The sequence below is a fragment of the Cupriavidus basilensis genome (assembly GCF_000832305.1).
In the GTDB taxonomy this organism is placed as follows: domain Bacteria; phylum Pseudomonadota; class Gammaproteobacteria; order Burkholderiales; family Burkholderiaceae; genus Cupriavidus; species Cupriavidus basilensis_F.
This window is the reverse complement of record NZ_CP010536.1, coordinates 3,071,247-3,301,004: the sequence shown is the minus strand read 5'-3', so window position 1 is coordinate 3,301,004 and position 229,758 is coordinate 3,071,247. Positions and strand designations below refer to the sequence as shown.

The following is a 229,758-nucleotide window of genomic DNA, read 5'->3' as shown; positions in this document are numbered from 1 at the left end:
CGGAATGACCGCATCCCCGGCGCCGCGCACCAGCGTCAGGCGGCCGCGGAACCCCGTAATGAGGTCGAAGGCGAGCGAGGCGCGCCAGCTGCCGGGGGTGCGCAGCACTGCCGTAAAGGCCGGGCCGAAGGGGAGTTCGAACGCGGCGGGGTCATAGGCGGCGCCTACCAGCGTCAGCAGCCGTCCGATATGGTTGCGCGGGTCGGCGGCCAGCCGCACGGCGATTTCCCCGCTCATGCTGATACCGATCACGGCCCGGGGGGCGGTGCCGTCAAGGTGCGCCAGCGCCGCCTGGGCCTCGCGCAGGCGCTTGGCCAGCGAGTTAGGCGTGCGCGCCGAGCTTTCGCCGTGGCCGGAAAAATCAATGGCAACGCTGCCCACGCCCTGCGCGGCAAGCGCCTGGCGCAAGGCCAGCCAGCGCGCGCGGTGGCTGGTGCCCGCGCCGTGCAGCAGCAGGCAGCTTGCCCCGTTGCCGGTGTCGATGCGGTCGGCAGCCAGCGTTTCGGCGCCGGCCTCGATGTCAAAGCGCAGGGGCGTGCTCATGGCGGGCCTGGCGGCGCTTCAGCGGGATTTCTTGTAATCGCTCAGGTAGTAGCGCAGCAGCGCCGACGCCAGCGTCAGGCAGAGAAAAGCGATGGCGATCACCATGGCGTGCCCGGCAGGGCTGTCGATCTGTCCCGACAGGGCCAGGCTGGCCAGCCAGCTGCCTACCGGCAGGATCAGCAGGGGCACCAGCAGTGCGCGGCGCCCATAGGTGCGCAGGGCCCACGCGGGGAAATTGCGCAGGAAGGCCATCGGGATGCTGCAGAGCAGGCAGGCGCCCGCGGCGGCTAGCGAGGCCGCCACCACATCCCCAACTTGAATCGTGATCATTGTTCTCGGGTTTCCCGTTCAGGCGGAGGCCGCGAGAGGGCCTGCCGAAAAAATGCAAACCGCTGATTCTACAGAAGAATTCCGGCTTTCAGGTGTCGCGGGGCCGACATGCCGCAGCGGCAAGAAGGCAAGCGTGACGTGGCTGTCACTCCAGCGCCGGCAGTGCCGGCATGGCTTCCACCGACATGGTCAGAACCACGGTATCGCCTACGTCCGGCAGGAAGCGGGTCATGCCAAACGCGCTGCGCGAGAGCACGGCGCGGAAATCTCCGCCGCAAACGTGGCGCTTGATGCCGAACAGTGAGATCTCGCCGCAACTGAAGCGCTCGGCCTCCAGCCGCAGCGGCTGCGTGACGCCGTGCAGGGTCAGTTCGCCTTCCACGGCTACCAGCCGGTCCCCGTCCCGCACGAAGCGATTCGCGCGCAGCCGGACCACGGGAAAATTCTGGGCATCGAGAAACTGGGCCGAACGCAGGATGCCGTCCAGCGTGCGGTTGCCGGAATCGACCGAGTCGGCATCGACCGTGAAATCGATCGCGCCGCTGCCGCTGGCCTCGTCAAAGCTGATGCGGCCATCGATCTTGCCGAAGCGGCCGCGCACCGAGGTGCGCTCAAAGTGGCTGGCGGCGAAGTACACCGTGGTGTGCGTCGGGTCCACCGTGAAGTTGACAGGCTGCGCCTGCACCGTGCCGGGCAGGCATGGCGCCAGCAGGCAGAGCGCGCAAGCGACAGTTGCCGAAAGCCGCATGATGCGTGTCCTCAGTGGACGAACACCGGCAACAGGAAGATACCGATCACCGACAGGAAGCCGACGGTCCAGCACAGCGTGCGCAAGGTGGCGCGATCTGCCAGGTAGCACACGGTGTACAGGATGCGCGCGGCGAGGAAGACCAGCGCCAGTTCATCGATGCGCGCCGCCGGTGCTTGCAGGTGCGTGGCGCACAGCACGGCCGCGGCGAAGAAAGGGAAGGCCTCGAAGTGATTGCGGTGCGCCATGTCCGCGCGCCGCGCGCGCCCGGCCTGCTTTTCCAGCCAGCCGCGCGGGTCATGGTTGTCGAAGGCGCGTCCGCTGGCCTTGGCCACGCCCACCGTCACGACGGGCAGGATCCCCGCCAGCAGCACACACCAGAATGCGATCGGCATCGTCATTTCCTTTGCTTGGAGGAAAACGCCCGGCGACCGGACTGGCCGGCCGCCGGGCGTGCTCGCGAACGCGACGGCCTCAGGCTGCCACCACGCGGATCTTCACGCCAGCCACGCTGACCACCTGGCCGGCGCGGATCTTGGCGGTCTTGCGCGATTCCACCGCGCCGTCGACCGAGACTTCGCCGGCCGCCACCAGCGCCTTGCCGGCGCCGCCGCTGTCGCACACGCCGGCGACCTTGAGCAGGTCGTTCAGGGCGATATGCTCGCCCTCCAGCGGGAAGGTTACGGTTTGCATGGGCTTACTTCCCCCAGCTGTCACGCAGCCCGACGATGCGGTTGAAGACCGGCTTGCCCGGCTTCGAATCCACGCGGTCGGCCACGAAGTAACCCTGGCGCTCGAACTGGAAGCGATCCTCCGGAGCGGCTTGCGCCAGGCCGGGTTCCAGGTAGGCCGTGACGATCTTCTTCGAGTCCGGGTTCAGCGCGTCGAGGAAGTTCTTGCCGCCGGCGTCCGGGTTCGGGTCGTTGAAGAGGCGGTCGTACAGACGCACTTCAGCTTCATAGGCATGCGCCACACTGACCCAATGGATGTTGCCCTTGACCTTGACGCTGTCCGCGCCCGGCGTGCCGCTGCGGGTCTCGGGCAGGTAGTTGGCGTGCACGGCGATGACCTTGCCGTCGGCGTCGCGGTCCACGCCCGTGCATTCGATCACGTAGCCGTGGCGCAGGCGCACCTTGCTGCCCGGGGTGCCGTCCTCCTTGGGCGCAAACAGGCGGAAGTAGCCCTTGGGCGGCGCTTCGCTGAAGTCGTCGCGCTCGATCCACAGCTCGCGCGTGAGCGGGAAGACGCGCATGCCCAGTTCCGGCTTCTTCGGATGCACCGGCGCCGTGCAGTCGTCGCTCTGGCCTTCGGGGTAGTTGTCCAGGATCAGCTTGAGCGGATCGAGCACGGCGGCGCCACGCGCGGCGCGCGCGTCGAGGTCGTCGCGCACGGCGCCTTCCAGCGTGCTCATGTCGATCCAGCTATCGGACTTGGCCACGCCGATACGCTCGCAGAACAACTGGATCGATTCCGGCGTAAAGCCGCGGCGGCGCACGCCCACGATGGTGGGCATGCGCGGATCGTCCCAGCCGTCCACGCGGTTTTCAACCACCAGTTGCAGCAACTTGCGCTTGCTGGTGATGGCGTAGGTCAGGTTCAGGCGGGCGAACTCATACTGGTGCGGCAGCGGCTCGCTGAACACGCCGCATTCGCGCAGTTGCGCCAGCACCCAGTCGTACAGCGGGCGGTTGTTCTCGAACTCCAGCGTGCACAGCGAATGCGTGATGTTTTCCAGCGCGTCCGAGATGCAGTGGGTGAAGTCGTACATCGGGTAGATGCACCACTTGTCGCCCGTGCGGTGGTGATGCGCGTGGCGGATCCGGTAGATCACCGGATCGCGCATCACGATGTTGGGCGCGTTCATGTCGATCTTGGCGCGCAGCACGTGCTCGCCGTCGGCGTACTTGTCGTCGCGCATGTCGCGGAACAGCTGCAGGTTTTCCTCGACGCTGCGCTCGCGGAACGGCGAGGGCGTGCCCGGGCGGGAGAAGTCGCCGCGGTTGGTGGCGATCTGCTCGGCGCTTTGGCTATCCACGTAGGCGACGCCGCGCTCGATCAGCTTTTCGGCGAAGGCGTAGAGCTGGTCGAAGTAGTCGCTGGCGTAATACAGGTGCGGCTGCTTGCTGCCGTCCTTGGCCGTGGTGTCCCAGCTGAAGCCGAGCCAGTGCACCGCGTCGATGATGGAATCGACGTACTCGGTGTCTTCCTTGACCGGGTTGGTGTCGTCGAAGCGCAGGTGGCAGCGGCCGCCGAAATCGCGCGCCATGCCGAAGTTCACGCAGATGCTCTTGGCGTGGCCGATATGCAGGTAGCCATTGGGCTCCGGCGGGAAGCGGGTGATGACGGGGGGCAACGGCTCGCCCTGGGCATCCTGGCGGCCGGCGTAGGTGCCGGCGGTGAGGTCCTGGTCGATGATGCTGCGCAGGAAATTGGATGCGGCGGTCGTGCTGTCGTTGGCTTTGGGGTCGTTGCTCATGGTGGCGCCGGTGGGCGGTTAAGTCAGGAGGCGGGGCGGCGGCCGGAGTCTGGCGCGCAGCCTGCCGCGCTGCTCGATTGCATGGCGGAATGCCGGATCGGGTGATTTTACCGTGCCGGGGACCAGAGTCGTGCAAACTCCGCGCCCGGGCGCAAAAACACCCGGCGCGGCCTAGGATGGAGAGAGCGCACCCGCCCTGTGGAGCCTTGCCGCCATGCCGACGCCAACTATTTCCCAAACCACCCGCCCAACCCCGCCAGACGCCGTAGCCGGGCTCTGGCTGGCCGCCGGGCTGCCAGCCGCCGCCCTGGACCGGCTGCAGCTCAGCGGTGCCGATCCGGTGCTGCCGTCGTCGTTCGCCGTGGGCACGGCCGCCCAGGCCAGCCTGGGCGCGTCGGCGCTGGCCGCCGCCATGCTGTGGCAGCAGCGCAGCGGGCGCTGGCAGGACGTGGCCGTCGACATGCGCCACGCCGTGGCCGAGTTCCGCAGCGAGCGCTACCTGCGTGTGGGCGGCGAGCCCGCGCCGGAGTTCCGCGACAAGGTGTCTGGCCTCTACCGCTGCGGTGACGGGCGCTGGGTACGCGTGCATGCCAATTTTCCCCATCATCGGGACGGCGTGCTGCGCATCCTGGGTTGCCTGCACGATCCCGCCGCGGTGCGCTCAGCCTTGCAGAAATGGGATGCCGAGGCCTTCGAGGCCACCGCCTCCGAGGCCGGCCTGGTCGTGGCCGCCCTGCGCAGCTTCGACGAATGGGACCGCCATGCGCAGGGGCAGGCGTTGCACGGCATGCCGCCACTGACCATCGAGCGCATCGGCGAAGCGCCGCCGCAGCCGCTTGCCGCGCTGCCCGCCACCGGCGCGCGCCCACTGTGCGGCGTGCGCGTGCTGGATTTCACCCGCATCATCGCCGGGCCGGTAGCCGGACGCACGCTGGCCGCGCATGGCGCCGATGTGCTGCATGTGAGCGCGGCCCATCTGCCCAGCATTGCCCCGCTGGTGATCGACACCGGGCGCGGCAAGCGCGCCTGCCAGCTGGACCTGCGCGACCCCGACGACAAGCGCGCCCTGCACAAGCTGCTGCACGGCGCCGACGTGCTGATCCAGGGCTATCGCCCGCAGGGGCTGGCGGAGTTGGGTGCGGGGCCGGAGGCGGTGGCCCGCGCCCGCCCGGGCATCGTCTATGTGACGTTAAGCGCCTATGGGCATGTGGGTCCCTGGGCTGGCAAGCGCGGCTTCGATTCGCTGGTGCAGACTGCCAGTGGCTTCAATCATGCCGAAGCGTTCGCGGCGCACAGCGACGAGCCGCTGCGGCTGCCGGCGCAAGTGCTGGATCATGCAGCCGGCTACCTGCTGGCGCTTGGCGCCATGGCCGGCCTGCATCGCCGTGCTGCCGAGGGCGGCAGCTGGCATGTGCGGGTGTCGCTGGCGCAGGTTGGCCAGTGGTTGCGCGGCCTGGGCCGGGTCGAGGGCGGGTTGCAGGCACCGGACCCGTGCTTCGAGGACGTGGAAGACCTGCTGGTGACGTTGCCGTCGGGCTTTGGCGAATTGCGCGCGGTGTCGCATGCGGGGCGATTGTCCGAGACGCCCGCGTACTGGGCGCTGCCATCGGTGCCCCTGGGCACGCACGCGCCTGAGTGGCTGCCGCGCGCCTGAGCGGCGCACGGGCTGGGTTCGAAGCTGGCCGTGAGGGGGGCTTCAGGCGTTCTTCATGCGCCCGTCATGCGCGCCATCCAGTCCGCCATGTCGCGCTCGGTGGGGCTGCCTTCCTGCTGGGCCGCGAGAATGCGGGCGCGGTCGCCCGCCGGGCGGTTCTGGCTGAGCTTGAACTTGGCTTCGATGCGCGTGGGCACGATGCGCAGGCCCACGATCGCGCCCAGCATTTTCTGCTGGAAATCCTCCGGCAGCGCGCGCCACTGCGCGGCGTAGCCGGGCTCGTTCTGCGTGATCAACCGCTTGAGCAGCGCATCCTTGGCGTCGGCGTCATGGATGGTGGCGATCTCTGCGTACACGTGCACGGCCACGTAGTTCCAGGTCGGCACCGACAGCTTTTGCTCGTACAACGATGGCGACACATAGCCATGCGGCCCCTGGAACACCAGCAGGGCGCTGGGCGTCTGCTCCAGCCAGCGCCAGTGCGGGTTGGCGCGCGCCATATGGCCTTCGATCTGCCAGGCGTCGCCGCTGCGCTGGGCCACCACCGGCAGGTGGGTGGCGAACGGCAGCCCGTCGGCGTCGTTGCCGACCAGCGTGGCAAAGGGGTAGCGGCGCATGACCTCGTCGATGGCGTCGCTTTCGGTGCTGGCGAAGTGGGATGGGGTGTACATGGGATCAATACAGGGTTTGTTTCATCCGCGCGGGCTGCGACTCGTCGTAGGCGACGCCGTCGAAGGGATCGCGGCTCACGGCGGCAAGGATGGTGCCGTTGCTCGGCAGGCTGCTGCGCGCCACCTGGGATTCCGGTGCCCACAGACTGGAGCGCACCAGCGCGCGGGCGCACTGGAAGAACACCGACTGGATCGAAATCACCAGCACGGTCGCCGGCGCCTTGCCATCCACGATGCAGCGCGCGATCAGCGCCGGGTCCACCGAGACGTGGGCGGTGCCCGCCACGCGGATGGTCTCGTTGACGCCCGGGATCAGGAACAGCAGGCCCACACGCGGGTCGGCGATGATGTTGCGCAGGCTGTCCAGGCGGTTGTTGCCGCGCCGGTCCGGCAGCAGCAGGGTGCGCTCATCGAGCACCTGCACAAAGCCCGGCGCATCGCCGCGCGGGGAGACTTCCGCGTACTCCGCGCGCACCGTGGACAGCAGGCAGAGCGGGGCGGCCTCGACGAAGGCACGGTAGTGCGGGTGCAGGTAGTCGACTTCCTTGGCGAGCGAGGCTTCGCCGGCTTCGGCGTAGTGGGCCTCCAGCTCGGCCAGCGTGGTCAGGGCGTGCGGCGTGGTCATGTTGGGTGGCGCATATGGGGCGGCGCATGTGGGGCGCTCGTCGGGGCGTTGGGAAGACCGGGCAGACGCTCACTGTAACGCAGTAGCGCGCCCTCTGTTGCGTTGACGCCGCAGTCCTGCGCGTTACAGGTTGATGGTGCCGCGTCCCAGCTCGATCACGCGCCCGCCCACGCGGATGGCCTGCTCACCGGTGACTTCCAGGCGCAGCGTGCACGGCCGGTCGACCGCCTCGCCCTGCGCGACCTGGTAGGCGGCCGGCAGCGCGTGGTCGTTGGCGATCAGCCAGCCGCCCAGGTTGGCGCAGGCCGAGCCGGTGCCCGGGTCCTCGGCCACGCCACCACCTTGCTTGGTGAAGAAATAGCGCGACACCACCTGGCCCGGCCGGGTCGGGTCGAACGCGAAGACGTAAGCGGTCTTGCGGCCCAGGCTGCTCTGCGGCCAGGACGCCAGGCGTGCGCTGTCAGGCTGCGCACGGCGCACCGCGTCCACGCTCTTCACGGGCACCATCAACTGGTCGGCGCCAGTGTCGACCCAGATCGGTGCCGCCAGCAAGTCGGTCTCGGCGAGCCCGAGCAGCGATGCCATCTGCGCATCCGGCAGGCCCGCCGGCGCTGTCCTGGGCGCACCCGCATGCGGCGCCGTGAAGGTCCACACGTCGCCCTGCGCGGTCACCGGCACCACGCCCGCCTTGAACGCCAGCGTGAGCGCGTCGCCGGTAGCGGCCAGGTCGCGCACCACATGGGCAGTGCCCAGCGTGGGATGGCCGGCAAAGGGCATTTCGTAGCCCGTGGTGAAAATCCGGACGTGCGCGCTGGCCTGCTCGGAGGGAAGGATAAAGGTGGTTTCGGACAGGTTGAACTGCAGTGCCAGGGCCTGCATGGTGGCGGTGTCGAGCCCGCGCGCATCCTCGAACACGCACAGGGGGTTGCCGCCGAAGGTGGATTCGGCAAAGACGTTGAGCAGGCGGAAAGCGTAGGTGGTCATGGCGGCCGGGGCGAAAGCAAAGGTGAAGGCCTCAGTGTAGTGCCCTACGCGGCGCACGCCATGCACAGTCGTTGCTTTGGCAAGCAGGCCAGTTGCGGACAGTTGGGTGAAGCGCCCGGCTCAGCGCATGGCTCTCAGCGACGCAGCCGATGCCAACCAGCAAACGCCCGTCGGCGCGCACGCCGTGCAGTTCCGTATCCAGGGCAGTGCAGGCAAAAAAAGCCCACCTTGCGGTGGGCGCTCCCAGTACTACCTACCGGTACTCAAAATCCTACGGCCTGCCCGTCGCGCCGGCTGTCGCTGGCGGCCACATAGCCATGCTCGGCATCATCCGACAGGCGCCAGATAAACTGCCCCGAGCCGAAATCCATGTACGGGTCGTCGACCGACTTGAGCTGGTGGCCGCGCGCCTTCAGGCCGGCAACGACCGCCGGATCCATGGTGGATTCGACGTCCAGCGTGAAGTCGCGGTTGACCTTCCAGCGCGGCGCGCAGCAGGCCGCCTGCGGCTGCTGGTTGTAGTCCACCATGCGCACCACGGTCTGCAGATGCCCCTGCGGCTGCATGTCGCCGCCCATCACGCCGAAGCTCATCACCGGCTGGCCGTCCTTGGTCAGGAAGGCCGGGATGATGGTGTGGAAGGGGCGCTTGCCGCCGGCCACCACGTTGGGGGATTTCGGGTCCATCGAGAAGCCTACGCCGCGGTTCTGCAGGCTGATGCCGGTGCCCGGCACGACCACGCCGGAACCGAAGCCCATGTAGTTCGACTGGATGAACGAGATCATCATGCCGTTCTCGTCGGCGGCGCTCAGGTAGATGGTGCCCCCGACCTTGGGCATGCCGAAATCGAAGTGCGTGGCGCGCTCCATGTCGATCAGCTTGGCGCGTGATTTCAGGTATGCGTCGTCCAGCATCTGCTCGGGCGTGACTTCCATGCTGCCAGGGTCCGCCACGTAGCGATAGAGGTCGGCAAAGGCCAGTTTCATCGCCTCGATCTGCAGGTGCTGCGACTCGACCGAGTCCACCGGCAGCGCGGCCAAGTCGAACTGGCCGAGGATGCCCAGCGCCACCAGCGCGGCGATGCCCTGGCCATTCGGCGGGATCTCGTGCAGCTCAAAGCCGCGATAGGCCTTGCTGATCGGCTTGACCCAGTCCGGCTTGTAGTTGCGCAGGTCGTCGGCCGTCATGGCGCCGCCGCATTCCTTGCTGAAGGCGACGATCTTCTCGGCGATCTCGCCGTCGTAGTAGGCGCGGCCATTGCTGGCGCCGATCTTGCGCAGCGTGTCGGCGGCAGCCTTGAGCGTGAACTTCTCGCCCACGTTGGGTGCGCGGCCATTGGGCATGAAGGCTTCGGCGTAGCCAGGCTGGTCCTTGAGTTCCGGCACGGCGGCGGCCCACTTGTGCGCCACCACCGGCGGCACGGCATAGCCGCGCTCGGCGATCTCGATGGCGGGCTCCATCAGCTCGGCAAAGGGCAGCTTGCCAAAGCGCTCATGCAGCGCGGCCCAGCCGGCGATCACGCCCGGCACGGTGACGGCGTCCCAGCCGCGCACGGGGCGCTTGGCGATGCCGTTGGCATCCGTGCCGTACTTGCTCTTGAAATACTCGGGGCTCCATGCCGCCGGCGCCACGCCCGAAGCGTTCAGGCCATGCATTTCCTTGCCGTCCCACAGGATCGCGAAAGCATCGCTGCCCAGGCCGCACGAGACCGGCTCGACGATGGTGATGGCCGCCGCCGCGGCGATGGCTGCATCGACCGCGTTGCCGCCCTTGAGCAGCATGCGCAGGCCGGCCTGCGCCGCCAGCGGGTGCGAGGTGGACACCACGTTGCGCGCGAACAGCGGGATGCGCACGGAAGGGTAGGGATTGGTCCAGTTGAAGTTCTGCATGCTTGTCTCGGTTCGATGCGCTGGCAGCGCTTGGCCGCAATGCCGCGGCGGGCTTGCCAGCGCTCGTACGTTATTCCACGGTGATCTTGCGATCCTTGATCAGCTTACCCCAGCGCGCGCTGTCCTTCTTGACCATCGCGGCGAACTGGGCCGGCGTGCCGCCAACGGGTTCCGCGCCCAGCTTGCCCAGGCGCTCCTTCACGTCGGGCGCCTGGATCGCCTTGTTGAACTCGGCGTTGAGGCGGTTCACCAGCTCGGCTGGCATGTGCTTGGGGCCATAGATGCCGAACCAGGTATCGGACTCGAAGCCGGGCAGGCCAGACTCGCTGGCGGTCGGGATCTCGGGTGCCAGCGGCGAGCGCTTCAGGCTGGTCACGGCCAGCGCCTTGAGCTTGCCGTCCTTCACGTGCGGCAGGCCCGAGACGATGCTGTCAAACAGGATCTGCACCTTGTTGGAGATCAGGTCGGGCACGGCCAGCGCGGTGCCGCGATACGGGATGTGCGTGATGAACACGCCGGCCTGCGCCTTGAAGGCTTCGGCGGTCAGGTGCACCACGGTGCCATTGCCGCTGGATGCGTAGTTCAGCTCGCCAGGATGCTTCTTGGCGTAGTCGATCAGCTCCTTGACGTTCTTCACCGGCAGGCTGTTCGGCACCACCAGCACGTTGGTGGCGATGGCCACCTGGCCGATCGGGGTGAAGTCGGTCTCGGTGTTGTACGGCAGGCGTGTGTTGATGTACGGCCCGATCGAATGCGTGCTGGTCGTGGCGATCAGCAGCGTGTAGCCGTCGGCCGGGGCCTTGGCGGCCATGTCGGAGCCGATGGCGCCGCCAGCGCCGGGCCGGTTGTCGACCACGATCTGCTGGCCCATGTTGGTGCCCACTTTCTGCGCGATGGCGCGAGCCAGCAAATCAGTCGCGCCGCTGGCCGGGAATGGCACGATCAGGCGGATCGGCTTGTTGGGGTAGGTGTCGGCGAGTGCCGGGACGGCGCTCAGCGCAAGTCCCGTGGCGAGGCTCGTGCCAAACAGGCGCAGCCAGTGTTTCATGGTGATCTCCGGATCGGGGAAGCAAGGCAAACGCAGGCCGGGGCCGGCCCTCGGGCAACACACCCCGCCGCGGATGCTGCCAGGCGGTGCTGCGGATCAATTATTCCGTGCAGGTCATCATAATGAAAGCTAATATTTCTTTCTTATGTCTAAAGGTTTTCTTAAGTATTGGTGCGCCGTATTGGTGCGCCGAACAAGACATAGGCCAACCCGCACACCAACCCGCACACACCAAGCCGCACATCATGACGTTCTCCCCATGAGCACCATCCGTTTCCTGCGCACCTTCGTCGCCGTGGCCGACCACGGCTCTTTTGCCGCAGCCTCCGAGCGGGTGGCCCTGACCCAGGCCGCGGTCAGCCTGCAGATGCGCGCGCTGGAGATGGAGCTGCGCCGCGAGCTGTTCGACCGGGGCGGCCGGGTGGTGGCGCTCAATGCCGGCGGGCGCGAACTGTTGCCGCAGGCGCGCCGCATGCTAGCGCTCTACGACGAGATGCGGCTGCCTCCGGAAGCGCCGGACGCGATGGCTGGCGCGGTAGCGGTGGGCGCGGTGGTGTCGGTCATGGGCGGCCTGTCGCATGTGGTGGCGCGCATGAAGCGCGAGTACCCGGCACTGGACGTGCGCCTGGTCAGCGCCAAGTCGATCGAGCTGGCGGCGCAGGTGGAGTCCGGTGAGCTGGATGCGGCGATGCTGGTGGAAGGGGCAGGCCGCCTGCCCGGCACATTGGTGTGGACGCCGCTTTACCAGGAGCCGCTGGTGGCGATTGCCGGGCGCGACAGCCCGGGCGCGAACGCGCGTGAAGCGCTGGCGGCCAACCCCTTCCTGCGTTTCGACCGCGGACAGCGCACCGGCATGCTGGTTGCGCGGGCGCTGCGCCGCGCGCATCTGCGCGTCAATGAGTTTCTCGAGCTGAACTCGATCGAGGCGCTCGTCGAGCTGGTGCGCCAGCAGGTGGGCGTGACCGTGGTGCCGTTGCTGCAGCGTGCACGCTGGCTGGAGGACGAGGCGCTGCGCATCCTGCCGCTGGAAATCGGCGGCGCGCCGGTGCTGCGCACCATCGGCATGCTGGAGCGGCGCGACCAGGCGCGCCGCCACGTCACGGCGGCCGTGCGGGACGCCTGCGCAGGCCTGTTCGATGCCCCTGGCGCCGGCGAAAGGCACCTCGGGGGGGCTTGAGTCTGTCCCTGAGGGCACGCCTTACCCTGTTAAGCGCTTGCGGCAAGGTTCGCGCCATCAGCCAAGCCAGGGCCAACCGCCGGATGCCACTGGCGTTTCGTACCAATCGCCGAGCTTTCCCGAGCAGCTCCTGAACGGCCGCTCGGCGCATCTGCTGGTGACCATGGATACGCCGCCCCGATATTTCAAATGGATCTACCGCATGCCGGGCATCCGCCAGATGCGCAAGACCGCGCTGGAGTTCTGCGGGATCAAGCCGGTCCGCACCATGGCGTTCGGCCCGGTACCGGGCTCGCAGCCCGGGCAGAGGGCTGGCTGGCGCGCTTGCCGCCAGCATCCGGGCGCCGCAGCGGGCATGAAAAAAGGTGCCTTGCGGCACCTTGAGGGACTTCTGTGGCAGCGTCGCTCGCAGCCGGCACGGATACCGGCCGCGGGACTTGCTCTCTTATTCTTCCTGGAAAGCTTCCTCGCGCTTGTTCTTGATCGACGGCAGCGCCACGATCAGGACCAGCACGGCGGCCGCGATCAGCAGGCCGAGCGACAGCGGGCGGGTCAGAAACACGCTGAACTCGCCGCGCGACAGCAGCAGGGAGCGGCGGAAATTCTCTTCCATCATCGGTCCCAGCACGAAGCCCAGCAGCAACGGCGCCGGCTCGCACTTGAGCTTGATGAACAGGTATCCGATCACGCCGAAGGCCGCGGTCTGGAACACGTCGAACGTGGTGTTCTGGACCGAGTACACGCCGATGCAGCAGAACACCAGGATGGCCGGGTACAGGTAGCGGTAAGGCACCTTGAGCAGCTTGACCCAGATCCCGATCAGCGGCAGGTTCAGGATGATCAGCATGAAGTTGCCGATCCACATCGAGGCGATCAGGCCCCAGAACAGCGCGGGGTTGCTGGTCATGACCTGCGGGCCCGGCTGGATGTTGTGGATGGTCATCGCGCCCACCATCAGCGCCATCACGGCGTTGGGCGGAATGCCCAGCGTCAGCAGCGGGATGAAGGAGGTCTGCGCCGCGGCGTTGTTGGCCGATTCCGGACCTGCCACGCCTTCGATGGCGCCCTTGCCGAACTCATGCGAGAACTTCGAGGTCTTCTTTTCCAGCGAGTAGGCTGCAAACGAAGCCAGTGCCGCACCGCCGCCCGGCAGGATGCCCAGCGCGGAGCCCAGGAACGTGCCGCGAAGCACTGCCGGGATCATGCGCTTGAAGTCAGCCTTGGTCGGGAACAGGTTGGTGATGTGGTCCGTGAAGGTTTCGCGGGCATCTTTTTGCTCCAGGTTCGCGATGATTTCCGCGAAGCCGAACACACCCATGGCGACCGAGACGAAATTCAGACCGTCGGTCAGCTCAGGCACGTCGAACGAGAAGCGCGCCGCGCCCGAGTTCACGTCGGTGCCGACCAGGCCCAGCAGCAGCCCCAGCACGATCATGGCGATGGCCTTGACCAGCGAGCCCGAAGCCAGCACCACGGCGCCGATCAGGCCCAGCACCATCAGCGAGAAGTACTCGGCTGGGCCGAACTTGAAGGCCAGTTCCGACAGCGGCGCTGCGAACGCGGCCAGGATCAGGGTTGCCACGCAGCCGGCGAAGAACGAGCCCAGGCCGGCGGTGGCTAACGCCACCCCCGCTCGCCCTCGCCTGGCCATCTGGTAGCCATCGATGGTAGTCACCACCGACGACGATTCACCCGGCAGGTTGACCAGAATGGCGGTGGTGGAGCCACCGTACTGGGCGCCGTAGTAAATACCGGCCAGCATGATGAGCGCGGCCACCGGCGGCAGCGTGTAGGTCACCGGCAGCAGCATGGCGATGGTGGCCAGAGGCCCCAGGCCCGGCAGCACGCCGATCAGGGTGCCCAGCACGCAGCCCAGGAAGGCGTATGCGAGGTTTTGCAGGGTCAGGGCGGTCGAGAAGCCCAGGCCCAGGTTGGCTAGTAGTTCCATATGGCCGTCTCCTTATCCTGCCAAGAATGCCGGCCACACCGGCATCTGAAGATTGATGCCGTAGACGAAGGCGCCCAGGCTGATGATCACCAGGACGATGGCGTTGACAACGGCACCCTTCCAGCTGAATTCATGGCTGGCCATCGACGACACCAGCACCAGCACCAGCACCGACAGCACCATGCCCAGCGGCTTGAGCATCAGGCCGAACAGCACCACCGAACCCAGGATCCACAACAGGGTCTTGATGTCCCAGCGTGCGAGCTGGTCTTCTTCCTTCTTGGCGGACAGGGAACTCCACAGCACCAGCGCGCCGAGCAAGGCGAGCACGATGCCGAGCCAGAACGGGAAATACCCGGGGCCCATCTTCGCGGCAGTACCCATGGAATACCCGCGTGCGACCCAGGAAAAGCTGAATCCGACCAGGATGAACATCAGGCCGGAGGCAAAGTCCTTTTGGCTACGAATGCGCAAAATGATTCTCCTCGAAAAAACTGCTTGAAATCCGTGCGGCTAAGGATGTTGCGGTGCGTCAAAAGCGCGCGCGCAACCGTCCCGCCGCTGGCAGGGAGGAAATTAAGGGGGCGACCTTTCAGCTACCTTTCAGATGTCTGCAAAAATGGTCAATCTGCGGGTATCTCCCTAGGAGACATCCAGGGGCCGCTTTCACGCCTGCGCGGCAGAGTGGTCATAGGGCTGCGCTATCATCAACGGCTGCACTGCCGTTGCCGATGCGTGCGCAGCCCGTGGCCGATGCGGCACGGCATGGAAAGGGAAAAGGGAAAGCCGTTTTGGAAAGCATCGACCATGTCATCCTGATCGGCGCCGTCGTGATGTCGCTGGGCATTGTGGTGGGCGCCTTCTCGGCGCGCGTGGGCGTGCCGTTCCTGCTTGTGTTTTTATCGGTAGGCATGCTGGCCGGCGTGGATGGCCCCGGTGGCATCCGCTTCTCCAATACCTGGCTGAGCTTCCTGGTCGGCAACCTCGCGCTGGCGGTGATCCTGCTCGATGGCGGCTTGCGCACCCGGCTGGCCACCTTCCGGGTGGCGCTGAAACCCTCGCTGTCGCTGGCGACCGTGGGCGTGCTGGTCACGACCGGCCTGGTGGGCCTGTTTGCCGCCTGGGTGCTGGAGATCGACTGGAAGCTCGGCCTGCTGCTGGGCGCCATCGTCGGCTCGACCGATGCCGCGGCGGTGTTCTCGCTGCTCAATACCAGCGGCATCCGGCTCAAGGAACGGGTGGCGAGCGTGCTGGAGATCGAGTCCGGCATCAACGACCCGATGGCCATCTTCCTGACCCTCACCCTGATCGACTGGATCGCCGCGCCCGCGGGCCTGAGTCCCGGCGCACTGTTGTGGCGCCTGGTAGTGCAGTTCGGGGTCGGCGGATTGCTCGGGTTGGGCCTGGGCTACTGCATGGCCAACGTGATGGAGCGCATTCGCGTGGCCGAAGGCCTGCAGGCCATCCTGCTGTGCTCGGGCGGCGCCATGGTGTTCGCCATCGTGCAGACGGCGGGCGGCAGCGGCTTCCTGGCCGTCTACCTGACCGGCATCCTGGTGGGCAACCGCGACCGCGCGGTAGGCCCCGACACCATGCGGGCGATGGACGGCATGGCCTGGCTGTCTCAGTCCGCGATGTTCCTGCTGCTTGGCCTGCTGGTGGCGCCGCACCGGATCTGGGAGGTGGCGCTGCCGGCGGTGGCGGTGGCGGCATTCCTGATGCTGGTGGCGCGCCCGGCTGCGGTCTGGCTGGCGCTGCTGCCGTTTCGCTTCAGTGCCCGGGAGAAGGGCTTCGTGGCCTGGATGGGCCTGCGTGGGGCGGTGCCGATCGTGCTGGCGCTGTTTCCCATGCTTCAGGGCATGCCGGATTCCGGCTTGCTGTTTCGCATCGCCTTTGCGGTGGTGCTGACCAGCCTGCTGCTGCAGGGCACCACCGTGCCGCTGGCGGCGCGGCTGGCGCGCGTGCTGCGTCCCGCCTATCCGGAGCCGCTGGCCCGCTCCCGGCTGCGGGGCACGCATGGGCCGGCGCTGGAGGTGATGCAGTTCAGGGTCGAGGCCGATTCGCCGGCTGAAGACCTGCGCGCCGACCAGCTCGAATTGCCGCCCCGTTGCCGGCTGCTGACCGTGGTGCGGGACGAAGCGCTGGCTGCGCCCGATCAGACCGTGCTGCGGGATGGGGATATGGTGTCGATCCTGGCGCCGGGGACCAGCGTGCCGATGCTGGCACTGTTGTTCCATCGGCCTGGGCCGGCGCTTGCCTGGGGCAAGGCTAGCCATGATTTCCTGCTGTCCGGGGAGGCCATGCTGCGGGATGTGGCGGGGCTTTACGGGACACGGGAGTTGAGTCCTGCCGAGGCGGCACGGACCCTGGAAGCCGCTATGCAGGAGGCCTTTACATCACCACCAGTGGAGGGCGACGCCGTCGAGATAGCAGGGCTGAAGCTCACGGTGACGCGGATGGACGGGCCGCGGATTATTCAGGTGGGGTTGTTGTTGCCTCGCGCGGAGCAGGAGGCGGCCTGACAAAGCAGGATTTGCGCGGGTGGTCTCCCTCTCCCACTGGTGGGAGAGGGAGAGACAGCCGTCGTCATGGCGCGAGGCATTGGCCTGTTCGGCGGCTTCGGCAAATGCTCCGAGCGTATCAATCCACCTTGGCGCCCGACACCTTCACGATCTGCGCGTACTTCTTCAGCTCGCGCTGCACCAGTGCGCCGAACTGCTCCGGCGTGGTCGGTGCCGGCTGGGCGCCGATGCGGGCCAGCTTTGCCTTCATGTCGTCGGTCTTGAGGATGGCCACGATCTCGTGGTTGAGGCGGTCGACGATCTCTTTCGGGGTGTTGGCCGGGGCGAACACCCCGAACCACGTGGAGATGTCGAAGCCTTCCAGGCCGAGCCCCTTGCCGGCTTCCGCGATAGTGGGCAGCTCGGGCAGGGCGGCGGCGCGGGTGGCGGTGGTGACGGCGAACGCCTTGAGCTTGCCGGCCTTGATGTTGGCCGCGGCGGATGCGAGGTTATCGAAGATCATGTCGGTCTGGCCGGACAGCACCGACAGCTGCGCGGGCGAGGCGCCGTTGTAGGGGATGTGGACCATGCTGACCTTGGCCATGCTCTTGAACAGCTCGCCCGACAAATGTCCCGCGCTGCCGTTGCCACCCGAGGCGTAGTCCAGCTTGCCGGGGTTCTTGCGCGCGTATTCCACCAGCTCACGCACATTGTTGATATGCAACTCGGCGGCTTTGCCAGGGTGCATGACGAGTACGTTGGGCACGTCGGCCACCAGCGTGATCGGGCTGAAGTCCTTCACCGGGTCGTACGGCATCTTGGCAAAGAGGCTGGGGTTGATGGCGTGGGTGGCCACGGCGCCCATCACGATGGTGTAGCCGTCGGCCGGCTGCTTGGCCACGTAGTCGGCGCCGATATTGCCGCCGGCTCCCGGGCGGTTTTCCACCACCACGGGCTGGCCCAGGCTGTCCTTGAGCTTGTCGCCGATGGCGCGCGCCACCGTGTCCAGCGGGCCGCCGGCCGGGTAGGGCACGACGAACTTGAGCGGCTTGGACGGGTAGGCGGTGGCCGCGGCGGCAGGCGTGGCGCTAACGGCAATAAAGGTGCCGATAGCGGGCAGGGCGGCGGCGAGCAATGCCGCGGCGAGTTTTTTCTTGAGCATGGAGATGCGTCGGGTTGGATTGGGAATCTGGTGCACCAGGCGCTGCGGCCTATTTCATGCCGACGCCGCGCGCCATCATCACCGCGCACAGCGGCAGCAGGATCAGCAGGTGGGCCTGGATCATGACCCAGCGCCGCGCGGACTTCAGCTCGGCCGGCATGGGCACGAAGTCTGGCAGGCTGCGCGCCTGGCGGCGCCACCGCCGGATGGCGAAGGTGGGCGGCAGCGAGCACAGGGCGATCACCACGAACACGGTGATCTTGGCGTGGAACCACGGGTTGTGCAGGTAGAACTGTGCGCCCTTGGCGCCGTAGAACAGCCGCAGCAGGCCGCTGGCCAGCACCGCCATGGCAGTGAGGAAGTAGAGCAGGTCGTAGATCGACAGGCGCTTGAGCACGGGCGGCGTCATGCCGGGGCGCAGCACGACCGCTTCGGCGGTCATCAAGGCGATCAGCAGGAAGATGAAGGTGTAGTGCAGGAAGGCCAGCAGGGCGTCGGTCAGCATCCAAACTCCTCTTGTGGTCAGGCATGCGCCGTACGCCGGCGCGCGCGGGGTCAGGGTTCTTGCTTTGTTCGCTACGGCAACGGCAACGGCAACGGCAACGGCTATGGCAACAACGAAGGCAACAACGAAGGCAATTGCAACGACGACAAACTTCGGCTTGCCGCTGTGCGCCCCGCCACTGCAGGCACACAGCGGCAAGCACCTTACAGCACGCCCTTGGCGCGCAGCGCGGCAATCTGGTCCGGCGTATAGCCCAGCATGTCGCCAAGCACCGCGTCAGTGTGCTCGCCCAGCAGCGGCGGGTGGCGCACGGCCTCGGGCGGCGTCGCGCTCATCTTGATCGGGCTGCCCACCAGCTTGACCTCGCCGGCGCTCGGGTGCGGCAGGTCCACGCGCAGGCCGCGCGCCTTGACCTGGGCATCCTCGAACACGTCGTCCAGCGTGTTGATCGGGCCGCAGGGCACGCCGGCGGCTTCCAGGTCGAGGATCCACTGGGCGCGGGTGCGCGGCCTGACCATGTCGGCGATGATCGGCACCAGCACGTCGCGATGCGCAACCCGCTGCGGGTTGGTGGCGAAGCGCGGGTCGTCGGCCAGTTCGGGGCGTCCGCCGGCAACGACGAACTTGCGGAACTGGCCGTCGTTGCCTACCGCCACGATGATCCAGCCGTCGGCCGCCTGGAAAGTCTGGTAGGGGACGATATTGGGGTGGGCGTTGCCCCAGCGCCTGGGCGCTTCGCCGCTGGCCAGGTAGTTGGTGTTCATGTTGGCCAGCATGGCCACCTGCACGTCGAGCAGGGCCATGTCGATGTACTGGCCTTCGCCAGTTCGCTCGCGGTGGGCCAGCGCGGCCAGCACGGCGATGGTGGCGTACTGCCCGGTCATCAGGTCGGAGATCGCCACGCCGGCCTTCTGCGGGCCGCCGCCGGGCAGGTCGTCGCGCTCGCCGGTCAGGCTCATGAAGCCGCCCATGCCCTGGATGATGAAGTCGTAGCCCGGGCGCGCCGCATAGGGGCCGGTCTGGCCGAAGCCGGTCACCGAGCAATAGATCAGGCCCGGCTTGATCGCCTTGAGGGAGTCGTAGTCCAGGCCGTACTTCTTCAATTGGCCGACCTTGTAGTTCTCCAGCACCACATCGCTCTGGGCGGCCAGCGCGCGCACCAGTTCCTGGCCTTCGGGCGTGCTGATATCGCAGGTCACCGAGCGCTTGTTGCGGTTGGCTGCCAGGTAATAGGCAGCTTCCGCGGTATTGCGGCCTTCGCCGTCCTGCAGCCAGGGCGGCCCCCAGGTGCGGGTATCGTCGCCGGCGCCGGGGCGCTCGATCTTGATCACGTCGGCGCCAAAGTCGGCAAGGTTCTGGGCGCACCATGGCCCGGCGAGAACGCGGGTCAGGTCGAGAACGCGGAGGTGGCTTAAAGCTCCCATGGGGTGGTTTGCGGATCCGGCAAGGGGTGGGCGAGGGAAGGCCGGGCGGCCCCGCCGTCTGGTCTGGGTGGCGGCTTGCGGGGCAATCGGAGGCTGGCGCGAAACCAGGCTCGGGGGCGTCCGGCTGGGACAGCCAGCACTTTACCACCGGCAGGCCGCCGGGAGCACATCGCGACCGGCTGCGGATCGCGGCGGGGCGCGGTGTTGCGGGCGGTGCGAGGCGAAACCCCGGCGAATCCCCGGCGGAATGCCGCGCGCTCAGGCTTCCCCGTATAATCAACGGTTTGCAAAACCATCTTGACCGACAGCGCCCTGCCATGACGTGGGACGCCCTTGCCCAGAACATGAAAGTCTCCGACATCCGCAGCAAGTTCCTGCAGTACTTCGAATCGAAGGGCCATACCGTGGTCCGCTCGTCCAGCCTGGTGCCGGGGAACGATCCGACGTTGCTGTTTACCAACTCCGGCATGGTGCAGTTCAAGGACGTGTTCCTGGGCACCGACAAGCGCCCGTACACCCGCGCGACCTCGTCGCAGCGCTCGGTGCGCGCCGGTGGCAAGCACAACGACCTGGAGAATGTGGGTTACACCGCGCGTCACCACACGTTCTTTGAAATGCTCGGCAACTTCTCGTTTGGCGACTATTTCAAGCGCGAGGCGATCCAGTACGCGTGGGAGCTGCTGACCAAGGTCTACCAGCTGCCGGCCGAAAAGCTGTGGGTCACGGTGTACGCGGAAGACGACGAAGCCTATGACATCTGGGCCAAGGAAGTCGGCGTGCCGCCCGAGCGCATCGTGCGCATCGGCGACAACAAGGGCGCGCGCTACGCCTCCGACAACTTCTGGCAGATGGCCGACACCGGCCCCTGCGGCCCATGCTCGGAAATCTTCTACGATCACGGCCCCGATGTGTGGGGCGGCCCCCCGGGATCTCCCGAGGAAGACGGCGACCGCTACATCGAGATCTGGAACCTGGTGTTCATGCAGTTCAATCGGGACGAGCAAGGCAATATGCCGCGCCTGCCCAAGCCCTGCGTCGACACCGGCATGGGCCTGGAGCGCATCGCCGCGGTGCTGCAGCACGTGCACAGCAACTATGAGATCGACCTGTTCCAGGCACTGATCAAGGGCGCTGCGCGCGAGACCGGCACCACCGATCTCAACAACAATTCGCTGAAGGTCATCGCCGACCACATCCGCGCGTGCTCCTTCCTGATCGTCGACGGTGTGATCCCCGGCAATGAAGGCCGCGGCTACGTGCTGCGCCGTATCATCCGCCGCGCTATCCGCCACGGCTACAAGCTGGGCCGCAAGACCCCGTTCTTCCACAAGCTGGTGGGCGATCTGGTGGGTCAGATGGGCCAAGCCTACCCGGAACTGTCCGACGCCGAAGCGCGCGTCGTGGAAGTACTCAAGGCAGAAGAGGAGCGCTTCTTCGAAACCATCGAGAACGGCATGTCCATCCTTGACGCGGCACTGGCCGACGTCAAGGCCAAGGGCGGTACCGTGCTCGACGGCGAACTTGCCTTCAAGCTGCATGACACCTTTGGCTTCCCGCTGGACCTGACGCAGGACGTGTGCCGCGAGCAGGAAATGACGGTGGACGAAGCCGCCTTCGACGCGGCCATGAGCCGCCAGCGCGAGCAGGCCCGCGCCGCCGGCAAGTTCAAGATGGCGGCCGGCCTGGAGTATAAGGGCGACAAGACCACCTTCCACGGCTACGAAAAGCTGGGCGTGGACGGTGCGAAAATCACCGCGCTGTATGTGGACGGCGCATCCGTGGACACGATGCAGCCGGGCCAGACCGGCGTGATCGTGCTGGATAACACGCCGTTCTACGCCGAGTCCGGCGGCCAGGCCGGCGACCAGGGCGAACTGAAGAGCGGCAGCGCAGTGTTCAGCGTGGTCGATACCACCAAGGTGCAGGCCGATGTGTTCGGCCACCAGGGCACCCTGGCGGGCGGCGCGCTCAAGGTCGGCGACAGCGTCACCGCGCAGGTGGATGCGCAGCGCCGCGCGCGCACCGTGCGCAACCACTCGGCCACTCACCTGATGCACAAGGCATTGCGTGAAGTGCTGGGCAGCCACGTGCAGCAGAAGGGCTCGCTGGTCGACGCGGACAAGACCCGCTTTGACTTCTCGCACAACGCGCCGATGACCGACGAGCAGATCCGTCGCGTCGAGGAGATCGTCAACGCCGAGATCCTGCAGAACGCAGCCACCGGTGCTGAAGTCATGCCCTTCGACGACGCGGTCAAGAGCGGCGCGATGGCGCTGTTCGGCGAGAAGTACGCCGACGATGTGCGCGTGCTGTCGATCGGCAGCTCCAAGGAACTGTGCGGCGGCACCCACGTGACCCGCACCGGCGATATCGGCGTGTTCAAGATCGTGGTGGAAAGCGGCGTGGCAGCGGGCATCCGCCGCGTCGAAGCCATCACCGGCGACAACGCGCTGCATTACCTGCAGGCGCTGGACGCCAAGCTGAACGAAGCTGCCGCCGCGCTCAAGGCGCAGCCGTCCGAGCTGGTGCCGCGTATCGGGCAGGTGCAGGAACAAGTGCGCGCGCTGGAGAAGGAACTGGAGCGCCTCAAGAGCAAGCTGGCCGCCTCGCAAGGCGACGAGCTGGCGGCGCAGGCCATCGACGTCAAGGGCATCAAGGTGCTGGCCGCACAGCTCGACGGCGCCGACGTCAAGACGCTGCGCGAAACCATGGACAAGCTCAAGGACAAGCTGGGCACCGCGGCCATCGTGCTGGGCGCAGTGGCCGACGGCAAGGTCAGCCTGATCGCCGGGGTGACTGCCGATGCCACCGCCAAGGTCAAGGCCGGCGAGCTGGTCAACTTTGTCGCGCAGCAGGTCGGCGGCAAGGGCGGCGGCCGTCCGGACATGGCGCAAGCTGGCGGCACGGAGCCGGCCAACCTGCCGCAGGCGCTGGCAGGCGTCGGCGAGTGGGTCGCGAGCAAGGTCTGAGGCAGGCCTGAGGCAGATCTGAGGCATTCGCCGCAGCCGAGGAACGGGCCAAAACCGCGTGCCATGACGACGGCTGTCTCTCCCTCTCCCCTCAGGGGGAGAGGGACGGGGAGAGGGGTGGCTTAGCCAGGAGCCACTTGAAGCGAAGCCCGCGGTGTTGTCCAGCACGCAGGCGTAACGAGCGCCCGCCCTCTCCCCCGGCCCTTCCCCCTCAGGGGGAGAGGGGCGCAAACTGGCAGCAGTCCGAATCCTCCCAGTAGCATCCCAAAGGCGCCCCAGGCGCCTTTTTTCACGTCGACTCGCGGCTCAGCTTCCCCATCAGCGTCAGGATGTCGATGGGCAGCGGAAACACGATCGTCGAGCTCTTGTCGCCGGCAATCTGCGTCAGCGTCTGCAGATAACGCAGTTGCATCGCCTGCGGTTCCCTTGCCAGCATCTGCGCGGCTTCCAGCAGTTTCACCGAGGCCTGCAACTCGCCCTCGGCATGAATGACCTTGGCGCGCCGTTCGCGTTCGGCCTCGGCCTGGCGCGCGATGGCGCGGATCATCGTTTCGTTGAGGTCGACGTGCTTGATCTCCACGTTGGAGACCTTGATGCCCCAGCTATCGGTCTGGGCATCGAGCGCTTTCTGGATGTCGATGTTGAGCTGCTCGCGCTCGGCCAGCATCTCGTCGAGCTCATGCTTGCCCAGTACCGAGCGCAAGGTGGTCTGCGCCAGCTGGCTGGTGGCCTCGAGGAAGTTCGCCACCTGGATGATGGCGCGTTCCGGGTCGATCACGCGGAAGTACACCACCGCATTCACCTTGACCGACACGTTGTCGCGCGAGATCACGTCTTGCGGCGGCACGTCCATCACCACCGTGCGCAAGTCCACGCGCACCATCTGCTGCACCGCCGGGATCAGGATCACAAGCCCCGGACCCTTCACTTTCCAGAAGCGCCCCAGCATGAACACCACGCCGCGTTCGTACTCGCGCAGCACGCGGATCGAGGAAACAATGAGCAAGGCAATGATGAAGACCAGACCGCCTGCGCCGAATCCGAACGCCATGATCATGCTCCTTGAGTGGATGGGGGAATCGGGGTGGCGCTTGCCTGCGCGCCGTCCATGGCGCGCACCTCGAGCAGCAGCCCGTGGCGTCCGATGACCAGCACGCGCTGGCCGTGCGTCATCGGCATGGCACTGTGCACCTGCCAGCGTTCGCCGCGTATTTCGGCCCAGCCGTCATCCCACAGATCCTCCAGCACCACGCCGGGCATGCCGATCATCGCGTCGCCGCCATTGATCGAGGGCATGCGACGGGCGCGCCAGAGCAGCGTCCAGACGGCGAACAGGAACACCGCGCTGGCCAGTGCCAGGCTGCCGATCAGCCACAGCGGAATGCCGAAGCCGGGGACATTCGTATCGATCAGCATCACCGCGCCGAAGATGAAGGCGATGATGCCGCCCACGCCCAGTGCGCCAAAGGTGGGCAGGTATAGCTCCGCCACCATGCAGCCAATGCCCAGTGCGATCAGCCCCAGGCCTGCGTAGCTGACGGGCAGCATATGCAGCGCGAACAGCGCCAGCAGCAGGCAGATCGCGCCGCCAATGCCGGGTACCACCATGCCCGGCGTGGAGAACTCGAAGATCAGGCCGTAGATGCCGGCCATCATCAGGATCAGCGCCACGCTGGGATCGGTGATGACCTCCAGGAAGCTGTCGCGCCAGTCTGGCTCCAGCACCTGCACCGGCGCGTGCGCCGTGCGCAGCACGCGCTCCGTGCCGGCGGCCTGGATGTGCTTGCCGTCCACGGCGCGCAGCAGGGCGGGCAGGTCGGGGGCGATCAGGTCCGCGACCTTCTGCGCGACCGCCTCGCTGGCCGACAGGCTGACCGCCTCGCGCACCGCGCGTTCGCCCCACTCGGCATTGCGCCCGCGCAATTGCGCCAGACCGCGTATATAAGCCGAGGCGTCGTGCATCTGCTTGCGCTCCATGGTGTCCTGCGGCGGCGCGCCGGCAGGGGCGGAGGCGGAGCCTGGGGCCGCCTCCGGTTTCTGTGGCCCGCCAATGCCGATCTGCACCGGGCTGGCCGCGCCCAGGTTGGTGCCAGGCGCCATCGCGGCGATATGGCTGGCGTAGAGGATGTAGGTGCCGGCGCTGGCCGCGCGCGCGCCGCCCGGATAGACGTAGCTCGCCACCGGTACCGGCGAGGCCAGGATGCCCTGGATGATCTCGCGCATGGACAGGTCCAGTCCGCCCGGGGTGTCCATTTCCAGCACGATCAACTGTGCGCCGGCATCGCGAGCGCGCGCCATGCCACGCTCGATAAAGCTCGCGCTGGCCGGGCCGATCGCGCCTTTGAGCGGTATGACGAAAACGGGGGGAACGGCGCCGGCGGCCGCGTTCGCGCTCGCCTGCGCATTGGCCAGCGTGGCGGGGACCAGCGGTGTCGCCACCAAGGCAGCGAGGGCTAGCCAGACGGCCGTTGCAAGCCATCTCAGGAGCATCGGGACATGCTTCATGGCAATGGCGCCGGCACGTGGAGTGCAAACGCGGCGCCACTTCCAGTGTAGGCGACCGGGCACATCTTGCCCGGCTTGGCGGCCGCGGGTGGACTCAGGCGGCCGCGGCCAGGCCTGGCCGTGGGGCGCGCAGGGTGTCGGCCAAGGCGCCCAGCGCGGTATTGGCCATGGCCGGATGCCAGGCCAGCAATGTGGTGACTTTGCCAGCCTGGCCGAGGCCGTGGAGGCTGATCTTGGGCAGGTCGCGGTACAGGCCAAGTACCGAACGCGGCACAATCGCCACGCCAATGCCGGCTGCCGCGCAGGCAATGATGGCGTGATACGAGCCCAGCTCCAGCACCCGGCGCGGCGGGCTGCCGCTGGCGCCGAACCAGGCTTCGAGCCGGCCGCGGTAATTGCAGCCGGACTCGAACGACAGCATGGTGCGGGTTTCCAGGTCGGCCGCGCTGTGGATGGGCGCATGGCGCTCGCGGGCGATCAGCACCAGTTCTTCCTCGAACGCTGGCAGCGACGCCAGCGCCGGATCATCCAGCGGCTGGGCCACAAAGGCGCAGTCCACTTCGAAGCGCGCCAGCGCCTGCAAGGCCTGGCGCGTGGGGCAGGTCACCAGTTCCAGTTCCACGTCCGGCCACGCCTGGTGATAGGCGGCCAGCACGGCGGGCAGGCGGCTGGCCGCCGTGCTCTCCATCGAGGCGATGCGCAGGCGGCCTTGCGGCCTGGCTGGCAGCACGGCCTGGCGGGCTTCTTCGGCCAGGTCCAGCACGCGGCGGGCGTAGTTGAACAAAGTCTGTCCGGCCGGCGTCAGCACCATGCGCTTGCCGTCACGCAGGAACAGATCGACGCCGAGCGAGGCCTCCAGCTGGCGAATGCGGGTGGTGACATTGGACTGCACGCGGTGCAGGCGGGTGGCGGCGCGGGTGATGCCGCCTTCCTCCACGACAGAGCGAAAGATTTCCAGGGAAGCCAGGTCCATTGCGATCCCCTTGCAGGATGTGACGATGAAGTGACGGCGAACAAAAGATCATCTCAAAAAAAGATGATTTAGTTCTCAATTATTCATTTTTCGGTTCGCCGGCCCGAGCGTAGCATGCGCCTATGAAATCCACATCCACACTGGCATCACGCGCCGCCGCCGCGCCGGCGCCGGCACAGCCTGGCGTGCGGGCCGTGGCCCTGGCGGGGCTGGTGGCGCTGGGCGTGGCGATGGGCGTTGGCCGCTTCGCCTTTACGCCGCTGCTGCCCATGATGCTGCACGACGGCAGCGTCACGCTGGGCGAGGGCGGCTGGCTGGCTACGCTGAACTACCTGGGCTACTTCGCCGGCGCGGCCGCTTGCCTGTTCATCCGGCCCGACCCGGCGCGCATGGTCCGGCTCGGCATGGTGGCTACCGTCGCGCTGACGCTTGGCATGGCGGCGCCCGGCGGCATGGCGGCCTGGGGCCTGTGGCGCGCCGCGGCCGGCGTGGCCAGCGCGATGGTCATGGTCTACGGCTCGGCCTGGTGCATGCACCGGCTGGCCGAACTGGGCCGGGCGTCGCTGGGTGGCGTGATCTTTTGCGGGCCGGGCATTGGTATCGTCATCACGGGCGTTTCCGTCTTTGCCATGGTGAGCGCCGGCTGGCGGGCCAGCTGGGGCTGGCTGGCCTTCGGCGCGCTCGCGGTGCTGCTGGTCAGCGCGGTCTGGCATGTCTTCACGCCCGCGCCGCGCACCGCGCACGCAGCCGGCCCGGCCGCGCCGGCGCAAGCGGCGCCGCGGCTTGGCCGCGAGACCTGGCTGCTGACCTTCGCCTACGGCCTGGCGGGCTTCGGCTACATCATCACGGCCACGTTCTTGCCGGTGATCGCGCGCCAGGCCATGCCGGACTCGCTGTGGGCAGACCTGTTCTGGCCCATCTTCGGCGTGGGGGTGACCATTGGCGCTTTCGTCGCCTCACGCGTCAGCACGGAGCGCGACAATCGCCGGCTGCTGGTCTTTACCTATGTGATGCAGGCGATCGGCGTGGCCATCGCGGTGGCCTGGCCAACGGTGGCGGGTTTCGCGCTCAGCAGCATGCTGGCCGGGTTGCCGTTCAATGCGCTGGTGTCGTTCGCCATGCGCGAGGCGCGCCGGTTGTGGGGCGCACAGGCGCAGCGCCTGATGGGCCTGATGACCGCCAGCTACGGCCTCGGCCAGATTGTCGGGCCGCCGCTGGCCACGGCGCTGGTGGCACGCACCGGCGGCTTCGCCGCCTCGCTTGGCTGCGCCGTGGCGGCCCTGTTGCTGGGTGGCGCGATCTTCGCCTGGATGAGCCGGCAACAACGCAGATAATCCGGCTCTTCCAAGCTGCCGGCGCACGCCCTGACGCGGCGCCGGCCTTGCGCTACAGTATCGCCTTTGCCGCCCCCGGCGCCGGTTGGCTGAACCGGCGCGCGGCATCCGCGCGGCGCAGGAGCCGAATCATGTCCTTTGCCTTGCAGCCCGCCCGTGCCGCGGGCGCCACTCAACCCGTCACGCAAGCCGAGTCGCGCATGCGCGTCGACCTGGCGGCGGCTTACCGCCTGTGCGCCCGGCAAGGTTGGGACGACCTCATCTACACCCATATCTCTGCAGCCGTGCCGGATGAGCCCGATCACTTCCTGATCAATCCGTTCGGCTTTGCCTTCGACGAAATCCGCGCCAGCGACCTGGTCAAGATCAATGGCCGCGGCGAGGTGGTGGGCGACAGCACGCATGCGGTCAACGTTACCGGCTTCGCGCTGCATGGCGCGGTGCATGCAGCGCGCCCCGATGCGGTGTGCGTGATGCACCTGCATAACAGCGCTGGCGTGTCGGTATCGGCCCAGGCCTGCGGTCTGCTGGCGCTCTCGCAGCACGCCTTGCGCTTCTATGGCCGGTTGGCCTATCACGACTACGAAGGCCTGGCGTTCACGCCCGCCGAGGGCGCGCGGCTGACCGCGTCGCTCGGCCAGCATCCCGCCATGCTGCTGCGCAACCACGGCACGCTGACGGTTGGCCGGACCGTGGCCGAGGCGTACGTGCTGATGGCGACGCTCATCAAGGCCTGCGAGATCCAGCTTGGCGCGCAGGCTGGCGGACAGGTCGTGCAGCCGCCGCATGCGCTGGCACAACGGGCGTCCGAGCAGCTTGACGACGGCGGCGCCGTCGAGGGCGAACTGGAATGGCCGTCGCTGTTGCGCAAACTCGATAGAATCGATGTTTCGTACCGCGATTGACTTTGACGGGTGCTGGCAGATCCCTGCGCGCATCGCCAGGGCAATCCGCAACGGACAACGAAAAACAAAACGACAACAGGAAACAGGAAGCAAGCCATGCCGACTTACCACGTAGAACTCTTCGAAGGCCGCACCATCGAGCAAAAGCGCAAGCTGGTCGAGGAAGTCACCCGCGTCACCTGCGAGACGCTCGGCTGCTCGGCCTCGGCCGTGGATATCATCATCACCGACATCAAGCGCGAGAACTGGTCCACCGGCGGCCAGCTGTGGGCTGACAAGAAGTAAGCCACGCGCAGCGACGCAACAAGCCCCATACCAGAAACCGCCCCGGGCCAAAGGCCACAAGCCCCGACGCCCATGGCATGCGCCACGCCACCCGCCACGGATCACCCCATGCAGCATTTCGCCTCCGATAACTACGCCGGCTTCTGTCCGGAATCGCTCAAGTATTTCCTCGAAGCCAACGGCAGCGGCCACGAGCAGGCCTATGGCGACGACTCTTGGACGCAAAAAGTCTGCGACCGGATCCGCGACCTGTTCCAGACCGATTGCGAGGTGTTTTTCGTCTTCAACGGGACCGCGGCGAACTCACTGGCACTGTCCGCGCTGTGCCAGTCCTACCACTCGGTGATCTGCCATGAGCTGGCACATATCGAGACCGATGAGTGCGGCGGCCCGGAGTTTTTCTCCAACGGCTCCAAGCTGCTGACCGCGCCGGGCGCCAACGGCAAGCTCACGCCCGATGCGGTGGAAGCGCTGGTGACGCGCCGCTCCGATATCCACTATCCCAAGCCCAAGGTGGTGTCGCTGACGCAGTCGACCGAGGTCGGCACGGTGTACACGGTGGAGGAAGTGCGAGCCATTGCCGCCATCGCCAAGCGCCGCCAGTTGCGCGTGCACATGGATGGCGCTCGCTTTGCCAATGCCGTGGCTTCACTCGGTGTGCATCCGTCCGAGATCACCTGGCGCGCAGGGGTGGACGTGCTGTGCTTCGGCGGTACCAAGAACGGCCTGCCGGTGGGCGAGGCCGTGGTGTTCTTCGACCGCAAGCTGGCCGAGGATTTTGCTTACCGCGTCAAGCAGGCCGGGCAACTGGCTTCCAAGATGCGTTTTATCTCGGCCCCGTGGCTGGGCTTGCTCGAGAACGATGTGTGGCTCGGCAACGCCCGCCATGCCAACGCCATGGCGCAGCTGCTGCATGAGCGCATTGCCAGCATCCCGGGCGTGCGCATCATGTTCCCGACGGAGTCCAACGCTGTCTTTGCCGAGCTGCCGCTCGCGGCCATCGAGGCGCTGCGTGCCAAGGGCTGGCGCTTCTATACGTTTATCGGTGCCGGCGGCTGCCGCTTCATGTGCTCGTGGGATCTGCAGCCGGAAACCGTCGAGGCGCTGGCCGCGGATATGCGTGTGGCCTGCGGCGCGTGAAGGCCGCCGCCCTTATAAAATGACAACATAACAAGACGACAAAAACAGGAGCTCCCGCATGGCCGTTTACCGATACTGTCCGCAATGTGGTTCGCCGCTGGAATTGCTGCCGCATTCCGGCCGCGAACGTGATGCCTGCATCCAGCCAGAGTGCGGCTTTGTCCACTGGAATAATCCGCTGCCCGTGCTGGCCGCGGTGGTGGAATATGAAGGCAAGCTGCTGCTGGCGCGCAATGCCGCGTGGCCGGAAAAAATGTTCGCGCTGGTGACCGGTTTCATGGAGCGCGACGAGACGCCGGAGCAGGGCGTGGCGCGGGAGCTCAAGGAAGAAACCAACCTGGACGCGCACTCGGTATCGCTGATCGGCGTGTACGAGTTCATGCGCAAGAACGAGCTGATCATCGCCTACCATGTGCAGGCGAGCGGCACCATCGCGTTGTCCGAGGAGCTGGCCGACTACAAGCTGGTGGCGCCCGAGGACATGCGGATCTGGTCGGCGGGCACGGGCTTCGCGGTGGCCGACTGGCTGGCCTCGCGTGGCCATCCGGTGCGGTTCTTCGATCGCCAGACCGGCGAGGACATTCCCGACCCGCGCCGGCGCGAAGGCCTGGGGCAGCCGGGCATTTCGCTACAATACCGGCCATAATCATCAGTCATCGATGCGACAGCGGCAGGCACCGTCCCAATGGCCTGATGGCTACTAACGGCCACAATGGGCCATGCTAGGCCCTGAGCGCACAGAACCAAGGAAGAGAGGAATGGAGTTCCAGAAAGAAGTGGATGCGCGCGGCCTGAACTGCCCGCTGCCGATCCTGCGCACCAAGAAGGCGCTGGCCGACATGCCCAGCGGCGATGTTCTCAAGATTCTCGCTACCGATCCCGGCGCCACGCGGGATTTCCAGGCGTTCGCCAAGCAGACCGGCAACGAGCTGCTGTCGCACCAGGAAGTGGACAAGGTCTTTGTGTTCTACATGCGCCGGCGTTAATTCAACGGCCGCTCGATGCGAGCGCCCCCCGCGCCAAATGAAAAAAGCCGCGTTTGCGGCTTTTTTCACGGTTCCGGATCTTCAGGTGCTCAGATGCTATCGATGCGCGCACGCAGGTAGGTGCTGAATTCGTCCATCACCTCCGGGTGCTTGAGCGCAAACTCCACGGTGGCCTTCAGGTAGCCCAGCTTGCTGCCGCAGTCGTAGCGCACGCCCTTGTAGCGGTAGGCCAGCACCTGTTCCTGGCTGAGCAGGGACTGGATGGCATCGGTGAGCTGGAACTCGCCGCCCGCGCCCGGCTTGAGGTTGCGGATATGGTCGAAGATGCGCGGGGTCAGGATGTAGCGGCCGACCACGCCCAGGTTGGACGGTGCGTTCTCCGGCGCGGGCTTCTCGACGATGTTCGAGACCTTGATCACGCCTTCGTCCCATTCGCGGCCATCCACCACGCCGTAGGAGCGGCTCTGCTCCGGCGCGATCTCTTCCACGCCCAGCACCGAGCAGTTGTAGTGGCCGTACAGGTCCACCATCTGCTTCATGACCGGCGGATTGCCATCCAGCAGGTCATCGGCCAGCATCACGGCGAACGGTGCGTCGCCCACCAGCTTCTCCGCGCAGAGCACGGCATGGCCAAGGCCGAGTGCCTCGGGCTGGCGCACATAGAAGCATTCCACGTGCGACGGCTTGATCGAGCGCACCAGGGAGAGCAGCGCCTGCTTGTTCTTTGCCTCGAGCTCCGCCTCGAGCTCATAGGCCTTGTCGAAGTGATCTTCGATGGCGCGCTTGGAGCGGCCGGTGACGAAGATCATCTCGGTGATGCCGGCAGCCATGGCTTCTTCCACGGCGTACTGGATCAAGGGTTTGTCGACCACCGGCAGCATTTCCTTCGGGCTTGCCTTGGTAGCCGGCAAAAAACGAGTGCCGAGACCGGCTACCGGGAAGACAGCCTTGGTGACGCGGGTTTCCATATCGGTTTTCCTTATCAATTCGGTGTAGACAACCCTGCTGGTAATGCAAAGCTCATGCCGGCAATCGCTGTAGTTGATCCTGCAGCTTGACCAGCGTCTGTTCGAAATCCGACAGACGCTGGGTTTCTTGCGCGACGACGGCGGGCGGTGCCTTGGCGACGAAGCTCTCGTTGGACAGCTTGCCACGGCACTTGCCGAGTTCGGCGCTGATGCGCTCTATTTCCTTGGACAGGCGCACGCGTTCCGCGGCCACGTCGATTTCGATCTTCAGCAGCAGATGGTTGCCGCCGACGATGGCCACCGGCGCGCCGGCACCTTCCGCCATCAGGGCATTCTGATCTTCGAATACCTTGACCTCCGAAAGCTTTGCCAGCGCCTGCACATAAGCCTGGGCCGACGTCAGGAACGCGCTGTCGCCCTCAGCGTACAGCGGAATGCGCTGGGCCGGCGAGATGTTCATTTCGCCGCGCAGGTTGCGGCAGGCGTCGACCACGGCCTTGAGCTGAGCGGTCCATTGCTCGGCGGCCTCGTCGATCTTTGCCATGGCGGGCAGGGGATAGGCCTGCAGCGCCAGCGTCTCGCTGCCGTCGCCCTTGGCGCGGCCGGCCAGCGGCGCTACCTTCTGCCACAGTTCTTCGGTGATGAAGGGGATGATCGGGTGGGCCAGGCGCAGCACGGTTTCCAGCACGCGCAACAGCGTGCGGCGGGTGGCGCGCTGCTGCGCTGGCGTGCCGTTCTGGATCTGGACCTTGGCCAGTTCCAGGTACCAGTCGCAGTACTCGTCCCAGACGAACTTGTAGATGGCGCTGGCGATATTGTCGAAGCGGTACTCGGCAAAGCCCTTTTCCACTTCGGCTTCCACGCGCTGCAGCAGCGACACGATCCAGCGGTCCGGCTGCGAGAAATGCAGGTAGCCGTCGGGGCCGCAGTCGTTGCTGCACGGGCCCATGCCGCAGTCGTGCCCTTCGGTGTTCATCAGCACGAAGCGCGTGGCGTTCCACAGCTTGTTGCAGAAGTTGCGATAGCCTTCGCAGCGGCCGGTGTCGAAGTTGATGTTGCGGCCCAGCGTGGCCAGCGAGGCGAAGGTGAAACGCAGTGCATCGGCGCCAAACGCCGGAATGCCCTCGGGGAACTCCTTCTTGGTCTTTTTCTCGATTTTGGGCGCGTCCTTGGGGCGGCGCAGGCCGGTGGTGCGCTTCTTGAGCAGCGGCTCGAGCTCGATGCCGTCGATCAGGTCGACCGGGTCCAGGGTGTTGCCCTCGGACTTGCTCATCTTCTTGCCTTCCGAATCCCGCACCAGACCGTGCACATAGACGGTATGGAACGGCACCTTGCCGGTAAAGTGCTTGGTCATCATGACCATGCGCGCCACCCAGAAGAAGATGATGTCGTAACCGGTAACAAGTGCCGACGACGGCAGAAAGTGTTGCAACGCCGGCGTCTCGGCGGGCCAGCCCAGCGACGAGAAGGGCACCAGGGCCGAGGAGAACCAGGTGTCGAGCACATCGTCCTCGCGGCGCAGCGGCCCGGTGCTGCCGGCCGCGCGCGCCTGGGCCTGCGCCTCTTCCTCGGTACGGGCGACGAAGCACTTGCCGGCCTCGTCGTACCAGGCCGGGATCTGGTGGCCCCACCACAGCTGGCGCGAGATGCACCAGTCCTGGATGTTCTCCAGCCACTGGTTGTAGGTGCTGTTCCAGTTATCGGGGATCAGCTTGATCTCGCCGCTCTGCACGGCGTCCAGCGCCACTTCGGCAATCGAGCGGCCCGGGTGGTAGGTGCCTTCCGGCGCCGGCTTGCTCATGGCGACGAACCACTGGTCGGTCAGCATCGGCTCGATGGCGCTGCCAGTGCGCTCGCTGCGCGGCGTCATCAGCTTGTGCTTCTTGACCTCGGCCAGCAGGCCCTGGGCATCCAGGTCCGCCACGATGCGGGTGCGCGCCTCGAAGCGGTCCAGGCCGGCATAGGCGGCGGGCGCGTCGGCGACGATCTTGGCGTCGAGCGTCAGGATGGACAGCTGCGCCAGCTTGTGGCGCTGGCCAACCGCATAGTCGTTGAAATCATGGGCGGGAGTCACCTTGACCACGCCGGTGCCGAATTCGCGGTCGACGTAGTCGTCGGCGATCACCGGGATATCGCGCCCGGTGAGCGGCAGGCGTACAAACTTGCCGATCAGGTGCGCATAACGCTCGTCTTGCGGGTGCACCATCACGGCCACGTCGCCCAGCATGGTCTCGGGGCGGGTGGTGGCCACCGTCAGGTGGGTCAGGCCGTGCGCGGTATCGGCCTCGGCCAGCGGATAGCGGATGTGCCACATCGAGCCATCTTCCTCGACGTTGTCCACTTCCAGGTCCGACACCGCGGTGCCCAGCACCGGGTCCCAGTTGACCAGGCGCTTGCCGCGGTAGATCAGGCCTTGCTCGAACAGGCGCACGAAGACTTCGGTGACCGCCTTGGACATTTCCGGCGACATCGTGAAGTACTCATGGCTCCAGTCGATCGAGGCGCCCATGCGGCGGATCTGGCGCGTAATCGTCGAGCCGGACTCTTCCTTCCACTCCCACACCTTCTCGACGAACTTCTCGCGGCCCAGCTCATGGCGCGAAACGCCTTGCGCTTCCAGTTGGCGCTCCACCACGATCTGGGTGGCGATGCCGGCGTGGTCGGTGCCCGGCACCCACAGGGTGTTTGCGCCGCGCATGCGGGCATGGCGGGCCAGGCCGTCCATGATGGTCTGGTTGAAGGCATGGCCCATGTGCAGCGTGCCGGTCACATTGGGCGGCGGCAGCTGGATGCAGAAGTCCGGACGGTCCGGATCGAGGGTCGGCTTCGCGATGCCGCGCTTCTCCCACTCTGGGCCCCACTTGGCCTCAATGGCGGCGGGTTCGAAGCTCTTGGCAAGGGACTGGTCTTGGGCGGTCATGCTCGGATGTCGATGATTACGTCGGATTCTGCGGGCCAGGCGGGCAGGGGCAACGCGCCGGGAAAACGTCAAATTATAGGGGAGGCGGGTGGGGGGTGCGCGATTTCGGCCCTGGCCCGGGCGAGCGGCGTCATTTTGCCGATGCTTTGCGCTGCGTGAAAGTGCTCTGCTTACCTCTCGCGAGGGGATCCGCCGCGCTTTTTTGCGCCATTTTGCTTGGTTCCCGGCCCCCCTGCCGGACGATCCCCCTGTCCGGCGGCCGGGGCCGCGCGGGCACGAGGGGCGCCCCGGTATAATTCGGGGCACTCCACAAGGCCTCCCCGATGTCCGACCTGCTTGCCAATCTCAATGCCGAACAACTAGCCGCCGTCACTTTGCCTGACGAGCCGGCGCTGATCCTGGCTGGCGCGGGCAGCGGCAAGACGCGTGTGCTGACCACCCGCATCGCGTGGCTGATCCAGAACGGCCGGGTGTCACCCGCCGGCCTGCTGGCGGTGACCTTTACCAACAAGGCCGCCAAGGAGATGATGACGCGGCTGACGTCAATGCTGCCGATCAACACGCGCGGCATGTGGATCGGCACGTTCCACGGGCTGTGCAACCGCATGTTGCGCGCGCATTATCGCGATGCCGGCCTGCCGCAGACCTTTGCCATCCTCGACAGCCAGGACCAGCTCTCCGCCCTCAAGCGCCTGCTCAAGTCGCTGAACGTGGATGATGAGAAGTACCCGGCCAAGAACCTGCAGTACTTCATCAACAACGCCAAGGAGCAAGGCCTGCGCCCGGCCGATGTGGAGGCCAACGACGACTTCAATCGCCGCTTTGTCGATCTCTACGCCGCCTACGATGTGCAGTGCCAGCGCGAGGGCGTGGTTGATTTCGCCGAGCTGCTGCTGCGCTGCTACGAGCTGCTGCGCTACAACGACGCGATCCGCCAGCACTACCAGCACCGCTTCCGCCATGTGCTGGTGGACGAGTTCCAGGACACCAACGTGCTGCAGTACCGGTGGCTCAAGATGCTGGCTGGCTTTGGCACGCAGAACCCGGCCGCGGTATTCGCGGTCGGCGACGACGATCAGAGCATCTACGCGTTCCGTGGCGCCAATGTCGGCAACATGCGCGACTTCGAGCATGAGTTCCGCGTGCGCCACATGATCAAGCTGGAGCAGAACTACCGCTCCCATGGCCACATCCTGGATTCGGCCAACCACCTGATTGCCCACAATTCGCGCCGCCTGGGCAAGAACCTGCGCACCGATGCCGGCCACGGCGAGCCGGTGCGGGTGTACCAGGCCGGCACCGACGGCCAGGAGGCCGGCTGGATCGTGGAGGAAATCCGTGACCTGATCGCACAGGGCATGAGCCGCTCGGAGATCGCCATCCTCTACCGCAGCAATGCCCAGTCGCGGGTGATCGAGCACGCGCTCTTCTCGGCCAGCATTTCCTATCGCGTGTACGGCGGCTTGCGCTTCTTCGAGCGCGCCGAAGTCAAGCACGCGCTGGCTTACCTGCAGTTGCTGGAGAACCCGCGCAACGACGCTGCCTTCGGCCGCGTGGTGAATTTCCCCACGCGCGGCATCGGCGCGCGCTCGCTGGAAGCCCTGCAGGATGCGGCGCGCCAGTACAACTGCTCGCTGGCCGAAGCCGTGGCCTTCGTGCCCGGCAAGGCCGGCAGCACGCTGGGCGCCTTTGTGCGGCTGATCGAGCAGATGCGCGCCGAGACGCGCCGCATGACGCTGCCGGAAACAGTCGAGTACGTGACCAACACCAGCGGCCTGATCACGCACTACCGCGCGGAAAAGGAAGGCCAGGACCGCATCGAGAACTTGCAGGAACTGGTGACGGCGGCGCAGGCGTTCGTGACGGAGGAAGGCTTTGGGCTGGACGCGCTGGCCAGCGCGATTCCGGTCGGGCGCGATGGCGCGCAGCCGCTGCCCGCGCTGGCCGAGGGCGACCAGGCCCAGCAGGTGCTGGATCCCGAGGCGCTGCCGGTGGTGATGACCCCGCTGGTGGCCTTTCTCACCCATGCCTCGCTGGAAGCCGGCGACAACCAGGCGCAGGCGGGCCAGGACGCCGTGCAGATGATGACGGTGCATGCCGCCAAGGGGCTGGAGTTCAATGCGGTCTTCATCACCGGGCTGGAAGAAGGACTGTTCCCGCACGAGAACAGCGCCACCGAGGCCGACGGGCTGGAGGAAGAGCGCCGCCTGATGTACGTGGCCATCACGCGCGCGCGCGAGCGGCTCTATCTCTCGTTCGCGCAAAGCCGCGTGCTGCATGGGCAGATGCGCTACCACGTGCGCTCGCGCTTCTTCGAGGAGCTGCCCGAGGAATCGCTCAAGTGGCTGATGCCGCCTGCGCAGGCCTATGGCGGCGGCGGTTCGCAGCGCCGCCAGCAGAACGAGGGCGGCTGGGGCCGCGACTGGTTCAAGAAGGCCGAGGACGTTCCCTATTCGGGCACCCAGCCTACCGGCGGCATGGACACCGGCAACGGCTATGCGGATGCCAAGCGCCAGGCCGGCTCCGGCTTGCGTATCGGCCAGAGCGTGTTCCACAACAAGTTTGGCGAAGGCGTGATCGCCGGGCTCGAAGGCGAGGGCGATGCCGCCCGCGCGAATATCAAGTTCAAGCGCCACGGCGCCAAATGGCTGGTGCTGTCGGTCGCCAAGCTGGACCCGATCGACTGAGCGGGCGGGCTGGGGTTTAGTCCAGCTGGATGTTGCCTTCCTTGATCACCTTGGCCCATTCGGTGGTCTGGGCCTGGACGAATTTCGCCGCCTCGGCGGGCGTGCCGGCCACGATTTCCCCGCCCAGGCTGGTCACGCGCTCGCGATTCTCCGGCAGGTTGATGACCTTGCGGATCGCATCCGACAGGCGCTTGACGATCTCCGGCGGCGTGCCCGCCGGCAAGAACACGCCATTCCACTCGTAGACTTCATAGTGCGGCACGCCTGCCTCGGCCAGCGTCGGCGTGTCCGGCAGGATGGCCGTGCGCCTGGCGCCGGTCACGCCGAGCACGCGCAGCTTGCCCGCGCGCACATGCTGCAGGCCCGACGCCGTGTTGGCGAAGAACACCGGCACCTGCCCGGCAATCACATCGGCCATGGCCGGGCCGCCACCCTTGTACGGCACGTGCAGCAGGTCCAGTTTCATGCGCTGCGCGAACAGCGCGCCCGCCAGGTGCTGGGCCGAGCCATTGCCCGAGGACGCATAGGCAATGCTGCCAGGCTTGGCGCGTGCCATCGCGACCAGCTCCTGCGTGGTCTTGGCCGGGAACCGTGGGTTCACGACCAGCATGTTGGGATACAGCGCCAGCACCGAGACCGGGATGAAGGACTTGACCGGGTCGTAGGGCAGCCGCTTGTAGAGCGAGGGGTTGGCGGCAAACGAGGCGGCGTCGAGCAGCACCGTATAGCCGTCCGGCGCTGACTTGGCGACCAGGTCCGTGCCGATCTGGCCGCCCGCGCCGGGACGGTTGTCCACCACGATGGTCTGGCCCAGTTCCTGGCCCAGGCGCGGCGAGATCATGCGGGCCATGGTGTCGGCGCCGCCTCCGGGCGCGTAGGTGACTACCAGCCGGATGGGCTTGGCCGCGGGCCAGGCCTGTGCGTGCGCAAGACTGCTGGTGCCGGCGGCGAGCCAGCACAGGGCGGTGGCGCAAAGACGGATCGGGAATCGCATGGGTCTCCTCGGAGTGTGTAGGTCTGGGTGCTGCGCCGGGCCGCGCTTGCGGTGGCGTGGCGCGCGGGTTCGGCGCGGGTTCAGCGAACCTCGGCGCGATAGTGGAAATCGTCGGCATTGCCCAGCGTCTGGCGGAACTCCACGCGCCGGCCAGCCAGGTCAAACGCCACGCGGCTGACCGCCAGCGCGGGATGGCCTTCTGGCAGGCTCAGTTGAGCAGCCTCGCGCGCGCCAAGCCGGGTGAAGCGCAGGTCGTCGACGGCGCGGCCGACCGTGACGCCGCAGCGCTCGGCATACATCGGGTAGAGCAGGGGCGCGAACTCGGCCGGCTTGAGCGCGGCCAGCGCGCCGAACAGCGGCGCCGGCAGCCAGATGGTCTCGAGCAGGCGGACCTGGCCTTCCCAGCCGCGCTGGCGCAGTACGCGCAGCACCGGCGTGCCCGCAGCCAGGCCAAGCTGCATGGCGACATCCGCTGGCGCCGCCAGCGTGCGCAGCGACACGATGCGCGACTCGGGAATCTCCGAGCCGGCGTCGCCAAAGCGGAAGAACCGCGCCATGGTGGCGCCGGTCAGCGCGCCGCGCACAAAGGTGCCGCGGCCATGCACGCGCTCCAGCAAGCCTTCGTCCACCAGCGCCTGGATGGCGGCGCGCATGGTGCCCAGCGCCACGCCGTAGTGCTCGGCCAGTGCGCTCTCGGCCGCAATGGCGGTGCCGGAAGCCCATTCGCCGGCCAGGATGCGGCCCTTGAGCGCGGTCGCGATGCGGGCCCAGCGCGGTGCCGCCAGGCTGGCTGGCGTGGCGTCGAGGCCGGCTCCCGTCGGTTCGGGCAGGGCGGAACGGTCTGGCATTCGTGTCTCCATGCGTGCCCCGGCGGCGGTGCCTTTACGGGGAGAGCGGTGGCTCTAGTCATCTATAGGACTAGAGCATAGAATGGAGGGGCGCAGGTGTCAACCGGCGCTACCATTCATGGCGGCATGCGCCGTTCCTTGGGTCAGAACATGTTCCAGATCGATTCCCATTTCCACGTGTTTTCCGCCAATGCCCCCGCCGTGGGCGGGGCGCGCTACCGGCCCGCCTACGGCGCAAGCCTGGCGCAGTGGCAAGCCATCTCCGGGGCGCATGGCGTGCGCGCGGGCGTGGTGGTGCAGCCAAGTTTTTTCGGCTGCGACAACAGCGAGCTGGAAGCAGCGCTGGCGGCTTCGCCCGCGCTGCGCGGTGTTTGCGTAGTGGGCCCGGAGGCATCCGCTGGCGAGCTGGCGCGGTTGCACGGCCTGGGCGTGCGCGGCCTGCGCTGGAATATGGTGGGGCGGCACGACGACGCATCATGGCGCGATGCGCGCTGGCCCGCGCTGCTGGAGGCGGCCCACGCGCTGGGCTGGCACCTGGAGCTGCACACCGATCCGGGCCGGCTCAACGAGCTGCGGGCCTGGTTGCCGGCGGTGCCGATCGCGCTGGTGCTGGATCATTTCGGCAAGCCCGCGCCCGGCGCGCAGGCAGACGCGCCGATGCTGGCTTGCGCCGCGCACTGGCGCGGGCAAAGGGAGGTCTACGTCAAGCTGAGCGCGCCGTATCGCGTGGCGGCGGACCTGGCCGGCGTGGTGGCTGGCTGGCACCACTGCCTGGGCGAGCAAGGCTTGCTATGGGGATCGGACTGGCCCTGGACCAATCACGAGGCCGAGGCCGGCTATGCCGGCCTGCAGCGCAAGGTGTGGGAGTGGCTGGGCCCGCTGTGCGAGGCGCCGGACCGAAACGCGGCCCGGCTGTTCGGCCTGCGAGCCGCGTGACCAGCCTTCAGGCGGCCAGGTCCGGCCTGCCGGCGGCTTCTTCCGGCACGACATTGAAGCAGCCGCGGTAGGTGGCGTAGAACGAGCAATACATGATCGCCAGCATCAGCAGCGAGTACGGCGTGACCAGGAAGGACAGCACCGCTTCAGCCCCCAATGCGCCGAACAACGCCTCCAGGAAGAACGGTACCGCCACCAGCAGGACCGCGAACACCACGCCATAGGCCAGGAACGCGCCACGGTTGCGCCAGCACGCGGTCCAGCTGAAGAATAGTGCCTTGACCGGCGGCACGTTGTGCCACGCGGTGAGCAGCGGCGCAAACCAGAACAGCATGGCAATCGGCGTATACAACGCGGCCCCGATCATCAGCGCGAAGTAAAGCTGCCGCACGGATTCCGCCGACGGCGCTTCTTCCTTGAGCAGGATCGGCACCAGCGTGCTGATGTCCACCAGGCTGCCCGCGATGAGGCTCAACACGAAGACCAGGCCTGCATAGATGCCGCCCAGCACCAGCAGGTTGCGGCTTGCCTGCTTGCCGTTGCCGCGAAATCCCGCCAGTAATACGGTCGGCAGCACGCGCTTGTTCAGGATCACCTCGCGGCAGGCGGTCATGATGCCGACCGACAGGCCCGGGGTGACCACCAGCAGCGCGATGATGCCGATCAACGGCACGAACACGGCCAGTTGCGCCGCGATCAGGTAGACAAACAACAGCATCAGGAAGGCGAGCGGGTTCTTGCGGAACAGCCAGACACCCTGGCGGAACCAGACATAACCTTCCTTGGCGGAGACTTCCAGTAATTGCATGACGGTCAGGTCCAGGGCAGCGCGGCAGCTTCGATGCGCCGGCGCAGGATGCGTTCAAAGTGGGTCGGGTCATGCGGTTGCAGCATGTCGGCCTCGCGTGGCAGGTAGAAGTCCCACAGGCGGGAAATCCAGAAGCGCAGTGCGCCGGCGCGCAGCATGTCGCGCCAGTGCCGCGCCTCGATGGGGCCCAGCGGCCTCACGGCATGATAAGCCCGCAGCAAGGCCTGGCCACGGTCGGCGTCGAGCGCGCCGCTGGCCAGGTCGATGCACCAGTCGTTGACGGTGACGGCCAGGTCGAACAGCCACTTGTCGTTGCCGGCGAAGTAGAAATCGAAGAAGCCGCCCAGTTTCTCCTGCCCGGCGGGGCCGTCCTCGAACAGCGCGTTGTCACGGAACAGGTCGCAATGGCAAGGGCCGCCGGGCAGCGCCGCGTAGTCCGCGCCGCCGAAGAAAGCGGTCTGGTGGGCCAGTTCCTCGCGCAACAACGCTTGCTGGCCGGCATCCAGGAAGGGCAGGATCTCGCCTTCTGTTTGCTGCCACCACGGCAGGCTGCGCAGATTGGGCTGCTGGCGCGGATAGCTCTGGCCGGCAAGGTGCATGCGGGCGAGCATGTCGCCGACTTGCGCGCACTGCCCCACGCCTGGCGCCAGCTGCGAGCCGCCCGGCAGGCGCGTGACGATGGTCGCCGGCTTGCCCTTGAGCGCCCGCAGGATCTCGCCGTCGCGGCCCGGGATGGGCGCCGGCACGCGGATGTCGTGCGCGGCCAGGTGGGCCATCAGGTGCAGGTAGTACGGCAGTTGCTCGAACGTCAGGCGCTCGAAGATGGTCAGCACGTACTCGCGCGTGACGCCGTCCTGCTCCATGGTCAGGAAGAAATTGCTGTTCTCGATGCCCGAGGCAATGCCGCGCAAGTCGCGCATTTCGCCCAGGTTGTAATCAAGGAGCCAACTGGCGATCTCGTCCGGCGAGACCGTGGTGAATACGGCCATACTCTTTGTGTGAATCGAAACGGATGGTGGCGGGCGCAAGCAGAGCTTGGCTTTCGCGGCATGGATGCCGGAAGCGCCGGCGCGGCCCCGCCGTGATCATCTGGCGGGGTCGTGTGAAATCGGAAAACAGAAAACGAGAAGCAGAAAGCGAAACCCAGGACCCGGGAGCCGGGGTGCTAAAACCCGGCACGCCGATGCTCAGAATTGCAGCACTTTGACCGATGGTACGCGGTTCGTGTCGTGGTCCCGGATCTTTGGCGAGCTGTCTTCCGGCTTGCTCATCTGGTATTTGGTGCCCATGCCGGACTTGACCTCGATATCGGTGGCCTGGCCTTTGTTCTTGTATTCCCGGATCTGGGTGCCATCCCGCTCATTGAGCTGGAAGCTCGGTTCGCGCGGCTGGTTCAGCTGGGTCTTGGCCGGCGAGGTGATCGGCCGGTCATTGATCTGGTTCAGCTCTTGCTGGGTCAGCGCGCCGCCTGCCTGCTCGGCCGGCTGCGCCATCACCGCGGCCGGGGCGCCAAGCGCCACCAATGCCGCAAAAGCCAGCGCGCGCAGGGCGGCCGGACGGGGGGCTCCAAGCGGCTCCGGCGCTTGCGCGCGGGCGGTGGCCAGGAGTGAGGGGGAGGTCATTGAAGGCTCCTGCGCGGTGCAGCAGGCCGGGGGCATGCTGCGCCACAAATGGCGCTGCAGCCCGGCGGCGCCGGGCTTTGGCAGTGTGTCAGGCTTCCATTCTAGCAATTCCTGCCCGCGCCGGGCCCCCCGCGGTGACCCGACGGGCACCTTTGCGGGGCGGGCGGCGCGCCCGGAAGCCGCCTGGCGGGCTTGTCCTGCCTGGCTTACAGGTAGAACATCTCTTCCTTGGGAGGAATCGGGTTGTCGCCGCCGCGCTGCTCGTAGTACTCATACACCGCTTCGAGCACTTCGTGCGGCTCGTCCACGATCTTCATCAGGTCGAGGTCGTGCTCGGCGATCAGGCCCATCGGCAGCAGCGTGAAGCGGAACCAGTCAAGCAGGCCCTTCCAGAAGCGGCTGCCGAACAGCACCACCGGCACGGCGCGGGACTTGCCGGTCTGCACCAGCGTCAGCACTTCGGCCAGCTCATCCAGCGTGCCGAAACCGCCCGGCATCACGATAAAGGCGTCCGAATTCTTGACGAAGGTGACCTTGCGCGTGAAGAAGTGGCGAAAGCGCATGGCGATGTCCTGGTAGGGATTGCCTTGCTGCTCGTGCGGAAGCTCGATGTTCAGGCCCACGCTGGCCGACTTGCCCGCGTGGGCGCCCTTGTTGGCTGCCTCCATGATGCCAGGGCCGCCGCCCGAGATCACCGCGAAGCCAGCGTCGGAGAACAGGCGGGCGATCTCGATGGTGCGCTGGTAGTAAGGCGAATCCTCGCGCAGGCGCGCGCTGCCGTAGATCGAAACCGCCGGGCGGATCTCGGAAAGGTACTCGGTCGCCTCGATGAACTCTGCCATAATCGTGAACATTTGCCACGAAGCGCGCGCCTTCTTTGCTGTCGCGCGGTCTTCGTCGGCCAGCGCACGCAGGCTGGGAATCATCTTGCGTGGGTTGGCGCGGATGCCGGCGGCGGGAGACGTATCTCCCGGGCCATCGGCAGCGGCGCCGACCGTCACGTTCACGTCCATATCGGCCGCGGTGGTAATACCGCCTTGCGCGGCCTGCTTGAGGGCCGCCGCCGGATTATCGGCGCCGGCTGCGTCGGAAGGGGGGGCGGCGTTCGCACCGCCTGCGGCGGCACCAGTCAATTTTGAGTCCATGGGAATGTCGGATAGTCCAAAAACACTCTTGCTCGTCGATGGGTCGAGCTATCTGTATCGTGCGTATCACGCTCTGCCGGACCTGAGGAACGCAGAGGGCCTGCCCACAGGGGCAATCTACGGCATGATCAATATGCTGCGCAAGCTGCGCAGCGATTTCCCGGCAGAGTATAGCGCCTGCGTGTTCGACGCCAAGGGTAAGACCTTCCGCGACGACCTGTACCCGGCCTACAAGGAGCATCGCCCGTCGATGCCCGAGGACCTGGCCAAGCAGATCGAGCCGATCCACGAAGCGGTGCGTGCGCTGGGCTGGCCCATCGTGGTGGTGGAAGGCGTGGAGGCGGACGACGTGATCGGCACGCTGGCGCGCCGGGCCACCGCCGAAGGCATGCGCACGGTGGTCTCCACGGGTGACAAGGACCTGGCGCAGCTGGTCGACGGCCATGTCACGCTGGTCAACACCATGAGCGGCGAAATCCTCGACCCGCCCGGCGTGGCCGCCAAGTTCGGCGTGCCGCCGGCGCGCATCGTCGACTATCTCTCGCTGATTGGCGACGCCGTGGACAACGTGCCCGGCGTGCCCAAGGTGGGCCCCAAGACCGCGGTCAAATGGCTGACCGAGTACGGCACGCTCGACGATGTCATGGCCAATGCCCCCGGCATCAAGGGCGTGGTGGGCGAGAACCTGCGCAACACGCTGGCGTGGCTGCCCAAGGCGCGCGAGCTGGTGACGGTCAAGACCGATTGCGACCTGACGAGTTCGTTGGCCGACTTCCACCGGCTCGAGGGTGGCAGCGAGGACAAGGACAAGCTGATTGACTTCTTTGCGCGCTATGGCTTCAAGACCTGGCTGCGCGAGGCCACCGGCGAAAGCCTGCCCAACCCGCGCGCCCAGGCACGCGCAAGCGCGGCGCCGCCCGCGGCCGGCGGTGCCGCGGCGGGAGCCGACGCGGGTCCGGCCCAGGGCGGCCTGTTCGACAGCGCCCCGGCCCCGGCCCAGATCCGCTACGAAACCGTGGCCACCGAGGCGGCGCTGGAGGCCTGGATGCGGCGCATCGAAACCGCGCCGCTGGTGTCCATCGATACCGAGACCACCTCGCTGGAGCCGCTGCAGGCCCAGCTGGTCGGCATCTCGCTGTCGATCGAGCCGGGCGAAGCCTGCTATATCCCGGTGGCGCACCGCGGCCCGGATGTCGTGGGCCTGGAAGCCTATGGCCAGCTCACGCGCGAGGCCGTGCTGGCGCGCATGCGCGCCTGGCTCGAAGACCCGTCGCGCGGCAAGGTCGGCCAGAACCTGAAGTACGATTCCCATGTCTTTGCCAATCACGGCGTCAGCCTGCGCGGCATCGTGCACGACACCATGCTGCAGAGCTACGTGCTGGCGTCCCACCGCAATCATGGCATGGACAGCCTGGCCGAGCGCCTGCTCGGCCTGAAGACCATCAGCTACGAGGAAGTGTGCGGCAAGGGCGCGAGCCAGATCGGCTTTGACCAGATCGACATCGCGCGCGCCACGGAGTACGCGGCCGAGGATGCCGACGTCACGCTGCGCCTGCATCGCAACATGTACCCGCAGGTCGAGGCGTTGCCGGGGGTGCATTACGTCTACGAGAAGATCGAGATGCCGGTCTCGGTGGTGCTGCAGAAGATCGAGCGCAACGGCGTGCTGATCGACGCCGAGCGCCTGGGCGCGCAAAGCACGCAGCTCGGCCAGCGCATGCTGACGCTGGAGCAGGCCGCGTACGAGGCTGCGGGCCAGCCGTTCAACCTGGGCTCGCCCAAGCAGATCGGCGAGATCCTGTTCGGCCAGATGAAGCTGCCGGTGGTCAAGAAGACCGCCAGCGGCGCGCCGTCCACTGACGAAGAGGTGTTGCAGAAGCTGGCCGAGGATTACCCGCTGCCCAAGCTGCTGCTGGACTACCGCGGCCTGGCCAAGCTCAAGTCCACCTACACCGACAAGCTGCCCAAGATGGTCAACCCGGCCACCGGCCGCGTGCATACCAGCTACGGGCAGACCACCGCGGTGACCGGCCGGCTGGCTTCCACCGAGCCCAACCTGCAGAACATCCCGGTGCGCACCGAGGAAGGGCGGCGCATCCGCGAGGCCTTTATCGCCGGGCCGGGCAACGTGATCGTGTCGGCCGACTACTCGCAGATCGAGTTGCGCATCATGGCCCATATCTCTGGCGACGAGAACCTGATGCGCTCCTTCGCCGAGGGCGAGGACGTGCACCGCGCCACCGCCGCGGAGATCTTCGGCGTGGCGCCGGATGCCGTCAGCAGCGAGCAGCGCCGCTATGCCAAGGTCATCAACTTCGGCCTGATCTACGGCATGAGCGCTTTCGGCCTGGCCGGCAACCTCGGCATCGAGCGCGAGGCTGCCAAGCACTACATCGACCGCTATTTCATGCGCTATCCCGGTGTGGCGCGGTACATGGAAGAAACGCGCCAGACCGCGCGCGAGCAGGGCTTCGTCGAGACCGTGTTCGGCCGCCGCCTGTGGCTGCCGGATATCAATGGCGGCAATGGCCCGCGCCGCCAGGGCGCCGAGCGCGCCGCCATCAACGCGCCGATGCAGGGCACGGCCGCCGACCTGATCAAGCTGTCGATGATCGCGGTGCAGGACTGGCTGGAACGCGACGGCCTGGGCACGCGCCAGGTCATGCAGGTGCACGATGAACTCGTGCTGGAAGTCCCGCAGGCCGAGCTGGAACGGGTCAAGGTGAAGCTGCCGGAACTGATGTGCAACGTGGCTGAACTGCGTGTGCCGCTGGTGGCCGAGGTTGGCAGCGGCAGCAACTGGGAGGAGGCGCACTAAGCTCGCGGGACGGCTTTCGGGGCCGCCCCGGGATTGCACCCGTCCCGGTATTCCTGCATCCTGGTTTCGATTGAAGCGACCGCTGAATCGGTGAATGGCGTCTTGCCAGTTGTGCTGCTGTGCAGCAGACTGATGAAACGCCGAGGTCACTGGCTTGCGTCAGGCCCCGCAAAAGAATATCGACGACACTGGGTAGATCATGAGCACAGAGGGAAGGGCGCATCGCATCATCGTAGTCGGAGGAGGAGCAGGCGGGCTCGAGCTGGTCACGCGGCTGGGCGACAAGCTCGGCAAGGGCGGGGCCGCGCAGGTGGTACTGGTGGACCGCTCCCCCACGCATATCTGGAAACCGCTGCTGCATGAAGTTGCCGCCGGCAGCATGGATCCCCACACCCATCAACTCGAATACGTGGCACAGGCCCGCTGGCATCACTTCGAATTCCAGCAAGGCGAGCTGACCGGCATCGACCGGGGCCGCAAGACCATCTCGGTGGCGGCCTGTGTCGACCTCGACGGCACGGAGCTCTTGCCCGCCCGCGATCTTTCCTATGACACGCTGGTGCTGGCGATTGGCTGCGTCACGCATTTCTTCGGCGTGCCCGGCGCTGCCGAGAACGCCATCGCGCTCGACACCGTGGACCAGGCGGAGCGCTTCCGCCGCAAGCTGATCTCGGCCTGCGTGCGCGCCCAGAACGGGCGCGGGCGCATCGGCGAGGACGGCCGCCCGCGCGTGGACGTTGCCATCATCGGTGCCGGCGCCACCGGTGTCGAGCTCTCTGCCGAGTTGCGTAATACCGCGCACGTGCTCAGCGCTTACGGGCTGCATCAGCTCGATCCGCGCCGCGATGTGCGCATCCACGTGGTCGAGGCCGGCCCGCGCATCCTGCCCGCGCTGTCCGAGCGCGTGGCCACCGAAACCACCAAGCTGCTGCACAAGCTCGATATCGAAGTGCTCACCGCCGAGCGCGTGACCGAAGTCACCGAGGACGCGGTGCTGACCGCCAGCGGCAAGCGCATCGACGCCGACCTGACGGTGTGGGCCGCCGGCATTACCGCGCCGGCGGTGCTGTCCACCCTTGGCCTGCCGGTCAGCCGCATGGGCCAGATCATCGTCAAGCCCACGCTGCAAAGCGAGGCCGATCCCGATATCTTTGCCTTTGGCGACTGCGCCAGCTGCCCCTGGCCCGAGAAGCAGGGCGCGGTGCCGCCGCGGGCCCAGGCCGCGCACCAGCAGGCCACGTTCCTCTACGGCGCGCTGCGCGCGCGCCTGGCCGGCAAGCCGCTGCCGTCGTTCGGGTTCAAGGACCTGGGCTCGCTGGTGTCGCTGGGGCATTTCAGCGCGGTCGGCAGCCTGATGGGCGGCCTGATCGGCGGTTCCATGTTTATCGAAGGGTTGATGGCGCGCGTGATGTACAGCTCCCTGTACCGCATGCACGTCATGGCGTTGCACGGCGCCGTGGGCATGGGGCTGGATACCGTGACCCACTGGCTGCGCAGCAAGACCAGCCCGCGCGTCAAGCTGCACTGACACGGGCCGGTGCGGGGCGAATCGGACTGCGAATCGCCCCGCTTGCCGGCTGCGTGCGCTGAACTCCATGTTTGCTTAGAATCGGATCTCGCCACGGCGGCGGTGCCACCCCGTGCGCTGTCCATCCAGATTCGCCATCCATGCCAGACAGGAGACCGCATGCTGAAGCCAGAAGTTGAAAGCCTCGTACCCAGCCAGTCCTTTGACCGCCGCGCCTTCGTCAAGACGGCGCTGGGTTCGGCTTTTGCCGCAGCAGCCTTGCCCGTGATGGCACAGGCCATCAAGACCGATTTCGCAGGCCTTGCCGCCGGCGAGGTGACGATTCCCTCGGGCGGCTTCAACATGCCGGCGTACCGCGCCCAGCCGGAAGGCAAGACCAACCTGCCGGTGGTGCTGGTGGTGAGCGAGATCTTCGGCGTGCATGAGCACATTGCCGACATCTGCCGGCGCTTTGCCAAGCTGGGCTATCTCGCCATCGCGCCGGAGCTGTTCGCGCGCCAGGGCGACCCGAGCAGCTTCGGCACCATCCAGGAGCTGCAGGCGAAGCTCATTTCCAAGGTGCCCGACGAGCAGGTGATGGGCGATCTCGATGCTGCCGTGGCTTGGGCCAAGGGCAACGGCGGCGATACCAGCCGGCTCGCCATCACCGGTTTTTGCTGGGGCGGGCGCATTACCTGGCTGTACGCCGCGCATAGCCAGCAGATCAAGGCCGGCGTGGCCTGGTATGGCCAGCTGGTGGGCGAGCCAACCCCGATCAAGCCACGCAACCCGATTGACCTGGCCGGCCAGCTCAAGGTGCCGGTGCTAGGCCTGTATGGCGGCAAGGACACCGGCATCACGCAGGAGCAGGTCGAGAAGATGAAGGCAGCGCTGGCGGTATCGGGCGACCCCTTTGCCAAGGCTTCCACCTTCGTGGTCTACCCGGAATCCGGCCATGCCTTCAACGCGGACTACCGTCCGAGTTACCGGGAAGCCGATGCCAAGGACGGCTGGCAGCGCTGCCTGGCGTGGTTCAAGCAGCACGGGGTTTGAGGCGCGGCCCGCCCTAGCGCACGTTTGCAGCCGTGCCCGGCGCCGCCGGGCACGGCTTGTGCCGCGGGATTTGCAAAACCAGCTGCAATCTACGTACAATGCGGGCTTCGTTTCTTGCAACAGTGTTGCGTTTGAGGTCGATGCTGCTCTCCAAGAGCGGAATGCCGATCCCAGGAGCCCATCATCGATTCCACGCTTGTCTACATCCTGCTTGCCGCCACCATCTCGGGGGTGGGCAGTATCTTTGGCGCGGCGCTGTTGTCGCTGACCGTGGCTTCCCGCGTGGTCGAGCGCATGGTGAGTTTCTCGGTGGGGGTGCTGCTGGCCACGGCGCTGCTGCATTCCCTGCCCGAGGCGTTCGAGTCCGGCGCTGATCCGCGTGCCTTGTTCGGCACCTTGCTGGCCGGCCTGCTCGGCTTCTTCCTGCTGGAGAAAGTTGCGCTGCTGCGCCACTCGCATCATCACGAGGGCGATGGGCACCACCATCACCACGGCCATGACCGAGAGGAGGCTGGCCGTAGCGGCATGACCATCCTGGTGGGGGATACCTTCCACAATTTCGCCGACGGCATCGTGATCGCCGCGGCCTTCCTGGCGGATCCGCATATTGGCCTGGTTACCGCGCTGGCCATCGCCGCGCACGAGATCCCGCAGGAGGTGGGCGATTTCATCGTGCTGCTCAATGCCGGGTTCTCGAAGGCGCGTGCCTTTGCCTTTAACCTGCTGTCCAGCCTGGCGGCCATCGCCGGCGGCGTCGTGGGGTATTACCTGCTCGACCAGATGAGCGGCTGGATTCCCTACGTGCTGGTGATTGCTTCAAGCAGCTTCGTCTATATCGCCGTAAGCGACCTGATGCCGCAGATGCAGCGCAAGCCGCGCTGGCGCGAATCGATCATCCAGGTCGTGCTCGTCGCCACCGGGATCTGCGCCATCTTCTTCATCACCAATGGCGTGCACGAAGCGCATGGCCATGGCCATGCACATGGCGTGGCGGCTGCCGCCAGATAAGCTGGCCCGGGCGGCTTGCGCCGCCCGCCATCAGGACCCGCTTGCCACTGGCCGCGCCGGGTCGGCGCACCACTCGCTCCACGAGCCCGGATAGAGCGCGGCGCCCGGCATGCCGGCCACCTCCAGTGCCAGCAGGTTGTGGCACGCGGTCACGCCCGAGCCGCACTGCATGATCGCCTCGCTGGCCGGCTTGCTGCCCAGCACTTGCCCGAACTCCTGGCGCAACGCGCTAGCCGGCTTGAAACTGCCGTTTCCCTCCAGGTTGTCCTTGAAGAAGCGGTTGGCCGCGCCGGGGATATGCCCACCCACCGGGTCCAGCGTTTCGTTCTCGCCACGGAAGCGGTCTGCCGCACGGGCGTCCACCACCAGCCGGGTCGGGTTTGCCAGGTTCGCCAGCACGGCATCGGTATCCACCATGGCGACCAGCGAGGCCTTGCGCGTCAGGTTGCCCGGGGTTTCGGGCTCTGGCGTGTTGCCCGACTCGAGCGGCAGGCCTGCCGCCACCCACGCATTCTTGCCGCCATCCAGCACGGCCACCGCGCTGTGGCCCAGCCAGCGCAACAGCCACCAGGCGCGCGCCGCGTACATGCCGCCCTGCGCGTCGTAGGCAATGACCTGGGTGTCTTCGTCTACGCCCAGCACGCGCAGGCGCGCGCTCAGCGTGTTCGGGTCCGGCAGCGGGTGCCGGCCGTTGGTGCCGGTCTTCTCGCCGGACAGTTCGTTGTCCAGGTGCAGGTAGAAGGCGCCGGGAAGATGGCCCAGGTGATAGGCCTCGCGTCCGGCGGCCGCGTTGGCCAGGTCGAAACTGCAGTCGATCAGGACGCTGTGGCGGCTGCCGTCGTCGCGCAGCGCGCGCAGGTCCTGGCTGGAGATCAGGGTGGTGAACATGGCGTAACCTTGGATTGGGATAGTCGCGCTGCAACGGCACGGGCGGGCGGCACGGGCGGGCGCGGGCGGCGGGGTGAGCACGCTCCGCCACCCCAGATCCTACACCTCGGGGTGCACTTCCGCCTCGGCCGACTTGACCGGGGTATCGGCGGTTGGCTGCCGGTTGGAGCCTTCGCGCGCCCGCGTCAACGTGGTGGCGATGCCGCTGGCAATGATGAGTGCCATGCCAACCCAAGACAGCCAGTTGAGCTGGTCGCGCCAGACAATCATGCCCCACAGGCTGGAGAACACGATGCCGGCGTATTGCAGGTTGGCGGTGAGCAGCGTGTTGCCGCGCTTGTAGGCGCGCGTCATCGCGGTCTGGCCGAGCGTGGCCAGGATGCCGATGGCCAGCAGCAGGCCCGCGCCGCGCCAGGTGTGGGTGCTCGGGCCGGTGTACAGCATCCACGCCAGGCCTACCACCATCCCGACCGCCGAGAAATAGAACACGATGCGGCCTTCGGGCTCGCCCAGCTGACCGAGCTGGCGCACTTCGACATAGGCCAGCGCGGTGAACATGCCGGAGATCAGGCCGATCAGGCCGCCGGTGAGCTGGTTATGGCCGACGGAAGGCTGCAGCAAGCAGATGACGCCGCCGAACGACATCAGGATGGCGCCGATCAGCTTGCGGTCCGCGCCGCCGGTGCCGGTCAAGGCCGCGCCGGCGCCCAGGATCAGCGCGATCCAGACTGGCGACATGTAATTCAGAGTCATTGCCGTGGCCAGCGGCAGCATGGTGATCGAGGTGAACCACAGCAGCAGGGCGGTCACGCCGAACAAGCTGCGCTTGATATGCATGGCCATGTGCGGTGTGCGCACCGAGGTGCCGGATGAAGCCAGCACCGTCCACATGATGACCACGCCGATCAGGCTGCGGTAGAACACGATCTCGCCCGTGGCATAGATCTCGGATGCCAGCTTGACGCCCACCCCCATCAACGAGAAGGCGAAGGCGGCGAACAGCATCCAGAGCGATTGCATGGTGGGGCGAAAGGAAGAATGGACAGCGCGCGAAACGGCTCCTGGCGGGGGCGGGGAACTGGATCGCGAAAGGCTCCGCATGGGGCGGATGGCCGGCATGGCGGGCGGCGAGGCGCCGGGCGCACACCGGAAGCGGCGATTGTATCAGCGAGTGTGCACCGCACCAAAGGCAAAACGGACCGCCTGGGCGGTCCGTTTTGCTTGCTTGCTTCGTCGCTGCGCTGCGCTGTCGATGCCGTGGCCCGCTGGGCCTTGGCTGGCGGGTCAGTCCGTAAAGGACATGGCGCGGCGATACCATTCATGAAAGTGCTGCATACCGTCCTCCATGGGCGACTGGTACGGGCCGGTCTCGCTGACGCCGCGTTTGGCCAGCGCCCGGCGCCCGGCATCCATGCGCTCGGCGATCTCGTCGTCCTCGATGCAGGTTTCCATGTAGGCGGCGCGCTCGGCCTCGACGAACTCGCGCTCGAACAGCGCGATTTCCTCGGGGTAGTAGAACTCCACGACGTTGCGCGTCTTGTTCGGCCCGAGCGGGTGCAGGGTGGAGACCACCAGCACGTTCGGATACCACTCCACCATGATGTTGGGGTAGTAGGTGAGCCAGATCGCGCCGTACTTGGGCAGCACGCCGTTGTTGAAGCGCAGCACGGCCTCATGCCACTTCTGGTACGTGGGGCTGCCCGGGCGCTTCAGGCCCGCGTGCAACCCAACGGTCTGGACGCTGTGCCAGTCGCCGAACTCCCAGCTCAGGTCGTCGCAGGAGACAAAGCTCCCGAGGCCCGGGTGGAACGGCACGACGTGGTAGTCCTCCAGATAGACCTCGATAAAGGTCTTCCAGTTGTAGTTGCACTCGTGGATCTCGACGTGGTCGAGCAGGTAGCCTTCGAAGTTCAGGTCTTCGGCCACGCCCAGGCGTGCCAGGTCGGCCCGAACGTCGCGCTGGCCCTCGAACAGCAGGCCGTTCCAGTTCTGTAGCGGCGAGCGGTTCAGATGGACGCACGGACGCTCGGCGAAATGCGGCGCGCCGAGCAGTTCGCCCTTCAGGTCGTAGGTCCAGCGGTGCAAGGGGCAGACAATGTTCTTCGCATTGCCGCGGCCATTGAGCATGATGGCCTGCCGATGGCGGCAGACATTGGACATGAGCTCGATCCCGTCGGCATTCCGTACCAGGATGCGGCCCTCGTCCTCGGCGGCCAGCGCCTGAAAATCGCCCGCTTCGGGGATCATCAGTTCGTGGCCGACATAGCCCGGGCCCTTCTTGAACAGCAGTTCCAGTTCTTGTTGATGCAGTGCCTCGTCGATGTAGACGTTTACGGGCAACTGCGTATCAGCCGGCACCAGTTTCAGCGCGGTGCTGAGATTGGACATTATCCCCACTCCCTATGACAGGCGAAAGCAGTGAACAACCCAACCATCGAAAAAGAAATCGATATGGGAAAGACAGTCAGCCGCGCCCTGGCCCGCTTCTGGACCGACAGATGGAGATCGCGCTGACGAACCGCGGATTGTACCCGAGCGAAAAAGTTAAGGGACTGATTATTTAGCCTTTTTAGCGAAAAAGTCGACCCGGGTCGTCATGGAGGTGTCGTTCGGGGCGCATTCGGAAAGACGACCCAAGCGCACAAGTCACTTTCCGGCAACGCTGTCCATGCCCCTTGTTGCATGGGATGCGGGCAATGTCCCGCTTTGGCGTAAAATCCCAGCTTCCCCAGATTCAATGTCCGCAATGCCAAAGACTACGAGCTCCCCGGCCCAGGCCGATCCGGCCGCGACCGACCAGCGGTCCGCCTCCGCGCCGCCCGCCTCCTACGAGGCCGCCATGGCCGAACTGGAGGCACTGGTAGCCAGCATGGAGGGCGGCGCCTTGCCGCTGGAAGATTCTTTGGCCGCGTACAAGCGCGGGGCCGAACTGGTCAGGTACTGCCAGCAGATGCTCGAACGCGTGGAACAACAGGTTAAAGTGCTGGAGGGCGATGTGCTCAAGCCCATGGCCGCCGACGCCGGAGACCTGGAATGAGCGAATCGCATCAAACTACCGAAGCTACCGAAGCCGGCGATTTCGCTGCCTGGATGCGCGCCACGGGCGCCAGGACCGAGGCCGCGCTCGACGCCGGGCTGCCGGCTGCGCAAACAGTGCCTTGCACGCTGCACGAAGCCATGCGGTATGCTGTGCTCGGCGGTGGCAAGCGGGTTCGCCCCTTGCTGGTGCACGCGGCGGGTGAAGTGGCGGGTGCTGCCCCCGAGGCCTGCGACGCGGCAGCCAGCGCGGTGGAGATGATCCACGCGTACTCGCTGGTGCATGACGATATGCCCTGCATGGACGATGACGATTTGCGTCGTGGCCGTCCCACCGTGCACAAGGCCTACGATGAAGCGACGGCGCTGCTGGTGGGCGACGCGCTGCAGACCCAGGCCTTCGTGGTGCTGGCCGAATCGGCCTTGCTGGCCTCGCTCGACGCTGCCGCGCGCCTGCGCCTGGTAGCGGAACTGGCCCGGGCCTCCGGCTCGGTGGGCATGGCAGGCGGGCAGGCGATCGACCTGCAGCATGTCGGCCTGGCCATGTCGCTGGAAGAACTGGAAGGCATGCATCGCATGAAGACCGGTGCGTTGCTGCGCGCCAGCGTGCGCATGGGCGCCTGCTGCGGTGCCGTGGACGAAGCCGGCCTGGCCGCGCTTGACCGCTACGCCGCAGCCGTGGGCCTGGCGTTCCAGGTGGTGGACGATATCCTCGACGTGACCGCGGATACCGCCACGCTGGGCAAGACCGCCGGCAAGGACGCCGCAAACGACAAGCCGACCTACGTGTCGCTGATGGGGCTCGAGCCTGCACGCCAGTTGGCGCAGCAGCTTCGGGCCACGGCGCACGAAGCGCTGGCGGTGTTCGGCGCGCGCGCCCGACGCCTGGGCGAACTGGCCGATCTCATCGTGCTGCGCTCGAATTGAATGGATACGCAGGAAAAACCGACAACCGGGCACAAGAATCCGGCCGCCGAACGGACATCATGACCTACGCACTGCTCAAAACTATTGACGACCCCGCAGCCCTTCGCAGGCTGGACCGCCGCCAGCTCAAGACACTGGCTGACGAACTCCGCGCCTACGTGCTCGAATCGGTGTCGCAAACCGGCGGCCACCTGTCGTCCAACCTGGGCACGGTCGAGCTGACCATTGCCCTGCACTATGTGTTCAATACACCGGACGACCGCGTCGTCTGGGACGTGGGGCACCAAAGCTATCCGCACAAGATCCTGACCGGTCGCCGCGACCGCATGCATTCGCTGCGCCAGTGGGGCGGCATCTCGGGCTTCCCGCGCCGCTCGGAGAGCGAGTACGACACCTTCGGCACCGCGCATTCCTCCACCTCCATCTCGGCTGCGCTGGGCATGGCGCTGGGCGCCCGCACGCTGGGCGAGAAGCGCGTTTCCATCGCCGTGATCGGTGACGGCGCGATGACCGCCGGCATGGCCTTCGAGGCCATGAACAACGCCGGTGTCTACAAGGACCTGCCGCTGCTGGTGGTGCTCAACGACAACGACATGTCGATCTCGCCGCCGGTGGGCGCGCTCAACAGCCACCTCGCGCGGCTGATGAGCGGCAAGTTCTACGCGGCCACCAAGAAGGGCATCGAGCGCGTGCTGTCGGTTGCCCCGCCGGTGCTCGAGTTCGCCAAGCGCTTCGAGGAACATGCCAAGGGCATGATGGTGCCGGCGACGCTGTTCGAGGAGTTCGGCTTCAACTACATCGGCCCGATCGACGGCCATGATCTCGAATCGCTGGTGCCGACGCTGCAGAACATCCGCCAGCGCGCCCTCGAAGGCGGCGGCCCGCAGTTCCTGCACGTGGTTACCAAGAAGGGTCAGGGCTACAAGCTGGCCGAGGCCGACCCGATCCTGTACCACGGTCCCGGCAAGTTCAACCCGGCCGAAGGCATCCGCCCGTCGACCAAGCCCGCCCGCAAGACCTACACGCAGGTGTTCGGCGAATGGCTGTGCGACATGGCCGCCGCCGACCCCAAGCTGGTGGCGGTGACGCCGGCCATGCGCGAAGGCTCCGGCATGGTCGAGTTCGAGAAGCGCTTCCCCAGCCGCTACTACGACGTGGGCATCGCGGAGCAGCATGCCGTGACGTTCGCCGGCGGGCTGGCCTGCGAAGGGCTCAAGCCCGTGCTGGCGATCTACTCCACGTTCCTGCAGCGCGGCTATGACCAGCTGATCCACGACGTGGCGCTGCAGAATCTGCCGGTGGTGTTCGCACTCGACCGCGCCGGCCTGGTCGGCGCCGACGGCGCTACCCACGCAGGTGCCTACGATATCGCGTTCCTGCGTTGCATCCCCAACATGATGGTGATGACGCCGGCCGACGAGAACGAATGCCGCCAGTTGCTGACCACCGCGTACCAGCAGGATTGCCCGACCGCCGTGCGTTACCCGCGCGGCGCCGGCACCGGTGTGGCGACCGGGGCCGCGCTCACCGCGCTGCCGGTGGGCAAGGGCGAGATGCGCCGTACGGGCGGCGCGCGCGCCGGCCAGCGCGTGGCCTTCCTGGCATTCGGCTCGATGCTGCATCCGGCGCTGGGTGCGGCCGAGGCGCTCGACGCCTCGGTGGCCAACATGCGCTTTGTCAAGCCGCTCGACGAAGAACTGGTGAAGAAGCTCGCGAGCGAGCATGACTACCTCGTCACCGTTGAAGAAGGCTGTGTGATGGGCGGCGCAGGCAGCGCGGTGCTCGAAGCGCTGGCTGCCGCCGGTATCGCCATGCCGGTGCTGCAGCTCGGCCTGCCTGACCGCTTCGTCGATCATGGCGACCCGGCCTTCCTGCTGTCGCAGTGCGGGCTGGATGCCAAGGGCATCGAGCAATCGGTGCGCGAGCGCTTCAACCTGGCCCAGCCTGCCGTCGCCACCCGCGCGGCCTGAGCCAACGGCGCGCCCGCGGCTTGCGGGCGCGCCGGTTTTCCTGATGGTTTCCCGATGCCATCACCCGTGCTCCCCGTACGGGTATCGTCCCGCTCGTGGGCAGTCAAAGGCAAATTCCCTTAGAATCCAAGGTTCTGTGTTCGCAGCTGCGGGAAGCCATCGGCTTTGCCATCCCCGCGGTTTCACACTCGTTGCGCGGCAAGGTTGACTGCGAAAAATGCCGCGACCGTAGAGGAAACCTGATCGATATGAATGACATCAATCCCGCCTTTGTGATGCCCGACGTGCAGTCGAGCCTCGATACCCGCCAGATCCCCATCCAGCGGGTTGGCGTGAAGGGCGTGCGTTACCCCCTGTCGCTGAAGACGCCGGCCGGCGTACTGGCCACCGTCGGCACCTTCAATCTCGACGTGCATCTGCCTGCCGACCAGAAGGGCACGCACATGTCGCGTTTCGTCGCTTTGCTGGAAGAAGAACGCGAGCCGCTGGAACTGGCGAGCTTCCGCACGCTGCTCGACAAGATGCTGCTCAAGCTGGAAGCCGAGGCTGGCCGCATCGAAGTGACCTTCCCGTATTTCATCAACAAGACCGCGCCGGTATCCGGCGTGCAATCGTTGATGGACTATGAAGTCACGCTGATCGGCGAAGTGCGCAACGGCGCCACCAAGGTCTTCCTGAAAGCTCTGGTTCCGGTCACCAGCCTGTGCCCGTGCTCGAAGAAGATCTCGCAGTACGGCGCGCACAACCAGCGCTCGCACATCACCATGAACGTCGAGCTGGCGGCAGACCTGCCGGTCGAGGCGCTGGTGCGCATGGCCGAAGAAGAAGCCTCGTGCGAGTTGTGGGGCCTGCTCAAGCGCCCGGACGAGAAGTTTGTCACCGAGCGCGCTTACGAGAACCCCAAGTTCGTCGAGGACCTGGTGCGCGATATCGCCATGCGGCTGAATGCGGACGATCGCATCGTGGCCTATGTGCTGGAGGCCGAGAACTTCGAGTCCATCCACAATCACAGCGCCTACGCCGTGATCGAGCGCGACAAGCGCGCGCAGTAAGCCCGCTGTGCCTCAGTAAAAAAGCCACCGTGAGGTGGCTTTTTTACTGCATCGAGGCGTTCGCTTCAGGCGGCGGGGCGCTCCGGCAGCCGGATGTCCGACAGCTCCCAGCGCGGCGTCACGCCGTAGCCGTAGTCGCGCTTGGCCAGCTCCGGCGCGGCTTGCAGGCGCATGGCGCCGGCGAAGGCGATCATGGCGCCGTTGTCCGTGCAGAAGGCCAGGTCCGGATAGTAGACCTCGATCTTCTTCTGCGCGCCAAGCTGGTTCAGCCGCTCGCGCAGCTGCCGGTTGGCGCCCACGCCGCCGGCCACCACCAGGCGCCGGTGGCCGGTCTGCTTGAGCGCGGCCATCGACTTGGCGGCCAGCACGTCGACGATGGCATCGACAAAGGAGCGCGCCAGGTTGGCCCGGTCCTGCTCGCACACATTGCCCAGCTTGCGGGTTTGCGTGAGCACGGCGGTTTTCAGGCCGGCGAAGGAGAAATCGAGGGTGCCCGAATGCAGCATCGGACGCGGCAGGGCGTATGTGCCGGGCACGCCGAATTCAGCCAGCCGCGAGACTTCCGGGCCGCCCGGGTAGCTCAGGCCGAGCAGCTTGGCGGTCTTGTCGAACGCTTCTCCGGCGGCATCGTCCAGGGTCTCGCCCAGCAAGGCGTAATCACCGATGCCGCGCACTTCCATCAACTGCGTGTGCCCGCCCGAAACCAGCAAGGCAACGAACGGGAATGGCGGCGGATTGGCTGTCAGCAGCGGCGACAGCAGGTGGCCTTCGAGATGGTGCACGCCCAGCATCGGCACGTTCAGTGCGAAGCCCAGGGCGTTGGCCACCGACGCACCCACCAGCAGCGCGCCGGCCAGGCCGGGGCCTTGGGTGAAGGCAATCGCGTTGATGTCGGCGCGGGTGCGGCCGGCTTCGTCAAGCACCTGCTGCAACAGCGGCAGCACGCGGCGGATATGGTCGCGCGAGGCGAGTTCAGGCACGACGCCGCCGTAGTCGCGGTGCATGGCGATCTGCGAATGCAGGGCGTGGGCGAGCAGGCCGGATTGCGTGTCGTAGAGCGCGAGGCCGGTTTCGTCGCAGGAGGATTCGATGCCGAGGACAAGCATGGGAGAGGCAAGGCCGGCATCAAGCGAGGCCGGCAAATCAAGGGGTTGGAGCGGGCTGACGACCATCGGGCCGGCAGCCGGGCATGAGGCCAGCAGGGTAGCACAGCGGCGCTGGCCATGCTTTTCGCTACAATCGGCGCTTCTTCCGCGGGCACTAATCAGGCATTCATTGGGCAAGACAGACATGGGCAGCAAGCAGACCACAGAGGCCGGCCAGGCCGGCGCGCGCGCAGGGCGCTTCGACGTGGCGGTGCTTGGCGCCGGGGCCGCCGGCATGATGTGCGCCGCTGTGGCGGGGCAGGGGGGCGCCAGCGTGGTGCTGATCGACCACGCCACCAAGGTGGCGGAGAAAATCCGCATCTCCGGTGGCGGACGCTGCAATTTCACCAACCTGCAGGCGGGGCCGGCCAATTTCTTGTCGGCTAATCCGCACTTCTGTCGTTCCGCGCTCGCTCGCTACACGCCGCAGGATTTTCTCGCGCTGATGCGCAAGCATGAGATCGACTGGCACGAGAAACACCGCGGCCAACTCTTCTGCAACGACAGCGCCGAGCAGGTGATCGAGATGCTGCGTGCCGAATGCGGCGAGGGCAACGTGCACTGGCGCACCGGCTGCGGCGTGGACGAGGTCAGGCGCGAGGGCGACGATTTCCTGCTGATGACGGCAAGCGGGCCGGTGCGGGCCGGCGCGCTGGTGGTGGCCACAGGCGGCCTGTCCATCCCCAAGATCGGCGCCACCGACATCGGCTACCGCATTGCCCGCCAGTTCGGGCTGGGCGTTGTCGAGACGCGCCCGGCGCTGGTGCCGCTGACGTTCGACGGGCAGGGCTGGGCGCCGTTCGTGCCGTTGGCCGGCGTGTCGATGGAGGTGGACATTGCGACGGGAAGCGGCAAGACGGCCGGCGCCTTCCGCGAGGACTTGCTGTGGACCCATCGCGGCCTGTCCGGCCCGGCCGTGCTGCAGATTTCCAGTTTCTGGCGCCCTGGCACGCCGATCACCATCGACCTGTTCGACGGCAACGACGCCAGTGAGTGGCTGCTCGAGCAAAAGGGTGGCAGCCGCAAGCACCTGGCCAACCTGCTCGCCGAGCGCCTGCCGGCCCGTCTGGCCGACGCCTGGTGCGCGGCAGCGGGCCTGAACGGCGCGCAGCCGCTGCACGATATGCCGGACAAGGCACTGCGCCGGCTCGGCGCGGCGCTCAACAGCTGGCAACTGGTGCCGGCGGGCACCGAGGGCTACCGCAAGGCGGAGGTCACGCTCGGCGGCGTGGACACGCGCGCGCTGTCGTCGGCGACCATGATGGCGCGCACCGTGCCCAACCTGTATTTCATCGGCGAGGTGGTCGACGTCACCGGGTGGCTGGGCGGCTATAACTTCCAGTGGGCCTGGGCATCCGGCGTGGCCGCCGGGCAGGCGGTGGCCGAGAACGCAAGGGCCATGGTGGCGGGGACGGCCTGAGCGGCGTCAAGCAGCATGGCGGCAAAAAAACCGCCATACGGGCTTGACAGCGCTTGTGCTACACTTGTAGCTTTCGTAAAACCGCTAACAGCTGCTACTTATTTCAGCAAAATGACCACGATCCACCTTAAAGAAAACGAGCCGTTTGAAGTTGCCATGCGTCGTTTCAAGCGCACCATCGAGAAAAACGGCTTGCTGACTGAATTGCGGGCTCGCGAGTTTTACGAAAAGCCGACGGCGGAGCGCAAGCGCAAGAAGGCTGCCGCCGAAAAGCGCCACTACAAGCGCATCCGCAGCCTGATGCTGCCGAAGAAGATGTACTGAGCGTACCCTTCGCGTTCCGCATCAAAACCCGCTGTGGGCAACGCTCCGGCGGGTTTTTGCATTGGCGGCCCGACGGCCGGCGTTGCGCCCGGCCGGCACCGTCCCGCCCTCACTTTCCTGGAATAATGCGATGTCCCTCAAAGCCCGTGTAACCGAAGACATGAAGGCCGCCATGCGTGCCCGCGAGACCGAGCGCCTCGGCACCATCCGCCTGCTGCTGGCCGCCATCAAGCAACGGGAAGTGGATGAGCGCATCGAGCTCGACGACACCGCCGTGCAGGCCGTGATCGAAAAGCTGATCAAGCAGCGCAAGGACTCCATCTCCCAGTTCACCCAGGCCGGCCGCACCGACCTGGCTGACAAGGAGAGCGCGGAAATCGAAGTGCTCAAGGTCTACATGCCGGCGGCCCTGTCGGATGCGGAAGTGGCCGCCGAAGTGCAGGCCGCGGTCACGGAAACCGGCGCCACCGGCCCGCAGGACATGGGTAAGGTCATGGCCGTGCTCAAGGCCAAACTGGCCGGCCGTGCCGACATGACCGCCGTCTCCGGTCTGGTCAAGGCTGCGCTGGCGGGGCGTTGACCGGGGCGGGGCGCTAGCTGGCACTTGGCGGCGGGAGGCTGCGGAGTACAGCTAAAGGCACTTTTTGCCAGGCACCCCTCGCCGGCGCTGGCTGCAATCCGTTGCGTCTGCACTACAATGTAATGTTAAGAGGCAGGAAAGCGCAGTGCCGGTCACGCACTTCATGAACCAGATATCGCCGCTGCCCGGTTCCACGGGCAGTTCGGCCATAGGACGACAAGCCGGGTGATTCCGCAATCCTTCATTCAGGACCTGCTCAACCGTGTCGACATAGTCGATGTGGTGGGCAAGTACGTGCAGTTGAAGAAGGGCGGCGCCAACTTCATGGGGCTCTGCCCCTTTCACAACGAGAAGTCGCCGTCGTTCACGGTCTCGCCGACCAAGCAGTTCTATCACTGCTTTGGTTGCGCGGCGCATGGCTCGGCCATCGGCTTCCTGATGGAATACTCGGGGCAATCCTACCCCGATGCAGTACGCGAGTTGGCGCAATCGGTCGGCCTGTCCGTGCCCGAGGAGCGTGACCGGCTGGCGCCGGCCCAGCGTGCCGAAGTGCAGGCGCGCTCGCTGGCGCTGTCCGATGCCATGACCCGCGCGACCGAGTTCTACCGCAAGCAGTTGCGCAGCGCGCCGCAGGCGATCCAGTACCTCAAGAGCCGCGGCCTGACCGGCGAGATCGCGGCGCAGTTTGGCCTGGGCTATGCCCCGGACGACTGGCAGGGACTGGAGCCGGTGTTCGGCAATTACCGCGACGATGCGATCGCCGGGCCGCTGGTGGAAGCCGGCCTGATGATCGAAAGCGCCGAGAAGCGCGACGCCGACGGCAAGCCGCGGCGCTACGACCGCTTCCGGGACCGCATCATGTTTCCCATCCGCAGCACCAAGGGCCAGGTGATCGGCTTTGGCGGGCGGGTGATGGGGCAGGGCGAGCCCAAGTACCTGAATTCGCCGGAAACGCCCCTGTTCAGCAAAGGCACCGAGCTGTATGGCCTGTTCGAGGCCCGCCATGCGATCCGGGAAACCGGCTATGTTTTGGTGGTCGAAGGCTATATGGACGTGGTGGCCCTGGCGCAGCTGGGCTTTGCCAACGCCGTGGCCACGCTGGGCACGGCCTGCACGGCGGTGCATGTGCAAAAGCTGTTGCGCCAGACCGATGCCGTGGTGTTCTCGTTCGACGGCGACGCCGCCGGGCGCCGTGCGGCGCGCCGGGCCCTGGAGGCCTGCCTGCCGTACGTGGCGGACAACAAGACCATCCGCTTCCTGTTCCTGCCCGCCGAGCACGACCCGGACAGCTATGTGCGCGAGCAGGGCACCGACGCGTTTGCCGCGCAGGTGCGCGATGCCATGCCGCTGTCGCGCTTCTTGCTGCAGGTGGTGTCGGAGGGGCAGGAGCTGCGTCAGGCCGAAGGGCGCGCCCGTGCCCAGTACGAGGCCAAGCCGCTGCTGCAGTCCATGCCCGCAGGCGGCCTGCGGCTGCAGATCGTGCGCGAGCTGGCCGATGCCACCGGCACCACGCCGGCCGAAATCGAAGCCGTCTGCGGGCTGGCGAGCGACCCGGCACGGGTCGGGCGTTTTGCCCAGCCGCGGCCGCGCACCAAGCGCCAGGCCCCCACCGGGCTGGAGCAGCGGGTGCTGCAGTTGCTGATGCGCTACCCGCAGCTGTCGAGCCGGCTCGACGCCGATAGCCGGGCCCTGCTGCTGGAAGACGAGCAGGCCGATGCCGAAGTGCTGGCGCATCTGGTGTCAGCGTGCGACGAGTTGCGGGGCGAGGTGAACTTCGCGGCCTTTAGCGAGCATCTGGCGCAGTCGCCGTACGCCGAGGTCTACGCCAATGTGCGCGCCGCGGTACTGCGCGAAGAGATCGATGAGGAACCTGCCGAGCAGGAGTTCGATACCGCCATCGCCAAGCTGCTGGCGGGGCCGTTGCGCCGCGAGCTCGACATGCTCCAGCAGTCGGTGATCATGGGCACCGCGGATGAGCAAGGCAAGAGCCGCATGCGATGGCTGGTCAGCGAGATCAATCGCCGTCGGCAGTTGGGTTGAATCGGGCTGAATCCGATTGACCGTCCGGTAGGTCGGGCAAGGTGGGTGGTGACAAATAAGTGAAGGTTTGGCGCGGCCTGGCTACGCTTAAGCCTTGATTTTTCAGGTGAAAACCTCACCTGTTAGGAAGCCGGCTAATTGCTAGTGCTACAATAGCCGGTTTGGATAGCGAGATCTTTCTCTCCCCTTCTGGTGAAAGTGAGCGTGCCAATGGCAAAGGCCAAAGCAACCGAAAAGGTTTCCACTAAAACTCCCCAGTCGGGGAGCGGCAAGGCGTCCGTGAAAACAACGGCGGCTGCGAAGACAGCTGCGTCAGTCAAGGCGCCAGCCCAGCCTGTGCCTGCCAAGACAGCTCTGAGCGCCAAGGCGCCCGCAGCGTCCACTTCCACCGGGATCCACCTATCCGAAAACCTGAAGCCCTCGACTTCGGCACACGAGAGCGGCGATAGCGCCAATACAAGCGGCAAGAACGCCGCATCTGTACCTGTGAAAGGCAAGAGTATTACCGTGGCGAAACAGCAGAATACCGAAGTCGAGAGCAAGAAAGCGGCAGCGACCAGCGCCAAGACCGGAGACGCCAAGCCAGGCGCCGCCGAGCCCGAGGCCACGCCGAATGCCACAACTTCCGCCCCCGTTGCATCCGAGCGTCCCGCCGCTCCGGCAGTCAAGCCGGAGCCGAAGAAGCGTGGCCGCAAGCCCAAGGCCGGAGCGCAGCGCGACGACAGCACACCAGACGACGTGACTGAAGAGCTTTACGAAGACGAGATCCCCGCGGCAGCAACGCCGACTGCCGCGCCCAAGAGCGACAAGCAAAAGGCTCGCGACCGCAAGGCCAAGGAAAAGGCCCTGCTCAAGGAGTTCGCTTCGACGCAGCAGGGTACCGAGGAAGAACTGGAAGTACGCCGCCAGAAGCTCAAGGCGCTGATCAAGCTCGGCAAGTCGCGCGGCTACCTGACGTACGCGGAAATCAACGATCACCTGCCGGACGACATGGTCGATTCGGAAACGATCGACACGCTGGTCGCCACGCTCAACGACATCGGCATTGCCGTCTACGAACAAGCGCCGGACGCCGAAACGCTGCTGCTCAACGACAACGCACCGTCGGCCACCAGCGAGGAAGAAGCGGAGGAAGAGGCTGAGGCGGCACTTTCAACCGTTGACTCGGAGTTCGGCCGCACCACCGACCCCGTGCGCATGTACATGCGCGAGATGGGCACGGTGGAGCTGCTGACGCGCGAAGGCGAAATTGAGATCGCTAAGCGCATCGAGGCCGGCCTGAAAGACATGGTGATGGCGATCTCCGCCTGCCCGGTCACGATCTCCGAGATCCTGGCCCTGGCCGAGCGCGTTGCCAGCGATGAAATCAAGATCGACGAGTTCGTCGACGGCCTGATCGACCCGAACGCCGCGGACGTGCCCGTGGCCCCGCCGGCTCCGGCCGTGGTGGCGGCTGCCGAGGAAGACGAGCTGGAGTCTGACGGCGAGGAATCGGACGAAGACGAGGATGAGGATGCTGGCGGCCTGGCTGCCTCGGCACGCCAGCTCGAGGAACTGAAGCTGGCCGCGCTGGAAAAATTCCGCGTGATCGCCGAGCAGTTCGACAAGATGCGCCGCTCGTTCGAGAAGGAAGGCTACAAGTCCAAGTCCTACGTCAAGGCCCAGGAAGCCATCCTGAACGAGCTGATGAGCATCCGCTTCACTGCCCGCAACGTCGAGCGCCTGTGCGACACGCTGCGTGGTCAGGTGGACGAGGTGCGCAAGCTCGAGCGCTCCATCCTGAAGATCGTGGTGGACAAGTGTGGCATGCCGCGTGCGGATTTCGTCGCCCGTTTCCCGGGCAATGAGACCAACCTCGAGTGGATCGACACGATTATCAAAGACGGCAAGCCGTACAGCACCATCGTCGAACGTAATGTGCCGGCCGTGCGCGAGCTGCAGCAAAAGCTGATCGACCTGCAGATGCGCGTGGTGCTGCCGCTCAAGGAACTCAAGGAAGTCAACCGCAAGATGAGCGAGGGCGAGAAGCGCGCCCGCGAAGCCAAGCGCGAGATGACCGAGGCCAACCTGCGCCTGGTCATCTCCATCGCCAAGAAGTACACCAACCGCGGCCTGCAGTTCCTCGACCTGATCCAGGAAGGCAATATCGGCCTGATGAAGGCGGTGGACAAGTTCGAATACCGCCGCGGCTACAAGTTCTCGACCTACGCGACGTGGTGGATCCGCCAGGCCATCACCCGCTCGATCGCCGATCAGGCGCGCACCATCCGTATCCCGGTGCACATGATCGAAACGATCAACAAGATGAACCGCATCTCGCGCCAGATCCTGCAGGAAACCGGCAACGAGCCGGATCCGGCAACGCTGGCCGAGAAGATGGAGATGCCGGAAGACAAGATCCGCAAGATCATGAAGATCGCGAAGGAACCGATCTCCATGGAAACGCCGATCGGTGACGACGACGACTCCCATCTTGGCGACTTCATCGAAGACACCAACACGCTGGCCCCGGCCGAAGCGGCGCTGCACGGCTCCATGCGCGACGTCGTCAAGGACGTGCTGGATTCGCTCACGCCGCGCGAAGCCAAGGTGCTGCGCATGCGTTTCGGCATCGAGATGAGCACGGACCACACGCTGGAAGAAGTCGGCAAGCAGTTCGACGTCACCCGCGAGCGGATCCGCCAAATAGAAGCCAAGGCATTGCGCAAGCTGCGTCACCCGAGCCGCTCCGATAAGCTAAAGAGTTTCCTTGAAGGCAGTTGATCGGTATCATGCCGGTCTGACTTTCCAGGGCCTCTAGCTCATGCTTGGTTAGAGCAGCGGACTCATAATCCGTTGGTGCCGTGTTCGACTCACGGGAGGCCCACCATTGTTGAAAAAGCCCCGCAGATTCCTGCGGGGCTTTTTCTTTGCCGCGGCGTTTGCGCGGACTTGCGAATCGTGGCCCGGCCACCGCTGCATTGCAGCTATACAGCCGCCTTATCGCCGCTTTATTGCACCCTTGTCGCCGCGTCGGACTTTGGCTAAGCAGGCCGCGCTATTTGTCCATGCCGGCAGTGGGCGATTTCTTCTGGCTTGGCGCCTTGCCAGCCGGCTTCTTGGTAGAAGCCTTTGAGTCGGTGAGCGCCGAGGCCGTGTTCTGGTTGGCACCCTGGGTGTACGGGTCAAACTTGTCGTTGGCCTTTGCGGTGTCTGGCACGTAGCCGTCCTTGTTGGTAGCGCGTTCGGCGTCGGGTACGTAGCCGTCTTTATTGGTCGTGCGCTGAGGGTCCGGCACATAGCCGTCCTTGTTGGTGCTACGCATGTTGTAGTCGTAGCGATCCGCTGGATTTGCGGGGCCTGCGGCGTAGACGGTACCCGGCAGGAGAACTGCAATTGCCACTGCGATAGCGATCTTCATGGATGACTCCTTCCAATCAAAGTCGATGTAAAGCCGACGACCCTCGCGCGCTCACCTGGCGCAACGGTCCGCCTATCAGCGTAGCCGTCAGGCTTGCAGAATTCCAGTGATCATTTTTTGCCGCGCGCCTGTGGTTGAGCCCATGTATTGCTGTTGCAGGCGACGAGTTCCGAAAGGGGTGGGCTTGCTAGCGGAAGTGCATTGCGTTCAGCGCCTGAACACGCAAGGCGGCATTGCGCCCGCTCAGGCCCGCACCGAGGCAGGCGCGTTCGCTCCGATGGCGTTGCCGTCCGTGCCGCTCGGGCGAGCCGCGCAGCACCAGGCCTTCATAGCTTCTGCACGGCGGCCAGGTCGAATATCTTCGCCCAGCGCAACGCTTCCTTCCGGCTTGCCATCGGGATCTGCCAACTGTCTTGCGCCTGGTGTTCAAGGCGCAAGGCAAGCATCCATGCGGTGCCGTTCTCCAGCGCGGCGGCACTCGCTATATCCGCAAAAATAAACTTCGCCTGCTGTCCATCGACATCCAGCGCGCCACGCTTGCGTTCCGGATCCACGCGCATCGTCCCCCACTCGCCCTCCAGCGACAGGATGCGCTCGCCCTTGATCTTGACGCCGTGGATCGCGCGGTAGCGGCGGACAAGGCTTGCGACGAATGCCACGAGCAGCGCCGCGCAGAACAAGACGGCAGCGGTTCCGGCGATCGCGCCATAGGCTGCGGCCACCGTGGCGTACAGGCGGACCGCGCCGTAGATGAGGGCACCGATCAAGGCGAGGCCGGCGATGATGAATGGCACGTCTTTTCCTTTAAAGAATCCGTGGTGAATGAACTAGCTTGCGGCCGCTAACGTGGCTATGGCCGTTGCGGCGTGACCGATGTGCCGAAGGTGTTGCCCATGCGGTGGCTGGTCGCCGAGTAGTTGAACAGCCCCAGGGCGTTGGAGGGACGCTCCACGATGGCCTCGGACGCCAGCTTGCGCTCCGAGGGCGGCTGGCCGGGGGCGGGCTTGGGACTTAGTTTCTGCGTCAGGCAAGGAAACGATGGGGCCCGCATGCCATTGACTTCGACCTCGACGCAGCGCGCCGTGCCATCCCCGGTTGGTGGGGATACCTCCGCAGCGAGTAGCGGGCAGGCCGCGCCAAGGCTACCTGCGGCAATCACTACAGCGTTCAGCCATCCGCGCATTTCGTGCTCCGTCTTCATTGATTGCCAACCACGCCATTGACGATATGCCTGAAGTGTAGCGCTCCATTCCGGGTGGCGCGGCATGCAATTGCCCTGCGATATCGCCGCCGTCGAGGCGCATCGCCATGCTCCGCGCCAGCACATGAAGCTTTCGTGACAAACGACAGTCGGCGCGCGGGCCGTTCGTCTAACCAATCGTACGCGGCGCTGAAATGATGACCGCTCATCATGGCCTCATCGGATGCGATCGCTTACGACTTGCCTCTGGTCGAGGCGCCGGCGCAAGGGAACGACGGCAATTGTTTCGCAAGGGATTGAGCAAACACATGCATGACAAGAACAAGAACGATGCGTCCGCGCGCTGGAGGGCGCTATGTCTGGCGGTGCTAGGACTAGGGACGCAGGGAACCGCGATGGCGCAGGCCCCCGCTGCCACCGAGGCGGCAACGCCTGGCGTGCAGGCCGATGCGCAACGGCGCGTCGACATCAACGAGTACATCGTGCGTGGGAACACGGTGCTGGATGCGCGCGCGATCGAGCGCGCGGTCACGCCTTACCTTGGGCCGAAGCGCACGATGAAGGATATCGAGGGCGCGCGCGATGCGCTGCTGGCGGCCTACCAGGCCAAGGGGTTCCAGTCGGTGTACGTGGACCTGCCTGAGCAGCAGGCGGTCGGCGGCGTGGTCTTTCTGCAGGTGAGCGAGACCAAGGTGGGCCGCGTGCGTGTGGTGGGAGCGCAGTACAACTCGCCGGTAGAGGTGCGTGAGCAGGTGCCCGCGCTGGCGCCGGGCACGGTGCCGGACTTCAACCAGGCGCAGACGGAGCTCACTGCCTTGAACCGGACCGCGAACCGGCAGGTGATGCCGCTGGTCAAGCAGGGCGCGCTGCCTGGCACCATGGACGTTGACCTCAAGGTCGAGGACAGCAGCCCGTGGCGGGCGAGCGTGGGCCTGAACAACGACTACAGCGCGGATACCAAGCAACTGCGGGCCACGGCTTCGCTGGGCCACGACAACCTTTGGCAGCTGGGGCACAGCGCCTCGGTCAGCTTCTTTGGCGCCCCGCAGGACCTGAACCAGACCCAGGTGTGGTCTGGCTCGTATGTGGCGCCGCTGCGTGGCACTAACTGGGGCCTCGAGGCTTCTGGCTACAAATCGGACAGCAACGTCGCGACGACGGGCGGCACGAACGTATTGGGCAAGGGCCATGCGGTTGGCGTGAAGGCCACCTACACCGTGCCGAACACCGGAGCGTGGTGGCACGCATTCAGCGCGGGCGTGGACTTCAAGGACAACGAAGAGGTGACGCGCCTGGGCAGCACCGGCAATACGGTCCCGCTCAAGTACGCGCCGATCACGCTCGGCTACTCGGGCTTCGGCCAGACGGAGCGCGGCACCTATGGCCTGAACCTGTCGCTGGTCGCGGGCACGCGCAGCTTCCTTGGCTACGGCAGCACCGCGCTGCAATTCGACAACAAGCGCTACAAGGCGTCGCCGAGCTTCATGGTGCTCAAGGGCGATACCAATGGCGCCTACACCTTCGCGGGCAACGCGCAGCTGGGTTGGCGCCTGGCTGCCCAGATCACGGATTCCCCACTGGTCTCGAACGAGCAGATCGCAGCCGGCGGCATGAACTCGGTGCGCGGCTACCTGTCCGCCGAGTCCACCGGAGACTATGGCGTGGTCGGGTCCGTGGAAATGCGCACGCCACCGCTGGCCTTCTTCACTTCCGTGGTTGAAAACTGGCGTGCTTACCTGTTTGCCGATGCCGGCCAGGTCCGCCTGCGCGATCCGTTGCCCGAGCAGAACAGCAATTTCTCGCTCGCCTCGGTAGGTGTGGGCACCACGTTCCGCCTCGGCCAGAAGGTCACCGGGCGCCTGGACCTGGGCTATCCGCTCAAGGACGGGCCACGCACGCAGCGCGGCGACCCGCGCGTGAACTTCAGCGTCACCGCCAGCTACTGAGCGCGTGCAGCGCGCCGTTTCCAACCTGATACATCGACTCCCGACGAGCTAACCGAGAACCACTGTCATGCGACGCATCCTTTTGCTCGTGCTCACGCTGCTGAGCACACTCCTGCCGGACCTGGCCCATGCCTGGTGGCAGCCCGACTGGGCCTATCGCAAGCCGATCACGATCGACGCCGGCCCCAAGGCCGGCGCGATCGGCGGCGATGCCGGGCGTACCCCGGTGCTGCTGCGCCTGCATACCGGCAACTTCAGCTTTGAAGGCGTGAGCGAGACCGGCGCCGACCTGCGCTTTGTCGCCGCCGACGACAAGACCGTGCTTAACCACCAGATCGAACAGTTCGATCCGCTCCTGGGCATCGCGCTGATCTGGATCGACGTCCCGTCGGTCTCGGCCGCCGGCCCGCAGCAGTTGTGGATGTACTACGGCAACGCCAAGGCGCCGGCATCGGGCAATGGCCAGCGGACCTTCGACCCCGACTACACGTTGGTCTACCACTTTGCCGAAGGCAGCGTGCCGGCGCGCGACACCACGGCTTACGGCAACCACAGCCAGACCGCCGTGGTGAGCGTCGATGGCACGGTCATCGGCAAGGGCGCGCAGCTCGGCGCCGCCCCGCTGGTGCTGCCGTCGTCGCCATCGCTGGCGCAGGCAGCCGGCGCGCCGTTCGGCTTCTCCGCCTGGGTACGCCCCGAGAAGCTCGGCCCGCAGCAAGTCGTCTATGCGCGCCGCGATGGCGCTGGCGAACTCGTCATCGGCATCGACCAGGGTGTGCCGTTCGTGCAGGTCAATGGCCAGCGCAGCAATCCCGGCCAGCCCGTGCAGGCGGGGCAGTGGTCGCACCTGGCAGTCAAGTCCGATGGCAAGAGCGTGTCGCTGTATGTCGGTGGACGTCCTGCCGCATCGCTGGCAACCGCCTTGCCGGCGCTGAACACGCCGGCCACGCTCGGTGCCGACGCGGCGGCAGGGGCAGCGCCCAACGCGCCGGCCGCGGCTACCGCGCTGAGCCCGTTTTCCGGTGCCATCGATGAAGTGCGTTTGTCCAAGGTCGCGCGCCCGGATGCGCTGATCCTCGCCGACGCCGTATCGCAAGGTGCTGAATCGCGCCTGGCTGTGTTCGGCGCGGACGAGCAGCAGGCCGGCAAGAGCCATTTCGGCTTCATCCTCGCCGCCATGCCGCTGGACGCCTGGATCGTGGTGGGCCTGCTCGGCATCATGATGGCGCTGTCGTGGGCCATCATGATCAGCAAGGGCCGCAGCTACGGCGCCACCTCGCGCGCCAACGCTGCATTCATGGTGCATTTCCGCGAAGCGGCCGGCGCGCCGCTGGACCAGCTGGCCAAGAGCAACCGCGTACCCGAGGCCGTCAAGGCGGATTCGTCGCTGTGGCGCTTGTATGAAATGGCGGTCGAAGAATTGCACCGCCGCCATCAGATGGGCTACGACCTCAACGCAGTCTCCGACGCGACCATCAGCGCGATCCGCGCGGCCATGGATGGCGTGATGGTGCGCGAGAGCGAGCGCATGGCCAAGCGCATGAACTGGCTGTCGACCACCATCGAAGGCGCGCCGTATGTGGGCCTGTTCGGCACCGTGATCGGGATCATGCTGGTGTTCGTCGTGGCGGCCATGGCCGGCGCGGTGGATATCAACTCGGTGGCGCCGGGCATGGCCGCGGCCTTGCTGTGTACCGCTGCCGGGCTGGGCGTCGCGATTCCCGCGCTGTTCGGCTACAACTGGCTCGCCTCGCGCTCGGACTCGATCGGCGCCGACATGGCGGTGTTCGTGGACGAGTTCGCCACGCGCCTGGCCGAAGAGCAGGGCGAGGGACGTCGCGTCCCCGCTGCTCTGCACCGGGCTTAAGGGGAGCGCGCGGCCATGGCATACGCAGCCAAATTCGGCACCAAGAAGCGCACGGGCGGCATCAACATCACGCCCTTCGTCGACGTGCTGCTGGTGGTGCTGGTGATTTTCATCCTGACCAGCAATGCCAGCATTCCGGGCATCAAGGTGGACCTGCCCAAGGCGAGTTCGTCGGTCGCGCTGGAGAAGCCCAAGACCAAGGCCATCACGATCGACAACGCGGGCCAGGTGTTCCTCGACGCCTATCCGGTGACGCTGCCGGAGCTGGAGGAGCGCTTGCGCACGGAGAAGGCGCTCACGCCGGATTTCCCCGTGATCGTGCGGGGCGACGCCGCCGTGCAGTACGCGAAGGTGGTGGAGGTGCTGGACCTGCTCAGGCGCATCGACCTGAACCAGATCGGCCTGGTCACCGGCAAGCCGGCGTGAGGAGAGTCGGGTGAAACATCGTGATCCAACTCCTCCTCCCCGGCAGCGCGCCATCGCCTTGTGGCGCCGCTGGGGCGGGCTGATCATCGGCGCGCTGGTCATCATCGGGCTGGCCGTGCTGGTCTGGCGCCTGCTGTCCGACACCGTCAGCACCAAGCGCGAGGTGGCGGCCACGCCGATGCTGGTGCTGCCACCGCCGCCGCCTCCGCCTCCCGAGCTCGAGAAGCCGCCCGAGCCGGTGCCGGAGAAGGTCAAGCCGGAGGTGATCGAGCCCGAGCCCAAGCCGGCGGACCCGCAGGAAGCGCCAAAGGACGACGCACCCCCAAGCCCGTCGAAGGATCTCGGCGACCCGGTCACGATCGACGGCGCGGCGCAAGCCGGCACGGATGCATTCGGCATCCAGGCCGGGCGCGGCGGCGGCATGACCGGCGGTGGCGGCGGGCTGGGCAGCCGGTCTTACGCGAGCTACGTCTCGGGTGCCTTGCAGCAGGCCTTCGCGCGCGACCAGCGCACCCGGCAGCTGGCGTTCGAGGACATCCGCATCGAGCTGTGGCTGGACGCCGACGGCCGCGCCACGCGTGTGCTACTGGTGCGCGGCACCGGCAACGCGCAGACCGATGAAGCCGTGCTGGCCATGGTGCGCGATTTCCGGGCCGACGAACGGCCGCCGGCGTCGCTGCGCTTTCCGATGCGCATGTCGATCAAGGGGCGCCGGCCGTGACGCGGCCTGCAGGCCGCCGCCGCATGCCTCACCGCATGCCCTACCGCATGCCCCACCTATTCCACCTCATTCTCGTGAACGAACCGATGAACCATCCAGCAAACTCCCGACGCCATGCGCAGCCGGCCCGCAAGACCCACGCGCTGGCCGCCGCCACGGCGATCGCGCTGCTCGGCGCAAGCGGCGCGGGCTACGCGCAAAGCGCGGCACCCGCCGATAGCACCATGGTCAAGCTGATCCGTGGCCTGATGCAAAGTGGCGCCCTGAAAAAAGATGCCGGCGAAGCCTTGCTTGCCCAGGCCCAGACCGAAGCCATGGCGCAGCAGCAGGCGCAGCGCCTGGCCTCGGCATCGGCCACCGCTGCCGGCGGCATGCGCGTGGAGCCGGGCGACGTGCGCGTGCCCTATATTTCCGACACCGTGCGCGACCAGATCCGCGACGAGGTCAAGGGTCAGGTCATGGCCCAGGCCCAGGCCGAAGGCTGGGCGGCACCGAACGAAACGCCGGAGTGGACCAAGCGCATCCGCATCGAAGGCGACGTGCGCGTGCGCGACGAATCGCGCTTCTATTCCAGCAACAACAGCGATATCGCCATCGACTGGGCGGCCATCAACCAGAGCAGCGGCTTCGATGTCAACCCGAACACCAATCTCTCGCTGCCGCCGCTGGTCAACACGCGGCAGAACCGCGTGAGCCTGCTGCGTGCCCGCGCCAGGTTCGGCGTGCTGGCCGATATTTCCGACAGCACGCACGCGGGCATCCGCATTGCCACCGGCAACGACGACAGCCCGGTGTCCACCAACCAGACGCTGGGCGGCGGCCTGGCCAAGAAGAACGTGTGGCTCGACCAGGGCTGGCTGTCGTACAAGCCGGCCGAATGGGTCAACCTCACCGCCGGCCGCTTCGGCAACCCGTTCGTGTCGTCCGACCTGCTGTTCTCGAACGACCTGAACTTCGACGGCCTGGCCGCCCAGTTCGACAAGGCGTTGCCCAACCGGGACGTCGCGCTGTTCGGCACGCTCGGCCTGGTGCCGCTCGAGTATTCCTCCGACAGCTTCCCCAGCCGCAGCCAGAACAAGGCGAGCAGCGAGAAGAAATGGCTGCTGGGCGCACAGATCGGCGCGAGCTGGAAGCTCAACAACGACAACCGCCTGCGCGGTGCGCTGGCGTACTACGACTTCCGCAACGTCAGCGGCCAGGTGTCGCAGCCTTGCGCGCTGTACGCCGGCGCCGACGGCTGCAGCACCGACTGGTCACGCCCGGCCTTCATGCAGAAGGGCAACACGCTGATGCTGTTGCGCAATATCGCGCTCAATCCGCTGGATCCGGCTGGCACGCCGCAGCCGCAATACGTGGGCCTGGCCTCCAAGTTCCAGTTGCTGGACCTGAACTTCCGCTGGGAAACCAAGGTGGCGGGCAGCCTCGGCCTGCGCATGGATGCGAACTACATCCGCAACCTGGCCTACGACGAGGGCGGCATGTTCTCGCGTGCAAACGGCGGCATCGTCAATAACTTCGGCGGCAGCGGCGGCACCAGCCGCGCGGACTTCAAGAGCGGCGGCAACGCCTATATGTTCCAGGCCACGCTGGGCAAGCCCGTGACGCTTGCCAGGGGCGACTGGAACATGCTGCTTGGCTACAAGCGCATCGAGCCGGATGCCATGCCGGACGGCTACAACGATTCGACCTTCCACCTGGGCGGCACCAACGCACGCGGCTACTACGTGGGCGGCTCGTACGCGCTCGACAAGAACACGTGGGTGACCGGCCGCTGGACGTCGACCAAGGAGGTCTATGGCCCGCCGCTGGCGATCGATATCTTGCAGGTCGAGATCAACACGCGCTTCTAGGAGGGATACCGTGTCATCCACATCACGCTTGCGCGGCGCCTGGCGTCCACTGGCGCTCGCCGCCAGCTTCATGATGGCCGGCGCAGCGGCTCACGCCCAGCCGGCCCAGACCATGGAAGAGCGCCTGCGCGCCCAGTTGCGCGTTACCACCACGCAGCTGCAACAGGCGCAGAACGAACTGGCCGCGCTCAAGGCCGGCGCGCCACATGTCGGCGCCGCGCCATCCGGCGCGGACGCCGACGCGAAGAAGGAACTGGAGCGCGCCCGTGCCCAACTCGCTGCCGAGCGCCAGGAGCGCGAGCGGCTGAGTGACAGGAACCAGCAGGCGCAACAGCAGGCACAGGCGGTTGCCGAGAAGGCGAGCACGCAGATTGCACAGTACCGCAACGCCTATGACGAACTGCTCAAGCTCGCGCGCGCGGCCGAGGCGGACCGCCAGCGCCTGGCCCTGGAGGCCAAGGCCCAGCATGCCACCGTGGCGCAGTGCGAGGCCAAGAACGCGAAGCTCTACGCAGTGGGCCAGGAGATCCTGCGCGCCTACGAGACGGTGGACCTGGGCACGGTGATGATCGCGCGCCAGCCCTTCGCGGCGCAGAGCCGGGTGAAGTTCGAGCAGATCGCGCAGGAGTATGGCGACAAGCTGTATGAAGGGCGCTTCGCGGCCGGCGCCGCGGCAGCCGCCGACGCACCCGCGCAGGCGGCTGCCGATGTCAATGCTGCGGCGAGCACCACGAGCACCACGAGCACCACGGGCGCGGCAGAGGCGCCACGCCCATGACGCGCAACGCCAGCAACGGACCGCGCATGGCGGTGGCGCCGAGCCTGCTGTTGCTGGGGCGTGAGTGTTTTGTCATGTTGCTGCGATGTCATGAGGCGCGCGGGCCTGCGCGCGGGCAAGGCGATGCCGCCGGCCCGCGCAGGCGTTCGCCCGCGCTCCCGGAGAAAAAAGGTAAGACACAGATGATTCGAATGAAATCACATGCCCAGTCCATGCTGCCGCCCGTGCGCGCGGCCATCGGCGTCCTGCTGGCCTCGTGGCTGAGCGCAGCGCCGGTGCAGGCCGCGGAGCCCGCCACGGCAAGCGGTCCGGTGGTGGCGCGCGCCGGCTCGGTCACCGTTGGCCAGGATGACGTGGAGCGGCTGCTGCAGGGCCTGCCGGAAGCGGACCGCGCCGCGGCCAGGAGCAACCGCGCGGGCATCGAGAACTGGCTGCGCCAGCGCCTGGCCAGTGAAGCGCTGCTGCGCGAGGCACAGGGCAAGGGCTGGGCGGAACGGCCCGAGGTAAAGGCGCGCGTCGATGCCGCCATGCGCGAGATCTCCGCGCGGATCGTCGCCTCGACCTACCTGGAGTCGGTCGCGCAGCTGCCGGCGGGCTATCCGTCCGAGCCCGAGGTGAACGCAGCCTATGAAGGCGGCAAGGCGAACTTCCAGGTGCCCGCCAGCTACCGCGTCGCGCAGATCTTCCTGGCCACCCAGGGCAGCGATGCCGCGGCCACGGCCAAGGTACGCGATGAAGCCCGCAAGCTTGCCACGCAGGCACGGCAGGGCGATTTCGCGGCGCTCGCCAAGAGCCGCTCGCAGGATCCCCGCGGTGCCGAACGCGGCGGGGAGGTCGGCGCGCTGCCGCTGGCACAGATGCTGCCGGAAGTGCGCGACACCGTTGCCAGGCTCAAGGTTGGCCAGGTGAGCGACCCGGTGCAATCGGCCGCGGGCTTTCATGTGATGAAGCTGCTGGACACGCAGGCTGGCCGCATTGCCACGCTCGACGAGATCAAGCCGCAGCTGGTGGCGGCCATGCGCCAGCAACGCCAGCAGCAGCTCGTGCAGGCCTATATGGCAAGGCTGGTTGCGCCTGGCGCGGCCAGCATCGACACCGCCGCGCTGGATGCCGTGCTGCACAAGGCGAACTGAACAGGACGCGGGTGCGGATTGCGGCGCCCGGTCACGCAAGCCTCAATCCCGATCCAAGCTTCAATCCAAGTCCCAATCTTTTAATCACCAAGATACCCATGAACACCACCGCAACCCAGATCGACACCTCGGCAGACAGCCAGCCCGCACTGCTGATGGCAGTGACTTCGGAGCAGGTCGGCGATGCCATCAAGGCCGCCGGCTGCGCCGTGACGGCCATCGAGCAGGACGGCGTGCTGCGCCTGCACAGCGCCAGCCACGGCGTTGGCTTCCAGGTCCTCTGGGGCAACTCGCTTGCGCCGGATGCGTACCTGGATTTCACGCTGAGCTGCCCGCTGCGGGTGCAAGGCGGCGCGTTGCCCGAGTGTGTGCTGGGCGACTGGCATCGCGCCAAGCGCTTCGCGCGCGTCGCGCAGCACGGCGAATTCCTGGTGCTTGAGATGGACGTGGTGATCTCCGGCGGCGTGGGCCCCGACTATCTCACCGTGGCACTGCAGCTGTGGACGCAGATGATGGGCCAGTTCTTCCTGCATCTGCGCAACTTCCAGCCGGCGGTATCGGATGCGGTTGCAGGTGCCGATGCAACTGGCGATGCAACTGCGGATGCCCCTGCGCAGGAAGAGGCCGCCGCCGCGTAGTGACCAACGCACCGCCAATCAGCAGGCATTTCGTAGCAGGGCGGCCGCGGCGCCAGGGCCTGGATCACCGTGCCGTTGGAGCGAGGCAAATGGTGACGCCCCGGTCTCGATGCGCACGGTGTATGAAGCTTCCATGACAAACAGCATATCCCGACGGTGAGTTCCGTCTTTGTATGACTACGTTGCGGGCCTTCGTGGCCGGTTGCGCCATGACGAAAGACAGGAACTTCGATGCATTCCCCGATTGAGCCAAGCCGGCAGGCCAGTCCTGCCGCGCGCAAGCTGGCCGTGCCACAGAAGATGTGGCGGCGTTTGCTCCGTACGCTGGGGCTGGTGGGCCTGGGCGCGGCGTCTTCCGCCGCCGCCCCGGCGCAGCCGTTCCCGCAGCACTGGATGCGCTATGCGCAACTGGCCAGCGCGGAGTTCCAGGCGCGGCTGGGCGACCCGGCCGACGCGAGCGCCCTGCGCATGCAGGATTGGATGCAGGCCCGCGCGCTGCCGGGCGCGTCGTTGGTGATGCGCGTGTGGCTTGCTCCCGATGGCCGCGTGGCGCGCATGGAGTTCGACTCGCTGGGCAATCCGCAGGCCGACGCGGACCTGCGCGCGGTGCTGATGACGAAGGCGCTGCCCGAGCCGCCGCCACCGGATATGCGCCAGCCCATGGTGCTGGGGCTGGGGCTGGATGGCGCGCAAGCGAGCTGAGGTGGCGATGGCTTTCGACCTGGGCCGCCGCAGCGGATTCGCGCGGCGCTCGCTGGCTCTTGCCGCCATGGCGCTGCTCTTTGCGCTGGCGGCAGGCACGGCCGGATGCGCGCCGCTGCAGGCGGCGTCATGGCGAGCCGCGCCCGATTTCTCGCGGCTGGTCCGCGAGAATGGCCCGGCGGTGGTCAACATCGGTGTAGCCCGCGAGGCATCGCCCGATCCGCTGCGCGGGCGTGCGCAGGGCCAGGACAATGTCGACGAGACCAGCCTGGGCTCGGGCTTCATCCTCAGCGGCGACGGCTATATCCTCACCAACGCGCACGTGGTCGCGCGCGGGTCCCTGGTCAGCGTGAAGCTGACCGACCGGCGCGAGTTCAAGGCCAGGCTGATCGGGCTGGATGCCGTTGCCGACGTCGCGCTGCTCAAGATCGACGCCACCGGCTTGCCGACGGTGAAGATCGGCGACGCGGCGAGCGTGGAAGTGGGCAGCTGGGCCCTGGCCATCGGCTCACCCTACGGTTTCAGCCACTCGGTCACGGCCGGCATCGTCAGCGCCAAGGGCAGGGTGCTGCCCGGCGCCGAGTACATGCCCTTCCTGCAGACCGACGTGCCGGTCAATCCCGGCAACTCCGGTGGCCCGCTGTTCAACCTCAAGGGTGAGGTGATCGGCATCAATTCCCGCATCTACAGCCGCAGCGGCGGCTATCAGGGCTTGTCGTTCGCCATCCCCATCGATGTGGCCATGCGCATCAAGGACCAGTTGCTGCGCCAGGGCGCGGTGACACGCGGGCGTATCGGCGTGGCGGTGCAGGAGGTTTCGCAGGCCCTGGCCGATTCGTTCCGCTTGCCCCGGCCCGCGGGCGCGCTGGTGAGCTATGTGCAGCCCGGCGGGGCCGCCGGCCGGGCCGGCATGAAGCCGGGCGACGTGATCCTGCAGGTGGGCGAGTGCGACGTCGTGCAGTCCGCCGATGCGCTGATCTTCATCGCGGACCTGGCCCCCGGCGTTGCCGTACCGCTGCGCCTCTGGCGGGACCGCGCCGCGCTCGTGCTGGCGGTGCGGCCCGATCGCTTCGACGCGCCACGGGTGGCGCGCCCGGCCGCGCCCGGGCACGCGCCGCTGGGCATGATGGTCAGGCCGCTGTGGGCGCAAGAGCGGCAGGTGCTGCGTATCGACGGCGGCCTGCTGGTGCAGCGCGTGAACGCGGCCGCGTCGCGCGCCGGCATGAACGCTGGCGACGTGATTCTCGCCGTCAACGGCCAGCCGGTCGACAGCATCGAGGCGCTGGCCGACGAGGCCAGCGCTGCGGACGGTGCCGTGGCGCTGCTGGTCCAGCGCGGCAACGCACGGCTGTTTGTCGCGATCGAGACGCGGCAGCCGGCGGGTCCCGCGCAGGAGGAGTGAGCCATGTCACGGCAGTGGGCGCCACGCATTCACGGCGGCGTCACATTGGATCCCTACGATGCGCACGGATATGCACTTGGGCCGAGCGCCCGATGCGGCAAGGACTCCTCAACGCACATGGCATTGGATCGTGATGGCACGTTTGGCCGCATCCCCCGGTGCGCGCGCACTGGTTGTCTATATGGCGGTCCTGGCCCTATGCCTGGCCTGCCAGCAGACCCGCGCCCAGCAGCCCGCCAACCGCGCCGGGGGCGAGATGGCATTCGACCTGCCGGCCCAGCCGCTCAAGCAAGCGTTGGCGCAATACGACGCGCAGACCAGCCTGTCCGTCTTCTTTTCTTCCGAGCTGGCAGCGGGGCGAACCTCGACTGCCGTCCATGGCACCTTCAGCCCGGAAAACGCCCTGCGCAAGATGCTCGAGGGCACTGGGCTGAACGTGCAGGCAACCGCGGCCGACGCCTTTGTGCTGGTGCCCGCGCCGCGCTACGCGGACACGGCCGTCGCGCAGCCCCCGGCCAGCGCGGCGCGGCAATATGACGGCGCTGTGCAGTCGCAGGTTTATCAGGCGCTCTGCGCGCGGCCCGCACTCGCGCTCGGGGAATATCGCCTTGCGCTCTATGTGCAGCTCAACGCGGCCGGCCACGTTGCGCACGCGCGCCTGCTGGACACCACCGGCGACAAGGCACGCGATGCAGCCATCATCGAGACCGTGGAGCACGTCGATGTGGGCCAGCCGCCCGGGGATCCGGCCAAGGCATTCGTGCTGCTGGTCAAGCCGGTGCGCTGTGATGCGGCGGCGGCCCGCTCCGGCTCGTGCCAGCCGCCCTGCGGCCGGCAGGCGAGCCGATAGATGAGCGACTCCAGCCGCTCCAGCCGCTCCAGCCTGCGCGAGTTGCTCGCGCAACGCTACGACGACCTCAAGCGCCGCCTGACATGGCGCCTGGGCTCGGCCGAACTCGCCAGCGATGCGCTGCACGATACCTGGGTGCACCTGGAAGACCGCAAGGAGCAGGGCGATCCGGTCAAGAGCCCGGCTGCCTACCTGATGCGCATGGCCACCAACCTGGCGCTGGACCGGCTGCAGCGCGAGCGCCGTTACATGAGCGCCGAAGAGATGGAGACGCTCATGGCCGAGATTGCCGACCCTGCGCCCGGCCCCGCGCAAACGGTTGCGGCGCGTGACGAGGTCGAGGCCGTTGCACGCCTCATCGAAAGCATGCCGCCACGCCGACGGGCGATCTTTCTCGCGGTGCGGGTCGATGAACTGTCGAACCAGGAGGCCGCGGTGCGCTTCGGCGTGTCGCCGCGCCTGATCGGCCTGGAGCTCAAGCGTGCTCATGAATACTGCATGGCCCATAGCCCCAAGCATGGATGAAAAAAAGCATGCCGATCTGTCGCTTCCCAACCGTCTTGTCTATGTCCACGGGCAAACCACGGTGGCGGCTCGCTTGATGCCATGATACGAATGATGAATCCTGCGCTACAACCGGAACGCACGCTTGACGCGATCGAGCGGCAGGCGCTCGCCTGGGTGCGCCGCGTGGCGGCGGGCGAGATGACGCAGGCCGACGGCGCCGCGCTGCGGCGCTGGTGCATGGCGGATCCCGCCAACCAGGCGGCTTTGTCCGTGGCACGGCAGCGATGGGCGCAACTGGGCGAGGCCAGCCGGCTGGTGGTGGCCCGCAACCCGGCCAGCCTGCGTTTTGCCGGGACGCCGCGCGCGCCGAACTGGCAGCGGCGTGCATTTCTCGGCGGCGCCATGAGCGCGGCGGCCGCCGCGGCGACGGTGGCCGTCATGCGGCCGCCGCTGGGCTTGTGGCCTTCCGTGGAGGAGATGCGCGCGGACTACCGCACCGCGACCGGCGAGCAACGCCGGCTGGCGCTGGCCGAGGATGTCACCGTCGAGCTCAATACGCGCACCAGTATTGCCGTGCGCTCCGGAGCGGGGCGTGTGCAGGGCATCGACCTGATCGCCGGCGAAGCCGCCGTCGATACCCTGAATGCGCCGCGGCCGTTCGCGGTCGTCGCCGGGCCGGGACGCGCGTTTGCGCAGAGCGCCCGGTTCGAAGTGCGGCTCACGCCTGCCGGCGCATGCGTGACTTGCGTCGAGGGGACCGTGCAGGTGGCGCATGCCACAGGCATCGCGACGCTGAGCGGCAAGCAGCAACTCAGCTACGATCGTGCTGCGCTCGGGCGCATCCTGCGTGTCGATCCGACAGGGATGCCGGCGTGGCGGGATGGCTACCTGCGGTTTGCCGATGCGCCGTTGCGTGAGGTGGTTGAGGAGATCAATCGCTATCGGCCGGGTAGGGTGGTGCTGCTGGATACGCGGGTGGCGGGCAGGCATGTGACGGGGCGGTTTCAGATTCGGTCGCTGGATAAGGCGATTGCGCAGATGCAGCGCTCGCTTGGGCTGGAGGTGCGGTCGTTGCCGGGGGGGATCGTGTTGCTTGGTTAGTGCGGCGTTCCATGCCGTTTGGAACTTGATTGGCGATTGGCGCGCATGCGCTTCAGCAGGATGCGTGCGAGCGCTCTTGGTCCCGATGAAGGGCTTGGGGTTGGTGTTGCGGTGAGCGTGAAGACATCGTGCCGCAGGGTTGGTCGCGGTTTCGTTTCTCTTGGCGGCGTTGGTTTTTGGAACCAACAGCCATACGACATCCCCCTGCGGGGGCTGCCGGTCACTCTTCTTTGCGTCGGCAAAGAAGACTAACGAGAAGAAAGTCGACCCTGCCGGGGGCAGAGCAATCGGGCTTGTCAGCCTCGTTGGTTTCGTCGTACGGACCGGAGTGTTGGCGGGCATCTGCCGGTACCGGCTTGACCGGCCACGAATCTGCGGGCGTCCCGTTTTCGTCGTGGGCGCGGTGGCACCGCCGGAATTGTTCTGAGGGATTCACCACCGCGCCCACCCCATCACAAAAACATCATGACGTGATATATCGTGGTGATTCGGACCGGTACCGGCAGATGTGTGAATGAGCAGGGATGCCGCCACCGAGCAGCCGCGTCAGCAGCTGAAAGCAACAAAATTCCGCCCCACCCACGTCGGCAGTAACCGGAAGCCCGCTTAACGACCCCTTCCCCCATCCCCCTGTCACGAAATCTTCAAATAAAACCTTGCCGATTCCCCCGCGCCCAACGGTCTAGATCCCAGGAGCATCGACGGCGCTTGCCATCGATGGACATGATCGCAGTGCCCGTTCGCCGAGCAATGCCAAGCAATGCCGGGCGAGCGGGCCACGCCGAATGAGCTAGACGGGAATGGAAGCCAGAATGAACATGCGCGTTCACTACAAGAAGATGCCCTCGCGACAGACAACGCGATTCAGCAGAACGGTACTCACGATCCGACCCCTGGCCCACGCCATCGCGTTGCTCGTGGCAGCCGGTGGCAGCATGCACAGCGCGCATGCGCAACAAGCCTTCAGCCGCGCCTGGATGGCGCAAAAGAACCTGATGCAGGACACGGCGGCGGCAACCGGCCGCCTGCCCAACGGCCAGCCCGCCGCATCGCTTACCAACCCGCAGGCGCAACAGCAACGCGCTAACGAACAACTGCAACGCTCCATCGACAACCTCAACGTGGCCGCGCGCGGCATCGCTGCCATGCAGGCCGCGCAGGCCGCTGCGCGGCAGGCCGCGATGAACGATGCGTCGGTGCCCGATGGCCTGGCCGAAGGCGGCCTGAAGGTGGATACCAACAGCCTCACCGCGGGCTGGATCAATGCGAGGCCGCTGGACAAGGACACCGGGCAGAAGATCGTCGACGGCAGGACGCAGGTTACCGTGCGGCAGACCGCGGACAAGGCCATCCTGAACTGGGAGACCTTCAATGTCGGCCGTAACACGACGGTGCAGTTCGACCAGCAGCCGAGCTGGGCGGTGCTCAACCGCGTTAACGATCCGCAGGCGCGGCCCAGCCAGATCCAGGGGCAGATCAAGGCCGACGGCACAGTGATGATCGTCAACCGCAACGGCATCGTGTTCTCGGGCAGCAGCCAGGTCGACACGCGCAACCTGGTGGCGGCGGCAGCGGGCATGACGGATTCGCAATTGCGCAAGGGTCTGTACAGCGATGCGCTGGGTGTCGGCTATGTGCCGACCTTTGCCAACGACCTGGTCAGCACCCCGAGCACGTCATCGAACGGCAATGCCACGGGCGACGTGATCGTCCAGGCCGGCGCGCGCATCGAAACGCGCAAGCCGCAGTCGGTGACCGAAGGTGGCGGCTATGTACTCCTGGCCGGGCGCGAAGCGCACAACCACGGCTCCATCTCCACGCCTGGCGGGCAGGTCACCCTGGCTGCCGGCGATAGCTTCATCATCCGCAAGGGCGTTGGCACCGATGCCAACCAGGATTCGAGCACGCGTGGCAACGAGGTCAGCGTGCAGCGCAATGCCGGGAGCCTGGCAGGCCGCGTGAGCAACAGCGGCTTTCTCCAGGCGGCGACCGGCGACATCACGCTGGTTGGCCGCAGCGTGCAGCAGTCCGGCGTGGCGCTGTCCAGCACCTCGGTCAACACGCGCGGCACGCTGCACCTGAACGCCGTCGGTGACGCCGAGAGCCGGGTGATCCTGGCGCCCGGCAGCGTCAGCGCCATCCTGCTCGACAACAGCAACGCAACAGCCTTGGATGCGCAGCGCGACATGCTGATCAAGGACTCGGCCCGGCCAAGTGACGGCGCCTACAACCGGCGCGACCAGTCTCTGGTGAAGATCGATTCCAGCGGCGACGTCGATTTCCAGTCCGACTCCATGACGCTTGCCACCGGCGGCCAGGTGATGGTGGGCGCCGCGCGCCGCACGCGGGTGGCCGAGCGCGCCGCGATCGACGTGGCCGGCGCGGTTGGCGTCAGCGTGGCGATGGAATCCAACAACGTCATGATCAACGTGCAGGGCAACGAGCAGCGCGACGCCCCGCTCAACCGCGACAGCAAGCTGCTCAACAACGCCAATATCTGGATCGACCGCCGCACCCTGGTGCGCGTCGCCGCGGGCACCAATGGCTATGCCACCGAGCGCATGTACACGGGCGGCGGCCTGCTGGAAGTCAGCGGCTACCTGAGCACTGGTGGCCACAGCATCGGCGAATGGGCCGCGCAGGGCGGCACCGTGGGCTTCAGTGGCGGCGAGCTGGTCACGCAGGCCGGGTCCCGCATCAACGTCTCAGGCGGTTCGCTGAACGTGCAGAGCGGCATCATCAAGCAGACCTGGCTCAGGGGAGCCGACGGGGGCTTGTACAACCTGGCTACCGCGCCTGCGGACAACCTCTACACCGGGCTGTATCGCGGCTTCGAGAACGCGCACGCGCGCTGGGGCAAGAACACCACGGAGTACTTCCTCAGCCCGCTGATCGCGCCGGGCGAGCGGCTGGAGAACGGCTACACGCTCGGGCGCGATGCCGGGCGCGTGGTCGTTGGCACGCAGTCCGCGGTGCTTGAAGGCAATATCGATACCACGGTATTCCAGGGCGATCGCCAGCGCGAGGCGCGCGATGGCAGCCTGGACGGCTACAGGCAATCGCAGATCGCCGCGCCACGTGCCGGCCAGCTGATCGTCGGGCAACTTACGCCGATCTACGACAGCAAGACCGGCATGCTGCGCGACAGCCCGCAGGCACTGGTGAAACAGGTGGATATCGGCGTCGTGCAAGGCATCGCGGATGGCCTGGCCATGACGGACGCGCTGCCCGACGAGCGCAAGGGCAAGCTGCGCCTGGATGCCGGCTGGATCAACGGGCTTGGCCTGGGCGCCTTGAGGGTCTACGCCAGGGACGGCATCGACGTTGGTGCGGCCGTGCAAGTGGCCGCGGGCGGCGACCTCGCGCTGCATGCCACGCAGGTGGATGCGCGGGCGGACCTCGCGGCGCGCGGCGGCCGCATCGCGCTGGGCAACATGATCAATCAGTACACCAGCAGCGCCGGTGGCGCCTGGCTGGACGTGCCGGTGGCGGCGGTACCCGCCAAGGGTTATACGCCCGGCGTTTCGGTGGGGCAAGGTGTCACGCTGGATGGGCGGGGGCTGTGGTCCAACCTTGAGCTGGACTTCACCCGGATCGGCGGGCTGCCCTACGTCAACGGTGGCGCGATCAGCATCAGCAGCACTGGCGACGTCACCCTTGGCACGGGCAGCGTGCTGGATGTGTCGTCGGGGGCGGCGCTGCTCGCCGGCAACAAGGTGCAGGGCGGGCGGGGCGGCAATATCACGCTGTTGTCCAACCAGAACGACGTCGCCGGCAACGGCTCCGGCGCCTTGCGGATGAACGGCGAGCTGCGCGGCTATGGTGCCAAGGGCGGGGGGACGCTCACCATCGACACTGGCGTGGGCATTGCCATCGGCGGTGGCTTGCTGGCCGACAGCGGTTTGTTGCCGGCGGGCCAGTCGGTATCGGTCAACCTGACGCTGGCGCAGTCGGTCACGCTGCCGGCCGGCACGGTGCTGGCCAGTGATTTCACGTACACGGCGGACACCGTCGCGCCGGGCCAGGCGATGCAAGGCAACCCGCTGTTCAGCGCGACGCGCAAGGTCACGCTGCAAGCACCGTGGCTGGTGCCGCGCGGCACGACCTGGAACTTCGCGGTCATCGACGACAAGGGCCGCTTTTATTCGAACGGCAACATCGCCCCCGCCGGCACCGTGCTGGTAGCCTCATCGGGCGACCTGGCGCCGGGCTATGTGGTGCCGGCGGACGTCTTTCCCAACGGCATCCCCGTGCCTGATTTCAATAGCACCCTGCTGGCCGGCACGCCGTTGCCCAAGGACGTGGTGCTGGCCGAGGGCGCCAGGCTGCTGGCCGGCACGAAGCTGCCGGGCGCGGTCGCGGTCAAGCCGCTGCTGGTGATCGGCAACGAGGTGTTCCAGAGCGGCTTCTCGCGCTACGCCGTGGCCGCCCAGCAAGGCGTGCAGGTGGCGCGGGATGCCAGCGTGGCGGTAGCGATGCCGGTGCTGCGCTTTGACGCCGCAGTGGGCCACGCGGTGGCGAGCGGCGCCGATCCGGCGCAAGTCCTGGAACGGTGGCTGCCGCCGCTATGGCAGGAAGATCCGCGCAAGGCCACGCTGGCCCAGCGCGGCGGCGCCGACCTGGCATTGTCGGCCGGTTCGGTCTACACCCAGGCGCCGCTGGTAGTCGGGGAGGGCGCCACCGTCACCGTGGATCCGGGCCGTGCGCTGACCCTGCAGGGCAATGGCCAGATCACCGTCGAGGGCACGCTGAATGCCTGGGGCGGCAATATCGCATTGCTGCCCGGCAAGCTCGGCACCGGCAACCAGGCCGACCGGCCCAACGGTACCGCGGATGCCATGTCGATCTGGATCGGCAGCAATGCCGTGCTCGACGCCGCCGGCCGCGCAGCCACCGCCATCGATGCGCGCGGGAATGCCTATGGCAAGGTCGGCCAGGGCGGCACGATCGAGATCGGTGCGCGCCACAACCCGGACGCTACCCAGGTCGACGCCGCCGACGCCTTCGTCGTGGTTCGGCCCGGCGCGCGCATTGATGCCTCCGGCGCTTCCGCGCGGCTGGACCTGCCGGGGCTGGGCGCCACGCAGGTGGCCAGCGACGGTGGCGTCATCGCGCTGAGTTCCTTGCGCGGCCTGTTCCTGGACGGCAGCCTGCGCGCGGCCGCCGGCGGCCAGGGCGCCGCCGGCGGCACGCTGGCGCTGAACCTGGAGACCCCGGCCTACGGCCCGGTGGACAACTACACCCAGAAGAGCCCCAGCGTCGACGACGCGGTGCGCGCCGCGCGCGAGCTGGTGCTGGCGCAAACGCAGGGCGCCACCGCGCTGGCGGCCGGATTGCGGCCCGGCGCGCGCGATGCCGCCCTGGCCTATGGCGCCGGGCGCATCGGCGTGGACCGCATCGGGGCCGGCGGGTTCGACAACGTCGCATTGCTGGCCAACGGCATGATCAGCTTCGATGGCAACGTCAACCTGGCCCTGGGGCAGAGCCTGCGCCTGACCACCAGCGCGATCGCGCTGGCGGAGCATGCCGCTGCCGGCAGCCAGGTCAGCCTGGCCGCGCCCTATGTGCGCCTGGCCGGCACGACCCGCGTTGCGCCCGACTTCTACTACATGCCCAACCCGGCGCGGAGCACGGCGAGCGTGCCGCTGGTGTCGCAAGGCACCCGGCTGCAGGTCGAGGCGGATCTGCTGGACCTGGTGGGTACCACGCAGATCGGCGTGCGCGGCGTCATCAAGCGCAACGCCGACAGCTCGCTGGCGGTAGAGCGCGGTGCCTTCGATGCCACGACCCTGCGCAGCCGCGGCGACCTGCGTATGTACCGTACCGCCTCGCTGAGCGTACCCGGCAACCTCACGCTGGCCGCCGCGCAGATCTATCCGGGCATGGGCGACAGCGGCTCGGTGATCGTCGGACAGCGCAGCTTTATCGACAACTACGGCAATATCCAGCGTGAATTCGACCCCGCGCGCCACCTCGACATCGAGCGCGTTGGCGACGAGCTGCCGGCCATGCCCTATTCCGTCTTCGGCCGCCTGAGCTTCGGCGCCCCGACCATCAACCAGGGCGGCGTGGTGCGGGCGCCGCTGGGCAACCTCGAGCTGGGATCGACGGGCTACGGCGCTGTGACGGAGCGCCTGAACCTGCTGCCGGGCAGCGTGAGCTCGATCAGCGCCAACGGCCTGGTCATGCCCTATGGCGGCTCGCTCGACGGGCTCAGCTACATGCACGACGGCAACGACGTGGTGTTCAGCGGCGTGGGCAATGGCCCGGCCATCACCCTGGCCGGGAAGACGATCGACGTGCGGCAGGACGCGGTGCTGGACCTGAGCGGTGGCGGCACGCTCACCGGCGCGGCCTTCCTCGCCGGGCGCGGTGGCTCGGTGGACGCGCGCATGAATCCGCTGGTGCAGGTCGGCGCCCGCGGCGGTTTCACCTTGCCGGGCCTGTCGACCAACCCGGTCTATGCGATCGTGCCGGGCGTGCAGCCCGGCTACGCGCCGGTGGTGGCCGAGAAAGGGGCCAGCGATCCGGCCATCGGCCGCCAGATCACCATCGGCGCCGGCGTGCCGGGCCTGCCCGCCGGCACCTACACGCTGTTGCCTTCCACCTTCGCCTTGTTGCCCGGCGCGTTCCGCGTCGAGCTCAACGGACTGGGCAATGGCACGCTGGCGGGCGCTGGCGCCATGGCCATGCGCAATGGCTCGTATGCGGCCGCGGCGCAACTGGGCGTGGCCAACACCGGCATCCGCAATGCCGTGCCCACCCAGGTCTTCCTGACGCCTGCCGACGTGTTGCGCAGCTATTCGCAGTACAACGAGACAAGCTACGCGGATTTTGCGCTGGCCCAGGCCGCACGCGAAGGCGTGCCGCGCGCCCAGCTGGAGCGCGACGCCAAGACACTGCGTTTTTCCTTCGCGCCGTCTGCGCCGCGCGCCGCTGGCGATGAGCCCGTCCTGCGCTTCGCGGGGCGCACCTTGTACGCGCCCGCCGTGGGCGGGTTTGGCGGCAGTGCGCTGATGATGGGCGGTACCAGCTACGAAATCCTGGCCGCCGGCGCGGCGCCGACGCCGGGCTTTGGCGGCACCTCGCTGTACGCCGCGGATATCAATGCCATCGGCGCCTCGCGCATCGGCATCGGCGCTCTGCCAGCGGTGCGCTATGTCGACTTCTACGGCAGCAGGCAACGCGCCAACATCGCCACGTTCGATGGCGGGGCGGGGAGCATCTTCCTGCGCGAAGGCGCGGTGCTCAAGGCCGCCGAGGTGTACCTGGTGACCAATGCCAAATCGGGCGGCATCTTCGTCGAGCAGGGCGGCGGCATCAACACGCTGGGGCAGGGCAAGGCCGCCTGGGATTCCACCAGCGGTTATGTCTACGATCCGGGCGCTGTCAGCGTGCTGGCGGTCTCCAACGGCTGGCTGGACATGCTGGCGCCGGGCTACAGCGCGGACCCCATGCGCGGCGCGGGCCGCATCGACATCGGCGGCTGCGGGGCGGGCACGGTCTGCCATGGCACCACGCCGCTCTATTCCGAGGGCACCATCGCCGCCTCGACCGACCAGAGCTTCAACCTGCGCGATGCGGCACGCTACGGCACGCGCAACCTGCTGCTGTCGGTCGGCGGCATCAACGCGGGCAACCAAGCGACGCTGGCGGACCTGGCCGCGCGCAATGCGCTGCCGCCGGGCCTGACGTTGAACCAGGACGTGCTGGACCGGCTCCTGAAGGGCGACACCAGCACCGGCGCGCCGGCACTGGAGAACCTGGCGCTGACCGCACGCGACGCGCTGCGCTTTTATGATTCGGTGGCGCTGTCCACCATCGACCCGGCCACCGGCAAGTCCTCGCTCGCGCGCTTGGTGCTGGGCACGCCGGCCATCCAGGGCTATGGCAATGCGGATGCGCTGGCCCGCATCCACACCGACATCCTGGTGTGGAACGGCGCAACCAATGCGCCGGGGCTGGTGGCAACCGGCGGCGCCGGCACGGGCAGTGGCCGCCTGCAGGTCGACGCGAAGCAGATCGAGTTCGGCTATGGCCCCAACAGCCGCCCCGACACCATCCACGCCATGGACCGGATGGTGCTCGGCTTCGCTCAGGTCGACCTCAACGCCAGCGAGCGCATCACCGCCAACCAGAAGGGGTCGCTCGCGGTCTACCAGTCGCAAGGCGCCTGGGATGACGCCACCAAGGGCTATGCCTACAGCGGCGGCAACCTGAATCTCAACACGCCGCTGCTGACCGGCCAGGCGGGCTCGGTCAACAAGATCACCGCCGGCGGCGACATCCGCTTGACGGCGCCTGCCGGTGCCGCCGCGCCGGCCTTGTCCGGCAAGGCCCTGGCCGAGGCCCTGGGCGCGGAGATCGCGCTCAACGGCAATAGCGTGGCGCTGGATAGCACCGTAGTGCTGCCCAGTGGCAAGCTCACCGTGTCCGCCGAGCGCGACGTGGTGTTGCGCGACGGCGCGCGGCTCGACCTGGCCGGGCGCAAGCTCGATTTCTATGACGTCAGCAAGTACAGCTGGGGCGGCGACGTGGTGCTGGAAAGCCGCGCTGGCGATGTGCGCCAGGCCGCCGGCGCGCTGATCGACGTTTCCGCCAAGGAGAACCGCGCGGGCAAGCTCACCGTGCTCGCGCTGGGCGCGGGCGCGGGCACCATCGACCTGCGCGGCAGCGTGCTGGGCGGCAGCAGCGGCCACTACGATGCCGGCGGCACCCTGGTGCCGTACGCGGCCGGTGGGTCGGACATCCGCGCGCAGCAGATCGCCGATTTCACGGGACTGAACCAGCGCCTCAACGAGGGCAAGCTCTCCGGCATCCGCAGCTTCCAGCTCAAGCAGGGCGACCTGGCCATCGGCGATGAACTCAAGGCGCGCGAGATCAGCGTGTCGGTGGACGGCGGCAAGCTCACCGTGACCGGCACCATCGACGCCAGCGGCGAGCAGGTCGGCAGCATCCGCCTGGCCGCGCGCAACGGCGTCACCATCGGCGGCGGCGCGCTGCTCGACGCGCATGGCACGGTGCTGCGCGTGGACAGCTACGGCCAGGTCATCGAGGCGCCCAACCGCGCCACCATCGAGATCAATGCCGGCACGGGCCGGCTCACGCTGGAGAGCGGCGCGCGCATGGACCTGCGCGCCGGCACCGGCGCAGGCGCGCAGTCGCTCGGCACGGTCGAGCTCAACGCCCCGCGCCTGGGCGGCGCCACCGGCACCGATATCGATATCGACGCCAGCGGCGCGCTGCGCATCGACGGTGCGCGCTCCATCGCGGTCAACGGCTTCTGGTCTTACAAGGACGCGGCCTGGGGCACCGACCCGATGGCCGACGGCCGTCCCTACCAGGTCATCAACCAGGCCTACCTGGACGCCAAGCACGCAGATAGCCTGGTGTTCATGGGCAACGCGCTGGCCAACGGCGACCTGATGAACCGCAAGCTCGCCGGGCTGCGCGGCTATGCCGACGCTTTCCACTTGCGCCCGGGCGTGGAGATCGTCAGCGCCACGCCGGACGGCGACCTGCACATCGATGGCGACATCGACCTGTCGCGCTACCGCTATGCCAGCGTCAACCCGCGCACGCAGCAAACCGGCGTCTATGGCTCCGGCGAAGCCGGCGCGCTGGTGCTGCGCGCGGGCGGCAACCTGAATGTCTACGGCAGCCTGACCGATGGCTTCGACGCTTCGGCGCTGCCAGTCACGCCGGACGACCAGGGCTGGGTGCTGGTCAAGGGCAGGGTGCCCTGGGGCGGCGACGTCGTCATCCCGCAGGGCCAGATGGTCACGCTGGCGGAAGACACCTTCTTCCTGTCCGGCCGCACGCTCAACTACGACCTGCCGATCAAGGCCGTGAACCTGCGTCCCGGCACGGTGCTGCCGGCGCGCGCCACGCTGGCGTCGGACCTGGTGCTGCCGGCCGGTACGGTACTGGGCGGCGCGGTGCGCGACGCGCAAGGCAAGGTGGTGCAGGCGGCGGGCACGGTACTGTCGCAGCCGCTGACGCTGGCCAGCGGCATGCAGCTCGACGCCGGCAATCGGCTTGCCGGCGGGGCCAGCGTGGCGGCCATGACCTGGCCGGCCGGCGTGCCGCTGCCGCAGACCGGCACGAGCGTGGATACCGCGCCAGGCGTCTACCTGGCGAACGCGCTTGTCTTGCGCAAGGGGGCGGTGATCCCGAGCGAGACGGTGGTCAAGCTGCCGGACGATGCGGTCATGGTGTCACTGCGCCCAGGAGACGCCAGCGGCAACCAGGGCCGCAACTGGGCGCTGGCGCCGATGCTGCCCGAGGGCTCGCAATCGTGGTCGGTGCGGCTGGTGAGCGGCGCGGATACGCAGGCTGCCGACACGCGCGCCTTGCAAACGCGCAGCAAGCAGGCGTCCATGCTGCTGGCCGACACTCACTACGGCCTGGTCTCGGTGAATGTGGTGTTGCCGGGCACCGGCTTGCCGGGTGAATACGTGTGGGGAGGGGATTCGCTGGAATTCTCGGGCATCGAGCCCGGCACGCCGATCAACCTGGACGAGTGGGGCGGCGAGGAAGAGGTCAAGAAGTTCAACGACCTAGGGTATGGCCTGGTGGTCGTCAAGGTCAAGGACGGCACGCCTCCGGTGTATCGGGCGCAGATGCAGCCGGCCCGCCAGCAGCTCTTCAGCGTGCTGCGCACCGGCACCGGCGACCTGGACCTGATCTCGGGCGGCGATTTCACCATGACCTCGCCGTTCGGCGTCTACACCGCCGGTACGCAGTCCGCTGGCGTGGGCGCGGCGTACAACCTGCCGCGTGCCACCGCCTTCGACGGCACGCTGCTGGGCCCGGATGGCACGACGTTTGTGCCATATATCGACGGCGGCAGCCAGAGCCTGTACCGCGCCTGGTACCCGGAGCACGGTGGCAATGTGCTGGTACGCGCCCAGGGCGACGTGAAGGGCGACCTGATCGGTGCCGGTGGCAACCAGGGCCGGGTCGACGCGATCGGCACCATACGCCCTCACCTCGGCGCCACCGCCGTCGGCAACTGGCTGTGGCGCCAGGGCACCGGCAGCGCGGTGACGGGCGCCGAGGGCGTGCCCACCGCCTGGTGGGTCAACTTCGGCAGCTATGTGGCCGGCCCGAAGGATGGCTACGCGTTGTTCTCGGGCGCGCCGTTCCTGACCGGGTTCACCGGTATCGGCACCCTGGGCGGCGGCAACCTGGTGCTGGAGGCCGGCGGCGACGCCGGCATGCTGTCGTCGCGCATGACGGCAACCAGCAGCTATATGGCCCGCAGCCAGGGCCTGAACCTGGCGGTGGCGAGCACAGGCCGCGTCTCGGCCGATGGCAAGCAGCTCACCCTGGCCGGCGGCGGCGACCTCGATATCCGCATCGGCGGCGGGCTCAACCCGGTGGCGGAAGTGCGCTCGTTCGCTTCGCAGACCGGTGATGCCACACCGGCGACGCGCTACTCAGGAGGCTACGGCGAACTCAATAGCACCTTTGTCAACCTGCGCGGGGCGTTGCGTGTGGAGGCCGGTTCGGTGGGCGGCATCGAGTTGCGTTTCGACCGCGCTGATCCCGCCGAATCGCGTGCCTACGACGTGTACAAGGCCACGTCCTCCATCGCGGGCGGCGGGCCGGTGCTGGTGCCCGGGGATGCCGGCGTGCGCATCGACGCGCGCGGCGACCTGGTGCTCGGCGGCGTCGGCGACCCGGGGCGCGTGGCGCTGGTCAACAACGGCACGCCGTTCCGGGCCAACGGCGCCAGCTACACCGGTGATGGCTGGACCTGGTTCTCGTTGTGGACGCCGGGCACCGCCATCGACCTGTTCAGCGCGGGCGGCAACCTGACGCCATCCATGGCGGCGGCGGATTCAGGTACCGGCGGCAACCACGCGGCGACCGACGGGCGTTTCATGATGCCGTCGGTGCTGCGCGCGGTGGCGCCCAGCGGCAGTTTCTACTACGGCAATTCCAGCACCGGCGCGGTGGACGGAACGAACCGGCCAGTCCAGTACAACGCCACGCTGATGCTGGCGCCGTCACCGGTGGGGCCGCAGTATGCCCACACGGGCCCGGGCCAGCTGGAACTGCTGGCGGGCGATTCGATCTACGCCGGCGGCTACGGCATCACGCAATCGGGCGCCGATGCCACGGCCCTGCCAAATCCGTTCAACGCCGCGTTCAGCGGCAGCACGGTGAAGATCAACTACGGCACGCTGAAGCTGAGCAATATCAGCCCGGACGGACTGGCAGCCGGCGTGTTCCTGGCGAACAACGGCGGCGCAGGGTCGTACCAGGCCTACCCGCTGTTCAGTTTCACACCGCCCACGGCCTCGGGCTACGCGGTCCCCGGCAGCCAGCCGGCGCGCTTCTATGCGGTCGATGGCGATATCGTCGGCCTGCGCACGGGTTCGATCATTTCCCGTGCCAATGGCGTTGGTTCGGCCCTCACCTTCGGTAACTGGTATGAAGGTGGCGGACCGGTGGCGATCCGCGCGGGGCGCGACCTTGTCAACGCGGGCACGGCGCTGGGCGAGTCCGAGGACCTGCCCGTCGATGGCCACGGCTGGTACCTTCCTCCGCGCCGCGGCGACGGCACCCTTGCCGAGAAGCCCACTTCGGTCCTGAATGCCACCGCGCGTGGCAACCTGATCGTGCACAACAACGCGGACGATGTGTCCGTGGTCTCGGCCGGCCGCGACATCCGTTTCAGCAACTTCTACGTGGCCGGTCCCGGCTTGCTGGAAGTCACCGCCGGGCGCGACCTGTACATGGCCGACCGGGCCGAGCTCAAGAGCATCGGGCCGGTGGCCAACGTGACCCCGGGCGACCGCGGCAGCGGCGCCAGCATCGCGGTGGCGGCAGGCGTGGGCCGCAACGGGCTGGACTTCAACGCCTTCGCCAGGCGCTACCTGGATCCCGCTAACCAGGCCGATGCAGGGCGCGCCCTTGCGGACCAGCCGGGCAAGGTGGTGGCCGTCTATGGTGGCGAGCTGAAGCTGGCCGACTGGCTGCGCGCCCAGTTCGGCTACGCGGGCGACGAGGCCGGCGCGCCGGCTTACCTGCAAGGCAAGCAGGCGGAACTCGACAGCGCGCGCCAGCAAGCCTTGGCGGCCGGCGCGGCCGCCGCCAACCGCGACCTGCGGCGCGAGTACGGGCTGGCCAGCCAGCTGCACCTGGTCAACTGGCTGAGCGGCCGCTTTGGCGGGCATAACGGCCTGGGCCTGCACTTCGACGCGGCCAGCATGGACGCGCGGCAGTTCTTCGCCGCGTTGCCGCCCGAGCAGCAGCGGGCCTACCTGCGCAACGTGTACTACGCCGAGCTCAAGGCCGCCGGGCGCGAGTACAACCAGGCGGGCGGCCCGCGCGAGGGCAGCTACCTGCGCGGGCGCGAGGCCATCGCTACGCTGTTCCCCACGCATGACGCACAGGGCAACGCGCTGGCCTACCAGGGCGACCTGACCATGTTCAGCAGCGCCAACTACTATGCCCCGGTCTCCGGGGCGCTCGCCACCAAGCGGCCGCTCAAGGGCGTCACCTATCTGCGGCGCGATGAGTACAAGGCGGCCGGCAACCCATACAACATCGGGGTGTACGACCTGCTGGACGCCGGCATCCATACCGACTTCGGCGGCGACGTCGACATCATGACGCCGGGCGGGCGCACGCTGGTCGGCGTGGACGGCGGCTTCATCCCGGGCGAGGGGTCGGGCGTGCTGACGCAGGGCGCGGGCGAGGTCCAGATCTACGCCAGGGACAGCATCCTGCTGGGGCAGAGCCGCATCTTCACCACCTTCGGCGGCAACATCCTGGCGTGGTCGGCGCAGGGCGACATCAATGCCGGGCGCGGCTCCAAGTCCACCGTGGTCTACACACCGCAGCGGCGCTTGTACGACAACATCGGCCTGGTCACCCTGTCGCCCACCACGCCCAACACCGGCGCGGGCATCGCCACGCTCAACCCGGTTCCCGAGGTACCGCCGGGCGACATCGACCTGATCGCGCCGCTGGGCACCATCGACGCGGGCGAAGCCGGCATCCGCGTGTCCGGCAACGTCAACCTGGCCGCGCTGCGGGTGGTCAACGCCGAGAACATCCAGGTGCAGGGCAAGGCCACTGGCATCCCCGTGCTGGCCGCGGTGAACGTCGGCGCGCTGACCAATGCCAGCGCGGCGGCTTCGCAGGCGGTGAGCGCGGCGCAGGACGCGCTGCAGCGCGAGCGCACCGCGGCGCGCCAGGGCTTGCCGTCGATCTTCACGGTGCGGGTGCTCGGCTTTGGCACGGATGCGGACGAGGCCGCGCCCAAGGCGAGGGAAGGGGCCAGGGCCGCGCCGGCCGGCTACGACCCCAACGGGGTGGTGCAGGTGCTGGGCCAGATGGAGCTGAGCGAGTCGCAGCTCAGCCAGCTGAGCGCCACGGAGCGCCGCAATCTCCAGCGCTGAGCCCCTGGCGGGGGTGCTCCCGCGCGCGCGCCGGCTACGATGGCGCCACCCATGGTGGGCGTGGCAAGTGTTGTCATGGAGCGTGGCGACATTGGCTGCGCCCACCTTCCTCACCATCGGCGTGCTGCTGATGCAGGACGCGCGCAGCGATCATCCGTTCTTCTGGGCGTCGCTGATGGGGATCGTGGCGGCAGCCAATGCCGTGGCGATCCTGCGCATCAACCACCTGCACCGGCATGCCGCCTTCACCGGGCGCGCGGCACTGGCGCTGCGGTTTTCGTGCGCCGGCATGTCGGCGGGCTGCGCCATGTTCCTGGTCCTGGGCTGGGGCACTGGCGTGCTGCCGGAGATGGTGGCGCCGATGGCGGGCATGGCCGACGCGCCCGCGGTGGCGACGGCGCCGTGGAGCGCGGCGATTGCCGTGGTGTTCGGCGTTGGCTCTTTCGCGCATGCCGGCGTGCTGCATGCGTGGATCGGGTTTTGCCATGCGCAGGAGCGGTCTGGCTAGTCCATGGAATCATCGAAATTGGATGTGTCATGCACGAACTTCATGTCCAGGTGCTTCTGGTGCCACTCCACGGTTTGCTTGGCGTCGATGCAGCGGTAGGCGACGTGGTGGCTCTTGTTGATCAACATGGGAAACAAGCCTTGATTTTGGACGAGGGGGTCTCGACCGCCGCGCAAGACCCGGGTCGTGAAAGCGGAGGCCTCGGCCTTTTACAGGTTCTTAAGCGCTACCCGCACGTGCTGCTCGAACTGCTCCGGGGTTCCCAACGCATTGGCGTTGAGCAGCGCCAGCTTGACCAGGAACAACTGCGCTTTGTCCGCGCCGGCCTGGTCGATGGCCGTGGCCAAGGTGTCGTAGACGGCTTCCAGGCCGGGGATGCTTAGGGTCTTGTGGGGGGCAGTCATGGGACTCTCTCCTAATGGATCTTTACTGAGGCAGGGCGTTGGTCAGGGCGGCTTGCAGGCGCGTGGCGTCCAGCGTCAGCCAGCGCGCGCACACATGCTGGTCGGGGCGCAGCAGATAGCCCGCGCCGCTGGCCTGTACCCCGTAACGACGGCGGAAGTGACCATCGGCGTCGGCGAACGTCAGGTCGGCGCCGGCAACCGGCCCGGTAGCCCCGACGGCGACGACGCGCAAGGGCACGCCACGCTTGCGGGTAGCGGCAAACACGCGCTGCAACGCATCGGGAATGGCCTCTGCCTCGGTGAAGTACAAGAGATCGAAGCCGCCTCCCAGATGGTCGAGCAAGTAGTCGTTGGCCGCCAGGCGGATGTTCTGCGGCGGGGCGCCGTGGGCGGGGCCGTGCACGAACAGCGCGTTGTCGTCACCGGGGCAATTGAGGGCCGAATCGGTGTACTCATGGGGTCGCGAGGTGCGCCAGTGGTAGAGCGGACGCACAAACTTCTCAGTTAGCGAGAGCGACAGCACGGCATCACGCAATAGTCGGAAGCCCTCGCTCGGCGGCGCCATGAAGCGCGTGCTCTTGCCCGCCTCGTCGATGATCTCGCGCGCCGCGCCGACACGCTCGGCACTGTGGTTGGCCAGTAGCGCCCTGCCGGCCAAGCCCTTGACCACGAACGCGAGGTGCCAGGCCAGGGACTGCGCGTCCTGAAAAGCGGTGTTGGCGCCGCGCACGCCGAAGATCGGCAGCAGGTGGGCGGCATCGCCGGTAAAGATCACGCGCCCGTGCACATAGTCGGGCAGCGTCAGCGTACGGGCGGAGTAGACCGAGCACCAGTCCATTTCCCAGGGGACGCCGGCGTGGCCGATCATCGCTAGCTGGGCGTCGATGCGCGTCTTGAGCGACTCCGGCTTGAGCGCTTCTTCGGGCGTTTCGCCAGCCGGCAGCTGATAGTCGACGCGCCAGATGCCGTGCGGCTCACGGTGCATCAGAATGGTGTTGCCTGGGTTCCAGTCCGGGTCGAAGTAGGCCAGGCGCTCTGTCGGCAGTGGCAGGTCGATCTTGATGTCGGCGATCACGAAAAAGCCCTCGTAGGAAGCCCCTTCCATCTGCAGTTCCATCGCGGTCCGGATGCCGGAACGTCCGCCGTCAGCCGCGACCAGCCACTCGGTCTCCAGCGAATAGGCGCCTTCGGGCGTGTCCACCTCGACGCGCGCGAAATCGGCCTCCTGCTCGACCTTGATCACCTTGTTGCCCCAGCGAAGGTCGATCAGCGGGTTCGCCGCGCAGGCATCGAGCAGGTACTCCTCCATGTACTGCTGCTGGATGTTCAGCATCGGGAAGAATCGGTCGTCTCCGTCGTGCGGGGCCTCCATCCGGAAGACGTGCTGGCCGCGGTAATACGAATTTCCGAAGCGCCAGGGCAGGCCGTTCTCGGTCATGCGGTCGGCCACGCCGACCTGCTGCAGAATTTCCATCGACCGGCGCGTGAAGACGATGGCGCGGCTGCCCTGGGACACCTGCAGCTCCGAGGTGAGCACTACGCTGGGTACGCCATGGCGGGCCAGTTCCAGGGCGGCGACCATGCCCGCCGGACCGGAGCCAGTGACGACCACCGTCTTGCGTTCCTGCTTCGGATGAGCCGAGGGCAGCCACGGCGTGAATACCTGGTAGTCGTAGTAGATTGAAGGGCGGGCTTCGGTGGTGGGCTGATGCATGGATTTGACTCCAGTTCAATGGATTGAGGTGTGGCGTGGCGCGTCCATGTCGGCAGCCAGGCAGCGTTCCGGGTGGGCAGCGGACAGCGGGCAGTGGGCAATGGGATTCACGGTCGGGCCGTTGTTCTCAGCGTGCGCGGGATCGGCAAGACCAGGAAAATCAAACCGCCTGCGACCAGAAGGGCTGCCGCATAGAGCAGGCCCATAGTGAAGCTGTGCGTGACGTCCTTCAGCCAGCCCACGACCAGCGGATTGAGGGCGGAGCCGAGGTTGCCGGTAGCGTTGATCACCGCGATGCCCAAGGCGCGCGCGCCAAAGCTCAACGCATGGTCCGGCGTGGTCCAGAAGATCGACATTGCGGTATAGGCGCCGGTCGAGGCCAGGCACACGCCCAGCAATTGCACCGCCGGCTCCGAAGAGTATGCCGTCAGCAGCCAGCCTCCCGCCGCGCACAGCATTGGCAGCACGGTGTGCCAGCGGCGCTCCTGCGCGCGATCGGAGCGGCGGCCCCACCAGATCATGCCGATGACCGTGCATACCTGGGGAATCGCCGCCAGCAGTCCAACGGTCGTATTGCTGGCACCGTTGGCGAAGCTCTTGACGATCAGTGGCGTCCATACCGCCACCATGGCAAGGCTGTTGACCAGGCAGAAATAGGCCAGCGAAAATTTCAGCACCGTGGCCGAGGTCAGCTCCGACCACAGGCTGCGTGGCGCGTCGCCGCGCGCCTGCGCCCGCGGGTCAGTCCGGTGCTCGGCAGCCAGCATCTGCGCTAGCGTTTGCTTCTCGCCCGGCGAGAGCCAGCGCGCTTGTTCCGGCGTGTCATTGAGATAAAAGTAAACGATCAGGCCAAGCACCGCGGCCGGCAGGCCTTCAAGCAGGAACAGCCACTGCCATCCCTTCAACCCGTACAGCCCGTCCATGCCAAGGACCACGCCGGAGATTGCCGAACCAAAAGCGGCCGTGACCGGCATGGCGATCATGAACAGCGCATTGGCGCGGGCGCGGTAAGCCGCCGGGAACCAGAAGGTCAGGTACAGCAGCATGCCCGGGAGAAAGCCCGCCTCGGTGATGCCAACCAGCACGCGAAGCCAGTACAGGCTGTGCGCATCCGTGGCGAACAAGGTGGCGGTGGAAGCCAAGCCCCAGGCGACCATGATCGTTGCGATCCAGCGTCGCGCGCCGACGCGTGCCAGGATGGCATTGCTCGGTACGCCACAGGCGATGTAGGCCAGATAGAACAGGGTAGTGGCCAAGCCGAACTGGGTGCCGGTAAGACCGAGGTCCTTCATCATCGTCAGGCCGGCGAAGCCGATGTTGATGCGATCCAGGAAAGACACCACGAACAAGAGAAACAGGAACCAAAGCAGATGGCGCGACACCTTGGCGATGACGAGCCTGGCATCGGCAGCGGAGTGACTGGCGGCCGATGCCGCAGCCTTGTCTGTGGGCTGGGGGATAACGATGGGCGATCTCACGGGACTTGTCTCCTACGGCGCCGCCGTCGGCTGGATAAATAACGAAAACGACGACCGCGCATGACATGGCGTCTGGTCGACATAAGCTGCTTTTGGTGCAACGGCTAACCGTGGCGTCTTATGTATTAGTTGTGCACGCAACTAGTCTGCGCTATCGAAACCCTAAGTAATATCCGGGTTTATACTGGTTGTGCGCGCAACTAGTCACCAGAAGCATCAGATGGCGTCGGGTTCGTCCTGATAAGCCATGCCACCCCCGTTGGTTGTGTCCGCAACCACGCGGCCGTATAGTTCCTTCATCACATTTTTTGCCTTGAGAGGTACCTGTTTGTGACTGCCCGATACACGCCTGTTGCGCTCGACCGCACCTTGACACACCGCTTGCACGAACTTGCCAAGCTCACCGACCGGGTAACGCAATTGGCTTACGAAGCAGAAGTCGGTATTCCCATGCACGAGGGACGGTGTCTGGCCGCGATCGGCTCGTTCAGCCCGTTATCGGTGAACGATCTGGCGCGTCGCGCAAACCTTGACAAGGGGCAGGCGAGCCGTGCGGCACAGTCGCTGGTCGACCAAGGGCTAGTACGCAAGGAGGCGAGTGCAACCGACGGTCGCGGCGTCGTCCTGACGCCGACGGCCAAGGGAGAGCGCATGTGGCTGCGCACGATGGCCCTGATCGAGCGCCGCAATGCCGAAATCGTGTCGTGTCTCGATTCCGATGAGCAGCGGCAATTCGATCATCTGCTTGAGCGCTTGGTCTCACATGCGCGGGCGTGATTCAGCGTGAAAAAGGGGCTAACCACACGCGGCTTGGCAACGCGATTTTGGATCACGCTTCTCGCGCAGGGCAAGTAGCCGGCCTTGCCCCGTTTCCCGTGCCAGGCGTCTCGCCTTGGATGTGCATTGCCGATGCGCCGCTCGGGCGCCGCCGATGCCCTCAACGCCGGCGCAGCAGCGCCTCGAGCTCTCCGGCGGCGTGCTTGAGCGCCGGCAGGTAGTGCTGCGCCAGGTGCGCCGCATCCCGGCTGCCCAGCACCATGCTCAAGCCGAGTCCCGCCACCACCTTGCCGGACTCGGCGCGCACCGGCACCGAGATGCCGGCGAAGCCGTCCACCAGTTCGCTGATCAACGTGCAGTAGCCGTCGCTGCGCACTTGCTTGAGCGTGCGCGCCAGCGCCGTGCGCGAGCTGACCGTGAACGGGGTGAGCTTGCGCAGCTGCGCGGTGGCAAGGTAAGCCTCGAGCGCCTTGTCGTCCAGCCCGGCCAGCAGCACGCGGCCGAGCGAGTGGGCGTAGGCTGGCATGCGCCGCCCCACGCCCATGTCGACACGCAGGATCTGCGGCGGCTCCTCGCGCGCCACCAGCGCCACCGATTCACCGTCCAGCACGCCCAGCGAGCAGGTTTCCCCCGTCTGCTCGGAGAGGGCCTTGAGGTAGGGCGCGGCCAATTGCGGCAGGTTCATCGACGCAAAGTACGCGTAGCCCAGGTCCATCACGCGCGGGGTGATGGAAAAGTCCCGGCCGTCCTGCGCCACATAGCCGTTGTGCTGCAGGGTCAGCAGCAGCCGCCGCGCCGCGGCACGGGTCACGTCGAGCTGCTCCGCCACGTCCTGCATGGTAAGGCTCCCCGCGCCGGAGGCGAACAGGCGCAGCAGTGCCAGGCCATTGGTCAGCGAATCGAGCAGCTCTTCCTTTTTTTGCGGGTTGGCCGGGGGCGTTTCGGGGCTGTTCATAGCGAGAGGAGACGGAAATAGGGTGATTTTAGTGCGCTGAACGCACTTGCGCGATGCCGGCATGACTACGTATGATAGGCGGTTTGCGAACAAATGTTCGCAGAATGTGTGGTGCGGAGTGCGGTCCGGCGCAGCGCGTGCAGGCTGCACGTCGCGCCGAGAAGAACACGATGGAGACAGCCATGAAGGTCATCAGCGCGCAGCAGGCTGCTGCGCTCGTGCAATCCCGGTGGACCGTGGCCAGCGCCGGTTTCGTGGGCGCCGGCCATGCCGAGGCGGTGACGGACGCGCTCGAGCGCCGTTTCCAGGACGCCGGCATGCCGCGCGACCTGACGCTGGTGTATTCGGCGGGGCAGGGCGACCGCGGCGCGCGCGGGGTGAACCACTTCGGCAATGCGGGCATGACCGGGCGCATCGTCGGCGGGCACTGGCGCTCCGCCACGCGCCTGGCCGCGCTTGCCATGGCCGAGGCGTGCGAGGGCTACAACCTGCCGCAGGGCGTGCTGACGCACCTGTATCGTGCCATCGCCGGCGGCAAGCCCGGCGTGCTGACCAAGATCGGCCTGCACACGTTCGTGGATCCGCGCACGGCGCAGGACAGCCGCTACCACGGCGGCGCCATCAACCGCAGCGCGCAGGCGGCGATCGCCGAGGGCCGCGCGAACTGGGTCGAGGCGGTCGATTTTCGCGGTGACGAATACCTGTTCTATCCGAGCTTCCCGATCCACTGCGCGCTGATTCGCTGCACCGCCGCCGATACGCGCGGCAACCTGAGCACGCACCGCGAGGCCTTTCACCACGAACTGCTGGCGATGGCGCAGGCGGCGCACAACTCCGGCGGCATCGTGATCGCGCAGGTGGAGTCGCTGGTGGATCACCATGACAACCTGCAGGCCATCCACGTGCCCGGCATCCTGGTCGACTACGTGGTGGTGAGCGAGAACCCGGTGCATCACCAGATGACGTTCGCGGAGCCGTTCAATCCAGCCTACGTGACGCCGTGGCAAGGGGAAGCTGCCAGCACGGCCAGCGCCACCAGCGCACCGGCGCCAGCGGTGCCGGCCGTGCCCCCCGAGCTTGATGCCCGCACCATCGTGCAGCGGCGCGCGGTGCTGGAACTGGCGCGCAGGCAGCCACGCGTGGTCAACCTCGGGGTTGGCATGCCCGCCGCCGTCGGCATGCTGGCGGTGCAGGCCGGCGTTGACGGCTTCACGCTCACGGTGGAAGCCGGCCCGATCGGCGGCACGCCCGCGGATGGCCTCAGCTTTGGCGCGTCTGCCTATCCGGAAGCGATCGTCGACCAGCCGGCGCAGTTCGATTTCTATGAGGGCGGCGGCATCGATCTCGCCATCCTCGGGCTGGCCGAGCTGGACGGGCACGGCAACGTCAACGTCAGCAAGTTTGGCGAAGGCGCCGAAGCGCTGATCGCCGGTGTCGGCGGCTTCATCAATATCACGCAGAGCGCCAAGGCCGTGGTCTTCGTCGGCACGCTCACCGCCGGTGGCCTGGAGGTGCGCGCCGAGCACGGCACCCTGCGCATCGCGCGCGAAGGCCGCGTGAAAAAGATCGTGCCGCAGGTCTCGCACCTGAGTTTCAACGGCCCTTATGTGGCTTCGCTCGGCATCCCCGTGCTCTACATCACCGAGCGTGCGGTCTTTGAGATGCGCCCCGACGCCATCGGCGCGGAGCACCTGACCCTGATCGAGATCGCGCCGGGCATCGACCTGCAGCGCGATGTGCTGGACCAGTGCGCCACCGCGGTCACCGTGGCGCCCGACCTGCGCACCATGGATGCGCGATTGTTCCGCGCAGGTCCGCTGACGCTCTGAAGCGCTGAGGCGCTGCTGCGCAGCAGCCCGATAACAAACGACCGGCCATGACCGGTCATGGAGGAGGCCATCGAAGCTTTGTCCTGTCTTTCCCGTTAGTTTTTCCGGATCGCCGACGCGCGCGCGGGCTGTCAAGCCGGCACGCGTCATTGCTGGATTACGTTTCATACTTATCATGCAGAAGACAAGCCGTCGTATTTTCTCGCGCCGCCTGGGTGCGGCCATCCTGGGCGTTTCGTTGCCGCTGTGCGCGCCGCAAGCCTTCGCGCAAGCCTATCCGTCCAAGCCCATCCGCCTGGTGGTGCCGTTCCCGCCGGGCGGCCCGACCGATACCGCCGCGCGCATCATCGGCCAGAAGATGGGCGAATCGCTCAAGCAGACGGTGGTGGTGGACAACCGCCCGGGCGCTTCCGGCACGATAGGCGCGGAAGCGGTCGCCAAGAGCGCGCCGGATGGCTACACGCTGATGGTGCTGGCCACGCCCACGCTGCTGGCGCCGCACCTGATCAGCCGCAAAGGCTATGACATCTTCAAGGATTTCACGCCGATCGGTTCCGCCTACGACCTGCCCATCGTCATGGTGGTCAACCCGCAGGCCATGCCCGACGTGACCGACTTGCAGCAATACATCGCCCGCGCCAAGGCCAAGCCCGGCGCGCTTAACTACACCAGCGCCGGCAACGGCAGCTTTGGCCATCTGTCGACTGAACTACTCAAGAGCACCGGGCATTTCGACGTGCAGCACGTGCCCTACAAAGGCAGCGCGCCGGCGATCGCCGATCTGCTGGCCGGCCAGGTGCCGATGATGTTCTCCGACATGATCGCGGCGTTGCCGCACATCAAGGCCGGCAAGCTGCGCCCCATCGCCGTGGGCTCGGCCAGGCGCGTGAGCTTCACGCCCGATGTGAAGACGGTGGCGGAGCAGGGATTCCCCGGTTTCGAGGCCACCGCCTGGGGCGGCCTGCTGGCCCCCGCCGGCACGCCCAAGGATGTGATCGCCAGGTTGTCGGCCGAACTGAAGGCGGCGCTGGCTGATCCCGTGGTGCAGGAAAAGATGCTGGGCGCGGGCACGGTCGCTGCCTACCAGCCGCCTGAACAACTGGCATCGCGCATGCGCAACGACTACAAGAAGTGGGGCAAGGTGATCCAGGACAACGGCATCAAGAGCGACTGAGATCGAGGCCGGGCACCGGCAGCTTTTCGGTCAGCGCGGGCTGGTCCAGACGCTGGTGGCTGAGCCGGACGCGAAGCTGGATCGAGTGCCGGAGCCAGCCAGGAAGAGCAAGCAAAACGGGCCGCATGCAGTCGATGCATGCGGCCCGTTCTTTCGCGGGTTAGCCGTAAGCCGTAAGCCGTTAGCCGTCGGGCGGTGAGTCTGCGGTCAGTTGCCTGTGCCGCTGGCTGGTTCGATCTTCGACGTGTTGCCGGCATGGTTGGCGTGCTTCAGGGGCAAGACCTGGGCGTCGTCGTTGCCGTGCTCGGCGTGCGATGCCGTCGGCGCGTGACCGGGAGCCGGGCCGACCGCCAGGCCGGGCACCAGGCCCTGCAGCGAGCCGCCGGCCAAGCCGACTTCCTTGAGCAACGAATCGATCAACGGCGCATGTGCGCGGTAGGACAGCGCGGCGGACATCGCCTGCTCGGCGAGATTGCCGTTGCCATGTCCATTGCCGCCACCGGTGCCTGCGTCGCCGGTTGCCGCCGTGCCGCCGCGGTTGAGGCCGTCGACCTGGATGATCTTGATGCCGTCGATCGCCTTCATCGGCTCCACGCTCTGCTGGATCACGCCCGGCAGCGCCTGCAGCAGCGCCAGCTTGAACTTCAGGCTGGTCTGGTCCGACGACAGCGCGTTGATGGCGTCGTTGAGCGCGCGCTGCGCCTCGGCTTCGGCCAGGCCCTTCTTGCGTGCGGCCTCGGCCAGTTCGACGATGGCGGTGGCCTGCATCTGTGCTGCCTCGCGCTCGGCGCGCGCCTGCGTGGTGACGTGCACCGCCTGGGTCTCGGCCTCTTGCGCGGCCTCGATCAGGGCCACCTGCTTGGCCCGGTCGGCTTGCGCCGTGTGCCGTGTGGTTTCCACCATCTGCTCGGCCTTGACCGCTTCAGCCAGCGCCTCGTTGGCGCGCCCTTGCGCCTGCGACTGCGCTTCCGATTTGGCGGCGATCACGATGGCCTTTTCCTGCTCGGCGATTTCCGTCACCTTGGCCTGCTCGATGGCCGCCATCTGGGTGACGCGCTGCTGCTCGATTTCCTTGACCCGCACGTCGCGCTCGGCTTCGACCTTGCGCGTGCGCACGGCCTGCTCGCGCTGGATCTCGGACTCCTGCACCTGGCGCTCGGCGGTGATGCGGCTTTGCTCGGCCTCCTGCCTGCGCTCGGCCTCGTAGGACGCGATGCGCGCGTTCTGCTCGGCGGTGCGGGTCTTCACCTGCTGTTCCTGCTCAAGCTTCATGAACGATTCCTGCTGCTCGATCTCCAGCTTCTTGGCCAGCGCGTCGCGGTTCTTCTCGCGCACGGAGACCTCGGTGTCCTGCTCGACTTCGTTGCGTTCCTTGCGGCGGCGCTCGGTTTCCTGCGTGAGCTTGGTCAGGCCCTCGGCATCGAAGGCGTTGTTGGGGTCGAAGAACTCCTTCGAGGTCTGGTTGAAGTTGGTGAGCGACACGCTTTCCAGCTCCAGCCCGTTCTTGGTCAGGTCTTCGGCCACGGTGTTCTGCACGCCCTGCACGAACTGCTCGCGCGCGTCCTGCAGGTCCTGCATGCTCATCTGCGCCGCGGTGGAGCGCAGCGCATCGACGAATTTGTCGTCCACCAGCGCGCGCAGGCTCTCCGGCGCCAGCGTGCGCTGGCCCAGCGTTTGCGCCGCGGTGGAGACGCCTTCCACGGTAGGCTTGACGCGCACGAAGAACGCCACCACCACATCCACCCGCATGCGGTCCTTGGTGATCAGGCTGTCGCGTGAGGCGCGGCTGACCTCCAGCTTGAGCGTGTTCATGTTGATCGGGATGATTTCATGGAACACCGGCAGCACGATGGCGCCGCCGCTCATGATCACCTTTTGCCCGCCCAGCCCGGTACGCACGAAGGCGCGCTCGGCCGATGCGCGCGTGTACAGGCGCGAGAAGATCAGGCCGATGATGCACAGGCCGAGCACGCCGGCCAGGCCGATGACACCCCAGAAGATGATGGAATCCATATTGGTTCTGATACTCCGTTGGAATTTGAAAGAAATACCGCGGACGGCTTGCGTGCGCGAGTGGCCTACAGCAGGTCGGGCCGTGGGTTGACGATGGCGCGATACAAGGTGCCCGAGATGCGCGCGACGATCAGTACGGCTTCGCCGCGCGGAAAACGCTGGCCCGGCTCGTCCGGCTCGACGCGCAGGTAGTGGGCCTGGCCGTGTTCATCGACCAGGCGCGCTTGCGCCGGATTGCCGGCCGAGGCCTCGCCGAGCGTGACCTGGGCAACGCGCCCGACGAAGTCGAGCTCGGAGATGGCGGAGGATTCATCCTGCGGAAAATAGCGAGCCACCACGCCGCCGGTGGCGCGCACGAAGGGCAGTGCGCCCAGCGTGGCGAGCACCAGCGCGAGCGCCGTGGGCAGCAGGTGGCCGGCCACGGCAGCGATCACCCATTGGAGCGCCAGGCCGACGATGGCGAAGCCCGTCAGGAACAGCACCACCAGCATCAGCAGCGGCACGCGGCCCACGTGCAGCCAGCCGAGGAACTGGCCGATGGCGCTGGCATCGGCCGCGCTGGCGTCGGTGTGGTCCAGCGCGAAATGCGTGACCAGGAAGCTGTCGGCCTGCTGCGACAGGGCGAGGCCAAGCAGCAGGGCCAGCGCCTCCAGCACGCCGATGACTACCATCAAGCCAATCGCCACCACGAACGGGGCATTGCCCGGCAATAACAGCTGATTCATTTCGGCTTTCTTGTTGTGCTGAAGCGGTCGGGATCGGCAGAGCCGGTGTTTGGCGTGCGCCGCTCAGGAGCGCGTCGCGCCACGTGCGGCCTTCAGGCGCTCGAGGCGTTCGTTAATGCGCTGTTCCTTGTGCAGCGTCTCCAGCCGCTTGAGCAAGGAGGCATCGGCGCCGGAGCTGCCGGCGCTGAGTCCGGCCACGCCGGTGGCGCTGGTCATGGCGCGGTTGAAGCCTTGCTCGAGTTGTTCGGCACGCACGCCGGCGCCTGGCGCGGCGCCAACGCTGGCGCTAGCGCGCTCGGCGGCACCCCGCGCGGCCACCATGCCGGCCAGCGCCTGCTCCATCTCGGCGCGCTTGGTGCGCAGGCCAAGCAGGTCGGCCTCGGTTGCGGCGGACTTTTCAACGGCTTCGCGCAGGCTGCCGTTGAGCGTGCCGAGCTGGTCCTCGAGGTCGATCTGGCGCTCGGTGCCCGCGCGCGCCGCGGCGTCGTCGCCGTGGCTGAGCGCCACCATGACTTGTTCGTCGAGCCGCTCGATCTCGTTGTCGAGCCGTGCGATGGCCTTGGCGGCCTGGTGCCTGGCCGCCTCGTGCTGGCCCAGCCCGACCCGCGCCTGCGCGATCACCTCGTCAAACTCGCGCAGGTACTGCTCCAGCACGGCTTGCGGCGCGCGCGCCTCCAGCGAGCTGACCAATGCGTGCACATTGGCGGTCAGCAGTCGTTTCACACGGTTACCCAAGCCTTCTGTCGTCATGGTGTGTTTCCTTGGTGCATCGATAAGACGCCGCCTGGGCGGCGATGGCGTAACACAGGAAATCTCGATCTTAGGTGGTTTTTTGTCCACTAATGATCGTTTTTGTCATTTTTAACACTAATTTAACGCTAGCGGTGTGCGGGCGGTCGGTGAGGCGGGGGCGTAGGGCGGCGCGCGTCGGGTGACCCCCGGGCGCAACTGGCCCGGCGGCACGCGCATGGCACGGGCGGTGATGCGCGGCTCCAGCTCGCGGTGACATGAAGTTGAAATCCGCCGCGCCGAAACTGGCGTAGCCGCCACACCCGCACTACCCTTAAACGGGCCGCTGATGCTACAATCTAAGTCTTTGATTTACATGAGCTATTGATCGCGCGGCGGAATTGCCCGCAGAGGCACGGACAGACGACGGCTTGCGGTGGCGTGCGGCAACACAGCGCGCCCCATGCGGCCGGCCCCTAAATCCATGCGCAGATCTCCCCCGCTCGGTTCAAGACGCGTGTCCGTTGGCGCCGGGTTCGCCTCCTGCAAGACACGGAAACCATGACGACTACGACCACTGACCAGACCACCCCCGAGATCACCTTCGACAGCTTCGGGCTGGATGCGCGCATCCAGCGCGCGCTGTCCGAGCAGGGCTACACCAAGCCCACTCCCATCCAGGAGCAGGCGATTCCCGTGGTGCTGCTGGGCAAGGACGTGATGGGCGCCGCCCAGACCGGCACCGGCAAGACCGCCGGCTTTGCGTTGCCGATCATCCAGCGCCTCTTGCCGCTGGCCAGCGCCAGCGCCTCGCCGGCGCGCCATCCGGTGCGCGCCCTGATGCTCACCCCCACCCGCGAACTGGCCGACCAGGTCTACGACAACGTGGCCCGCTACGCGCGCTTCACGGACCTGCGCAGCACGGTGGTGTTCGGTGGGGTGGACATGAACCCGCAGACCGAGGCCCTGCGCCGCGGCGTGGAAATCCTGGTGGCGACCCCGGGCCGGCTGCTCGATCACGTGCAGCAAAAATCGGTGAACCTGTCGCAAGTGCAGATGCTGGTGCTGGACGAGGCCGACCGCATGCTCGACATGGGTTTCCTGCCCGACCTGCAGCGCATCATCAACCTGCTGCCGGCACAGCGCCAGACGCTGCTGTTCTCGGCCACCTTCTCGAGTGAAATCAAGCGGCTGGCCGCCAGCTACCTGCGCCAGCCGGTCACCATCGAAGTGGCGCGCAGCAACTCGGCCAACGAAAACGTGCGCCAGACCGTGTTCCAGGTCGAAGACGGCCACAAGCAGGCCGCCGTGGTGCACCTGCTGAAGAAGCGCGCGGCCGAAGGCCTGTCGCGCCAGTGCATCGTCTTCGTCAACAGCAAGATCGGCTGCTCGCGCCTGGCGCGCCACCTGGAGCGCGAGGGCATCAACGCCGCCGCCATCCACGGTGACAAGACCCAGACCGAGCGCATGCAGACGCTGGATGGCTTCAAGCAAGGCAATATCGACGCGCTGGTCGCCACCGACGTGGCGGCGCGCGGCCTCGACATTCCCGACATGCCCTGCGTGATCAACTTCGACCTGCCGTTCAGTGCCGAAGACTACGTCCACCGCATCGGCCGTACCGGCCGAGCCGGCGCCAGCGGCGATGCCCTGTCGATCTACGTGCCGGCCGATGAGCGCCTGCTGGTCGATATCGAAAAGCTGCTCAAGCGCAGCCTGCCGCGTACGCCGCTGGACGGCTTCGACCCCACCGGCGCCGGCGCCCGCGCTGACGAGAACGACCGTCGCCGTGCCCGCACCGAAGTGCGCCGCCCGCGCGCCAATGGCGACGGCGACGAGCCGCGTGCGCGCCGCAACGATCCGGCCAGCTCGCGCAACGCGTTCCGAGCGTCCGACGATTCCTTCTTCTCGCGTCCTTACGAGCCGAGCGCCGCGGCGATTGCCGCACAGCCCGACGTGACGGACAACGGTGCCGCCGCCTTTGGCCGCGGCCGTCCGGCGCCCAAGCGGCAGCTGGCGGCGCTGCTGGGCGGCGTGCCGCGCAAGTCCTGAGCGCCGCGGCGCGGCACCGCGTGTAGCGGATCGCTGCCGCCGCAGTCAACAAGAGAGGCGCCTTCGGGCGCCTCTCTTGCTTTGGGCTTCATGCCATTCTGGGGGGCGTCGTCGCTTCGCGGTGCGCCTGGGCGGGCAGGCGTTCCAGCAAGGCCGCCCAGCCGGCCGTGGCGTCGCTCAGCCAGCTCTGCACCGATTGCGCCGCGCTCGCCAGTCCCAGGTGCGCGCCGGCCGTGCGCAGCGCCGCCAGCGGATCGAGGTCGTCGATGGCCTGCGCGCCGCTTTGCTTGCTGAGCTTCTCGCCCAGCGCGTTGGTCACCACCGGCACATGCAGGTACGACGGCGTGGGCAGCCCCAGCAGATGTTGCAGGTGGATCTGCCGCGGCGTGGAGTCGAGCAGGTCGGCGCCACGCACGATATGCGTGATGCCCTGGTGCCCATCGTCGACCACGACTGCCAGCTGGTAGGCCCACAAGCCATCGGCACGGCGCAGCACGAAGTCGCCGAGCTCGGTTGCGAGGTCCTGGCATTGCCGGCCTTGCCAGCGGTCGTCGAAGCAGATCAGCGCGGCGTCGCCGTCTGGAACCCGCACCCGCCAGGCGCGGGGCGGCTTGCCATGCAGGCCGTCGCGGCAGGTGCCGGGATACCCGAGCGTCTGGTGGCGCTCGCGCGCATGCAGCAGCGAGTCGGCGATTTCCTTGCGTGAGCATCCGCAGGGATAAGTCCAGTGGTCGGCATCGAGCTGGCGCAGCGCCTCGGCGTACAGCGCTTCGCGCCGGCTCTGCCATTGCGGCGGCTCGTCCGGATGCAGGCCGAGCCGCGCCAGGGCCCGCAGGATCTGCTGGTCCGCGCCGCGCACGCAGCGTGGATAGTCGATGTCCTCGATGCGCACCAGCCAGCTGCCAAGATGGGCGCGTGCGTCGAGCCAGCTGGCCAGCGCGGTGACCAGCGAGCCCATGTGCAACGGGCCGGTGGGGGAGGGCGCAAAGCGGCCCCGGTAGCTGGGCGCCAGGCTCGGGCGGGTAGGCATGGCAAAAGCAGGTGTTAGACGGTGATGGGTCCGGCGATTGGTCTGGTGCTTAGTCGGGCTGGCCCGGCTGCTGCTGGAGCAGGGCTTGCGCCAGGCGCGGGTCATCCAGCTTGTTGGCCCACCATTGCAGCGCCTTGCCGCGCGTGCTGGTGCGCCAGGCCACCTTGAAATTGCCGGGGGCGCGCACCTCCAGGGTCTCGCGTGCCTGCAGCACGCCGCTTTCGATAAAGGGCTGCGCCATGGGCGCCGGCAGCCAGCCGCAGCCCAGGCCGCGGATCTGGGCTTCGAGCTTGTCGCGCATGGTGGGCACCACCAGCACGTCCTGCCCGGCGAGCACGCCATGGGTGCGGGCCGGCAGGTTGCGCGAGGTATCGCCGACGGCCACGATGCGGTGCTTGGCGATCTGCAGGGTGGTCAGCGGGCCGGGCTCGGTCGCCAGCGGATGATGCGCGGCCACCGCGAAGACAAAGGGCATGGAACCCAGCGGGCGCACCTGGAAGCCCTGGGTGCTCGGCGCATCGTAGGCGCCGCCGATCACCAGGTCGGCGCGGCTGCTGACCAGCGCATCCCATGCGCCACCCAGCACTTCCTTGGCAAAGCGCAGTCGGGTGGCATTGTTCTCGGCATAGAAGTCCTGGATGACCGGCAGCAGGGCGCGGAAATTGATCAGGTCGTCGACCACGATGGTCAGCGTGGCTTCCCAGCCGGTGGCCAGCCGCTTGACGCGGCGGGCCAGGTCGTCGGCGGCGTGCAGCAGGTGGCGGCCTTCGTCCAGCAAGGCGCGCCCGGCGGGCGTGAGTTCGGCGCGGTGGCGGCGTCGGTCGAACAGCAGCACGTCCAGGTCTTCCTCCAGCTTGCGCACCACATAGGTGAGTGCGGAGGGCACTTTGCCCATCTCGTGCGCAGCGGCGGCAAAGCTGCCCTTGCGCTCGATGGCGTCAAGAACTTCCAGGGATTCGAGAGAGAGTGCCATGTTCAGAATTTCTGAATGAATGCTTCTAAGATCGGTCCGCCAAATATACGCCTGCCCCCCTAAACTGCCTAGCATCGAAACGTTGCGCAAGGCCAGGACTAGGATTAACCCAGCTCCTGCGCCGATGTGGCCTGAAGGAGGGCCGTCAAAATGATTGAAATCAGAAAGGCGGGTGAACGTGGTTATGCCGATCATGGCTGGCTCAAGTCGTACCATACGTTTTCCTTCGCGGACTACTACGATCCCAAGCACGTCCAGTTCGGCCCGCTGCGCGTCATCAACGAAGACCGTGTAGCGCCGGGCATGGGTTTTGGCACCCATGGCCACCGCGACATGGAGATCATCAGCTATGTGCTGGAAGGCGAATTGGCCCACAAGGACAGCATGGGCAACGGCAGCGTGATCCGCCCCGGCGACGTGCAGCGCATGAGCGCGGGCACTGGCGTGCGGCACTCGGAGTACAACCACGCCGCACACGACACCACGCACTTCCTGCAGATCTGGATCCTGCCGGAGAAGTCCGACCTTGAACCCGGCTACGAGGAAAAGCACTTTCCGGCGGCCGACAAGCGCGGCCGGCTGCGCCTGGTGGGCAGCCGCGACGGCGCCGAGGGCTCGGTGGTGATCCATCAGGACATGCGCCTGTATGCCGGCTTGTTTGACGCAGACGAGTCCGCCACGCTGGCGCTGGCGCCCGGGCGCCGCGCCTACGTGCATGTGGCGCGTGGCCGCGTCACCGTCAATGGCAAGGCGCTGGAAGCGGGCGATGCCGCACAGCTGGAAGGCGCCGAGGCCGTGACCCTGGCGCACGGCGATGGTGCCGAAGTGCTGGTGTTTGACCTGCCCTGAGGCGTTGCTTCGGCAGCCCGCAGCCCGCCCGCTTTGCCGGCGGGCTGCGGTGCTTTGTCTGGGCGGGTTTGCCGTATGCTATCGTCTCGTTATAGATAAGCGATCAGCCCGGCACACGCGCCGCCTGATGCGCCCTGGCCATCGACACCCAGACCAGAGATGACATTTGTATCCGTTCTCCTCGCGCTGATCGCCGAGCAGTTCCGCGCCCTGGGCCGCAACAATCCGATCTACGACATCGTGCGCGTTCTTGCCGAGCGCGCCGAGCATGCCTTTGACACCGGGCGCCCGCGCGATACCGCGCTGGCCTGGTTCACGGTGGTGCTGCCGCTCACGCTGACCGCCATGGTGGTGCATTACCTGCTGGCCTCCATCAGCGTGGCGCTCACGCTGGCGTGGAATGTCCTGCTGCTCTACCTCACCCTGGGTTTCCGGCAGTTCAGCCACTTCTTCACCGATATCCACGAGGCGCTCAACCGCGACGACCTGCCGCGCGCCCGCGCGCTGCTGCACCAGTGGACCGGTCTCGAAACCATTGAAATGCCGGTCACGGAAATCGTCCGGCATACCCTGGAAGCCGCCATTGTGGCCGTGCACCGGCATGTGTTCGGGGTGTTTTTCTGGTTCCTGGTGCCGATCGGCCCGGGCGGCGTGGTCCTGTACCGCATCGCCGAGTACCTTGCGCGCCACTGGAATATCCCCTCCACGGACCGCAGCCCCGCGCTGGGCCGCTTTGCCGCGCGTGCCTTCTACCTGCTGGACTGGATTCCCTCGCGGCTGACCTCGGTCGGCTTTGCCATCGTCGGCAATTTCGAGGACGCGGTCTATGCGTGGCGTAACCATGCGCGCAAGTGGAACGATGCCGTCAACGGCATCCTGCTTGCCAGCGGCGGTGGTGCGCTTGGCGTGCGCCTGGGGGTGCCGCTGGCGGAAGAGAGCACTGCCGTGGTGCTGCGCACCAGCCTGGCCGGCCCGGCGGTGGACTATGCACCGGGCATGGAAGACGATAGCGAGCCGGAGGCGGTCGCGCCGGAATTCGGGGTGGAGCCCAACGTGCGTACGCTGCAATCGGCCATCGGCCTGGTGTGGCGTGCCGTCGTGCTGTGGATGCTGCTGCTGGCGATGTTGTCGCTGGCGCTCTGGGTGGGCTGAGCCAACTCCGCCGTACCCGTTGGCCGTTGACCATCGACGCCCGCGCTTGCCGCGGGCGCTTTGCTTTCAGGGTTGCCGCGGCGCGCCGCATTGCCAGCACGAGCCGAACTGCGCATCGTGCCATTCCCCGCAGGACGCGCAGGCCCATCGCGGCCCCGGCGCCGGATTGGCGGCGGCGTGCAATACCTCCCAGGCCTCGGCCTCCCGTTCATCGTCGATCAGCCAGACCTGGGGGGCGCTCTCGCGAAACGGGATGTCACCCATGGCGCCCGCCAGCCAGGTATTGCGCAAGTCGGCACGGATGCCAGCGGCTTCCAGCACGTTCTGGCAGTGCGCGGCATGGACGAGGGAAGGGGTCGATAGCAGTAGTTTCATCGGGATCGGGCGCGCCGCATGCCCGTTTGCCCGCAGGCGGCGCGCCCGATTACCTTACCACGGCTTTTGCTGGCGGGATTCGTGCAGCAGCTGCGTGTAGAGCTGGTGGCGCCGGCCGGAGATCTCACCGGCCTTCATCGACGCTAGCACGCCGCAGCCGGGCTCGTTGATGTGGTGGCAATTGTAGAAGCGGCACTCGGTCAGGCGTGGGCGGAATTCAGGGAACGCGCGCTCCAGCATGCCTTCGCTCAGGTGGTGCAGGCCGAACTCCTGGAAACCCGGCGAATCGATCAGGCAGCCACGCTGGCGCGCTTGAGGATCCGCGCCATCCGCGCTATCCACGCCATCGGCCTCGCCATCCACGCTGGCGGGCAAGTGGTAGAGGCGGGTGAAGGTGGTGGTGTGCTTGCCCGAATCCAGCTTGGCGGAGATTTCCCGCGTTTGCGCTTCCACGCCCGGGATCAGCAGGTTCAGCAGCGAGGACTTGCCCATGCCCGACTGGCCGATCAGGATGCTGGCGCGGTGCGCCAGCTGCGGGCGCAGCTGCGCCAGCGTATCGTCCGGCGATCCGTGCACCGACAGGAACAGCGTCTCGTAGCCAAGCCCGCGGTACAGCGCCAGGCGGCCACGCGCTTCTTCCAGCCGCTCGGTCAGGTCGATCTTGTTGAGGATGATCAGCGGGCGGATGCCCAGTGCCTCGGCGGACACCAGCGCGCGGCCCAGCAGGTCTTCCGAGAAGCCCGGCTCGGTCGCCAGCACGATCACTACCTGGTCGATGTTGGCGGCCAGCAGCTTGGACTTGAACTGGTCCGAGCGATGCAGCAGGTTCTTGCGCGGCTTGAAGCCGGTGATCACGCACTGGTCGGACGCGGCGCGCTCGATGGTGACGCGGTCGCCGACCGCGCATTCGCTGCGCTTGCCGCGCGGGAAGCCGTGCAGGCGGCTGCCGTCGTCCAGCTCGATCACATAGTGGCGGCCGTGCGCGGCGACGATCAGCGCCTCCTCGGCGGCGGCGCCATTGGCATTGGCTTTGGCAGGGCTTGGGGCGCGCTGCGGGCCTCCCCGGCTGGCGGCGCGGCTCATGCGTGCGCCAGCAGGCGGTCGATCCGCTGTGCCGCCGGTGGGTGCGAGTAGTAGAAGGCGCTGTAGATCGGGTCGGGGGTCAAGGTAGAGGCATTGTCCTTGTAGAGCTTGACGAGGGCCGAGACCAGGTGGCCGGCATCGGTCTGGCCGGCGGCAAAGGCATCCGCTTCGAATTCATGGCGGCGCGAGGTCTGGCTGGCCAGGGGGCCGAGCAGGAAGGTGAATACCGGCAAGGTCAGGAAGAACAGCACGAGCGCAAGGGCGTGATTGGTGGTGCCGAGGTTGGGCAGCACGCCCAGCCCGGTGTAGAACCACGTGCGGCTGGAAAGCCAGCCCAGCGCGGCGAGAAACACCAGGCTCAGCGCAAAGCTGACCAGCATGCCCTTGAGGATGTGGCGCCGCTTGAAGTGGCCAAGCTCATGCGCCAGCACCGCTTCGATCTCGTCATCGGCAAGGCGCTCCATCAGCGTGTCGAAGAAAACGATGCGCTTGGCCGCACCGAAACCCGTGAAGTAGGCATTGCCGTGTGCGCTGCGCTTGCTGCCGTCCATGACGAACAGGCCGCGGCTGCGGAAGCCGCATTTCTGCAGCAGGCGCGTGATGCGGGCTTCCAGCGAGGCATTGGCCAACGGCTCGAATCGGTTGAACAGCGGCATGATCACCGACGGAGCAATCATCTGCACAAAGATCGTGAAGGCGATCCACGTCAGCCAGGTCCACGCCCACCAGTACTCGCCCATATGTGCCATCAGCCACAGCACGGCGAGCAGCAAGGGCAGGCCGAGCGCGCAGCCAACGGCGGTCATCTTGAGCATATCGGCCAGGTAGAGCTTCCAGCCCATGCGGTTGAAGCCAAAGCGCTGCTCGATGCCGAACTGCCCGTAGAGCGAGAAGGGCAGGTCGACCAGGCCCCCGATCACGGCCACGCTGGCGATCAGCGCCACGCTGTAGGCGTAGCCCGGGCCGAAGGTGCCGATCCAGAACTGGTTGATCCATTGCAGCCCGCCCAGCATGGTCAGCACGATCAGCAGCGCGGCGCCAGCCAGCACTTCCAGCATCGACAGCCGGGTGCGGGCGATGGTGTAGTCGGCCGCCTTCTGGTGGGCGGACAGTGTAATGGTGTCGGCAAAGCGGGCAGGCACCGCATGACGGTGTTGCGCCACATGGCGCACCTGGCGGGCGGCCAGCCAGAGCTTGGTCAGCACCATCAGCATCAGGGCGGCTAGGAACAGAAACGTGAACATCGGGCAGAGCCTTGTCGTGTGAAGCCTTGGCGTACGCGGTGGCGGCCGGACCGCCGAAGCGGTTTCCGAGCGCGTTGGAACCGGCTGCGGCGGCGGATATGCGAGAATTATAAGTTGTTCGTGCCTGCTGCCCCGTGTTCCTGATCCGGAGCGCGGGCGCGCCCCCTTTTTGCTTCTCTTTCGATTGCAGTCCAGATGACCAGCCAAAATACCCACGTCCCCAGCGGCGTCAAATCCGTCAAGAGCGAAAACAACCTGATCTGGCTGGACATGGAGATGACCGGCCTGATGCCCGACACGGACCGCATCATCGAGATCGCCATCGTCGTGACGGACTCCGAACTCAACATCCTGGCCGAGGGCCCGGTGCTGGTGATCCACCAGGAAGACGCCGTGCTCGATGGCATGGACAACTGGAACAAGGGCACCCACGGCCGCTCGGGCCTGATCGACAAGGTCAAGGCCTCGACCCTGACCGAAGCGCAGGCCGAGGTCGAGCTGCTGGCCTTCCTCAAGCGCTGGGTGCCGGCCGGCAAGTCGCCCATGTGCGGCAACTCGATCTGCCAGGACCGCCGCTTCATGGCGCGCTACATGCCCAAGCTGGAGGCGTTCTTCCACTATCGCAACCTCGACGTCTCCACGCTCAAGGAACTGTGCAAGCGCTGGGAGCCGGCCATCCACAAGGGCTTCATCAAGCGCCAGCTGCACACCGCGCTGGCCGATATCCTGGAATCCGTGGAAGAACTGCGCTACTACCGCACCCACTTCATCCGCCAGTCGGCACCGGCGGCAGCACCTGCAGCCGCAGCCGAGGCGAGCGCGACGCCGGATACCCCGGCCGCCTGATTTTTTCTCCTCCCATGTCACTGCCAAGGCGCCCTGCGGGGCGCCTTGGCTTAACTGCAGCCCACCCATGCTTGCGCGCATCGTCTCGATCATCACGCCGGTCATCCTGATCATCCTGGTCGGCTGGCTCTACGGGCGGCGCGCGCATCCCGACATGTCCGGGATCAACCGCGCCACGCTCGATGTGATCGCGCCGCTGCTGGTGGTGTCGGCCTTTGTCAGCAAGGAGTTCGTGCTGGCCGACCAGCTTGTGCTGCTGGGTTGCGCGGTCGCCGTGGTGCTGGGCTCGGGCTTGCTGGCGTGGCTTGGCGCGCGGCTGCTGGGGGCGGATCCGCGCACCTTTGTGCCGCCGATGATGTTCAACAACTGCGGCAACATGGGCTTGCCGCTATCGGTGTTCGCGTTCGGGCCGGTCGGGCTGGCGCCCGCGGTGGCGCTGTTCGCCGCGTCCAACCTGATGCACTTCACCATCGGCATGAAGATCGTCAACCGGCACGCGTCGATCACGCAGATCGCGCGCAATCCGATGGTGCTGGCAACGGTGGCGGGGGTGGGATTGTCGCTGGCGCGGCCGTGGTTCTCGCTGCCGGAGCCGGTGTTCCAGTCGATCAAGCTGCTGGGCGACGCCACGGTGCCCTTGATGTTGTTCGCGCTCGGCGTGCGCATGAAGGACGTGAGCCTGCGCAACTGGGGCATGGGCGCGATCGGCGCCGTGGTCTGTCCGCTGACCGGCATCGCCTGCGCCTTGCTGCTGGCGCAGGTGGTGCCGCTGACCCAGCTCCAGCGCGGGCTGCTGTTCGTGTTCGCGTCGCTGCCGCCGGCCGTGCTCAACTTCCTGGTGGCCGATCATTTCCGGCAGGAGCCGGATCAGGTGGCGTCGATCGTGCTGCTGGGCAATGTGGCTGCCGTGGTGTTCGTGCCGGTGGGGCTGTATCTGGGGCTGCGATAGCGTGGCAGCCCCCTGAGGCTCACGCGGCGGGCCTGGCGCGGATCGCGTGCTTGGGGCGCCACACCTTGGCCACGGCTTCGTCAGTCTCGATGTAAGGCCCGCCGATCAGGTCGATGCAATAGGGCACGGCGGCAAAGATGCCTTGCACGATGGATTCGCCGTCCTTGCCGCGCAGGCCTTCCAAGGTTTCACGGATGGCGCGCGGCTGGCCCGGCAGGTTGATGATGAGGGCGGCGCGGCTGGCGGTCTCGCGAATCACCGCTACCTGCCGCGACAGGATGGCCGTGGGCACGAAGTGCAGGCTGACCTGGCGCATCTGCTCGCCAAAGCCGGGCATTTCCTTGGTGCCTACCGCCAGCGTGGCCTCGGGGGTGACGTCGCGGCGGGCCGGGCCGGTGCCGCCGGTGGTCAGCACCAGGTCGCAGCCGGCCACGTCGACCAGCTCGATCAGCGTGCGCGAGATCAGCGCCTGCTCGTCAGGGATGAGGCGCTCAACGGCCTGCCAGGGCGAGCTAAGGGCGCGCCCGAACCAGTCGCGCAGCGCCGGGATGCCCTCATCCTGGTAGGTGCCCGTCGAGGCACGGTCGGAGATCGAGACAAAGCCTACCAGCAGTTCGTCCGGGTGCCTGCGGGCAACGGGATGGACCAGCGCGGGCGTTGTGGTTTGCATCATCTTGTCCCCATTTCCTTGGTTGTTGCGTTCGGGATGCCGGTTATCGGTTACTCGCCGGCTTCCGGCTCGGGTTCCTGCTCGCCGGCGGCCGTGGCCTGCTTGCTTTCCAGCGCGGTCTTGATAGCCTGGAACAGCTCGCGGAAGTAGCGCGGCGGCTTGTTCATCTCGTGCTCTTTGCGCGCGTTGCGGATGATGTTGCGCAGCGCCTGGACGTCGCTGGCCGGATGCTCGGCCAGGAATTTCGTCAGCGCGGCGTCGTCCGCCAGCAGCAGCTCGCGCCAGCGCTCGACCAGGTGCAGCTTGGCCGTCTCGGCCTTGCTGGTGCCCTTGAAGCCTTCCAGCACGCGCTGGATGGCGGCCACTTCGTCATCGTCCAGCCTGCGCATGACCTTGCCGACATACTGCATCTGGCGGCGCTTGCCTTCGTGGTTGGTGATGCGCCGCGCGTCGCGGATGGCGTCGGCCAGCGCTTCGGGCATGGGCACGCGCGCCAGGCGGTCCTTGGGCAGGGCTTCAAGTTCCACGCCCAGGTCCTGCAGGGCGAGCATATCGCGCTTTTTCTGCGACTTGCTCTTGAGCATGTCGTCGTCGTCGGCCGGCTCAGGGGTGAACGGGTCGGGGAAGCCGGAGGCGTTCCGGGGGGAGGGGCGGGTGTTTCGCGTCATGGTTGGCATTTTATCTTGCTATGATTCTTGTTTGGACTTTTGATGACCGCGCCCACAATGGATCAATCCGCAGACCAGACCACCCACTTCACTTATACCCAGGCCCAGCTCAGCGAGATGGCCGCCGATGTGCTGCGGGTGGCACGCGAGCTGGGCGCCACCGACGCGGCTACCGAGATCTCCGAGGGCAGCGGCCTGTCGGTGTCGGTGCGCAAGGGCCAGGTGGAAACCATCGAGCAAAACCGCGACAAGGTAGTGGGCGTCACGGTCATGATCGGCCAGCGGCGCGGCAACGCCAGCACCTCGGATTTCTCGCCGGCGGCCCTGCGCGCCACGGCCGAGGCGGCTTACAACATCGCTCGCTTCACCGCGGAAGACGATTGCGCCGGCCTGGCTGAAGAAGCGCTGCTCGAGCGCAACCCGCTGGACCTCGACCTGTTCCACCCCTGGAATATCGACGCCGAGCAAGCCATCGAGCTCGCGCGGCGCGCCGAGGCGGCCGCCTTTGCGGTCTCGCCGCGCATTCGCAACAGCGATGGCGCTAGTGTGTCGGCCCAGCATTCGCAGTTCGTGCTGGCCACTTCGCGCGGCTTCACGGGCGGCTATCCGTATTCCCGCCACTTTATTTCCTGCGCGCCGATCGCCGGCACCGGCAGCGGCATGCAGCGCGACGACTGGTACTCGTCCAAGCGCGCACCCGGCGCGCTGGCTGCGCCCGAGGACATCGGTCGCTATGCCGCCGAGCGCTCGCTGGCCCGCCTGAATGCACGCCAGTTGTCGACGCGCCGCTGCCCGGTGCTGTTCGAGGCACCTCTGGCCGCCGGTCTGCTCGGCGCCTTCGTGCAGGCCGTGTCCGGCGGCGCGCTGTACCGCAAGTCGACCTTCCTCTACGACACATTGGGCAAGGCGGTGTTTGCGCCACATATCCATATCCACGAGCAACCCCACCTGCCGGGCGCCATGGGCAGCGCACCCTTTGACGAAGAAGGCGTGAAGACCCACGCGCGCGATGTGGTGCGCGGCGGGGTGGTAGAAGGCTATTTCCTCTCCACCTATTCGGCGCGCAAGCTGGGCATGACGACCACCGGCAATGCCGGCGGCTCGCACAACCTGACGCTCTCCAGCAAGCTGACCACGCCGGCAGACGACTTCGCCGGCATGCTGCGCAAGCTGGGCACCGGCCTGCTGGTGACCGAGCTGATGGGGCAGGGCGTGAACTATGTGACGGGCGATTACTCGCGCGGCGCGTCGGGCTATTGGGTCGAGAACGGCGTGATCCAGTACCCGGTGGAAGAAATCACCATCGCCGGCAACATGAAGGAGATGTTCCTGCAGATCGTGGCCATTGGCGCCGATGCGCTGGTGCGCGGCACCAAGGAAACCGGCTCGGTCCTGATCGAGCAGATGACCATCGCCGGCGGCAACTAAGAGGCTGTTTCAAAATGAAGCGAAGCGGTTCTGGCTAGGCGCGCGGCCGCAGACAGTACAAGCGGATCGGCCAAGGTCGCGCAACGACGCCAGAATCTTTTTGAAATGGCCTCTAAAACGACAGCGGCGGCCTGAAGACAGGCCGCCGCGCGTAAAACGTCAGCGTCGCTTGAAACTTACCGTTTGAGGCGACCGTTATTCCTCGCCCGAGGGCGGGCGCTCGTACGTCACGAACGCATAGTCGAAACCATTCGCCTCCGAATGATGCCGCTCGCGCTGCGTCGCGATCCACTGCCGCGCGTCAATGGCCGGAAACACCGCGTCGCCTTCCACATCCGCATCGATTTCCGTCACCACCAGCCGGTCCGCGCTGGGCAGGGCCTCGGCATACAGCTGCGCGCCGCCGATCAGGAAGATCTGCTCAACGCCCACGCATAGCCGCTGCGCTTCTTCCAGCGAGTTCGCCACGTCGCAGCCTTCGATGCGCAGGTCGCGGTTGCGGCTCACCACAATATTGCGCCGGCCCGGCAGCGGCCGGCCGATCGACTCCCACGTCTTGCGGCCCATCACGATGGGCGCGCCCATGGTGGTGCGCTTGAAGTGCGCCAGGTCCTCGGGCAGGCGCCAGGGCAGGGTGTTGTCGCGGCCGATCACGCCGTTGCGGGCTTTCGCCACGATCAGGGTCAGCAGCGTCATACGGCCACCGGTGCCTTGATGGCCGGATGCGATTCGTAGCCCACCAGTTCGAAGTCCTCGTATTTGTAGTCGAAGATGCTGTCCGGCTTGCGCAGGATCTTCAGTTGCGGCAACGCCATCGGCGTGCGCGCGAGCTGGGTTGCCACCTGCTCGGCATGGTTGCTGTAAATGTGGCAGTCGCCGCCGGTCCAGATGAAGTCGCCCACCTCCAACCCGGTCTGCTGCGCGATCATGTGCGTCAGCAGTGCATAGCTGGCGATATTGAACGGCACGCCAAGGAAGATGTCGGCGCTGCGCTGGTACAGCTGGCAGGACAGGCGGCCATCGGCCACGTAGAACTGGAAAAATGCATGGCAGGGCGGCAGCTTCATCTGCGCGATCTCGCCCACGTTCCAGGCAGATACGATCAGCCGGCGCGAATCGGGATTGCTGCGGATCTGCGCCATCAGGTCGGTGATCTGGTCGATGTGGCGGCCATCCGGCGTGGGCCACGCGCGCCACTGCGAGCCATAGACCGGCCCGAGCTCGCCGTTCGCGTCGGCCCATTCGTCCCAGATGCTGACGCCGTTGTCCTTCAGGTACTGGATGTTGGTCGAGCCCTTCAGGAACCACAGCAGTTCGTGAATGATCGACTTCATGTGCAGCTTCTTGGTGGTCACCACCGGGAAGCCCTCGCGCAGGTCGAAGCGCATCTGGTAGCCAAACACCGAGCGCGTGCCGGTGCCGGTGCGGTCGGCCTTTTCGGTGCCATGCTCTTGCACATGGCGCATGAAGTCGAGGTACTGTTTCATCGGCGCGGGTGTTGGGGAAAAGTGACGCGACAGCGGTGTGCGCGTATGGCAGGCAATCTGCTAACCGGATAGCAACTTGCTAAAGAGTTAGCATTTTATCGCAAAGCAAAACGGGCCGCCTTGTGGCGACCCGTGGCGACCCGTTTTCAGGTTCCAGCTAGCTCGGCGGCGCTGGCGCCGTCGCGCGTTACTGCGCAGCCGTAGCCGGAGCCCGGCGCTTTTGCACCAGGTAGCCAGCGCCCAGCACGCCGCCGACGACCACCACGAACAAGCCGTAGTAGGCCAGTGCGTTGCTGTCGAAGAACGCCTTCACCAGCGGCTCGCTCACGATCATCTTGACTGCCGTGAAGGCCAGCACGCCGGCACCCGCGAAGATGATCGAGGGGAAGCGCGACATCAGCTTGAGCACCAGGCTCGAGCCCCACACCACGATGGGGATGCTGATGAGCAGGCCCAGCACCACCAGCAGGAAGCTGCCGTGCGCAGCGCCGGCCACAGCCAGCACGTTGTCCACGCCCATCACCGCATCGGCGATGATGATTGTCTTCATCGCGCCCACCAGGGTGGTTGCGCCCGCGCCATGTTCGTCGCCGTTGCCGTCATCGGACAGCAGCTTGTAGGCGATCCACACCAGGGCCGCGCCGCCGATCAGCAGCAAGCCAGGGATCTTGAGCAGCCACACCACGCCGACCGTCATGGCCGAACGGACCACGACCGCGCCGACAGTGCCCCAGATGATGGCCTTCTTCTGCAGGTGGGGCGGCAGGTTACGCGCCGCCAGGGCGATCACGATCGCATTGTCGCCGGCCAGCACCAGGTCAATGACGACGATGGATAGCAGTGCCGTCAGGAACTGCATCGTGAACAAATCGGTAAACCATTCCATGAAATCTCCTCGGACAACGAATAGCTAAGAGCCGTGCATACGCACCGGTTTGGCCTGGAGACATGATGTGTGGGAGCTTGGGGGCGCCTTTGCAAACCATGAAACCAGGTTGCAAAGGTCTTGCTCGACCGCCGATGGTACTTGGCGCGGTCAGCACAACCGGAGACTGTCAGTCCCGGAATGACGATTGTGCTAAGGGCATGGCCCCGGAGCTACTCCCCTTTGAGGGGCGATCCAATCCGGGCGAGCCCGAAGCAGATACGCTGAGGCGGATTATAAACGATGCTGCGTATTTTTTGTGGGGGCGCTGTGGCGGCATTGGGGTGGCATCGCGGCGGCAAAAATGCTGTTGAACAAGGCGCACTTTCTGGTTTTCATTGCATTGTGGGTTTTGTGCAATGCGGTAAGCACACTCCGCGCTCGCCAGCTATCCTGAGAAGACTTGCATCGGCTGATGCGCCCCAGACGTCACCGGAGGCGGATCCCTTGCAACTCCCGCGCATGCCGTGACGTGCGGGCCCCTGGGGGTTTTATGCAGTGCCCATCGACCATCAAGGAAACGTCATGCCGGCAGTCCCGACCCCGCTGAATCCACTGAACGTACGCCTCAATCACGCCCAGGCCAATCACAACGGCACCTCCGCCCTGAAACCCAACGGCTCCCCCGCCAGCAGCGTCGTCGTCGGCAACGGCCATGCACAGCCCAACCCGGTGCCCCGGCTGGACTTCATCCAGCAGTACCACGAGGACAGCGGCGCGCTGCGCGGCGAGATCACGCGGGGCCTGCTGGCCGGCGCCGCCAGCATCAGCCCCAAGTTCTTCTATGACGTGCTCGGCTCGCGCTTGTTCGAGGCCATCACCGACCTGCCCGAGTACTACCCCACGCGCACCGAGGCCTCGGTCTTTTCGGCATTTGCTCCCGCCATGGCCGCGCGCGCCGGCAGTGGCTGCGTGCTGATCGACCTTGGCGCGGGTAACTGCCAGAAAGCGGCCCGGCTCTTCGGCAGCCTGCAGCCGGCGCAATACGTGGCGCTGGATATCTCGGTGGAGTTCCTGCGCGGCACGCTGTTCTGCCTGCAGCAGCAGCATCCGCAGATTCCCATGCTTGGCCTGGGCGCCGACCTGTGCGTGCCGCTCGATCTGCCGCCCGAGGTCAGGAGCGGGCGCCGTCTGTTTTTTTATCCAGGATCGAGCATCGGCAATTTCGCACCAGCCCAGGCGCAGGCCTTGCTGCAGCGGCTGCGGGCCGCGGCGGGCAGGGGGGATGGTGTGCTGATCGGCGTGGACCTGCTCAAGGACGAGCAGGCGCTGGTGGCCGCCTACGATGACCCGCTGGGCGTGACCGCCGCCTTCAATCGCAATGTGCTGCGCAACCTGAATCGCATCGTGGGCAGCGACTTCCAACTGGAGGACTGGCGCCATGTGGCCAGCTTCGACCGCGAGGGGGCGCGCATCCAGATGCACCTGCAAGCCGAGCGCGAGGTCACCGTGCGCTGGGCGCAGGGTAGCCGCGGCTTCCACGCGGGCGAGCAGATTCATACGGAGGACTCGTATAAATACCGGCCGGACGACTTCGCTGCCTTGCTCGAAGCTGCGGGTTTCGTCGATCCGCTCTGGTGGAGCGATCCGCGCGGATGGTTTGCGGTGTTCCACGCTCGGGCCTGAAGCCACCGGGCACCCTGTGAGGGGGCAGGTGGGGCTGGTGTCATAATGCCCGCATCTCTTCGGCGAAAGGTGCGACGCATGACGCACGCGGCTCGCCGGATCACGCAACCGGGTGCCAACCCGATTCTTCGGCAGGGTGTTCGATGAGCGGCTTTTCCATGCTTCCCGACCTTCATTTCAACGGCGGCAAGGCCGTCTGGGCCGATGCCCGGCGGCTGCCGCGCGAAGGCCTGGCGCAGGCGCTGGTGGAAGCGCGCAACCGCACCCTGGCCTGGCTGGCCGCTTTTGGCCAGACCCGGCGCGGCTGGGAGGTGCCTCGCCAGGATTTTGCCGACCCGCCACTGTGGACGCTCGGGCATGTGGCCTGGCATGCCGAATGGTGGTGCCTGCGCGACGTGCGCACGCTCGAGCGCGATGGCGCCTGGCTGCAGGTGGCCAGTGTGCCGTCGCTGCTGACCGGCGCGGACGAGTGGTTCGATCCCGATCGCATTGATCCCGATGCCCGCTGGGAGGTCACGCTGCCCGACGTGGCCGTGGTCAAGCGCTACGCCGCCGACGTGCTCGATGCCGTCCTGCGCCGGCTGGCGGCGCAACCCGACGATGGCGATGTCACGCTCTACGCCTGGCGCCGCGCGCTGTTTCACGAGGATCGCCAGGGCGAGGCCATCGCCGCGCTGCTGCAGGCGCTGGGCGTTGCCCCCGTGGAGCCCGCGGTCGTCCTGCCGTCGGTATCGGTGCCGCACGGCGGCACCTTGCAGTTTCCCGGCGGGCGTTTCATCCAGGGCTGGACCGCGCCGGATGGCTTCGCGCTGCCCGACGAGTTGCCAGCGCAGCCTACCTATGTGCCCGCTTTCGAGATGGATGCCGCGCCGGTCAGCAACGCGCAGTTCCTCGATTTCGTAGAGGACGGCGGCTACGAGCGCGCGTCGTGGTGGTCGGCGGCGGGTCGCCAGTGGCTGATGATGCAGGATCGCTCGGCGCCACGCTACTGGGCCCGCCATCCTGAGTCACGGGCCTGGATGGCCTTGCGCTTCGGCAGTTTGCGTACGTTGAACCCTGACGAGGCGGTACGTCACGTCAGCTTGTTCGAGGCGCAAGCCTGGTGCGCCTGGGCAGGCCGGCGCCTGCCGACGGAAACGGAATGGGAGCTGGCGGCGGTCCAGGATCGGGGCGGCCTGCGCTGGGGCATGGTGCGCGAGTGGACGGCGACGCCGTACGAGCCCTACGCGGGATTCGAGGCGGACCCTGCCGATATGGAATACGTGCACTGTTTTGCCAGCCACCAGGCGGTACGGAGCACGTCTTTCGCCAGCCCGGCGCGCCAGCGTCATGCACGCGCGCGCATGGCGCTGCTGCCCGAGGACGATTTCGCGTTCGTCGGCTTTCGCAGTTGTTCGATGTAGCGGGGCGCTGGCCGCCTGTGGCGAGCGCCGTTGGTTGAGGCGGCCAAGGAAGGCTAAAGAAAAAGGCACCCGAAGGTGCCTTTTTCTTTAGCTTTGCGAGGGATCACCGCCTAAGCGGTGATCCTGTTCAGCCTGGCGAATCAACGCTCGAAACGCGAGCGGCCACCGGTGTTGCCGTTGCCGTTGCGCTGACCGCCGCCGAAGCTGCGGGGCGCGCCTTCACGGTTGCCATCGCGGTTGCCGAAGCTGCGGCCTTCGCCGCCACGGTAGCCACCGTTACCGCCATTGCCGGCAGCACCGCCGCCAAAGCCGCCACGATTGCCGTCGCCGAAGCTGCGGGGAGCCGCGCCGTCACGATTGCCGAAGCCGCGGTTGTCGCCGCCACGGTACCCGCCTTCGTTGTTGAAGCTGCGCTGGCCGCCGGCTGCGCCCTGGCCACGATAGCCGGTGCTGTTGCCATTGGGGTTGCCCAGGCTGCTGCGGTCGCCGAAGCCACGGTTGCCGTCGCGGTCGCCGAACGGGCGATCGCCTGCGGGGCGCGGGGCGCCGTCACGGCTGCCGAAGCCGCGGCTTTCGCCGCCGCCGAACTTGCGGTCGCCAAAGCTGCGGTTTTCACCGCCGCGATAGCCGCCGCCATTGCTGTTGCCACGGTAGCCGCCACGGTCGCCACCCGGCTTGCCGGCGAAGCCCGAACGCGGCTTCGGCGAGCGACGCGGCTCCAGGCCTTCGATCACCGATGCGTCGACACGGTTGTTGGTGAAGCGCTCGATGCGCTTCCACTGGAACATGTCGCCGTGGTTCACCAGGTTGATGGCGACGCCCGAGCGGCCGGCACGGCCGGTACGGCCAATACGGTGGACGTAGTCTTCCGCTTGCTTGGGCAGGTCGAAGTTGACCACGTGGGTGATATCGGGCACGTCGATGCCGCGTGCGGCCACATCGGTTGCCACCAGGATGCGCAGGTTGCCGCGGCGCAGCGAGGTCAGGGTGCGGTTGCGCGCGCCCTGGGTCATGTCGCCGTGCAGCGCGCCGGCTGCGAAGCCGGTGTCCGACAGGCGCTCGGCCAGCGAATCGGCATCGCGCTTGGTCGCGGTGAAGACGATGGCTTGCTTGAGCGTGGTGTCGCGCAGCAGGTGGTCCAGCAGCTTTTCCTTGTGCGACATGTCGTCGGTGAAGTGCAGGCGCTGTTCGATATTGCTTTGGTCGGCGCGGGTCGCGGCGATTTCGATGCGTTGCGGATCGCGCAGCTGACGCGAAGCCAGCTGGGCGATGCGGCCGTCCAGCGTGGCCGAGAACATCAGCGTCTGGCGGGTGGCCGGGGTGGCGGCAACGATGGCATCGATGTCGTCGGCGAAGCCCATGTCGAGCATGCGGTCGGCTTCGTCGAACACCAGCATGTCCAGTTGGGACAGGTCGATACGGCCGGCTTCAACGTGGTCCAGCAGGCGGCCCGGGGTAGCGACCAGGATGTCAGGCATCTTGGACAGCGCGGCGAGCTGCTTCGGGTAAGGCATGCCGCCCAGGATGCTGGCGCAGACGATGCGGCGCAGGTGGCGGCCGTACTTGGCGGTGGCTTCGGTAACTTGCAGGGCCAGTTCGCGGGTCGGGGTCAGCACCAGCAGCGCGGGTTGCGCCGGCGACGGACGGGGGCGCTTGCCCTTCATGCGCTTGACCGGATCGTCCGAACGCGGGCGATTCGGCGAAGCCTTCTCGCTGATGCGTTGGATCGCCGGCAGGATGAAGGCGCCGGTCTTGCCCGAGCCGGTCTGGCTCGACACCAGCAGGTCGCGGCCAGCCAGGAAGGCGGGGATCGCTTGTGCCTGCACCGGGGTCGGCGTGGTGTAGTTCAGTTCAACCAGGGCGCGAAGAATGGCTTCTTCGAGGCCGAGCTTGGCGAAGCCGTTTTCGGCATTGATGGCAACAGCGGCAGGCGCCACGGCGGCTTCCGGGCTGAGGATGGCGTCGAGCTTGTCGAGCGGGCTCGGTTCCTGGATAGCGGGGGTGGCGATGGCTGCGGCTTCGATCGATGCGTCGGCGGCGGAGGCAAAATCTTGCTCCGCACGAATGTCGTGCTGGGTCATGTCGTAATTTTCTTTAAATGCATGGCACCCCATGCCGAACTAGCGAACAGGGGCGGGCGCAGTGCAAAGTCTTAAAAAGGCTTCGGCGCCAATCGGTGAGGCCGTTACGACAGACACAGCTGGCAGTACGGCGGCAGGCAGGGTGACACCGGGCACAAGGCCGGGCGGCAGTCCCTGGCAGGCAAACAGCTCTATAGAGCTATTCAACAGGATCGGAGACGAGGCGACGTCGGTGAGAAATGCGTTCTGTCGGGTATCACCATTTGGCCTTGATGCAGCAAACAGCACGGCAACATAAAGCAGGCCAGTCGGCGGGACCGGGGAGCAGAGCTTGAGAGCGGGGGCGGTATCGCCTGCCGGAAGAACCCGGCTGGCGTGTTGCACAACTCACAGTGCGAACTCACGGCGCGAATTATAGCAGAAACAAAAGTAAGTTTGTTGCACTGCGATAGGAATTCCTTTTTGAGCCCGATATGCGGCGGAAGCGCGAGATCTTGTGTGTCATTGCGCACTTTTTTGGCATTTACCCCTGCCGCATTCAACGTTGCATCCGCGGGCCGCCTGCCTATACTGAAGCCGTCGGGCACACGGTTGCCCGGCAAGGTGGCGGACCTGGAATACCCGCTGACCTTCCTCGGCGCTTTGCTTTAAGTGCTGCTAGCCGCTGATATCGCGGCAGTCGGCGTCACTGCCAGCTTTCCTTCGGCTCTCCGGGTGGTCCGGAGGGACGTCCGCGTCATGGGCGGAATCATGGGAAACGCTGCTTGCAACGACTGTTGCCGCGATAGCGCCGGCGTTGACCTGGAAGGTCCGGACCGTCCGCAACCAGCCCGCCAGTTTCCTGGCGGGCTTCTCGTTTGCGGGGCTGGAGGTTCTGCTAACAGCGCCTCGCCATGCCGCTGCGTTTCCTTTGCGCGACATAAGTCACCCATGGATACCTTTGCTAACAGCCTGAAGCTCCGGGTCAGGCTATTCTCGCTCCTGAACAACACAGGCGAGCGAGAGAACAATATGCGAAAGATTCTGTTGTGCGCGGCGGCAGTAGCAGGCTTGGCGGGTGGGTTGGGCGTGGCGCCGGCGGCGCTGGCCCAGGTGTCAATCAATGTGGCGATTGGCGTTCCGCCGCCGGCCCCCGTCTATGAAGCTGTCCCGGTCGCGCGTCCCGGCTACGTCTGGGCTCCCGGCTACTGGGATTGGGACGATCGCGGCCATAAGCACAAGTGGAAAAAGGGCAAATGGGAGCGCGAGCGTGCTGGTTACGTGTACGAGGCGCCGCGCTGGGTGCAGGCCAGCGGTGGCTGGGTGCTGGTGCCCGAGCGCTGGGATGGGCGAGGCGACGGCGGGTACGGCAAGAAAGACAAGGGCTATCACTGTCCCCCGGGGCACGCCAAGAAAGGCGAGTGCTGAAGAGGGCGTGGCGCGTTTCTTGGGCGGTGAGGATTTTGATATACTCCGGCCTGCTCCGGGATCCGCGCCGTCAAGGCGCATTCACCGATCCGGGAGTGTCTAGCGTCTCGCCGTAGTTCAATGGATAGAACACGCGCCTCCTAAGCGTGAAATGCAGGTTCGATTCCTGCCGGCGGGACCACCCCACGGGTCTCAGCGATCCATCAAAAAAGCTCCCCCAGTTGAAATGCAGCGGCTTGCCGCCGCACGGCGGACGTCTCAATGCGTCCCCATCTTCGAAAACAGCTGAATCACCGCCACCCCCGCAATAATCAGCCCGATCCCCACCCAGGCCGCCAGATCCGGCACTTGCCGATACAGCACGCTGGCGATCAGCGTCACGAGCACGATCCCCGCGCCGCACCAGATCGCGTAGGCGATGCCTACGGGCACGGTCTTCATGACCTGCATCAGCAGGACGAAGGCGCTGGCATAGCCGGCCACGACCAGCACGCTTGGCCACAGGCGCGTGAAATTCTCGGCGGTCTTGAGGCTGCTGGTGGCAATGACTTCGGCCGCGATGGCGAGGGCCAGTAGTACATAGGCATTCATTGTTGGGTCCTTCACGTTGGCTGTCGCTGGGGCCACATTTTCCCATGGCTGCCCGGCGGGCCTTGCCAGGTGTACAGTGCAAAGCATGGTCGAGGCCGCTTTGCGGTCTGACGATCCCTCCTTTCGGGTGGTTGTCCCTTGCCGGGATGCCATCTTCAATCGAGGTAGAGCGCGTTGTTCAGGCGCCGGTAGTCCGGAGCATCGTTGTGGGGTGGTCGCGGTAGCCCCGACCAGCAGGCAGTTGTGATAAAGCCAGCGGCGGGTGAGTCAGGTTCGCAGGGGGAGCGCCATGAAAGGCGAGGATGAGGTTCAGACCGTGTGGCCGCAGGTGGATGGCCAGACGACGGGTCAGGGACTCTGGCAGAACACCATTGCCGCAGCGGATGTGGCACTGGAAGAGGCGTCGCGCATACAGCGAGGCGTGCAGCACAACCTGAAGCTCCAGCAGGAGGTGAGGGCGCTGCGCGAGGAGTTGCGCAAGGCGCATGGCGAGCTGGATCGCTACCGTGGCATGCACGCGCGCGTGGTGGTCGGCATGCGTCAGCTGGAGGAGGATAACGCTGGCGAGATCAGCCGACTGCGCGCCGAGAGCGAGATGCTGATGGTGCGCCACCGGGTCTACAAGCTGCTCGCCGAGCACTATGCGCTCACCGCGCTGCGCTTTGATCCCGCCACGTTTGCCGAGCATCGCGACCGGGTGCTGCAGCACATCCTGTTCCAGCGGCGCAAGGGCGCATCGGTCTCCGGGATCGGCGCCGCGGATATCGCTTTCCTGCTGCTATAAGCGCGCGCCTAACCGGCCTTGGCGGCGGTGCGTGGGCGCAGGACCATCAGCGCCAGCATGCCGCCCACCACGCCCCAGAAGGCCGACCCGACGCCGGCCAGCGTCATGCCTGAGGCGGTGATCATGAACGTCAGCAGGGCAGATTCGCGCTCGGCCGGTGTTTGCATGGCCGTGGTCAGGCCGCTGGCGATCGAGCCGAGCAAGGCAAACGCGGCCACCGCCACGACCAGCGCTTTGGGGAACGCCGCGAACAGCGCGGCGATGCTGGCTGCCAGCACCCCCGCAACCAGATAACCAATGCCGCAAACCACCGCTGCCGTATAGCGCCGGTTGCGGTCGGGATCCGCTTGCGCGCCGGTGCAGATGGCCGCGGTAATGGCCGCCAGGTTGATGCCGTGCGAGCCAAACGGGGCGAGCAGGGCGGAGGCGATGCCGGTGACGGTGATCAGCGGCGAGGCCTGTACGTGATAGCCGTCGGCGCGCAGCACTGCCAGCCCGGGAATATTCTGTGATGCAAGCGCCACGATGAACAGCGGTACCGCGATGCTGACGAAGGCTTGCAGCGAGAACGCTGGCGTGGTCCACACCGGCTTGGCCAGCGCGAAATGGAACGATTCGAAATGTAGCTGGCCAAGCGCGCCGGCCAGCGCCACGCCCGCCAGCAGCACGCCCGGCACTGCATAGCGTGGCCAGAAGCGCTTGCCCAGCAGGTACAGCGCGAACATCACCAGCAGCAGCAGCAGGGTCTGATGCTGGGCTTGCACGAACACGTCGACGCTGATGCGGAACAGGATGCCGGCCAGCAGCGCTGAGGCAATGCTGGCCGGCAGCGCGCGCATCAGTTTGTCGAACCAGCCGGTCATGCCGGCGGCGGCCATCAGCACCGCCGCCATGACGAAGGCGCCGATGGCCTGCGCGTAGGGCACGCCGGGAAGGCTGGCGATCAGCAGGGCGGCGCCAGGGGTGGACCAGGCAACGACGATGGGCGCGCGCGTCAGCAGGGACAGCCCGATGGTAGTCACGCCCATGCCGATGGACAACGCCCAGATCCACGAGGCGACTTGCGCGTCCGACAAGTGGGCGGCCTGGCCGGCCTGGATCATCAGCACCAGCGAACTGGTGTAGCCGGTCAGCATGGCGATCAGCCCGGCGACCAGGGCGGAGACGGAGAGATCGGTCAGCTTCAGGGGCGTGGTGGATATAGGGCTGGGCATGGGGCACGACACGGGGCAGGACACGGGGCGGCACTCGACGCAACGCGTGCGTAAAAAGCGGCTGGGCCGCCATCTTCGCACGAGTTGCGCCACCCGGGACGCGCGCTCAGTCGGCGACCTTGTCGCTAGGGAACTTGAAGGAATCGCGCAGCAGGTAGCTCATCGGGATGTCGAGGTTGACCCCATGGGGCGGGATCGGCGACTGGAACCATTTCTTGTAGAGCTTCTGGGTATCGAGCGAATAGATGGAGGCGATCAGGGCCTTGTCCACCAGCCGCTTGAACTCGGCGTCCTGTTTCGACAGCATGATGGCGTAGGGCTCGATCGTCAGCAGTTCGTCGGTGACGGTGTAGCGGGCCGGGTCGCGCGCATTGGCGCGCAGGCCGTAGAGCAGCACGTCGTCCATCACGAAGGCGTCGGCCTTGCCTTGCTCGACCATGGCGAAGGCCTCGGCGTGGTCCTTGGCTTGCACCACGTGGATCTGCATGGCGCCCGAGCCGTTGATCTGGCGCACCACCGCGAGCGACGTGGTGCCCACCGTGGAGACGACTGTCTTGCCGCGCAGGTCGCCCAGCTTGCGGATGCCGGAGTCGGCCTTGACCAGCATGCGGCTGCCGGCGATGTAGTGCGGAATGGTGAAAGCAACCTGCTCGCGCCGCTCGCGGTTGTTGGTGGTGGAGCCGCATTCGAGATCGGCCTTGCCGTCGACGATGGTGGCGATGCGGCTGGCCGGCGTGACAGGAACGAATTCCACTTTGAGGCCGGGCAGCCGGAGTGCGCCGCGCAGCGCGTCGGCCACCCGCAGGCACAGGTCGATGGCATAGCCGTAGGGCTTGCCGTCGGCCACGAAGGAGAACGGCACCGAGCTCTCGCGGTGGGCGATACGCAGCACGCCGGTCTGTTCGATGCGCTGCAGCACCGGCGTGCCGCCGGACTGCGCGGCGGCGGGCATGGCGCCGGTGGCGAGCGAAAGCGAAAGCAGGGTCGATAGCACAAGCAGCGGCGCAAAGCGCTGCGCACACGGATGGATCATGGAATTCCCCGTACAAAGAAGAAGGCATCAAGCGGAATTGGCGTTGGGTCGCCTCTCACCGGTTCGGACCGGTTCTTGTATTGCTGCCGTTGTGCTGCGGCCTGCCGGCCGCCGGCCATTGTTCCACGGGGGAAAGCGGCCCGGCAATCGTCACGGCGGGGGGTGTTGCGCGGCGCGCAACAGGCGCGAGGCAGACGTGCAAGAGGCGCGCAGCAAGGGGCGTTGACGGGACTTTCCCTTACGGACTTGTACGACTAGAGCCAGTCCGGGGCGCTTGCTATGCTCCTTTCCGTGCCTTGCGAGCAGGGCACCGAGGAGAGACTCTTGGGCCCGCGCGAGCGCGGGCCCTTCTTTTTGGCCGGCCGCAGGCCAGGGGTTTGCGCCGCCTGCGGCGAGGGCGGGCGCCGGTGGTCTACAATGCCGGCTACCTGGCACCCCGCCGCCCGGTGGCTGTCCGACGCCGGCGCGCGGCCGCGGGTTCAAGGCGCTTGAACTGCCCCCTTGAACTGCCCCTTTTCGGTGCCTCCTTTTCGCTGTCTCCTTTCGTATTGCTCCCATGGCCCTGTTTTCGATTTCCGACGCCCAGCTTGCCTTCGGGCATGTGGCCTTGCTCGACCATGCCGACTTCTCCCTGGAAGCCGGCGAGCGCGTCGGCCTGATTGGCCGCAACGGCACCGGCAAGTCGTCGCTGCTCAAGATCGTGGCCGGCCTGTCCGCGCCGGACGATGGCCTGATCGCGCGCCAGAGCGGCGTGACCTCGGCTTATGTGCCGCAAGAGCCGCAGTTCGAGGCGGGTGTGACCGTGTTCGACGCCGTGTCGCAGGGCCTGGGCAAGATCCACGACCTGCTGGTTGCCTATGAAGCGGCGCTGGCGGGGCTGGACGACAACCATGACGAGGATTCGCTGGCCGAGCTGCACCGCCTGCAGTCGGAAGTCGACGCCGCCGGTGCCTGGGGTTTGCGCACGCGGGTCGAAACCACGCTGGCGCAACTCAGCCTGAGCGCCGATGTGCGCGTGGATGCGCTATCTGGCGGCATGCAAAAGCGCGTGGCGCTGGCACAGGCCCTGGTGGCCGAACCCGACATCCTGCTGCTGGACGAACCGACCAACCACCTGGACGTGGAAGCGATCCGCTGGCTGGAAGACCTGCTGCTGGCCTTCCGCGGCAGCGTGCTGCTGATCACCCACGATCGCGCCTTCCTGGACCGGGTGGCCACCCGCATCATCGAACTCGACCGTGGCCGGCTGATTTCCTTTCCTGGCAACTTCGCCGCCTATCAGGCGCGCAAGGCAGAGCTGCTGGCCGCCGAACAGGTCGAGCAGGCCAAGTTCGACAAGCTGCTGGCGCAGGAGGAAGTCTGGATCCGCAAGGGCGTGGAAGCGCGCCGCACGCGTAGCGTGGCGCGTATCCAGCGCCTGGAGACGATGCGAACGGACCGCGCGGCCCGCCGCGACGTGCAGGGCAACGTCAAGCTGGAAGTGTCGCAAGGCGAGCGCTCCGGCAAGATCGTTTCCGAGTTGACGGATGTCAGCAAAGCCTTTGGCAACAAGATGGTGGTGCGCGACTTCACCGGCACCATCATGCGCGGCGACAAGGTCGGCCTGATCGGCGCCAACGGCGCGGGCAAGACCACGCTGCTGCGCCTGATCCTGGGCGAGCTGGCGCCGGATGCCGGTACGGTCAAGAACGGCAGCAACATGCAGGTGGCGTATTTCGACCAGATGCGCACGCAGCTGGACCTGGAGCGCTCGCTGGCCGATACCATCAGCCCTGGCAGCGACTGGGTCGAGATCAACGGCCAGCGCAAGCACGTCATGAGCTACCTCAGCGATTTCCTCTTCGCGCCGGAACGCGCGCGCTCGCCGGTCAAGTCGTTGTCCGGCGGCGAGCGCAACCGCCTGCTGCTGGCGCGCCTGTTCGCGCGCCCGGCCAATGTACTGGTGCTGGACGAGCCGACCAACGACCTCGACATCGACACGCTGGAACTGCTTGAAGAACTGCTGCAGGACTACAGCGGCACCGTGTTCCTGGTGTCCCACGACCGGGCCTTCCTGGACAACGTGGTGACTTCCACCATCGCCGCCGAAGGCGACGGGCGCTGGCGCGAGTACGTGGGCGGCTACTCTGACTGGCAGGTCCAGTCGGCGCGCAGCGCGGCCATGCAGGACGCGCGCGGTGGCGAGGGCAAGGCCGCTGCGGAAAGCACGAAGCCGCGCGAAATCCGTGCGGCCAACCGCCTGGTCAAGCTGTCGTACAAGGAACAGCGCGAACTGGACACGCTGCCGGAGCGTATCGCTTCGCTGGAAAACGAGCAGAAGGCCGTTGGCGCACAGCTCGCGGACGGCTCGCTGTATGTGAGCGACGCGGGCAAGGCTGCGCAACTGGCGGCCCGCCACGATGAGATCGACCTGGAGCTGCTGGAGGCGCTGGAGCGCTGGGAAGTGCTGGAAGCCAAGACCAAGGCCGAGGCGCAGTAAGGCCGCTGCGGCTGTGCCCCGGCGGGGAGCCGCAGCCGTCGTCATTGCCGACGGCTTTCGCGCACCCTCACCCGCACCAGGCGAGCACCATGTTCGTCAGGTCCACCATGAAAGCCGGCCGCAGGTAGGCCATGAAGGCCAGCGCCAGCACCCCGGCCAGCGCCGTGAAGCCTGCTGCCCGAAGCGCAAGGCCGGCGGGGCGTGCCGTGATCATGCCGCGGCCCCTTGTGGCCGCGCGATCGCGTGCTCGCGGATCGGCAGGTTGACCAGGGCGGCTACTACGCCCAGCCCGATCGCGATCATCCAGACCGTGTTGTAGGTGCCGGTGCGGTCATACAGGAAGCCACCCAGCCACGCACCGAGGAAGCTGCCGATCTGGTGCGAGAAAAACACCACGCCAGACAGCATCGACAGGTACTGCACGCCAAACACCTGCGCGATGATGCCGTTGGTCAGCGGCACCGTGGACAGCCACAGGAAACCCATCATCGCGGCGAACACCCAGGTGCTGGTGGCCGTGAGCGGCAGCAGCAGGTAGCCGGCAATCACCACGGACCGGGTGATGTAGATCAGCGAAAGCAAGGAGCGCTTGGGCACACGCTGCCCCAGCGCGCCGGCGCTATAGGTCCCGAACACATTGAACAGCCCGATCAGCGCCAGTGCCACGGTCGCGATCTTCGGGTCGGTCAGGCCCCGGTCCTTGAGATAGGGCGCCAGATGCACGCCGATGAACACCACCTGGAAGCCGCAGACGAAGTAGCCCAGCGTGAGCAACTGGAAGTTGCGGTTGCCGAACGCTTCGCGCACGGCCTGGCCGATGGTCTGCTGGAAGCCGGGCGTGTGCGTCGCGCCCTGCGGCTCGCGCAGGCTGAAGGCCAGCGGCAGCATCAGGCAAGCCAGCACCGCCAGGATGAACAACGCGTTCTGCCAGCCGGCAGTCGAGATCAGCGTCTGCTCCACCGGGATCATCAGGAACTGCCCGAACGAGCCCGCGGCCGCCGCGATGCCCATGGCCCACACGCGCTTCTCGGGGCTGGCCACGCGGCCAATCACGCCGTACACCACGCTGTAGGTGGTGCCGGACTGCGCAATGCCGATCAGGATGCCGGCGCCAGAGGCGAAGGCGGTGCCGGAGGTGGCCATGGCCATCACGACCAGGCCCGCCACGTACAGCGCAATGCCGGCCAGCATGATGCGGAAGCCGCCGAACTTGTCGGCCAGCGCGCCCGTGAACGGCTGGGTCACGCCCCACATCAGGTTTTGCAGCGCCAGCGCGAAGGCAAAGGTCTCGCGGCTCCAGCCGTGGGTCTGCGTGATCGGCAGGTTGAACAGACCGAAGCCGTGCCGGATGCCCATCGACAAGGTGACGAGCAGGCCACCGCAAATCAATACGGTTGTGAGGGAGAGTGGTTTTCTTGGTGTGGGTGGAATCGTGTTCTGCATGGCGTCCTGCATCCTGGCTGGATGTGCGTAGTGCTGTTTTAGTTTTGTCGGCGCGGTCTGGAGCCGCCTTGGCCACGCCGGTGCGAGCGAGTGTACCCCGCATCCCGGGAGGACGTCGGACGTCACTCCGGCGCCGCTCGCGACACCGGATGTGCCGGATCGCGCACGGCAGTTGCTGGTGACGATTGGCATCAAGACGGCTACCCGCTTCCATTACAATGCAGGCTGCCCGGCCCCCCTGGCTGGCGTGCGGCAACCGCGCCCCCGCCAAGGCTGGCCGAGAATCCCACTAAGCAAGCGACTCCATGGCGAGCAAAATCAGTCAGTACAGCGAATCCTCCATCCGGGTCCTGAAGGGCCTGGAGCCGGTCAAGCAACGACCCGGCATGTACACCCGTACCGACAATCCCCTGCACATCGTGCAGGAGGTGATCGACAATGCCTCCGACGAGGCCCTGGGCGGCCACGGTTCCGAGATCATGGTCACCCTGCACCGCGACGACAGCATCAGCGTCGAGGACGATGGCCGCGGCATCCCGGTCGGCATCCATCCCGAAGAGCAGGTCCCGGTGGTGGAAATCGTATTCACGCGCCTGCACGCGGGCGGCAAGTTCGACAAGGGCAAGGGCGGTGCCTATGCCTTCTCGGGCGGGCTGCACGGCGTGGGCGTCTCCGTCACCAATGCGCTGTCGACGCGTCTCGACGTGACCGTATGGCGTGACAGCAACTGCTCCACGCTGACCTTCTCCGGCGGTGACGTCACCGTGCCGCTGGCCACGCGCAAGCTCGAGCGCGGCGAGAAGAAGAGCGGCACGCGGGTGCAGGTCTGGCCCGATGCGAAATATTTCGATTCGGCCGCGATCCCGATGGCCGAGCTGCAGCGCCTGCTGCGCAGCAAGGCGGTGCTGCTGCCGGGCGTCAAGGTCACGCTGCTGCAGGAGAAAAATGGCGAGCGCCAGACCTGGCAGTACGAGCAGGGCCTCAAGGGCTACCTGGTGGAAGCGCTGGCGCAAGGCAGCGGCGCCGAGCTGGTGGTGCCGATGTTCGAAGGCGAGCATTTCGCCGACCCGGACGCCAACCCGGCGGAAGATGGCTTCGCCGAGGGTGAGGGCGCTTCCTGGGTGGTGGCGTGGACCGAGGATGGCGCGCCGGTGCGCGAGTCCTACGTCAACCTGATCCCCACGCCGGCTGGCGGCACGCACGAGTCCGGCCTGCGCGAAGGCCTGTTCCAGGCGGTCAAGAGCTTTATCGAGATGCACGCGCTGCAGCCCAAGGGCGTGAAGCTGATGAGCGAAGACGTGTTCGCCCGTGCCTCGTTCGTACTGTCCGCCAAGGTGCTGGACCCGCAGTTCCAGGGCCAGATCAAGGAGCGCCTGAACAGCCGCGACGCGGTGAAGCTGGTGTCCACCTTCAGCCGCCCCGCGCTGGAGCTGTGGCTCAACCATCACGTCGAGTACGGCAAGAAGCTGGCCGAGCTGGTGATCCGCCAGGCGCAGGCGCGCACGCGCGCGGCGCAAAAGGTGGAAAAGAAGAAGGGTTCCGGCGTGGCCGTGCTGCCCGGCAAGCTGACCGACTGCGAATCCACCGACGTCACCCGCAACGAACTCTTCCTGGTCGAGGGCGACTCCGCCGGCGGCTCGGCCAAGATGGGGCGCGACAAGGAGTTCCAGGCCATCCTGCCGTTGCGCGGCAAGGTGCTCAACACCTGGGAGACCGAGCGCGACCGCCTGTTCGCCAATAACGAGGTGCACGACATCGCGGTGGCGATCGGCGTGGACCCGCACGGTCCCAACGATGAGCCCGACCTGTCCAACCTGCGCTACGGAAAGATCTGTATCTTGTCCGACGCTGACGTGGACGGTGCGCACATCCAGGTGCTATTACTGACCTTGTTCTTCAAGCATTTCCCCAGGCTGATCGACAACGGCAACGTGTGCGTGGCCCGCCCGCCGCTTTACCGGGTGGATGCGCCGGCACGCGGCAAGAAGCCGGCCCAGAAGCTCTATGCGCTGGACGACGGCGAACTGGTGGCCATCCAGGACAAGCTGATGAAGGATGGCATCAAGGAAGGCGGCTGGCAGATCTCGCGCTTCAAGGGCCTGGGCGAGATGAACGCCGAGCAGCTGTGGGAAACCACCATGAATCCCGACACGCGCCGCCTGTTGCCGGTGGCGCTTGGCCATTTCGACCTGCCGCAGACCGTGGGCGTGATGAATATGCTGATGGGCAAGGGCGAGGCCGCGCAGCGGCGCACCTGGCTCGAGGAGCGCGGCAACGAGGTGATCGCCGATATCTAGGCGGCACGAATCGAACCGTTCGATACCCGCATGACGCAAGGAGTCCCGATGGCTAAGACCAGACCTGGCAGCACCCGCTCGCGGCAATGGATTGCCGCCGGCATGCTGCTGGCCGGCCTGGCCGGCCTGGGCTTCATGCCAGCGGCCCACGCTGCGTTGTATGGCTATATCGACGACGACGGCGTGGCGCATTTCTCCGACGAGAAGCTGGACGAGCGCTACACGCTGTTCATGAAGAACGGCGGCGAGCTCAAGAGCCCGCTGCCCTACCGCGCCGGAGCCGGTGCCGGCAGCCAGATCGACCTGGAGACGCACAAGCTTTACCGCTATGTCGTCAACCATCCCAATATCGCCACGGTCGAACCCATGATCCGCCAGATCGCGGCGGCGCAGAATGTCGACCCGGCGCTGGTCAAGGCAGTCATGGCGGTAGAGTCCGGCTTCAACGCAGGCGCGGTCTCGCCCAAGGGCGCGATCGGGCTGATGCAGGTGATTCCCGACACCGGCGCGCGCTTTGGCGTGAGCGCCGATGCCCGGCGCACGGTCGAGCAGAAACTGGCCGACCCGCGCACCAATATCTCGGCCGGCGTGCGCTATCTGCGCTGGCTGATGGGGCTGTTCCCCAACGACCTCGAGCTGGTGCTGGCCGCGTACAACGCGGGTGAGGGCGCGGTGCAGCGCTACAACAACAAGATTCCGCCTTTCCCCGAGACCCAGCAATATGTCAGCACGGTGCTGCAGTTCTATCGCTTCTACCGTCCGGGCGGCGCGCCCGCGGGCTTGGGTGGGGCGGGAGTCAATCGCGTCAAGATGGTGATCGGCGGCCGCCGCAACATGCCTTGATCCCGTCCCGAACCATACGACGAACCGCATAACGAACAACATGCAACCGGCGCACCGGCCAACGATGCGGTGCGCCGTCTTCTTGCCAATCCATGGAACAACAAGACATTCCGCTTGACCCAGGTTCGCCCGACAACGGAGCGGACTCGCTGACCCTGGCGCACTATGCCGAGCGCGCCTATCTCGACTACGCCATCAGCGTGGTCAAAGGCCGCGCGCTGCCGGAAGTGGCAGATGGCCAGAAGCCGGTGCAGCGCCGCATCCTGTACGCCATGCACGAGATGGGGCTGCGCTCCGACGCCAAGCCGGTCAAGTCGGCGCGCGTGGTCGGCGACGTGCTGGGTAAATTCCACCCGCACGGCGACCAGTCCGCCTATGACGCGCTGGTGCGCCTGGCGCAGGACTTCTCGCTGCGCTACCCGCTGATCGACGGCCAGGGCAACTTCGGCTCGCGCGACGGTGACGGCGCAGCGGCCATGCGCTACACCGAAGCCCGGCTCACGCCGATCGCGCGCCTGCTGCTCGACGAGATCGACCAGGGCACGGTGGATTTCATCCCCAACTACGACGGCTCGATGGAAGAGCCCAGGCTGATGCCGGCGCGCCTGCCCTTTGTGCTGCTCAACGGCGCATCGGGCATTGCCGTGGGCATGGCCACCGAGGTGCCGCCGCACAACCTGCGCGAAGTGGCGGCAGCCACCGTGGCGATGATCCGCAACCCCAACATCACGCTGGCCGAGCTGCTGGCGCTGATGCCGGGTCCGGACTATCCGGGCGGCGGCCAGATCATTTCGCCTGCGGCCGACATTGCGCAGATCTACGAAAACGGCCGCGGCAGCCTGAAGGTGCGCGCGCGCTGGATCATCGAGGAAATGGCGCGCGGCCAGTGGCAACTGGTGGTGACCGAGCTGCCGCCGAGCACCTCGTCGCAGAAGGTGCTCGAAGAGATCGAGGAAATCACCAACCCGAAAGTTCGCGCGGGCAAGAAGTCGCTGACGCCCGAGCAGTTGCAGCTCAAGCAAGGCATGCTGGCGGTGCTCGACGCGGTGCGCGACGAGTCCGGCAAGAACGCGCCGGTGCGGCTGGTGTTCGAGCCCAAGAGCAAGAACATCGAGCAGCAGGAGTTCATCCAGACGCTGCTGGCGCACACCAGCCTGGAGTCAGGCGCCTCGATCAACCTGGTGATGATCGGCACCGATGGCCGCCCGCGCCAGAAGGGCCTGGCCGACATCCTGCGCGAGTGGATCGCCTTTCGCTTCGCCACCGTCACCCGCCGCACGCGCCATCGCCTGGGCAAGGTCGAAGACCGCATCCACATCCTCGAAGGCCGGATGCTGGTGCTGCTCAATATCGACGAGGTGATCCGCATCATCCGCGAGAGCGATGAGCCCAAGCCGGCGCTGATGCAGGCCTTCGGCCTGTCGGACCGCCAGGCCGAGGACATCCTGGAAATCCGCCTGCGTCAATTGGCCAGGCTGGAAGCGCTGCGCATCGAGCAGGAGTTGAAGAGCCTGCGCGACGAGCAGGCCGAGCTGGACGTGCTGCTCAAGTCCGAGACCATGATGCGCCGGCGCATCATCAAGGAAATCGAGACCGACGCCAAGCAATACAGCCCGGAAGACAAGGATCCGCGCCGCACGCTGATCCAGGAAGAGCGCCGCGCCAACGCCGAGGTGCGCGTGGTCGACGAACCCGTCACCGTGGTGGTCTCGCAAAAGGGCTGGGTGCGCACGCGCCAGGGCCACGGCCATGACGCGCAGCAGTTCACCTTCAAGGCGGGCGATGCGCTCTACGGCACCTTCGAGTGCCGCAGCGTGGACGTGATGCTGGTCTTCGGCACCAATGGCCGCGCCTATACGGTGCCGGTGGCCGGCTTGCCGGGCGGGCGCGGCGACGGTGTGCCCGTGACCACGCTGATCGAGCTGCAGCCCGGCAGCCAGATCGCCCACACCTTTGCCGGCAGCGTCGACCAGCGCCTGCTGATTGCCACGCGCGGCGGCAATGGCTTCCAGACCAAGGTCGGCGACATGGTCAGCCGGCAGAAGGGCGGCCGCGCCTACCTGACGCTGGACGAGGGCGATGCGCCGCTGTTGCCCGCGCCGATTGGCGAGGAAGCCACGCACGTGGCCTGCCTGTCGGCCAACGGCCGCATGCTGCTGGTTGCGCTCGACGAGATCAAGTCGCTCTCGGCCGGCGGCCGCGGCGTGATCCTGATGGAGCTGGAACCCAAGGAGACGCTGCAGCAGGCGATTGCCGTCGGCGCCCCTGGACTGGTCGTGTCCGGTGCCGGGCGCGGCGGCAAGCCGAGCTCGCAGAAGCTCTACGGCCAGCTGCTGCTGCCCTATGTGGGCAAGCGCGCCCGCAAGGGCCGCGCGCTGGATCTCAAGCTCAAGGAGCCCAGCATCGAGCCGGTACGGATCGTGCCGCCGGCGAGCGGCAACTAAGCCGCGTCCACCCGAACTGGCCCTGCGCGACAATGCGCGGGGCCTTTTTCTTTCCCGTGCATGCCGGACCGCTCCGGCGGCCATGCCTCTCCCGTTACAAGCGATGCCAGTTACTCCCTCTCCCGCCGGCGACGATCCGATGGTAGCGCTAGCACCCCCGCCCACGCCGCGGCGCCTGTTCATCGAATTTGCCCGCATGGGGCTGTCCGGCTTTGGCGGCGTGCTGCCCTTCGTGCGGCGCGCCGTGGTCGAGCGCAACCGCTGGCTGGGCGACCGCGATTTTGTCGAACTGCTCAGCCTCGGGCAGGTGCTGCCCGGCCCCAACGTGATCAACCTCGCACTGATGCTGGGCTTGCGCTTTGCCGGGCTGCGCGGCGCGCTGGCGGCCTTTGCGGGGCTGGTGATGGTGCCGATGGTGGGCGTGCTGGCGCTGATGCTGCTGTACGAGCATTACCGCGACGTGGCGGCGGTGCAGCGCATGCTCACTGGCATGACGGCGGTGTCGGCCGGGCTGGTGTTGTCGACCGGCTTCAAGCTCGCACAGAGCCAGCCGCGCACCGTGCGCGGGCTGATGATCGGCGGTGCCGCGTTTGTCGCCATCGGGCTGTTGCGCTGGCCGCTGGTGCCGGTGATGGCGGTGCTGGTGCCGATGGGCCTGGTGCTGGAGTGGCGCAGTGAGCAGCTAGCGCGGCGCGCGCAGGCGGCGGCTATCGAGGCGTCGTCCACGCCGCCCGTGCCGCCCGTGTCACCTGTACCCGGGGAGCCACGGCAATGAGTTCACCGAACGTGCTTTCCAGCCTGCTCACGCATTTCCTGACGCTGTCGTTCCTCGCCATCGGCGGGGCCAGTACCACGATCCCTGACATGCATCGCTTCCTGGTGGAGTCGAACGCCTGGATGAGCGACGCGCAGTTCTCCGCCATGTACGCCATCTCGCAGGCCGCGCCTGGGCCGAACATCTTGTTCGTTGCCTTGTTTGGCTGGCAGGTGGCGGGCCTGGCCGGCGCCATCGTTGGCATGATCGGCATCTGCGGGCCGTCCAGCGTGATCGCGCTGGGCTTCGAGTATTTCGCCGGCCGCTCGCCGCAAGCGAGGTGGCCCGGCCTGATCCGGCGCGGCCTTGCCACGCTGACCATCGGGCTGCTGTTTTCCACCGGCTGGATCCTTGCCGCGAGCGTGGATCACCGCTGGACCGCCGTGGCGGTGACCGTGGTCACCATCGTGCTGATGCTGAAGACGAAGGTGCATCCGCTGGTGCTGGTGGCATTGGGGGCCGGGGCGGGGTTGATGGGGTTGGTTTGAGCCGGATAGGCGATGGCGTGGGTGGATGATGCTGTGTAGGCCGTTGGGGGGCTTCAGCTGCAATTTCAGCTGCAACTGCTTAACTGCTACTTCAAGGTCAAAAGCTGAAAGTCAACGGCAGTTTCACCTCCCCTGCGGGGAGGCGACCCACTTTCTTGTCTCGCCAAGAAAGTGGGCAAAGAAGCGACCCGGATGGGGCGAAAGACTCCTCGTCGGAAGACAAAAAGAGCGGCCGGGGGCCAAACTCGCATCGCCTTAAGGCGATACTCAAACATGGCCCCCTCGTTTCCGCTCCTTTTGCCTTCCGCCGAGGCGCCCCATAACGGGAGATGAAAACCCAGACGGCTCGCTGCGCATCGCGGGCAGGTGATTTCCGCCTGGGGGCGCAAATCACGGCTACACCGAATGGTGATCCGAGGACATCGCTCTCGCGCCGGTTCGGCCGTGTTTCCCGCCCCCAGGCGGGAAACACCCGTGCGCGATGCGAAGCGAGCCGTGAAGGTGTGCCAAGGCCGTATGGGGCGCCTCGGGATTTCACCAAAAGAGCGGAGAAGAGGGACCCATGTCTGAGTATCGCCTTAAGGCGATGCGAGTTTGGGTCCCGGCCGCTCTTTTGGTGAAATCCCGAGGGGGTGTCGCCCCATCCGGCGCGCCTTTTTTGCCTACTTTTTTGGCAAGACAAAAAAGTAGGTCGCCGCCCCGCAGGGGTGGTGAAACTGCCTTTGACTTTCAGCTTTTGACCTTGAGGTGGCAGTTAAGCAACTGAAGTTGCAGTTACACCCACCCCCAAAAAAACCAAACCCCGTTGGGGGGCGTATCAATCAAATCACCCCCCCCCCCCCCCCCCCCCCCCCCCCACACACATCATCAAACCTCTACTCCACCCCCACAAACCCCCCAGTCTGATGCGCCCACAACCGCGCATAAAGCCCCCCACGCGCGAGCAGTTCCGCATGCGTCCCGCTCTCGGCAATCCGCCCATCCTCCAGCACCACCAGCCGGTCCATGCGCGCGATGGTGGACAGGCGGTGCGCGATGGCGATCACGGTCTTGCCCTGCATCAGCGTCTCCAGGTTCTCCTGGATGGCCGCTTCCACTTCGGAGTCCAGCGCCGAGGTGGCTTCGTCCAGGATCAGGATCGGTGCGTTCTTCAGCAGCACGCGTGCCACGGCAATGCGCTGGCGCTGGCCGCCCGACAGCTTCACGCCACGCTCGCCCACCTGCGCATCCAGCCCCGTAGCGCCATGCGCATCGCGCAGGCGTGGAATGAACTCGCCGGCATGGGCGTCGTTGGCCGTGGTGAGCAGCTCGGCCTCGCTGGCGCCGGGGCGGCCGTAGCGCAGATTGTCGCGGATCGAGCGGTGCAGCAGCGACGTATCCTGCGTCACCATGCCGATCTGCGCACGCAGGCTTTCCTGCGTGACGCCGGCGATGTCCTGGCCGTCGATCAGGATGCGTCCTTGCTCCACGTCGTACAGCCGCAGCAGCAGGTTGACCAGCGTCGACTTGCCGGCGCCGGAGGGGCCGACCAGGCCGATCTTCTCGCCCGGGCGCACCACCAGGTCGATGTTCTCGATCACGCCAGAGCCCTTGCCGTAGTGAAAGCCCACGCCTTCGAAGCGCACCTCGCCGCGCGTGATGCGCAGTGCTTGCGCGTTGTCGCGATCGCCGACCGTGCGCGGCACGGCGATGGTCTGCAGGCCATCCTGTACCTGGCCGATGTTCTCGAAGATGCCGCTGATCACCCACATGATCCAGCCCGACATGCTGACGATGCGGATCACCAGCCCGCTCGACAGCGCAATCGCGCCGACGCTGACATGGCCCTGGCTCCATAGCCACAGCGCCAGTCCCGTGGTACCGGCGATCAGCAGGCCATTGAGTGAGGTCACGGTGAAATCCATGGCGCTGACCATGCGCCCGGACAGGCGTGCCTTGTCGGTCAGGTCGGCCATGGCTTCGCGCGCGTAGTCCTCTTCATGGCGCGTGTGGGCGAACAGCTTGAGCGTGGTGATGTTGGTATAGCCGTCGACGATGCGCCCCATCAGCCGCGAGCGCGCGCCGGTGGCGGCAACCGAGCGCGCCTTCACGCGTGGCGTGAAGTACAGCATGGCGGCCACGTAGCATGCGATCCACGCCACGAGGGGAATCATCAGGCGCCAGTCGGCTTGCGCGAACAGGTAGAGGGAGCTGGCCGCGTAGATCAGCACATGCCAGATGGCATCCACGGCCTGCACCGCTGAATCGCGCAGCGAGAAGCCGGTCTGCATGATGCGCTGCGCGATGCGCCCGGCAAAATCGTTCTGAAAAAACGACAGGCTCTGCTTGAGGACGTAGCGGTGGTTCTGCCAGCGCACCAGGTTGCCCAGGCTCGGGTTGATGACCTGGTGCACGAGGATGTCGTGCAGGCCGTTGAAGAACGGACGCAGCAGCAGCGCCACCACCGCCATCCACACGAGCTCGCCGCGGTGGCGCGCGAAGAACTCGGCGGGCGGTGTTGCTTGCGCCAGGTCGACCAGGCGGCCGAGAAAGCCGAACAGCGAGACTTCGATCAGCGCGCCAGCCAGCCCCACGCCCAGCAGCAGCGCAAAGACCGGCCACACCTCCCGCAGGAAATAGGCGTAGAAGCGCCAGATCTGGCCGGGTGGCTGGGTGTCGGGGAGGGCGCGGAACGGGTCAATCAACCGTTCCAGGAAACGCATCAGCATGGGAATCCAGGAGTGTTCCGCGGCGAGCGCCTCGTCCGGGGCGCAGGCGTACTCGCAAGGGCCGTATCGATGCTATGGGCGTGCGGCGGATCAGGAACATCATACCGCGCTTGCGCATCGCCGATGTCCGTACCCGCGGGAGGGTCGTCCATGTCGCGGTGCTTGAGTGCGCGCTCGGAACGGCGTGCACTTTCCGTCGCCTTCATCATTTAAGCAATCGTAAGCGCACTTTTTTGTCCATGCCTGCGGCTTATCCTCGGGAATACCCCAATTTATCCAAACTTGTCTATACAACACTATACATACCTAGCATGGCTGAACAGACCGGTTCGAGCCGGCCTTATTGACCCAAGGAGTTCCCGTGAGCAACACCGACCGCTTTCGCGATGTAGAGATCCGTGCCCCGCGCGGCAACCAACTGAACGCCAAGAGCTGGCAGACCGAAGCGCCGCTGCGCATGTTGATGAACAACCTTGACCCGGAAGTGGCGGAGAACCCTAAGGAGCTGGTGGTGTACGGCGGCATCGGCCGCGCCGCGCGCAACTGGGCGTGCTACGACAAGATCGTCGAGACGCTCAAGACGCTGAACGACGATGAGACCCTGCTGGTGCAGTCCGGCAAGCCGGTCGGCGTGTTCAAGACCCATGGCAACGCGCCGCGCGTGCTGATCGCCAATTCCAACCTGGTGCCGCACTGGGCCACGTGGGAACACTTCAACGAGCTCGACGCCAAGGGCCTGGCCATGTACGGCCAGATGACCGCCGGCAGCTGGATCTATATCGGCAGCCAGGGCATCGTGCAGGGCACCTACGAGACCTTCGTGGAAGCCGGGCGCCAGCACTACAACGGCAACCTCAAGGGCCGCTGGGTGCTGACCGCCGGGCTGGGCGGCATGGGCGGCGCGCAGCCGCTGGCCGCCACGCTGGCCGGCGCCTGCTCGCTGAACATCGAGTGCCAGCAGGCCAGCATCGATTTCCGCCTGCGCACCCGCTATGTCGACGAACAGGCCACCGACCTCGATGACGCGCTGGCGCGCATCGCCAGGTACACCGCCGAAGGCCGCGCCGTTTCCATCGCGCTGTGCGCCAACGCCGCCGAAGTGCTGCCCGAACTGGTGCGCCGCGGCGTGCGCCCCGACATGGTCACCGACCAGACCAGCGCGCACGATCCGCTCAACGGCTATCTCCCGGTGGGCTGGACCTGGGGCCAGTACCGCGACCGCGCGCAGACCGAGCCGGCTCGTGTGGTCAAGGCCGCCAAGCAATCGATGGCGCTGCATGTGCAGGCCATGCTGGACTTCCAGAAGCTGGGCGTGCCCACGTTCGACTACGGCAACAACATCCGCCAGATGGCCAAGGAAGAGGGCGTGGCGAATGCCTTCGATTTCCCCGGCTTCGTGCCGGCCTACATCCGCCCGCTGTTCTGCCGCGGTGTCGGCCCGTTCCGCTGGGCCGCGCTGTCCGGCGACCCGCAGGACATCTACAAGACCGACGCCAAGGTCAAGGAGCTGATCCCCGACGATGCGCACCTGCACCGCTGGCTGGACATGGCGCGCGAGCGCATCAGCTTCCAGGGCCTGCCGGCGCGCATCTGCTGGGTTGGCCTTGGCCTGCGCGCCAAGCTTGGCCTGGCGTTCAACGAGATGGTGCGCAGCGGCGAATTGTCGGCACCGGTGGTGATCGGCCGCGACCACCTCGACTCCGGCTCGGTCGCCAGCCCCAACCGTGAAACGGAAAGCATGCAGGACGGCTCCGACGCCGTGTCCGACTGGCCGCTGCTCAATGCGCTGCTCAATACCGCCAGCGGCGCGACCTGGGTCTCGCTGCATCACGGCGGCGGCGTGGGCATGGGCTTCTCGCAGCATTCGGGCGTGGTGATCGTGTGCGACGGCACCGACGAGGCGGCCGCGCGCATCGCCCGCGTGCTGCACAACGATCCCGCTACCGGCGTGATGCGCCATGCGGATGCCGGCTACGACATCGCCATCGACTGTGCACGAGAGCAGGGCCTGAACCTGCCGATGCTCAACAGCAAGAAGGAAGCCTGAACATGAACGCGCTGAACCTCAAACCTGGTCAACTGACCCTGGCGCAGCTGCGCCAGGCCTATCTGCAGCCGCTGCGCGTGAGCCTGGATGGCGGGGCCGCCGAGGCCATCGCCGCCAGCGTGGCCTGCGTCGAGAACATCGTTGCCGAAGGCCGGACCGCCTACGGCATCAACACCGGCTTCGGCCTGCTGGCGCAGACCCGCATCGCCCGCGAGGATCTGGAGAACCTGCAGCGCTCGCTGGTGCTGTCGCATGCCGCCGGTGTGGGCGAACCGCTGGACGACGCCATGGTCCGGCTGATCATGCTGCTGAAGATCAATAGCCTGGCGCGCGGCTTTTCCGGCATCCGCCGCAAGGTGATCGATGCGCTGATCGCCCTGGTCAATGCCGAGGTCTATCCGCATATCCCGCTCAAGGGCTCGGTGGGCGCCTCTGGCGACCTGGCGCCGCTGGCGCATATGTCGCTGGTGCTGCTGGGCGAAAGCCGTGCCCGCTACCAGGGCGAATGGCTGCCGGCGCGCCAGGCGCTGGCCCGCGCCGGCCTGGAGCCGCTGACCCTGGCCGCCAAGGAAGGCCTGGCCCTGCTCAACGGCACCCAGGTATCCACCGCATACGCGCTGCGCGGCCTGTTCGAGGCCGAGGATCTGTTTGCCGCGGCCACGGTATGCGGCAGTCTCAGCGTCGAGGCCATGCTCGGCTCGCGCGCGCCTTTCGACGCGCGCATTCATGCGGTGCGCGGCCAGCGCGGCCAGATCGACGCGGCCGCAACCTATCGTGGCCTGCTGACCGATACCAGCGAGCTGGCGCGTTCGCATGCGCAGTGCGACAAGGTGCAGGATCCCTACTCGCTGCGCTGCCAGCCGCAGGTGATGGGTGCCTGCCTGACGCAATTGCGGCAGGCCGCCGAGGTCCTGGAAGTGGAGGCCAACGCGGTCTCGGACAACCCCTTGGTGTTTGCCGCCGAAGGCGACGTGATCTCTGGCGGCAATTTCCATGCCGAACCGGTGGCGATGGCCGCCGACAACCTGGCGCTGGCCATCGCCGAGATCGGCTCGCTGTCCGAGCGCCGCATCTCGCTGATGATGGACCGCCATATGTCGCAGCTGCCGCCTTTCCTGGTGGCGAACGGCGGCGTCAATTCGGGCTTCATGATCGCCCAGGTCACCGCCGCCGCGCTGGCCAGCGACAACAAGGCGCTGGCCCATCCGCACAGCGTCGACAGCCTGCCGACCTCGGCCAACCAGGAGGACCACGTGTCGATGGCGCCGAATGCCGGCAAGCGCCTGTGGGCGATGGCCGAGAACGTGCGCGGCATCCTTGCCGTGGAGTGGCTGGGCGCCTGCCAGGGCCTGGACTTCCGCGAAGGCCTGAAGAGCTCGCCCAAGCTGGAACAGGCACGCAGCCTGCTGCGCGCCGAAGTGCCCTACTACGAGAAGGACCGCTTCTTCGCGCCGGATATCGAGACGGCGAGCCGGTTGCTGGCGGCCGGCACCCTGAATGCGCTGCTGCCGGCGCGGCTGTTGCCCAGCCTCTGAGGCTTGGGCATGACGCCCGGGACGGGATGCCTGCCACGCAGCAGCCCGCGCCCGGGCGCGACAAAAATAAAGATTCGGAGACAAATCAATGCAAGAGCAGTCGCAAGGCCTGCAGCGTGGCCTCAGCGCCCGTCATATCCGCTTCATGGCGCTCGGATCGGCCATCGGCACGGGACTTTTCTACGGCTCGGCCTCCGCCATCCAAACCGCGGGACCGGCGGTGCTGCTGGCCTACGTGATCGGTGGCGCCGCGGTCTACATGGTGATGCGCGCGCTGGGCGAGATGGCGGTGCGCAATCCGGTGGCGGGTTCGTTCGGTCAGTACGCCAGCACCGGCCTGGGACCGCTGGCGGGCTTCCTGCTTGGCTGGACCTATGCCTTCGAGATGATCGTCGTTTGCCTGGCGGACGTGACCGCCTTCGGCATTTACATGGGCTTCTGGTTCCCGGACGTGCCGCGCTGGATCTGGGTGCTCGGCATCGTGTTCCTGATCGGCGGGCTCAACCTGCTCAGCGTCAAGGTGTTCGGTGAGCTGGAGTTCTGGCTTTCGCTGCTGAAGGTTGGCGCCATCGTCGCGATGATCGGCGGCGGCGTTGCCATCATGCTGTTCGGTTTCGGCATGGCCGACGGCGGCGTTGCCACCGGCATCCACAACCTCTGGACCCACGGCGGCTTCATGCCCAACGGCATTGCTGGCGTGATCGCCTCGTTCGCCGTGGTGATGTTCGCCTTTGGCGGCATTGAGATCATCGGCATCACGGCCGGCGAGGCGCGCGACCCGCAGCGCGTGATTCCCCGTGCGATCAACGCGGTGCCCCTGCGCATCCTGCTGTTCTATGTGCTGACGCTGGCGGTGTTGATGTCTCTCTATCCATGGCACCGCATCGGTAGCGAGGGCAGCCCCTTTGTGCAGATCTTCAGCCGGCTGGGCATTGGCTCGGCCGCCGCGGTGCTCAATATCGTGGTCATCTCCGCCGCGGTATCCGCCATCAACAGCGACATCTTCGGCGCCGGCCGCATGCTGTATGGCATGGCGGTGCAACGGCAGGCGCCACGCATCTTCGCCAGCGTATCGCGCAAGGGCGTGCCCTGGATGACGGTGGTGGTGATGGCTTTCGCGCTGCTGGCCGGCGTGGTGCTCAACTACGTGATGCCCGAGGACGTGTTCACGCTGATCGCTTCCATCGCCACCTTTGCCACGGTCTGGGTGTGGCTGATGATCTTGCTGTCGCAGGTCGCCTTGCGCAGGCGCATGAGCCGCGCCGAGGTGGCGGCGCTGAAGTTCCCCGTGCCGTTCTGGCCGGTAGCGCCGCTCGCGGCCACCGCCTTCATGCTGTTCATCTTCGGCGTGCTTGGCTGGTTCCCGCAGACCCGCGCAGCGCTGCTGGTGGGCGCGGTGTGGCTGCTGCTGCTGGTGGTGGCGTGGTGGTGCTGGGGGCGGCCGCGGGGCCAGGAGGGTGCGCCGGCTTCCTCCTTTGCGGCGGACTGATGCATGCGCGGACCATGCGTCGGCATGGCCCGCGTTGCCTGGCATCTTTCCAGCCGGGTGCCAGGGTGACCGGTAGCGCGCGCCAGCTGCGCGCGCTGCCGTAGTGGCGCGAAGCCCCCCTCTGGCTCGCGCTCGCCGCCCGCTTGCGGGCGGCCAGGATTATCTTGCTTCGGAGTTACATCTTGTCCATCGACTACACCATTCCCGGCGTAGCGGCCCCGCATGCCGCTACGGCCCGGCCGCTGTCCCGGTTCAAGTCCATCGCTGCCATCACCGTTGGCAATGGCCTGGAGTTCTACGACTTCGTGGTCTACAGCTTCTTCGCCACGCTGATCGGCCGCCTGTATTTCCCGGTTTCCGATCCCACGGGGCAGTTGCTGTTGTCCTTCGCCACTTTTGGCGTGGGTTTCCTGATGCGCCCGCTGGGCGGCCTGCTGATCGGCATGTATGCCGACCGTGTCGGGCGCAAGCCGGCGGTGGCGCTGACGCTCTGGCTGATGGGCCTGAGCTCGGTGATCTTCGTGGTCACGCCGACGTATGCGCAGATCGGCATGCTCGCGCCGATCATGATCCTGCTCGCGCGCCTGGTGCAAGGCTTTGCCATCGGCGGGGAGATGGGTGCCTCCACGGCACTGCTGCTGGAATATGCAGATGACCGCTCGCGCGGTTTCTATACCGGCTGGCAGCCGTTCAGCCAGGGCCTGGCGGCGCTGTTCGGCGCGCTGGTCGGCCTGCTGCTCAGCAATGTGCTGGAGCAGCAGGCGCTGGAGGCATGGGGCTGGCGCCTGGCCTTCGTGATCGGCATCCTGGTGATCCCGGTGGGCCTGGTGATTCGCCGCCGCCTGGAAGAGACGGCGCCGGCCGCCGGCGAGCCGGAGCGCGGCTCCACGCTGCAGTTGCTGCGTGAGCACGGGCGTGCGCTGGTGGCCAGCATCCTGCTGATGATCGGCGTGGCTTCATCGACCTATATCGTGGTGTACTACCTGAGCAACTATGCCGTTAGCCAGCTGCATATGCCGCTGTCGCTGGGCATCTGGGCCGCTTGCGTGGCCGCTGCCGTGCAGGTCGTGCTGTCGCCGTTGGCGGGCTGGCTGAGCGACCGGGTGGGGCGGCGCCCGGTGGTGCTGTGGTCGCGCGTGGCCTTGCTGCTGATGATCTATCCCGCTTTCGTGCTGATCAACGCCGAGCCCAGCCTGACGCGCCTGCTGCTGGTGGTGGGCTGCCTATCGGTGCCGATGTCGATGACTTCGCCCGCGTCGATGGTGCTGGTCAGCGAGGTGCTGCCACAGCGCATGCGCGCCACCGGCCTGTCGATTGCCTACTGCGTGGCGATTGCCATCTTCGGTGGTTTCGCGCAGTTCTTCTCGACCGAGCTGATCCATCTCACCGCCAATCCCAACGCGCCCGCGTTCTACGTGATCGGCTGCGGCCTGGTCTCGCTGATCGGCCTGGCGATGGTGCCGGAAACCCTGGGCCGCCGCCTGTCATGAGCGAAAGAGATCCAATGGCTGCAGCGCCGGGCAGCATCTGGCGCGGCCGCAGCGATGCAGGCGAGTTGGGCGACACGCGCCGGCTGTTCCATGTCGTGCGCGCGCAAGGCGCCGAACGCGTGCCCGGCGCGCCCGTGCTGCTGGGCTTTTGCTGCGACGCCGGCGTGCTGCGCAACCTAGGCCGTCCCGGCGCGGCTGGTGGCCCGCGCGAGATCCGCCGCGCGCTGGCCGGCATCCCGGCCCATGGCCTGGCAGCGTTCCACGATGCGGGCGATGTCGTCTGCCACGATGGCGATCTCGAGACGGCGCAGCAAGCGTTGGCAACAGCGGTCGCGGCCGAACTGGCGCAGGGTGCATTCCCGCTGGTGCTCGGCGGTGGCCACGAGATCGCCTGGGGCACCTGGCAGGGGCTGCGCGCGCATCTCGATGCGCGTGGCGACCACGGCCGCGTGCTGGTGATCAACCTCGATGCGCACTTCGACCTGCGCACTGGCCGTCCAGGCAGTTCGGGCACGCCCTTCGACCAGATCGCGCAGGCCTGCCACGAGCGCGGACAGCGTTTCGAATACGCTTGCCTGGGCGTCAGCCGCCTCGGCAATACCGCCGCGCTGTTCGCGCATGCCCAGGCGCTTGGCGTGCACTACGTCGAGGACGTGCAGATGCAGGAACGGCACCTGGACGCGCGGCTTGCCGAGTTGCAGGGGCTGATGGATGCGGTCGATCACGTCTACCTCACGATCGACCTGGACGTGCTGCCGGCGGCAGTGATGCCGGCTGTCTCGGCGCCCGCCCCTTATGGCGTGCCCCTGCCCGTGGTGGAGGAGGTGGTGGCGCTGGTGCGCGCCAGCGGCAAGCTGCGCGTGGCGGACCTGGCGGAGTTCAATCCGCTCTATGACCGTGACGCCTGCGGCGCTCGGGCTGCGGCGCGGCTGGCCTACCGGTTGATGGCCTGAGGGCCGTGGTCATCGTCATCGTCATCGCCGCAAAGAACCCCTCCCCGCCGACACTCGGTGGCTCATTGTTGTACAATTGGATTGTACATTTCGATGTGGGAGGTAAGGCTATGCAAACCATTCCATTCTCGGAGGCAAGAGCGCATCTCTCCGATGTGCTTCGGGACGCGGAGAGCGGGCAGGAACCGCTGCTGATCTCCCGGCGCGGTCAGCCGGCTGCAGTGTTGATGTCCTGGTCGCAATACCGGCTGCTTGTCGGTTCCACGTCTGGCTTCTTTGGGCGTTTGAGTGAATGGCGCAGCGAGCACGCGCAACCGGAAGATGAAGCCGACCCATTCGAGCATGTGCGTCAACCCGGCGACGGGCGTGACTTCACATGGTGAGCGCTGCGAGTTGGCTGCTGGACACCAACATTGTCTCGGAGGCAATGCGGCCAGAACCGGATGCAGGGGTCATGGCGAACCTGGCCCGATTCGATGGCGAACTGGTTATTCCGGCGCCGGTCTGGCATGAATTACGTTATGGCTGGCTGCGCATGCCGGATGGCCAGCGCAAGGACGCAGTTGGCCGTTTCGTGCAGGAAGTGGCGGGCAGCTTGCCGGTCTTGCCCTATGACAGCGCTGCGGCACGGATTCATGCCGAGCTACGCAATTCGCGGGAGCGGGCTGGGCTGAGCCTGCCCTTTGTGGACGGACAGGTCGCATCCGTCGCGATGGCGCACGGCCTGACGTTGGTGACGCGCAATATCAGGGATTTTGCCGGGCTGGCGGGCTTGCGGCTGGTCAACTGGTTTGGGGGCTGAGCGCGGGCTCCGGCGCCCAGCTCCCGTTTCAGCTTCAGTCTGGCCCCGCCCATGCAATAGCGGGGCCTTTTTCATGGCCGCTGGTTTGCCAGCTCAGTGAATCACCATCTGCGTGAACGGATGCACATAAGCCTGCAGCGTAATGAACAGCCCCACCAGGATCGCCAGCGCGATCGAGTGGAAAAACACATAGCGCAGGATCTCGCCTTCGTGCCCGTACCACTTGGTGGCGGTGGACGCCACCACGATGGACTGCGCATCGATCATCTTGCCCATCACACCGCCCGAGCTGTTGGCCGAGGCCATCAGGATCGGCGATAGGCCGAGCTGCTCGGCCGTGGTCTTCTGCAGGCCGCCAAAGAGCACGTTGGAGGCGGTGTCGGACCCGGTCAGCGCCACGCCCAGCCAGCCCAGCATGGTGCCAAACAGCGGGTAGAGCACGCCGGTGTGGGCAAAGGCCAGGCCCAGCGTGGCATCCAGGCCCGAGTAACGGGTCAGGTAGCCCACGCCGAACATCGCGCAGATGGTCAGCAGCGAATACTTCACCAGCTTGATGGTCTCCCAGTATTCCCTGACGAGGCGCGGCAAGGAGTAGCCCATCAGCAGGCCGCCGAGAATGCCCGAGACCAGGATGCCGGTGCCGGCCATCGACAACACGTTGAACGTGAAGACCGCGCCTTCGGCAGTGGCCTTCGGCACCACCGGCGGCACCTTGAACACGGCTTTGTCGAGGCCGGGGATGGGGAATTTCCATTGCCACAGGCCGTCCATCAGCTTCTTGAATTCCGGCACGCCCCAGACAAAGACGAATACGGTCAGGATCACCCAGGGCATCCAGGCCTTGACCACCGAGATGCCGGCGGAGGCGGCGCTGGCGCGGGCTTCGGCGGCCACCGCTTCGGGGTCGTCGACCTTGGAGTCGTCCCTGCGGCCGAGGATGCGCGTGGAGGTCCAGATTTCCTTGGGCTTCCAGACCTTCAGGAACAGCGTCAGGCAGCCCATCGACACCAGCGCGGCAATCACGTCCACCAGCCAGGGGCCGTGGTAGTTCGACACCAGGAACTGCGGCACGGCGAAGGTGACGCCGGCCACCAGGATCGCCGGCCAGATCGCCAGCATGCCGCGCAAGCCGGCAAAGGCCCAGATCAGCCAGAACGGCACAAGCAACGAGAAGAAGGGCAACTGCCGGCCGACCATGGCCGAGAGATGCAGCAGGTCCAGGCCTGTCACCGCGGACAGGCCGATCAGCGGCGCGCCCAGCGCGCCGAAGGCCACCGGCGCGGTATTGGCGATCAGCGCCAGGCCGGATGCCGCCAGCGGCGAGAAACCGAGGCCGATCAGGATGGCGCCGGTGACCGCCACTGGCGTGCCGAAGCCGGCGGCGCCTTCAAAGAAAGCGCCGAAGCTGAAGGCCACCAGCAGCAGTTGCAGGCGCCGGTCTTCGGTGATGCCGGAGATCGAGTTCTGCAGCACCTTGAAGGAGCCGTTGATGGTGGTCAGCCGGTGCAGGAAGATGATGTTCAGCACGATCCAGCCGATCGGGAACAGGCCCGATGCGATGCCCAGGCCGGCAGCCTTGCCTGCCATTGCGGCGGGCATGCCGAACACTGCGGAGGCAATGACCACGCCGACCACCAGGGCCAGCCCGGCGGCCAGGTGGGCCTGCAGGTGAAAGAAGGCTAACGCCGCCAGCAGTACGGCGACAGGAATCCCCGCTGCCAGCGTGGACAATGCCAGGCTGCCTAGCGGGTCATAGACTTGAGTCCACACGATGAATCCTCCTCGGGTTGGGGCGACAGGTTTCTTTTGTATTAGGCGCAGGCTGCCGCGTCAGCTTTTTGTCCGGGCGCGTATTGCCAACTTGCCCACCGCGCGACCGGCAAGCTTCGGATTTTAAGGATGGGTTCCTGCCGCGCTGCCCTAAATCCAGTCACCGTCATCGTGAGCCGGATTCATGGATCAGGGTTTGCCTGGGGGGCAGGTTGGCGCACTCGCTGCCTTATTGGCAGAGTACTCCAAACCACTCGATACGCAAATGTATGTTGGCCGGGCCGGTGGTGGCAGAATGTGCCGGTCGTCCTTTTTCGCCTTGGCGCTGCCGGTAAGTCGACCGGTCCGGCATGAAAGGTGGCGTTCTTGTTTCTGAAGGAGCATTGCCATGCTGCACATCCTTCCCGGCGGTCACGTGCTTGCCGCTTTCCTGCTGTCCAGCCTGTTGCTTGCGGTGACACCGGGGCCGGCGGTGATCTACATCGTTGCGCGCACGCTGTCGCTAGGCCGGCTTGCCGGCCTGGCTTCGGTGACGGCCGTGGTGTTGGGCAACCTGGTCAATGTGCTGGCGGCGGCGCTGGGGCTGGCTGCGCTGTTCGCGGTGTCGTCGCTGGCCTTTGCCGTGATGAAGTACGCAGGTGCGGCCTACCTGGTCTACCTGGGAGTGCGGGCGCTGCGCGCGCGACCGGCCGCTGCTGCGCAGGCGGACCCGGCTGCTGGCAGCGCCGGGCTGCGGCGGGTGTTTCGCGATGGCTTCGTGGTGGCCTTGTTCAACCCCAAGACCACATTGTTCTTCGCTGCCTTCCTGCCGCAGTTCATGGACCCCGCCATCGCGGCGCTGCCGCAGAGCGTGGCCCTGGGCGGCACCTTCGTCCTGATCGCCGCCACCACCGATTGCTGCTATGTGCTGGCCGCGGCGGCGTTGTTGCCGCTGCTCGCGCGCGCCAGGGGGGCGCAGGCCGTGGGCCGCTACCTGACGGGCGGTGCGCTGATCGGGCTGGGGGTGCTTGCCGCGGTGTCGGGCGGGCGCAACAGCAAGTAGACCGGCAGGCAAGTCGGCAAATAAGGGGGGGCGGCTCAGACCAGCGGCAGCGTCAGGATGGTGCGGGCGGCAGGCCGTGCACGCATGGCCGCTGCCCAGCGCTCAAGGTGCGGGCGGGGCTGGTGTGTGACTGGCAGGCCCAGCCAGCGGTGGGCGGCGCAGGCAACCGGGATGTCGGCCATGGTGAAGCGGTCGCCGCAGATGAATTCACGCTGCGCCAGGGCTTCGTCGAGCCGGGCCGCGAGCGGTTCGGTGCGCTCCAGGGAGCGGGCGATCAGGTCAGGGTCGCGCTGCTCGGCGGGCAGCCGCACCAGGTGGCGGAATGCGTCGACCATGGCCGGGCTGAAGGCGTTGGTTTGCCAGTCCATCCAGCGATCGGCCAGCGCGCGCGCCTTGACGTTGCCGGGCCACAGGGTGTCCTCGCCGTCGTGTGCGCAAAGATAGCGCACGATGGCGTTGGATTCCCACAGTACAAAGGGCTCGCCGCCTACGTCGGTGCCACGGAAATCCTCGATCACCGGGATGCTGCGGTCGGGGTTGAGCCGGACATAGGCCTCGGTGTCGAGGTCGCCCTCGCTGACGCCAATGTCGATGCGTTCGTGGTCAAGGTGCAACTCGCGCGCGCACCAGACCACTTTCTGCACGTTGATCGATGAGAGCCGACCCCAGATACGCAGCACGAGAACCTTCTCCTCAAGGCGTGGGCCGCGCATGCGCAATGCCTGCGCGTTCGTGGCCCGGACTGACAGGCAATGGCCGTTATCTTGCCATGAAGCCCGCCAGCCCGGTATCGGCCAGCAGACGTATCCGTGCCATGCGTGTCGCTCAAGCGACGCTCAGGCAGCCTTGGCTTGCGGCGCGTGCTTGGCGATGGCTTCGCGGAACAGCGTGCCGAGGATGGCCACGCCTTGCTCGATGCGCTCCGGCGCCACCGTGACAAAGGCCAGGCGCAGTGCATTGCGGCGCGGGTTGCTGGCGTAGAACGGCGCGCCCGGCACATAGGCCACATTGCGGTTGACCGCTTCTTGCAGGATCTCCATGCTGTCCAGGCCTTCGGGCAGCTCCATCCAGATGAACATGCCGCCTTCCGGCGCGTTCCAGGTCACGCCTTCCGGCATGTGGCGCGCGAGGGAGTCCAGCATGGCCTGGCACTGCGCCGCGTAGAGCGTGCGGATGGTGGGGATATGCGAGTCCAGCAGGCCATCGCGCACCACTTCATAGGCAAGGCGCTGGGTGAAGCTGGGCGTATGCAGGTCCGACGCCTGTTTGGCCTGGCACAGCTTGAAGTGCAGCTCGGGCGGGGCGATCACAAAGCCCAGGCGCAGGCCGGGGGCCAGGATCTTGGAGAACGAGCCCATGTAGATCACGCCGTCGGGGTTCATCGACAGCAGGCTCGGCAACTGGTCGCCGCTATAGCTCAGTTCGCCGTAGGGATCATCCTCGACCAGCAGCAGGCCGAGCTCGCGGGCGCGGGCCACCAGGGCCTGGCGGCGCTCCAGCGGCATGCGCCGTCCGGTGGGGTTCTGGAAGTTGGGCAGGGCGTAGAGGAAGCGCGCGCCGGCGGTCAGCTCGGGCGTGAGCGATTCCGGCAGCAGGCTCTTGTCGTCGCCCGGCACCGAGACGAACTCGGGCTCGAACAGCGAGAAGGCTTGCAGCGCGCCGAGGTAGCTGGGTGTTTCCACCAGCACCGGGCTGCCCGGGTCGATCATCACCTTGGCGATCAGGTCCAGCGCCTGCTGCGAGCCGGTGGTGATCAGCACGCGCTCCACGTCCACGGCATGGCGCTTGGCGATGAATTCGCGCAGCGGCATGTAGCCTTCGGTGGCGGCGTACTGCAGGGCGGCTTGCGGGTTGTCGGCGAAGATCCGGGCCACCGCTTGTTCCATGGCCGCTACCGGGAAGGTGGCCGGCGACGGCAGGCCGCCCGCGAAGGAAATAACTTCCGGACGCTCGGTCACTTTCAGGATTTCGCGGATAGCCGAGCTGGTCAGTTGTTGCGCCCGGCGGGAGATGGCCCAGTTCATGATGTTCTCTTGGTGTGTGGGGAGTCGGGTTGGCTCGACTCAGTCAACGATAAAAAGCCGCGCCCCGGTCGGGGTGGACGAACGGTGCGGCTCTGCCTGGTCGGCGACCTGGTAGCTCGTGCCCGCGCGGAGCACGAAATGCCGGCCGTCTTCCAGCTCGGTATGCAACTCGCCTTCCAGCACAAAAAGGATGTGCCCTTTTGTGCACCAGTGATCGGCGAGATAGCCGGCGGAATACTCCACCATGCGAACGCGGATGTCGCCGAACTGGCGGGTGCGCCAGAGGGCTTCCCCGGTGTCGCCGGGGTGGCGGGTCGGGGTGATGTCAGACCAGTCGGTGGTGCCGAAAGGCAGGTTGTCGATGCGCATGAGTTGGAGGTGCCTTCGGCCGGTTGGGCGCAGGGCGGGGGGATCCCCCGGACCCTGGCCTTGCTTCAATTCACTTTGCTCTGCTTTTTGCTCTCTGCTTTGCGCCGGCTTACTTCACTTCGACGATCATCTCGATCTCGACGCAGGCGCCCAGCGGGATCTGCGCTACGCCGAAGGCGCTGCGGGCATGCTTGCCGGCCTCGCCGAAGACTTCCGCCAGCAACTCCGAGGCGCCGTTGGTCACCAGGTGCTGTTCGGTGAAGTCTTCCGTGGAGTTGACCAGGCTCATCACCTTGACGATGCGGGTGACGCGGTCCAGGTCGCCGCCCAGGTGGGTGTTCAGCGTGGCCAGCAGGTCCACGGCGATGCCGCGCGCGGCAACCTTGCCGTCTTCGGTGCCCAGGTCCTTGCCCAGCTTGCCTGCCCAGGGTTTGCCATCCTTGCGGGCAATGTGGCCCGAAAGGAACACGGTATTGCCGGTTTGCGCGGCCATGACGTAGGCTGCGGCCGGTGCGCCAGCGGTGGGCAGTGCGATGCCGAGGCGGGCAAGGGTGTCGTGAACGGACATAGGGTCTCCAGTCAGAGGGATCGTCCCGTAGGGGCAGGGTGGGGTTCTTCGGCGGCGGGCGCGGGCACGGGGCTCGCGGGGGCGCTGCGCACGGCGGTACGGCGGCCCAGGGCTACCACGCCGATCACTGCCACCGCAAAGGCGAGGGTGACGGCATCGAGCGGCTCGGCCAGCAGCAGGGCGCCGCCCGCCAGCGTGAGGAACGGCTGCAGCAATTGTATCTGCCCGACGCGCGCCACGCCGCCTTTTGCGAGCCCGGCGTACCAGAACAGGAAGCCGACGAACATCGAGAATACGGAAACATAGCCCATGCCGATCCAGGCGCGCGGCGAGGCGGCTGCGATCTGGCCGGCGTGCCCAAGCCCGAGCCAGGCCACCACCGGCAGCAGCAGCGGCAGCGCCACGGCCAGCGCCCAGCTGATGGTTTCCAGCCCCCCAAGCTCGCGCGACAGCTTGCCGCCCTCGGCATAGCCCAGCGCGCCCAGCACCATCGCTGCGAACAGCAGCCAGTCGGCATGCTGCAGCCCGCCCGCGCCCTGCCACAGGGCAAAGGCGACCACCAGCGCACTGCCGGCGGCGGCCGACAGCCAGAACGCCGGCGACGGCCGCTCGCGGCCGAACCAGGCGGCGAAGACCGCCGTGGCCAGGGGCAGCAGGCCAGTAATGATGGCGCCGTGGCCGGCCGGCACTTCACGCATGGCCAGTGAGGAAAACAGCGGAAAGCCCACCACCACGCCCAGCGAGGTCACCCCCAGGCGCCACCACTGGCCGCCCCGGGGACGGCGCGCGCGGGCGAATGCGCCGCGCTGCCACAGCAGCACCAGCGCCAGCAGCGCAGCCACCACCGCACGGCCAAGCGCGACGAAGGTGGCGTCCAGTTCGGCCACCGCCATGCGCGTGAAGGGCAAGGTCTGGCTGAACACGGCCACGCCGGTAAAGCCGAGCAGCATGCCGCCGCTGTGGGTGTCGGCAGGGGCGCTAGCGATGGGTTGGGCAGAGGTGGTTCTGGCAGCCATGGCGTTTGAGTTTGAATTAGTGCAGGGTGGGCCGGCCAGCCAGCGCGATCCACAGCGCCGTGAGTGCCAGCGCCAGGCCCATTGCGCGGTTGAACCAGCGGATGCGGTGGCCCACCTGCAGCCATTGCCGCAGCGCGGCGCCAATCACGCCGTACACGCCATTGCTGACAAAGCCGAACACGCCGAATACCGCGCACACCAGCACGGCCCGATGCACCGGCGACTGCGCGCCGGCCATATACGAGGCGGCCGTGGCCAGCGCCAGCATCCACGCCTTGATATTGGCGTACTGCAGCACGGCCGACTGCCACATCGACAGCGGGCGCAGCACCTGCTTGTCCGACAGCACGGCACTGCGCGCCAGTTTGAGCGCCAGCCACAGCAGGTAGAGTACGCCGGCGGCATGCACCAGCAGCGCTAGCGCCGGGCTGGCCAGGACCAGCGCGCCAATGCCCGCCGCGCATAGCGCCAGGATGCTGGCAAAGCCGAACGCTACGCCCACGCAGTGCGGCAGCGTGGCGCGCAGGCCAAAGTTGGCGCCCGTGACCGCGGCAATCGTCGTGTTGGGGCCGGGGGTGAAGGCGCCGACTGCCATCAGCGACAGCAGCGCGGCGAACTGGGCAGCCGACAGCCCGGTGAGCAGAGCGGGATCCATCTATCGTCTTGCCGCTCTCACGCAGCGAACTGCACGACCACGCGGCGGTTGGTGCGGCTCTTCTTCTCGATCTTGGTCACCAGCACGGCGCCGATCTCGCCGGTGCCCGCCACATGGGTGCCGCCGCAAGGCTGGCGGTCCACGCCGGGGATGTCGATGATGCGGATGACGCCGCTGCCCGCGGGCGGCGCCGCGCCCACCGTGCGTACCAGCTCGGGCTGCTCGGCGAGTTGCTCGGACGTGATGCGCTCCACCTGCACGCGGCTGTCGGCGTCGATCAGCGCATTGAGCTGCTCGGTGAGCACGGCCTTGTCGAGCGTGGATTCCGGCAGGTCGAAGTCGATGCGTGCCGAGTCGGGCGAGATGCCGCAGCCGGTCACTGGCACCGGGATCAGCGAGCCCAGCAGGTGCAGGCAGGTATGCAGCCGCATCAGCCGGTGGCGGCGCTCCCAATCGATCGTGACGGCCACGATGTCGCCCGCCTCCGGCAGCGCCGTACCCGGCGCCGGCACGTGCAGGATGTGGCTGCGGTCCGGGGCGTACACGGTTTCCAGCAGTGCGATGGTCGCGCCGTTGGCCAGCTTGAGGGTGCCGGTATCGCCCGCCTGGCCGCCGCTGCGCGCGTAGCACACGGTCTGGTCGAGTTCGATGCCGTCAGCGTGCACGGCTACCACGGTGGCGGTGCAGCTGCCGAGATAGGCGTCGTCGTCGAAGCGTTTGCGGGTGGCGGACATCAGAGGGGCTCCTCGGTGGTTGTTCTTGTTGTGACAGTATTTTTTGCGTCTCGCGTCCTACGTCTTGCGGCAGTCGGCGCTCCGGTTCAGCGCAGCGTGCGCACGCCATCGGGCGTTTCTATCTCCGCGCTCAGTTCCGCGAGCGTGGATGCTTCCGGGACGAACTGGGTGCCGCCCAGCCATTGCAAGGCCTCGGCCAGCCGTGCGGCCTGCGGATGGCGTGCCCGCAGCGAGCGCAGCGCCAGGCCCTGGTTCGGCAGCCGGGACGACGGATGGGTCGATACATCCCACTGGATCAGCGTGGGGAGGATGCCGTCGCCCGGCGTCGCCGCGCCGTTCGTGCCATCCGCATCGTCAGCCGGCCACGCGGGCAGGCTGCCGTCCTCCGGCGCGGTGATGCGCCAGCGCAGGTCGCCACGTGTCATCGGGATGACCGGCGGGATGCGCGCAGGGTACTGCGCCTGCCACAGGGACAGGTCGGCGGGGCGTTCCACCCGCGCGACCCAGTGCATCAGGAAGGGACCATGGCGCAGCCGGGCCTGCACTGCCTCGGTGTCCAGGCCAAACCAGCGCGGCCGCGTGGGAGCCGGTGCCTCGGGGTCGATGGCGATGACTTCCAGGTAGATGCCGCCGAACAGGCCGAGCAGGCAATTGTGGGTGCCCATGCCAGGGTGCGCGCCGCCCGGCTGGGGCGTCACGCCGAGCGCGTCTGCGACATGCTGCGCCCCCGCTTCAAGCGTGGGGGCGGCGATCACGAGATGGTCGAGGGCAATTGTCATTGTGTGTTGATGGTAGACAAGGTTGTCGGTACAGTACCGATACAGTTATGCAGAACATTCTCAGTACAGTGGCGGGAGCAGGGCATGAACAGCAGGGAACCGGTTGCGCCAGGGCTCAAGGATAAAGGAGCCGGGGCGGGCAAGCAGGAGGGCGCGGCTCCCCAGGCTGGCGAGCAGGCGCGTTCATTGCGCCTGGTCATGCCTCCGCCCACCGAGCGCATGCCCGACCCGGTGCCCTCGGCACAGATGACGCTGGTGGAGCAGTTGACCGAGTGGGCGCGGCTGCGCATCGACGAGCGGGTCTTCCGCGCCGGCATGCGCATGCCCTCGATTCGCCAGCTCGCGCAGGAAAAGGGCATCTCGCGCTTCACCGTGGTCGAGGCCTATGAGCGGCTGGTGGCGCTGGGCTACCTCGAATCCCGCCGCGGCTCGGGCTTCTATGTGCGCGAGCGCACGCCCCAGGTGGCGGCGGTAGCGCCCGTGGCTACCGGCGCACGCAATATCGACGTGACCTGGCTGCTGCGCAGCATGTTCCACTCCACCGAGCCGCATAAGTCTCCGGGGATGGGCTTCCTGCCGAACGACTGGCTGGACGGCGAGCTGATCGCCAGCGCGCTGCGCGGCCTGGGACGCCAGCCGGGCAGCCACTTCCTGGCCAGCGGCACGCCGCAGGGCTTCCTGCCTTTGCGCCAGCAACTGCGCAACCGCCTGGCCGAACTGGAGATCGGTGCCACCCCCGAGCAGATCGTGCTCACCTCCGGCATCACCCAGGCGCTCGACCTGATCGCCCGGCTCTACCTGCGCCCCGGCGACGCGGTGCTGGTGGGCGACCCGGCGTGGTTCGTCATGTTCGGCCGCTTCGCCGCCCAGGGCGCGCAGCTGATCGGCATGCCCTACACCGCCGAGGGCCCGGACCTGGAGGCGCTGGAGCGCATCCTGCAGGCGCGCCGCCCGCGCCTGATGGTGATCAACTCGGTGCTGCACAACCCCACCGGCACTTCGCTGTCGGCCGCCAAGGCCTTCCAGTTGCTGCGCCTTGCCGAGCAGTACGACCTGCTGATCGTCGAGGACGACATCTATTGCGACCTGTGCCCGCCGGGTCACTCCGCCACCCGGCTGGCCAGCCTGGACCAGTTGCGCCGGGTGATCTACCTGGGCAGCTTTTCCAAGACGCTGGCCGCCAACCTGCGCGTGGGCTTTATCGCCGCCCATCCGGAGCTGGCCGCCAGCCTGACCGACAGCAAGCTGCTGGCTGGCCTGGCTTCGCCGGAGATCAACGAGCGCGTGCTGTACAAAGTGCTGACCGAAGGCCATTACCGCAAGCACGTGGAGCGCGTGCGCAACCGGCTCGACCGGGCGCGCGACGAGACCCGGCGCACCATCGAGCGGATGGGCCTGTCGCTCTTTGCGGGCCAGCACGCCGGCATGTACCTGTGGGCGGACACCGGGCGCGATACCAACGCCATTGCCGTCGCCGGGCATGAGGAGGGCTACCTGTTCGCCCCCGGCAGCTTGTTCTCGCCGTCGCAGATGCCGTCCGGCTGGATGCGCTTCAATGTGGCCAGCAGCCAGGACCCTGCCATGCTGGCCTTCCTGGCGCGCCAGCTGGAGCGGCGCTAACCGGGTCCCAACCGGGCGATGTCTTGAAAACCGCTCGGATGCCCTTATGTTTCGGGTCACCGGCCTGACGCCGGCCCATAGGCCCCCGGCTGCCGGCCCGTCACATTGCCTGGATTCCCAAATCAGCCAAGTTAGCCAAGATTGTTAAGAGGAGAACCATGACCGCACCGCACGAGACGATGAGCTTCCAGGCGGAAGTGAAGCAACTGCTGCACTTGATGATCCACTCGCTGTACAGCAACAAGGAAATTTTCCTGCGCGAGCTGGTTTCGAATGCTTCCGACGCCACTGACAAGCTGCGCTTCGAGGCGATTGCCAACCCGGCCCTGCTCGAGAACGACGCCGACCTGGCGATCCGCATCGAGGCCGACGCCAAGGCCCGCACGCTGAAGATCACCGACAACGGCATCGGCATGAGCCGCGACGAGGCGATCCGCAACCTTGGCACCATCGCCCGCTCGGGTACCAAGGAATTCTTCCAGCAGCTATCCGGCGACCAGCAGAAGGACGCCGCCCTGATCGGCCAGTTCGGCGTGGGCTTCTATTCGGCGTTCATCGTGGCTGACAAGGTCACCGTGGAAACGCGCCGCGCCGGCCTGCCCGCCAGCGAAGCCGTGCGCTGGGAAAGCGCAGGCGACGGCGAGTTCACCGTCGACGCCATCGATCGTGCCGAGCGTGGTTCCACCATCACGCTGCACCTGCGCGAAGGCGAGGACGATTTCCTCTCCGCCTGGAAGATCAAGGGCATCATCCAGAAGTATTCCGACCACATCTCGCTGCCGATCCGCATGCCCAAGGAAGTCTGGGATGCCGAGACCAGCGCTTACAAGGAAACGGGCGAGTGGGAGAGCGTGAACCAGGCCAGCGCCCTGTGGACCCGCTCCAAATCGGATATCACCGAAGAGCAGTACACCGCTTTCTACCAGCACATCGCGCACGACAACGAAGCGCCGCTGGCCTACACCCATAACCGCGTCGAAGGCCGCAGCGAATACACGCAGCTGCTGTACGTCCCGGCGCGCGCGCCGTTCGACATGTGGGACCGCAACCACAAGGCCGGCCTCAAGCTCTATGTGAAGCGCGTCTTCATCATGGACGATGCCGAGCAACTGCTGCCGGCCTACCTGCGCTTCGTCAAGGGCGTGGTGGATTCGGCCGACCTGCCGCTCAACGTCTCGCGCGAACTGCTGCAGGAGAGCCGCGACGTGAAGGCTATCCGCGAAGGCTGCACCAAGCGCGTGCTGTCGATGCTGGAAACGCTGGCGGACAGCGAGGACGAAGCCGAACGCGCCAAGTACACCACCTTCTGGCAGCAGTTCGGCCAGGCGCTCAAGGAAGGCCTGGGCGAAGACGCCGCCAACCTGGAGCGCATCGCCAAGCTGGTGCGCTTTGCTTCCACGCATCAGGACAGCGCCGAGCAGAGCGTGGCGCTGGCCGCTTACGTGGGCCGCATGAAGGAAGGCCAGGACAAGATCTACTACGTCACGGCCGATAGCTGGGCCGCGGCCAAGTCGAGCCCGCACCTGGAAGTGTTCCGCAAGAAGGGCATCGAAGTCCTGCTGCTGACGGATCGCGTGGACGAATGGATGCTGTCCTTCCTGCGCGAGTTCGATGGCAAGGAACTGGTCTCGGTGGCACGCGGCGACCTGGAGCTTGGCGCGCTGGCCGACGCCGACGAGAAGGCCGAGCAGGAAAAGGCCGAAGGCGACTGGAAGGACGTGCTCGAACGCGCCAAGGCTGTGCTCGAAGGCAAGGCCAAGGACGTGCGCGTCACGCTGCGTCTGACCGAGTCGGCATCCTGCCTGGTCTCGGATGAAGGCGACATGAGCGGCTACCTGCAACGCCTGCTGAAGCAGGCCGGCCAGAAGGCGCCCGACGCCCAGCCCATCCTGGAGCTGAACCCTGACCACGCGCTGGTGAAAAAGCTGCGCGCGCTGGTGGAGGCCGGTCCCACGGACGACGCCTTCGGCGACCGCGTGCACGTGCTGTTCGACCAGGCCCTGCTGGCCGAGGGCGGCACGCTCGAAGACCCGTCGATCTACGTGCAGCGCGTCAACAAGCTGCTGGCGTAAGCGTAGCGGGTTTGCTCCCTCTCCCGCCTGCGAGAGAGGGACCGGGAGAGGGCGGGCGCCAGCGGCAAGCATGACGCATGCAATCCGCGCAGGCGCCTGTCCTCCCCCGGAGCCAGGTACACTCGCCCCATGCCCGTCCCATCTCCCGCATCCCCTCTGGTTCTCCCCCCCGATCTACAGCAAGGCCTTGTACCGGTCATCGATCGGCACATCCGCGTACTGGTGCTGGGCAGCTTTCCCGGCGCGGCGTCGCTGGCGGCGCAGCAGTATTACGCGCATCCGTGCACGCGTATCGCCGCATATGAATTACGATCGATAGGATGTCGGAAGGACTTGGGTGTCGCAATGGAAGGACCCACGTCGAAATGACCAAGCGTTGCTTCCCACCAATCGTAGATGCAAACACACGGATTCTAATTCTCGGTAGTCTGCCAGGAGAGATGTCGTTAGCCCTTGGGAAATACTATGGGAATCCGCAAAACAAATTCTGGAATTTGGTCGGCGACGTGATCGAGCAGGATCTGGTCGCGATGGATTACCCGGCGCGTCTCAAGACCTTGCTTGAACATCGCATCGGTCTATGGGATGTCGTGGCAGAAGCACAGCGTAGCGGGAGTCTGGACAGCCGCATCCGCGATCACGCCAGTAACGATTTGAATATCTTGATCAAAACCTTGGCAAATCTGGCTGCAATCGCGTTCAATGGCGGAATGGCTGTGAAGATAGGGATGCGAGCGCTGGGTGAAACGGCGAACCAGTATCGGATCGTCCGTTTGCCGTCGAGTAGCCCCGCGTATGCGGCGGTTTCGTATCAGACGAAGCTGGCGGGGTGGCGTGAGCTACGGGAGTATTTGGTGGATTGATGTGCTGAGTTGTCTGTGCGGTGACTCGTGCGAAGTGGGCGTGCTTCGTTGACCGTAGACGACCCTGAACGGACAGTCATGCTGCACTGATCCCTGTTTTTCCAGAAAGGGCTGATCGGTAAAAACCTGCCCCACTTGCGCGGGGCAGGGGCATGCAACAGCGAACGCACCTCATTGCAACACTACTTGACGCGCTTCCAGATCACGTCGTGCGCGCCACTGCCGTCCGATGGTGCGTTGTCGGTATAGGTTAGTTGATCCCCGGAAACCTTGAACGCCCGCTTGAACGTAGCTCCGTCCCAATTCGGGAATGTGCTGGCCTCGACGTTGAACGTAATGGTTTTCTCTTTCACGTCTACCACATACTTGCCATAGTGGAAGACGCTGCCGCCGACGATCGCCTGGTTTTCCTCAGCGGTCCCTTTGCCTCGCACACCCGCGGCGATTTTCGGCAGTGTCGCGCGTGCGAGATTAAGCGAATAGTGGCCGTCAGACCCTAGAATCAGCTGGCCGCGCGGATTGTCGCCGAACGACGTAGCCACGACGGGAGTATAAGTGCCGGCGACACTCTTGGCGTCCTGTGCGGATGCGTTCCCAGTAGGCAATGCGAGTGCTGCGAACAGCAGCAAAGCGGAAACTGAGGACAGGTTGGTCTTGTTTTTCATGGTCATCCTTATAGGTGTTTTGGCGCCACAAGACCCCATGCCCCAAGCGTTGATAAACAGGATAGGCGAATTAGAGAAAATTACAGGGTCGTGGTCGAATATTTTCTCGCTGCACTACGCCAGAAAGACCGTTCCCGCTTGCTCAACTCCGTACGAATTGGTTTGCGAATCATGGCACGATCTCTTGCCTGTCCGCGCGAGGTGCTTTCACCGTGAGTCTATGCTGACCGTCCGGTTGTGGCCGAATCCAGCCCCAGCCCCAGCCCCAGCCACGCCAGTTTGCAGAGAGTCGCTGACGCACGGGACTCGGTGAGCCAGGTGTCAAATTGACCAAAACGCCAACACCTTCTGGAATTTGGTGGGCGATGTCATCGGGCAGGATCTGCGGAACATGGAGTACGCCGCGCGCTTGCAGACGCTGCTCGCGCACCGTATCGGCCTGTGGGATGTAGTGGCCGAAGCCAAGCGCGAGGGCAGTTCCGACGGCGCCATCCGCGACCATGCGGGAAACGATCTGGTGGGTTTGATCGAATCGTTGCCGGAGTTGGCTGTGATTGGTTTCAACGGAGGCACCGCGGAGCGCATTGGTTTGAAGGCGCTTGGCCCACATGGCGAACGTTATCAGATCGTCCGACTTCCCTCCAGTAGCCCGGCCCACACGTTGCCTTACGCGGAAAAAATACGCTCTTGGCAGGGGATGTGCGCATGGGTGACCACCCCCCGAACTTGATGCTCCAGGCCGTTGCCCCCATGCAGACGCTCGGTTGTCGGCATCGGAAGGGCAGTCCCCGATGCCACTGCGTGATGCCGTGCGCGATCGGAGCTGTGCGGACATCAACAAGACCGTCCTTCTAGGGGTGCCCTGGATCATCTTGCCGCAATGGCTCGCTCCAGCGTTTTCCCGCGTCAAGGAGCGAGCCGCTCAGATCATCCCCTTCAGGCTTCGATCCGGTCGTGACCCAACTCAGCAGATCGGTGAACGCGCGGTTTCGTTCCGCTGTTGAATAATCGCAATGCACAAAGCGCCGGGACGCGCGCTGCACCAGCATTGCGCTCGCGCCGCTGGCCTCCACCCATTCCCGGTATTGCTGCTCTGTCCTGATGGGGACTTGCGCGTCTCCTGTTCCGTGAATGGTCATTAAAGGAACCTTCAGATTGCCCTTGAAGCGGGTAAATTCGTAGTGTGTGTCAGCGTTGCGCGCTGACGGGTCAGGAGCAATCCGCTTGACGCTCCGGTTGAGTGCGGCGTCGTCCACGCCCAGTTCCGGATCAACGTGATACTTTTCACCGATGTTGCCGAGCGCTGCCCCTCTGAATGTGGTATCCGTGATCACGATCACGGCCAAGTCGAAGTTGCTTCGATAGGCGGCAGCAAATCCTTCCTCGGCAAATGGCCGGTGCCCGCCGCCAAGATTGATGACAGCACTGCGAAAGCGCTTTCCGGCATCCGTCAGCTTATCTGCCGAAGCACCAAGCGCTGGATAGACCTTCTGGTTCAGTAGCGCAACGACATCGGCCGGTCCATGGACTTCCTGCGCAAAAAAGTCGACCCCTGAAAAGTAACCGGCAAGCACGGTATAGCTGAGCAGATAGTTCAATCGCTCGATGCCATTGATGCTGCCGCACTCAGTGATTCCGCCGCTGTAGATATCGGGATACCGTTCCAGCGAAGCCACCACGACATTGCCGCCCATCGACCTTCCGTAGATGAACGTACGTTTTGGCGTGCCGATCATCTGTTTGAACAGTTCGCGCAGGATGAGAGTGTCTTGGACGCCGTCATCCGGGTCGTAGCCGCTGGCGTGATTGCTGGATGCGGCCCACGCGACACCCTGTCGGATGGCAAGCTCCCTGACCGGCAGGTACGGAGCCGTCAGCCTACGCGTGGTATTCCAGCCGTGCGCGAACAGGACCAGATCGCCATTCCATTTGTCCGGCACCTCGATGCGATAGCCGGAACCGGCGACTTGGCCAAAATAGGCCTTCGCACCGGGCAATGCGCGAAACGTCGGGTCCTCAACGTTTGGATTCGGGCCGGCTTGTGGGATGGCAAACGTACGCCCTGAAGCCGATGGCATCGAGACGGATGGCAAAGGAGCGCATGCGCCAGCCATCAGGAACAGGAGCAACGAAAAGGTGGGTGCGCCGAGTCTTTTCATCATGTCCTCGCTTTCCGAAAGATGACGCCGTCGAGTCTTTGCTACGCGAATACGTTCCCTTACCCGGGGCGTCGCGTTTCGCCATCGCGTGCGGTAGCCCACCCCGTTTTCGCATCGAACTTGGCCGATGCACGCTCCCTGTTGCGGCGCAACAGTCCCGCGCAGGGAATTCGGGGTAGCTTAGTAATATGCGGAACCTCTGTGCGGCGCAAGCACGACGCTGCTATCAGCAGCCGTCACGACATCTGTGGCGTTCGTCGACGCATACCGCTTCCTGGGGGGGCGGATACCTGGGCTGGCTCCAAGGTGTCAAATTGACCAAAATCCCAACCAGTTCTGGCCGCTGCTGGGCGCGCTGACCGGTGAGCCCCTGCCTGATTTGCCTTACGCTGATCGGCTGGCGCGGCTCCTATCCTACGGCATCGGCGTGTGGGACGTGCTCGGCGCCTGCGTGCGCGAGGGCAGCCTGGACAGCAATATCCGCCATCCGCAGGCCAACGACTTCGTGCGGCTCAAGGCGCTGGCGCCTGCGTTGCGCCGCGTCGGTTTTAACGGCGGCACGTCGGGTCGCTTCGCCGCGCAGTTTGCGGCGGCAGGCTATGAGACGGTGGTGCTGCCCTCATCGAGCCCGGCACATGCGGCGCGCAATTTCGAGCAGAAGCTGGCGTTGTGGCGTGGGCTGCTGTCATAAGCGCTGGTCGTCGTGCCGGCGGGCAAGCCGGTTGCTCTGATGGTCTATGATCGAAATCTCGCAACGCCAATCGACGCGCCGCGGCGCAGTCATTTACCGTGAGGGTTCCCATGCCGCGCTCTGACTGGACCCGCGAAGCGATTCGCAAGATCGAAGCCGACTTCAACCGCAGCGCCGATACGCACCTGATTCCGCTGGACCTGCCGGGCTATCCCCGTATCCAGTTCTATTTCAAGGATGAATCCAGCCATCCGACCGGCAGCCTGAAACATCGCCTGGCGAGATCGCTGTTTCTCTACGCGCTTTGCAATGGCTGGCTGAGCGAAAAAAGCACCATCGTGGAGGCATCCAGCGGTTCGACGGCCATCTCCGAAGCCTACTTTGCCAGGCTGCTCGGCCTGCCCTTTGTGGCGGTGATTCCGGCGGGTACCTCAAGGGCGAAAATCGAGGCGATCGAATTCTATGGCGGGCGCTGCCAACTGGTTGCCAATCCGGCGGACATCTATACGGAATCGCACTGTATCGCGCTGGAGACCGGGGGCCATTTCATGGACCAGTTCACCTATGCGGAGCGTGCTACCGACTGGCGCGCCAACAACAATATCGCCGAGTCGATTTTCAAGCAGATGGCTGACGAGGAGCACCCGGTTCCGGCGTGGCTCGTGGCCAGCGGAGGTACCGGCGGCACCGCCGCAACATTGGGCCGCTACGTTGCCTACAGTCGACATAAAACCCGCATTCTTTGCGCGGACCCCGAGAACTCCGTATTTTTCGACTATTTCAAAAGTACGCTGGCGGGCCAGCCGGACAGCAGCCTGAGCCTAGACGCGGGATCGAGGATCGAGGGCATCGGCCGCCCGCGCGTCGAACGCTCCTTTATTCCGACGTGCATCGATGCGATGCTCAAGGTGCCCGATGCCTTGTCCTTTGCCGCGATGCGCTATCTGGCGGGGCGCTTCGGGCGTCGCGTGGGCGGCTCGACAGGCACGAATTTCGTCGGTGTGCTGTACCTGGCCGAGCGGATGGCGGCTGCGGGTGAGGAGGGGGCTATCGTCAACCTGCTGTGCGATAGCGGCGAACGCTATAGCCACACCTACTACGACGACGCGTGGTACCAGGCGCAGGCAATCCCGGTCGCGGAGCCTGATGCCCTGATCGCACGTGCGGTGAACGGCGAAGCGCTGCTGACACAGCAGGCGCTTGCTGGACTGGAGGCTGCCGGCGATGGGGTTCAGGGCGCTACGTAACCCCCGGGCAGCACGCGCTGGCGCCGTGGCGCGCGCATCGTCGGCAACAGCGGCCGGGGCGGCGATGGCGCCCCGGCCGCCAGTTCTGCCCCATCACAACGCCAGCGCAGCCATCTCCCCGTAAGCCCGGTTCAGCCAGACCTTGACGCGCTGGCGCTCCAGCATGCCGAGCCCGGTGGTGGCGCGATCCGGGTGATTGACCGCGGCCCAGAAGCTGGTGCTTTGCTGGTCGATCTTCTGCATGGTCGTATCGGGCAGGTGGCGCAGCGTCATCACGCTGGCGCCCAGCGCTTCGGCGCGGGCGCGTTCGCCCGAGGCTTCCAGGATCTCGAAGCGATCGCCGCGGACTTCATTGAGGACCAGCACCAGCTTGATGCGGCCGCCAAACTGGTCAAGCCACTGGCGCAGCAGGTCGACCGAGTCGCGGCCCGCATCCATCACGTGCCACCAGGTGAGCGTCAGGCCGTGCGCTTCGGCCAGCGCCAGCACGTCGGCGTCGTCCATCCATTTTGCGAGTGCGTGCTGCGTCTGGGCCGCGAGGTCGACCAGGATGCGCCGCTGCGGGTCTTCCACGGCGTGCTCGATGATGGGGTCCAGGCTATCGTGCTTGTCCAGCACGGCGGGCGCGGCAAAGTCGGCATAGAAGCGCAGCAGGGCGCCGTGCGACTTGTCGGTGTCGAAGCCCAGGAACGGCATGCTCCGGTCGATAAAATGCTGGGCTAGCAGGCGCGCGACGAGCGATTTGCCGACGCCGCCTTTTTCACCACCGATGAAGTGGATGTAGCTCATATCTGCGGATCCTTTGTCGTGGAGGGCCAGGTTGGAGGGGGCGTCTCGGGTTTTGGCAAGGCAAGCCCGGCAGGTGAGCCGGCAAGCCAAGCGCAGAACGTAAGCGCAAGACAGCCTTACCGTAAAAGGCATTTGTGACAGTAGCAAGTAGCATGCCGCATCGGGCACCCCGGCCGCATCTGTCACAATCACGGCTACGCATGCCGGTGGGAAACCCGCCGGCCAACGCTTTGCAGGATAGATAGACAATGCCGTATCTAGGAATTGGTTTTCACGTCATCATCGCCGTGTTCTTCGCCGTGCACGCAGTGCGCACCCAGCAGAACATGTACTGGCTGTTGATCCTGTTCGCCTTCCCGGGCCTGGGCAGCGTGGTGTATTTCTTCGCCATCTACCTGCCCGGGCTGCGCCAGACGCGGGGGGCGCGGGCCGCCAAGCGCGCCATTGGCCAGTTGGTCGACCCCAACCGCGCGGTGCGCGAGGCGCGCGACGCGTTCGACCGCGCGCCCACCGTGGATCACCGCATGCGCCTGGGCGCCGCCTTGCTCGACGCGGGCGAGCCCAAGGCCGCGCTGGAACACTATGAGGCCGCCGCCAGCGGGCCGTTCGCCACCGACCCGGCGCTGCTGCTGGGGCTGGCGCGCGCGCAGTTCGCCACCGGTGGCCATGCCGCTGCCATAGCGGCGCTGGAGCGCTTGTTTGCCTCCCAGCCCCAGGCGCGCCAGCAAGCGGACCCTGCATTGCTGTACGCTCGCGCGCTGGCCGCGTCGGACGCGCCCGGCACGCGGGCCGCATTCGAGCAGGCACTGAGCTGCGCCAGCGATGCCGCCGCGCGCTGCCTGTTTGCCGACTGGTTGACGGCCCGCGGGGAACCCGCCGACCGGGAGCGCGCCCAGGCGCTGTACGCGGAGATCGTGCACGACGGCAAGCACTGGCCGCGCCACGCCCGCGAGCACAACCGGGAGTGGCTGCAGCGCGCCCAGGGCGCGCTCGGCAAGGCCTGATCCCGGATCGATCCGAACTGACTTGCGTGCCACCCCGGTGGGCGGCACGCTTACACGCATTCTTCCTGACCACCATGACTCTTCTCAAACGCAAATCGATTGAAGCCGTGGCCTCGCGCCGTCCCGCGCGCGGCGCGCGCAGCCCTGAGGACGGACGCGGCGCACGCGGCGCGCAAGCTGCGCAGCGCGAGGAAAAGCGCATGACTCCGCGCTTTGCGCCGGTGACCTTCTCCGAGATGGACGGCGTGCGCTACCTGCATTTCGGCACCGAATGGGTGCAAGGCGCCATGCGCCTGCGCAAGCCCGATGCCATCGAGCTGGAGTACGCGCAGCAGATGATGGCATGGCTGTTGTTCCTGTCGCCCTCGGCGCCGGAGTTTCACGTGACGCAGCTGGGCCTGGGCGCGGCAGCGCTCACCAAGTTCTGCCATCGCCAGTTCAGCCGCGCGCGGGTGACGGCGGTGGAGCTCAACCCGGCCGTGATCATTGCGGGCCGCAGCATGTTCGGCCTGCGTGAAGACGACGAGCGCCTTACCGTGCGGGAGCAGGATGCGTGGGACTACGTGATGGATGGCGCGCACACCGGCGCGCTGGATGTGCTGCAGGTGGATCTGTATGACGCCACCGCGCGCGGGCCGGTGCTTGACACCACGGCGTTCTACAAGGCGTGCCGCCGCGTGCTCAAGGCGCCGGGCGTGATGACGATCAACCTGTTCGGCGACCACGACAGCTTCCCGAAGAACATCGTGCGGATCTGCGAAGCGTTCGATAACCGCGTGCTGGTGTTCCCCGAAGTGCACGACGGCAATGTCATTGCGCTTGCCTTCAATGGGCCGGCGATCGATGTATCGTGGGATGTGCTGGAGACTCGCGCGAAGGTGCTGGAAGATACGACCGGCTTGCCGGCGCGGGAATGGGTGAAGGGCTTGCGCGCGGCGAACGCGAACCAGGAAGACGGCCTGCGGATCTGATCCAAGCCGCCAGGTCGCTGGCGGCGCCGGGTTCAGTGCCCGACGCCGCCTCTCTGCATCTCCGCCTCTCTCTTACTGCTTGTGGAAGAACTGCGCCAGCGACCATTCGTCGGTGCGCGCTTCGTACTTCAGGTCCTTGCGCATGGCCCACATCGCCAGCTGGCTGTGCGAGGGGATGATGGCGTGGTCGGCCATAGCAAACCTGGCTGCGGCGCGGGCGTTCTCCTCGCGGGCCTTGTCGCTGGTCACCGTGGTCAGCGATTTCTCGATCAGCTGGTCGAGCTGGGTATTGCTGTATTTGCCCCAGTTCCACGTGCCGTATCCCGTCTTGGGGTTCGGCGTGCCAGTGATCGATCGCAGCGCCACGTCGGCCGCCGCCGACCCCCAGCCCAGCATCTCGAACGCAAAGTCGCCCTGGCGCGCGCGGGTGAAGTACGCGGCTACCGGTAGCGTTTCCACCTTGGTCTGGATGCCGATGCGCGTGAGCATGCTGGCGGTGGCCTGTGCCACGGCGGCATCGTTGAGGTAGCGGTTGTTGGTGGCATGCAGCGTCAGGCCGAAGCCATCCGGATAGCCAGCCGCGGCCAGCAGCTTCTTGGCGCCTTCGGGGTCATAGGCATCCGGCTTGGTGCCGGGGTGGCCGAAGATCTGCGGCGAGACGATCGACGAGGCCGGCACGGCCAGTCCTTCCATGATGCGGCTGACGATGGCGTCGCGGTTCAGCGCGTGGCTGATGGCGGCACGCACGCGTGCGTCCTTGAAGGGGTTCTTGCCCAGCGGCTTGCCGGCCTTGTCGGTGACGTAGGGCGGGTTGTCGCGCGACTGGTCCATCTGCCAGAAGATGGTGCGCCACGAGACCTGCTGCTCGATGCGGAACTTGGGGTTCTGCTTGAGCTTGGCCACGTCCGCGGACGGGACGCTTTCGATCACGTCGACGTCGCCGGACAGCAGTGCCGCGCTGCGCGCGCCGTTGTCCGTGATGATGCGAAAGATCGCGCGATCCCATTCCGTCTTCGGGCCCCAGTAGTCGGGGTTCTTCGCCATGACGATTTCCTGCCCGCGCGCGAAGCGCACGAACTTGAACGGGCCGGTGCCGATCATCGCCTTGCCGGAGTCGAAATCCGCCTGGCTCAGCGTGGCGGCTACCTTCTTCGGCATGATCGGCACGCTGTTCAGGTCGTTGGCCAGGTTGGCGTAGTTCGGCACGCTCATGGTCAGGCGAACGGTCAACGGGTCGGGCGTGTCGATGCGCGCGATCGGCTTGGTGTAGCTGGTGAAGGAACCCGGGCTGTTGGTGAGCTTGTCGGGGCGCTCGAGCGAGGCCTTGACGTCTTCGCTGGTAAAGGGCGTGCCGTCATGCCATTTCACGTTGGGGCGCAGCTTGATTTCCCAGGTGATGGCGTTGACCGGTTTCCACGACAGCGCCAGGCCGGGGATGTAGCGGGCGTTCTTGTCGAGGAACACCAGCGACTCGAAGATATGCAGCGCGATGGCGTTGTTGGGGCCGGAGTTGTTCCACTGCGGGTCCATCGAGGTCACATCGGCGGACAAGCCGATGCGCAGGTCTTCGGCCTGCGCCGCGCCGGCAGGCAACAGCATCAGCGCGGCACTGCTGAGCGCGAGCGCGGCACCGGCTTGCAGCAGCGCGCGGCGCGGCATCATGGCGGTGAGGCTGGAAGTGTGGCGTGTGCGGCGTGTGGCGGTCATCGGGATGCGCTCCTCGTACGGGCCGCCGCCAGGATGGGGCGGCGGCGGGTTCTCAGATGGGGTGGCGGGACATGCTTGGACGGCCCGCTTGTCCACCCCGGTTGCCCGCATTGTGCCGTCAAAACGACATCTGCGTGCGACATCGACGTCATATCCTTATGCTCGCAGCCGTGGATGGCATTTGTCCACGCCCGTCGCCAGAGCCGCAAGCCCCGGCGTGCCCGCGGCGCTCGGCAGCCGGGTAGAATCCCGCCCATGTTTGCCAACTCCCGCACCATCACCTCGGCACAGGCCGATGTCCACGACCACCTCGAGGCGCGCCTTGCCCGCCACCTGGCGGAGCCCTTTCGCAAGCCCATCGGCGAGCCAAGCCGGCGCGCGCTGGATCTTGCATTGCAGCAATGGCAGCAGGCCGGCGCGGCCCCGCTGATCCTGGACGCTGGCTGTGGCGTGGGGGAGAGCACTTTGCGCCTGGCCACGGCGTTCCCCGGGCATTTCGTGATCGGCGTGGATCAGTCGGAAAAGCGCTTGACCGGGGGCAAGGACTGGTGGGACGGCCCGATGCCGGCCAATTTTGCCTGGGCGCGCGCGGACCTGGTCGACGTCTGGCGGCTGCTGCAGTCGGAGCGCATCGCGGTGGATCGCCACTACGTGCTGTATCCCAACCCCTGGCCCAAGATCGGCCACCTGGGGCGGCGCTGGCAGGGGCATGCGGTGTTCCCGGCGCTGGCTGCGTGCGGCCGGTATCTGGAATGCCGCAGCAACTGGCAGGTCTATATCGACGAGTTTGCCCAGGCCCTGGCGCTGGTTGGCCGGCCTGCGCAGGTCGAACTGTGGCAGCCGGCCGAGGCCATCACGCCGTTCGAGCGCAAGTACGCGGCCTCCGGTCATGCGCTGTGGCGCTGCGTCAGCCCGGCGGCGGCCGGCTGAAGGAAAAACGGCCCGCGCAAGGCGGGCCGTTGGTCACTCAGGGCGAAGCGACGCAGTTTAGAGGCCATTTCAAAAAGATTCTGGCGTCGTTGCGCGGACTTGCCGTACCACTTGTACTGTCTGCGGCCGCGCGCCTAGCCAGAACCGCTTCGCTTCATTTTGAAACAGCCTCTTAGTGGAACAGCGGCTGCTGCGTGGGCGCGTCTTCCGGCAACTCGGCGTGGACGATCTCGCCCGAGCGGTCGGCGTAAAGCGGCGTGCCGCAGTCTTCGCAATACTCGGGGTCGAACAGCGCGGCGTGGCGGAAGATGTCTTCCACCCCGGCGTTGCGCAGTTCCTCGCAGATCTGCTCCAGCGGGTTGTCCTTCTCGCTGGCATCGATCTCGCCGGACTCGCGGCCGTACACCGGCCAGACGATGCCGTAGATCACATCCTTCTCGCCGCGCATGGTGAAGCCTACGCGGTATTCCTCGACTTCCTCTTCGCCGAATGCCGCCACCACGGCCGCCATCTGGCCGGCCGGCACATCCAGCGTGCCGCAAAGGTAGTTGACGGCGGCGCGCACGGTCAGCGGGCGGATGCTCTTGTCGGATTCGCGGCAGGACAGGAAGAAGGCGTCGGGCAGCAGCAGGTCGAACTCACAGCCGGGCATCAGCAGCGCGATCGAGGGCTGCACCTGGGTGCGCCATTGCTCCAGGCAGACGCTGCGCTCGGCATGGTGCTCCTTGGCGTCTTCCTGCCAGCGGAACAGGGCCTGCTCGTGCGGCGCCACCACCACGGCGAGCAGGTAGCGCGGATCGGCCAGGATCGGCGCGGTTTCCGGCAGGTCGCGCAGGTCGACCTTGGGCGTGGTGCCGGCCATGGCGGCCGATACCAGCTTGTAGGTCAGGGCAAAGGTGTCACTGTGCGTGCGCGGCAGCTGGTCGATGCTGTACAGGTAGGGCGACAGCGCCATCTTGGTGTTGGCCGCCAGCACATGCGCCTGCATGTGCACAGCCAGCGTCTGCGACAGCTCGGGCTTGAGCGCGCCGGACGGGATGGCGTAGCGGGTGTGGGCCAGGATGGGCGCAGCGATCAGCAGGGCGTCGTAGGTGACGCCGTCGATTTCGACGGTAGCCGATTCGGCCAGGGTCTCGGCTTGCTCGGCGAGCACGTCGGAGGCGTCGGCGTTGTGCTTGAACAGGTGTTCGAGCGCCGCGTCGAGCGCGGATTGGCTGCCGTTCTTCAGGAGCCGGCCCAGGCGTTGCGAAAGACGCCGCTCCCAGTAGCCATCCTCCATGCGGCTGCCCGAGGCATCGAGCGCAAGCGCATCGGCCACCAGACGCTCGGCGTCAGGCGAAAGACGTTGGGAAGCCTTGGGGCGAAAACCTGCCATAAGTCGAAATCATCCGTTTTTCGGTAAAACGGTATTCTACTCGCTGCGTTGACAAAAAAAGCCGCCAGGGGGCCGGGCGGCTGTATTGCATTGCGTCAGGCAGCGCCGCGCAGCGGCGGAACCGACCGGGTTTTACTTCTGCGCGGGCGCTTGCGCCGCCTCCGGCGCGTGGGTTTCCACGCCGTGCTGCTCGCCGCCCATCGAGATGTCGCCGCCTTTTGACAGCATATACAGTGCGGCGCCGGCAATGACGACGAATGCGATGAAAATCTTTGCCATGATGTCTCCTGTGCGTTTCAGGCGGGGTCGGCCGGCAGGGCTGTCCCGCGCAAGGCGTTTTCTTTGTGGATGCCGGGCAGTTTGGCAGGGCAGCCTTGCGTGGAACTTACACCGGTCAACACTTGGGGTAAGCCCGGTGCAAGCGACGGCTGATGCGCTTTAGGGCCGGCGCGGATGGCGCCCCAAAGAAAAACGCCGCTGGCCATGGCCTCAGAAAGAGGCGCAGAGCCAGCGGCGTCACCCCTTGGCCCCGAAGGGCCAGGGGCATTGCGCTCAGGCAGCCAGCAACTGACGCAGCACGAACGGCAGGATGCCGCCGTGGTTGTAGTAGTCGACCTCGATCGGGGTGTCGATGCGCAGCAGCAGCGGCACGCGCTGCACGTCGCCATTAGCGCGCTTGATCACCAGCGTCACGTCCTGCTGCGGCTTCAGTTCGCCTTCGATGCCTTCGATGTCGAAGGTCTCGTCGCCGACGATGCCGAGCGTCTGCACGCTGTCGCTGCCCTTGAACTGCAGGGGCAGCACGCCCATGCCGACCAGGTTGGAGCGGTGGATGCGCTCGAAGCTGCGCGTGATCACGGCCTTCACGCCGAGCAACTGGGTGCCCTTGGCCGCCCAGTCGCGCGACGAGCCCGTGCCGTACTCTTCGCCGCCGAACACCACGGTGGGCGTGCCCTCGGCGATGTACTTCATGGCAGCGTCGTAGATCGACAGCGCTTCGCCGGAAGGCTGATGCAGCGTCACGCCGCCTTCCACGCGGGAGCCGTCGGCCTTGACGGGCAGCATCAGGTTCTTGATGCGCACATTGGCAAAGGTGCCGCGCATCATGACTTCATGGTTGCCGCGGCGCGAGCCGTAGCTGTTGAAGTCCGCCTTGAGCACGCCGTTGGCCAGCAGGTACTTGCCCGCGGGCGACGATTCCTTGATGGAGCCGGCCGGCGAGATGTGGTCGGTGGTCACCGAGTCGCCGAAGACGCCGAGCGCGCGCGCATTGCGCACACTCGACTGCGTGGCGGCCGGCTCCATGCCGAAGCCGTCGAAGAAGGGCGGCTCGGCGATATAGGTGGACTTCGGCCAGTCGTAGACCTGGCCCTTGGTGCCCTTGACCTTGGCCCACAGCTTGCTCGGCTTCTTGACCTGCTCGTAGTTGATCTTGAACACCTTCGAGTCCATCGCGTACTTCATCAGCGCGTGGATTTCTTCCGAGGTCGGCCAGATGTCGCCCAGGTAGATCTCGCGGCCGCCCTTGCCCGTGCCCACCGGCTCGGTCATCAGGTCGCGCGTAACGTTGCCGGCGATGGCGTAGGCCACCACCAGCGGCGGCGAGGCCAGGAAGTTGGCGCGGATGTTCGGGTGGATGCGTGCTTCGAAGTTGCGGTTGCCCGACAGTACGGCGGCGGCCACCAGGTCGTTCCTGGTGATGGCCTCGTTCAGTTCCGGCGTCAGGTCGCCGGCGTTGCCGATGCAGGTGGTGCAGCCGTAGGCGGTCACGCCGAAGCCCAGCTTTTCCAGGTACGGCAGCAGGCCGGCGGCTTGAAGGTATTCCGTCACCACGCGGCTGCCAGGGGCCAGCGACGTCTTGATATGCGGCGCCACCTTGAGGCCGGCTTCCACCGCCTTCTTGGCCAGCAGGCCGGCAGCCAGCAGCACGCTCGGGTTGGAGGTGTTGGTGCAGGACGTGATGGCGGCGATCAGCACGTCGCCGCTCTTCACGTTCACGCCGTCGGCCGTGGTGTAGGTCTTGTCGAGTTCCGCGATGTCCTTGTTGAAGCCGTTCTCGGCGGTCGGCTTGGCGAACAGCGAGGCAAAGGTGGACTTGACGTTGCCGATTTCGATACGGTCCTGCGGGCGCTTGGGGCCGGCCAGCGAGGGCGCCACGGTGCCCAGGTCCAGCGTGACCACATTGGTGTAGTCGATTTCGCCGGCCTTGGGCACGCCGAACATCTTCTGGGCACGGAAATAGCCCTCGAAGGCGGCAATTTCTTCTTCGGTGCGGCCGGTGCCCTTGAAGTAGTCGATGGTTTTCTCGTCGACTGGGAAAAAGCCCATGGTGGCGCCGTACTCCGGTGCCATGTTGCCGATGGTGGCGCGGTCCGGCAGTGCCAGGCTGGCCGTGCCTTCGCCGAAGAACTCGACGAACTTGCCGACGACCTTCTCGCGGCGCAGCATTTCGGTGATGGTGAGCACCAGGTCGGTTGCCGTCACGCCTTCGCGCAGGCGGCCCTTGAGCTCCACGCCGACCACGTCGGGCGTCAGGAAATAGACTGGCTGGCCCAGCATGCCGGCTTCCGCCTCGATGCCGCCCACGCCCCAGCCCACCACGCCGATGCCGTTGATCATGGTGGTGTGGCTGTCGGTGCCGACCAGGGTGTCGGGGTAGTACACGCCGTCCTTCTTGTGCACGCCGCGGGCCAGGTACTCCAGGTTCACCTGGTGCACAATGCCGAAGCCCGGCTGCACCACGCCAAAGGTATCGAAGGCCTGCATGCCCCATTTCATGAACTGGTAGCGCTCGTTGTTGCGCTGGAACTCCAGTTTCATGTTCAGGTCCAGCGCGTTCTTTTCGCGGAAGTGGTCAATCTGCACCGAGTGGTCGACCACCAGGTCCACGGGAACCAGCGGCTCGATCTTCTTGGGGTTCTTGCCCATCTTCTCGGCCACGTTGCGCATGGCGGCCAGGTCGGCCAGCAAGGGCACGCCGGTGAAATCCTGCAGCACCACGCGCGCAACCACGAAGGGGATCTCGTCGACACGCTCGGCGACGGGCTTCCAGTGGGCGAGCTGCCTGACGTGCTCCTCGGTGACCTTTTTGCCGTCGCAATTGCGCAGCACGGATTCCAGCACGACGCGAATCGATACCGGCAGGCGCTCGACTGCCACGCCTAGTGCCTTGCCCAGTTGCGGCAGGGAGTAGAACTGGCCCTTGCTCGACGGGCCGATCTTGAATTCTTTCAGAGTCTTATTGAGATTGTGGGGCATTGCCTTACTCCAATCGAAGGATGGTGCGGACTTGCTTGGACTCGTAAATCGTCTATCGCCGCCGGCTGCCGGAGAAGCAGGGTTGCCGCGCGGCGCGCGGCGCGGGTTGCGCGCCGTGTTCATGCCTACTGCTTTTCTTGCTGATTGATCGTGCAGGACTGCTTTGCTGCTGAATCGCTAAACCAAGGTACGTGCCGCGTGGATTTTAGGCCAAGGCGTCAGCCGCCGTCAGCCCCATTGGCTTTGGCGCACGCGAATCGGCCCTGTTTTTTGCTCAGGCCACCCAGTTCACTCAGATCACTCAGATCACGTACAGGTCGACATACTCATTGACCGGCATGGCCTCCAGGCGCGCCTGATCCAGCGACACCGCCAGGATCGCTTGCTGCTGCCTGGCCGGAAAGCGGCGGGCCAGGTTGGTCTTGAACTTCTCCACCAGCAGCGGGATGCCCTCGTCGCGCCGGCGCTTGTGGCCGAGCGGGTAGTCCACCACGACTTCGGGCAGCACCGTGCCGTCGTCCAGCGTAACGGTCAGCGCATTGGCGATGGAGCGCTTGTCCGGGTCGTGGTAGTCGGCGGTGAACCGCGGATCCTCCACGCACACGATCTTGTCGCGCAGGGCGTCGATGCGCGGGTCCGCCGCTATCTTGTCTTCATAGTCCTCGGCGCTCAGCCGGCCGAACAGCAGCGGCACCGCCACCATGTACTGGATGCAGTGGTCGCGGTCGGCGGGATTGGCCAGCGGGCCTTTCTTGTCGATGATGCGGATGCAGGCCTCGTGGGTGCGGATGGTGACTTGCCTGATCTGCGCTGCCGTCTTGCCTGCGGCGCACAGCTGGCCGTGCAGGGTCATGGCGGCCTCCACCGCGGTCTGCGCGTGGAATTCGGCCGGAAAGGCGATCTTGAACAGCACGTTCTCCATCACGTAGGTGCCATAAGGGCGCTGGAACCTGAAGGGCTGGCCCTTGAACAGTACGTCGTAGAAGCCCCAGCCCTTGGCGCTCAACACCGAGGGATAGCCCATCTCGCCGGTCCGGGCGATCAGCGCCAGGCGCACCGCGCGGCTGGTGGCGTCGCCGGCGGCCCAGCTCTTGCGGCTGCCGGTATTGGGGGCGTGGCGGTAGGTGCGCAGCGCTTGCCCGTCGACCCAGGCAAGGGACACCGCGTTGAGGATTTCGTCAACGGCAAGGCCGAGCATCTGCGCAACCACGGCGGTGGAAGCCACCTTGACCAGCACCACGTGGTCCAGGCCCACCTTGTTGAATGCGTTTTCCAGCGCGATGCAGCCCTGGATCTCATGGGCCTTGATCATGCCGGTGAGCACGTCCTTCATGGTCAACGGCTTGCGCCCGGCGGCCACGTTGTTGCGCGAGAGCCAGTCGGCGGTGGCGAGGATGCCGCCGAGGTTGTCGGACGGGTGGCCCCATTCGGCGGCCAGCCAGGTGTCGTTGAAATCGAGCCAGCGGATCATGGCGCCGATATTGAAGGCGGCCTGGATCGGGTCGAGCTGGAATTGGGTGCCGGGCACCTTGGCGCCGTTGGGGACCACCGTGCCGGGCACGATCGGGCCCAGCAGCTTGGTGCAGGCCGGATACGACAGGGCTTCCAGGCCGCAGCCGAGCGTGTCGATCAGGCAGTTGCGGGCCGTGTCGTAGGCAAGCGCGCTCTTGACCTGATACCTGGTGACGTAGTCGACGATGTCGGCCATGACCGGGTCCGGTTCGGGGCGGACGTTCGAAATAGGCGCGGACATGGGATATCCCTCGGATATTTGTGCTTCCTGGTGCCCATGGCGCCGTAGCCGGACGATGCCAGGCTACGGCCCCTTACTACTGATTACCGCTTACTGGTCTTACTGCGCTTACTGCTTATAGGTTGGTGCTTACTGCTTGGGGGCGGCCGGTGCCTGGGAAGCATCGGCTGCCGGTGCCGCCGGGGCGATCAGCAGCGGGGTGGCTACCGGAGCGCGCAGCGCGCCAGCCTGGGTCGGGGCCGAGCCGCCAGCCTGCATGTCCGCGGTCTGGCACTCGTCGGCCAGGCGCTGGCCGGCGTTCTTGTTGAACAGCATGGCCTTGCTCGGGATCACGACCAGGTCCAGCCCGGAGCGGGCGTCGAAGTAGCGGTCGGCGCCGGTTACGGTGGACAGGCGGGGCAGGCGGTATTCCTTGCCCTCCCAGTTCACGGTGATGACTTCATCGCGCCGCATGTTGCCGCCGATGTACAGGACATGGCCCAGTTCGCACTGCCATTTTTCGCCACTCGGGACGACTGCGGGCGCTGCGGCCGCGGTCTTCTTGGTGCTTTTCGCATGGGCCTTCTTGGCGGGAGCGGCCTTCTTGGCCGGTTCCTGGGCCATCGCAACGCCGGCGGTGGTCAGCGTAAAGGCGCCGATGCAGGCGGCGAGGACAAGATGCTTCATTCTGTGGGTTCCTTCTGGGGTTGGGTCAATAGTGGTGGCTTGCCGGCAAGGCCGGCAGTCATATCCGCCGCTATTCTCTACGATTTGAAAGTCGGGGCGTAGTGCCCCTACCATCCGTTACATAATTCGGTGCAACTCCAGGCCGGCCAAGGGCGCTTTCCCTACATGGCAAGGCGGTTTGCGGCCTGCCCAGCCTATTTCCGTTTTCCGATCGGCACGAACTTCAGGTTTTCCGGGCCCGTGTAGTTGGCGCTGGGGCGGATGATCTTGTTGTCGATGCGTTGCTCGATGATATGCGCAGCCCAGCCCGAGGTGCGCGCGATCACGAACAGCGGGGTGAACATGGCGGTGGGCACGCCCATCATGTGATAGCTCACCGCGCTGAACCAGTCGAGGTTGGGGAACATCTTCTTGGCGTCCCACATGGTGGTTTCCAGGCGCTCGGCGATGTCGAACATCTTCATCGAGCCGGCATCCTTGGACAGGCGCCGCGCCACTTCCTTGATCACCTGGTTGCGCGGGTCGCCGGTGGTGTACACCGGGTGGCCGAAACCGATCACCACTTCCTTGTTCTCCACGCGGCGCGAGATGTCGATATGCGCCTCGTCCGGGCTGTCGTAGCGCTTCTGGATCTCGAACGCCACTTCGTTGGCGCCGCCGTGCTTGGGGCCGCGCAGCGCGCCGATGGCGCCGCAGATCGACGAGTACATGTCCGAGCCCGTGCCGGCGATCACGCGGCCGGCGAAGGTGGAGGCGTTGAACTCGTGCTCGGCGTACAGGTTGAGCGAGGTCTGCATGGCGCGCTCCCACAGCGCGGACGGCTTCTGGCCGTGCAGCAGGTGCAGGAAGTGCGCGCCGATGGTGTCGTCGTCGGTCTCGACTTCGATGCGCCGGCCATTATGGCTGTAGTGGTACCAGTACAGCAGCATGGAGCCCAGGCTGGCCATCAGGCGGTCGGCGATGTCGCGCGCACCTGGGGTGTTGTGGTCGTCCTTTTCCGGCAGCACGGTGCCGAGCACGGACACGCCGGTGCGCATCACGTCCATCGGGTGGGCGCTGGCGGGCACCCATTCGAGGGCGGCCTTGACGTTGGCGGGCAGGCCGCGCAGGGCCTTGAGCTTGGCCTTGTAGGCAGCCAGTTCGGCGCGGGTGGGGAGCTTGCCGTGCACCAGCAGGTGGGCGATTTCCTCGAATTCGCAGGTCTCGGCGATGTCGAGGATGTCGTAGCCGCGGTAGTGCAGGTCGTTGCCGGTACGGCCGACCGTGCACAGCGCGGTGTTGCCGGCGGTCACGCCCGACAGGGCGACGGATTTCTTCGGCTTCGGGGCGTTCTGCGGGACTGGCTGCTGCTCTGACATCGTGTCTCCTGTCTGGTCTCTTACCCGAGCCAAGCGCGGGGTCGCTCCTGTGGCACACCGTGGTCATCGCCTGGCGTACACCAGGCAACGCTCATGCAAAGAAGCGTTCGAGCACCGTGCCGGGCAAATCAGCACCGGTGGCGTGCGCCCGCTGCAGCAGCGACCAGTAATACCGGTAGCTGGCGCGGTCGTGCAACTGGCCCTGGTGGCGGATCGGCGCCCAGTTGTTCTCGTAGGCGGCCAGCAGGATCTCGCTGGACGCGCCAATCTCCGTGCCGCTGGGGCGGAAGGCCGCCACGATCGGCTGGATCTGGCTCGGGTGAATGCTCCACTTGCGCAGGTAGCCGAATTCGGCCCGGGCGCGCAGGGCATCGTCTCCGGCGCGGAATGGCTGCTCGATATCCGTGCTGACGTTATGCGAGGGCACCTTGCCGTACCGATGGCAGGCGGCCGAGATCTCCAGCATGGCGCGCCGGATCAGCGGGTGCTCGAACTGCTGCGGCGAGCGCATGGCGTCGCCCGGGATGGCACCGTGGTGGGCGGAAACGAAATCCATCAGCCCGAAGCTGAGGCATTCCACCTGCACGAGGCGGGCGATGTCGAATACCTGGTCCAATGCGGCATGCGTCTCTATCAGCACATGAATGGGGATGTGCCGTGCGATACCCGCGGCGCGGGCCGCCTGGTTCATGTGGTCGGTGACGCGCGCGACCTCGACCACATCGGTCACCTTGGGCACCACCACATAGGCCAGCCGGGCGCCGGCGCTGCCCACCAGGATGTCGATGTCCTGGCGCCAGCAGGGGTGCGCCGGGTCATGGATGCGCACGCCCACGCGGTTGAAGTGGTTTTGCGGGCTGTTGATGAGGCGTGCGCACAACTCGGCGTGCTCGCGCTCCAGCCCGACGGCGGCGCCGTCTTCGCAGTCGAAGGTGATGTCGAAGACGGGCCCAAGCTCTTGCTGCAGGGCAAGCGATTTCAACATCAGCTTTTCGTTGCCGGCATAGTGGTCGCAGACCGGCAGTTGCGTCGGAATGGCTTCGCCCTGGAACAAGACCTCGGAAGGATGCACTTTATTCAATCGAATAGCGGTTGAGGGAGGCAGGGGCGGGGCGCCAGAATGCAAAAACCGGAGCCTGCGCCGATTCGTGAATCGATGCGAGGCTCCGGTCTGGTCATTGGCGCTGCCTGGATCCTGGATCAGCCGAGCAGGTGCTGCACGCCGGCACGCTCTTCTTCCAGTTCCTTGAGCGTGATATTGATCTTTTCCTGGCTGTAGGCGTCGACTTCGAGGCCCTTGATCATTTCGTACTTGCCGTTGGCGGTGGTCACCGGGAAGCCGAACATGGTGTCTTCGGGGATGCCGTACGAACCGTCCGACGGGATGCCCATGGTGACCCACTTGCCGTTCGAGCCCAGGACCCAGTCATGCACGTGGTCGATGGCAGCGTTGGCGGCCGAAGCTGCCGACGACAGGCCACGGGCCTCGATGATGGCGGCGCCGCGCTTGCCAACGGTCGGCAGGAACACGTCGTTGTTCCAGGCGTGGTCGTTGATCAGGTCCTTGACGCTCTGGCCGTCGACGGTCGCGTAGCGGTAGTCGGCATACATGGTCGGGCTGTGGTTGCCCCAGACGAACATCTTCTCGATCGACGCAACCGGCTTGCCGGTCTTGGCGGCGATTTGCGACAGGGCACGATTGTGATCCAGGCGCAGCATGGCGGTGAAGTTCTCCTTGGGCAGGCTCGGAGCCGACTTCATCGCGATGTAGGCGTTGGTGTTGGCCGGGTTGCCGACCACCAGCACCTTGATGTCGCGGGCGGCGACTTCGTCCAGCGCCTTGCCTTGCACCGTGAAGATCTGTGCGTTGGCTTCGAGCAGGTCCTTGCGCTCCATGCCCTTGCTACGCGGACGGGCACCGACCAGCAGCGCAACGTTGGCGTCCTTGAACGCGACCTTGGGGTCATCGGTGATCACCACGCCGGCCAGCAACGGGAATGCGCAATCTTCCAGTTCCATCACCACGCCCTTGACGGCGGCCTGGGCTTGCGGGAGGTCGAGCAATTGGAGGATGACCGGCTGGTCTTTGCCAAGCATGTCGCCATTGGCGATGCGGAACAGCAGGGAGTAGCCGATCTGGCCAGCGGCGCCGGTGACTGCGACGCGCATTGGGGCTTTAGCCATGAGTAATTCTCCAAACAAGAAGAGGGGGAAACTGGTCGGTGCCTGGCCGGGAGGTAGCCCGGATGTCACCGGTTGCGGGTTTGTCGCCACGGCGGCAAGCGGCAATCCGCCGGCGCGCTGCTAGCGATACCGACTGGAGGGAGCCACAACGGGTCATGGGGTGCGACAAAGCGTAAGTCTACTGCGAAGAGGGGTGCCGTATCCAGAGCGGGTGTCGGCGTGAAACCTGCGGGAGTGTAGGCCTGCCCATTTGTGTTGTCAATTCATATGTCTTATATAAGACATAAGACATTTGATGGCGGGGTGGACGCGCTTCCTCGTTTTGTGGTGAAATTCGCCTATGTCATCCCTGCCCCCGTCCCTCGCCGGCACTGCCGTTGCTGCAGTGCAGGATAACGGTGCCGCTACGTCCGGCGCCGGGACGCAGCCGTCCGCGGCGGCGGCCTCGCCAACATTCAGCCCACTCTACCAGCAGATCAAGGCGCTCATCACGCAGAGCCTGCAGTCCGGCGAATGGAAGCCCGGCGACATGATCCCCAGTGAAATGGACCTGGCGGCCCGCTACAAGGTCAGCCAGGGCACGGTGCGCAAGGCCATCGACGAGCTCGCCGCCGAGAACCTGGTGGCGCGCCGCCAGGGCAAGGGCACCTTTGTCACGACACACCACGAGGATGGGGTGAAGTTCCGCTTCCTGCGCCTGGTGCCCGACGAGGGCGAGCCCCATTATGGGGCCAGCCAGGTGCTGGAATGCAAGCGCCTGCGCGCGCCGGCCGAAATCGCACGCCTTCTCGATATCCGCACCGGCGATGGTGTGGTGCAGATCCGCCGCGTGCTGTTTTTCTCCGGCGAGCCGACCGTGCTGGACGAAATCTGGCTGCTGGGCACCAACTTCAAGGGCCTGACGGCTGAGAAGCTGACCGAATGGAAGGGCCCGATGTATGCGCTGTTCGAGGCCGAGTTCGGCACGCGCATGATCCGGGCGACCGAAAAAATCCGCGCGGTGGCCGCCGACCAGGCCACCGCGTCACTGTTGTCCGTGGACGCTGGCACGCCGCTCTTGTCTGTCGAGCGTGTCTCTTTCACCTATGGCGACCGGCCCGTCGAAGTCCGCCGCGGCTTGTATGTAACCACCCGGCACTATTATCAGAACGATTTGAGTTGATACGCCGGAATGCAATCCATGTCGATTATTGCTGTTGCAGCCACGGCAGCCGCCGCTGTTGCGTAAAGCAGGGGTGATCACTCGCGGCATGGTTGCGTGCGATTGTCGGGCACGCCATGTTGGTGCGCGATAGCTGAAAATTATTGGTGCGCCGCGCAACAAAGGCGCTAAAATTATCGGGATTTGCTCCGGCTGCATCCATTTGCATCCAGGGCGCTCAGAAGTTTCGTTTTTTGTTTATCGCAAATGGGGTCTAGCAATGGCTGAAGCCAAACAAGCCAGGCCGGAGTTCCGGAACATCCATGTGACGCAGCTGGCGCGTTACAGGTTGCCCTGGGCCGGCAAGGTGTCCATCCTGCATCGCGCAAGCGGCGCTCTGATGTTCCTCCTCCTTCCTTTCATCCTGTATCTCTTCGAGCAGAGCGTCACTTCCGAACTGAGCTTCGCAAAGTTCTCGGCGCTTCTGTCCGGTGGCTTCGTCAAGCTGGTTCTGCTGGCTCTGATCTGGGGTTACCTGCACCACTTCTGCGCCGGCATCCGTTTCCTGCTGCTCGACGTGCACGTTGGCGTGACCAAGCCCGCTTCGGCGAAGTCCGCTGTTGCCGTGCTGGTCATCAGCCTGTTGCTCACCGCTGTGTTCGGCCTGAAGCTGTTCGGCCTGTTCTGAGGAGAGAGTCAACGTGGCAAATAATAATATCGGTCCCAAGCGTCTGGTCGTCGGTGCGCACTACGGTCTCAAAGACTGGCTCGCGCAGCGCGTCACCGCTGTCATCATGGTGGTCTTCACCATCGTGCTGGCAGTCGCCTTCCTGCTCTCGAACGGCGCTTCCTACGAAGCGTGGGCGGGTCTCTTCTCCAACCAGTGGATGAAGATCATCACGTTCCTCACCATCCTGTCGCTGCTGTATCACGCCTGGATTGGCGTGCGCGACATCTGGATGGACTATGTGAAGCCGATGGCCGTGCGCCTCGTGCTGCAAGTTCTTACGATTCTGTGGCTCGTCGGTTGTGCGGGCTACGCAGCTCAGATTCTCTGGAGGGTGTAATAAATGGTCGCAGTCAAGACAGGATTGCCGCGTCGTCGCTTCGACGTGGTCATCGTCGGGGCGGGCGGCGCTGGGATGCGCGCATCCCTCCAGCTCGCGGAAGCCGGCCTGAATGTAGCCGTGCTCTCCAAGGTTTTCCCGACGCGCTCGCACACCGTGGCGGCGCAGGGTGGCATTGGCGCTTCGCTCGGCAACATGAGCGAGGACAACTGGCACTATCACTTCTACGACACCATCAAGGGTTCCGATTGGCTGGGCGACCAGGACGCAATCGAATTCATGTGCCGTGAAGCTCCCAAGGTCGTCTACGAGCTCGAGCACTTCGGCATGCCGTTCGACCGTAACGCCGACGGCACCATCTACCAGCGTCCGTTCGGCGGCCATACGTCGAACTACGGCGAGAAGCCGGTCCAGCGCGCTTGCGCGGCTGCCGACCGTACCGGCCACGCACTGCTGCACACGCTGTACCAGCGCAATGTGCGCGCCAAGACACACTTCTTCGTCGAGTGGATGGCGCTGGACCTGATCCGCGACGCCGACGGCGATGTGCTGGGCGTGACCGCGCTGGAAATGGAAACCGGCGAGGTCTACATCCTCGAGGCCAAGACCACGCTGTTCGCCACCGGTGGCGCCGGCCGTATCTATGCCGCGTCGACCAATGCCTTCATCAACACCGGTGACGGCCTGGGCATGGCAGCGCGCGCAGGCGTGCCGCTGGAAGACATGGAGTTCTGGCAGTTCCACCCGACTGGCGTGGCCGGCGCGGGCGTGCTGATCACCGAAGGCGTGCGCGGGGAAGGCGGCATCCTGCGTAACAAGGACGGCGAACGCTTCATGGAGCGCTATGCGCCGACGCTGAAGGATCTGGCGCCGCGCGACTTCGTCTCGCGCTCGATGGACCAGGAAATCAAGGAAGGCCGCGGTTGTGGCCCGAACGGCGACTACGTGCTGCTGGACCTGACGCACGTCGGGGCCGACACCATCATGAAGCGCCTGCCGTCGATCCGCGAGATCGGTGTCAAGTTCGCCAACGTCGACGCGATCAAGGAACCGATCCCGGTGGTGCCGACCATCCATTACCAGATGGGCGGCATCCCGACCAACATCAATGGCCAGGTGGTGGCGCCGAAGAACGGCAACCCCAACGAAGTCATCAACGGTTTCTACGCGATCGGCGAATGCTCCTGCGTGTCGGTGCACGGCGCCAACCGCCTGGGCACCAATTCGCTGCTGGACCTGGTGGTGTTCGGCCGCGCGGCCGGCAACCACATCGCGGCGACCTCGATCAAGCAGAAGGAGCACAAGCCGCTGCCGGCCGATGCTGCCGACCGCGCCATGTCGCGCCTGGCCAAGCTGCAATCGTCGTCGTCGGGTGAATACACCCAGGACGTGGCCAACGACATCCGCAAGAACATGCAGTCGCATGCGGGCGTGTTCCGTACGCAGAAGCTGATGGACGAAGGCGTCGAGCGCATCCTCGAAGTGGCCGAACGTGCTGACAACATCCATCTGAAGGACAAGTCCAAGGTCTTCAACACCGCGCTGGTGGAAGCCCTGGAAGTGGCCAACCTGGTGGAAGTGGCCAAGGCCACCATGATTTCGGCCGCTGCCCGCAAGGAATCCCGCGGCGCGCACGCGCACAGCGACTTCCCGAATCGCGACGACGAGAGCTGGCTCAAGCACACGCTGTTCTACAGCGAAGGCAACCGCCTCGACTACAAGCCGGTGAAGATGAACCCGCTGACGGTGGAAAGCGTTCCCCCCAAGGCCCGGACCTTCTAAGCACCGCGTAGGACCCACAGGACCCACAGAAATGAAGCGTATTTTCGAAGTCTACCGCTACGACCCGGACAAGGATGCGGCCCCCCGCATGCAAACGTACGAGGTCGAGCTCGACGGTCATGAGCGCATGTTGCTGGACGCGCTGGTCAAGCTGAAGAAGCTGGACGAAACCATCTCGTTCCGCCGCTCGTGCCGCGAAGGCGTGTGCGGTTCGGACGCGATGAACATCAACGGCAAGAACGGTCTGGCCTGCCTGACCAACATGCTTGAGCTGCCGGAACGCATCGTTTTGCGTCCGCTGCCCGGCCTGCCGGTGGTGCGCGACCTGATCGTCGACATGACGCAGTTCTTCAAGCAGTACAACTCGATCAAGCCGTACCTCATCAACGACGAGCCGCCGCCCGAGAAAGAGCGCCTGCAGTCGCCCGAGGAACGCGACGAGCTGGACGGCCTGTATGAGTGCATCTTGTGCGCAAGCTGCTCGACGTCGTGCCCGTCGTTCTGGTGGAACCCGGACAAGTTCGTCGGCCCGGCCGGCCTGCTGCAAGCCTATCGCTTTATCGCGGACAGCCGCGACCAGGCGACCAGCCAGCGCCTGGACGACCTGAACGACCCGTACCGCCTGTTCCGTTGCCACAGCATCATGAACTGCGTCGATGTTTGCCCGAAGGGGTTGAACCCGACCAAGGCCATCGGCAAGATCAAAGAGCTGATGGTTCGCCGCTCGGTCTGATCCTGCGCGGTTGTTGTAAGCGGCGCGTCAGTCCGGGCTATCAAACTGCATACCCGACCGGCGCGCCGGAAGTAGGTACCTATGACCGAAAGTGTTTCCCCCAGTTTCTCCCACCAGGCCGACCCGCACCGGCGTGCACGACTGCGCTGGCGCGCGCGGCGCGGCCTCCTGGAGAACGACATCATCGTCGAACGTTTTTTCAACCGTTACGAAGAAAGCCTCTCCGACCAGGACGTGGCCTCGCTCTCCGAACTCTTCGAGCTGAGCGACAACGAGTTGATGGACCTGCTTCTTGCGCGCAAGGAGTTGGACGGTGAGCTCGACACGCCCCCGATGCAGCACGTGATTGCCCTGCTGCGTTCGGTCTGAGTTTCGTCAACATTATTAGTCAGCATTAGAAGGAACCGACATGACGCCGTCCGATGTGAAAGCCACGCTATCGTTTTCCGATGGTTCCCCCAGCGTTGAGCTGCCGATTTATACGGGTACCGTTGGCCCCGACGTAATCGATATTCGCAAGCTGTACGGACAGACCGGCAAGTTCACCTATGACCCCGGTTTCATGTCGACGGCTTCGTGCAATTCGAAGATCACCTACATCGACGGGGACAAGGGCGAGCTGCTGTACCGCGGCTACCCGATCGAGCAGCTGGCCACCAAGTGCGACCACCTGGAAACCTGCTACCTGCTGCTCAAGGGCGAACTGCCCAATGCCAAGCAGAAGGAAGAATTCGTGGGCGCCGTGATGAACCACACCATGGTTCACGAGCAGATGCAGTTCTTCCTGCGCGGCTTCCGCCGCGATGCCCACCCGATGGCCGTCCTGACGGGCCTGGTGGGCGCCATGAGCGCGTTCTACCACGACGCCATGGACATCGATGATCCGCACCAGCGCGAAATCTCCGCGATCCGCCTGATCGCCAAGATGCCGACCCTGGTCGCCATGGCCTACAAGTACAACATCGGTCAGCCGTACATCTATCCGCAGAACGACCTGTCCTACTCGGGCAACTTCATGCAGATGATGTTCTCCACGCCGTGCGCTCCGTACAAGGTGAACCCGGTGCTCGAGCGCGCGCTCGACCGCATCTTCATCCTGCACGCGGACCACGAGCAGAACGCATCCACCTCCACGGTGCGCCTGGCTGGCTCCTCGGGTACCAACCCGTTCGCCGCCATCGCTGCCGGCGTGGCTTGCCTGTGGGGCCCGGCTCACGGTGGCGCCAACGAAGCCGCCCTCAAGATGCTTGAGGAAATCGGCAGCGTCGACAACATCACCGAGTTCATCAAGCAGGTCAAGGACAAGAACTCGGGCGTGCGCCTGATGGGCTTTGGCCACCGCGTGTACAAGAACTACGATCCGCGTGCCAAGCTGATGCGCGAAACCTGCTATGAAGTGCTGAACGAACTGGGCCTGCACAACGACCCGCTGTTCAAGCTCGCCATGGAATTGGAGAAGATCGCGCTGGAAGACGAGTACTTCGTCAGCCGCAAGCTGTACCCGAACGTCGACTTCTACTCGGGCATCGTGCAACGCGCACTCGGCATCCCGACGTCGCTGTTTACCTGCATCTTCGCCCTGGCACGCACCCCGGGCTGGATCTCGCAGTGGGAAGAAATGATCACCGATCCGGAATACAAGATCGGCCGTCCGCGCCAGCTGTTCAACGGCGCGGCAAGCCGCAACGTGCCGGATATGGGCACGCGTTAATGCCCCGGTAAGGTGGCGCCGGCAGTCACGGCGCCGCATGCATCATGAAACGCCCCGGCCCTGGCCGGGGCGTTTTGCTGTTGGTGCGCCCAGCATGGGCGCAGATCGGAGCCTTCAGCCAAGACGCGAAACGACTCGCCGGGGCGGCGCAGCAATACCGAACGCGCCGGCCCTGCCAAGGCCTTGTCCTCCAGGTCTGGCAGCGCTTGTGCGGCGCAAAAGATTTATTGCGTGAAACGTGGCGATAACGCCAATTTCCGACGCTTTGTGCTGTGTTACTACCATTAAGATCCTCATTTGTTGTGCAAATGTGCCATCCGGCGCGGAATTTGACCCTATAATGCGGGCTGCTTTGCCGACAGCAGCCGGGCCACCCTTCCGGACTGCGTTGAGGCGAGCGGGGCAGGCGAATCACCTGCGCAATAGAGAACGCATCAACGTTGTCTTTCCGAACCAAGGTCTTCCATTGCATCGATTGCACAGGAGGGCTGACACATGCCGGGCCCCGCACACGCTTCTTATCTGCAGGCCCGTCTTCCGCGTCTCGGGCGTCTTTCCCAGGTTTTAGCTCGCGGGTGTTGTTCGATTGCGCAGGTCATGCCGTCTCAGCCCATGACCCAACCATAATCGAGGAGCTCCTGAATGACGCTGTCCCGTCTTACGTCCATCTCCCTGGCCACGGCCCTGTGCGCTTTGGGCGCCGCTGCCAACGCTGAAACCATCAAGATTGCCATTGCCGGCCCCATGAGCGGCTCGGTTGCCCAGTATGGCGACATGGTCAAGGCGGGTGCGCTGACCGCCATCGAGCAGATCAATGCCGCCGGCGGCGCGGGCGGCAACAAGTTCGAAGTGGTGATGATGGACGACGCCTGCGAACCGAAGCAGGCCGTGGCGGTAGCCAACAAGATCGTCAGCCAGAAGATCCATTACGTGATCGGCCACGTGTGCTCGGGCTCGACCATCCCGGCTTCGGACATCTACGAGAACGAAGGCATCGTCATGGTGACGCCGTCGGCCACCGCGCCGCAGCTGACCGAAAACAAGAAGCGCAAGTTCATCTTCCGCACCATCGGCCGTGACGACCAGCAAGGCCCGGCCGCTGCCCAGTACATCATCACCAAGATCAAGCCCAAGAAGGTCGCGATCCTGCACGACAAGCAGTCGTACGGCCAGGGCATTGCCTCGTCGGTGAAGAAGGACCTGGAAGCGGCCAAGATCCCCGTGGCTGTGTTCGAAGGCGTGAACGCCGGCGATTCGGACTACTCCGCCGTCATTACCAAGCTCAAGTCGCAAGGCGTGGACTTCGTCTACTTCGGCGGCTATCACCCGGAAATGGGCCTGCTGCTGCGCCAGGCGCGCGAGCAGGGCGTCAAGGCGACCTTCATGGGTCCTGAAGGCGTGGGCAACAAGGACGTGACGGCCATCGCCGGCGCGTCTTCGGAAGGCATGCTGGTCACGCTGCCGGCCGACTTCTCCGCCGATCCGTCCAACGCCGCGCTGGTCAAGGCCTTCGCCGACAAGAAGCGTGACGCCAACGGTCCGTTCCAGATGCCGGCCTACGCCGCGGTCCAGATCATTGGCGACGCCATCGCCGGCGCCAAGAGCACCGACCCGACCAAGGTTGCCGCGTACATGCACAAGAACGCCTTCCAGACTCCGATCGGCAAGGTCGAGTACGACGCGCAGGGCGACCTGAAGTCGTTCAAGTTCGTTGTGTTTACCTGGCACAAGGACGCCACCAAGACCGCTGCCAACTAAGCCGCACATTGGCTTTGCGCGCCCCGCTCATGGCTTGAGCGGGGCGTTTTGGTATCGGGGTCCGGTTGCCCGGCCGGCGCGGTTTATCCGCCGCGCCCGGGGCCTGGGCATATCCGGCATTACGGAGCCGGCCCGGCGCTTGCGCACCTCCTGCAACGCCGGCTTCTCCAGCTTCAAAGTTATGGGGCTTCCCGCATGAACGAGTTCCTTCCACAGTTTACCCAGCAACTGGTCAATGGCCTGACGCTGGGTGCGATCTATGCGCTGATCGCCATTGGCTACACCATGGTCTACGGCATCATCGGCATGATCAATTTTGCCCACGGCGAGATCTACATGATCGGCGCCTACGTGGGCCTGGTGACGCTCACCGCCATCGGCGCGAGCGCGGGCTATCCGCTGCCGCTGGTGCTGGGCGCCGCCTTGCTGGTGTCCGTCCTGGTCACCGGTTTGTATGGTTTCGCCGTGGAGCGGGTAGCGTACCGCCCCTTGCGCGGCGGACCGCGGCTGGTGCCGCTGATCTCCGCCATCGGCATGTCGATTTTCCTGCAGAACTATGTGCAGATCGGGCAGGGCGCGCGCGACATGTCCGTGCCGGTGCTGATCTCCGGCGCCATCGAGTTCCAGATGGGCAGCGATTTCACCGTGACCGTACCGTACTCGCGCCTGCTGATCGTCGGCGTCACGCTGGTGCTGATGCTCGCGCTGACGCTGTTCATCGGCCACTCGCGCATGGGCCGCGCCTGCCGTGCCTGCGCCGAGGACATGCGCATGGCCAACCTGCTCGGCATCGACACCAACCGCGTGATCTCCTTCACCTTCGTGCTGGGCGCGATGCTGGCGGCGGTGGGCGGCGTGCTGATCGGCCTGACCATCGGCAAGCTCAACCCGTATATCGGCTTCGTGGCGGGCATCAAGGCCTTCACCGCGGCCGTGCTGGGCGGCATCGGCAGCATCCCGGGCGCCATGCTCGGTGGCGTGCTGCTGGGCCTGGCCGAGACCTTTGCTTCCGGCTATATGCCTGCCGAGTACAAGGACGTGGTGGCGTTCGGCCTGCTGGTGCTGATCCTGCTGTTCCGCCCGACCGGGCTGCTGGGCAAGCCTGACGTTGAAAAGGTGTGAGGACGCTATGACACAAGCTATTTCTACGCCAATCGGCATGACGCAGGGCGCGCCGGCAGGGCAGACCCTGAAGAACGCCATCGTCGCGGCCGTGATGACGGCCATCCTGACCATTCCCGTGCTGGGGCTGCAGTTGAAGCTCGACGGCTACAAGGTCGTGCTCGAGCCGCACTGGCAGCCGGTGTGGCTGGCAGTGGGCGCGGTCTTCCTGTTCCAGCTCTTCAAGCCGCTGTTCCAGCGCGCCACGGCCGGCATCAAGGTGCCGAGCCTGCCCGCGCTGGGCGCGACCCAGCAGCGCAAGGTGATCTGGCTGCTGCTGGCGGTTGGCCTGGTGTTCCCGTTCTTCAGTTCGCGCGGCGCGGTGGACGTGGCCACGCTGGCGCTGATCTACGTGATCCTGGGCCTCGGCCTGAACATCGTGGTGGGCTATGCCGGCCTGCTCGACCTGGGCTACGTCGGCTTCTACGCGGTCGGCGGCTACACCTACGCGCTGCTCAACCAGTACTTCGGCCTGACCTTCTGGGAGTGCCTGCCGATCGCTGCCGGCATGTCGGCGCTGTTTGGCTTCGTGCTGGGTTTTCCGGTGCTGAGGCTGCGCGGCGACTACCTGGCCATCGTCACGCTGGGCTTCGGCGAAATCATTCGCCTGCTGCTCAACAACCTGACCAGCCTCACTGGTGGACCGGATGGCGTGTCGGGCATCCCGAAGCCGACCGTGTTCGGCATCGAGATGGCGCGCAGCGCTAGCGTGGAAGGCGTCAAGACCTTTCATGAGTTGCTGGGCTGGGACTACAGCGGAGAGCACATGGTGATCTTCCTCTACCTGCTGGCGCTGCTGCTGGTGGGCTTCACGCTGTTCGTCACCAGCCGGCTGATCCGCATGCCGATGGGGCGCGCGTGGGAAGCGCTGCGCGAGGATGAGATCGCCTGCCGCTCACTCGGCCTGAACCCGACCCGCATCAAGCTGTCGGCATTCACGCTGGGCGCGGCGTTTGCCGGCCTGGGCGGCGCCTTCTTCGCCGCGCGCCAGGGCCTGGTCAATCCCGAATCGTTCACCTTTATCGAGTCCGCGCTGATCCTGGCGGTGGTGGTGCTGGGCGGCATGGGTTCGCAGCTGGGCGTGATCCTGGCCGCCATCCTGCTGACGGCGTTGCCGGAAATGGCGCGCGGCTTCGCCGAATACCGCATGCTGATTTTCGGCCTGGTGATGGTGCTGATGATGATGTGGCGTCCGCAGGGCCTGCTGCCCGCGAGCCGCCCCCACGTGGAGTTGCCGCAATGAGCCAAGTTCAATCAGCGGAACTGCTGAAAGTCTCCGGTCTGCAGATGCGCTTCGGCGGCCTGCTGGCGGTCGACGGCATCGATTTCGATGTGCGCCGCGACGAGGTCTTCGCCATCATCGGCCCCAACGGCGCGGGCAAGACCACCGTGTTCAACTGCGTGGGCGGCTTCTACAAGCCCACCGCCGGCGAGGTCATGCTGGACGGGCATTCCATCGCCCGCCTGCCGAGCCACCAGGTGGCTCGCCGCGGGCTGGTGCGCACCTTCCAGAACATCCGCTTGTTCAAGCAGTTGACGGTGGTGGAGAACCTGCTGGTGGCGCAACACTTGCAGGTGCGCTCCGGCCTGTTGCGCGGGCTGTTCGCCACGCCGGCCTATCGCCGCGCCGAGCGCGAGGCGCTGGAGCGCGCCGCGCTGTGGCTCGAGCGCATGGGTCTGCGTGGCGTGGCCAACCGCGAAGCGGGCACGCTGTCGTATGGCCACCAGCGCCGGCTGGAAATCGCGCGCTGCATGATCACCAATCCGCGCCTGCTGATGCTCGACGAGCCGGCTGCCGGCCTCAACCCGCAGGAAAAGGTCGAGCTGTCGCAGCTGATTGACCAGTTGCGGCGCGAGCACAAGATCTCGGTGCTGCTGATCGAGCATGACATGAGCCTGGTGATGGGCGTGTCCGACCGCATCCTGGTGATGGAACACGGCCGCCCGATCCTGGTCGGCAAACCGGCCGAAGTGCGCAACGACCCGCGCGTGATCAAGGCTTACCTGGGAGAGGACTGATGCTGAAGCTGGAACAAGTCCATACCCATTACGGCGCGATCGAAGCGCTGTCTGGCGTATCGATTGAGGTGAACAAGGGCGAGATCGTCACGCTGATCGGCAGCAACGGCGCTGGCAAGACCACGCTGATGATGACCGTGTGCGGCTCGCCGCGCGCCTCGAGCGGGCGCGTGATGTTTGAAGGGCAGGACATCACGCGCCGTCCCACGCACGAGATCATGCGCCTCGGCATGGCGATCTCGCCGGAGGGGCGGCGCGTGTTTCCCAGCCTGACGGTGCTGGACAACCTGAAGATGGGCGCCTTCTTCGGCAAGCGCGACGAGATCGAGGCGGGCGTCGAGCACGTCTACAAGCTCTTCCCACGGCTCAAGCAGCGCTCCACGCAACGCGCCGGCACCATGTCCGGCGGCGAGCAGCAGATGCTGGCCATCGGCCGCGCGCTGATGAGCCGGCCCCGCCTGCTGTTGCTGGACGAGCCGACGCTCGGCCTGGCACCGCTGGTGATCGCGCAGATCTTCGACATCATCCGGACCATTCGTGACGAGGGCGTCACAGTGTTCCTGGTCGAGCAGAACGCCAACAAGGCGCTGGGCGTGGCGGATCGCGGCTATGTGCTGGAGACGGGGCGCGTGGTGCTGGCGGACACCGGCGCCAATCTGCTGGCCAACGACCGCATCAAGAGCGCTTACCTGGGCGGTTGAGTCCGGATTTTCTCCCGCTCACCCGCCTGGCGGGCGAGCGGGAGAAGACCCCCGCCATTCCCCCTTTTCGCCATCGGCGAAATCCCCCTTTCGCCAATCACATTACATTTGCGCCGCCGCGCAGGCCGGCCACGGCCCGGTCGCGCGCTATCGCTGTGGCATAATCGATTGCGAAGTCAAGCATCGCAGCAAGCCGCATTTCGTTGCCCGCATTCCTGCGAAAAATCCCCCAAACTACCGCGCGACGCCGCCAACCGTGCTGTACCAAACGGTCCCGGCCCGCCCCCCCTGCATCATGGCCAAGACGCTTTACGACAAACTTTGGGATGACCACACCGTGCACGTCGAGGATGACGGCACCACGATGCTGTACATCGATCGCCATCTGCTGCACGAAGTCACCAGCCCGCAGGCGTTCGAAGGCCTGAAGCTGGCGCAGCGCCCGGTCTGGCGCATCAGCGCCAACCTGGCGGTGTCGGACCACAACGTGCCGACCACGGATCGTAGCCAGGGCATCGCCGATCCGGTGTCGAAGCTGCAGGTGGATACACTGGACAACAACTGCGACGCGTACGGTATCACCCAGTTCAAGATGAACGACCTGCGCCAGGGCATCGTGCACGTGATCGGGCCGGAGCAGGGCGCCACGCTGCCGGGCATGACGGTGGTCTGCGGCGATTCGCATACCAGCACGCACGGCGCGTTTGGCGCGCTGGCGCACGGCATCGGCACCTCCGAGGTGGAGCACGTGCTGGCTACGCAGACGTTGCTGGGCAAGAAGGCCAAGAACATGCTGGTGCGCGTGGAAGGCAAGCTGCCGCGCGGATGCACCGCCAAGGACATCGTGCTGGCCGTGATCGGCAAGATCGGCACCGCGGGCGGCACTGGCTACACCATCGAGTTCGCTGGCTCGGCCATTCGCGACCTGAGCATGGAAGGGCGCATGACGGTGTGCAACATGGCCATCGAAGCGGGCGCGCGCGCTGGCCTGGTGGCGGTGGACGATGTCACGCTCGAGTACGTCAAGGGCCGCCCGTTCTCGCCGCAGGGCGTGGAGTGGGAGCAGGCCGTGGGCTACTGGCGCACGCTGCATTCGGACGCCGGTGCGCATTTCGACCAGGTGGTCGAGCTGCGCGCGGAAGACGTCCGTCCGCAGGTGACCTGGGGCACCTCGCCCGAGATGGTGGTCAGCATCGAGGACCGCGTGCCGGATCCCGAGAAGGAAAAAGACCCGAACAAGCGCAACGCCATGGAGCGCGCGCTCGAGTACATGGGCCTGCAGCCCAATGTGCCAGTGGACAGCATCAAGATCGACAAGGTCTTTATCGGTTCCTGCACCAACTCCCGCATCGAAGACATGCGCGCTGCTGCGTGGGTCGTGCAGAAGCTGGGGCGGCGCGTGGCTTCCAACGTGAAGCTGGCGATGGTGGTGCCGGGATCGGGCCTGGTCAAGGAACAAGCCGAGCGTGAAGGGCTGGACAAGGTCTTCAAGGCTGCAGGTTTTGAGTGGCGCGAGCCGGGCTGCTCGATGTGCCTGGCCATGAACGCCGACCGCCTGGAGGCGGGCGAGCGCTGCGCGTCGACTTCGAACCGCAACTTCGAAGGGCGCCAGGGCGCCGGTGGCCGGACTCACCTGGTGAGCCCGGCGATGGCCGCCGCGGCTGCCATCGAAGGCCACTTCGTCGATATCCGCCAGCTCAGCTGATTCGCGCAGGCTCATCATGAAACAAGCCCTGATTGTGTTGCTCGCATGCCTGGGCATGCTGCAACTGGCCGGCTGCCATACGATGGCCGGCCTTGGCAAGGACACACAGGCCGCAGGCCGCTCGCTCGAAAGCGCGGCAAGGAAGTAAGGAACCGACCATGGATAAGTTCACTGTACACAGCGGGCTCACGGTGCCGCTGGACCGCGAGAACGTCGACACCGACGCCATCATCCCGAAGCAATTCCTCAAGTCGATCAAGCGCACCGGCTTCGGGCCGAACCTGTTCGACGAATGGCGCTACAAGGATGTGGGCCAGCCCGGGCAAGACAACAGCCGCCGCCCGCTGAACCCGGACTTCGTGCTCAATCAACCGCGCTACCAGGGCGGCTCGATCCTGCTGGCCCGCCGCAACTTCGGCTGCGGCAGCTCGCGCGAGCACGCACCCTGGGCGCTGACGCAATATGGCTTCCGCGCCGTGATCGCGCCGAGCTTTGCCGACATCTTCTTCAACAACTGCTACAAGAACGGCCTGCTGCCGGTGGTGTTGACCGAGTTGCAGGTCGACCACATCTTCAACGAGACCAATGCGTTCAACGGCTACAAGCTGACCATCGATCTCGACAAGCAACTGGTGGTCACGCCGGGCGGCAACAGCTACCCGTTCGACATCGCGCCGTTCCGCAAGTACTGCATGCTCAACGGCTTTGACGATATCGGCCTGTCCCTGCGCCATGCCGACAAGATCAAGGCATATGAGGCAGAGCGCGTGGCCAGGATGCCGTGGTTGAACAACCGCGTGGTCGGCTGAGACCGGTTGGTACGCTGAGACAAAACAAGGAAGACAAAGCATGAAAATCGCAGTCCTGCCGGGTGACGGCATCGGTCCCGAGATCATCGCGGAGGCCGTCAAGGTCTTGAACGCGCTCGACGAAAAATTCGAGATGGAAACCGCCCCGGTGGGCGGCGCCGGCTACGAGGCCAGCGGCCATCCGCTGCCCGACGCCACCCTCAAGCTGGCCCAGGAAGCCGACGCCATCCTGTTCGGCGCCGTGGGCGACTGGAAGTACGACAAGCTGGATCGCCCGCTGCGTCCCGAGCAGGCCATCCTCGGCCTGCGCAAGCACCTGCAGCTGTTCGCCAACTTCCGTCCGGCGATCTGCTATCCGGAACTGACCGGTGCGTCCAGCCTGAAGCCCGAACTGGTGGCCGGCCTGGACATCCTGATCGTGCGCGAGCTCAACGGCGACATCTACTTTGGCCAGCCGCGCGGCATGCGCGAAGCCCCGGACGGTCCGTTCAAGGGCGCCCGCGAAGGCTTCGACACCATGCGCTACAGCGAGCCGGAAATCCGCCGCATCGCCCACGTGGCCTTCCAGGCCGCGGCCAAGCGCGGCAAGAAGCTGTGCAGCGTGGACAAGGCCAACGTGCTCGAGACTTTCCAGTTCTGGAAGGACGTCGTGATCGACGTGCACAAGGAATACCCGGAAGTCGAGCTGTCGCACATGTACGTGGACAACGCGGCCATGCAGCTGATCAAGGCGCCCAAGAGCTTCGACGTGATCGTCACCGGCAACATGTTCGGCGACATCCTGTCGGACGAGGCCGCCATGCTGACCGGCTCGATCGGCATGCTGCCGTCGGCTTCGCTGGACGCCAACAACAAGGGCCTGTACGAACCGTCGCACGGCTCCGCTCCAGATATCGCCGGCAAGGGCGTGGCCAATCCGCTGGCCACCATCCTGTCGGCGGCGATGATGCTGCGTTTCTCGCTGAACCGCGCCGAGCAGGCCGACCGCATCGAGAACGCCGTCAAGAAGGTGCTGGCCCAGGGCTACCGCACCGGCGACATCCTGACGCCGGGCTGCAAGCAAGTCGGCACGCGTGAAATGGGCGCGGCCGTGCTCGCGGCACTGTAAGCCGCATCAAAGTTGAAAAGGCGCCGCATGCGGCGCCTTTTCTTTCATTTGTCCCCGATTTCCCCCGTGTGGCAGCGCCACAAAATCGTGTAGACTTTGCGAATGGTCCGAATCTTCCAGTCCCCCTCGACTGCCATCGCCGCCCCGGTTGCTACCCGCAGCCCGGTTGGCCTGGGTTCGCACGGCCACCCGCTTACCGCAACGACGATTAAAACCATTACTACCAAAACGATCGGCTAGATCGTTCGTCGTGCCTGCTCGTCTTCCCCGCGCAGTCACGTCGGGCGAGGAAAGCGCGGGGAAGTTCAAATCACATCCGAGGTTAGTCATGATTGTAGGTCTCGTCGGCTGGCGAGGAATGGTCGGCAGCGTCCTGATGCAACGCATGCAGGAAGAGCGCGATTTCGACCATATCGAGCCCGTATTCTTCAGCACGTCCAACGCTGGCGGCCAGGCTCCGGCCATGGCCAAGAATGAAACCAAGCTCAAGGACGCGAACGACATCGAAGCGCTGAAGAAGTGCGACGTTGTCCTCACCGCACAGGGCGGTGACTACACCAACGAGATTTTCCCGCAGCTGCGCGCAGCTGGCTGGAAGGGCTACTGGATCGACGCGGCGTCCTCGCTGCGGATGAAGGACGATGCCATCATCGTGCTGGATCCGGTCAACCTTGGTGTCATCAAGGACGCGCTGGCGAAGGGCGTCAAGAATTTCATCGGCGGCAACTGCACGGTCAGCTGCATGATGATGGGCCTGGGCGGCCTGTTCCAGCACGACCTGATCGACTGGATGACGTCCATGACCTACCAGGCTGCCTCGGGCGGTGGCGCGCAGCACATGCGCGAGCTGCTGACGCAGTTCGGCACGCTCAACGCGTCGGTCAAGTCGCTGCTGGATAACCCGGCATCGGCCATCCTGGAAATCGACCGCACCATCCTGGCAACCCAGCACGGCCTGTCCGCCGACGAAACCAAGCAGTTCGGCGTGCCGCTCGCTGGCAACCTGATTCCCTGGATCGACAAGGATCTGGGCAACGGCGTGTCGAAGGAAGAATGGAAGGCCGGCGCCGAGACCAACAAGATCCTGGGTCGCGGCGAAGGCTTCCTGGGCGCGACCGGCGCCGCGCCGATCGCCGTGGACGGCCTGTGCGTGCGCATTGGCGCCATGCGCTGCCATTCGCAGGCGCTGACCATCAAGCTGCGCCGCGACGTGCCGCTCGATGAGATCGAAGCCATGCTGGCCGAGAACAACCAGTGGGCCAAGGTGGTGCCGAATACCCGTGAGGCCAGCATGACCGACCTCACGCCGGCCGCCGTGACCGGCACGCTGACCATTCCGGTGGGGCGCCTGCGCAAGATGCAGATGGGTGGGGAATACCTCTCGGCCTTCACCGTTGGCGACCAGCTGTTGTGGGGCGCCGCCGAGCCCCTGCGTCGTATGCTGCGCATCCTGATCGAAGCCTGAGCCAGGGACTTGCTCCCAAGGAGCGCTTGAGTCATGTCTTAGTCCATGTCTTGAGGCTCCGCGCAAGGCCTCCGCGGTTCCGTTGCAGCCAGGCAACAGAAACCACGGGCTTTGATAACAACGCCGCGCCTGTGCGCGGCGTTGTCACGCCCAGCCGCCTATTTTTCCCGGCGTTGCGTCACAATACAGGCGGCATATGCCGGGCTGCGGGGCGGTCATCCGCACGCCCGTACGAGTTGGCGCGGGGCTCAGTCAGGACGCTAACTTGCTGCGCTAAACCATTGATGTTAAGTTAATTTCACTACTAGAACACAACGGAGCACAAGGTGAGTGTGAGCCAACATCGCCGGAAAGATGCGCCTACCGCCCGCCAGCGCTGGTCAACGCTGGCCTTCACGGCACTCGGTTTGCTGCTCGCGCAGCCAGCCGCTTATGCCGCGGGGTTCGGGCAATTACGGGTACAGTCGAATCTGGGTCAGCCGCTGCAAGCGGAAATTGATATTAGTGGCGTCAGTGCGGAAGAAGCGGACGGCCTGGCCGTCAAGCTGGCGTCGCCCGATGCGTATGCCAAGGCCGGCCTGACATATCTGCCCGCGGTCAGCAGCCTGCGGCTGCAGGTCGAGCGCCGGCCCAACGGGAGCTATGTGGCACGGGTCCGGTCAACCCAGCCGGTCAGCGAGCCTTTTGTCGACATCCTGGTCGACATGACATGGGCGAGCGGCAAGGTGTCGCGCGCGTACACCTTCCTGCTGGATCCGGCAGGGGCCAAGCCTTCCAACCAGACTTTCTCGCCTGCCACGGTAGTGCAGGCGGGCACGCCCGACGAATCCGGCGCCACCAGCCCGGCGGCGCCCGCGCCAAGCGCCGCACCCGTGCCCGCGCCGTCGGTGCAGGCCCCGACTCCCGCAGCAGCCAGCCCGGCGCCACGGCCCCAGGCCAAGGCGCCAGCGCCACGTCCGCACCGCGCCGCTACGCAGGCTGTCGCGGACGGCGCTGCCGCGGCTGGCGGTACCTACACCGTGCAGCGCGGCGACAACCTCTCCGCCATCGCCGGCGAGGCGTCGCAGGGACAGGATTCGGTATCCCTGGACCAGATGCTGGTCGCGCTTTATCGCAACAATCCGAACGCCTTCGTCGGCGGCAATATGAACCGCCTCAAGGCGGGTGCCGTGCTCAAGGTGCCTAGCCAGCAAGAAGCGCAATCGGTCACGCCCCGCGCGGCGCGCCGCGAAGTGGTGGCGCGCACGCAGGGCTTCGACGCTTACCGCAGCCGCCTGGCGACGGCGGCGGCGGGGCGCTCGGTCGAGGCCGGCAGTGGCCGCGAGCAGTCGGGCAACGTCACCGCGCGCGTGCAGGAACAGGCCGCACCGGCCGCCGGCCCACGCGACGAGCTCAAGCTCAGCAAGCCGGATCGTGGCAGCCAGGCTGCTGCCGCCGCGGCAACCGAAGCCAATATCGCCAAGGAACGGCAGCTCAAGGAAGCCGAGGCACGCCTCGCGCAGCTTGAGAAGAACGTGAACGACATGCAGCGGCTGGTCGAGCTGAAGAACGCCGAGATCGCCAAGCTGGCCCAGGTACAGAAGGGGGCGGGCAAGGACTCGGCCGCGGCCCCTGCAGCCCCGGCTGCTGCACCTGCCGTGGTTCCGGCTGAGGCCGCCAAGGCCGACGCAGCCGCACCGGCCCCGGCAACGGCCAGCGCCACGGCTGCGGCAGCGGCAGCGGCGGCGCCGCTCGCAGCATCCCCGGCGTCCGCGCCTGCGGCCCCCGCCGGCGCCAGTAGTGCCGGCGCGAATGCCGCGGACGCCACCGTTGCGGCTGCCGCCAAGCCTGCTGCCGCTTCCACGCCTGCCGCCAAGCGCCCGCCTGTCGTGACGCAGCCCGCGCCGGTGGCACAGCCGTCGTTTATCGAAGACCTGCTGGCCAATCCGATGCTGCTGCCAGGCGGCGGACTGTTGATTGCCCTGCTGGGCGGCTACGCGATCTATCGCCGGCGCCAGCAACAGAAGACCAGCGACGGCGCGGCCTTCGGGGACAGCATCCTGTCGCAGGAAAGCACCGTCATGGCCGGCGGCAATTCGCTGTTCGGCACCGCGGGCGGGCAGAGCGTGGACACCTCGCAGCACAGCGTGTTCGGCGCGGATTTCCGCATTGGCAACAATGCCGCGGAAGCCAACGAGGTCGATCCGATCGCCGAGGCCGACGTCTATATCGCCTACGGGCGCGATGTGCAGGCCGAGGAAATCCTGCGCGAAGCCCTGCAGCAAAACCCTGAGCGCCAGGCGATCCGTCTGAAGCTCATGGAGATTTACAACACTCGTCAGGATGTGGAAGGTTTTCGCGTGATTGCAGAAGAAATGTTCGCCCAGACCGGAGGACACGGGGCGGAGTGGACACAGGCAGCGGAGATGGGGCGTAGCCTCGATCCGAACAACGCCTTGTATTTGAGCGTGGCGCCCGATGTCGCGTCGGTTGACACCACCACGTTGCCGGCCGACCAGTGGCGCACCCACGATCCGTCACAAGACCTGGCGGCGGCACCGCGCGAAACCCCGCTGGCGGACCTGGCAGACTTTGCGCTGCCGCTGGATGGGTTCCCCGCGCCGGCAGCCGGTGCGCCGATCACCGCGCCCGAGTCCGCCTCGCGTGTGTTCGGCAATGGCGAGGCGGTGCCTTCGGCGCTAGCCGCGCGCCTGGACGATGGCCTTGGCCTGGATCTGCCGGAGACCCATGGCATCGGTGGTCATGACGGTCATGACGGTCATGGCGACATCCCGGCGCTGGATACGCCCACGCGTAGCCGTCCGCTCGACTTCGACATGTCCGGCATCTCGCTGGACCTCAGTCCGGCGGGCCATGCCGACGCGCGTGCCGACAGCCCGGCGCAAGCGCATGAAGAGACCCGTTCCTCGTTTGGCTCGTCCCTGCCGGCGCCGACCATGCTGCGCGATGGCAAGCTGTCCGAGCCAATCGATCTGTCCCGCGTGAGTGCGGAAAGCGGGCTCGACACGGCGCGCGGCATCTCGCCGAGCACGTTGTCGGCCGACTCTGCCGATGGTGGCCGCGACATGCAGATCAAGTTCGACCTGGCCCGCGCCTATATCGAGATCGGTGACAAGGAAGGCGCGCGGGAGTTGCTGCAGGAAGTGGTGGAGCAGTCGCAGGACCCGCTGCTGACTGAAGCCAAGACTTTGCTGCGGGACGTGGCCTGACAGGCAAGCTGTAGAATGGCGGGCTGTGCGCAAGCGATGCGCCCGGCGGCTCGCCACCAATGCGCCGGGAGCGTGGCTCCCGGCGCATTTGTTTTTTGCGAGCCGGCAGCCGGGCGTTTTTCATCGGCGCCGCGCCGTTTTCGCTAGCTTCCGTTGATCGTCTATTTCCGTCGTCAATTTCCGCCCCATGACCCGCATTGCCCTCGGCCTCCACTATGACGGCGCCGCCTTCTCAGGCTGGCAGTCGCAACCGCACCGCAATACGGTGCAGGACCGGCTCGAGGACGCCATCGGGCAGTTCGCCGGCAGCCGCGTGCTGACCACAGTGGCGGGCCGCACCGATACCGGCGTGCACGCGCTCGGCCAGGTGATCCACATCGACACCGAGCTGACGCGCGAACCGTTTTCCTGGGTACGCGGCGTCAACGCCTTCCTGCCGCCCAGCATTTCGCTGCAATGGGCCAAGCCGGTGGACGACAGCTTCCATGCGCGTTTCCTGGCCTTCGAGCGCATGTATTACTACGCGCTCTACGTGGGGCCGCACCGTGTGCCGCTGGTGCACGGCAGGGCAGGCTACCTGATGCTGCCGCCAGGCAAGGGCCTGGACGTCGACGCCATGCGCACGGCCGCGGGCTGCCTGCTGGGCGAGCACGATTTCTCGGCATTTCGCGCCGCCGAGTGCCAGGCGAAGTCGCCGGTCAAGACCATGTACGACATCACCTTGAAGGCCGACGGCGACTGGCTGTTCGTGCGCTTTCGCGCCAGCGCCTTCCTGCACCACATGGTGCGCAACCTGATGGGTTGCCTGGTGGCGGTAGGGCGGGGACGCAACCCGCCGGAGTGGCTGGCCGAAGTGCTGGCAGGGCGCAATCGCGCCAAGGCCGCGCCCACTTTCATGCCCGACGGCCTTTACCTGGCCGGGGTGAAGTATCCTGAGCAGTACCAGATCCCGGTCGCCGACACGGCCGCCAGCCTGTTTCATGGAGTGTTTGCCAATGACCCTGTTGCCTGAAGCCGGCAGCGTGCCGCGCCGCACCCGCATCAAGATCTGCGGGCTGACGCGCGAGGAAGACGTCCGCGCCGCGGTCGATGCCGGCGCCGACGCGATCGGCCTGGTGTTCTATCCGGGCAGCCCGCGCTTTGTCGAGGTGGCACGCGCCGCAGCGCTGGCCGAAGCCGCTGGCCCCTTCGTGTCGGTGGTGGGCCTGTTCGTCAATGCCGAGGCCGACCATATTGCCCATGTGGTGGAGCGTGTGCCGCTTACGCTACTGCAATTCCACGGCGACGAGCGCCCCGAGGACTGCACCCTGGTGGCCCAGCGCTGCCGGCTGCCGTTTCTGCGCGCGGCACGCGTGCAGCCGGGCCTCGATTTGGTAGAATTCGCGGATCTGCATCGTGATGCCGCTGCCTTGCTGCTTGATGCCTTCGTCGAAGGCTACGGCGGTGGCGGGCACGTCTTCGACTGGACCCTGATACCCCCGACATGGCTTGCGCCCACCCACAACCCGACCGCAAGCGCCGCTCCTCGGATCGTTTTGAGTGGTGGGTTGAACGCGCAAAACGTCGCTGGCGCGATTGAGCGCGTGCGGCCCTACGCTGTCGATGTAAGCAGCGGCGTGGAGGCTGCCAAAGGCGTGAAAGACCACGCCAGGATTGCCGCCTTTGTGCGCGCGGTGCGCAGCGCGGATGCCGGGTGAGTCAAGTTGCCGTCCAGGCGCTCGGCCTCCCGCATATCCCCCGCAAACCGCACCTGCCCCGCGCACGACCCTAACGACATCGGGCCCCTGCCAGAACGGCAAGGGCCCTGTTCAGAAGAGCTGACTCATGTACGACCTGCCCGATTCCCGTGGCCATTTCGGCCCCTATGGTGGTTCCTTTGTATCCGAGACCCTGGTGCACGCGCTGGACGAACTGCGCGAAGCCTATGCGCATTTCCAGAAGGATCCCGAGTTTGACGCGGAGTACCGCCGCGAGCTGAAGCATTTCGTCGGCCGCCCCTCGCCGATCTATCACGCACAGCGCTGGAGCGAGATGCTCGGCGGCGCGCAGATCTATCTCAAGCGCGAAGACCTCAACCACACCGGCGCCCACAAGATCAATAACGTGATCGGCCAGGCACTGCTGGCCAAGCGCATGGGCAAGCCGCGCGTGATCGCCGAGACCGGCGCCGGCCAGCATGGCGTGGCCACCGCGACCATCGCCGCGCGTTTCGGCATGGAGTGCGTGGTCTACATGGGCTCGGAAGACGTCAAGCGCCAGGCCGCCAACGTCTACCGCATGAAGCTGCTGGGTGCCACCGTGGTGCCGGTGGAAAGCGGTTCCAAGACCCTCAAGGACGCGCTCAATGAAGCCATGCGCGACTGGGTCACCAACGTCGAGAACACCTTCTACATCATCGGCACCGTGGCCGGCCCGCATCCTTACCCGATGATGGTGCGCGACTTCCAGTGCGTGATCGGCGAAGAGGCCAAGGTGCAGATGCCGGAAATGACGGGCCGCCAGCCCGATGCCGTGATCGCCTGCGTAGGCGGCGGCTCCAATGCCATGGGTATCTTCTATCCGTACATCGAGCACAAGGATGTGCGCCTGATCGGCGTGGAAGCTGCCGGCGACGGCCTGGAAACCGGCCGCCACGCCGCCGCGCTGATCGGCGGTACGCCGGGCGTGCTGCATGGCAACCGCACCTACCTGCTGCAGGACGCCAACGGCCAGATCATCGAGACCCATTCGATCTCCGCCGGCCTGGACTATCCTGGCGTAGGCCCCGAGCACGCATGGCTCAAGGATATCGGCCGCGCCGAGTATGTCCCGATCACCGATGAGGAGGCGCTCAAGGCTTTCCACGACTGTTGCCGCATCGAAGGGATCATCCCGGCGCTGGAGTCCAGTCACGCCATCGCCTACGCCTGCAAGCTCGCGCCCACGCTGCCCAAGGACAAGCTGCTGCTGGTGAACCTGTCCGGCCGTGGCGACAAGGATATGCATACCGTGGCCGAGCGTTCGGGGCTGACCCTCTGATGCGCGACTTCCTCCCGCCGGGCGCCGCTGAAGGCGGCGCCCCGTCCGCGCCGATCGCCGCACCGCAACTGACGCTCTACCAGGAAGACGTGCTGGAGGGCATCAAGCGCATAGCCGACGGCTCCATCGACCTGATCGTGGCTGATCCGCCCTATGGCCTGGGCAAGGACTACGGCAATGACTCCGATCGCCTGTCCGGGGACGCCTACCTGGAATGGTCCGCGAGCTGGATCGATGCGGTGGTGCCCAAGCTGGCGCCGCGCGCCTCGCTCTATCTGTTCTGCACCTGGCAATACTCGCCGGAGTTGTTCGTGATGCTCAAGCAGCGCCTGACCATGATCAACGAGATCATCTGGGACCGGCGCGTGCCGAGCATGGGCGGCACCACGCGCAAGTATTCCTCGGTGCACGACAACATCGGCTTTTTTGCCCGGGCCCGCGACTACTACTTCGACCTCGACCCGGTGCGCGTGCCGTACGACGCCGAGACCAAGAAGGCGCGCAGCCGTCCGCGCTTCGAGGGCAAGAAGTGGCTGGAGGTTGGCTATAACCCGAAGGACCTGTGGAGCGTGCCGCGCATCCACCGGCAGGATCCGGAGCGTGCCAATCACCCGACCCAGAAACCCCTGCATATCGTGCAGCGCATGGTGCTGGCCAGCTGCCCGCCGGGCGGGCTGGTGCTCGATCCGTTCACCGGCAGCGGTACCACGGCCGTCGCCTGCGCGTTGCACGGGCGCCGCTTCGTCGGCTTCGAGATGAATCCCGATTATGTCGACGTGGCGCGCGCGCGCGTCGCGGCATGCATCACTACGCCGCAGGCAGCGCCCGCGACCCTGAACATCGCAGCCGCGAACGATGAGCCCTTGCTGGCTGCCTCGTCCACACCGCTGCCCACTCTCGCTCAATGACCATGTCCCGAATCAAAACGACTTTCGCGGCGCTGGCCGCGCAGAACAAGAAGGGCCTGATTCCGTTCATCACCGCTGGAGACCCCGAGCCCGGCCTGACCGTCGCGCTGATGCACGCGCTGGTGGCGGGCGGGGCCGACGTGATCGAGCTTGGCGTGCCGTTCTCCGACCCGATGGCCGATGGCCCGGTGATTCAGCGTGCCTCCGAGCGCGCGCTTGCGCAGGGCGTGACGCTGACCAAGGTGCTGGCCTGGGTGGCCGAGTTCCGCCAGACCAACGCGGCGACGCCCGTGGTGCTGATGGGCTACGCCAACCCGATCGAGCGAATGGGCGAGGAAACCTTCGCCAAGGCCGCGCGCGCCGCCGGTGTCGATGGCGTGCTGGTGGTCGACTACCCGCCCGAGGAGTGCGAGTCCTTCGCCGCGCAGATGCGTGCCAACGAGATGGACCCGATCTTCCTGCTGGCGCCGACTTCCACCGACGATCGCATCGAAGCCGTGGCCAAGCTGGCCAGCGGCTACCTGTACTACGTGTCGCTCAAAGGCGTAACCGGTTCGGCCACCATTGACCTCGACAGCGTGGCCGCCCGCATTCCGCTGATCAAGCGCCATGCCAACCTGCCGGTGGGCGTGGGCTTCGGCATCCGCGACGCGCAGACCGCGCGCACGATCGGCAGCGTGGCCGACGCCGTGGTGATCGGCAGCCGCCTGGTGCAATTGCTGGAAGATGCGCCGCGCGGCCAGGCGGTACAATCGCTGCAGTCGTTCATCGCGGAAATCCGCCAGGCGCTGGATGCCTGAATGTGATTGAGGCGCCGCCGCCCGTGTCGACGCACGGGTGGTGAATGCAGCAAAAAACACTGATTTTGACGGCCGTTGTGCCGCAACAGGCGCATCGCCCCGGCGCAACGGGGACTGCGGACCGCAGGCATGGTAAATTCGCGGCCTGACATGTTCCGCGCATGTGCCGAAAGGAGCCTTTCATGAGCTGGTTGGATAAACTCCTCCCTCCCAAGATTCAACAGACCGACCCCTCCACCCGCAAGGGCATTCCGGAAGGGCTGTGGGTCAAGTGCCCGTCGTGCGAGTCGGTGTTGTACCGGACCGACGTCGAGGCCAACCTCCACGTCTGCCCCAAGTGCGACCACCATATGCGCATCCGCGCCCGCGCCCGCCTCGACGGGCTGCTGGACGCCGAAGGCCGCTATGAAATCGGCCAGGAAATCCTGCCGGTCGACGCGCTCAAGTTCAAGGACACCAAGAAGTACCCGGACCGCATCAAGGCCGCCATGGACGACACCGGCGAGACCGATGCCATGGTCGTGATCGGCGGCGCCATCCACACCATTCCGGTCGTGGTGAGCTGCTTCGAGTTCGAATTCATGGGCGGCTCCATGGGCTCGGTGGTGGGCGAGCGCTTCGTGCGCGGCGCCCAGGCGGCGCTGGAGCAGAAGGTGCCGTTCATCTGCATTACCGCCACGGGCGGCGCACGCATGCAGGAAAGCCTGCTGTCGCTGCTGCAGATGGCCAAGACCACGTCCATGCTGAACCAGTTGTCGAACGCCAAGCTGCCGTTCATCAGCGTGTTGACCGATCCCACCATGGGTGGTGTTTCGGCCAGCTTTGCGTTCCTGGGCGATGTGGTGATTGCCGAGCCCAAGGCGCTGATCGGCTTTGCCGGTCCCCGCGTGATCGAGCAGACCGTGCGCGAGAAGCTGCCTGAGGGCTTCCAGCGGGCTGAGTTCCTGTTGCAAAAGGGCGCGATCGATATGATTGTCGATCGTCGCAAGCTGCGGGATGAGTTGGCGCAGTTGCTGGCTTTGCTGCAGAAGCAGCCGGCGGATGCGGTGGCATAAGGGTTGGGTTGGTTGATGTGATCAGGCGCGGGCGGTTGTTCGCGCTTTTTCGCTTTTTGGGGTGGTGGGTGGTGAGTGGTGGGTTAACTGCAACTGCTTAACTGCAAGGTCAAAGGCAGTTTCACCTCCCCTGCGGGGAGGCGACCTACTTTCTTGTCTCGCTAAGAAAGTAGGCAAAGAAGCGACCCGGATGGGGCGAAAGCCTCCTCGTCGGAAGACAAAAAGAGCGGCCGGGGGCCAAACTCACATCGCCTTAAGGCGATGCTCAGACATGGCCCCCTCGTTTCCGCTCTTTTTGCCTTCCGCCGAGGCGCCCCATAACGGGGGATGAAAGGCAGACGGCTCGCTGCGCATCGCGGGCAGGTGATTGCCGCCTGGGGGCGGAAATCACGGCTACACCGAATGGTGATTTGATCCCACTGGGTCGGCCGTGTTTCCCGCCAGTCGGGCGGGAAACACCCATGCGCGATGCGCAGCGAGCAGTGGAGGTGTTCAGAGGCCGTATGGGGCGCCTCGGGATTCGACGAAAAGAGCGGAAAAGAGGGACCCATGTCTGAGTATCGCCTTAAGGCGATGCGAGTTTGGGTCCCGGCCGCTCTTTTCGTCGAATCCCGAGGGGAAGTCGCCCCATCCGGCGCGCCTTTTTTGCCTACTTTTTTGGCAAGACAAAAAAGTAGGTCGCCGCCCCGCAGGGGTGGTGAAACTGTAGTTGCCCTTGACCTTGACGTTAGGCCTTTGACGTTAGGCCTTTGACTTACCCCAACACGCCCCAACATCACCTTTACGCAAAACCAAATCCAACCAATCCGCCTCGCAAAAGAACCACTTACCCCAAAACCGGCTCCAATAAGCCACCCCCCGATTAACGCCGTCCCCCCATCATGCCTATCTTCCCCTCCCTCCCCGAATGGCTAACCCATCTCGAATCCGCCCACCCGGTCGGCATCGACATGGGCCTGGCGCGCATCACCCGCGTCAAGGAGGCCCTGGGGCTGCGCATCGATGCAGTGGTGTTCACCGTCGGCGGCACCAACGGCAAGGGCTCCACCTGCGCCATGCTGGAACGCATCCTGCTTGAGGCGGGCTACAAGGTGGGTTGCCATACGTCGCCGCACCTGATGGCGTTCAACGAGCGTGCGCGCATCAATGGCGAGTTCGCCACCGACGCGCAGCTGTTGCCGCATTTCGAGGCGGTGGAGCGGGCGCGTACGAGCTTTGCGGATCCGGTGAGCCTGACGTATTTCGAGTTCACCACGCTGGCCATCATCCATGCGTTCGCCGCGGCGGGTTTGGATGCCATGATCCTGGAGGTTGGGCTGGGCGGCCGGCTGGATGCGGTGAATGTGATCGATACCGATTGCGCCATCGTGACCAGCGTGGACATCGACCACACAAGTTACCTGGGCGATACGCGCGAGAAGATCGGCTACGAGAAGGCGGGGATCTTCCGTCCGGGCGTGCCGGCCATCGTGGCGGATCCGGTGCCGCCGCAGTCGGTGATCGATCATGCCGAGGCGATCGGTGCGGATCTCTGGCTGGTGGGCCGGGACTTCCATCAGCAGGCTTCCAAGGGCCAGGAGCGCCAGCAGTGGGACTGGAGCAGCCGCGAGCGCAAGCTCAACGGGCTGGGCTATCCCGCGCTGCGTGGCGCCAACCAGTTGCTCAATGCTTCGGCTGCACTGGCTGCGCTGCAGGCGATGCGCTCGCGGCTGCCGGTGAGCGCGCAGGAAGTGCGCAACGGGCTCGCCTTCGTGGAGTTGCCGGGACGCTTCCAAGTGATGCCGGGGCGCCCGGCGGTGATCCTGGATGTGGCGCATAACCCGCATGCGGCTGCCACGCTTGGCCAGAACCTCGACAACATGGGCTTCTTCCGCTACACCTACGCGGTGTTCGGCGCGATGGAGGACAAGGACATCGCCGGCGTGCTGCGCCATCTGGCCGACAAGGTCGACCACTGGTGCCTGGCCGACCTGCCGACGCCGCGCGCGGCCAGCGCGGCGGACTTGCTGGAGAAGCTGGAAGAGGGCGGTTTCCATCCGGGGCCAGATGCCACTGCGGCCTGCTTTGCCAGTCCGGAGGCGGCTTACCGGGATGCCCTCGGCAGAGCGACCGAGGATGATAGAATTCTGGTCTTCGGATCGTTCTACACCGTGGCGGGCGTGATGGCATATCGCGCTACCCGGGCAAATTGAGTCGCGCGGCCGCCGGGTAGTTTTCCGGGGCTAACACCGGGGCTAACACCGGGGCTAACACCGGGGCTAACACCGGGGCAAATCGCCGCGCAATCTGAGCGACAATTTCAACGGCCGGTTTTACGGCCGTCGCACCGAACCAATCTATGGGCCTGCTTTCGCTGTTTTCTTCCCGCAAGGGCAACGCCCCGGCACCGGAGCGTGGGCGCCGCTCGCGTTCGGATCCGGGTGCAGGCATCGCTTCGTCGCGGCGCCTGGCCGAGGAGTATGCGGACGACACGCTCGACCCGGAGTTTCCGCAAAAGCAGCGGGCGCGCCGGCGCCTGATCGGCGCGGTGGTGCTGATGGCGGCTGCCGTCATCGTGCTGCCGATCGTCTTCGAGACCCAGCCAAGGCCGGTCGTCGACAATATTGCGGTCAAGATCGATGGTGGCCCGGGGGGCGCCGCGGGCAAGGTGAAGCCTGATGCGCGCAAGGCGGATCCGTTACCGCCCGCTCCGCAATCCAAGCTCGATAGCCAGGCGCTCGATGCCGGTGAGGAGCTGGTTGCCGATTCGGCAGCGGCCAAGCCGGCCGCTGCTGCCACCGTCGCAGCGACTGCGGCGGCGCCTGCCGAGAAAATCGCCGACAAGCCGGCCACCCCCGCGGCCAAGCCGGGCAGCGGCAAGTTCCTGGTGCTGATCGGCGCCTTTTCCTCGGAGGAGAAGGTCAAGCTCTGGCTGAGCAAGCTCAAGGCAGGCAAGGTGCCCGCCTATATCGAGAAGAAGGTGTTGGCCGACGGCGAGCGTGTGCTGCTGCGCGCCGGCCCTTTTTCGGATCGCGATGCGGCTGACGCCGCCGAGAAGCGGGTGCGCGCCGCGGGCCTGACCGCCAAGGTGATCGAACAGTAAAGCCCGGCGCGGGCTGGTTATCCCATGAGCCCCATGAGCCCCACTATCCTCATTACCCAGCCGCCGCACCGGGACACCGTATTACGCATGCAGCCGACTTTTTTCGATTACAGCGTTGTTTTCATCCTTGTCGCCTCGGGCCTGATCGGCGTGCTGCGCGGGCTGGTGCGGGAAGTGTTGTCGCTGATCGGCTGGGTGGTGGCGTTCCTGGTGGCCTACCACTTCGCGGGCACTGCGGCTGGCTGGATCCCCGAATCGGTGCCCGGCGGGCAGCTGGCGCGCAGCGCACTGGGCTTCGCGGTGGTCTTCATCGGCACCGTGATCGCCGCGGCACTGGCCGGCACGGTGCTGGGCCAGTTGCTGGAGAGCACCGGGCTCAAGCCTGCCGACCGTGGCCTCGGGCTGGTGTTCGGGCTGCTGCGCGGCGCGTTGGTCGTGATGTTCGTGGTGACCGTGGCCGGGTTCACCAAGCTGCCTGAGGAAGCATTCTGGCGCGATGCGCTGTCCCGGCCCTACGTGATGCAGGCGATGGCGTCGCTGCGGCCCTGGCTGCCTCCCGAAGTCGCCAAATACGTCAAGACATGACATGAGGCCGGGCAGACCCGCCCGGCTGGTAGTACGCGGGCTCCTCCCTACAGGGCGGGGCCGCCCCCTGATTCAAACGCCTTTCCTGGGAGCTTGGCATGTGCGGTATCGTCGGTGTGGTTTCATCCACGCCCGTTAACCAATTGATTTACGACAGCCTGCTGCTGTTGCAACACCGCGGACAGGATGCAGCCGGCATCGCTACCGCAAACGGCAGCACCTTCCACATGCACAAGGCCAACGGCCTGGTGCGCGACGTGTTTCGCACGCGCAATATGCGCGGCCTGCCGGGTGCCGCCGGCATCGGCCAGGTGCGTTACCCCACCGCCGGTTCGGCCTCGAGCGAGGAAGAAGCCCAACCGTTCTACGTCAATGCGCCCTACGGCGTGATCCTGGCCCACAACGGCAACCTGACCAACTGGAAACAGTTGCACGAGGAGCTGTTCAGCCGCGACCGCCGCCACATCAACACGCACTCCGATACCGAAGTGCTGCTCAACGTGCTGGCGGACGAGCTGCAGCGCGCCAGCAGCGGCCTGGCGCTGGATCCGCCCACGATCTTCAAGGCCGTGGCCGGCATGCACCGCCGCGTGCGTGGCTCGTACGCCATCGCCGCGCAGATCGCTGGCTATGGCATGCTGGCCGTGCGCGATCCGTTCGGCATCCGTCCGTTGTGCCTGGGCAGCGTGGAAACGCCGACCGGCAAGGAGTGGATGGTGGCGTCGGAGTCGGTGGCGCTCGAAGGCATCGGCTACAAGCTCGAGCGCGACGTGGCGCCCGGCGAGGCGATCTTCATCGACCTCGACGGCAAGCTCTACACCCAGCAGTGCGCGGATAATCCCGTGCTTACGCCGTGCATCTTCGAGTACGTCTACCTGGCCCGCCCGGATTCGTGCATCGATGGCGTGCCCGTCTACGACGCGCGCCTGCGCATGGGCGATTACCTGGCCGAGAAGATCCGCCGCGAAGTCTCCGCGGGTGACATCGACGTGGTGATGCCGATTCCCGACTCCAGCCGTCCGGCCGCGATGCAGGTGGCCAACAAGCTGGGCGTGAACTATCGCGAGGGCTTCTTCAAGAACCGCTATATCGGCCGCACCTTCATCATGCCCGGCCAGGCGGTGCGCAAGAAGTCGGTGCGCCAGAAGCTCAACGCCATGGGCGTGGAGTTCAAGGGCAAGAATGTGCTGATCGTGGACGATTCCATCGTGCGCGGCACCACGTCTTTCGAGATCGTGCAGATGGCGCGCGAAGCCGGCGCCAAGAAGGTGATCTTTGCCTCGGCCGCGCCGCCGGTGAAGTTCCCCAACGTGTACGGCATTGATATGCCCACCCGCAGCGAACTGGTCGCCTACGGCCGCACGGATGAAGAAATCGCCCGCATCATCGGCGCCGACAAGCTGGTCTACCAGGACGTCGAAGCCATGAAGCAGGCCGTGCGCGACATCAACCCCAAGCTGAACGACTTCGATGCCTCGTGCTTCGATGGCCGTTACGTCACAGGGGATATCGACGAAGCCTACCTGGAGCGCCTGGAAACCGCGCGCAGCCAGGCCGATCGCGATGGCACCGGTGGCCTTGGCGATAGCGAGCGCTCGCAACTGCACTTGCAACGCTCCGGCGGCAACGAGTAAGACGGCGCACGCCCGCAATCGCCGTGATGACCGGCGTGGAGTTGACGAGAAGCGAGGCCCGGCCGTAACATTGCCGGGCGTCGATTTGATTGTCAGCTTGCGGACGCGGGTACTGCCGGAGCGATGGGTTGATCGTTGTTGTTGATCATTGCTCGCGGAACAGGAAATTGCCCGTCACAGGGAAATGCCCGAAACAGCTAAAGCGGAACGCCGGCTTCCCGGTTGTGCGCACCACAGGCACATTGGCAAGCCGGATTCCCGCCGCGGCGCGGGGCTTATCCCAACGAACACAAGCAGCCCGTCGATTCGGCCCCCGGCCAAGGATCGCACGGGCTTTTTCATTGCTGCCGCCGGCGCGCAACCGGGGCAGCCAGGCTACCACCACTTACACGGATAACCGCGCGGGTACCACCGCCTCCCCATCATGAACGAACCGCTTCCCCTCGACTCCCTCGGCATCGATACGCTTGGCGTGCGCGCCGGCACCATGCGCAGCGAGTTCATGGAGCACTCGGAGGCGATGTACCTGACCTCCAGCTTCTGCTTCAACAGCGCTGCCGAGGCCGCGGAGCGCTTCGCCAATTCGGAGTCGGGCTTCACCTACTCGCGCTTCACCAACCCCACGGTAGCGATGTTCCAGAGCCGCCTGGCGGCGCTGGAAGGCGCCGAGGCGTGCATGGCAACCGCATCCGGGATGAGCGCGATCATGTCGATCGTGATGTCTGCGATGCAAGCGGGCGATCACCTGGTCAGCTCGCGCGCCATCTTCGGCTCCACGATGACGCTGTTCTCCAACATCTTCGCCAAATTCGGCGTGGAAACCACCTTTGTGGATGGCACCGACCTGGCGGCCTGGCGCGCGGCAGTCAAGCCGAACACCAAGCTGTTCTTCCTGGAAACGCCGTCCAATCCGCTCACCGAAGTGGCCGACATCGCCGCGGTGGCGGACATTGCCCACAACGCTGGCGCGCTGCTGGTGGTCGATAACTGCTTCTGTTCGCCGGCGTTGCAGCAGCCGATGAAATTCGGCGCCGATATCGTGGTCCACTCGGCCACCAAGCATATCGACGGGCAGGGCCGCGTGCTGGGCGGCGCGGTGCTGGGCTCGCACGATTTCATCATGGGCAAGGTGTTCCCCTTCGTGCGCACGGCCGGGCCGACGCTGTCGGCATTCAACGCCTGGGTGCTGCTCAAGGGCATGGAAACGCTGGCGATCCGCATGGAGCGCCACAGCCAGAGCGCGCTGGCACTGGCCGAGTTCCTGGAGTCGCATCCGGCGGTTGCGCGCGTCTATCACCCGGCGCTGAAGTCCCACCCGCAGTACGAGGTGGCCCAGCGCCAGCAAAGCGGCGGCGGCGCCATCGTGTCGTTCGAACTCAAGGGGGATACCCCGGAGCAGCAGCGGGCCAATGCCTGGCGCGTGATCGACAACACGCGCGTGTGCTCGATCACCGGCAACCTGGGCGATACGCGCACCACCGTGACCCATCCCTACACGACCACGCATGGACGCGTCAGCCCGCAGGCCAAGGCGGCTGCGGGCATCAGCGAAGGGCTGATCCGCCTGGCTGTCGGCCTCGAATCGGTAGCGGACCTGAAGGCGGACTTGCTGCGCGGCCTGCAGGGCTAAAGCATCAGGGCGCCAAGGCGCCCGAGCGCTCAGTGCGCCGGCGCGGCGTCGTCGCTGCTGCCGGCCACGGCCTTGACCCCGGCCTTGGTCACGTCGTAGGTCGTCTCGACCACGGTCGATCCCACGCTCACTGCCGCGGAGCCAACCGTGGCCACGGTAGAGACAGCGGCACTGCCCACCGCCACAGTGGCGCCAACCACGCTGCAAGCGGCCATTGCGCCGCACAGGCTCAAAGCGGCCAACGTTGCAGCAGCGCGCATGACGCGGCTCTCCTGCGGCTCTTTCTTCGCTGGCGCGACGCGTACGTACATTGGAAATGGCATGGACACTGCTCGCGCTTGCGGGACGGTGGAGGTGATGTGGGCGGCCGGCCTCAGGTCTCCAGGTACACCGGACACCTTGCGCCGTGCCCGGCATCATACTCTCCCCAGGGCCGCTCACTACCGCTATTCGCCCGCCAGCGCCACCACCGGATCCAGCCGCGCCGCGGTGCGTGCCGGCATGTAGCCGAACACCAGCCCGGTCGCCACCGCGCAGCCGAAAGCGCCCGCCATGGCCGACACGGAAAATACCGTCGGCACGCCCGCCGCGATCAGCGCCGCTCCCACCAGCAGGCCGGCGGCGAGGCCAACCGCGCCGCCCATCACGGTGACCATGGTGGCCTCCGTCAGGAATTGCCGCAGGATGTCGCGCTGGCGCGCGCCGGCGGCCATGCGGATGCCGATCTCGCGGGTGCGCTCGCGTACGGTCATCAGCATCACGTTCATCACGCCGATGCCGCCCACCAGCAGCGATACCGCCGCGATCAGCCCCAGCATCATCGACATGCTGCGGCGCGTGGCTACCTCGGCCTGCAGGCGTGCGGCGGCATTGCCGATGGAAAAGTCCTCGCGCCCGCCGTGCCGGGCCAGCAGCAGTGCATGCATGGCCGCTTCGGCGGCATGCACCTGCGCCGACGAGGCGGCCTGCACCACGACATAGTCGGGCTGCGTCTGCGCCTGGTAGACGCGGGCGCGGCCTGCCTGGTAGGGGATGAAGACCATGTTGTCGTAGTCCTGCGCGCCAGAGTCGGCGCCGCGCTCGGCCATCACGCCGATGACCTCGAACGGCGAATTGCCGATCAGCAACTGCTGGCCGAGCGGGTTTGCCATGCCGGCGAAGAAGTGCTCGCGCGCCTTGTGGCCCAGCACCACCAGCGGCGCGAGGTTGCGGTCCTCGGCCGCAGTGTAGTAGCGGCCTTGCGCCACCTGCCAGTGATGCACTGCCGGCATTTCCTCGCTGGCGGCGAACACGTAGAGCTGGCGCTCAGCGTTGCCGCGGCGCACGGTGATGGGGTCGCCGATCACCGGCATCACGCTATGGATCGAGGGCAGCACGGCAATGGCCTCCAGGTCCTCCGGCGTCAGCTGGCCGGCGGGCCCGCCGGTGGGAGGAGGGCGGCTGCCCAGGTACATGATGGTGGTGCCCAGCGTGCCCATCTGCGCCATCACGCGCTGGCGCGCGCCTTCGCCTACGGCCAGCATCACGATCACCGACGCCACGCCAATGATGATGCCAAGCAGGGTCAGCCCGGTGCGCACGCGGTTCAGCCGCATGCCACGCCAGGCGGTGCGCGCGGCCTCGCGGATGTCGGTCAGCAGCGTGGCCCCGCCATCGGCGTGTGTCCTGCCAGGTATCTGCAATGCGGGCAATGCGGGCAACATGGGCAATGCCGGCAGGACGGCCGTGTCGCTACGCGCAGTCACTTGGGCGGCTTCTCCCGCGTTGTCGGCGACGATGCAGCCATCGCGGATCTCGATCACGCGCCTGGCCTGCGCCGCCACGCCGCGGTCGTGGGTAATGAGGATCACCGTGTGTCCGGCAGCGGCCAGCTCACGCAGCAGCGCCATGACCTGCGCGCCGCTCTTGCTGTCGAGCGCACCGGTAGGCTCGTCGGCCAGGATGATGCGTCCGCCGTTCATCAGCGCGCGTGCGATCGACACGCGCTGCTGCTGGCCGCCGGACAACTGGCTGGGGCGATGGTGAAGCTTGTCCTCCATGCCCAGGCGCGTGAGCAGCGCGGCCGCGCGCGCGGCGCGCCCAGCCTCGGGCAGTCCGGCGTAGACGGCCGGCACCTGCACGTTCTCGCTGGCGGAGTCGGTGGCGACCAGATGGTATCCCTGGAACACGAAGCCGAATGCCTCGCGCCGCAGCCAGGCGAGCGCATCGGCATCCAGGCTGGCCACATCGTGCCCGTTGAAGTGATAGGTGCCAGCGCTGGGCCGGTCCAGGCAGCCCAGCAGATGCATCAGCGTGGACTTGCCCGAGCCGGAAGCACCGACGATGGCGACAAACTCGCCGGCATGGATGTCCAGGTCGATGCCGTGCAGCACCTCAACTGCGGGCGGCTGGTTGCCGTGCGCGGCGCTGCCTCTGCCGGCGCCGCCGTAGCGCTTGCGTACGCCGCGCAGCGAAATCAGCGGCGGCCCGTTCGCGCTGTTCGTGCCGGTTATGCTGCTGTCGATGTCGGCGGTGCTCACCATTTCAGCCACCGCACACCGTCGCGATCGCGCTCGCCGGTGACCAGCCGGTCGCCGTCACGCAGGCCCTCGCGCACCTCGGCCAGATGGCGGCTGCGCACCCCGACGCGCACGCGGCGCGCCTGCGGCGTGCCGTTCGCATCGAGCACGCGCGCCGCAAAGATGCCGGGCGCGTCCTCGCTGGCCGTCAGCCCCGCCAGCGGCACGGAGACGACGTTGCGCGCGTGCGCGGCGACGAAGGACACCTGTGCCGTCATCTGCGGCATCAGCGCGCCGTCCGCGTTGTCGACATCAAACAGCACGGTGTAGACCACCGCCTTGGTGGCCGCGGCGGCGGCATTGCCTTCGCCGCTGGCTGCCGCGTTGGCCCCCTTGGGCGGGGCCGGCAGCACCTGGCGCACGGCGCCGGTCCAGCGGCGTGGCGACCCTTGGTCGTTGCTGCCCAGCGTGGTGAAGTACACCGGCATACCGGGCCGCACGCGCGCGATATCGGCCTCGGACACCTCGGTCCATACCGTCATGCCGGATAGGTCGGCAATGCGCAGCACGTTAGGGGTTTGATAGGTGGCGTTGAGGGTCTGGCCCTCGCGCGCCTCGACGGACACCACCGTGCCGCCCATCGGCGCGTAGACGCGCGTATAGCCCAGGCGCGCTTGCTCGGCACGCTGCGAGGCCTGGGTCTCGGCAATCTGCGCACGCAGCCGGTCGAGCTTGGCCGCGGCGGAGTCGAAGGCAGCTTCGGCAACCTGCAGGTCTTCGTCGCGGGTGGCGCCGTCGGCAGCCATGGCCTTCTGACGCGCCAGTTGCCGGCCCGCCAGCCGGTGCTGCGCCAACTGGTCGGCCAGCTGCGCGCGCAGTCCCGCGAGCGCGGCACGGCCGCCATCCACCGTGGCGCGCTGCACGCTCGGGTCGATCTCCAGCAGCAGGCTGCCCTTGTCGACCACCGCGCCGGGCTGCGCGTGCAGGCGCAGGATCTGCCCGGAGACCTGGGCGCCCACGTCCACATAGCGGCGCGGCTGCAGTGTGCCGATGGCATTGACGATGGCCTCGACGTCGCCGCGCGCCACCGGCACGGTGACGTAGTCGACGGCCGGGCGCTGCGCCATCCACAGCGCGCTGGCGGCGCCGGCGACCAGCAGCACGAGCGCGCCGCGCCGAAGCGCGCGCGGGGAGGGGCGCAAGCGGTGGGTGCGGTTCACGGTGCTGTCTCCAGGCAGTTGTTGGTGGCGTGCGGCACGTCCAGGCGAGCGAGGGCGGCGCAGCGCCAGTCATGGCGCCTGCCGTGGTGGTCGCGGTAATGGAGGGAATGGAGGTCTAGCGATGTGTTGCCTGCCGGCATAAGCTGCTCACCTGCGCGATGGAATGACGATCTAAACGATAATCGTTCGCATTGTAGCAGGGTGCACGATCAGCAACACAAGCCGTAGGGCAACATAAACAGAACGGAAGGCGCGGGTGGCTTGTCAGCCCGTCCCGCGGCAGGATGCATGTCCGGCACGGGCGCTTGCGGTAGTCCTTCCCTTTGCCGCAACCTCAGCGCAGCAGCCGCCGGCGCAGCAGCATCAGCGCCACCACCAGCGCCACGGCAGCGTAGGCGCCGAGCACGATCAGGTGCAGCACCAGGTTCTCGACCGGGCGCCCCAGCATGATGGGGCGGATCAACGCCACCGCATGCGCTAGCGGCAGCACCTGGGTGGCGGCCTGCGCGCCCGCGGGCAATTGCTCCAGCGGGAAGAAAACGCCAGAGAGCAGCAGCATCGGCGTCATCACCAGCGTCTGGTAGAACATGAAAAAGTCGTAGCTGGGCGCCAGCGCCGTGACGATCATGGCCAGGCTGGCAAACGCGATGCCCGCCAGCACGATCACGGGCAGCGCCAGCAACGCGCCCGGCAACTGCGCATAACCCAGCGCGCCGGCCACCAGCATGATGGCCATGCCAGACAGCACCGCCTTGCTAGCGGCCCACATGATCTCGCCCAGCACCACGTCGCCGAGTGTCAGCGGCGCATGCATGATGGCCTCCCAGGTGCGCTGCACATGCATGCGCGAGAAGGCGGAATACATCGACTCGAAGCTCGCCGACATCATCACGCTGGACGCCGTGGTGCCGGCTGCGAGAAAGGCGATGTAGGACACGCCGTTGACCTGTCCCACCAGCAGGCCGAGTCCGAGGCCAAGCCCGAACAGGTAAATCATCGGGTCGGCCAGGTTGCCGATCATCGAGGGAATCGCCAGCTTCTTCCACACCATGAAGTTGCGGTACCAGACCATGGTCCAGTTGCGCATGTTCATCGGCAGCAGCGGCTGCGGGTAATGCTGCCGCGGCGCGGCGCCCGGGTGCGCCGCGGTGGCGGCGGCCGGCGCGACGGTGGGGCGGGGGTCTTGTTCGCTCATGTTCATTCCGTAGTCGGTCTGGCCTCAGTCCCGCATCTCGCGGCCGGTCAGCTTGAGGAAGACGTCTTCCAGGTTGGCAGGGCGGTGCAGGTAACGCACGCCGCTGCGGCCGTGCAGCGCCGCCAGCAACGGCGCGGGCTCCTTGACGTAGCAAAACAGCGTCTCGCCGCTCATCTCGGTGCGCGTCGCAAGCGGGTGCAGCTCGCCGCGCAGGGGCTCCAGGTTGTCGCCATACACTTCCACCACGTCGCAGCCGATCTGGCTGTCGATCAGTTCATGTGGCTTGCCTTCGGCGATCTTGCGGCCGCTGTCGATCACGCACAGGTAGTTGCACAGGCGCTCGGCTTCTTCCATGAAGTGCGTGGTCAGCAGGATGGTCTTGCCGTTGGCCAGCAGCGACTTCAGGCGCTCCCAGATCAGGTGGCGCGCCTGCGGGTCCAGCCCGGTGGTGGGCTCGTCCATCACCAGCAGGTCGGGGTCGTTGATCAAGGCGCGTGCCACCGTCAGGCGCCGGCGCATGCCGCCCGACAGGTCTCTGACCTGTGCCTTGGCACGGCTCTCCAGCCGCGCGAATTCCAGCAGCGCCGGCACGCGCGCCTCGATCACGGCGCGCTCCAGGCCGAAGTAACGGCCAAAGATGCGCAGATTCTCCACCACGGTGAAATCGGGATCGAGGTTATCGAACTGCGGCACCACGCCCACCCGCATGCGGGCCTGCGGCGCACGTTGTGGAATCGGCTCGCCGCACAGCGTGAGCGTGCCGGACGCCGGCGTGGTCAGTCCCAGCAGCAAACGCAGCGTGGTGGTCTTGCCGGCACCGTTGGGGCCCAGCAGGCCGAAGCACTGGCCGCGTTGCACGCTCAGGCTGAGATCGTCGACCACGACGGTGTCGCCGTATTGCTTGCTTACATTGCGTAGTTCAAGAATGGCAGTCAAGGCAGGGACGGGAGTTGGGCGCGCCGCGGGCGCAATATCCATCATTATGCAGGCAGCTGCGCGGATGCTCTGTGGCGCGCTGCAGCAAGAATTCGCGGATGCGGTTATCTTGCTGGTTCGCGTCGGGGCGCGCA

The 229,758-nt window shown here is 66.3% G+C and carries 189 protein-coding genes, 2 tRNA genes and 3 pseudogenes (1 of these 194 cut by a window edge); 108 read left to right on the top strand and 86 right to left on the bottom strand.

Annotated elements, in window-relative coordinates; genetic code table 11:
- The 6 genes from RR42_RS37770 to RR42_RS15220 form a co-directional block, all read right to left on the bottom strand.
- A protein-coding gene (locus tag RR42_RS37770) for an alpha/beta hydrolase (protein ID WP_052494645.1) crosses the window boundary here: on the bottom strand, positions 1-543 show its 5' portion. It extends 162 nt beyond the left edge of the window; only the first 543 of its 705 coding nucleotides appear in the window; it begins with the start codon at positions 541-543; the stop codon falls past the left edge of the window.
- Between the two features lie 18 nt (positions 544-561).
- On the bottom strand, positions 562-873 hold the full coding sequence (locus tag RR42_RS15240; RefSeq protein WP_043348418.1) for a hypothetical protein: 312 nt from the start codon (positions 871-873) through the stop codon (positions 562-564).
- Positions 874-1,018: 145 nt separating this feature from the next.
- Entirely contained in the window at positions 1,019-1,621 is a 603-nt protein-coding gene (locus tag RR42_RS15235; protein WP_043348415.1) for a YceI family protein, read from the bottom strand.
- An 11-nt stretch (positions 1,622-1,632) separates the two neighbouring features.
- Entirely contained in the window at positions 1,633-2,016 is a 384-nt protein-coding gene (locus tag RR42_RS15230) for an MAPEG family protein (RefSeq protein ID WP_043352176.1), read from the bottom strand.
- 79 nt (positions 2,017-2,095) lie between these two features.
- The gene (locus RR42_RS15225) at positions 2,096-2,314 is read right to left on the bottom strand and encodes an RNA-binding S4 domain-containing protein (RefSeq protein ID WP_043348411.1); all 219 of its coding nucleotides are present in this window, start codon (positions 2,312-2,314) and stop codon (positions 2,096-2,098) included.
- 4 nt (positions 2,315-2,318) lie between these two features.
- On the bottom strand, positions 2,319-4,097 hold the full coding sequence (locus RR42_RS15220) for a glutamine--tRNA ligase/YqeY domain fusion protein (protein WP_043348407.1): 1,779 nt from the start codon (positions 4,095-4,097) through the stop codon (positions 2,319-2,321).
- A 214-nt stretch (positions 4,098-4,311) separates the two neighbouring features.
- On the opposite strand from RR42_RS15220, the gene RR42_RS15215 reads away from it, so the two are divergent.
- Positions 4,312-5,751, top strand: coding sequence for a CoA transferase (locus tag RR42_RS15215; RefSeq protein WP_043348403.1), 1,440 nt, complete (start codon positions 4,312-4,314; stop codon positions 5,749-5,751).
- Between the two features lie 53 nt (positions 5,752-5,804).
- On the opposite strand, the gene RR42_RS15210 is transcribed toward RR42_RS15215, so the two are convergent.
- From RR42_RS15210 to RR42_RS15190, 5 genes are all read right to left on the bottom strand, one after another.
- On the bottom strand, positions 5,805-6,422 hold the full coding sequence (locus RR42_RS15210; RefSeq protein WP_043348400.1) for an FMN-binding negative transcriptional regulator: 618 nt from the start codon (positions 6,420-6,422) through the stop codon (positions 5,805-5,807).
- A 4-nt stretch (positions 6,423-6,426) separates the two neighbouring features.
- Positions 6,427-7,047 carry a pyridoxamine 5'-phosphate oxidase family protein gene (locus RR42_RS15205; RefSeq protein WP_043348398.1) on the bottom strand — a complete coding sequence of 207 codons (621 nt, stop codon included), beginning with the start codon at positions 7,045-7,047 and terminating at the stop codon, positions 6,427-6,429.
- 123 nt (positions 7,048-7,170) lie between these two features.
- Positions 7,171-8,031 (bottom strand): PhzF family phenazine biosynthesis protein, encoded by an 861-nt coding sequence (locus RR42_RS15200; protein ID WP_043352174.1) that lies wholly within the window; start codon positions 8,029-8,031, stop codon positions 7,171-7,173.
- A gap of 263 nt (positions 8,032-8,294) precedes the next feature.
- On the bottom strand, positions 8,295-9,920 hold the full coding sequence (ggt, locus tag RR42_RS15195; protein WP_043348394.1) for a gamma-glutamyltransferase: 1,626 nt from the start codon (positions 9,918-9,920) through the stop codon (positions 8,295-8,297).
- Between the two features lie 70 nt (positions 9,921-9,990).
- Positions 9,991-10,968 carry a Bug family tripartite tricarboxylate transporter substrate binding protein gene (locus RR42_RS15190; RefSeq protein WP_043348391.1) on the bottom strand — a complete coding sequence of 326 codons (978 nt, stop codon included), beginning with the start codon at positions 10,966-10,968 and terminating at the stop codon, positions 9,991-9,993.
- Positions 10,969-11,227: 259 nt separating this feature from the next.
- On the opposite strand from RR42_RS15190, the gene RR42_RS15185 reads away from it, so the two are divergent.
- A complete protein-coding gene (locus tag RR42_RS15185) occupies positions 11,228-12,145 on the top strand; it encodes a LysR substrate-binding domain-containing protein (RefSeq protein WP_043348388.1) in 918 nt (305 codons plus the stop codon).
- Positions 12,146-12,590: 445 nt separating this feature from the next.
- Here RR42_RS15185 and RR42_RS15180 read toward each other — a convergent pair whose 3' ends face one another.
- Together RR42_RS15180 and RR42_RS15175 are read right to left on the bottom strand one after the other, a co-directional pair.
- A complete protein-coding gene (locus RR42_RS15180) occupies positions 12,591-14,093 on the bottom strand; it encodes a tripartite tricarboxylate transporter permease (RefSeq protein WP_043348385.1) in 1,503 nt (500 codons plus the stop codon).
- 12 nt (positions 14,094-14,105) lie between these two features.
- The gene (locus RR42_RS15175; RefSeq protein ID WP_043348382.1) at positions 14,106-14,567 is read right to left on the bottom strand and encodes a tripartite tricarboxylate transporter TctB family protein; all 462 of its coding nucleotides are present in this window, start codon (positions 14,565-14,567) and stop codon (positions 14,106-14,108) included.
- Positions 14,568-14,884: 317 nt separating this feature from the next.
- Here RR42_RS15175 and RR42_RS15170 point away from each other — a divergent pair, with 317 nt between their 5' ends.
- On the top strand, positions 14,885-16,615 hold the full coding sequence (locus RR42_RS15170) for a potassium/proton antiporter (protein WP_043348378.1): 1,731 nt from the start codon (positions 14,885-14,887) through the stop codon (positions 16,613-16,615).
- 118 nt (positions 16,616-16,733) lie between these two features.
- Here RR42_RS15170 and RR42_RS15165 read toward each other — a convergent pair whose 3' ends face one another.
- The 3 genes from RR42_RS15165 to RR42_RS15155 form a co-directional block, all read right to left on the bottom strand.
- Positions 16,734-17,756 (bottom strand): tripartite tricarboxylate transporter substrate binding protein, encoded by a 1,023-nt coding sequence (locus RR42_RS15165; protein ID WP_043348375.1) that lies wholly within the window; start codon positions 17,754-17,756, stop codon positions 16,734-16,736.
- Between the two features lie 49 nt (positions 17,757-17,805).
- The gene (locus RR42_RS15160; protein ID WP_043348371.1) at positions 17,806-18,261 is read right to left on the bottom strand and encodes a DUF2214 family protein; all 456 of its coding nucleotides are present in this window, start codon (positions 18,259-18,261) and stop codon (positions 17,806-17,808) included.
- Positions 18,262-18,464: 203 nt separating this feature from the next.
- Entirely contained in the window at positions 18,465-19,685 is a 1,221-nt protein-coding gene (locus RR42_RS15155) for a CaiB/BaiF CoA transferase family protein (protein ID WP_043348367.1), read from the bottom strand.
- A 344-nt stretch (positions 19,686-20,029) separates the two neighbouring features.
- On the opposite strand from RR42_RS15155, the gene alaS reads away from it, so the two are divergent.
- On the top strand, positions 20,030-22,654 hold the full coding sequence (gene alaS / locus RR42_RS15150; protein WP_043352172.1) for an alanine--tRNA ligase: 2,625 nt from the start codon (positions 20,030-20,032) through the stop codon (positions 22,652-22,654).
- A 289-nt stretch (positions 22,655-22,943) separates the two neighbouring features.
- On the opposite strand, the gene RR42_RS15145 is transcribed toward alaS, so the two are convergent.
- The 3 genes from RR42_RS15145 to RR42_RS15135 all read right to left on the bottom strand — a co-directional run bounded on the left by RR42_RS15145 (position 22,944) and on the right by RR42_RS15135 (position 26,132).
- Complete coding sequence (locus RR42_RS15145; protein ID WP_043352171.1) at positions 22,944-23,705, bottom strand: slipin family protein; 762 nt, start codon at positions 23,703-23,705, stop codon at positions 22,944-22,946.
- Between the two features lie 2 nt (positions 23,706-23,707).
- Entirely contained in the window at positions 23,708-25,144 is a 1,437-nt protein-coding gene (locus tag RR42_RS40735; RefSeq protein WP_043352169.1) for an NfeD family protein, read from the bottom strand.
- Between the two features lie 109 nt (positions 25,145-25,253).
- Positions 25,254-26,132, bottom strand: a complete 879-nt coding sequence (locus RR42_RS15135) for a LysR family transcriptional regulator (protein WP_043348365.1) — start codon at positions 26,130-26,132, stop codon at positions 25,254-25,256.
- A 122-nt stretch (positions 26,133-26,254) separates the two neighbouring features.
- Between RR42_RS15135 and RR42_RS15130 the strand changes: the two genes are divergently transcribed.
- From RR42_RS15130 to RR42_RS15105, 6 genes are all read left to right on the top strand, one after another.
- The gene (locus RR42_RS15130; RefSeq protein WP_043348360.1) at positions 26,255-27,466 is read left to right on the top strand and encodes a YbfB/YjiJ family MFS transporter; all 1,212 of its coding nucleotides are present in this window, start codon (positions 26,255-26,257) and stop codon (positions 27,464-27,466) included.
- A gap of 131 nt (positions 27,467-27,597) precedes the next feature.
- Positions 27,598-28,371 (top strand): class II aldolase/adducin family protein, encoded by a 774-nt coding sequence (locus RR42_RS15125; RefSeq protein WP_043348357.1) that lies wholly within the window; start codon positions 27,598-27,600, stop codon positions 28,369-28,371.
- Positions 28,372-28,467: 96 nt separating this feature from the next.
- A complete protein-coding gene (locus tag RR42_RS15120; protein ID WP_043348354.1) occupies positions 28,468-28,656 on the top strand; it encodes a 4-oxalocrotonate tautomerase in 189 nt (62 codons plus the stop codon).
- A 108-nt stretch (positions 28,657-28,764) separates the two neighbouring features.
- Entirely contained in the window at positions 28,765-29,796 is a 1,032-nt protein-coding gene (locus RR42_RS15115) for a threonine aldolase family protein (RefSeq protein WP_043348351.1), read from the top strand.
- Positions 29,797-29,854: 58 nt separating this feature from the next.
- Positions 29,855-30,442: an NUDIX hydrolase gene (locus RR42_RS15110; protein ID WP_043348348.1), complete on the top strand. Its 588-nt coding sequence runs from the start codon at positions 29,855-29,857 to the stop codon at positions 30,440-30,442.
- A 112-nt stretch (positions 30,443-30,554) separates the two neighbouring features.
- Positions 30,555-30,782 (top strand): sulfurtransferase TusA family protein, encoded by a 228-nt coding sequence (locus RR42_RS15105; RefSeq protein WP_043348346.1) that lies wholly within the window; start codon positions 30,555-30,557, stop codon positions 30,780-30,782.
- 89 nt (positions 30,783-30,871) lie between these two features.
- Here RR42_RS15105 and galU read toward each other — a convergent pair whose 3' ends face one another.
- Positions 30,872-31,750, bottom strand: a complete 879-nt coding sequence (gene galU / locus RR42_RS15100) for a UTP--glucose-1-phosphate uridylyltransferase GalU (protein ID WP_043348343.1) — start codon at positions 31,748-31,750, stop codon at positions 30,872-30,874.
- Between the two features lie 52 nt (positions 31,751-31,802).
- Positions 31,803-34,670: a valine--tRNA ligase gene (locus tag RR42_RS15095; protein WP_043348339.1), complete on the bottom strand. Its 2,868-nt coding sequence runs from the start codon at positions 34,668-34,670 to the stop codon at positions 31,803-31,805.
- Between the two features lie 323 nt (positions 34,671-34,993).
- Between RR42_RS15095 and RR42_RS15090 the strand changes: the two genes are divergently transcribed.
- Positions 34,994-37,357: a UvrD-helicase domain-containing protein gene (locus RR42_RS15090; protein WP_043348335.1), complete on the top strand. Its 2,364-nt coding sequence runs from the start codon at positions 34,994-34,996 to the stop codon at positions 37,355-37,357.
- A gap of 16 nt (positions 37,358-37,373) precedes the next feature.
- Here the strand turns inward: RR42_RS15090 and RR42_RS15085 are convergent, their stop codons facing one another.
- Complete coding sequence (locus RR42_RS15085) at positions 37,374-38,351, bottom strand: tripartite tricarboxylate transporter substrate binding protein (protein ID WP_043348333.1); 978 nt, start codon at positions 38,349-38,351, stop codon at positions 37,374-37,376.
- A gap of 80 nt (positions 38,352-38,431) precedes the next feature.
- Positions 38,432-39,199 (bottom strand): GntR family transcriptional regulator, encoded by a 768-nt coding sequence (locus tag RR42_RS15080; RefSeq protein ID WP_043348330.1) that lies wholly within the window; start codon positions 39,197-39,199, stop codon positions 38,432-38,434.
- A 150-nt stretch (positions 39,200-39,349) separates the two neighbouring features.
- Between RR42_RS15080 and RR42_RS15075 the strand changes: the two genes are divergently transcribed.
- Positions 39,350-40,135 (top strand): amidohydrolase family protein, encoded by a 786-nt coding sequence (locus RR42_RS15075; RefSeq protein ID WP_052494644.1) that lies wholly within the window; start codon positions 39,350-39,352, stop codon positions 40,133-40,135.
- 7 nt (positions 40,136-40,142) lie between these two features.
- On the opposite strand, the gene RR42_RS15070 is transcribed toward RR42_RS15075, so the two are convergent.
- From RR42_RS15070 to RR42_RS15055, 4 genes are all read right to left on the bottom strand, one after another.
- Positions 40,143-40,943, bottom strand: coding sequence for a BPSS1780 family membrane protein (locus RR42_RS15070; RefSeq protein ID WP_006159000.1), 801 nt, complete (start codon positions 40,941-40,943; stop codon positions 40,143-40,145).
- Positions 40,944-40,948: 5 nt separating this feature from the next.
- On the bottom strand, positions 40,949-41,932 hold the full coding sequence (locus RR42_RS15065; protein WP_043348327.1) for a homoserine kinase: 984 nt from the start codon (positions 41,930-41,932) through the stop codon (positions 40,949-40,951).
- Positions 41,933-42,130: 198 nt separating this feature from the next.
- Entirely contained in the window at positions 42,131-42,565 is a 435-nt protein-coding gene (locus tag RR42_RS15060; protein ID WP_043348323.1) for a hypothetical protein, read from the bottom strand.
- A 206-nt stretch (positions 42,566-42,771) separates the two neighbouring features.
- Positions 42,772-43,710: a TIGR00730 family Rossman fold protein gene (locus tag RR42_RS15055; protein ID WP_063778417.1), complete on the bottom strand. Its 939-nt coding sequence runs from the start codon at positions 43,708-43,710 to the stop codon at positions 42,772-42,774.
- A gap of 4 nt (positions 43,711-43,714) precedes the next feature.
- On the opposite strand from RR42_RS15055, the gene polA reads away from it, so the two are divergent.
- The 4 genes from polA (at position 43,715) to RR42_RS15035 (ending at position 50,096) form a co-directional block, all read left to right on the top strand.
- Positions 43,715-46,528 (top strand): DNA polymerase I, encoded by a 2,814-nt coding sequence (polA, locus tag RR42_RS15050; protein ID WP_043348320.1) that lies wholly within the window; start codon positions 43,715-43,717, stop codon positions 46,526-46,528.
- 199 nt (positions 46,529-46,727) lie between these two features.
- Positions 46,728-48,056 (top strand): NAD(P)/FAD-dependent oxidoreductase, encoded by a 1,329-nt coding sequence (locus tag RR42_RS15045; RefSeq protein ID WP_043348317.1) that lies wholly within the window; start codon positions 46,728-46,730, stop codon positions 48,054-48,056.
- A gap of 159 nt (positions 48,057-48,215) precedes the next feature.
- Complete coding sequence (locus tag RR42_RS15040; protein ID WP_043348314.1) at positions 48,216-49,088, top strand: dienelactone hydrolase family protein; 873 nt, start codon at positions 48,216-48,218, stop codon at positions 49,086-49,088.
- A 180-nt stretch (positions 49,089-49,268) separates the two neighbouring features.
- Positions 49,269-50,096 (top strand): ZIP family metal transporter, encoded by an 828-nt coding sequence (locus RR42_RS15035; protein ID WP_052494643.1) that lies wholly within the window; start codon positions 49,269-49,271, stop codon positions 50,094-50,096.
- Between the two features lie 30 nt (positions 50,097-50,126).
- Here RR42_RS15035 and RR42_RS15030 read toward each other — a convergent pair whose 3' ends face one another.
- The 3 genes from RR42_RS15030 to RR42_RS15020 form a co-directional block, all read right to left on the bottom strand.
- Positions 50,127-50,984 carry a sulfurtransferase gene (locus tag RR42_RS15030; RefSeq protein WP_043348309.1) on the bottom strand — a complete coding sequence of 286 codons (858 nt, stop codon included), beginning with the start codon at positions 50,982-50,984 and terminating at the stop codon, positions 50,127-50,129.
- Positions 50,985-51,083: 99 nt separating this feature from the next.
- Complete coding sequence (locus RR42_RS15025; protein ID WP_043348305.1) at positions 51,084-52,004, bottom strand: DMT family transporter; 921 nt, start codon at positions 52,002-52,004, stop codon at positions 51,084-51,086.
- A 264-nt stretch (positions 52,005-52,268) separates the two neighbouring features.
- Complete coding sequence (locus tag RR42_RS15020) at positions 52,269-53,372, bottom strand: aromatic ring-hydroxylating oxygenase subunit alpha (protein WP_043348302.1); 1,104 nt, start codon at positions 53,370-53,372, stop codon at positions 52,269-52,271.
- A 358-nt stretch (positions 53,373-53,730) separates the two neighbouring features.
- Here RR42_RS15020 and RR42_RS15015 point away from each other — a divergent pair, with 358 nt between their 5' ends.
- From RR42_RS15015 to folE2, 4 genes are all read left to right on the top strand, one after another.
- Positions 53,731-54,021 carry an exodeoxyribonuclease VII small subunit gene (locus tag RR42_RS15015; protein WP_043348298.1) on the top strand — a complete coding sequence of 97 codons (291 nt, stop codon included), beginning with the start codon at positions 53,731-53,733 and terminating at the stop codon, positions 54,019-54,021.
- A complete protein-coding gene (locus tag RR42_RS15010) occupies positions 54,018-54,947 on the top strand; it encodes a polyprenyl synthetase family protein (protein ID WP_043348295.1) in 930 nt (309 codons plus the stop codon). Before RR42_RS15015 ends, RR42_RS15010 begins: the two co-directional genes overlap by 4 nt.
- 59 nt (positions 54,948-55,006) lie before the next feature.
- Positions 55,007-56,917 (top strand): 1-deoxy-D-xylulose-5-phosphate synthase, encoded by a 1,911-nt coding sequence (dxs, locus tag RR42_RS15005; RefSeq protein ID WP_043348292.1) that lies wholly within the window; start codon positions 55,007-55,009, stop codon positions 56,915-56,917.
- Between the two features lie 248 nt (positions 56,918-57,165).
- Positions 57,166-57,969 (top strand): GTP cyclohydrolase FolE2, encoded by an 804-nt coding sequence (gene folE2 / locus RR42_RS15000; RefSeq protein WP_043348288.1) that lies wholly within the window; start codon positions 57,166-57,168, stop codon positions 57,967-57,969.
- A 65-nt stretch (positions 57,970-58,034) separates the two neighbouring features.
- Here folE2 and tsaD read toward each other — a convergent pair whose 3' ends face one another.
- Positions 58,035-59,075 carry a tRNA (adenosine(37)-N6)-threonylcarbamoyltransferase complex transferase subunit TsaD gene (gene tsaD, locus RR42_RS14995; RefSeq protein WP_043352164.1) on the bottom strand — a complete coding sequence of 347 codons (1,041 nt, stop codon included), beginning with the start codon at positions 59,073-59,075 and terminating at the stop codon, positions 58,035-58,037.
- A 184-nt stretch (positions 59,076-59,259) separates the two neighbouring features.
- On the opposite strand from tsaD, the gene RR42_RS14990 reads away from it, so the two are divergent.
- The 6 genes from RR42_RS14990 (at position 59,260) to RR42_RS14960 (ending at position 66,347) form a co-directional block, all read left to right on the top strand.
- A complete protein-coding gene (locus RR42_RS14990) occupies positions 59,260-60,534 on the top strand; it encodes an NAD(P)/FAD-dependent oxidoreductase (protein ID WP_043348284.1) in 1,275 nt (424 codons plus the stop codon).
- A 111-nt stretch (positions 60,535-60,645) separates the two neighbouring features.
- Entirely contained in the window at positions 60,646-60,858 is a 213-nt protein-coding gene (gene rpsU, locus RR42_RS14985; RefSeq protein WP_043348281.1) for a 30S ribosomal protein S21, read from the top strand.
- Between the two features lie 130 nt (positions 60,859-60,988).
- Complete coding sequence (locus RR42_RS14980) at positions 60,989-61,438, top strand: GatB/YqeY domain-containing protein (RefSeq protein WP_043348277.1); 450 nt, start codon at positions 60,989-60,991, stop codon at positions 61,436-61,438.
- A 225-nt stretch (positions 61,439-61,663) separates the two neighbouring features.
- A complete protein-coding gene (gene dnaG / locus RR42_RS14975) occupies positions 61,664-63,478 on the top strand; it encodes a DNA primase (RefSeq protein ID WP_043348273.1) in 1,815 nt (604 codons plus the stop codon).
- A gap of 486 nt (positions 63,479-63,964) precedes the next feature.
- Positions 63,965-66,241, top strand: coding sequence for an RNA polymerase sigma factor RpoD (gene rpoD / locus RR42_RS14965; protein ID WP_043348269.1), 2,277 nt, complete (start codon positions 63,965-63,967; stop codon positions 66,239-66,241).
- 27 nt (positions 66,242-66,268) lie between these two features.
- Positions 66,269-66,347, top strand: a tRNA-Ile gene (locus RR42_RS14960).
- Positions 66,348-66,515: 168 nt separating this feature from the next.
- Here RR42_RS14960 and RR42_RS14955 read toward each other — a convergent pair.
- From RR42_RS14955 to RR42_RS14945, 3 genes are all read right to left on the bottom strand, one after another.
- A complete protein-coding gene (locus RR42_RS14955; RefSeq protein ID WP_043348266.1) occupies positions 66,516-66,878 on the bottom strand; it encodes a hypothetical protein in 363 nt (120 codons plus the stop codon).
- 326 nt (positions 66,879-67,204) lie between these two features.
- Positions 67,205-67,672: a membrane protein gene (locus RR42_RS14950; protein WP_043348263.1), complete on the bottom strand. Its 468-nt coding sequence runs from the start codon at positions 67,670-67,672 to the stop codon at positions 67,205-67,207.
- 56 nt (positions 67,673-67,728) lie between these two features.
- The gene (locus RR42_RS14945) at positions 67,729-68,061 is read right to left on the bottom strand and encodes a hypothetical protein (RefSeq protein ID WP_043352163.1); all 333 of its coding nucleotides are present in this window, start codon (positions 68,059-68,061) and stop codon (positions 67,729-67,731) included.
- A gap of 326 nt (positions 68,062-68,387) precedes the next feature.
- Between RR42_RS14945 and RR42_RS14940 the strand changes: the two genes are divergently transcribed.
- From RR42_RS14940 to RR42_RS14865, 15 genes are all read left to right on the top strand, one after another.
- Positions 68,388-70,025: a ShlB/FhaC/HecB family hemolysin secretion/activation protein gene (locus tag RR42_RS14940; protein ID WP_082054909.1), complete on the top strand. Its 1,638-nt coding sequence runs from the start codon at positions 68,388-68,390 to the stop codon at positions 70,023-70,025.
- Between the two features lie 67 nt (positions 70,026-70,092).
- Complete coding sequence (locus RR42_RS14935; RefSeq protein ID WP_043348260.1) at positions 70,093-71,892, top strand: DUF2341 domain-containing protein; 1,800 nt, start codon at positions 70,093-70,095, stop codon at positions 71,890-71,892.
- 15 nt (positions 71,893-71,907) lie between these two features.
- The gene (locus RR42_RS14930; protein WP_006158977.1) at positions 71,908-72,318 is read left to right on the top strand and encodes an ExbD/TolR family protein; all 411 of its coding nucleotides are present in this window, start codon (positions 71,908-71,910) and stop codon (positions 72,316-72,318) included.
- Between the two features lie 10 nt (positions 72,319-72,328).
- Positions 72,329-73,039 (top strand): energy transducer TonB, encoded by a 711-nt coding sequence (locus RR42_RS14925; RefSeq protein ID WP_236701917.1) that lies wholly within the window; start codon positions 72,329-72,331, stop codon positions 73,037-73,039.
- A gap of 86 nt (positions 73,040-73,125) precedes the next feature.
- Positions 73,126-74,889 (top strand): putative porin, encoded by a 1,764-nt coding sequence (locus RR42_RS14920; protein ID WP_082055021.1) that lies wholly within the window; start codon positions 73,126-73,128, stop codon positions 74,887-74,889.
- Positions 74,890-74,899: 10 nt separating this feature from the next.
- The gene (locus RR42_RS14915; protein WP_043348257.1) at positions 74,900-75,667 is read left to right on the top strand and encodes a hypothetical protein; all 768 of its coding nucleotides are present in this window, start codon (positions 74,900-74,902) and stop codon (positions 75,665-75,667) included.
- A 191-nt stretch (positions 75,668-75,858) separates the two neighbouring features.
- Positions 75,859-76,800 carry a peptidylprolyl isomerase gene (locus RR42_RS14910; protein WP_043352154.1) on the top strand — a complete coding sequence of 314 codons (942 nt, stop codon included), beginning with the start codon at positions 75,859-75,861 and terminating at the stop codon, positions 76,798-76,800.
- A 98-nt stretch (positions 76,801-76,898) separates the two neighbouring features.
- Entirely contained in the window at positions 76,899-77,438 is a 540-nt protein-coding gene (locus RR42_RS14905) for a YbjN domain-containing protein (protein WP_052494640.1), read from the top strand.
- A 231-nt stretch (positions 77,439-77,669) separates the two neighbouring features.
- Entirely contained in the window at positions 77,670-78,140 is a 471-nt protein-coding gene (locus RR42_RS14900; protein WP_052494639.1) for a hypothetical protein, read from the top strand.
- A 7-nt stretch (positions 78,141-78,147) separates the two neighbouring features.
- Positions 78,148-79,542: a trypsin-like peptidase domain-containing protein gene (locus tag RR42_RS14895; protein ID WP_043352147.1), complete on the top strand. Its 1,395-nt coding sequence runs from the start codon at positions 78,148-78,150 to the stop codon at positions 79,540-79,542.
- Between the two features lie 133 nt (positions 79,543-79,675).
- The gene (locus RR42_RS14890; protein WP_043348255.1) at positions 79,676-80,392 is read left to right on the top strand and encodes an STN domain-containing protein; all 717 of its coding nucleotides are present in this window, start codon (positions 79,676-79,678) and stop codon (positions 80,390-80,392) included.
- Complete coding sequence (locus RR42_RS14885; RefSeq protein ID WP_043348251.1) at positions 80,393-80,917, top strand: RNA polymerase sigma factor; 525 nt, start codon at positions 80,393-80,395, stop codon at positions 80,915-80,917.
- 90 nt (positions 80,918-81,007) lie between these two features.
- A complete protein-coding gene (locus RR42_RS14880; RefSeq protein WP_158408285.1) occupies positions 81,008-82,000 on the top strand; it encodes a FecR family protein in 993 nt (330 codons plus the stop codon).
- Positions 82,001-82,812: 812 nt separating this feature from the next.
- A complete protein-coding gene (locus RR42_RS14875; protein WP_052494637.1) occupies positions 82,813-96,417 on the top strand; it encodes a filamentous haemagglutinin family protein in 13,605 nt (4,534 codons plus the stop codon).
- 91 nt (positions 96,418-96,508) lie between these two features.
- Positions 96,509-96,925 (top strand): hypothetical protein, encoded by a 417-nt coding sequence (locus RR42_RS14865; protein ID WP_052494636.1) that lies wholly within the window; start codon positions 96,509-96,511, stop codon positions 96,923-96,925.
- Between the two features lie 32 nt (positions 96,926-96,957).
- Here the strand turns inward: RR42_RS14865 and RR42_RS38615 are convergent.
- The 4 genes and pseudogenes from RR42_RS38615 to RR42_RS14850 form a co-directional block, all read right to left on the bottom strand.
- Positions 96,958-97,053, bottom strand: a pseudogene (locus tag RR42_RS38615) (VOC family protein); the annotation flags it as partial.
- Between the two features lie 81 nt (positions 97,054-97,134).
- Positions 97,135-97,329 carry a hypothetical protein gene (locus RR42_RS14860; RefSeq protein WP_043348245.1) on the bottom strand — a complete coding sequence of 65 codons (195 nt, stop codon included), beginning with the start codon at positions 97,327-97,329 and terminating at the stop codon, positions 97,135-97,137.
- A 22-nt stretch (positions 97,330-97,351) separates the two neighbouring features.
- Entirely contained in the window at positions 97,352-99,043 is a 1,692-nt protein-coding gene (locus tag RR42_RS14855) for an FAD-dependent monooxygenase (RefSeq protein WP_043348243.1), read from the bottom strand.
- A gap of 107 nt (positions 99,044-99,150) precedes the next feature.
- Entirely contained in the window at positions 99,151-100,521 is a 1,371-nt protein-coding gene (locus RR42_RS14850; RefSeq protein ID WP_236701916.1) for an MFS transporter, read from the bottom strand.
- Between the two features lie 381 nt (positions 100,522-100,902).
- Here RR42_RS14850 and RR42_RS14845 point away from each other — a divergent pair, with 381 nt between their 5' ends.
- The gene (locus RR42_RS14845) at positions 100,903-101,298 is read left to right on the top strand and encodes a MarR family winged helix-turn-helix transcriptional regulator (RefSeq protein WP_330218481.1); all 396 of its coding nucleotides are present in this window, start codon (positions 100,903-100,905) and stop codon (positions 101,296-101,298) included.
- Positions 101,299-101,458: 160 nt separating this feature from the next.
- On the opposite strand, the gene RR42_RS14840 is transcribed toward RR42_RS14845, so the two are convergent.
- Positions 101,459-102,253 (bottom strand): IclR family transcriptional regulator domain-containing protein, encoded by a 795-nt coding sequence (locus tag RR42_RS14840; protein ID WP_043348237.1) that lies wholly within the window; start codon positions 102,251-102,253, stop codon positions 101,459-101,461.
- Positions 102,254-102,435: 182 nt separating this feature from the next.
- On the opposite strand from RR42_RS14840, the gene RR42_RS14835 reads away from it, so the two are divergent.
- Together RR42_RS14835 and RR42_RS14830 are read left to right on the top strand one after the other, a co-directional pair.
- Positions 102,436-104,082 (top strand): acyl CoA:acetate/3-ketoacid CoA transferase, encoded by a 1,647-nt coding sequence (locus RR42_RS14835; RefSeq protein ID WP_043348234.1) that lies wholly within the window; start codon positions 102,436-102,438, stop codon positions 104,080-104,082.
- 175 nt (positions 104,083-104,257) lie between these two features.
- Positions 104,258-105,256, top strand: a complete 999-nt coding sequence (locus RR42_RS14830; RefSeq protein ID WP_043348231.1) for a Bug family tripartite tricarboxylate transporter substrate binding protein — start codon at positions 104,258-104,260, stop codon at positions 105,254-105,256.
- A gap of 207 nt (positions 105,257-105,463) precedes the next feature.
- On the opposite strand, the gene RR42_RS14825 is transcribed toward RR42_RS14830, so the two are convergent.
- The 3 genes from RR42_RS14825 to RR42_RS14815 form a co-directional block, all read right to left on the bottom strand.
- Positions 105,464-107,269 (bottom strand): flotillin family protein, encoded by a 1,806-nt coding sequence (locus RR42_RS14825; protein WP_043348229.1) that lies wholly within the window; start codon positions 107,267-107,269, stop codon positions 105,464-105,466.
- A gap of 65 nt (positions 107,270-107,334) precedes the next feature.
- Entirely contained in the window at positions 107,335-107,994 is a 660-nt protein-coding gene (locus RR42_RS14820; protein ID WP_043348226.1) for a YqiJ family protein, read from the bottom strand.
- A gap of 63 nt (positions 107,995-108,057) precedes the next feature.
- Positions 108,058-108,744 carry a PspA/IM30 family protein gene (locus RR42_RS14815; protein ID WP_043348224.1) on the bottom strand — a complete coding sequence of 229 codons (687 nt, stop codon included), beginning with the start codon at positions 108,742-108,744 and terminating at the stop codon, positions 108,058-108,060.
- A 540-nt stretch (positions 108,745-109,284) separates the two neighbouring features.
- On the opposite strand from RR42_RS14815, the gene RR42_RS14810 reads away from it, so the two are divergent.
- Complete coding sequence (locus RR42_RS14810; protein ID WP_043348221.1) at positions 109,285-110,775, top strand: DEAD/DEAH box helicase; 1,491 nt, start codon at positions 109,285-109,287, stop codon at positions 110,773-110,775.
- An 88-nt stretch (positions 110,776-110,863) separates the two neighbouring features.
- Here the strand turns inward: RR42_RS14810 and gluQRS are convergent, their stop codons facing one another.
- Positions 110,864-111,805, bottom strand: a complete 942-nt coding sequence (gene gluQRS, locus RR42_RS14805) for a tRNA glutamyl-Q(34) synthetase GluQRS (RefSeq protein WP_043348217.1) — start codon at positions 111,803-111,805, stop codon at positions 110,864-110,866.
- A gap of 49 nt (positions 111,806-111,854) precedes the next feature.
- Positions 111,855-112,778, bottom strand: a complete 924-nt coding sequence (locus RR42_RS14800; protein ID WP_043348213.1) for a LysR family transcriptional regulator — start codon at positions 112,776-112,778, stop codon at positions 111,855-111,857.
- A gap of 150 nt (positions 112,779-112,928) precedes the next feature.
- On the opposite strand from RR42_RS14800, the gene RR42_RS14795 reads away from it, so the two are divergent.
- Both RR42_RS14795 and RR42_RS14790 read left to right on the top strand, forming a co-directional pair.
- Complete coding sequence (locus tag RR42_RS14795; protein WP_043348210.1) at positions 112,929-113,627, top strand: pirin family protein; 699 nt, start codon at positions 112,929-112,931, stop codon at positions 113,625-113,627.
- Positions 113,628-113,786: 159 nt separating this feature from the next.
- Positions 113,787-114,779 (top strand): CobD/CbiB family protein, encoded by a 993-nt coding sequence (locus RR42_RS14790; protein WP_043348206.1) that lies wholly within the window; start codon positions 113,787-113,789, stop codon positions 114,777-114,779.
- A gap of 66 nt (positions 114,780-114,845) precedes the next feature.
- Here the strand turns inward: RR42_RS14790 and RR42_RS14785 are convergent, their stop codons facing one another.
- Genes RR42_RS14785 through RR42_RS14775 form a run of 3 tightly spaced genes read right to left on the bottom strand, consistent with a single transcriptional unit; the run spans position 114,846 to position 117,481 of the window.
- Positions 114,846-115,154, bottom strand: coding sequence for a putative signal transducing protein (locus RR42_RS14785; protein ID WP_043348200.1), 309 nt, complete (start codon positions 115,152-115,154; stop codon positions 114,846-114,848).
- A 54-nt stretch (positions 115,155-115,208) separates the two neighbouring features.
- On the bottom strand, positions 115,209-116,237 hold the full coding sequence (gene rsgA, locus RR42_RS14780) for a ribosome small subunit-dependent GTPase A (RefSeq protein ID WP_043348197.1): 1,029 nt from the start codon (positions 116,235-116,237) through the stop codon (positions 115,209-115,211).
- A complete protein-coding gene (locus RR42_RS14775) occupies positions 116,234-117,481 on the bottom strand; it encodes a M48 family metallopeptidase (protein WP_043348194.1) in 1,248 nt (415 codons plus the stop codon). The genes rsgA and RR42_RS14775 overlap by 4 nt, the downstream gene beginning before the upstream one ends.
- A gap of 195 nt (positions 117,482-117,676) precedes the next feature.
- Between RR42_RS14775 and orn the strand changes: the two genes are divergently transcribed.
- Both orn and RR42_RS14765 read left to right on the top strand, forming a co-directional pair.
- The gene (gene orn, locus RR42_RS14770; protein WP_043348190.1) at positions 117,677-118,327 is read left to right on the top strand and encodes an oligoribonuclease; all 651 of its coding nucleotides are present in this window, start codon (positions 117,677-117,679) and stop codon (positions 118,325-118,327) included.
- 67 nt (positions 118,328-118,394) lie between these two features.
- A complete protein-coding gene (locus tag RR42_RS14765) occupies positions 118,395-119,276 on the top strand; it encodes an AEC family transporter (protein ID WP_043348188.1) in 882 nt (293 codons plus the stop codon).
- A gap of 19 nt (positions 119,277-119,295) precedes the next feature.
- Here RR42_RS14765 and mog read toward each other — a convergent pair whose 3' ends face one another.
- The gene (gene mog / locus RR42_RS14760) at positions 119,296-119,949 is read right to left on the bottom strand and encodes a molybdopterin adenylyltransferase (protein WP_082054906.1); all 654 of its coding nucleotides are present in this window, start codon (positions 119,947-119,949) and stop codon (positions 119,296-119,298) included.
- Positions 119,950-119,996: 47 nt separating this feature from the next.
- On the bottom strand, positions 119,997-120,614 hold the full coding sequence (gene yjgA / locus RR42_RS14755) for a ribosome biogenesis factor YjgA (RefSeq protein WP_419188865.1): 618 nt from the start codon (positions 120,612-120,614) through the stop codon (positions 119,997-119,999).
- A gap of 57 nt (positions 120,615-120,671) precedes the next feature.
- Between yjgA and pmbA the strand changes: the two genes are divergently transcribed.
- Positions 120,672-122,042: a metalloprotease PmbA gene (pmbA, locus tag RR42_RS14750; RefSeq protein ID WP_043348183.1), complete on the top strand. Its 1,371-nt coding sequence runs from the start codon at positions 120,672-120,674 to the stop codon at positions 122,040-122,042.
- A gap of 195 nt (positions 122,043-122,237) precedes the next feature.
- Here the strand turns inward: pmbA and RR42_RS14745 are convergent, their stop codons facing one another.
- The 3 genes from RR42_RS14745 to RR42_RS14735 form a co-directional block, all read right to left on the bottom strand.
- Positions 122,238-122,738, bottom strand: coding sequence for a dihydrofolate reductase (locus RR42_RS14745; protein WP_043348180.1), 501 nt, complete (start codon positions 122,736-122,738; stop codon positions 122,238-122,240).
- Complete coding sequence (locus tag RR42_RS14740) at positions 122,735-123,529, bottom strand: thymidylate synthase (RefSeq protein WP_043348176.1); 795 nt, start codon at positions 123,527-123,529, stop codon at positions 122,735-122,737. Before RR42_RS14740 ends, RR42_RS14745 begins: the two co-directional genes overlap by 4 nt.
- A 187-nt stretch (positions 123,530-123,716) precedes the next feature.
- Positions 123,717-124,415 (bottom strand): TerC family protein, encoded by a 699-nt coding sequence (locus tag RR42_RS14735; protein ID WP_043348172.1) that lies wholly within the window; start codon positions 124,413-124,415, stop codon positions 123,717-123,719.
- A gap of 564 nt (positions 124,416-124,979) precedes the next feature.
- On the opposite strand from RR42_RS14735, the gene egtD reads away from it, so the two are divergent.
- On the top strand, positions 124,980-126,080 hold the full coding sequence (gene egtD, locus RR42_RS14730; protein ID WP_043348168.1) for an L-histidine N(alpha)-methyltransferase: 1,101 nt from the start codon (positions 124,980-124,982) through the stop codon (positions 126,078-126,080).
- 143 nt (positions 126,081-126,223) lie between these two features.
- Entirely contained in the window at positions 126,224-127,483 is a 1,260-nt protein-coding gene (locus tag RR42_RS14725; RefSeq protein WP_043348163.1) for an SUMF1/EgtB/PvdO family nonheme iron enzyme, read from the top strand.
- A gap of 140 nt (positions 127,484-127,623) precedes the next feature.
- Here RR42_RS14725 and RR42_RS14720 read toward each other — a convergent pair whose 3' ends face one another.
- Entirely contained in the window at positions 127,624-129,564 is a 1,941-nt protein-coding gene (locus RR42_RS14720; RefSeq protein ID WP_043348158.1) for a DEAD/DEAH box helicase, read from the bottom strand.
- Positions 129,565-130,575: 1,011 nt separating this feature from the next.
- Here RR42_RS14720 and RR42_RS14715 point away from each other — a divergent pair.
- Positions 130,576-130,971, top strand: a complete 396-nt coding sequence (locus RR42_RS14715) for a YXWGXW repeat-containing protein (RefSeq protein WP_043348155.1) — start codon at positions 130,576-130,578, stop codon at positions 130,969-130,971.
- Positions 130,972-131,077: 106 nt separating this feature from the next.
- Positions 131,078-131,152, top strand: a tRNA-Arg gene (locus tag RR42_RS14710).
- Positions 131,153-131,229: 77 nt separating this feature from the next.
- Here the strand turns inward: RR42_RS14710 and RR42_RS14705 are convergent.
- Complete coding sequence (locus tag RR42_RS14705; protein WP_043348149.1) at positions 131,230-131,562, bottom strand: DMT family transporter; 333 nt, start codon at positions 131,560-131,562, stop codon at positions 131,230-131,232.
- Between the two features lie 289 nt (positions 131,563-131,851).
- Here RR42_RS14705 and RR42_RS14700 point away from each other — a divergent pair, with 289 nt between their 5' ends.
- Positions 131,852-132,346 carry a hypothetical protein gene (locus RR42_RS14700; RefSeq protein WP_052494635.1) on the top strand — a complete coding sequence of 165 codons (495 nt, stop codon included), beginning with the start codon at positions 131,852-131,854 and terminating at the stop codon, positions 132,344-132,346.
- An 8-nt stretch (positions 132,347-132,354) separates the two neighbouring features.
- Here RR42_RS14700 and RR42_RS14695 read toward each other — a convergent pair whose 3' ends face one another.
- Positions 132,355-133,560, bottom strand: a complete 1,206-nt coding sequence (locus RR42_RS14695) for a benzoate/H(+) symporter BenE family transporter (RefSeq protein ID WP_173430685.1) — start codon at positions 133,558-133,560, stop codon at positions 132,355-132,357.
- Between the two features lie 106 nt (positions 133,561-133,666).
- Entirely contained in the window at positions 133,667-134,593 is a 927-nt protein-coding gene (locus tag RR42_RS14690) for an amino acid ABC transporter substrate-binding protein (protein ID WP_043348144.1), read from the bottom strand.
- Between the two features lie 556 nt (positions 134,594-135,149).
- Here RR42_RS14690 and RR42_RS14685 point away from each other — a divergent pair.
- A complete protein-coding gene (locus RR42_RS14685; RefSeq protein ID WP_043348140.1) occupies positions 135,150-137,072 on the top strand; it encodes an ATP-binding cassette domain-containing protein in 1,923 nt (640 codons plus the stop codon).
- A gap of 67 nt (positions 137,073-137,139) precedes the next feature.
- On the opposite strand, the gene RR42_RS40730 is transcribed toward RR42_RS14685, so the two are convergent.
- Entirely contained in the window at positions 137,140-137,286 is a 147-nt protein-coding gene (locus RR42_RS40730; RefSeq protein ID WP_173430684.1) for a hypothetical protein, read from the bottom strand.
- Positions 137,283-138,515 carry an MFS transporter gene (locus RR42_RS14680; RefSeq protein WP_043352133.1) on the bottom strand — a complete coding sequence of 411 codons (1,233 nt, stop codon included), beginning with the start codon at positions 138,513-138,515 and terminating at the stop codon, positions 137,283-137,285. The genes RR42_RS40730 and RR42_RS14680 overlap by 4 nt, the downstream gene beginning before the upstream one ends.
- Before the next feature lie 305 nt (positions 138,516-138,820).
- On the opposite strand from RR42_RS14680, the gene RR42_RS14675 reads away from it, so the two are divergent.
- The 5 genes from RR42_RS14675 to RR42_RS14655 all read left to right on the top strand — a co-directional run bounded on the left by RR42_RS14675 (position 138,821) and on the right by RR42_RS14655 (position 145,401).
- The gene (locus RR42_RS14675; protein WP_043348136.1) at positions 138,821-140,812 is read left to right on the top strand and encodes a DNA topoisomerase IV subunit B; all 1,992 of its coding nucleotides are present in this window, start codon (positions 138,821-138,823) and stop codon (positions 140,810-140,812) included.
- Between the two features lie 48 nt (positions 140,813-140,860).
- The gene (locus RR42_RS14670; RefSeq protein ID WP_419188864.1) at positions 140,861-141,655 is read left to right on the top strand and encodes a lytic transglycosylase domain-containing protein; all 795 of its coding nucleotides are present in this window, start codon (positions 140,861-140,863) and stop codon (positions 141,653-141,655) included.
- Between the two features lie 92 nt (positions 141,656-141,747).
- Positions 141,748-144,099: a DNA topoisomerase IV subunit A gene (gene parC / locus RR42_RS14665; RefSeq protein WP_043348134.1), complete on the top strand. Its 2,352-nt coding sequence runs from the start codon at positions 141,748-141,750 to the stop codon at positions 144,097-144,099.
- A 103-nt stretch (positions 144,100-144,202) separates the two neighbouring features.
- Positions 144,203-144,874, top strand: coding sequence for a chromate transporter (locus RR42_RS14660; protein ID WP_236701915.1), 672 nt, complete (start codon positions 144,203-144,205; stop codon positions 144,872-144,874).
- On the top strand, positions 144,871-145,401 hold the full coding sequence (locus RR42_RS14655) for a chromate transporter (RefSeq protein ID WP_043348132.1): 531 nt from the start codon (positions 144,871-144,873) through the stop codon (positions 145,399-145,401). The genes RR42_RS14660 and RR42_RS14655 overlap by 4 nt, the downstream gene beginning before the upstream one ends.
- An 875-nt stretch (positions 145,402-146,276) precedes the next feature.
- On the opposite strand, the gene RR42_RS14650 is transcribed toward RR42_RS14655, so the two are convergent.
- Positions 146,277-148,109: an ABC transporter ATP-binding protein gene (locus tag RR42_RS14650; protein ID WP_043348130.1), complete on the bottom strand. Its 1,833-nt coding sequence runs from the start codon at positions 148,107-148,109 to the stop codon at positions 146,277-146,279.
- A gap of 361 nt (positions 148,110-148,470) precedes the next feature.
- On the opposite strand from RR42_RS14650, the gene hutU reads away from it, so the two are divergent.
- The 7 genes from hutU to RR42_RS14615 all read left to right on the top strand — a co-directional run bounded on the left by hutU (position 148,471) and on the right by RR42_RS14615 (position 156,425).
- Positions 148,471-150,156 (top strand): urocanate hydratase, encoded by a 1,686-nt coding sequence (hutU, locus tag RR42_RS14645; protein WP_043348126.1) that lies wholly within the window; start codon positions 148,471-148,473, stop codon positions 150,154-150,156.
- 2 nt (positions 150,157-150,158) lie between these two features.
- Positions 150,159-151,691: a histidine ammonia-lyase gene (gene hutH / locus RR42_RS14640; protein WP_043348124.1), complete on the top strand. Its 1,533-nt coding sequence runs from the start codon at positions 150,159-150,161 to the stop codon at positions 151,689-151,691.
- Between the two features lie 88 nt (positions 151,692-151,779).
- Entirely contained in the window at positions 151,780-153,180 is a 1,401-nt protein-coding gene (locus RR42_RS14635; protein WP_043348121.1) for an amino acid permease, read from the top strand.
- 182 nt (positions 153,181-153,362) lie between these two features.
- Entirely contained in the window at positions 153,363-154,670 is a 1,308-nt protein-coding gene (locus tag RR42_RS14630) for an MFS transporter (protein ID WP_043348119.1), read from the top strand.
- A gap of 14 nt (positions 154,671-154,684) precedes the next feature.
- A complete protein-coding gene (hutG, locus tag RR42_RS14625; protein WP_043348117.1) occupies positions 154,685-155,623 on the top strand; it encodes a formimidoylglutamase in 939 nt (312 codons plus the stop codon).
- A gap of 5 nt (positions 155,624-155,628) precedes the next feature.
- Complete coding sequence (locus RR42_RS14620; protein ID WP_043348113.1) at positions 155,629-156,006, top strand: type II toxin-antitoxin system Phd/YefM family antitoxin; 378 nt, start codon at positions 155,629-155,631, stop codon at positions 156,004-156,006.
- Entirely contained in the window at positions 156,000-156,425 is a 426-nt protein-coding gene (locus RR42_RS14615; protein WP_043348111.1) for a type II toxin-antitoxin system VapC family toxin, read from the top strand. Before RR42_RS14620 ends, RR42_RS14615 begins: the two co-directional genes overlap by 7 nt.
- Positions 156,426-156,518: 93 nt before the next feature.
- On the opposite strand, the gene RR42_RS14610 is transcribed toward RR42_RS14615, so the two are convergent.
- Positions 156,519-158,195, bottom strand: coding sequence for an L-lactate permease (locus tag RR42_RS14610; RefSeq protein ID WP_043348108.1), 1,677 nt, complete (start codon positions 158,193-158,195; stop codon positions 156,519-156,521).
- A gap of 388 nt (positions 158,196-158,583) precedes the next feature.
- Between RR42_RS14610 and RR42_RS14605 the strand changes: the two genes are divergently transcribed.
- On the top strand, positions 158,584-159,237 hold the full coding sequence (locus RR42_RS14605) for a LysE family translocator (RefSeq protein WP_043348104.1): 654 nt from the start codon (positions 158,584-158,586) through the stop codon (positions 159,235-159,237).
- A gap of 35 nt (positions 159,238-159,272) precedes the next feature.
- On the opposite strand, the gene RR42_RS14600 is transcribed toward RR42_RS14605, so the two are convergent.
- From RR42_RS14600 to RR42_RS14565, 8 genes are all read right to left on the bottom strand, one after another.
- The gene (locus RR42_RS14600; protein WP_043352127.1) at positions 159,273-159,917 is read right to left on the bottom strand and encodes a glutathione S-transferase family protein; all 645 of its coding nucleotides are present in this window, start codon (positions 159,915-159,917) and stop codon (positions 159,273-159,275) included.
- A 156-nt stretch (positions 159,918-160,073) separates the two neighbouring features.
- Positions 160,074-161,261: a PLP-dependent aminotransferase family protein gene (locus RR42_RS14595; protein WP_043348101.1), complete on the bottom strand. Its 1,188-nt coding sequence runs from the start codon at positions 161,259-161,261 to the stop codon at positions 160,074-160,076.
- Positions 161,262-161,300: 39 nt separating this feature from the next.
- Positions 161,301-161,630, bottom strand: coding sequence for a DHCW motif cupin fold protein (locus RR42_RS14590; protein WP_043348099.1), 330 nt, complete (start codon positions 161,628-161,630; stop codon positions 161,301-161,303).
- A gap of 109 nt (positions 161,631-161,739) precedes the next feature.
- Complete coding sequence (locus RR42_RS14585) at positions 161,740-162,198, bottom strand: RidA family protein (protein WP_043348096.1); 459 nt, start codon at positions 162,196-162,198, stop codon at positions 161,740-161,742.
- An 11-nt stretch (positions 162,199-162,209) separates the two neighbouring features.
- On the bottom strand, positions 162,210-163,148 hold the full coding sequence (locus tag RR42_RS14580; RefSeq protein WP_144409897.1) for a DMT family transporter: 939 nt from the start codon (positions 163,146-163,148) through the stop codon (positions 162,210-162,212).
- 82 nt (positions 163,149-163,230) lie between these two features.
- The gene (locus tag RR42_RS14575; RefSeq protein ID WP_043348089.1) at positions 163,231-163,869 is read right to left on the bottom strand and encodes a LysE family translocator; all 639 of its coding nucleotides are present in this window, start codon (positions 163,867-163,869) and stop codon (positions 163,231-163,233) included.
- A 17-nt stretch (positions 163,870-163,886) separates the two neighbouring features.
- Positions 163,887-164,603, bottom strand: a complete 717-nt coding sequence (locus RR42_RS14570; protein ID WP_043348085.1) for an alanyl-tRNA editing protein — start codon at positions 164,601-164,603, stop codon at positions 163,887-163,889.
- Positions 164,604-164,689: 86 nt separating this feature from the next.
- A complete protein-coding gene (locus RR42_RS14565) occupies positions 164,690-165,382 on the bottom strand; it encodes a VOC family protein (RefSeq protein ID WP_043348081.1) in 693 nt (230 codons plus the stop codon).
- 198 nt (positions 165,383-165,580) lie between these two features.
- Here RR42_RS14565 and RR42_RS14560 point away from each other — a divergent pair, with 198 nt between their 5' ends.
- The 4 genes and pseudogenes from RR42_RS14560 (at position 165,581) to RR42_RS14550 (ending at position 169,937) form a co-directional block, all read left to right on the top strand.
- A complete protein-coding gene (locus RR42_RS14560) occupies positions 165,581-167,002 on the top strand; it encodes a PLP-dependent aminotransferase family protein (RefSeq protein ID WP_052494806.1) in 1,422 nt (473 codons plus the stop codon).
- A gap of 158 nt (positions 167,003-167,160) precedes the next feature.
- Positions 167,161-169,074 (top strand): molecular chaperone HtpG, encoded by a 1,914-nt coding sequence (gene htpG / locus RR42_RS14555; RefSeq protein ID WP_043348077.1) that lies wholly within the window; start codon positions 167,161-167,163, stop codon positions 169,072-169,074.
- Positions 169,075-169,203: 129 nt separating this feature from the next.
- Positions 169,204-169,356 (top strand): annotated as a pseudogene (locus RR42_RS41140) (DNA-deoxyinosine glycosylase); the annotation flags it as partial.
- A gap of 83 nt (positions 169,357-169,439) precedes the next feature.
- Positions 169,440-169,937, top strand: a complete 498-nt coding sequence (locus RR42_RS14550) for a DNA-deoxyinosine glycosylase (RefSeq protein WP_043348074.1) — start codon at positions 169,440-169,442, stop codon at positions 169,935-169,937.
- A 182-nt stretch (positions 169,938-170,119) separates the two neighbouring features.
- On the opposite strand, the gene RR42_RS14545 is transcribed toward RR42_RS14550, so the two are convergent.
- Entirely contained in the window at positions 170,120-170,602 is a 483-nt protein-coding gene (locus RR42_RS14545) for a lipocalin-like domain-containing protein (RefSeq protein ID WP_063778442.1), read from the bottom strand.
- Between the two features lie 340 nt (positions 170,603-170,942).
- Here RR42_RS14545 and RR42_RS14540 point away from each other — a divergent pair.
- Positions 170,943-171,332 (top strand): annotated as a pseudogene (locus tag RR42_RS14540) (DNA-deoxyinosine glycosylase); the annotation flags it as partial.
- A 121-nt stretch (positions 171,333-171,453) separates the two neighbouring features.
- On the opposite strand, the gene RR42_RS14535 reads toward RR42_RS14540, so the two are convergent.
- Positions 171,454-172,764, bottom strand: coding sequence for an alpha/beta hydrolase family protein (locus RR42_RS14535; protein WP_144409825.1), 1,311 nt, complete (start codon positions 172,762-172,764; stop codon positions 171,454-171,456).
- Between the two features lie 244 nt (positions 172,765-173,008).
- On the opposite strand from RR42_RS14535, the gene RR42_RS14530 reads away from it, so the two are divergent.
- Both RR42_RS14530 and RR42_RS14525 read left to right on the top strand, forming a co-directional pair.
- Positions 173,009-173,452, top strand: coding sequence for a DNA-deoxyinosine glycosylase (locus RR42_RS14530; RefSeq protein WP_419188863.1), 444 nt, complete (start codon positions 173,009-173,011; stop codon positions 173,450-173,452).
- Between the two features lie 110 nt (positions 173,453-173,562).
- A complete protein-coding gene (locus RR42_RS14525; protein ID WP_043348068.1) occupies positions 173,563-174,699 on the top strand; it encodes a PLP-dependent cysteine synthase family protein in 1,137 nt (378 codons plus the stop codon).
- Positions 174,700-174,792: 93 nt separating this feature from the next.
- On the opposite strand, the gene RR42_RS14520 is transcribed toward RR42_RS14525, so the two are convergent.
- A complete protein-coding gene (locus RR42_RS14520; RefSeq protein ID WP_043348066.1) occupies positions 174,793-175,488 on the bottom strand; it encodes a mobilization protein in 696 nt (231 codons plus the stop codon).
- A gap of 248 nt (positions 175,489-175,736) precedes the next feature.
- Between RR42_RS14520 and RR42_RS14515 the strand changes: the two genes are divergently transcribed.
- Both RR42_RS14515 and RR42_RS14510 read left to right on the top strand, forming a co-directional pair.
- On the top strand, positions 175,737-176,492 hold the full coding sequence (locus tag RR42_RS14515; RefSeq protein WP_043348063.1) for a tetratricopeptide repeat protein: 756 nt from the start codon (positions 175,737-175,739) through the stop codon (positions 176,490-176,492).
- A 74-nt stretch (positions 176,493-176,566) separates the two neighbouring features.
- Positions 176,567-177,463, top strand: a complete 897-nt coding sequence (locus tag RR42_RS14510; protein ID WP_043348060.1) for a spermidine synthase — start codon at positions 176,567-176,569, stop codon at positions 177,461-177,463.
- A 72-nt stretch (positions 177,464-177,535) separates the two neighbouring features.
- Here RR42_RS14510 and RR42_RS14505 read toward each other — a convergent pair whose 3' ends face one another.
- Positions 177,536-179,170, bottom strand: a complete 1,635-nt coding sequence (locus RR42_RS14505) for an ABC transporter substrate-binding protein (protein ID WP_052494631.1) — start codon at positions 179,168-179,170, stop codon at positions 177,536-177,538.
- Positions 179,171-179,425: 255 nt separating this feature from the next.
- On the opposite strand from RR42_RS14505, the gene trmB reads away from it, so the two are divergent.
- Positions 179,426-180,100 carry a tRNA (guanine(46)-N(7))-methyltransferase TrmB gene (trmB, locus tag RR42_RS14500; RefSeq protein ID WP_173430683.1) on the top strand — a complete coding sequence of 225 codons (675 nt, stop codon included), beginning with the start codon at positions 179,426-179,428 and terminating at the stop codon, positions 180,098-180,100.
- A 172-nt stretch (positions 180,101-180,272) separates the two neighbouring features.
- Here the strand turns inward: trmB and RR42_RS14495 are convergent, their stop codons facing one another.
- The 8 genes from RR42_RS14495 to RR42_RS14465 all read right to left on the bottom strand — a co-directional run bounded on the left by RR42_RS14495 (position 180,273) and on the right by RR42_RS14465 (position 190,694).
- Positions 180,273-181,475 (bottom strand): DUF2863 family protein, encoded by a 1,203-nt coding sequence (locus tag RR42_RS14495; protein ID WP_043348057.1) that lies wholly within the window; start codon positions 181,473-181,475, stop codon positions 180,273-180,275.
- A gap of 132 nt (positions 181,476-181,607) precedes the next feature.
- Positions 181,608-181,754, bottom strand: a complete 147-nt coding sequence (locus RR42_RS40725; RefSeq protein WP_170301880.1) for a hypothetical protein — start codon at positions 181,752-181,754, stop codon at positions 181,608-181,610.
- Positions 181,755-182,027: 273 nt separating this feature from the next.
- Positions 182,028-184,733 carry an aconitate hydratase AcnA gene (gene acnA / locus RR42_RS14490; RefSeq protein ID WP_043348054.1) on the bottom strand — a complete coding sequence of 902 codons (2,706 nt, stop codon included), beginning with the start codon at positions 184,731-184,733 and terminating at the stop codon, positions 182,028-182,030.
- A gap of 301 nt (positions 184,734-185,034) precedes the next feature.
- Positions 185,035-186,486, bottom strand: coding sequence for a bifunctional 2-methylcitrate dehydratase/aconitate hydratase (locus tag RR42_RS14485; RefSeq protein ID WP_043348052.1), 1,452 nt, complete (start codon positions 186,484-186,486; stop codon positions 185,035-185,037).
- Positions 186,487-186,615: 129 nt separating this feature from the next.
- Positions 186,616-187,152, bottom strand: a complete 537-nt coding sequence (locus tag RR42_RS14480; RefSeq protein ID WP_043348050.1) for a hypothetical protein — start codon at positions 187,150-187,152, stop codon at positions 186,616-186,618.
- A gap of 194 nt (positions 187,153-187,346) precedes the next feature.
- Entirely contained in the window at positions 187,347-188,510 is a 1,164-nt protein-coding gene (prpC, locus tag RR42_RS14475; protein WP_043348047.1) for a bifunctional 2-methylcitrate synthase/citrate synthase, read from the bottom strand.
- Between the two features lie 91 nt (positions 188,511-188,601).
- The gene (locus RR42_RS14470; protein ID WP_043348044.1) at positions 188,602-189,582 is read right to left on the bottom strand and encodes an HpcH/HpaI aldolase/citrate lyase family protein; all 981 of its coding nucleotides are present in this window, start codon (positions 189,580-189,582) and stop codon (positions 188,602-188,604) included.
- A 128-nt stretch (positions 189,583-189,710) separates the two neighbouring features.
- Positions 189,711-190,694, bottom strand: coding sequence for a malate dehydrogenase (locus tag RR42_RS14465; RefSeq protein ID WP_043348041.1), 984 nt, complete (start codon positions 190,692-190,694; stop codon positions 189,711-189,713).
- Positions 190,695-191,034: 340 nt separating this feature from the next.
- On the opposite strand from RR42_RS14465, the gene RR42_RS14460 reads away from it, so the two are divergent.
- The 16 genes from RR42_RS14460 (at position 191,035) to leuB (ending at position 206,389) form a co-directional block, all read left to right on the top strand.
- Entirely contained in the window at positions 191,035-191,856 is an 822-nt protein-coding gene (locus RR42_RS14460; protein WP_043348039.1) for a GntR family transcriptional regulator, read from the top strand.
- A gap of 259 nt (positions 191,857-192,115) precedes the next feature.
- Positions 192,116-192,523, top strand: coding sequence for a succinate dehydrogenase, cytochrome b556 subunit (sdhC, locus tag RR42_RS14455; RefSeq protein ID WP_043348036.1), 408 nt, complete (start codon positions 192,116-192,118; stop codon positions 192,521-192,523).
- Positions 192,524-192,536: 13 nt separating this feature from the next.
- Positions 192,537-192,902, top strand: a complete 366-nt coding sequence (gene sdhD / locus RR42_RS14450; protein WP_043348033.1) for a succinate dehydrogenase, hydrophobic membrane anchor protein — start codon at positions 192,537-192,539, stop codon at positions 192,900-192,902.
- Between the two features lie 3 nt (positions 192,903-192,905).
- On the top strand, positions 192,906-194,684 hold the full coding sequence (sdhA, locus tag RR42_RS14445; protein WP_043348030.1) for a succinate dehydrogenase flavoprotein subunit: 1,779 nt from the start codon (positions 192,906-192,908) through the stop codon (positions 194,682-194,684).
- A gap of 31 nt (positions 194,685-194,715) precedes the next feature.
- Positions 194,716-195,417 (top strand): succinate dehydrogenase iron-sulfur subunit, encoded by a 702-nt coding sequence (locus RR42_RS14440; protein WP_043348027.1) that lies wholly within the window; start codon positions 194,716-194,718, stop codon positions 195,415-195,417.
- 81 nt (positions 195,418-195,498) lie between these two features.
- A complete protein-coding gene (locus tag RR42_RS14435) occupies positions 195,499-195,786 on the top strand; it encodes a succinate dehydrogenase assembly factor 2 (RefSeq protein WP_006161620.1) in 288 nt (95 codons plus the stop codon).
- A 40-nt stretch (positions 195,787-195,826) separates the two neighbouring features.
- The gene (gltA, locus tag RR42_RS14430) at positions 195,827-197,128 is read left to right on the top strand and encodes a citrate synthase (RefSeq protein ID WP_006161619.1); all 1,302 of its coding nucleotides are present in this window, start codon (positions 195,827-195,829) and stop codon (positions 197,126-197,128) included.
- A 642-nt stretch (positions 197,129-197,770) separates the two neighbouring features.
- On the top strand, positions 197,771-198,886 hold the full coding sequence (locus tag RR42_RS14425) for a branched-chain amino acid ABC transporter substrate-binding protein (protein WP_043348023.1): 1,116 nt from the start codon (positions 197,771-197,773) through the stop codon (positions 198,884-198,886).
- Between the two features lie 195 nt (positions 198,887-199,081).
- Entirely contained in the window at positions 199,082-200,008 is a 927-nt protein-coding gene (gene livH / locus RR42_RS14420; protein ID WP_043348021.1) for a high-affinity branched-chain amino acid ABC transporter permease LivH, read from the top strand.
- A 7-nt stretch (positions 200,009-200,015) separates the two neighbouring features.
- On the top strand, positions 200,016-201,290 hold the full coding sequence (locus RR42_RS14415; RefSeq protein WP_043348016.1) for a high-affinity branched-chain amino acid ABC transporter permease LivM: 1,275 nt from the start codon (positions 200,016-200,018) through the stop codon (positions 201,288-201,290).
- Positions 201,287-202,066, top strand: coding sequence for a high-affinity branched-chain amino acid ABC transporter ATP-binding protein LivG (livG, locus tag RR42_RS14410; RefSeq protein ID WP_043348014.1), 780 nt, complete (start codon positions 201,287-201,289; stop codon positions 202,064-202,066). The genes RR42_RS14415 and livG overlap by 4 nt, the downstream gene beginning before the upstream one ends.
- Positions 202,066-202,767: an ABC transporter ATP-binding protein gene (locus RR42_RS14405; protein WP_043348012.1), complete on the top strand. Its 702-nt coding sequence runs from the start codon at positions 202,066-202,068 to the stop codon at positions 202,765-202,767. The genes livG and RR42_RS14405 overlap by 1 nt, the downstream gene beginning before the upstream one ends.
- 295 nt (positions 202,768-203,062) lie before the next feature.
- Positions 203,063-204,472: a 3-isopropylmalate dehydratase large subunit gene (gene leuC / locus RR42_RS14400; RefSeq protein ID WP_043348009.1), complete on the top strand. Its 1,410-nt coding sequence runs from the start codon at positions 203,063-203,065 to the stop codon at positions 204,470-204,472.
- Positions 204,473-204,488: 16 nt separating this feature from the next.
- Positions 204,489-204,620: an entericidin A/B family lipoprotein gene (locus RR42_RS14395; RefSeq protein ID WP_043348007.1), complete on the top strand. Its 132-nt coding sequence runs from the start codon at positions 204,489-204,491 to the stop codon at positions 204,618-204,620.
- Positions 204,621-204,630: 10 nt separating this feature from the next.
- A complete protein-coding gene (gene leuD, locus RR42_RS14390; protein ID WP_043348005.1) occupies positions 204,631-205,281 on the top strand; it encodes a 3-isopropylmalate dehydratase small subunit in 651 nt (216 codons plus the stop codon).
- Between the two features lie 40 nt (positions 205,282-205,321).
- The gene (leuB, locus tag RR42_RS14385; RefSeq protein ID WP_043348003.1) at positions 205,322-206,389 is read left to right on the top strand and encodes a 3-isopropylmalate dehydrogenase; all 1,068 of its coding nucleotides are present in this window, start codon (positions 205,322-205,324) and stop codon (positions 206,387-206,389) included.
- Positions 206,390-206,395: 6 nt separating this feature from the next.
- Here the strand turns inward: leuB and RR42_RS39680 are convergent, their stop codons facing one another.
- Complete coding sequence (locus RR42_RS39680) at positions 206,396-206,719, bottom strand: hypothetical protein (RefSeq protein ID WP_144409824.1); 324 nt, start codon at positions 206,717-206,719, stop codon at positions 206,396-206,398.
- Between RR42_RS39680 and asd the strand changes: the two genes are divergently transcribed.
- The 13 genes from asd to RR42_RS14320 all read left to right on the top strand — a co-directional run bounded on the left by asd (position 206,718) and on the right by RR42_RS14320 (position 223,775).
- The gene (gene asd, locus RR42_RS14380; RefSeq protein WP_043348001.1) at positions 206,718-207,854 is read left to right on the top strand and encodes an aspartate-semialdehyde dehydrogenase; all 1,137 of its coding nucleotides are present in this window, start codon (positions 206,718-206,720) and stop codon (positions 207,852-207,854) included. The genes RR42_RS39680 and asd overlap by 2 nt on opposite strands.
- A 326-nt stretch (positions 207,855-208,180) precedes the next feature.
- Positions 208,181-211,063, top strand: a complete 2,883-nt coding sequence (locus RR42_RS14375; RefSeq protein WP_043347998.1) for a FimV/HubP family polar landmark protein — start codon at positions 208,181-208,183, stop codon at positions 211,061-211,063.
- A 187-nt stretch (positions 211,064-211,250) separates the two neighbouring features.
- Positions 211,251-212,075, top strand: coding sequence for a tRNA pseudouridine(38-40) synthase TruA (truA, locus tag RR42_RS14370; protein ID WP_043347996.1), 825 nt, complete (start codon positions 211,251-211,253; stop codon positions 212,073-212,075).
- On the top strand, positions 212,059-212,760 hold the full coding sequence (locus tag RR42_RS14365; protein ID WP_043347993.1) for a phosphoribosylanthranilate isomerase: 702 nt from the start codon (positions 212,059-212,061) through the stop codon (positions 212,758-212,760). The genes truA and RR42_RS14365 overlap by 17 nt, the downstream gene beginning before the upstream one ends.
- Before the next feature lie 127 nt (positions 212,761-212,887).
- Positions 212,888-214,081: a tryptophan synthase subunit beta gene (gene trpB / locus RR42_RS14360; protein ID WP_043347992.1), complete on the top strand. Its 1,194-nt coding sequence runs from the start codon at positions 212,888-212,890 to the stop codon at positions 214,079-214,081.
- Positions 214,081-214,989 (top strand): DNA-methyltransferase, encoded by a 909-nt coding sequence (locus RR42_RS14355; RefSeq protein ID WP_043347990.1) that lies wholly within the window; start codon positions 214,081-214,083, stop codon positions 214,987-214,989. The genes trpB and RR42_RS14355 overlap by 1 nt, the downstream gene beginning before the upstream one ends.
- A gap of 2 nt (positions 214,990-214,991) precedes the next feature.
- Complete coding sequence (trpA, locus tag RR42_RS14350; protein WP_043347986.1) at positions 214,992-215,789, top strand: tryptophan synthase subunit alpha; 798 nt, start codon at positions 214,992-214,994, stop codon at positions 215,787-215,789.
- A 182-nt stretch (positions 215,790-215,971) separates the two neighbouring features.
- On the top strand, positions 215,972-216,844 hold the full coding sequence (gene accD, locus RR42_RS14345) for an acetyl-CoA carboxylase, carboxyltransferase subunit beta (RefSeq protein ID WP_043347984.1): 873 nt from the start codon (positions 215,972-215,974) through the stop codon (positions 216,842-216,844).
- 881 nt (positions 216,845-217,725) lie between these two features.
- Positions 217,726-219,036: a bifunctional tetrahydrofolate synthase/dihydrofolate synthase gene (gene folC / locus RR42_RS14340; protein ID WP_043347983.1), complete on the top strand. Its 1,311-nt coding sequence runs from the start codon at positions 217,726-217,728 to the stop codon at positions 219,034-219,036.
- A 146-nt stretch (positions 219,037-219,182) separates the two neighbouring features.
- The gene (locus tag RR42_RS14335) at positions 219,183-219,926 is read left to right on the top strand and encodes an SPOR domain-containing protein (RefSeq protein ID WP_043347980.1); all 744 of its coding nucleotides are present in this window, start codon (positions 219,183-219,185) and stop codon (positions 219,924-219,926) included.
- An 87-nt stretch (positions 219,927-220,013) separates the two neighbouring features.
- Positions 220,014-220,511, top strand: a complete 498-nt coding sequence (locus RR42_RS14330) for a CvpA family protein (RefSeq protein ID WP_043347978.1) — start codon at positions 220,014-220,016, stop codon at positions 220,509-220,511.
- A gap of 98 nt (positions 220,512-220,609) precedes the next feature.
- Positions 220,610-222,145: an amidophosphoribosyltransferase gene (purF, locus tag RR42_RS14325; RefSeq protein WP_043347975.1), complete on the top strand. Its 1,536-nt coding sequence runs from the start codon at positions 220,610-220,612 to the stop codon at positions 222,143-222,145.
- A gap of 424 nt (positions 222,146-222,569) precedes the next feature.
- A complete protein-coding gene (locus RR42_RS14320; protein ID WP_043347974.1) occupies positions 222,570-223,775 on the top strand; it encodes an O-succinylhomoserine sulfhydrylase in 1,206 nt (401 codons plus the stop codon).
- A gap of 29 nt (positions 223,776-223,804) precedes the next feature.
- Here the strand turns inward: RR42_RS14320 and RR42_RS14315 are convergent, their stop codons facing one another.
- The 5 genes from RR42_RS14315 to nodI form a co-directional block, all read right to left on the bottom strand.
- A complete protein-coding gene (locus RR42_RS14315; RefSeq protein WP_043352117.1) occupies positions 223,805-224,035 on the bottom strand; it encodes a hypothetical protein in 231 nt (76 codons plus the stop codon).
- Positions 224,036-224,221: 186 nt separating this feature from the next.
- Positions 224,222-226,297, bottom strand: a complete 2,076-nt coding sequence (locus RR42_RS14310) for an ABC transporter permease (protein WP_052494630.1) — start codon at positions 226,295-226,297, stop codon at positions 224,222-224,224.
- Positions 226,291-227,400, bottom strand: a complete 1,110-nt coding sequence (locus tag RR42_RS14305; RefSeq protein WP_082055020.1) for an efflux RND transporter periplasmic adaptor subunit — start codon at positions 227,398-227,400, stop codon at positions 226,291-226,293. Before RR42_RS14305 ends, RR42_RS14310 begins: the two co-directional genes overlap by 7 nt.
- Positions 227,401-227,827: 427 nt before the next feature.
- Positions 227,828-228,694, bottom strand: coding sequence for an ABC transporter permease (locus RR42_RS14300; protein ID WP_419188862.1), 867 nt, complete (start codon positions 228,692-228,694; stop codon positions 227,828-227,830).
- Between the two features lie 18 nt (positions 228,695-228,712).
- Positions 228,713-229,624 (bottom strand): nodulation factor ABC transporter ATP-binding protein NodI, encoded by a 912-nt coding sequence (gene nodI / locus RR42_RS14295; RefSeq protein ID WP_043352110.1) that lies wholly within the window; start codon positions 229,622-229,624, stop codon positions 228,713-228,715.
- Positions 229,625-229,758: the final 134 nt, after the last annotated feature.

What these genes read in the sequence shown, in the direction of transcription:
- RR42_RS15240 (WP_043348418.1), bottom strand. Translation starts at nt 873, where the DNA reads ATGATCACGATTCAAGTTGGGGATGTGGTGGCGGCCTCGCTAGCCGCC.
- RR42_RS15235 (WP_043348415.1), bottom strand. Translation starts at nt 1,621, where the DNA reads ATGCGGCTTTCGGCAACTGTCGCTTGCGCGCTCTGCCTGCTGGCGCCA.
- RR42_RS15230 (WP_043352176.1), bottom strand. Translation starts at nt 2,016, where the DNA reads ATGCCGATCGCATTCTGGTGTGTGCTGCTGGCGGGGATCCTGCCCGTC.
- RR42_RS15225 (WP_043348411.1), bottom strand. Translation starts at nt 2,314, where the DNA reads ATGCAAACCGTAACCTTCCCGCTGGAGGGCGAGCATATCGCCCTGAAC.
- RR42_RS15220 (WP_043348407.1), bottom strand. Translation starts at nt 4,097, where the DNA reads ATGAGCAACGACCCCAAAGCCAACGACAGCACGACCGCCGCATCCAAT.
- RR42_RS15215 (WP_043348403.1), top strand. Translation starts at nt 4,312, where the DNA reads ATGCCGACGCCAACTATTTCCCAAACCACCCGCCCAACCCCGCCAGAC.
- RR42_RS15210 (WP_043348400.1), bottom strand. Translation starts at nt 6,422, where the DNA reads ATGTACACCCCATCCCACTTCGCCAGCACCGAAAGCGACGCCATCGAC.
- RR42_RS15205 (WP_043348398.1), bottom strand. Translation starts at nt 7,047, where the DNA reads ATGACCACGCCGCACGCCCTGACCACGCTGGCCGAGCTGGAGGCCCAC.
- RR42_RS15200 (WP_043352174.1), bottom strand. Translation starts at nt 8,031, where the DNA reads ATGACCACCTACGCTTTCCGCCTGCTCAACGTCTTTGCCGAATCCACC.
- ggt (WP_043348394.1), bottom strand. Translation starts at nt 9,920, where the DNA reads ATGCAGAACTTCAACTGGACCAATCCCTACCCTTCCGTGCGCATCCCG.
- RR42_RS15190 (WP_043348391.1), bottom strand. Translation starts at nt 10,968, where the DNA reads ATGAAACACTGGCTGCGCCTGTTTGGCACGAGCCTCGCCACGGGACTT.
- RR42_RS15185 (WP_043348388.1), top strand. Translation starts at nt 11,228, where the DNA reads ATGAGCACCATCCGTTTCCTGCGCACCTTCGTCGCCGTGGCCGACCAC.
- RR42_RS15180 (WP_043348385.1), bottom strand. Translation starts at nt 14,093, where the DNA reads ATGGAACTACTAGCCAACCTGGGCCTGGGCTTCTCGACCGCCCTGACC.
- RR42_RS15165 (WP_043348375.1), bottom strand. Translation starts at nt 17,756, where the DNA reads ATGCTCAAGAAAAAACTCGCCGCGGCATTGCTCGCCGCCGCCCTGCCC.
- RR42_RS15160 (WP_043348371.1), bottom strand. Translation starts at nt 18,261, where the DNA reads ATGCTGACCGACGCCCTGCTGGCCTTCCTGCACTACACCTTCATCTTC.
- RR42_RS15155 (WP_043348367.1), bottom strand. Translation starts at nt 19,685, where the DNA reads ATGGGAGCTTTAAGCCACCTCCGCGTTCTCGACCTGACCCGCGTTCTC.
- alaS (WP_043352172.1), top strand. Translation starts at nt 20,030, where the DNA reads ATGAAAGTCTCCGACATCCGCAGCAAGTTCCTGCAGTACTTCGAATCG.
- RR42_RS15145 (WP_043352171.1), bottom strand. Translation starts at nt 23,705, where the DNA reads ATGGCGTTCGGATTCGGCGCAGGCGGTCTGGTCTTCATCATTGCCTTG.
- RR42_RS40735 (WP_043352169.1), bottom strand. Translation starts at nt 25,144, where the DNA reads ATGCTCCTGAGATGGCTTGCAACGGCCGTCTGGCTAGCCCTCGCTGCC.
- RR42_RS15135 (WP_043348365.1), bottom strand. Translation starts at nt 26,132, where the DNA reads ATGGACCTGGCTTCCCTGGAAATCTTTCGCTCTGTCGTGGAGGAAGGC.
- RR42_RS15130 (WP_043348360.1), top strand. Translation starts at nt 26,255, where the DNA reads ATGAAATCCACATCCACACTGGCATCACGCGCCGCCGCCGCGCCGGCG.
- RR42_RS15125 (WP_043348357.1), top strand. Translation starts at nt 27,598, where the DNA reads ATGTCCTTTGCCTTGCAGCCCGCCCGTGCCGCGGGCGCCACTCAACCC.
- RR42_RS15120 (WP_043348354.1), top strand. Translation starts at nt 28,468, where the DNA reads ATGCCGACTTACCACGTAGAACTCTTCGAAGGCCGCACCATCGAGCAA.
- RR42_RS15115 (WP_043348351.1), top strand. Translation starts at nt 28,765, where the DNA reads ATGCAGCATTTCGCCTCCGATAACTACGCCGGCTTCTGTCCGGAATCG.
- RR42_RS15110 (WP_043348348.1), top strand. Translation starts at nt 29,855, where the DNA reads ATGGCCGTTTACCGATACTGTCCGCAATGTGGTTCGCCGCTGGAATTG.
- RR42_RS15105 (WP_043348346.1), top strand. Translation starts at nt 30,555, where the DNA reads ATGGAGTTCCAGAAAGAAGTGGATGCGCGCGGCCTGAACTGCCCGCTG.
- galU (WP_043348343.1), bottom strand. Translation starts at nt 31,750, where the DNA reads ATGGAAACCCGCGTCACCAAGGCTGTCTTCCCGGTAGCCGGTCTCGGC.
- RR42_RS15095 (WP_043348339.1), bottom strand. Translation starts at nt 34,670, where the DNA reads ATGACCGCCCAAGACCAGTCCCTTGCCAAGAGCTTCGAACCCGCCGCC.
- RR42_RS15090 (WP_043348335.1), top strand. Translation starts at nt 34,994, where the DNA reads ATGTCCGACCTGCTTGCCAATCTCAATGCCGAACAACTAGCCGCCGTC.
- RR42_RS15085 (WP_043348333.1), bottom strand. Translation starts at nt 38,351, where the DNA reads ATGCGATTCCCGATCCGTCTTTGCGCCACCGCCCTGTGCTGGCTCGCC.
- RR42_RS15080 (WP_043348330.1), bottom strand. Translation starts at nt 39,199, where the DNA reads ATGCCAGACCGTTCCGCCCTGCCCGAACCGACGGGAGCCGGCCTCGAC.
- RR42_RS15075 (WP_052494644.1), top strand. Translation starts at nt 39,350, where the DNA reads ATGTTCCAGATCGATTCCCATTTCCACGTGTTTTCCGCCAATGCCCCC.
- RR42_RS15070 (WP_006159000.1), bottom strand. Translation starts at nt 40,943, where the DNA reads ATGCAATTACTGGAAGTCTCCGCCAAGGAAGGTTATGTCTGGTTCCGC.
- RR42_RS15065 (WP_043348327.1), bottom strand. Translation starts at nt 41,932, where the DNA reads ATGGCCGTATTCACCACGGTCTCGCCGGACGAGATCGCCAGTTGGCTC.
- RR42_RS15060 (WP_043348323.1), bottom strand. Translation starts at nt 42,565, where the DNA reads ATGACCTCCCCCTCACTCCTGGCCACCGCCCGCGCGCAAGCGCCGGAG.
- RR42_RS15055 (WP_063778417.1), bottom strand. Translation starts at nt 43,710, where the DNA reads ATGGACTCAAAATTGACTGGTGCCGCCGCAGGCGGTGCGAACGCCGCC.
- polA (WP_043348320.1), top strand. Translation starts at nt 43,715, where the DNA reads ATGTCGGATAGTCCAAAAACACTCTTGCTCGTCGATGGGTCGAGCTAT.
- RR42_RS15045 (WP_043348317.1), top strand. Translation starts at nt 46,728, where the DNA reads ATGAGCACAGAGGGAAGGGCGCATCGCATCATCGTAGTCGGAGGAGGA.
- RR42_RS15040 (WP_043348314.1), top strand. Translation starts at nt 48,216, where the DNA reads ATGCTGAAGCCAGAAGTTGAAAGCCTCGTACCCAGCCAGTCCTTTGAC.
- RR42_RS15030 (WP_043348309.1), bottom strand. Translation starts at nt 50,984, where the DNA reads ATGTTCACCACCCTGATCTCCAGCCAGGACCTGCGCGCGCTGCGCGAC.
- RR42_RS15025 (WP_043348305.1), bottom strand. Translation starts at nt 52,004, where the DNA reads ATGCAATCGCTCTGGATGCTGTTCGCCGCCTTCGCCTTCTCGTTGATG.
- RR42_RS15020 (WP_043348302.1), bottom strand. Translation starts at nt 53,372, where the DNA reads ATGTCCAATCTCAGCACCGCGCTGAAACTGGTGCCGGCTGATACGCAG.
- RR42_RS15015 (WP_043348298.1), top strand. Translation starts at nt 53,731, where the DNA reads ATGCCAAAGACTACGAGCTCCCCGGCCCAGGCCGATCCGGCCGCGACC.
- RR42_RS15010 (WP_043348295.1), top strand. Translation starts at nt 54,018, where the DNA reads ATGAGCGAATCGCATCAAACTACCGAAGCTACCGAAGCCGGCGATTTC.
- dxs (WP_043348292.1), top strand. Translation starts at nt 55,007, where the DNA reads ATGACCTACGCACTGCTCAAAACTATTGACGACCCCGCAGCCCTTCGC.
- folE2 (WP_043348288.1), top strand. Translation starts at nt 57,166, where the DNA reads ATGAATGACATCAATCCCGCCTTTGTGATGCCCGACGTGCAGTCGAGC.
- tsaD (WP_043352164.1), bottom strand. Translation starts at nt 59,075, where the DNA reads ATGCTTGTCCTCGGCATCGAATCCTCCTGCGACGAAACCGGCCTCGCG.
- RR42_RS14990 (WP_043348284.1), top strand. Translation starts at nt 59,260, where the DNA reads ATGGGCAGCAAGCAGACCACAGAGGCCGGCCAGGCCGGCGCGCGCGCA.
- rpsU (WP_043348281.1), top strand. Translation starts at nt 60,646, where the DNA reads ATGACCACGATCCACCTTAAAGAAAACGAGCCGTTTGAAGTTGCCATG.
- RR42_RS14980 (WP_043348277.1), top strand. Translation starts at nt 60,989, where the DNA reads ATGTCCCTCAAAGCCCGTGTAACCGAAGACATGAAGGCCGCCATGCGT.
- RR42_RS14955 (WP_043348266.1), bottom strand. Translation starts at nt 66,878, where the DNA reads ATGAAGATCGCTATCGCAGTGGCAATTGCAGTTCTCCTGCCGGGTACC.
- RR42_RS14945 (WP_043352163.1), bottom strand. Translation starts at nt 68,061, where the DNA reads ATGCGCGGATGGCTGAACGCTGTAGTGATTGCCGCAGGTAGCCTTGGC.
- RR42_RS14940 (WP_082054909.1), top strand. Translation starts at nt 68,388, where the DNA reads ATGCATGACAAGAACAAGAACGATGCGTCCGCGCGCTGGAGGGCGCTA.
- RR42_RS14935 (WP_043348260.1), top strand. Translation starts at nt 70,093, where the DNA reads ATGCGACGCATCCTTTTGCTCGTGCTCACGCTGCTGAGCACACTCCTG.
- RR42_RS14930 (WP_006158977.1), top strand. Translation starts at nt 71,908, where the DNA reads ATGGCATACGCAGCCAAATTCGGCACCAAGAAGCGCACGGGCGGCATC.
- RR42_RS14920 (WP_082055021.1), top strand. Translation starts at nt 73,126, where the DNA reads ATGAACCATCCAGCAAACTCCCGACGCCATGCGCAGCCGGCCCGCAAG.
- RR42_RS14910 (WP_043352154.1), top strand. Translation starts at nt 75,859, where the DNA reads ATGAAATCACATGCCCAGTCCATGCTGCCGCCCGTGCGCGCGGCCATC.
- RR42_RS14905 (WP_052494640.1), top strand. Translation starts at nt 76,899, where the DNA reads ATGAACACCACCGCAACCCAGATCGACACCTCGGCAGACAGCCAGCCC.
- RR42_RS14900 (WP_052494639.1), top strand. Translation starts at nt 77,670, where the DNA reads ATGCATTCCCCGATTGAGCCAAGCCGGCAGGCCAGTCCTGCCGCGCGC.
- RR42_RS14895 (WP_043352147.1), top strand. Translation starts at nt 78,148, where the DNA reads ATGGCTTTCGACCTGGGCCGCCGCAGCGGATTCGCGCGGCGCTCGCTG.
- RR42_RS14890 (WP_043348255.1), top strand. Translation starts at nt 79,676, where the DNA reads ATGGCACGTTTGGCCGCATCCCCCGGTGCGCGCGCACTGGTTGTCTAT.
- RR42_RS14885 (WP_043348251.1), top strand. Translation starts at nt 80,393, where the DNA reads ATGAGCGACTCCAGCCGCTCCAGCCGCTCCAGCCTGCGCGAGTTGCTC.
- RR42_RS14880 (WP_158408285.1), top strand. Translation starts at nt 81,008, where the DNA reads ATGATGAATCCTGCGCTACAACCGGAACGCACGCTTGACGCGATCGAG.
- RR42_RS14875 (WP_052494637.1), top strand. Translation starts at nt 82,813, where the DNA reads ATGAACATGCGCGTTCACTACAAGAAGATGCCCTCGCGACAGACAACG.
- RR42_RS14860 (WP_043348245.1), bottom strand. Translation starts at nt 97,329, where the DNA reads ATGACTGCCCCCCACAAGACCCTAAGCATCCCCGGCCTGGAAGCCGTC.
- RR42_RS14855 (WP_043348243.1), bottom strand. Translation starts at nt 99,043, where the DNA reads ATGCATCAGCCCACCACCGAAGCCCGCCCTTCAATCTACTACGACTAC.
- RR42_RS14840 (WP_043348237.1), bottom strand. Translation starts at nt 102,253, where the DNA reads ATGAACAGCCCCGAAACGCCCCCGGCCAACCCGCAAAAAAAGGAAGAG.
- RR42_RS14835 (WP_043348234.1), top strand. Translation starts at nt 102,436, where the DNA reads ATGAAGGTCATCAGCGCGCAGCAGGCTGCTGCGCTCGTGCAATCCCGG.
- RR42_RS14830 (WP_043348231.1), top strand. Translation starts at nt 104,258, where the DNA reads ATGCAGAAGACAAGCCGTCGTATTTTCTCGCGCCGCCTGGGTGCGGCC.
- RR42_RS14825 (WP_043348229.1), bottom strand. Translation starts at nt 107,269, where the DNA reads ATGGATTCCATCATCTTCTGGGGTGTCATCGGCCTGGCCGGCGTGCTC.
- RR42_RS14820 (WP_043348226.1), bottom strand. Translation starts at nt 107,994, where the DNA reads ATGAATCAGCTGTTATTGCCGGGCAATGCCCCGTTCGTGGTGGCGATT.
- RR42_RS14815 (WP_043348224.1), bottom strand. Translation starts at nt 108,744, where the DNA reads ATGACGACAGAAGGCTTGGGTAACCGTGTGAAACGACTGCTGACCGCC.
- RR42_RS14810 (WP_043348221.1), top strand. Translation starts at nt 109,285, where the DNA reads ATGACGACTACGACCACTGACCAGACCACCCCCGAGATCACCTTCGAC.
- gluQRS (WP_043348217.1), bottom strand. Translation starts at nt 111,805, where the DNA reads ATGCCTACCCGCCCGAGCCTGGCGCCCAGCTACCGGGGCCGCTTTGCG.
- RR42_RS14800 (WP_043348213.1), bottom strand. Translation starts at nt 112,778, where the DNA reads ATGGCACTCTCTCTCGAATCCCTGGAAGTTCTTGACGCCATCGAGCGC.
- RR42_RS14795 (WP_043348210.1), top strand. Translation starts at nt 112,929, where the DNA reads ATGATTGAAATCAGAAAGGCGGGTGAACGTGGTTATGCCGATCATGGC.
- RR42_RS14790 (WP_043348206.1), top strand. Translation starts at nt 113,787, where the DNA reads ATGACATTTGTATCCGTTCTCCTCGCGCTGATCGCCGAGCAGTTCCGC.
- RR42_RS14785 (WP_043348200.1), bottom strand. Translation starts at nt 115,154, where the DNA reads ATGAAACTACTGCTATCGACCCCTTCCCTCGTCCATGCCGCGCACTGC.
- rsgA (WP_043348197.1), bottom strand. Translation starts at nt 116,237, where the DNA reads ATGAGCCGCGCCGCCAGCCGGGGAGGCCCGCAGCGCGCCCCAAGCCCT.
- RR42_RS14775 (WP_043348194.1), bottom strand. Translation starts at nt 117,481, where the DNA reads ATGTTCACGTTTCTGTTCCTAGCCGCCCTGATGCTGATGGTGCTGACC.
- orn (WP_043348190.1), top strand. Translation starts at nt 117,677, where the DNA reads ATGACCAGCCAAAATACCCACGTCCCCAGCGGCGTCAAATCCGTCAAG.
- RR42_RS14765 (WP_043348188.1), top strand. Translation starts at nt 118,395, where the DNA reads ATGCTTGCGCGCATCGTCTCGATCATCACGCCGGTCATCCTGATCATC.
- mog (WP_082054906.1), bottom strand. Translation starts at nt 119,949, where the DNA reads ATGATGCAAACCACAACGCCCGCGCTGGTCCATCCCGTTGCCCGCAGG.
- yjgA (WP_419188865.1), bottom strand. Translation starts at nt 120,614, where the DNA reads ATGACGCGAAACACCCGCCCCTCCCCCCGGAACGCCTCCGGCTTCCCC.
- pmbA (WP_043348183.1), top strand. Translation starts at nt 120,672, where the DNA reads ATGGATCAATCCGCAGACCAGACCACCCACTTCACTTATACCCAGGCC.
- RR42_RS14745 (WP_043348180.1), bottom strand. Translation starts at nt 122,738, where the DNA reads ATGACGCTGCTGACCCTGATCGTGGCGAAAGCCCGCAACGGCGTGATC.
- RR42_RS14740 (WP_043348176.1), bottom strand. Translation starts at nt 123,529, where the DNA reads ATGAAACAGTACCTCGACTTCATGCGCCATGTGCAAGAGCATGGCACC.
- RR42_RS14735 (WP_043348172.1), bottom strand. Translation starts at nt 124,415, where the DNA reads ATGGAATGGTTTACCGATTTGTTCACGATGCAGTTCCTGACGGCACTG.
- egtD (WP_043348168.1), top strand. Translation starts at nt 124,980, where the DNA reads ATGCCGGCAGTCCCGACCCCGCTGAATCCACTGAACGTACGCCTCAAT.
- RR42_RS14725 (WP_043348163.1), top strand. Translation starts at nt 126,224, where the DNA reads ATGAGCGGCTTTTCCATGCTTCCCGACCTTCATTTCAACGGCGGCAAG.
- RR42_RS14720 (WP_043348158.1), bottom strand. Translation starts at nt 129,564, where the DNA reads ATGACCCAGCACGACATTCGTGCGGAGCAAGATTTTGCCTCCGCCGCC.
- RR42_RS14715 (WP_043348155.1), top strand. Translation starts at nt 130,576, where the DNA reads ATGCGAAAGATTCTGTTGTGCGCGGCGGCAGTAGCAGGCTTGGCGGGT.
- RR42_RS14705 (WP_043348149.1), bottom strand. Translation starts at nt 131,562, where the DNA reads ATGAATGCCTATGTACTACTGGCCCTCGCCATCGCGGCCGAAGTCATT.
- RR42_RS14700 (WP_052494635.1), top strand. Translation starts at nt 131,852, where the DNA reads ATGAAAGGCGAGGATGAGGTTCAGACCGTGTGGCCGCAGGTGGATGGC.
- RR42_RS14695 (WP_173430685.1), bottom strand. Translation starts at nt 133,560, where the DNA reads ATGCCCAGCCCTATATCCACCACGCCCCTGAAGCTGACCGATCTCTCC.
- RR42_RS14690 (WP_043348144.1), bottom strand. Translation starts at nt 134,593, where the DNA reads ATGATCCATCCGTGTGCGCAGCGCTTTGCGCCGCTGCTTGTGCTATCG.
- RR42_RS14685 (WP_043348140.1), top strand. Translation starts at nt 135,150, where the DNA reads ATGGCCCTGTTTTCGATTTCCGACGCCCAGCTTGCCTTCGGGCATGTG.
- RR42_RS40730 (WP_173430684.1), bottom strand. Translation starts at nt 137,286, where the DNA reads ATGATCACGGCACGCCCCGCCGGCCTTGCGCTTCGGGCAGCAGGCTTC.
- RR42_RS14680 (WP_043352133.1), bottom strand. Translation starts at nt 138,515, where the DNA reads ATGCAGAACACGATTCCACCCACACCAAGAAAACCACTCTCCCTCACA.
- RR42_RS14675 (WP_043348136.1), top strand. Translation starts at nt 138,821, where the DNA reads ATGGCGAGCAAAATCAGTCAGTACAGCGAATCCTCCATCCGGGTCCTG.
- RR42_RS14670 (WP_419188864.1), top strand. Translation starts at nt 140,861, where the DNA reads ATGGCTAAGACCAGACCTGGCAGCACCCGCTCGCGGCAATGGATTGCC.
- parC (WP_043348134.1), top strand. Translation starts at nt 141,748, where the DNA reads ATGGAACAACAAGACATTCCGCTTGACCCAGGTTCGCCCGACAACGGA.
- RR42_RS14660 (WP_236701915.1), top strand. Translation starts at nt 144,203, where the DNA reads ATGCCAGTTACTCCCTCTCCCGCCGGCGACGATCCGATGGTAGCGCTA.
- RR42_RS14655 (WP_043348132.1), top strand. Translation starts at nt 144,871, where the DNA reads ATGAGTTCACCGAACGTGCTTTCCAGCCTGCTCACGCATTTCCTGACG.
- RR42_RS14650 (WP_043348130.1), bottom strand. Translation starts at nt 148,109, where the DNA reads ATGCTGATGCGTTTCCTGGAACGGTTGATTGACCCGTTCCGCGCCCTC.
- hutH (WP_043348124.1), top strand. Translation starts at nt 150,159, where the DNA reads ATGAACGCGCTGAACCTCAAACCTGGTCAACTGACCCTGGCGCAGCTG.
- RR42_RS14635 (WP_043348121.1), top strand. Translation starts at nt 151,780, where the DNA reads ATGCAAGAGCAGTCGCAAGGCCTGCAGCGTGGCCTCAGCGCCCGTCAT.
- hutG (WP_043348117.1), top strand. Translation starts at nt 154,685, where the DNA reads ATGGCTGCAGCGCCGGGCAGCATCTGGCGCGGCCGCAGCGATGCAGGC.
- RR42_RS14615 (WP_043348111.1), top strand. Translation starts at nt 156,000, where the DNA reads ATGGTGAGCGCTGCGAGTTGGCTGCTGGACACCAACATTGTCTCGGAG.
- RR42_RS14605 (WP_043348104.1), top strand. Translation starts at nt 158,584, where the DNA reads ATGCTGCACATCCTTCCCGGCGGTCACGTGCTTGCCGCTTTCCTGCTG.
- RR42_RS14595 (WP_043348101.1), bottom strand. Translation starts at nt 161,261, where the DNA reads ATGAACTGGGCCATCTCCCGCCGGGCGCAACAACTGACCAGCTCGGCT.
- RR42_RS14590 (WP_043348099.1), bottom strand. Translation starts at nt 161,630, where the DNA reads ATGCGCATCGACAACCTGCCTTTCGGCACCACCGACTGGTCTGACATC.
- RR42_RS14585 (WP_043348096.1), bottom strand. Translation starts at nt 162,198, where the DNA reads ATGTCCGTTCACGACACCCTTGCCCGCCTCGGCATCGCACTGCCCACC.
- RR42_RS14580 (WP_144409897.1), bottom strand. Translation starts at nt 163,148, where the DNA reads ATGCTGCTCGGCTTTACCGGCGTGGCCGTGTTCAGCCAGACCTTGCCC.
- RR42_RS14575 (WP_043348089.1), bottom strand. Translation starts at nt 163,869, where the DNA reads ATGGATCCCGCTCTGCTCACCGGGCTGTCGGCTGCCCAGTTCGCCGCG.
- RR42_RS14570 (WP_043348085.1), bottom strand. Translation starts at nt 164,603, where the DNA reads ATGTCCGCCACCCGCAAACGCTTCGACGACGACGCCTATCTCGGCAGC.
- RR42_RS14565 (WP_043348081.1), bottom strand. Translation starts at nt 165,382, where the DNA reads ATGACAATTGCCCTCGACCATCTCGTGATCGCCGCCCCCACGCTTGAA.
- RR42_RS14560 (WP_052494806.1), top strand. Translation starts at nt 165,581, where the DNA reads ATGCCTCCGCCCACCGAGCGCATGCCCGACCCGGTGCCCTCGGCACAG.
- htpG (WP_043348077.1), top strand. Translation starts at nt 167,161, where the DNA reads ATGACCGCACCGCACGAGACGATGAGCTTCCAGGCGGAAGTGAAGCAA.
- RR42_RS14550 (WP_043348074.1), top strand. Translation starts at nt 169,440, where the DNA reads ATGACCAAGCGTTGCTTCCCACCAATCGTAGATGCAAACACACGGATT.
- RR42_RS14545 (WP_063778442.1), bottom strand. Translation starts at nt 170,602, where the DNA reads ATGAAAAACAAGACCAACCTGTCCTCAGTTTCCGCTTTGCTGCTGTTC.
- RR42_RS14535 (WP_144409825.1), bottom strand. Translation starts at nt 172,764, where the DNA reads ATGATGAAAAGACTCGGCGCACCCACCTTTTCGTTGCTCCTGTTCCTG.
- RR42_RS14525 (WP_043348068.1), top strand. Translation starts at nt 173,563, where the DNA reads ATGCCGCGCTCTGACTGGACCCGCGAAGCGATTCGCAAGATCGAAGCC.
- RR42_RS14520 (WP_043348066.1), bottom strand. Translation starts at nt 175,488, where the DNA reads ATGAGCTACATCCACTTCATCGGTGGTGAAAAAGGCGGCGTCGGCAAA.
- RR42_RS14515 (WP_043348063.1), top strand. Translation starts at nt 175,737, where the DNA reads ATGCCGTATCTAGGAATTGGTTTTCACGTCATCATCGCCGTGTTCTTC.
- RR42_RS14510 (WP_043348060.1), top strand. Translation starts at nt 176,567, where the DNA reads ATGACTCTTCTCAAACGCAAATCGATTGAAGCCGTGGCCTCGCGCCGT.
- RR42_RS14505 (WP_052494631.1), bottom strand. Translation starts at nt 179,170, where the DNA reads ATGACCGCCACACGCCGCACACGCCACACTTCCAGCCTCACCGCCATG.
- trmB (WP_173430683.1), top strand. Translation starts at nt 179,426, where the DNA reads ATGTTTGCCAACTCCCGCACCATCACCTCGGCACAGGCCGATGTCCAC.
- RR42_RS14495 (WP_043348057.1), bottom strand. Translation starts at nt 181,475, where the DNA reads ATGGCAGGTTTTCGCCCCAAGGCTTCCCAACGTCTTTCGCCTGACGCC.
- RR42_RS40725 (WP_170301880.1), bottom strand. Translation starts at nt 181,754, where the DNA reads ATGGCAAAGATTTTCATCGCATTCGTCGTCATTGCCGGCGCCGCACTG.
- acnA (WP_043348054.1), bottom strand. Translation starts at nt 184,733, where the DNA reads ATGCCCCACAATCTCAATAAGACTCTGAAAGAATTCAAGATCGGCCCG.
- RR42_RS14485 (WP_043348052.1), bottom strand. Translation starts at nt 186,486, where the DNA reads ATGTCCGCGCCTATTTCGAACGTCCGCCCCGAACCGGACCCGGTCATG.
- RR42_RS14480 (WP_043348050.1), bottom strand. Translation starts at nt 187,152, where the DNA reads ATGAAGCATCTTGTCCTCGCCGCCTGCATCGGCGCCTTTACGCTGACC.
- prpC (WP_043348047.1), bottom strand. Translation starts at nt 188,510, where the DNA reads ATGTCAGAGCAGCAGCCAGTCCCGCAGAACGCCCCGAAGCCGAAGAAA.
- RR42_RS14465 (WP_043348041.1), bottom strand. Translation starts at nt 190,694, where the DNA reads ATGGCTAAAGCCCCAATGCGCGTCGCAGTCACCGGCGCCGCTGGCCAG.
- RR42_RS14460 (WP_043348039.1), top strand. Translation starts at nt 191,035, where the DNA reads ATGTCATCCCTGCCCCCGTCCCTCGCCGGCACTGCCGTTGCTGCAGTG.
- sdhC (WP_043348036.1), top strand. Translation starts at nt 192,116, where the DNA reads ATGGCTGAAGCCAAACAAGCCAGGCCGGAGTTCCGGAACATCCATGTG.
- sdhA (WP_043348030.1), top strand. Translation starts at nt 192,906, where the DNA reads ATGGTCGCAGTCAAGACAGGATTGCCGCGTCGTCGCTTCGACGTGGTC.
- RR42_RS14440 (WP_043348027.1), top strand. Translation starts at nt 194,716, where the DNA reads ATGAAGCGTATTTTCGAAGTCTACCGCTACGACCCGGACAAGGATGCG.
- RR42_RS14435 (WP_006161620.1), top strand. Translation starts at nt 195,499, where the DNA reads ATGACCGAAAGTGTTTCCCCCAGTTTCTCCCACCAGGCCGACCCGCAC.
- gltA (WP_006161619.1), top strand. Translation starts at nt 195,827, where the DNA reads ATGACGCCGTCCGATGTGAAAGCCACGCTATCGTTTTCCGATGGTTCC.
- RR42_RS14425 (WP_043348023.1), top strand. Translation starts at nt 197,771, where the DNA reads ATGACGCTGTCCCGTCTTACGTCCATCTCCCTGGCCACGGCCCTGTGC.
- livH (WP_043348021.1), top strand. Translation starts at nt 199,082, where the DNA reads ATGAACGAGTTCCTTCCACAGTTTACCCAGCAACTGGTCAATGGCCTG.
- RR42_RS14415 (WP_043348016.1), top strand. Translation starts at nt 200,016, where the DNA reads ATGACACAAGCTATTTCTACGCCAATCGGCATGACGCAGGGCGCGCCG.
- livG (WP_043348014.1), top strand. Translation starts at nt 201,287, where the DNA reads ATGAGCCAAGTTCAATCAGCGGAACTGCTGAAAGTCTCCGGTCTGCAG.
- RR42_RS14405 (WP_043348012.1), top strand. Translation starts at nt 202,066, where the DNA reads ATGCTGAAGCTGGAACAAGTCCATACCCATTACGGCGCGATCGAAGCG.
- leuC (WP_043348009.1), top strand. Translation starts at nt 203,063, where the DNA reads ATGGCCAAGACGCTTTACGACAAACTTTGGGATGACCACACCGTGCAC.
- RR42_RS14395 (WP_043348007.1), top strand. Translation starts at nt 204,489, where the DNA reads ATGAAACAAGCCCTGATTGTGTTGCTCGCATGCCTGGGCATGCTGCAA.
- leuD (WP_043348005.1), top strand. Translation starts at nt 204,631, where the DNA reads ATGGATAAGTTCACTGTACACAGCGGGCTCACGGTGCCGCTGGACCGC.
- leuB (WP_043348003.1), top strand. Translation starts at nt 205,322, where the DNA reads ATGAAAATCGCAGTCCTGCCGGGTGACGGCATCGGTCCCGAGATCATC.
- asd (WP_043348001.1), top strand. Translation starts at nt 206,718, where the DNA reads ATGATTGTAGGTCTCGTCGGCTGGCGAGGAATGGTCGGCAGCGTCCTG.
- RR42_RS39680 (WP_144409824.1), bottom strand. Translation starts at nt 206,719, where the DNA reads ATGACTAACCTCGGATGTGATTTGAACTTCCCCGCGCTTTCCTCGCCC.
- truA (WP_043347996.1), top strand. Translation starts at nt 211,251, where the DNA reads ATGACCCGCATTGCCCTCGGCCTCCACTATGACGGCGCCGCCTTCTCA.
- RR42_RS14365 (WP_043347993.1), top strand. Translation starts at nt 212,059, where the DNA reads ATGACCCTGTTGCCTGAAGCCGGCAGCGTGCCGCGCCGCACCCGCATC.
- trpB (WP_043347992.1), top strand. Translation starts at nt 212,888, where the DNA reads ATGTACGACCTGCCCGATTCCCGTGGCCATTTCGGCCCCTATGGTGGT.
- RR42_RS14355 (WP_043347990.1), top strand. Translation starts at nt 214,081, where the DNA reads ATGCGCGACTTCCTCCCGCCGGGCGCCGCTGAAGGCGGCGCCCCGTCC.
- trpA (WP_043347986.1), top strand. Translation starts at nt 214,992, where the DNA reads ATGTCCCGAATCAAAACGACTTTCGCGGCGCTGGCCGCGCAGAACAAG.
- accD (WP_043347984.1), top strand. Translation starts at nt 215,972, where the DNA reads ATGAGCTGGTTGGATAAACTCCTCCCTCCCAAGATTCAACAGACCGAC.
- folC (WP_043347983.1), top strand. Translation starts at nt 217,726, where the DNA reads ATGCCTATCTTCCCCTCCCTCCCCGAATGGCTAACCCATCTCGAATCC.
- RR42_RS14335 (WP_043347980.1), top strand. Translation starts at nt 219,183, where the DNA reads ATGGGCCTGCTTTCGCTGTTTTCTTCCCGCAAGGGCAACGCCCCGGCA.
- RR42_RS14330 (WP_043347978.1), top strand. Translation starts at nt 220,014, where the DNA reads ATGCAGCCGACTTTTTTCGATTACAGCGTTGTTTTCATCCTTGTCGCC.
- purF (WP_043347975.1), top strand. Translation starts at nt 220,610, where the DNA reads ATGTGCGGTATCGTCGGTGTGGTTTCATCCACGCCCGTTAACCAATTG.
- RR42_RS14320 (WP_043347974.1), top strand. Translation starts at nt 222,570, where the DNA reads ATGAACGAACCGCTTCCCCTCGACTCCCTCGGCATCGATACGCTTGGC.
- RR42_RS14315 (WP_043352117.1), bottom strand. Translation starts at nt 224,035, where the DNA reads ATGCGCGCTGCTGCAACGTTGGCCGCTTTGAGCCTGTGCGGCGCAATG.
- RR42_RS14310 (WP_052494630.1), bottom strand. Translation starts at nt 226,297, where the DNA reads ATGGTGAGCACCGCCGACATCGACAGCAGCATAACCGGCACGAACAGC.
- RR42_RS14305 (WP_082055020.1), bottom strand. Translation starts at nt 227,400, where the DNA reads ATGGCGCAGCGCCCGGCCGTCGACTACGTCACCGTGCCGGTGGCGCGC.
- RR42_RS14300 (WP_419188862.1), bottom strand. Translation starts at nt 228,694, where the DNA reads ATGAACATGAGCGAACAAGACCCCCGCCCCACCGTCGCGCCGGCCGCC.